This window comes from Streptomyces sp. NPDC048590 (genome assembly GCF_043199535.1).
GTDB lineage: Bacteria > Actinomycetota > Actinomycetes > Streptomycetales > Streptomycetaceae > Streptomyces.
Map to the genome: position 1 here is coordinate 342,008 of NZ_JBICWC010000001.1, position 230,686 is coordinate 572,693.

Below are 230,686 nucleotides of genomic sequence, written 5' to 3' on the forward strand. Positions count from 1 at the left end.
GCCTGGTTGAGGTGCTGCGTCAGGTGCGATCCGGGATGCGTCGTCACCTTCTTCAGAACCTCGGGCTGGCCCAGCGAGTGGTGCTCACCCTCCGCGAGTCGTTGCAGCTCCGCCAGCACCGCGTACAGCCGTCCCGCGAGGTGCGCCTCCGCCTGGGCGTCGACAGCCATGATGTGTCCCCCGTTCCCCTGCCGCCCCGCGCCCGCGAGGCCGGGGCGATCCCTACCCCTCCGGTCCTAGGACCATCCGCCGAGCCACCGGGCCCATCGGCCGAGAATTGTTGCGGACGGATGAAATCCGCTACCGCCCGCGTTGGGTACAGGCGGTAGGCACGGCGGGCGACGCAGGAGGCACGGTGGCAGGCGAGGAACAACAGGGGTGGGGCCGGAGGCTGACCGGCTACGCGTGGCGCTACCGGCGCAACGTCGTGCTGGCCCTCGGGTCGTCCCTCGCCGGGATGGGCGTCATGGCGATCGTCCCGCTGATCACCAAGGTGATCATCGACGACGTCGTCGGCGACCACACCCGCTCCCTCGGCCTGTGGACCGGCCTGCTGGTCGCCGCCGCGGTCATCGTCTACGTCGCGACGTTCATCCGCCGCTACTACGGCGGCCGGCTCGCCCTCGACGTCCAGCACGACCTGCGGACCGAGATGTACGACACGCTCACCCGGCTCGACGGGAAGCGTCAGGACGAGCTCTCCACCGGGCAGGTCGTCGGCCGCGCCACCAGCGACCTCCAGCTGATCCAGGGGCTTCTCTTCATGTTCCCGATGACCATCGGGAACATCCTCCTCTTCCTGATCTCCCTGGTGATCATGGCGTGGCTCTCGCTGCCCCTGACCCTGATCGCCCTCGCCGTCGCACCCGCCCTCTGGTTCATCGCCCGCCGCTCCAAGGCCCGCCTCTTCCCCGCCACCTGGTACGCCCAGAGCCAGGCCGCCGCCGTCGCCTCGGTGGTCGACGGTGCCGTCTCCGGGGTCCGGGTAGTCAAGGGGTTCGGCCAGGAGGAGCAGGAGACCGGCAAGCTCCGCGAGGTCAGCCGCAGGCTCTTCGCCGGCCGGCTCCGCACCATCCGGCTGAACTCCCGCTACACCCCCGCGCTCCAGGCCGTGCCCTCGCTCGGCCAGGTCGCGATGCTGGCCCTCGGCGGCTGGCTCGCCACCCGGGGCGAGATCACCCTCGGCACTTTCGTCGCCTTCTCCACCTACCTCGCCCAGCTCGTCGGCCCGGTCAGGATGCTCGCCATGGTCCTCACCGTCGGCCAGCAGGCCAGGGCCGGTGTGGAGCGCGTACTGGAGCTCATCGACACCGAGCCGTCCATGACCGACGGCACCAGGACGCTCCCCGCCGACGCCCCCGCCAGCGTCGAGTTCGACGACGTGCGCTTCGGCTACGGCAACGGGGACGACACCGAGGAAGGTGCCGGTGAACGCCTCGTCCTGGACGGCTTCTCCCTCACCATCGAGCCCGGTGAGACGGTCGCCCTCGTCGGTGCCTCCGGCAGCGGAAAGTCCACCGTCTCCCTCCTGCTGCCCCGCTTCTACGACGTGTCGCACGGCGCCGTCCTCGTCGGCGGCCACGACGTCCGGGAACTCACCCAGGACTCGCTGCGGGCCGCCATCGGGCTCGTACCGGAGGACAGCTTCCTCTTCTCCGACTCCGTCGGCGCCAACATCGCGTTCGGCCACCCGGGAGCCACCCGGGAACAGATCGAGAAGGCCGCGAAGGCCGCCCAGGCGCACGGCTTCATCTCCGACCTGCCCGACGGGTACGACACCAAGGTCGGTGAGCACGGGCTCACCCTCTCCGGCGGCCAGCGCCAGCGCGTCGCCCTCGCCCGCGCCATCCTCACCGACCCCCGGCTGCTCCTCCTGGACGACGCGACCTCAGCCGTCGACGCCCGCGTCGAACACGAGATCCACGAGGTCCTGGCCCAGGTCATGGAGGGCCGGACGACCCTGCTGATAGCGCACCGGCGATCCACGCTCGGCCTCGCCGACCGCATCGCCGTACTCGACCGGGGCAGGCTCGCCGACATCGGCACCCACGAGGAGCTTGAGCGCCGCTCCGCGCTCTACCGCAGGCTGCTCACCGACCCGGACGAGCTGGGCGGCACCTCTCCCGGTCACCGGCCGAAGACCCTCGTGGTGGAGCCGGAGGACGACCGGGCGCTCCTGGAGGAGCTCGACGCGGAGTTCGACGCCGAACGCGGGGTCACCCCCGGGCTGTGGATCCGCAAGGAGGAACCCCGCGACACGGCGGCGGCCAACGGGATGCCCGCCACCCCTGAGCTCCTGGCCCAGGTCGAGGCCCTGCCCCCGGCCACGGACGTCCCCGCCGTCGACGAGGCGAGCGCGGTGCGCCCGGAGAAGTCCTACGGCCTGCGCCGACTGCTGCACGGCTTCGGCCCCCCGCTGCTCGTCAGCCTGGGCCTTGTGGCCACCGACGCGGGCATGGGCCTGCTCCTGCCCGTGCTGATCCGGCACGGCATCGACGACGGCGTCACCAAGATGGCGCTCGGCGCGGTCTGGGCGGCGGCCGGTCTCGGCCTGCTCGCCGTCCTCGTCCAGTGGGCGGCCCAGATCGGCGAGACCCGGATGACGGGCCGCACCGGTGAGCGCGTGCTGTACTCGCTGCGCCTCAAGATCTTCGCGCAGCTCCAGCGGCTCGGGCTCGACTACTACGAGCGTGAGCTCACCGGCCGGATCATGACCCGTATGACCACGGACGTCGACGCCCTGTCCACGTTCCTGCAGACCGGCCTGGTCACCGCCTTCGTCTCGCTGGTCACCTTCTTCGGCATCACGGTCGTGCTGCTCGTCCTCGACGTCCAGCTGGCCCTGGTCGTCTTCGCGACGCTGCCCGTGCTGATCGTCGGCACGTTCTTCTTCCGCCGCAAGAGCGTCAAGGCGTACGAACTCGCGCGGACGCGCATCAGCGTCGTCAACGCCGACCTCCAGGAGTCCGTCGCCGGGCTCCGGATCGTCCAGGCCTTCCGCCGCGAGCGCGACGGCGCCGAGCGGTTCGCGGCCCGCAGCGACGAGTACCGCCAGGCCAGGGTGCGCGGGCAGTGGCTGATCTCGGTCTACTTCCCGTTCGTCCAGCTGCTCGCCTCGGTGGCGGCCGCCGCCGTGCTGATCGTCGGCGCCGGACGGGTCGACGACGGCACGCTCACCACGGGTGCGCTCGTCGCCTATCTGCTCTACATCGACCTGTTCTTCGCCCCCGTGCAGCAGCTCTCCCAGGTCTTCGACGGCTACCAGCAGGCCAGCGTCTCCCTGGGCCGGATCCAGGAACTCCTGCGCGAGCCGACCTCCACGGCCGACCACGAAGAGCCCCAGGACGTGATGTCGCTGCGCGGCGAGATCGCCTTCGAGGACGTCTCCTTCGCCTACGCCGAGGACGAGGAGGCCCTCACCGGTGTCGATCTGCGGATCGCGGCCGGCCAGACCGTCGCCTTCGTCGGTGAGACCGGGGCCGGCAAGTCCACCCTGGTCAAGCTCGTCGCCCGGTTCTACGACCCGACGAGCGGACGGGTCACCGCCGACGGCACCGACCTGCGCAGGCTGGACAGGACGGCGTACCGGCACCGGCTCGGGGTCGTACCCCAGGAGTCGTACCTCTTCGAGGGCACGGTCCGCGACGCCATCGCCTACGGGCTCCCCGACGCCTCCGACGCCCAGGTGGAGGCGGCGGCCAGGGCGGTGGGCGCGCACGACATGATCGCCACCCTGGAGGGCGGCTACCTCCACGAGGTCGCCGAGCGCGGCCGCAACCTCTCGGCCGGGCAGCGCCAGCTGATCGCGCTGGCCCGCGCCGAGCTGGTCGACCCGGACATCCTGCTCCTGGACGAGGCGACCGCCTCCCTCGACCTCGCCAGCGAGGCACAGGTCAACCAGGCCACCGACCGGCTCGCGGGGCGGCGCACCACGCTGGTGGTCGCCCACCGCCTGACGACCGCCGCCCGCGCGGACCGCGTCGTGGTCATGGACCGGGGCAGGGTCGCCGAGGACGGCACCCACGACGAACTCCTCGCCAGGGACGGCCTCTACGCCCGGCTCTGGCGCACCTTCATAGGAGAGGGCATAGGGGAGGACACTCCGGCCGGCGTCTGACGTCCTGCCCGTGGACGCCGGAGCGGAACCCGGAACCCCTTCCCCCGCGTCGTACACCCGTGCGCACCCATGTCGAGGGGCGCACGGGTGTTCGGTGAGACGGATGGGGTGGACGGAGTGGCGGGACCGCTGAGGTCATCGGGGCGGCGACCGGCCGGGCTCCGCGGTGCGGCGGCGCTGCTGGTCCTGCCGCTGCTGGGGGCGCTCGGCCTGGTGCTGGGGCCGGCCGGTGACGCCCAGGCCGCTTCGGCCTGTTCCGGACGGCTGGTCAAGACGGTGGCCTTCTCCACCGGTTCGCTCCGTGTCTACAAGTCCCGCGCCTACGCCTGCGTCGTCGCCGTCGCGAAGAAGCCCGGCCCCCGCCGCGCGATGTCGGTGTCGCTCCAGCCGCGCGGAGGCCGATGGGTCACCGACAGCGGGCGGTTCACCACGCTGGCCGGGCCGGTCACGGTGCACGCGCTGAACCGCTGTGTCCGTGCCTCCGGTTCCGTCGGGGGCGCCTCCGGTGCGACCGGGTGGATCCTGTGCTGACGGGCGAGTGGGTCTGGCGTGGCAGGTGTGACCACCGCTAGGTTCACGGCGACTGTCGTGAATCAAGGGGAGGGTGCATGCGCAAGGCGCTCAGAGGCATTCTGTCGCTCGCGGTGCTCATAGGCACGGTGAGTGCGACCGGGGCCTCGGCCGGAGCGGCCACCGCCGCGGAACCGGCCGCGAAGCAGGGCGGCGTCACCAGCGGTACCGAGAGCAGCAGCAAGGACATCAAGGACCGCATCCTGGCCATCCCGGGCATGAGTCTGATCGAGGAGAAGCCGTACCCCGGGTACCGCTTCTTCGTCCTGAACTACACCCAGCCGGTCGACCACAGGCACCCGTCCAAGGGCACCTTCCAGCAGCGGATCACCCTGCTGCACAAGGACACGAACCGGCCGACCGTCTTCTTCACCAGCGGCTACAACGTCTCCGTCAACCCGAGCCGCAGCGAACCGACGCAGATCATCGACGGCAACCAGGTCTCCCTGGAGTACCGGTTCTTCACCCCGTCACGCCCGGCCCCCGCCGACTGGTCGAAGCTCGACATCTGGCAGGCGGCCAGCGACCAGCACCGCGTCTTCACCGCGCTGAAGCGGATCTACTCCAAGAAGTGGCTGACCACCGGCGGCTCCAAGGGCGGCATGACCGCCACCTACTTCGAGCGCTTCTACCCGAAGGACATGGACGGCGTCGTCGCCTACGTCGCCCCCAACGACGTGGTCGACAAGGAGGACTCCGCCTACGACCGCTTCTTCGCCCGGGTAGGCACCAAGGAGTGCCGCGACCGGCTGGGCGGTGTCCAGCGCGAGGCCCTCGTCCGGCGTGAGCCGCTGGAGAAGAAGTACGAGGCGTACGCGGCCGAGAACGGGCTGACCTTCGACACGGTCGGCACGCTCGACAAGGCGTACGAGGCCGTCGTGATGGACTACGTCTGGGCGTTCTGGCAGTACAGCCTGCTCGCCGACTGTGAGTCGATCCCGGCCGACGCCCCGAACGCCACCGACCAGGAGATCTGGGACTCCATCGACGGCATCTCGGGCTTCTCCGCCTACGCCGACCAGGGCCTGTCCAACTACACCCCGTACTACTACCAGGCGGGCACCCAGCTGGGCTCGCCTGACATCGAGCAGCCCTGGCTCGGTGACCTCAGCCGCTACGGCTACCAGCCGCCGCGCAACTTCGTGCCCCGCTCCATCCCGATGAAGTTCGACGCCTCGGCGATGCGGGACGTGGACAGCTGGGTGAAGAACCACGCCGACCACATGATGTACGTGTACGGCGAGAACGACCCCTGGGGCGCCGAGCGCTTCCGGCTGGGCCGGGGCGCCCGGGACAGCTACGTCTACACCGTGGCCGGCGGAAACCACGGGTCCAAGGTGGCCGGTCTGGCCGCCGACGAGAAGGCGAAGGCGACCGCCGCGATCCTGCGCTGGGCCGGAGTCGCCCCGGCGGCCGTCGAGGCCGACCCGGCGAAGGCGAAGCCCCTCGCCGCGTACGACGCCCGCCTCGACGTGCGGGACGCCGAACTCCGGCGCGACCGGGGCACGCTGCGGCCCTAGTGGACGAGGCCGTGCCCCCTGCCCGGTGGTGTGACACCGGGCAGGGGGCACGGCCCTTTCCGCCTCAGAACCGCCGGTACGACAGCCCGTACCCGACCGGGTACAGCGACTGGGCGGGGGCGTCCGCCCGCTGCACCGGGACGGGGAGCCGCCCCTCCGGGCGGGCCCGGCCCGCGATGACCCGTACGGCGGCGCGCAGTTCGACGTCGGTCCAGGAGTACGCGGCGAGGCTCGCGGCGGTGCCCGCGGCGGCCAGCTGGGCGATGTCGTACGGATTGCGGATCGCCAGGGTGATCACCGGGACACCGGTCGCCACCAGCGCGTCGACCAGGGTGCGCTGGGAGCTGGTCGCCGAGACGTTGTACGTGCCGACGAGCACGGCGTCCTTGCCCTCGGCCGCCGCCACCGCCTCGGCGATCTTGGACGCGGAGGGTGAGGTGCCGGTCGACAGCGCGGTCGCGACGAAGCCCAGCTCCTCGAACGCCCCGGCGAGCGTCGTCGTCGGCGGTCCGGTCGTCCCCGACGGGGAGGCCGGATCGGCGCCCACCACCAGGATGTTCCGGTGCGACCTCCGGGAGAGCGGCAGCAGTGACCCTTCGTTGGCCAGCAGGGTCGTGGTGCGCTCGGCGATCCGGTCGGCGGCGGCCAGGTGCGACCGGACGCCCACGGTCCGGTCGACGCCCCGGTGGGTGACGAACGGGTCGTCGAACAGGCCCAGCTTCTTCTTCAGCCGCAGGATGCGAAGGATCGATTCCTCGATGCGGGCCTCGCTGATCTCGCCGCCCCGCACTGCCTCCAGCACGGCGTTCCAGGCGACGTCGAGGTCCGGCGGGTTGAGGAGCTGGTCCACGCCCGCGAGCAGGGCCAGGACCGGGACCCGTTCGTCGCCGTACTTGGTGCGGACACCTTCCATCCCGAGGGCGTCGGTGACCACCACCCCGTCGTAGCCGAGCTCCTCGCGCAGGATGCCGGTGAGGATCGGGTGCGAGAGGGTGGCCGGGTCCTCCGACGGGTCCAGGGCGGGCACCACGATGTGCGCCGTCATGATCGAGTCGATGCCGGCGGCTACGGCGGCCCGGAACGGCGGGGCGTCCAGCTCCTCCCACTGCTCCCGGGTGTGGGTGATGACCGGCAGACCGGTGTGGCTGTCGGTGCTGGTGTCGCCGTGCCCGGGGAAGTGCTTGGCCGTCGAGGCGACGCCCGCGCTCTGATAGCCCTTCACCTGCGCCGTGACCATCCCGGCGACCGAGTCCGGGTCGGAACCGAAGGAACGTACGCCGATGACCGGGTTGGCCGGGTTGACGTTGACGTCGGCGTCCGGGGCGTAGTTCTGGTTGATGCCCATCGCCGCCAGCTCGGCCCCGGCGATCCGGCCCGCCTCGCGGGCGTCGGAGCGTGAGCCGCCCGCACCCAGCGCCATCGCACCCGGCAGCAGCGTCGCGGGCTCCCCGACACGGCAGACGATGCCGTGCTCCTGGTCCGTGGAGACCAGCAGCGGCAGCGGGGTGGGACCGGCGAGCCCGGCCCGCTGGATGCCGTTGGACAGGTCGGCGATCTGGTGCGGGTCGCGGGTGTTGTGCGCCCAGGCGAAGTAGATGATGCCGCCCACGTGGTACTTGGCGATCATCTCGGCGGCGTCGCGGACCCCGATCTCGTCGAGGTTGGCGTCCACGTCCGCCTGGTCGGGCTCCGTGGCGGAGTGCCCGTACACCCGCATCACGAAGAGCTGGCCGACCTTCTCCTCCAGGCTCATCCCTGCGATGAGCCGTCTGAGACGGCTGTCCGTGGAGGTGTGGGACTCGGCTGCCGCCTGCGCGACGCCGGGAAGAGCGGCGGTGCCGGTCGCCGCGGCCGCGACGGTGGCGGCGGTCGCGGCGAGGAGGGTGCGTCTGGAGGTGCGGTGGTGCACGTGAGCCCCTTCCGATGCTGAAAGAAACTTCCAAGACGGTACGGATATATGGAAAGTAACTACCAGTCAAGAGGGTCGGCGGGATCGCCCGCCGGTGTGGCGTCAGGTCAGGCCCGCACCGGCGCCGTGATCGCGCAGTACCGACACCGCGGCGATGATCGCGGGCCGCCGCGCCGCCTCCGTCCGCCACAGGGCGTACAGCCGTCGCACCGGTACGGGATCCAGCTGTACGGCGACCACGCCCGGGGGCAGCGGGCCACGGCCCAGCCGGGGGATCATCGCCACCCCGAGCCCGGCGGCGACCAGCGCGAGCTGGGTGTGGTTCTCCTCCGCCTGGTGCCGGATGTCCGGCTCGCACCCCGCGGCCCGCAGGGTGCGTACGAGCCAGTCGTGGCAGACCGTGCCCGGCGGCTGGCACACCCACCGCTCCTGGCCCAGCTCCTCCCGGCGTACCGCGTCACGCCCGGCCAGCGGGTGCCCCTCGGGAACCAGCAGGTCGCAGCGGTCCTCACCCAGCAGCGCCTGCGCGACACCCTCCGGCGCGGGGAGCGGGCTGATGTCCCAGTCGTGAGCGACCGCGAGGTCGACCACACCCTTCGCGACCAGGTCGACCGAGAGATGCGGATCGACCTCGTGCAGCCGGGTGTCCAGCGCCGGGTGCTCGCGGCCCAGCTCGGCCAGCACCCCCGGCAGCAGCCCGCGCGCGGCGGTGGCGAACGCGGCGATGGACAGCCGCCCCGTCGGCTGCCCCCGGCGTTCCTCGAGGTGGGTCTCGGCCCGTTCCACGATCGCCAGCACCTGCTGCGCTGTGGAGGCGAGATGGATCGCCTCCTCGGTCAGCGCCACCCCGCGCCCGCGCCGCTCCAGCAGGGTCGTACGGGTCTCCCGCTCCAGCTTGGTGATCTGCTGCGAGACCGCGGAGGCGGTGTAGCCGAGCGCGGCGGCCGCTCCCGCGACGGAGCCGTGGACGGAGACGGCGTGCAGGGCGCGCAGCCGGGACAGATCGAGCACCGAAACCCCCTGGGAGCGGAAGCATGAGCGATGCTTAATCCAACCATGAAGAAATCGGCGCTGGTGCTACATGGTCCCGGCGCCGGATGCTCGTTCCATGCGTCCCCTCCACATCGCCCTGGCCGCGCTGGTCGCCGCCGTCTGGGGCGTGAACTTCGTCGTGATCGAGCTGGGCCTCGCCCACTTCCCGCCCCTGCTCTTCTCCGCCCTGCGGTTCCTCGTCGCCGCGCTGCCCGCGGTGTTCCTCGTCGGCAGGCCCACCGTGGCCTGGAAGTGGATCGTCGGGGTGGGTCTTGTCCTGGGGGTGGCCAAGTTCGGGCTGCTCTTCATCGGCATGGACCGGGGGATGCCCGCGGGGCTCTCCTCCCTCGTCCTCCAGGTGCAGGCCGTGTTCACCGCCCTCTTCGCGGCCGTGGCCCTGTCCGAGCGGCCGGGCAGGACACGTGTGCTCGGGATGGGGGTGGCGCTCGCGGGTATCGGCGTCGCCGCGGTCGACGAAGGGGCGGGCGGGCCCGTGCTCGCCTTCGTCCTGGTGATCCTGGCCGCCGCCTGCTGGGGTGTGTCCAACGTGATCACCCGCAAGGCGGCGCCGCCGGACTCCCTCAACTTCATGGTGTGGGTCTCGACGGTCCCGGTGCTGCCGCTGATCGGCCTCTCCCTCCTCGTCGAGGGATGGGACCGCGACACCGCCGCCCTCGCCGCGCTCGACTGGACCGGCGCCGGCACCATCGTCTACGTCGCGTGGATCTCCACCGTCTTCGGCTTCGGCGCGTGGGGCTTCCTGCTCCGCCACCACCCGGCCTCGTCCGTCGCCCCCTTCACCCTGCTCGTTCCCGTCTTCGGGATGTCCTCGGCCGCGCTGTTCCTCGGCGAGTCCATCGGCCCGCTGCGCTGGTGCGCGGCGGCCCTGCTGGTCGGCGGGGTCGCCCTGACCTCGCTGGGCGGCAACCGCCGGCCCGCCACCGCCCCTCCGGTGCCGGCACCGGAGAAGGCCGGCGTCTGACCGGGCCTACTGCTTCGGCGCCCCGAGCCGCAGGATGTGCTCCCGGCCCGCCGCCAGCAGCTCGGGCAGCTCCGCCGCCTCGGGGTACCAGCGCTTCTCGTACTCCCAGCAGACCCAGCTGTCCTGGTCCAGCGTGTCCAGGCACGCCTTCAGCGGAAGCGTGCCGGCCCCGAGTGCCAGCGGTGTCGTGTCCTCGGCGGACGCGATGTCCTTCACCTGTACGTATCCCAGGTGCGGTGCCAGCACCGCGTGGCTCGCCGCCGGCTCCTCGCCGGCCAGCCAGGTGTGCATCACGTCCCAGAGCGCGCCGATCCGCCCGTGGCCGACCGTGCCGACGACCCGGGCCACGTCCGCCCCCGCGCGGTGCGAGTCATGGGTCTCCAGCAGGATGCGCACCCCCAGGCCGGCGGCGTGCGGCGCGGCCGCGCCCAGCCTGCGGGCGGCCGCCGCGTCGGCCACGGCGGGGTCCTGGTCCCCGCCGCCCGGGAACACCCGGACATGGGCGGCCCCCAGGTCGCGCGCCAGCTCCACCAGCTCCGCGAGCCCCGCGATCACCGGCTCGTCGTCCCCCTCGGCCGCGACCCGCACATAACCGGCCACGGTGAGGATCTCCACCCCGCCCCGCTTGAACTCCTCGGCCACAGCAGCCCGTTCGAGGGCGGTGAGACCCGGGTGCACCGGCTCCTCGGGGTGGGCGCGCAGCTCCACCCCCTGGTACCCGTGCTCGACGGCGAGCCGGATCACCTCGGAGACGGGCAGACCCGGCACTCCGAGGGTCGAGAAAGCGAGCTTCACAGCATGTCCTTCCACTGGGGTCAACTGCGCGGGAACGGCCTCTCCCGGCTCCTGCCCGTGCCGGCAGCCGCCACTCCCGCGCGACGCACAGCGTACGGGGGGTCAGCCGGCGCCCCGCAGGAGGCGTTCGAGGCTGCCGAGCAACTGCAGCGCGTCCTCACGCCGTTCCCCGTCCAGAGCCCGCGCCCCGGTGCCCGGAGCGTACGCGCCGACCACGCGCAGAGCCGCCGCCGCCTGCCGGGCGAACATCGCCAGCAGATCCAGCTCACGGATGCCCGACCGGGCCTGTGGGGAGGGATCCAGCACCTCGAGCACCCCGAGGATCCGGGTGTCGCTGATCAGCGGGGCGGCCATCAGCGCGTCGGGGACGTACTCCGTGGACTCCGCCAGGGAGCGGTCGAAGGCCGAGTCCTGGCTCAGATCGTCCACCACCATCGGCTCGCCCGACGTCGCCACCCAGCCGGCGATCCCTCGCCCGGCCGGGAAACGGCGTCCGACCAGGAACTCCTCGCCCTCCCCGGAGACCGCCTGGAAGACCAGCTCGTCGGCCTCCTCGTCCAGCAGGAACACGGAACTGGCCGCGGCCCCGAAGATCGCGCGGGCCACGTCCACCACGGACTGGAGCAGCTCGTGCCGGGCCGCGTCGCCCGGACCGGGAAAGGGGGCCGAGGGGGTCATGGCGTCAGTTCTGGGAGTCGTCATGGCTGTCTCCTGCCGCTGTGGAAGGACGCGGGACCGCGTGCACGTTGGCCGCGGACAGATAGAGGGCGTTCTTGAGCTGAAAAGCCGTCATCCGGGGATGCCCGGAGAGGACACGGGCGCAGAGCCCCGCCACGTACGGGGTCGCGAAGCTGTTGCCCGTGGTGCGGATCGATCTGCCGCCCAGCCATGGCACGGACACGTTCTGCCCCGGGCCGAAGAACTCCACCGGGGGATCGGGGTTGTACAGGTGGAGCTCGTCGTCCTCCTGGTGGCTGCCCACGGAGATCACCGAGGCGAAACGCCAGGGAAAGCTCTCCACGGGTGTGTTGTGGGCCGACGCCACGATCACCGTACGGCCGAAGTACGCCCGGTCGGCGAGGCCGTGCAGCTCCGGCGCGAAGCGGGTCCGGGTGGTCGACAGGCTGAGGTTGACCACGTCGAAGCGCTGCTCGACCGCCCACCGCAGCCCGGCCATCAGCACGTCACCGGTTCCCGAGAAGCGCTCGCCGAGGACGCGCACGCTGTGGATCTCGCAGTCCGGCGCGGTGCGCCGGATGATCCCCGCGCACGCGGTCCCGTGCCCGCAGGTGTCACCGGTCCCGGTCGGTTCGACCGTGATCGCACCGGTCTCCGGGTCCTTGACCACCACCCAGGAGCTCTTCACCTCACCCACGAGCGGATGGTCGCGCTCCACCCCCGAGTCCACCACACACACCCGCACCCCCCGTCCCGTCGCCTGCCGCGCCGGCAGGCCGCCCGGTGGGCCCTCGTCCGCGGATACCGGGACGTCCTGGGGCCCACGCCCGCGCAGACTCCAGGTGAGCCCCGCTCCCGGCGCCGTGCCCGTTCCGGTGCTGCTCATCGGTCAGCTCCTCTCCGTCGTGGTGACCATGGCCCCGTCGGGCACGCACCGGGCGGCCCGGCGGACCCCCGCCAGATGCCCCTTGCTCGCGAAGTGCTCTCCCGCGGCGCGCGCCGAGGCGAGGGCTGGGGTCCGCCTCCCCAGCGCGAGCATCGTCCGCGCCCGGTCCAGCTCGGCCGTGGCCCGCAGAAGCGGGGAGTCGGTGAGCAGGGCCGCCCGGACGGCCCGGTCCGCCAGGGCCTCGGCCCGTGCCGGGAGCCCGTCGACGGCGGCCAGCCGGGCCCGGAGCCCGTCGAGGTCGACGGCGTCGGCACGGCTGAGTTCGGACGGCCCTCCGACCCCCGCGAGCCGGTCGGCCGCCCGACGGGTCCGGCCCGCGTCGAGTTCGATCCGTGCCGTGTCCAGCGCGACGGCCGTACGCATGCCGACCGCGTCGGCCCGCCGGGCCGCCTCGTCGGCCTCCGCCAGCAGGCCGAGCGCCTGCGTGCCGTGACCGAGCAGCGACTCCACCGAGGCACGGAAGACCGGCAGGAACACCTCCGCCTCCGCGAAGCGGAGCTTCCCCGCGAGTTCCTGGGCCTCGGCCAGGCAGGCGTACGCCTCGCGGGGCCGGTCCAGGAGCGCGTGGAGGACGGCCAGGGGGCAGTTGAGGGTGAGCCTGACCGTCGGACGGCCCTCCCCGTGCGCGGAGAGCAGCTCGTCACAGCGGGCCACTGCCTCCGCGGCCGGCACCGGCCCCCGCCAGAGCGAGACGCCGATGGCGCCGAGCGCGGCGGCCCGTTCCGGTTCGGCTCCCGCCAGGACCGCCTGCTCCAGGGCGCCCGCCTGGTCCCGCCCGGCCTCCTCGTGCCGGCCGGCCTGCTGGAGGTGCTGGGCGAGCCGCAGATGGGACCGGGCACGGCCGAGCGCGTCCCCGGCGGCCTCGAACACCGGCAGCACCGCCCGCGCGGTGGCGGTGAGCCCCGGACCCGCCCCGGTGGGATCCAGCACGGCCAGTGCGAGCCTGGCGTGGGCCGATTCCACCGGCACATGGTCCAGCGCCCTCACCCTGCGCAGCAGTTCGGCACCGCTCCCGGTCCGCCCGAGGGCCACCCGTACCTCGCCCAGGCGGCGTACCGAACCCGCGTCGTCCGCGTCCAGCCGGACCGCCCGTTCCAGCAGGTCGTCCGCCCAGGCGAGGTCGGACCGGGCGGCGGCCTGCGCGCCGGCGCGACCGAGGGCCACGGCCGCGCGGGCGCGCAACCGGTCGGTCCGTCCGTCGGCCAGCCCGAGCTCCGTCCGGTAGCGGAAGGCGCGTTCCAGATGCCCGCCGACGGCGCCGTCGCCGGAGCGCAGCACCCCCGGCAGCTCCGCCGCCCAGACGTGACGGTCCGCCTTGGCACGCTTCGACAGCGACGCGTAGGTCACCTCGTGCACCAGCCCGCTGCTGAACCGGTACGCCGCGGTCCCCGGCTCCGCAGGAGCCGGCTCCACCAGCCGCCGCCGGGTCAGCGCGGCCAGAACCTCCTGAAGACGCCCGAGGCGCACCTCCCGGTCCGGCCCCGGGAGGGAGACCACCGTGGAGGCCGGCCGCTCCGCGAGCCGGGCGTGGGTCTCCATCAGCAGCAGCTCGGCCACCGTGAACTCACGGCCGATCACGGCCGCGAGATCGACGACGGTCCGCTCGGCGCGTACGAGGCCGCCGATACGGGCGCCGAGCAGCGCCTGGAGGGTGGGCGGCAGCCCGTCGGCCCCTTCCTCCCGGCCGTCCACCAGCAACTGCTCCAGATAGAGCGGATTCCCCCCTGCGCGGGACAGCAGAGCCTCGTCGACCGGTCCGTCCCCGCCGTCGAGCCTGACCAGCAGTCCGGCCAGCCGGAGACTCTCCTCAGGGGGCAGTCCGGCGATCTGGAGGCAGCCGGTGGCATCGGCCGTACCGTCCGGGCGTCCCACACAGACCATCAGCACTCCGGCGGGGCCGGCGCCCTGAGCCAGGTGCTCCAGAGTACGGATCAGCAGGGGCGCCGCCTCGTGCGCGTCATCGAGGACCAGCACGAACGGCCGGTCGCGGGCCGCCCGGCCGAGGGCTGTCGCCAGCGCCGCGCACATGTCGTCGAAGGGGGCGTTCGGCGTGCCGTCACGCAGCAGACCCCCGGAGAGCACGGCCGTCGCGTCGTCGGGGACAGCGGACACCGGGCCGTCCGCCCCCGAGAGCTCCGCGGCGGAGAGCGCCGGCAGTCCGCGCAGCGCGTCGGCGAGGGGAGTGAGGGTGCCCCGGTCCCCGAAACCACGGCACCGGCCCGCGCCGTAGGTGAGGGCGCCGGACGCGGAGAGGCCCGCCAGCCATTCGCGTACCAGCCGGGTCTTGCCGATTCCGGGCTCGCCCGTGACGCGCAGCAGCACCGGACGGTCCCCGCGCACCGCACGCGCCAGCGCCGCGTCCAGCGTCCGCCGCTCACCGGCCCGTCCGACGAAGGGCACGTCGAAGCGGCGCAGCAGCGCCGGGTCGTCGGCGCCCAGCCCCAGCAGCCGGTAGGCCTCGACGCTGTCCCGCTTGCCCTTGAGGCGGAGCGGACCGGTCGGCTCGGCGGACACCGTGGGCCCCGCGGCGTGCAGGGTGTCCGGCCCGAGGAGGATCTCACCGGGACCGGCGTTCTGTTCCAGCCTCGCGGCGATGTTGACGGTCTCGCCGGAGACCAGCGCCTGACGGGCCGTCGCGTCACCGCCGGCCACCACCTGGCCGGTGTTGACACCCACCCGGGTGGTCAGCCTGATGCCCAGCGTGGCGTGCAGTTCCTCGTTGAGCCGGGCCAGCGCCTCCCGCATGCCGAGCGCGGCGGCCAGAGCGCGCCGGGCGTCGTCCTCCCGCACCACCGGGACGCCGAACACGGCCATCACGGCGTCGCCGATGAACTTCTCCGGGGTGCCGCCCCGCGCCACGATCTGCGCGCTCATCGCCTCGAAGTAGCGCAGCGTAACGGTGCGCAGGGTCTCCGGGTCGAGCACACCCGACAGGGCGGTGGAGCCGACGAGGTCGCAGAAGAGCACCGTCACCGGCTTGCGCTCGTCCTCCGCCGGCGCGGGGGTGACGGCGCAGGGTGTTCCGCAGGACGAGCAGAACCGGGCGTCGTCCGGCAGTTCCTGGCGGCACGTGGCGCAGTCCATGACGGTCCTTTCTCTTCAGGGGGCAGGGGACGAGGCGTGCCGCGGGGCCCGCGCGGTCCACCGGGCGGTGGACCGCGCGGACGGCACGGCTCAGAACAGGGCGCCGCCGGCGATCTCGCCGTGGGCCTGGACCTCCGGTTCCACCGCGTCCAGACGGCTCTTGATGTCCAGCAGCACGGCGAGTTCCTCCTCGGTGAGCTGGCTGAGCACGAGGCGCTGTTCGTCGGTGAGCAGGTCCACCGGCAGGCCCGCCTCGTACAAGGCCGGGGGCAGTACCGGCTGTCCGGCGTCCTCGGGTGGCTGCGGGGTGCCGTCGGTCTCGGGCGGACGGTTCATCGGGTTACTCCCGTCGGTGAAGGGGATCCGGCTCCCCGTGGCGGCGGTGCCGGCACGGAGCGCCCGAGCCGGACGAAGATCCGGGTGAGCGCGTCGAGGGAGTGCAGGGCGCCGACCGTCACGTCCGACTCCTGGCGCCGGGTCAGCGGCAGCCGGTCCAGCAGTGCGTACAGCTCGTCCAGGTGACCGGTGTCCAGCGCGGCGTGTTCCCGCACCGTCCGCAGGGCGGCGTCCGGGAGGCCGGTCGCGGCCGCGATACGGGAGGTGAGGCCCGGAGCCGGGGCGTACCCCTCCAGGACCGCGATGTAGCCGAGCAGGACCACCGGGTGGTGGTGCTCGATCCAGTAGTAGTGGGATCCGGCGAGCGCGGCGACGAGCGGCGAGGGCATCGTCACGAGCACCCGCCCGGGCAGTGCTCCGGCCGCCCGGATGTCCTCCAGCAGCCACGCGTCGTGCCCTTCCTCCTCGCGGATGTGCTCACGGAGGTACGCCGCCAGAGGCCCGGCCAGCGGGTCGCCGCAGGCATCCAGCGACCTGGCCCGCTCCAGGGCCCGCACCATCAGCGGGACCGAGGCCCGGATGACCGTGTGCATCGTGCGGAGGTAGTCCAGGTAGCGCGGCAGCAGGTCCTCCGGACGCCACATGTGCTCGAGCGCGGAACGCAGTTCGCCGTCCAGCAGTCGTAGGGTCACCCGCAGCCGTGCCGAGGAGCTCGGTCCGGCGGCGCTCACCGGGACCCCTCCCCGGCGGTGTCCCGCGCGAGGACCAGGGGAGCGTACGCGGCGCAGCCGTGGCGCCGGACGACGCCCACCGGCCCGTCCGCCGCGCCGCGGCGTGCGGCGGCCAGGTCCAGCAGGGCGCCCCGGACCCCCGACGCCACGGACTCCGCCTCGGCGGCCGCCCGTCCACCGGAACCGAGGGCCCGGCAGCCGTCGCAGTAGGAGAGACCCCGGGAGGGCGAACCGGCGCGCGCCGCCAGATGCGCGGGGCCGACCGTACGGAGCATGCGCAGGACCGGCGACTCCTGCGCCCTCCGGCGCACCGCCGCCCAGTCGTCGGTGCCGATGTGGCCGAGCCGCAGATGGGCCGGGGCGGGCCGCAGGTCCACGGTGTCCTGGTTGCAGCAGGCGAGCACCGTCCCGTCGAAGGCGACGACCGGCCAGGCGGCCATGGCGCACGGGGACGCCGAATCCGGATCCGGGGCGGTACGGGTGGCGGACGCCCAGGAGGCCGCCCTGCCGAACGGCCGTACCTCGTTGACCAGCGAGGGCACCTGGCCGTCGAACTCCTCGTCCACGGCTCGGGTGATGCCGGCGAGATAGGGGTCGTCCGCCCCTCTGCCGGTGAGATGGAAGCTCACCGCCGTCCCCGTCGCCCTGATCCGGTGCACGGCACGGAACACCTCGGCGCGGGCGACCTCGCGCTCGTGCGGGGCGTCGAGACTCGCGGAGAAGTGGTCCACCCCCTCGATCGCCCGCAGCACCGCGGCCGGGATCCGCCGCGAACGAGCGAAGAACATGCCGCTGAGCAGCGCCGTACGCGACCCGGCGGCCCGGGCGCGGGCACTCAGTTCCGTCACGAGCGCGGGCAGCAGCAACGGTTCGCCACCGGTGAGCATGACGACGTCGGGTCGGTTGTCCCGGGTGAACGAGCCCACGAACCGGATGAGCAGCTCCGCGTCGGGTTCCTCGCGTGTCGCCGGGGACGATCCGGTCGAGCAGTGGGCGCAGCTCAGAGGACAGCGCCGGGTGAGTCCGATCAGCAGTCCGGCGGCGGGGAACGGCCGCCGGCCGACGAGTTCGCCGAGTTCCATGCGGGGCCGCCTCCTTCAGAGGGCCGGGGCGCGTAGGGCGCGTACCCGTGGGCTGCCCCGCGACGCCCGGCCGGGCGCGCGCTGCGGGGAGCGCACTCAGGTTCCACCGCACCGGTTCGACGGCGGTCCACTACCGCTTCGGAAGCGGTATGTGCGCAGGTCGGCAGCGTGCCCTGCCCCTTCGACGCCCCCTGGAAGCCCCGCGAACAGGCCCCGTGCTGGTGCGATACCGGTCCCATACCGCTGCCGAAGCGTTCCCCAGGCCGGCCCTCCTAACTTTCTCGGCAACGGCAGGCAGCAGCCCGCCGGACCGGACCGCGGTACCGACCGCCGGCCCCGGAACCAGCGCAGTGACGAGTGGACGGAGACCACCATGTCCGAGAACACCAAGCCCGCCGCCGACGACAACAACGAGACCCCCGAGGTCGAGGCGCACTCCGTGCTGGACCTCCAGGAGACCTCCGTCGACAAGGAGACCATCGCGGGCAGCTGCGTCAGCGTGATCAGCGTGGTCCTCGAAGAGAAGTGATCGCGGCCGGGACCGCTCCACGGAGGCCGGGGCACGTCCTCCCGCCGTGGAGCCCGGCAGGCCGGTGATGTGGGGGGCGGTTCCGTCACGACGGAACCGCCCCACCGTCGCTTTCAGCGCGTTCCCCCCGGCCCAAGGGCCTGCCCATCGACGGGAGTTCACCATGACCAAGCCGCTGCGCGACAACCGGGACTTCCAGCTGCTCTGGCTGAGCGGTCTCTTCGCGGTCCTGGGAGGGCAGATGAGCGCCCTCGCCCTGCCCCTGCTGGTGCTCAAGGAGACCGGATCCGCGGTGCAGGCGGGAGCGGTGGGCACCGTCTGCGTGGGGGCCGTGCTGATCACGATGCTGCCGGGCGGGGTGATGGCGGACCGGGTGGAGCGCCGCCGGCTGATGCGCATCTGCGACGTCTGCAGCCTGACCGTCGTCACCGCCCTCGCCGTCTGCGTCTGGTACGGACACGCCCCCATGGCGCTGGTCCTTCTCGTCGCCGCCGCGGCGGCGGTGATCAGCACCGTCTACGGCCCGGCGGTCTTCGGCCTCATGCGAGCGGTCGTCCCGGCCGACCAGATGGGCGCCGCGACCGCACGACTCCAGGCGCGCACCCAGGCGGTCCGGCTGACCGGGCCTCTCCTCGGTGGTGCGCTCTTCGGCGTCCACCCCGCCCTGCCGTTCGCCGCCGAGGCCGTGGGCCTGCTGCTGTCGACCGTCTGCGTGGCGCTCGTACGGACCCGTTCGCGGGCGAGGACCAAGGCCGGCGCGGTGTTCAGCAGGCGCGAACTGATGGCGGGTCTGACCTTCCTGTGGAAGATCCCCTATCTGCGGACCGTGCTGCTGGTCTTCGGACTCGGCATGAACTTCGCCTTCGGCGCCCTCACCTTCACCGCACTGACCGCCTTCTCGGACGGCGGCCGTTCCGGCCTCGGGGGCGGGTTCGTCATGACCTCCGTCTCCGCCGGGGCCCTCCTCGGCGCGCTGCTCGCACAGCGGATGAACCCCGACCGGCACACCCGGGTCCTGATCGTCGCCACCTGCTGGACCTGTGTCGCCGCCGCAGGGGTGATGGCCTGGTGGGCACAGCCGCTGGTCGCCGGGATCGTGTGCGCCCTGTGCATGTGCCTGTCGACCGTCGCCAGCATCGGCTTCCTGTCCGAACTGCTGATCGTGACCCCGGAGGACCGGGTGGGCCGGGTGCAGAGCGCCGCCGGCTTCCTGTCCTCCGTGGTCCAGCCGCTGGGACCGCTCGCGGGCGGAGCCCTCCTGACGGCCGCCGGCGCACGCTGGGCCTTCGCCGTGACCGGCTGCGTGCTGGCCGTGTCCGCCCTCGTCGTCACCCTCGCACCCTCGGCGAGGGCCGAGCCCGCCCCGCACCAGGAGGCCGGGGCCGCGGACCCGGCCGCGCCCGCCGCCGATGGCCCGCCCGAGCCCGGATCGCCGGGCCACACCCCGGCCGGCACCAACAGGGCGACCTGAGGGCCGTCCCGCAACCGACAGCCGCCCGCCGCCACCGGCTGCTCCACGGCGGGTCCGGACAAGAGAGGCCGAGCGTGCAAGCCACCCAGGAACCCCAGCTCTACTGCCTGGCCGACCGCACCTACTACGAGACCCCGGCCCGTCTGGCGGACGAGGAGTCCAGGTACCGGCCGGCCACGGAACCCCCGCCGGCCGGATGGCGCCGTGAGCCCTCGGGCCTGTGGACGTCACTGGTACCCGAGGGCGTCCGTCCGGCCGCGCAGGGCTGGAAGATCCATGTGTCCACGGTCCCCGACGAGGCCGCGGCCACCCTCCGGGACACCGCCCGGGTCTGCTTCCGCCACGGAGTCCCGTTCAAGTTCCTGCGCAGCGAGAAGGCGCTGCTGCTGATGGCGAACAAGCACATGAACCGCAGCGGCGCGGGCAAGTTCATCGCGGTCTACCCGCCGGACGACACCGTGTTCCTGACGCTCGCCGAAGAACTGTCCCGGGTGCTCTCGGGACGCCGGGGGCCGTACGTCCTCAGTGACCTGCGGATCGGCGACGCCCCGGTGTACACGCGCTACGGCGCCTACGTCCCCCGGTGGTGCACCGACGCCGAGGGCCGCCGGGTCCTGGCACTGCGCGACCCCTCGGGGCGGCTGGTCCCGGACGAGCGGGGCGTGGTCTTCCGGACCCCCTCCTGGGTCGAGACCCCCGAAGCCCTCCGCCCGCACCTGGCCGCGCGGGCCGCCGCACGCGACGACACCTTTCCCTACACCGTCACCGAAGCCCTCCAGTTCTCCAACGCGGGCGGGATCTACCTGGCCGAACACCGGGAGACCGGCCACCGGGTGGTGCTGCGGGAAGCGCGGCCCCACTGCGGGCTGGACGCCGCGGGGGACGACGCGGTGACCCGGCTGCACCGCGAGCACCGGGCGCTGACCGCGCTGGCCGGGCTGGACTGCGTGCCCGCGGTGCTCGGGCTGCGCACCGTCTGGGAACACCACTTCCTGATCGAGGAGTACATCGAGGGGAACACCCTTCTGGAGGAGATCGTCGCCCGGTTCTCACTCGTCCGGGGAGCGGACTCACCGGAGGAACTCGCCCCGTACGTCGAGTGGACCGACAGGGTGGCCGGCGCGCTCGCGGACGCGCTGGAGAAGATCCACGCGCGGGGTCTGCGCTTCGGGGACCTGCACCCCTCCAACATCATCGTCCGGCCCGACGGGGGAGTCGCCCTCGTCGACTTCGAGTACGCCACGGCCCTCGACGACGAGAACACCCCGCTCGCCGGGGCCCAGGGACTCCAGGCCCCGCCCGGCACGCCCGGGGCCGAGGCCGACGCCTACGCCCTGTGGGCGACCTGGCTGACGATGCTGATGCCGGTCACGGAGATGGCGGGGCTGGAGAGAGCGAAGGCCCTCACCCTGGAGCGCTGGGCCCGACGGCGCTACGGCCTGCGGGCCGACGCGGGACCACCCCGCCCGCCCCTGCTCGACGGAGCCGACGAATCGCTGCGCCGCGAGGCCGGGGTGGCCGCCCTTCTCGAGGGCCCGGACATCGACTGGGCGGGCCTCCGCACCCGCCTGCTGGCCGGAGTGCACGCCGGGGCCAGCCCGGGGCGGACGGACCGTCTCTTCCCCGGCGGCCCCGACCTCTTCGCCAACGGCGGCACCGATCTCCGGAACGGTGCGGCCGGTGTCCTGTACGCACTGCACCGGGTCGGCGCGCCCGTACCGGAGGAATGGACCGACTGGCTCGCGGACACCGCGCTGCGAGGGAACCCGGCCGCGGCCGGCGGATTCTTCGACGGGCCGGCGGGCACCGCCCTCGTGCTCACCCTCCTCGGCCGGCACGAGGCCGGCCGGGAACTGTGGGAACGGACCGGTTGCGCCGCCGCGCCCTCCGTCTCGGCCGATCTGCTCACCGGGCGTGCGGGTGTCGCGCTCGCCGGACTCCGTCTGGCGCGCCTCGGGGGCGAGGGCGCGGACGGCCCGCTGGTCGACGCGGCCCTGGGCATCGCCCGGGAACTGGACGCACTGGTACGGGGAGAACCGGTGGACGGCCTGCGCCTTCCCGAGTCGGCGGGACTGCTGCGCGGACTCAGCGGCGCCGCGCTGCTCCATCTGGAGCTGCACGAGCTGACGGGCGAGTCATGGCTGAGGGACGCCGCGCGCGCGGCTCTACTGCGGGACGCCTCCCACCTCGTGACCATGCCCGACGGCACCGTCCAGGTGAAGGACGGCCAGCGCCATCTGCTCTACCTCGGCCAGGGGAGCTCAGGCGTCGCCCTGGTCGCCCAGGCCTACACGGCCCGTCACGAGGACACCGGGCTCGCCGCGGTCATCCCGGGGGTGGCCAAGGGCTGCGCCATGGAATTCGTCCGCGAACCAGGGCTGTTCACCGGGCGGGCGGGTCTCGCGGCGGCAGCCGCCCAGCTGGACCCCGCGTCGCGGACCACGCCGCCCGTCCTGGCCTCCGTACGCAACCTCACCTGGCATCTCGTCGCGGACGAGGACCGGCTGCTCGTACCGGGCTCGGGGCTGCGGCGCTTCTCGGCCGACCTCGGCACGGGCAGCGCCGGGCTCCTTCTGGCCCTGCACTTCCTCTCCGACGCCGAGGAGGGCGCACCCGGCCTGCTGGACCTGCTCACCCTCGGATGAGTGGGAGCGCCCTCTCCGGAAAGGAGCCCGGGACCGCCCGCGAGGCCGCCTCGCCGCCACCCCCGTCCGCCGGCGCGCGCTCCACGGCGTACAGACCGAGCAGGCGGGGCACCTCGTAGCGCACGGCGTGCGCCGTGACCTCACCCGGCGGCGAGGTCACGGCACCGGTGCCGATCAGCGACTCGACGCTCCGCAGGGCCGCCCGGCGCGGACAGCCCAGGACGTCCGTCGCCCGCTCCAGGGTGAAGCCCCCGTCCCCGGCGAGTACGGACAGCCGCGTCAGGGCGCGGCGGTCCTCCGGGGACAGGTCCCGCCAGCCCGCCGCGAGCCGTGCGCGTACCGACACGTCACCCGCCACCAGTTCGTCCAGGGCGCAGGGCGAGTCCTCGAGCCGCTCCGCGTACTCCGACAGCGGAAGATGCCGCAGCACCGTCAGCCGCATCCCGCTCACCACCACCGCCAGGGGCAGCGACCCGCAGGCCCGGACGATCCGGAGGGCGGACGCGGGGTCGGAGAGCGCCCGGCCGGGCCCGATCAGCTTCTCCAGCAGTTCCAGTGCCTCGTCCTCCTCCGGCGCGCCCAGCGCGACCCGGTGCACACCGGCCAGGCCCGCCAGCTGCCCCCGCGCGGTGAGCAGCACCGAGGACCGCCCGGACCGCGGCAGCAGCCCCCGTACCGGCCCTTCGTCGGCCACGTCGTCCAGGACGATCAGCACCCTGCGCTCCGACAGCCAGTCCTGCCAGGTGTTCTCGGCCTCCGTCGCATCCGGACGCCCGCGGCCGGGCACTCCGCACACCCGCCCCAGTTCGTCCAGCATGTCGGCCGCGGTGCGGGCCGTGCCGTCGTCGCGCCGTGCCCTGACGTGCACCCGTCCGTCCGGGAAACGGTCCGCCAGCAGGTGCGCCGCCCGCACCGCCACCGCCGACTTCCCGACCCCGGCCGGGCCGGACACGATCAGCGTGGCGCCCTCAGGGTCGGCCGACACCTCCAGCACCCTGGCCAGCTCGTCCTCCCGGCCGGTGAAGTAGCGACTGTCCGCGGGCAGCGAGGCCCCGGAGGCCGCGCCCCTGGGGGCGACGGACCCCGACGCGGGGCGCCGCCCGAGCACCGCCTTGTAGAGCGCCGCCATCGCCGGGCTGGGCTCAAGACCCAGCTCCCGGGCCAGCAGTTGCCGGTAGTCGTCGTACACCGCCAGTGCCTCCGCCTGCCGGCCCGTCTGGTGCAGGGAGTTCATCCAGGCCGCGCGCAGCCGCTCACGGAATGGGTGACGCTCCACCAGATCCCGCAGACCGTCGACCGCGACCCCCGCCCGGCCCGTCTCGATCTCGGCCTCGGCCCAGTCCTCGTAGACCGTCAGGCAACGGGACTCCAGCCGCTCGGCCTCCTCGGCCACCCCGGCGGAGTCCCGCAGATCGTGCAGGGGCGGGCGCTCCCCCCACAGGTCCAGCGCCTCCCGCAGCAGGCGCGCGGCGGTCCGCAGGTCCCCCCGCTCACCGGCGGCGCGGCCCGCACGGGTCAGGGTCCGGAAGCGCAGGGTGTCGAGCTCGCCCTCCTCCACCCGCAGCCGGTAGCCGCCGCAGCCGTGCACCAGGCGGTCGCCCCCGTCGCCCGGCGCGAACAGGGCGCGTGCGGCGCTCATGTAGACCTGGAGGTTCTTGCGCGCGGTACGGGGCGGCCCTTCGGGCCACACCACGTCGGTCAGCACTTCGACGGGTACGGGGGAGTTGGGGCGGGTCAGCAGGGTGGCCAGGACCAGCCGCTGCTTCCGCGGGCCGAGAGGCAGCTGCACGCCGCCGGACTCGGCCGTGAGCGGACCCAGCAGCGAGAAGTACACCGTGCCGGGAGCACCGGTGAAGGTGCCGGTCGAAAGCGGAGGGGGCAGGGACATCGGCGGGCCTCCTGGTCGGGGGAGGGGCGACAAGCTGTGCCGTACACCGACCGATCCTGTCGTGAAGCGGAACACCGCACATCGGTGCCGGGCCCGTATCTTCCTGCGCGGTCACCCGCACTCCGCCGCCCCCGGCCCCCATGTTGCCGGGGTCGTCCCCCACTTCCGCCCCTGCCGGTCCGTCAGGCACCGCTCACGGCTGGTCCGCGACGCACTCCGCCGCGAACTCGCAGAGCGCCGACCGGTTGGGCCGCCCCGTCTTGCTGAGCAGACTGGCCAGATGCTTCTCGACCGTGCGCGGCGAGATCGACAGCCGCTGCGCTATCTGCTGGTTGCCCGGCCGCTCCGGCAGCAGCACGAAGACCTCGTACTCGCGCGGGGTCACCCCGTTCGTCCGCAGTGAAGACGGGATCCGGTCCCGGCCGCCACGGCGCTGCGTCACACTCACCCCCGCCTGGCGCAGGGCCGTACGGCAGGCCGCCGCCGCGGGCTGCACCCCGGCCGCGTAGAAGTACTCCTCCGCCGTGCGCAGCCACACGGCCGGCTCACCCCAGCCGTCGGCGAACGCCGCCTCGGCGACCAGCCGCAGGCCCAGGTGGCGGGCCACCGGGAAGGCCGCCGACCGGGCGTCGAAGGCCGCCATCCGCTGCCCGGCGGCCGTGCGGTCTCCCTCCCGGCCGAGCAGCACCGCCTCCGCGAGATCCAGGAACTGCCTGTTCCAGGCGAGGGCGGCACCGGGGGACGAGGCCACCGACTCGTATTCCGCGCGCCCGGTCCCGCCGGACAGCACACCCAGCAGCGGGTGCAGCCCGTAACGGCCACTCAGGTAGTAGTAGCTCGGATGGTCGCGCTCCCAGGCCGCGGACGCCTCCAGCTCCGCCAGCGCGCGGGGCCGGTCCTCGTCGAGGAGCGCCCCGACGGCCCCGCAGAAACCCAGTTGAAGCGGTACGAGGGCCGACCGCTCGCCGCCCGCCCTGCGGAAGGCCGCCAGGGCGCGTTCGGTCTCCCGGCGGCGGCCCCGGTGCGCGGCGGCCGCCGCCGCGGACAGGAGCAGATAGCGGTGCGCGCCGTGGTTGCCGATACGGGCGCTCGCCTCCACCGAGCGCACGGTGATCTCCTCCGCCTCCTCCCACCGGGCACACATCACGGCGTTCATCGCCAGCAGCCCGTCCACGGTCTGCGCCAGCAGGAGCGAACCCAGCTCGGCGGCGGCCGCCCGCGCCGAGTGCAGCCGGGCGGCGTCGCCGGTACGCATGAACGCGTTCACCCCGAGACGTACCAGGGCCTCCACCCGCCACAGCGGCAGCGCGTGCTCGGTGGACAGGGTGAGCATCCGCTCCAGGCAGGCGTCCGCGGCGTCGAAGCCCCTCTCCCGGGACAGCAGCGCCAGCAACTGCCAGGCCTGGCACGCCACGACGGGAAGCCCCTCCGCCTCAGCGGTTTCCGCGGCCTCCCTGGCCGCCCGTCCGACCGCCTCCGGCTCCTGGCGCCGCTCACCGGGGAGCAGGGAGAGATGACCGTCCACCACGGACAGCGAGGCGCGGCGCGCCGGTGACGGTTCCGGCCCGAACAGGGCCCGCGCCGCCTCGATCTGATGTGCCGTGTCCGCGGCGCGCTCCGCCATCACCGCCACCCAGGCGATCTTCAGATGGGTGTCCCCGCGGGCGTCCGCCTCCCGTGATCCGGCGGGCACCGGCGGCAGGGACCCGGCCAGGGCCAGTGCACCGTCCAGATCGCCGCTCTCCGCCCTGGCCACCGCCAGGGACTCGGTGACGGAGCCCAGGTCGGCCTCGGCCGCCAGGGAGCGCGCACGCTCCAGCAGCACCACGGCCGAACCGTGCGAGCCCGAAGCCAGCATCCTGCGGCCCGCCTCCGCGAACTGCCGTGCCGCGCCCGCCCGGTTGCCGGCGGCGAGCTCCAGCGAGGCCACCAGCTGGCGCAGGTCCTCGTCGAGCGGCTCACCGGACCGCTGTACGGCGGCCGACGCACGGCGTGCCAGGGCCGCGCGCTCCGCCGGGGCCAGCGAGGAGACCAGGGCCTCGGCGGTGAGTGCGTGCCGGAAGGTGTAGCGGTCGGGGGCGGCGCCGTCGGGGGCGATCACCCCCGTCTCGACCGCGGACCTCAGATGGGTGAAGAGCGCCCGGTCGGCCAGCCCCGTGACGGTCTGCAGGACCGGGACGGAGAACTGCCCGCCCAGGGTGGCGGCGGTCAGCAGGAGGTCCCTGACCGGCTCGTCCATCCGGTCGAGCCGGGCTGCCCAGCTCCGGAGTATGCGCGACGGCAGCGCCCCGTCCGGCGGGCCCGCGGTCTCCCAGCCGTCCCCGGCACGCCGGAGCCTGCCCGTGTCGAGCAGGTCGTCCAGCAGCACCTCGACCAGATACGGGTTGCCCGCCGCACGTGCGACCAGCCGTTCGTGGACCGCCTCGGGTACCAGCTCGGGCGGGGTCTCCAGACAGGCGCCGGTCAGCGCGCGCACCTCGGCGTCGCCGAGCCCCCGTAACTCCGTCACCGTGGCGGTGTGCCGCTGCTCCGCGGAGCGTACGAGGTCCAGGGCAGCCCCGGGCTCGGGGCGCAGGGTGCCCAGCAGCATCACCGGCAGGCCGGCCAGGTTGTCGACGACGTACTCCACCACCGCGACGGTCTCCCGGTCGCAGTCGTGCAGGTCCTCCAGCAGCATCACGCAGCCGGCGTCCCGGCCGAGGACCGACAGCAGCCGCAGCAGCGCCTCGGCCAGCTCGACCACGGTCTCCGCGTAGCCGGAGACGGCCGAAGTCCGCCACTCCGGGACGAGCCGGGCCAACGCCGGGTGGTAGGGGACCAGTTCGGGGTCGGTCGGGGTGCCCGCCGCCCGGAAGTGCGACGACAGCGCCTCCACGAGCGGACGGAAGGGCACCACGAGCCCGGTCGAGCCGGCCCGGCCGCGCAGCACCGGCATGCCCAGCCCGTAGGCCCGGTAGGCGCACTCACCCACCAGCCTGGACTTGCCGATCCCCGCCTCACCGACGAGGAACAGCGAGCGCCCCGAACGCGTCCTCGCCGCGTCCAGGGCGCTGCCCAGCAGACCGATCTCCGCGTCCCGTCCCACGATGACCGGCGAGTTCGCACGCATGGCCGCAGGCTAACCCAGGCGGACAGAGTGCGGGAGTGGGCACATTCCGCCCCAGGGCGGGTGCGCCCCGCCGGAAACCGTCACATCGGCACGGTCACATCGGCAGGGTCACATCGGCACGGTGAAGGTGGTCCACGGCAGCTCGGGGCCGTTCGCCTCCCCGTCCACCGCGCTGAGCAGTCTGCTGCGCAGCCCGAGCCCTCCTACGGCCCCGAGCGAGATCCTGCCGGCGGGGTGGTCCAGGGCCCCCTCGCGCGCCGAGGTGACGTCCGCGTATCCGGCCGAATCGGTGATCTGCGTCATCTCTGCCTCATCTACTGGTGGTTGGTGGACATCACAGGAGGTGCCGGGGACCGGTCGGCCCCCGTGGAGTGGCGCATGAGCAGTACGGAACCGATGCGGTCCGGGAACCCGGCCCGCAGCAGCCCGTGTCCGATCCCCGACAGGCCGGTGAGCAGCCCCGGGTGAGGTGTGTGTCCGGGCGTACCGCACTGCGAGCGCGCCCGGTCGGCGGCGGCGAGCAGCGTGCCCGCCCTCCGCAGCCAGTGGGGGCGCAGCCCCGGCAGGGCGGTGTGACCCAGGAGTTCGAGCACGCCCAGCTCGCCGTGGCAGAGGCTGTCGTCACCGGGCGATACGTCTCGCGCCACGTCGCCCGCCCGGTCGGCGAGCCAGCCGGAGAGCTCCGGGTCGGCCAGCGCCTGGGGACTGTCGGCGACGGCGAGTGCCACGCCCGTCACCCCCTCGCACCAGGCCCGCCCGCCGCCCGCGCCGTGCACGGCGGCACGCAGTGCCTCCAGCCCGGTCTCGCGGTAGGACGCGTACCCGGCCTCCCCGGCGTAGCGCAGCAGCGCCCAGCCGATGCCCGCCGCTCCCTCGGCGAAGCCGGTGGCCTCGGGAAGCGGGGCCGACGCGATCCTGGCCGCGCACCGGCCGGCGCCGTCGAGGGCCTCCGCCCGGCCCGTGGCCCGGTGCACCGCGAGGAGCGCCGCCAGACCGCCGGCCGCCCCGCCGCGCACCCCGAGGTCCTCCTCGGCGGTGCTCGCCGCGACGCACAACCGGACGGCGGGGCCGGCGAGTTCCCGGATCCGCGGGTCGTCCAGCAACGTGCCGGTCTCCGCGAGGGCGTACGCGATCCCGCCGAGCCCGGCGAACGCTCCGGAGCCGAGCATCCCCAGCTCCTCCCCCCGCTGATGCAGGGCGTCCAGCAGGCCGGGTACGGGAGCCAGCGCGGCGCGCGCCGCGTCCGCGTACCGTGCCGCGCCGGTGAGCGAGGCCAGCTGGGAGAGGAACAGCGCGGGGCCCGTGTAGCCGCCGGCGAGGTCCGCGGCGAGCGGTGTCAGCCGCCAGTAGCGCTCGCCGAGCAGCTCCAGACCGATCCAGTTCGCCCGTCCACCGCCGTGGTACGCCAGCGAGACCAACTGGTCGCCGACCGATCGCGCGGCGGCGAGGAGACGCTCCGGTTCGGGCGCGGTCGCTTCGGTCCGCGGCCTCGTGCGCCCGGAGTTGTGGTGCGGGGCAGCCGCCGATGTGCTCACCATGGCGGTACGGATGATCCGCTCCTGGTCCTGGCGGTCGACGGTGTCCAGGGCCCGGAGCTTCGCCTCCACCCGGGCCAGGCCGGTGGGCGCGCCGGGACGGGGCGTCCTGAGCCCGCCGCCGCTCCACACGTCGGCGGTGCCGGGGCGGGAGGTGAACACCGGGACGTCTCCCCGCCACAGTTCGGCGATCTCCTCGTCCTCCAGTCCGGGAAGCGCGGATGTGCCGAGCACCCCGGTACGCAGCAGCGCGAACACCTGCTGCCGCACGGCGGCGTCCCGCATCAGGTCAGGGTGGGTCGACTCGTGGAGCAGCGTGGCGTACGTGTGGGTCGGGCGGGACACGAAGCGGGTCTCGTCCTCCTCGAACAGGCGCAACAGGCCATTCGGGCCCAGCAGTTCGGCTCGGGAAGTGTCGAGCGCGGTGTAGCCGGCGCGGAAGCCGTCGCACAACGCATCGGTGAAGCCGAACGGTTCGGCACGGACGCCGTCCAGGGTGGGGGTGTTCGCCGAGTCGCCGAACCGGCCCGTGGCGCGTACCAGACGCATGGTGTCGGTGCCGGCCCCGTCCCAGGAGGCCGTCTCCAGAGGGGAGGAGGCGGCCCGGCCGCCGCCCACCGCGGACATGTCGAGCGCGCTCGTGTCGCCGACCAGCAACTGAGGGAGGAGGCCCACCCGGTGCACCGACCCCTGGAGGGCCCGCGCGGCCGGATCGGACGGCGGGGAGGGCGTCAGCGGCGGGTGGAAGAGCGTCTCCACGTCGACCAGGACCGGATGGGCCCCGCAGGCGATGAGGTTCTCGTGGTGCAGATCCGTGCCGTCCAGGACGTGCAGCAGAGCCAGCAGGGCACCCAGGCGCCGGTAGAAGGCACCCGTCTCGGTCCGCGTACGGCACGGCGCCTCGTGGACGAACTCCGCCCAGCCGTACGAACCCCGGTCGAGCACCTCGGGAACCCGCAGATCAGGTGTGCCCGGGCGGGAGTTGAACCACTCGACCAGCGTGCCGAAGTGCCGGTGGGCGGCGAGCGGGCGCGGTTTGTAGACGAGCCGGGTGCCGTCGGCGAATCGGAGCAGCATCACCGACCTGCCCCCGCGATGGCCGTCCCCCGAACCGGCCGTGACCTCGGTCAGGGTCCACGGGCCCAGGGCGGCGCCCCCCGCCGTCCGTCCGCCCATCAACAGGTCCGAGGCGCCCAGGAGTTCCGCGTCGGCGGCGAGCCTGCCGAGCATCTCGGCGAACGCGTCGGCCGCGTCCGACGCCGCCTGCGCGAGGATCCGGGCGAGGACCGGGTAGCCGGTGACCAGCGAGGCGAGGCCCTCACGGCTTCCGGTCAGCCGCAGGAAGTCACGGAATCGCTCTCGCGGCCCCGAGCCGGTGAGCCGCCCGGCCGTCCGGGCCTCGTGCAGCTCCGAGACGAGGGTCCTGGCGGCCAGCAGCGAGAGTCCGCGGGCGACGTGGCCTTCGAAACCGTCCAGCACGGTGGCGGGGCAGGCGACCCGGTCGCACCCCGTGACCTCCCCGTACGCGGTCCCCACGGACAACGCGGTGGTCAGCCTGTCCGCCGCCCTGGCCGCGAAGGGCGCCACGACCACCTCGAAGCCGGTCAGCCCCGGATACTCCTGGTCCGCGACCCGCGCCTGCGCCGGAGCGGCCGCCACGGTCTCCCGGACGAACCGGACCCAGTCGGGCTCCGTGCCGGGGAGCGGTCCGGTGACGCCGGACGCCCACCACGGACCGCCGGGCGCCCCGTCCGCGAGAACACCGTCGGCGAGGCCGGCTCCCGGCAGGGTGCGTGAGGCGTCGGGCCGGGCGGTGTCGGTCTCTCCCACGGCCATCGCGTTCACCCCCTCCGGTAGGGGAGCCCCGGTGGCTCTCCCCGCGCTCCATCCTGCGGGGAGTGCACGTACGGGCACATGGGGGGATCGCCCCCATCTTTACGCCCGTTCCCGCCGGGGACGGCGGGCCGGCTCAGCGGGCGGGTGCGGCCGTGGACCCGCGCTCCATGAGCTCCGCCGTGATGACCGCCGTACCGCCCTGCGGGGGAGTCTCCTTGCCCATAGCCAGCCGCCCGGCCCGCGCCCCGGCCTCGAAGAGCGGGAGCCGTACGGTCGTCAGGGCGGGTACGGCGTCGACCGAGAAGGGCAGGTCGTCGAAGCCCGCGACCGAGACGTCCTCGGGGATGCGGAGCCCGCGCTCCCGGACCGCCGCGCAGGCACCCAGCGCGACCGTGTCGTTGGCGGCGACGATCGCGGTCACCTCCGGTTCGCGGCGCAGGAGTTCGAGGGTGGCGTCGTATCCGGAGCGCCGGTCGTAGTGGCCGTGCAGGGTGACGTTCTCCTCGTCCCCGTACAGCCCCGCCGCCTTCATCGCCTCACGGTGCCCCTCCAGCCTGTGCCGGGTCGTGGTGCGCTCCACGGGGCCCGCGACGTAGCCGATCCGCCGGTGTCCCAGCGCGATCAGGTGCTCGGTCAGGCGCCGGGCACCGCCCCGGTTGTCGAACGTGAGCGCCGCGACCACCGCGTCGCTGTCCGGCAGCGGGGGACGGCCGCAGAAGACGATCCGGGTGCCGGCGTCCGCGAGCCTGGCCAGCTTCACCGCCATCGCCGCCTGGTGGGCGGGGTCCTCCAGCGCGCCTCCGGTCAGGACGACGGCCGCCGCGCGCTGGCGCTGGAGGAGGGTGAGGTAGGTGAGCTCCCGTTCGGGGTCGCCGCCGGTGTTGCAGACGACGGCGAGCTTCTCGCCGCCCCCGCGGCCCGATCCGTCGCCCGGACCCCCGATCTCGCTCTGCGCGGCCCCGGCCATGATGCCGAAGAACGGGTCGGCGATGTCGTTGACGAGGATGCCCACCAGGTCGGAGGTGGCGGCGGCGAGTGAGCTGGCCGGCCCGTTCAGCACGTAGTCCAGGTCGTCCACCGCGCGCAGGACCCGCTCCCGGGTGGACGAGGCCACCGGGTAGTTGCCGTTCAGGACACGGGACACGGTGGCCGGGGACACCCGGGCGCGGGCCGCGACGTCCGCCAGGGTGACTGTCATGGCTGTCCTCCGAGGAGTTCTGGAGCGGCACCCCTTGTCCGGGCCGCTGTCGGCAGGCTAGCGTCATACCGTATAGAAAGCGCTTGCTACGGCTGTATGGAGGGAACTTCGTGACACGCAGGACAGTGCGCATCGCCATGAACGGCGTCACGGGACGCATGGGGTACCGGCAGCACCTTGTGCGCTCGATCCTCGCGATCCGCGAGCAGGGCGGCATCGATCTCGGTGGCGGGGAGGTGCTGTGGCCCGAGCCCGTGCTCGTCGGCCGCCGCGCCCACGCGCTGGAGGAGCTCGCCGCGCAGCACGGCCTCACCGAGTGGTCGACCGACCTCGACGCGGTCCTCGCCGACGACTCCATCGACATCTACTTCGACGCCCAGGTCACCTCGGCCCGCGTCGAGGCGATCAAGAAGGCGATCGCCGCCGGCAAGCACATCTACACCGAGAAGCCGACCGCCACCGACGTGGAAGGGGCGCTCGAACTGGCCCGCCTCGCCCGCGACGCCGGCATCAAGCACGGAGTCGTCCAGGACAAGATCTTCCTCCCCGGCCTGCTCAAGCTGAAGCGCCTCATCGACGGCGGCTTCTTCGGCGAGATCCTCTCCATCCGCGGCGAGTTCGGCTACTGGGTCTTCGAGGGTGACTGGCAGGAGGCCCAGCGGCCCTCCTGGAACTACCGCGCGGAGGACGGCGGCGGCATCGTCGTCGACATGTTCCCGCACTGGGAGTACGTCCTGCACGAGCTGTTCGGCCAGGTCACGAGCGTCTCCGCGCATGTGCAGACGCACATCCCGCAGCGCTGGGACGAGCAGGGCAAGCCCTACTCCGCCACCGCCGACGACGCCGCCTACGGCATCTTCCAGCTGGCGGGCGGAGCCGTCGCCCAGATCAACTCCTCCTGGGCGGTGCGCGTCAACCGCGACGAGCTGGTCGAGTTCCAGGTGGACGGCACGCACGGCTCCGCGGTCGCCGGGCTGCGCAACTGCCGCGTGCAGCACCGCTCGGCCACTCCCAAGCCCGTCTGGAACCCGGACCTCCCGGTCACCGAGTCGTTCCGCGACCAGTGGCAGGAAGTCCCCGACAACGCCGAGTTCGACAACGGATTCAAGGCCCAGTGGGAGCTCTTCCTGCGCCACATCGTCCTCGACGAGCCCTACACCTGGGACCTGATGGCCGGCGCGCGCGGTGTCCAGCTCGCCGAGCTCGGCCTCAAGTCCGCCGCCGAGGGCCGGCGCTTCGACGTACCGGAGCTGAGCCTGTGACCATCCACCTGCCACGGGGCCCGTACGAGCCCCGTGCCACCCCGCTCGACCTGAAGCCCTCCGGGGCGCCCCTGGCCTCCCGCACGGTTTTCTCCGCCGCGCATGTCGTCGCCGACCCGTACGCCGACATCAGCCCCGACGACCCTGTCGCCGTGGACTGGGACGCCACCCTCGCCTTCCGCCGCCACCTGTGGTCGCACGGCCTGGGCGTCGCCGAGGCCATGGACACCGCCCAGCGGGGCATGGGCCTGGACTGGGCGGGCGCCGCCGAGCTGATCCGCCGCTCGGCCGCGGAGGCGAAGGCCGTCGGCGGCCGGATCGCCTGCGGTGTGGGCACCGACCAGCTCACCGGCCCGGCCGGCCTGGCGGAGGTGCGCGCCGCCTACGAGGAGCAGCTCGCCCTGGTCGAGGAGAGCGGGGCCCAGGCCATCCTGATGGCCTCCCGAGCCCTCGCCGCCGCCGCGAAGGGGCCCGAGGACTACCTGGAGACCTACGCGCACCTCCTGCGCCAGGCCTCGGAACCGGTCGTCCTGCACTGGCTCGGCCCGATGTTCGACCCGGCGCTCGACGGCTACTGGGGCAGCGCCGATCTCGACGAGGCCACGGACACCTTCCTGAAGGTCATTTCCGAGCACCCGGACAAGGTCGACGGCATCAAGATCTCGCTCCTGGACGCCGAGCGCGAGATCGACGTACGGCGCCGCCTCCCCAGCGGGGTGCGCTGCTACACCGGCGACGATTTCAACTACCCGGAGCTGATCGCCGGCGACGACCGCGGCTTCAGCCACGCGCTGCTCGGCATCTTCGACCCGCTGGGCCCCCTCGCGGCCCACGCCGTACGGGTCCTGGACACGGGTGACACGGCCGGCTTCCGCGAACTGCTCGACCCCACGGTGGAGTTGTCACGCCACCTCTTCCAGGCGCCGACCCGCTTCTACAAGACCGGCGTCGTCTTCCTCGCCTGGCTGGCCGGCCACCAGGACCACTTCACCATGGTCGGCGGGCTGCAGTCCGCCCGCTCGCTGCCGCACCTCGCCAAGGCGTACGAACTGGCCGACCGCCTCGGGCTGTTCCCGGACCCCGAGCTGGCCGAGTCCCGGATGCGGACACTGCTGGCCGTCCACGGAGGAAGCCGATGAGCAACGACCTCTCCCGTCTGTCCATCAACCAGGAGACCGTTCGGCAGCTCTCCCTGCCGGAGCTCGTCGAAGGGTGCGCCAAGGCCGGCATCGGCCAGGTGGGCCTCTGGCGGGCACCCGTGCAGGCGTACGGGGTCGAGCGCGCCGGGCAGCTCATGAAGGACGCGGGTCTCACCGTCACCAGCCTCTGCCGCGGAGGCTTCCTCACCGCCTCGGACCCGGCGGAGCGGGCCCGCGCCCTCGACGACAACCGGGCGGCCGTCGACGAGGCGGCGGGCTTGCACACCGACACCCTGGTCCTCGTCTCCGGCGGGCTCCCCGAGGGGGACAAGGACCTCCACGGCGCCCGCGAGCGGATCGCCGACGCGCTGGGCGAGCTCGCCCCGTACGCGCGCGAGCGGGGCGTGCGCCTCGCGATCGAGCCGCTGCACCCGATGTACGCGTCGGACCGCTGTGTCGTCTCCACCCTGTCCCAGGCGCTGGACCTCGCCGAACGCTTCCCCGCCGAGGAGGTCGGCGTGGTCGTGGACAGCTACCACATCTGGTGGGACGACCGGGTGGCCGCCGACATCGCCCGGGCGGGCGCGGGCGGCCGGATCCACTCCTTCCAGCTGGCGGACTGGATCACCCCGCTCCCGGCGGGAGTTCTGGTGGGCCGGGGCCAACTCGGCGACGGCAGCGTCGACTTCCGCGCGATGCGCCGCGAGGTCGAGGCGACGGGCTTCGACGGACCGATCGAGGTGGAGATCTTCAACGAGGGTCTCTGGGCCAGGGACGGCGTCGAAGTGATCGCCGAGGTCGCCGCGCGCTACCTGGAACACGCCTGCTGAGAGCGCTCGGCCGGGGCTGGGTAAAGAGATCGCAAAGGCGTGCAACCTTTGCGTACCTTCCCCGGTCGTACTCGGCGTCGGGACTTCCGGGGAGGGGTCCGGGGGGATCGGGAAGCCCGACGGAGGGGGAAAGCGAGGGGGGTCCGGCCTGTGGGCCGGGCCCCATTCCGCGTTCCGGAGCCCGTCACCGCACGGCGCGGTGATCCGTACGGTCGTGAGCCGGCGGAGTCCGGCCATGCGTACGGTCTTGAGCCGACGGGTCGCCATCGCCGCCGCCCGGCACCGTCGTCGGGGTGCGCGGCGCGGGGTGCTTCGGTGCGGGGCGCGTCCCGCACCTGCAGCTGCGGCAGACCGGAGCCGGCGGCTACCGCTCCTCCTCGCTCCCGTCCTCTTCCTCCTCGGCGTTCTCGTCCGCGTCGGTCGCGTCGCCGTCGGCAGTGGCCTCGGCCTCGGGCTCTTCGCCGTCCACGTCGTCCCCGTCGTCCCCGTCCTCCTCCTCAATCGCTTCCTCGTGTGTGCGGACGACCTCACCGTCGCGGATCTCGCCACGCCAGCCTTCGACTTCCTCGTCCGTGAGCGTCACATGGCGCTGGAAGTTCTTGAAGTCCAGACGCAGGCGCCGCCCCTGGGCACGCCACAGGTTCCCGGTCTTCTCGAAGAAGCCGGAAGGGTAGTACTCCACGACGAGCACGATGCGGGTCAGATTCGGAGCCAGTTCGTGGAAGCTGACCGCGCCCTGTGTGGTGCCCTTGGAGCCGTCGGAGGTCCACACGATGCGGTCGTCCGGGATCTGCTCCTGGATGGTCGCCTCGAAGCTCCTCGCGGAGGGGCCGACCTTGGTCTTCCAGGTGCTCGTCGTGTCGTCCTCCGTGGACACGCTCTCCACACCCTTGGCGAAGCCGCTGAAGTCCTCGTACTGGGTCCACTTGTCGTACGCCACGCGCAGGGGGACGCCGACGTCGAGCACCTCGATGATGTTGGTGACCTTCGGCCCGCCCGGCTTGCCTCCGCCACCGCCGCCGAAGGCCTCCTTGACCTTCTCCGCCACTCCGCTAGTCGCCGACCTCGCCTTCTCCGAGACGAGAGCCTTCACCGGTGACTCGCCCTGCAGCAGACGGGATCCGATCCCGGGCAGCTCGCCGCCGTTCTCGGTGACATCCGTCAGTCGGCCGGTGAAGTCCGTGACCTTACGGCCCACCGTCTCGGCAGCCTTGTCGAGACGCGCACCCATGTAGTTGGCCATTTCCTCGCGGAGATGGTCGATCGCTGACTTCTCGTCCTGCTCTGTGGCTTCATCTGTCTTCGTCATGGCGGGCTACCTCCGGCCCGAGGAGCGGCTGGACGTGTTCCTCGAAGCCTTGCCGGCCGACGACGACTCGTCGGCCGTCTTCTTCGACGCCGTCCGTCTGGCGGCGGTCTTCCTGGCCGGAGCCTGGGAAGCCTTCTTCTTCGCCGATGCGGCCTTCTTCGCGGGAGGAGCCTTCCGGCCACCGGTGGACTTCGAGGACTCCTTGGCGGGCCCCCGGCGCCCACGCCTCGCCGTGGGAGCTTCCTTGCCCTCTTCGTCCTTCTCGTCCTCTTCGGCATCGGCGTCGTCCGCGGGCGCTTCCCCTTCGTCGGCGTCCTCGTCCTCGTCGCCGGACTCGTCGCCCTCGCTTCTCAGGTCGAGCGCGCGCTTCCCGATGGCGTCGGCCAGTGAGCCGACACCGTGGCTGGCCACGGCCGTGACCGCACCACGCGCCGCGTCCAGGCCTTCGCCGCGGATCTGCTTCTGCACTCCGGCGACCTGCGGCACCTCGCCCAGTCGCCGGACTGCCTGAACTGCCAACTGCCGTGGCTCCAGGCTGATGTTCCTGCCTGCCAGGAACATCGCGACGCTCAGCGCCAGTTTGCCCTTCTTGGTCCGTCCCAGTACGTAGCCGCCCGCCAGGCCTGAGGCCAGAGCGGCTTTCGTCTTCTCATCCATGGGTCCACCACCTCGACGGCTCGTCCGCGGATCCGCTCACGGCGAGGCCGTCGGCCCGACCGGTGGCCGGGGAAGAATCTCTCCCCGGACGGTGCGGCGCGGTGACGACCGGAATACAAGCCATCTCACTCGGTTCTTTCCCCGGGAACGGCTGTCGCGTGAGTGCCGGCGCCGGTTCCAGAAGCGGGATTCCCGGGGTCCCGCAGCGCCTGGCCATCCCTCGGTACCACTCTCCGCCCCCTGCCTCCGCTACGCCATTCGAGTAGGCCCGCAGCCTGTCCGCCCGGAGAGCCCGCACCGAGAACGGGACGAGCCATGGCGCCGGGCTGACGCCCTGTCCACTGTCCACCGATCGGCCGATGATTCCGGTCAGCTGTCCCGGCGCGATACCGGACGGCGGCGGCCTCTGACCGGCGCTCGCCCGCCGTGCGCGTTCCTGCCGCCCGACCGGACCTCGGGGGCGCGGACGGGCTTCCTGCCGCCTTTCTGCCGGTCGGACGCCTGGTCCTCCTCCGCGGCACTCCTCGGCCGGTCGAGGCCACCTTCGCCGGCCTTCTCCGCCCCCTTGCCGACGGCCGCCCCCGCCGTGCCCTCCGCGCCTTCGGCCACCTCACCGACGCTCCGGGTGGCCTTCCCCGTCGCGTCTCCCGCGCTCTCGCCCACCTTCTTCGCCGCCGCGCCGGCCTGTCCGGCCGCCTCGCCCGCGGCTTCGCCGACGTCTCCGGCGGCCTTGCCCGCGCCTTCGCCGACCTGCCCGGCCGCCTCACCTGCGCCTTCGCCGACCTGCTCGGTGGCTGCTCCGGCACCTTGACCCACGTCCTCGACCGCGGAGCCGGCGCCCTTACCGACCTGCTCGGTGGCTGCTCCGGCACCTTCTCCGACGTCCTTGACTGCTCCGCCGGCGCCTTCACCCACCTCCCTGACTGCTCCGCCGGCGCCTTCTGCCACGTCCTCGACCGCGGAGCCCGCCCCCCTGCCGACGTCCTCCACCGCCGCCCCCGCCCCCCTGCCGACGTCCTCCACTGCCGCACTCGCGCCCTCACCGAGTTCGCCGACGGCCTTGCCCGCGCCGCCGCCGATCTCTTCGGCCGCCGAGCCCAGCCCGCGCGTCAGCTGCTCCAGAATCTGTGGATTGCGATCGACGGTCTCCAGTACCCGGGCGAGTATCCTGGCCACGTTCTGCAGCCGCACCTTCAGCTGCGCCTGGACGTCGACCCCCTTGATGTCCAGTTGGACGCGACCGAGTTGTACGTCGGCGCCCACATTGAGCCTCAGCAGATCAAGCACCTCGGCCTGCAGGGACACCCGAGCCCGGAGATCCTCGACCTCCAGGTTGAGCTCGTCGAGATGCAGTCCGGGTACGTCGAGAAAGACGTCCGACGGACCCTCGGTGCCGGGCACTTCCTCCGGAACTGCCAACTCGTTGTGCTGGTCGGGGCCCGAGTTTTCGTCGTTCGTGCTGTTGCTGTTGGTGTCCGCCATTGCTCGTGCACATCCTCGATCGGCACGTCGCCCCCCACACAACCCCCTGACCAGTGTTGAACGGGGAAAGCGGCTCCGCAATCGCCGACGGAACGCACCGTTCCGGGGGCGCGCACCGCTCAGACGCCGAAACCGCGCCGCGCGGCTTCGACATGGCCGATGTGCCGCCGGGTCCAGTCGCACATCATGTCCACCGTCCGCCGCAGATCCTTGGCCGGCTCCGTCAGCCGGTACTCCACGCGCGGGGGCACTGTGGGATACACGGTCCGTTCGACCAGTCCGTTGCGCTCCAGCATGCGCAGGTTCTGGGTCAGCATCTTGTGGCTGATGCCTTCCACCCCGTCCCGGACCTCGCTGAAGCGCAGGGTGCGGTCGCCCACCGTCTCGATGATCAGCAGCGCCCACTTGTTGGCCACGTCCGAGAAGATCTCCCGCGCGAGTGAATCCGCGCGTCGCAGATCGTCGTTCTCCTCGCCGGGCGCGCCGCTGACCTGCTTGGTCACCATCGGGTTCCCCCGTCACCGAAAAGTGCGTTCTTCCACGTCGGGCCTCACTCTCCTACGGTGCCTCAGTAACCACAAGAGAGCGTCGGCCCCGGGTCGCGGCCCGCGTGGCGAGGAGGAGCAGCATGCCCATCACCTTGATCGACCCCGAGGGTCTGCCGGTGGTCGACGCCTACCGGCAGGTATCGGTCGCCACCGGTTCGCGGACGGTCCACGTCGCGGGGCAGGTCGCCTGGGACGCCGACGGTGTCACGGTCGGCGAAGGCGATCTGGCCGCTCAGGTCGAGCGGTGCTATCTGAACGTCGCCACCGCTCTCGCCGGAGTGGGAGCCTCCTTCGACGACGTGGCGAAACTGACCGTGTACGTCGTCGACTGGACCCCCGACAGGATGCCCCAGCTGCTGGACGGCATCGCCCGGGCCTCGGCACGCCTGGGTACCACCCCGGTGCCACCCGCCACGCTGCTGGGCGTCGCGGCGCTGGACGTCCCCGAGCACCTGGTCGAGGTCGAGGCGACCGCGGTCATCGACTGAGCGGCAGCGGTCCACCGGGCCTACGGAAGAGCGCCGCCCACAGGAACTCCTCACCGAAGTAGGGGGAACCGGCCGGTTCGTCCCGCATCCTGCGCAGCTCCCTCTCTTCCAGCCGCGAGAAGATCCAGCGCAGCGACTCGGGCGTGTACGCGAGCCCACCGTGAAGTCCCGTCCCCCGGTAGAGGTCGGTGTCGGGCGTCTCGGATCCCATCGCGCCGGCCGCGAAACAGCAGAGGGCGAGACTGCCGCCCGGGGCCAGGATCTCCTCTACCAGGCCGAGATAGCTGACCCGACGGTGAGGCGGAAGGTGATGGAAGCAGCCCGAGTCGACGATCAGGTCGTACGGCCCGTCCGGTGCGGCTCCTGCGAAGGCGTCGCCGCAGTGGAAACGGATGTCCGCTCCGGCCTCGCGGGCTCGCTCACGGGCCCAGGCGATCGCCTCGGGGGAGAGGTCGACCGCGTCCACCTCGAAGCCGAGTGAGGCGAGATGGAGCGCGTTGCGCCCCGGCCCGCATCCGAGGTCCAGGACGCGCCCCGGGGTGATCAGCCCACGCTCGACGTACGACGCGAGACTCTCGTCCGGCTTCGCCGCGAAGAACGGCACGGGCTTGGAGCGGTCCTCGTAGAAGCCGTCCCACCAGGTGCCCGCCCCGCTCGTCCACCGGTCCGCCTCCGGTGCGAACAGGCCGTCCAGGAGCCGTAGTACGTCCTCCAGCGAACGGATGTGCCGGTCCATCAGGCCACCTCCCGTGACCCCAACCTACCCAGCCGCCGTCCCACCGTGTCAGACCTGCATCGGTGTGCGGAGTCTCCGCACGGGCCCGTCGCAGTTGTGCGCGACCGCGTGGGTCAACCAGGGTCTCGGTACCTGCCGGCGGTCCTCCGCAGGGCCGTCAGTGCCCTTGACGGGGCCGATGGCGTCTTGGCGGAGCTCCCTTTCCGAAGATGATCCGTGCCGTCCCCTCCGTGTACGCGGAGAGAGTGCGGAAGGAGTGTGCCGCGGACAGGCCCCGGTCTCACGACGCCAACGGGGCGCCCCAACTCACCACTTGTCGCCGACGCGTACCTTGTCCCACTTGCTCTTGGAGATGCACAGTTCGTGTGCGTCGTCGTCGAGCTCGATCTGCCAGCACTCCGGCTTCCGGTGCGAGACGCGCTTGGTGCCGGTCTTCACCGACCGGCACGACTCCTTGGACTTGCCGTTCTTCCTGGTCGTGGTGCACTGCCGCTTCTTGACCGGCTCGGTGGTCCAGGTGGTCCGCGCGGGCTTGTGCTCCTTCTCCGTGATCGTGCCGTGCACCTCGCCGCTGCCGCAGGCGGTCAGCAGAAGAGCGGCGACGGGTATGGCGACGAGGGCGGAGACGCGGTGTGCGGACATGGACTTCCCCTTGGGGCACGGTGCGGTGCCGGGCCGGACGGGGGCTGGGCGACGGCGTGGACGACTCGCAGCATAGGTACCGGGCCCGGCGTGCGCCAGGGGTTCGGGGCGGTGGCGCCGAACAGCCCTCGCCGCAGGGCTCGGTGAAGGTCCCCGGAAGCGCTTCGACAGCGTCCCACCTGCTAGCCTCCGCGCTCAGCGGGACCGACGATGCGCAGGTGTCGAGGCGTCGGCAATGCCTCCGCGACCACCCGGCAGAGCCGAGCGACCGCATCCGCATGGTGACGACAGGGGAGAGACATGTTGGCGAGCGACCACGAGACCGGCGAGGCCACGGTGCACGGGGAGGTGCACCCCGGTTTCGAAGGCGTACGGGAGGCCTTCGAGCAGGTGGTGCGGCAGCAGCCGCAGCCGACCGGATTGCAGGTGGCCGTCCACCACGACGGGGCGCGTGTCGTGGACCTCTGGGCAGGACCGGGGGTCGAGGGCGACACCGTGACCGGCGTGTTCTCGATCAGCAAGGGCGCCGCCTACATAGTCGTGGCCCTGCTCGTCCAGGACGGGATACTCGACCTCGACCGTACGGTCGCCTCGTACTGGCCGGAGTTCGCCCAGGCGGGCAAGGAGGCCGTCACGCTACGGCAGTTGCTCGCCCACCAGGCGGGCGTGATCGGCGTCGACGAAGCCCTCACGATCGAGGAGCTGGCAGACGAGGCGGTCATCGCGGAGCGCCTCGCCCCGCAGGCCCCCTACTGGACCCCGGGGACGGGCTTCGGCTACCACGGGCTCACGATCTCGGCGCTCCTCTGCGAGGTCGTCCGCAGGGCCACCGGGCGGAGCCTCCAGGACTGGTGGGAGCAGCGGGTGCGCGGACCGCGCGACATCGGCTTCTACCTGGGACTGCCCGAGGAACTGGACCACCTCTACCTGGACGTCACCCCCGCGGTGCCCGGACCGGACGACGAAGTGCCGCCGGAGCCGGGGAAGCTGGAGGCGATAGCGTTCAGCAGGTCCCACATGCCGGACCTCTCGGTCTTCCCCAACTTCCCTCTCACCAGGGCCCTCGGCCAGGGGTCCGCCGGTGGCGTGGCCTCCGCCAGGGGTGCGGCGGCCGCCTACGCCGCGGTCATCGGGGTCCTCGACGGCAGCCCCGCACTGCTCGACCCGGACACGACCGAGGAGTTCACCCGGATCCACTCGGAGGGCATCGACCTGGTCGGCAACTGCGAGAGTCGGTTCGCCCTGGGGTTCCAGACCCTCGACAACCGGTACACGGCGCTCGGCCCGGACGCCTTCGGCCACGGGGGCGCCGCGGGCGCCATGGCGTTCGCCAGCCCGTCCGACCGCCTGGCCTATGCCTACATCCGCAGCCGGTTCGCACTGGGGGACAGTGCGGACAGGGAGAACACCCTGATGATCGAGGCGACGCTCGCCGCCGTACGCGGCCGGTAACCGGCGGCCGGAGCGGGAGGCGCGGGGACAGAGCCCCGCGCCGGCTGTTCCCGTACCCCGCCCCGGGGTGTCGGCGCCACCCGATAGCGTCGGCACCATGTCCCACACCGCCGTGCTCGAAGGCGTCCTGGAGCGGATCACCTACGCCAACGAGGAGAACGGTTACACCGTCGCCCGCGTCGACACCGGCAGAGGCGCGGGCGATCTGCTCACCGTCGTCGGCTCGCTGCTGGGTGCCCAGCCCGGCGAGTCCCTGCGGATGGAAGGGCGGTGGGGCTCGCATCCGCAGTTCGGCAAGCAGTTCATGGTGGACAACTACACGACGGTCCTGCCCGCCACCATCCAGGGCATCCGCCGGTATCTCGGCTCCGGCCTGATCAAGGGCATCGGCCCGGTGATGGCCGACCGCATCACCACCCACTTCGGCGTCGACACCCTCGACATCATCGAGCAGCACCCGAAGCGGCTCGTCGAGGTGCCGGGCCTCGGCCCCAAGCGGACGAAGATGATCGCCGCGGCCTGGGAGGAACAGAAGGCGATCAAGGAGGTCATGGTCTTCCTCCAGAGTGTCGGGGTCTCCACCTCGATCGCCGTACGCATCTACAAGAAGTACGAGGACGCCTCGATCTCCGTGGTGCGGAACCAGCCCTACCGGCTCGCCGCCGACGTCTGGGGCATCGGGTTCCTCACCGCCGACCGCATCGCCCAGGCCGTCGGCATCCCGCACGACAGCCCGGAGCGGGTCAAGGCCGGTCTCCAGTACGCCCTGTCGCAGTCCACCGACCAGGGCCACTGCTTCCTCCCCGAGGAGCGGCTGATCGCCGACGGGGTCAAGCTCCTCCAGGTCGACACCGGGCTCGTGATCGACTGCCTGGCCGAGCTCGCCGAGGACCCGGAGGGCGTCGTACGGGAGAAGGTGCCCGGCCCCGAGGACGGGCAGCTCGTCACCGCCGTGTACCTCGTCCCCTTCCACCGTGCGGAGATCTCGCTGGCCTCCCAGGTGCAGCGCCTGCTGCGTACGTCTGAGGACCGCCTGGAGGGATTCCAGGACGTCGACTGGGACAAGGCGCTGGCCTGGCTCGCGCGGCGTACGGGGGCGACGCTGGCGCCCGAGCAGGAGGCCGCCGTCAGGCTCGCGCTCACCAGGAAGGTCGCCGTTCTCACGGGAGGCCCGGGCTGCGGCAAGTCGTTCACCGTCCGGTCGGTGGTGGAGCTGGCCCGCGCGCGCAACGCGAAGGTGGTTCTGGCCGCTCCCACCGGGCGGGCGGCCAAGCGGCTCTCCGAGCTGACGGGTGCCGAGGCGTCCACCGTGCACCGCCTGCTGGAACTCAAGCCCGGGGGAGACGCGGCCTGGGACCGCGAACGCCCCCTCGATGCCGATCTGGTCGTCGTCGACGAGGCGTCGATGCTCGACCTGCTGCTCGCCAACAAGCTTGTCAAGGCGGTGGCACCCGGCGCGCACCTCCTGCTCGTGGGGGACGTGGACCAACTTCCCTCGGTCGGCGCCGGAGAGGTGCTGCGCGATCTGCTCGCCGAGGGAGGGCCCGTGCCGGCGGTGCGGCTGACGACGATCTTCCGGCAGGCCCAGCAGTCCGGCGTGGTCACCAACGCCCACCGGATCAACTCGGGGGTCCCGCCGGTGACCCAGGGGCTGGGCGACTTCTTCCACTTCGTGGAGGACGAGACGGAGGACGCCGGAGTGCTCGCCGTCGACGTCGCGGCCCGCCGCATCCCCGCCAAGTTCGGCCTGGATCCGCGCCGCGACGTGCAGGTGCTCGCCCCGATGCACCGGGGGCCGGCAGGTGCCGGGCATCTCAACGGGCTGCTCCAGCAGGCCATCACCCCCGGCCGCCCCGGTCTTCCCGAGAAGCGCTTCGGCGGCCGGGTCTTCAGGGTGGGCGACAAGGTGACACAGGTCCGTAACAACTACGAAAAAGGGGAGAACGGGGTCTTCAACGGTACGGTCGGCGTCGTCACCGCTCTCGACCCGGACGAGCAGCGGCTGACGGTTCTGACGGACGAGGACGAGGAGATCGGCTACGACTTCGACGAACTCGACGAGCTGGCGCACGCCTACGCGATGACCATCCACCGCTCCCAGGGCAGCGAGTACCCGGCCGTCGTCATCCCCGTCACCACCAGCGCCTGGATGATGCTGCAGCGGAACCTGCTGTACACGGCTGTGACCAGGGCCAAGAAGCTGGTCGTCCTGGTCGGTTCCCGCAAGGCCATCGGACAGGCGGTACGCACGGTTTCCGCAGGCAGGCGCTGTACGGGGCTGGATTTCCGGTTGCGCGGAGGAGGCCCGGGCGGCGGTCCGGAAAAATGATCGATCAAAACGGTGGGAAACATCACTGTGCCCTTCCGGAACCGTTGCGCAGGGGGCAGGATGAGAAAGTTGACGGCACTCAGTGCCGCCAGTCGGCCCAATGGGCGACCCCGAGTGCACTCTCCTGAGCCAAATGGGGGAGGGTGGAGTACAAGTCAGGGCACCTCGAAGAAGAGGCACTACGTCGGTGAGGGATGACGTGAGCGAGAGCGATAACTCTGTAGTACTGCGGTACGGCGATGGCGAGTACACCTACCCGGTGATCGACAGCACCGTCGGCGACAAGGGCTTCGACATCGGGAAGCTCCGGGCTCATACGGGCCTGGTGACGCTGGACAGCGGATACGGCAATACGGCCGCCTATAAATCCGCCATCACCTACCTCGACGGCGAGCAGGGCATCCTGCGCTACCGCGGCTACCCGATCGAGCAGCTCGCCGAGAGCTCCACGTTCCTCGAGGTCGCCTACACGCTGATCAACGGAGACCTTCCCAAGGTCGACGAGCTGTCGGCCTTCAAGAACGAGATCACCCAGCACACGCTGCTGCACGAGGACGTCAAGCGCTTCTTCGACGGCTTCCCGCGTGACGCGCACCCGATGGCCATGCTCTCCTCGGTCGTCAGCGCGCTGTCCACGTTCTACCAGGACAGCCACAACCCGTTCGACGAGGAGCAGCGTCACCTCTCGACGATCCGCCTCCTGGCCAAGCTGCCGACCATCGCGGCGTACGCCTATAAGAAGTCGATCGGCCACCCGTTCGTCTACCCGCGCAACGACCTCGGCTACGTCGAGAACTTCCTGCGCATGACGTTCTCCGTCCCGGCCCAGGAGTACGTGCCGGACCCGGTCGTCGTCTCCGCGCTCGAGAAGCTGCTCATCCTCCACGCGGACCACGAGCAGAACTGTTCGACCTCCACCGTGCGCCTGGTGGGCTCGTCGCAGGCGAACATGTTCGCCTCGATCTCCGCCGGTATCTCGGCCCTGTGGGGCCCGCTGCACGGTGGCGCCAACCAGTCGGTGCTGGAGATGCTCGAGGGCATCCAGGCCAACGGCGGCGACGTCGACTCCTTCATCCAGAAGGTGAAGAACAAGGAGGACGGCGTCCGCCTGATGGGCTTCGGCCACCGGGTGTACAAGTCCTTCGACCCGCGCGCCAAGATCATCAAGGCCGCGGCGCACGACGTGCTCTCCTCGCTCGGCAAGTCCGACGAGCTGCTCGACATCGCGCTCAAGCTGGAGGAGCACGCGCTCTCCGACGAGTACTTCGTCTCGCGCAACCTCTACCCCAACGTGGACTTCTACACGGGCCTGATCTACCGCGCCATGGGCTTCCCGACGGAGATGTTCACCGTGCTGTTCGCGCTCGGCCGCCTGCCCGGCTGGATCGCCCAGTGGCACGAGATGATCAAGGAGCCGGGATCCCGCATCGGCCGCCCGCGCCAGATCTACACCGGCGAGGTCCTGCGCGACTTCGTCCCGGTCGAGGGCCGCTGACGCCCACGTACCGCTGACACGCCCCGGCCGCTCCGGCCGGCATCCTTCGCCCCGCGTACCGCGCTCGCCCCAGTGGCGGCGCGGTGTCCGGGGCGATTCGGCGTTACGGGGCCCGGGGGCGGCTGAGAGCGCCCGGAGGCGGCGACGGGTGCTCGGTGAGCGGCTGCGGCCGCCCGCGGGACGCGACGTGGCCCCCGGGGATGTCCACCCGCCGTCCGGGCCCCCTTGGCCGACCATGCGAGAAACGCCCCGCCGTCGATCCCCCCACGGGTCGACGGACAGGGCGTTTCCCATATCCCGGAGCGGATTCCCCCCACGGGATCCGGCCGGGCGTCTGAAGGGAGCCTGAAACTCCCGTTGTTCTTGGATGGCGCTATTCAGTTCGGTCCTGCTTGTGCGGGCTTGCCGGGGTACGTACGTACGGGAGGGCCGCTCAAAGCTCCCCGGTGCACGCGCCCCGGCCAACACTTGCCATGGAGCGTCCCCCAAGACACTCCATCGGACGTCCCCCAAGACATCCTTGGCATCGCACTCTTAGACTCACCAACCCATCAGATGGTTACCCTCAAATCGGTGTGATCTAAGTCTCTTTGTAGAAATTATGTGAAGGAGCGCAACCTCAGGCTGTTCGTCACGACGAAGACCGACGAAAACGCCATCGCCGCACCCGCGATCATGGGGCTGAGCAGCCCGAACGCAGCCAAAGGCAGTGCGGCCACGTTGTAGCCGAAGGCCCAGAAGAGGTTGCTTCTGATGGTGGACAGAGTACGCCTTGCGAGGCGGATCGCGTCAGCTGTCACCTTGAGATCTCCACGAACCAGCGTGATGTCGGCCGCTTCGATCGCCGCGTCGGCCCCGGAACCCATCGACAGGCCCAGATCAGCCGCCGCGAGCGCCGCCGCGTCGTTGATGCCGTCACCGGCCATCGCGACGGACCGGCCCTCCGCCTGAAGGCGCCGGACGACCCCGGCCTTGCCCTCCGGGAGCACCTCCGCGTGGACCTCGTCGATCCCGACCGCGCGGGCGACGGCCTCGGCCGCCGCCCGGTTGTCGCCGGTCAGCAGGATCGGTTCGAGGCCGAGGGCGCGGAGCTCGGCGACAGCCTCCGCGCTGCTCTCCTTCACCGTGTCCGCCACCTCCAGCACCCCCTTCGCCGCACCGTCCCACCCCACGGTCACGGTCGTCGCTCCCCTGGCCGCCGCGTCCGTGAGGGCGGCGGCGAGCGACTGCGGCAGGGTGATCCCGGCGTCGGTGAGGAGCTGGTCCCGCCCGGCGAGTACGTCGTGCCCGTCCACGGTGCCCCGCACCCCCAGGCCGGGCAGGTCGGTGAAGCCGGTGGGGGTGGGCAGCGCCCCGTCCGCCCGGGCGGCGGCACCGGCGGCGACCGCCCGCGCCACGGGATGACCGGAAGCGTTCTCCAGCGCGCCCGCGAGGCGCAGCACCTCCGCCTCGGTGGAGCCGGGGGCCGTGTGGACCCGGACCAGAGTCATGAGGCCGGTGGTGACCGTGCCCGTCTTGTCGAGCACGACCGTGTCGATCCGACGGGCCGTCTCCAGTACCTCGGGCCCTCTGACGAGGATGCCCAGCTGCGCGCCGCGCCCCGTTCCCGCCAGGAGGGCGGTGGGCGTGGCGAGCCCCAGGGCGCAGGGGCAGGCGATGATCAGCACGGCGACGGCCGCGGTGAAGGAGGCCGTGATGTCGTCGGTCGCGAGCAGCTGGGCGACCAGCGTGGTCAGGGCGAGCAGCAGCACCACGGGGACGAAGACCGAAGAGACCCGGTCCGCGAGGCGCTGGGCAGCGGCCTTGCCGCTCTGGGCCTCCTCCACGAGCGCGGCGATGCGAGCCAGCTGGGTGTCGGAGCCGACCCGGGTCGCCTCGACGACCAGCCGTCCGGACGTGTTGAGGGTCGCCCCGGCGACGGAGTCCCCAGGGACGGCGTCCACCGGGACGGACTCCCCGGTGAGCATCGAGGCGTCGACGGCCGAGCGGCCCTCGACCACGACGCCGTCCGTGGCGATCTTCTCGCCGGGCCGCACCACGAAGCGATCGCCCACCAGGAGCCGCTCGACGGGGACGCGTACCTCTTCGGCCTCCCGCCCGGGCGCCGTGGCGGGGCGGAGCACCGCGACGTCCTTCGCGCCGAGGCCGAGCAGCGCCCGAAGGGCGGCGCCCGCCTTCCGCCGGGCCCGTGCCTCCAGGTAGCGGCCGAGCAGGATGAAGGTGACGACGCCGGCCGCCACCTCCAGGTAGACGGTGGAGGCGGGGTCGGAGCCCGCGGCCGTGACCTCGAAGCCGTGACGCATCCCCGGCATTCCCGCATCGCCGAGGAACAGGGCCCACAGAGACCAGCCGAAGGCCGCGAGGGTTCCGAGGGACACGAGGGTGTCCATCGTCGCCGCGCCGTGGCGCAGGTTGGTCCAGGCGGCCCGGTGGAAGGGCAGGCCGCCCCAGACGACGACCGGCGCGGCCAGGGTGAGCGACAACCACTGCCAGTCGTCGAACTGGAGCGCGGGGATCATGGCCATGAGGATCACGGGCAGAGCCAGTACGGCGGAGACGCCCAGGCGCCGGCGCAGCACGTCGAGGGCCTCCTCCGCCGCGCGGTCCGCCGCGGTGCGGTCGGTGTCGGGCCCGGGGCCCTCGTGGACGGGAGCGGTCGCCGGCGGGAGCGGCTCGCGGCCGGTATCGCCGTCGGGGCCAGGGGCCGGTCCGTGTGGTGCCGCGACGTCGTCGGGCGCGTGGGTGCCGGGCGTGGGGCGGGCGACCGGCCGGGCCGTGTAGCCGGTTCTCTCCACGGTGGCGACGAGATCGTCGAGCGTGGTGCCCTTGCCGTAGGAGACCCGGGCCTTCTCGGTCGCGTAGTTGACGGTGGCGGTGACGCCGTCCATCCGGTTGAGCTTCTTCTCCACGCGGGCCGCGCACGAGGCGCAGGTCATCCCGCCGATCGTCAACTCGGCATCGGAGGTCTCCGCCGCCGGAGCCTCGGCTGCCGTGGTGCTGGCCATGTGTGCGGACTCCTGGGTCGAGCGGTCGGGCGGTACCGCACCAGTATCCGTGCGTCCCGGCGGTGGCGGCCGGTCCTGGGGGAGGTGCTGCCCTGGGTTGGTGGTCGGGCCGACCGAGGTGCTGCTCCGGGGGTCGGCCGGATGCGGTGGTGGTGCTTCCCGGTTCTGTTTCCCGGTGCTCCCTCGCCCGGGACGGTGACCGTCGGGGCGGTGCTTCCCCGGCGGTGCCGGCCGGGCGCGGCCGTGGCGCTGCCGGGGCGTTCCGGGTGGAGTGCCGGACTGCCGGGCCGGGCCGCGTGGTCGGCGGGGTGGCCGCCGTGTCGTCGGCCGGTGGTGCCCCGAGTCCTCGGAGCGGCCCGGCCGGCCGGAGGCCGGACGGCGGGTTCGGACTGCGGGCCGGGCGCGCTTCGGGGGGTGAGGTCAGGCCTGGCGGCCCACGAGCTCGTAGCCCGCTTCGTCGACGGCGGCGCGTACGGCCTCGTCGGTCAGGGGGGCGGCGGAGGCGACGGTGACCCGGCCCGTCGCGGCCTCGGCCTTCACCGAAGTGACCCCCTCGATCTCCGAGATCTCCTCGGACACGGCCCCCTCGCAGTGGCCGCAGGTCATGCCCTTCACCTCGTACACGGTGGTCACGCCGGCCGCCCCGGCGTCCGCGGCTCCGCCCTGCGAGCCGGTGGACGAGCAGCAGGAACCTGCGGTGAGGGGCGTGTCGGTCTCGGCGGTCATGGCGTTCTCCTCTTCGGGGTGGGGGCGTGCGGGGTGCGTGGGCGCGCCAGGAAGCCCGGCGGCCCCGCTGACGCCGAAGTATACCCCTAGGGGGTATTGGCTGCCGCGGCCGCCGCCCGGCCGGGCGTGTTGCGGGCGAGTGGCTCCAGGTAGCGGTACATCGCGGTCTTCAACTCCCGGGTGTACGCCTCCCGGTCGGCGCCCTCGCGTTCCATGATCAGGTCCAGGCCGCCCTTGAAGATGACGAAGGCCATCTCGGCCGTGCGGGTCACGAGTTCCGCGGGGAGCTCCGGCAGGTAGGTGCCGAGGAGGCGCTCCGTCCGAGTGAGCATGGTGGCGTGGAGCGCGTCGTGTTCGTGGCTGATCACGCCCGGGATGTCGGAGCCGTGGGTGAGGACCGCGAATGCAGGGTTCTCGCAGTTGAAGGCGATCAGTGGGTCGAGGACCGTGTCCAGCATCTCGGTGAGCGGCAGTTCGAGATGGTCGGCGACGAACGCGGCGCCGTACGTCTCCTGCCAGCGGTGCATGAGCCGCTCGCCGAGCTCGATCGCGATGGCTTCCTTGTTCGGGAAGAACTGGTAGAGCGTGCCGGGTGAGACGCCGGCCTCGCGCGCGATGGCGTTGGTGCTCGCGCCGTTGTATCCGCTGGCGCAGAAGACGCCCGCTGCGGCCTCGAGGAGCTGCGCGATCCGGGCCTCGCCGCGCGCCTGGCGGCGGCGCGGTCTGCCGGTGGCCGCGGCCTTGGCGGCGGCTCCGGTCCCGGCTTCGGGTTCGGGTTCGGCCCCTGCCCCGGGTTCGGAGGCCGGACTTGTCCCGGTGTCGGCACCGGTCCCGGCTTCGGGCGCCGGGCTCGTCCCGGTGTCCTCGCGCGGTGCGGTGCTCCGTGAGGTCGCGGCCTCTTCCGCTCTGTCCTCCGGCACGGTCGATCCCCAGCTTTCCGGATGTGGTTGACAAACGCGAGAGGTCACTCGCATTCTGAAGAAACGCGAGCGGTAGCTCGTATTTGCCAGTTTACGTGGCAATGGCTGACCCATGCTGCCCTGTGGCGCCCGGGTCCCGGTGAAGGGGACACCGCACCATGTCCGATGTCAACAGTCCGGAGCGCGCCGGGGGGTGGACCCGCTTCGTCACGGCGAGGCCACGGCTCGCACTGTTCGCCGCCCTGGTGGTCACCGCGCTGGCCGTGTTCGCCGGCAGCGGGGTGGCCGACCGGATGGGCAGCGGAGGCTGGGAGGCCCCCGACGCCGAGTCCACGTACACGACCCGCGTGCTGGAGCGGGAGTTCCCCGCGTCGCAGCCCAATCTCCTGCTGCTCGTCGACAGCGGCCCGGCCTCGGTCGACGATCCGGCGGTGGCCGCCGAGGCGCAGCGCCTCGCCCGGCGTCTGTCGGCCGAGCCGGGTGTCGCGGGAGTCGGGTCGTACTGGTCGACGAAGTCCCCCGCGCTGCGCTCCACGGATGGACACGAGGCGGTCGTCGCCGCCCGGATCGAGGGCGACGAGAAAAGGGCGGGAGAGATCCTCGACCGGATAGCCCCTGTCTACAGGGGGACCCACGGCCCGGTGGACGTGTCCATCGGCGGCCGCGTCGCCGTGCAGTACGAGATGCAGAGCATCATCGAGGAGGACCTTCTCAGGGCCGAGCTCATCGCGCTACCGGTGACCCTGGTGTTGCTGATCATGGTCTTCGGCAGCGCGGTGGCCGCGCTCCTTCCGCTCGCCGTCGGTATCGTCGCGATCCTGGGCACCAACGCGGTCCTGCGTGGCATCACCGAGTTCACCGATGTCTCGGTCTTCGCCCTGAACCTCACCACAGCGCTCGGGCTCGGTCTCGCCATCGACTACGCCTTGTTCATCGTCCGCCGGTTCCGTGAGGAGCTGTCCACCGGGACGGACACCAGGACGGCGATCGGGGCGACCTTGCGCACCGCCGGGCGGACGGTGCTGTTCTCCGCCCTGACGGTGGCGGTGTCGCTGGCGGCGATGCTGGTCTTCCCCCAGTACTTCCTCCGCTCCTTCGCCTATGCGGGTATCGCGGTGGTGCTGCTCGCCGCCGCGGCCGCACTGGTCCTGCTGCCCGCTGCTCTGATGCTGCTCGGCCCGCGGGTCAACGCGCTGGATCTTCGACGGCTGTTCCGGCGTCGTAAGGGAGACGCGGTCGGGGCGGGCCCGGTGGACGGTTCCCCAGGGAAGGGATGGGCGCGCCTCTCCCTGCTCGTGATGCGCAGGGCGCCGGTCTTCGCCGTCATCACCACCGTCGGGCTCGTGCTCCTGGGACTCCCGTTCCTCGGTGTCAGGTTCGGTACGGCCGACGACCGCCAGCTGCCGCCCACGGCCGAGTCCCGCGTCGTCCAGGAACACCTGAGGGAGAGCTTCCCCGGAAGCCCGGGCGGCGGGATCGAGGTGCTCGCCGAGGGGCCGGCGGGGGCAGCCGACCACGCCCGCTTCCGGGAACGGATCGCCGCACTGCCCGGGGTCGAGCGGGTGGACGGCCCCGTCGAGGGCGAGGATGCGGCGTACTTCGACGTACTGCCCGAGGGCGAGCCCCTCGGGCAGGGGGCTCAGGACCTGGTGCACGATCTGCGGGCCGTGCCCGCCCCGTTCGACACCTCGGTCACCGGCACCGCGGCGGTCCTGGTCGACTCCAAGGAGGCCATAGCGGACAGGTTGCCCTGGGCGGTGGGGATCATCGTCGTGGTGACGCTGCTGCTGGTCTTCCTCCTGACCGGGAGCGTGCTGATACCCCTGCAGGCGGTCGTGCTCAACGCACTGAGTCTGACAGCCATGTTCGGAGCGGTGGTCTGGGTCTTCCAGGACGGGAACCTGTCGGGGCTCCTCTCCTTCACGAGCACGGGCGACATCGAGACCACGCTGCCCGTACTGATGTTCTGCGTCGCCTTCGGGCTCTCGATGGACTACGGGGTGTTCCTGCTCTCCCGCATCAAGGAGGAGTACGACCGGACGGGCGACCACGACCACGCCGTGACCTTCGGTCTGAGCAGGACCGGCGGGCTCATCACCGCGGCCGCCGTCATCCTGGCCGTGGTGATGGTGGCCATCGGCGCCTCACGCGTGACCAACACGAAGATGCTCGGCCTCGGCATCGCGCTGGCCGTCCTGATGGACGCCATGGTGGTACGCAGCCTGCTGGTTCCGGCCGCGATGAAGTTGATGGGCCGGGCCACCTGGTGGGCCCCGAGGCCCCTGCGGGCCCTCCACCAGCGGTTCGGGCTGAGCGAGAGCGGCGGGGCGCGGCCCGCAGCCGGCCGGGGCGCGGAGGGGGAGGCTCCCGGGGCGGACGGCAGGCGGCGGGACAAGATCACAGTCGGCGCGTAGATTCGCCAGACCGAAGGGCAGGACGAGGGAAGCCGGGTGACGGACCGGGTGATCCGCCTGCCGGGCGCCGCGAGGTGCGGTGTCCGGCGGGCGGGGGCCGGACGGTGTCACCCGGACAGGGAGGCGGAGCCGATGCGGGCAGTGGTGTTCGAGGAGTTCGGTCTGGAGGCCAGGGTTCGGGACCTCCCTGATCCGGCTCCGCCGGCCGGAGGTGTCGTGGTCCGGGTGGAGGCCACAGGCCTCTGCCGCAGTGACTGGCACGGCTGGATGGGGCACGACCCGGACATCGTCCTCCCCCACGTGCCTGGCCACGAGCTCGCCGGGGTGGTCGAGGGCGTGGGATCGGGCGTGCGTAACTGGCGCGTCGGTGACCGGGTCACCGTGCCCTTCGTCTGTGCCTGCGGCCGGTGCGCCGCGTGTGCCTCCGGAGCTCAGCAGGTGTGCGAGCGGCAGACCCAGCCCGGCTTCACCCACTGGGGCTCGTTCGCCGAGTACGTGGCGCTCGAGGAGGCCGACGTCAACCTGGTCCGCGTTCCCGAAGGTCTGTCCTCGGCTACGGCCGCCGCTCTCGGCTGCCGTTTCGCGACGGCGTTCCGAGCCGTGGTGGGGCAGGGGCGGGTCGCGGCGGGGCAGTGGGTCGCCGTCCATGGATGCGGTGGTGTCGGGCTGTCGGCCGTCATGATCGCGGTGGCGTGCGGAGCCCGGGTCGTCGCGGTCGACGTCTCAACGCAAGCCCTGGACCTCGCCCGTGCCTTCGGGGCGGCCGCCTGTGTGGACGCCTCGGAGCACCCGGGCGGTGCGGACGAGGCCGTACGCGAGGTGACCGGCGGCGGCGCGCATCTTTCGCTGGACGCACTGGGCTCGCCGGTCACCTGCGCGGCCTCGGTGCGCAGCCTGAGGCGGCAGGGCCGCCACGTCCAGGTGGGGCTGTTGCCGTCAGCCGCCGGTGACCCCGTGGTGCCCATGGCGAGGGTGATCGCGTGGGAGCTGGAAATCCTGGGCAGCCACGGAATGGCCGCCCACGACTACCCGACGATGATGGACATGGTCAGCGCCGGCGCACTTCGGCCGGATCGTCTGGTGACCTCTCTCATCGGCCTCGACGCCGCCCCGGCAGCCCTGGCGGCGATGGGCACCACACCGGGATCGGGTGTCACCGTGATCGAACCGGCGAAGGAGTCCTGAGCCGTCGGTCGGCCGACCACCGCGTTCCGACCTGCTGTGCCGCCATCCCGCGGTTCCGCCGGTGTCCGAACTCAACGGCCCCTGTTGCTGGGGCGGGAGGCGATCCACGCGAGGACGGTGTCCTTGTACCAGTAGGGCTTCCCGTTCCGCACGTCGTCAGGGGGAGGGAGCAGGCCGTGCTTGCGGTACGAGCGGATCGTGTCGGGCTGGACATGGATGTGCGCGGCAATGTCCTTGTAGGACCAGAGTGTTCCGTCCGTCATGGATGACACCTCTCCGTACCTCAGTGGGTCTGTGCTCCGGTGAACGACGAGGCCTCAGGCCGGGCAGGGTGCGTCGCGAGCCCGTGACACAGGACCAGCGGAACGCGGACAAACGTGACGGAGGAGTGACTCCGGAGGCTCCAGTGACTCCTGGGAGTGGAGTGACGGAAGTGCTCGAAGGGTTCGAAGGGGCCGAGTCGCCCGGGTGCTGAAGGGAGCTGAAGAGGCTCAGGAAGGCACGCCGGGCTGAGGCGTCAGGAGGCGGGCCGGGCGGGCCCGCAGATACGGAGGAACTCCCGGGTGCGACGGGCGATGGGAAGAGGCTTGTCGGGCGGGCACGGATACATGTCCTGCTCGACGATGGCGAACAGATCCCTGCCCAGAGCGCGCGCGGCGTCGAGCACGGGCTCCAAGGCGGGTACGCCGCCCGGCGGCTCGCACATCACCCCGCGAGCGACCGCCGGACCGAACGGCACCTCGTTCGCCACGACATCGGCGAGCACCTCCGGGTCGACCTGCTTGAGATGCAGATAGCCGATCCGTTCCCCGTAGGTCCTGATGAGCTTCACGCTGTCCCCACCGCAGTAGGCGTAGTGGCCGGTGTCCAGGCAGAGGGAGACGAGGTCCGGGTCGGTGGCGTCGAGGAAGCGGTTGACGTTCTCCTCGCTGTCGATGTGTGTGTCGGCATGCGGGTGTACGACGATCCGCAGCCCGTAGCGGTCGCCGACCTCCCGGGCCAGGCGCTCCGTCTGGGACGCCAGATCGCGCCACTGCGCCGCGGTGAGCGTGCGGTCCTCCAGGACCTTGCCGGTCTTGTCGTCCCGCCAGAAGGACGGGATCACCACCAGATGCCCGGCGCCCATCGCCCGGGTGAGTGCGGCGATGTCCGCGACATGCTGCCAGGTCCGGTCCCACACCGACGGGCCGTGGTGCAATCCCGTGAAGACGGTGCCTGCCGAGACCGCGAGGTTCCGGCGGGCGGTCTCTTCCGCGAGGCGGGCGGGGTCGGTCGGCAGATAGCCGTACGGCCCCAGTTCGATCCACTCGTAGCCCGCCTCGGAGACCTCGTCCAGGAAGCGTTCCCAGGGAACCTGCTGCGGATCGTCGGGAAACCAGACACCCCACGAATCAGGTGCCGAACCGATGCGGATGCGGGCCGGAGATGGTACGGAGGAGGTCATATCGCCCACCCTCCAGTCCTCCGGGAAGGGTGTCAAGGGTTCGTCCGAATGTCCGGACAAAGTGTTGACAGGGTCCCCTGCGAGGGCTACGAAGAGTCTTCGGAAGACCCGTCATCCGCTCGGAAGGGCGGGGCCGGAGCCGCCAGGACCGGAGGGTTTCCAGGACACGACGACCCGTACCCAGGCCGTGCGTCCGGCACCGGGGCGATGCGCCGGTCCGGAGCACCGGGTGGAAGGGATGCGTATGCGTGAGCCGTACGACGTGATCACCATGGGGCGGATCGGGGTGGACATCTACCCGCTGCAGACCGGGGTACCGCTTGCCCGCGTCGAGACCTTCGGGAAGTTCCTCGGGGGCTCACCGTCCAACGTGGCCGTCGCCGCCGCCCGGCTGGGCCGGCGTACGGCGGTGATCACCCGGACCGGCAGGGACGGGTTCGGCGACTATCTCCACGAGGCGTTGCGGGAGTTCGGGGTGGACGACCGTTGGGTGAGTGAGGTCGCGGAGTACCCGACCCCCGTCACCTTCTGCGAGATCTTCCCGCCCGACGACTTCCCGCTCTACTTCTACCGGCAGCCCAAGGCCCCCGATCTGGAGATCCACAGCGGGGAACTCGACCTGGACGCCATCAGGGACGCCCGAGTGTTCTGGATGACCGGCACCGGGCTCTGCGCCGAACCCAGCCGCTCGGCCACCCTCGCCGCCCTCGAAGTCCGCGGCGCGCGCACGGGCACCCCGGACCCCGACTCCGTACGGGCCACCGTCTTCGACCTGGACTGGCGGCCGATGTTCTGGGGCGACGGCGACGGCGACGGGGTCGGGGGACGCGGCGGTGGAGCGGCGGACGGTGACGGTCGGGACCAGAACGGCGTCCCCTCCACGCGCGCCCTGTACCGCGAGGCGCTCGCCCACGCGACGGTCGCCGTGGGCAACCTCGACGAGTGCGAGGTCGCCACCGGAGAGCGCGAACCGCACGCGGCGGCCCGCGCCCTGCTCGACGCCGGACCCGAACTCGCCGTCGTCAAACAGGGACCGGCGGGTGTTCTCGCCGTTCACCGCGACGGCACGACGGCCGAGATCCCGCCCCTGCCCGTCGAGGTCGTCAACGGTCTGGGCGCGGGCGACGCCTTCGGCGGTGCCCTATGCCACGGTCTCCTCGCCGGCTGGAAGACACGCGACATCATGCGCTACGCCAACGCGGCCGGCGCCATCGTCGCCTCGCGGCTGGCCTGCTCCTCCGCCATGCCGTACCCGCACGAGGTCGAACAGGCGGTCAGGGAAGGGGCTGTGGTCCCCACTCTCGCGGCAGGCGACCCCGTGACCACCCCTCCCGGGGGAGGCGCCCCATGACCGGGCCCGTTGCCGGGCACACCGTGACCACGACCGTCGACGGACGCACCCCGACCCGGCCGGAGGCCGAGCGCACAGTGACTGGGCGGGGTGCCGAGCGCACCGTGACCGGGCCCGCCGCCGAAGGAACCCCGTGACCAGGCCTGCCGCGGCCGGCCCCGCCGATCTCGTACGCCTGCGTGCCCAGCGGCCCGAGGCCGTCGCCGAGGCGGCCGGTGCCCGCCGACGCCGGCCCCTTATCGGCCCCACCGGACGACTGATGATCATCGCGGCCGACCATCCGGCCCGTGGCGCCCTCGCCGTCGGGGACGACGACCTCGCGATGGCCGACCGCTTCGACCTGCTGGAGCGGCTCCGTGTGGCTCTCGCCCGCCCCGGCGTCGACGGAGTGCTGGCGGGTGCCGACGTCCTCGAGGACCTGCTGCTCCTCGGCGCGCTGGACGACAAGGTCGTCCTCGGTTCGATGAACCGGGGCGGACTCGCCGGAGCGGCGTTCGAGCTCGACGACCGTTTCACCGGCCACCGCCCCGCCGACCTCGCCCGCCACGGCTACGACGCGGGCAAACTCCTGCTGAGGATCGATCACGACGACCCCGGCTCCCTGGACACCCTGCACACCGCCGCGCGCACCGTGGACGAGATGGCGGCCCTCGGCCTGCCGGTCTTCATCGAGCCCTTCCTATGCCACCGCACCCGCGACGGTCTGCGCACCGACCTGGGCGCCACCGCCGTCACCACGTCCATCGCGATCGCCTCGGGGCTCGGCGGGACGTCCGCGTACACCTGGCTGAAGGTCCCCGTCACCGAGAACCCCGACGACATGGAACGGGTGATGCGCGCCTCGACCCTGCCCGCCGTGCTCCTCGGCGGCGAGGTCATGGGGGATCCGGACGACGCCTACGAGCGATGGCGCTCCGCGCTGCGGCTGCCGACCGTGCAGGGCCTGGTCGTCGGGCGCTCGCTGCTCTACCCGGCCGACGGGGACGTGGCGGCCGCGGTCGACACCGCCGTCGGGCTGCTGTGAGCGGAACCGGCCGCTGGGTAGGGATGGAGCCATGACGACGTCCGACGAGCAGCGCGGCCGCCACCTGAAGGCGGGCCGTGCGTCACGCGCCCCGTACGCCCTCGACATCGATCCGGAGCGGGCCGGGTGGGAACGGTCGAGTCTGCGCGTCCTGGAGTTGGAGCCAGGTGGTGTTCACACCCTGGTAACCGGGGAGAGCGAATGGATCGTCCTGCCGTTGTCCGGCGCCTGTACGGTGCGGACGGCAGGTGAGATCTTTGAACTGCTGGGCAGGAAAGACGTGTTCGGTGCGGTGACCGATTTCGCCTATGTCCCACGCGACGCCCGCGCCCAGATCGCCTCCGGCGCAGGAGGCCGCTTCGCCCTGGCAGGAGCGAAGTGCGAGCGACGACTCCCCGCTCGCTACGGCCCCGCGCCGGAGGTACCGGTGGAGCTCCGTGGGGCCGGCACGTGCTCGCGCGAGGTGCACAACTTCGCCGCCGCCGACACGTTCGAGTGCGACCGGCTGATCGCCGTCGAGGTCCTCACTCCGGGCGCCAACTGGTCGTCGTACCCGCCGCACAAGCACGACGAGCACCGGCCAGGCGAGGAGTCCGTCCTCGAGGAGATCTACTACTTCGAGGTGGAGGACGGTGGGCTCGGCTACCACCGGGTGTCCCCGTCCCGCCCCGGCGGGACGGACGTGCTCGCCGAGGTCGCCACCGGGGACGCCGTCCTCATCCCCGACGGGTGGCACGGCCCGTCCATCGCCCCGCCCGGCCGCACTATGTACTACCTGAACGTGATGGCGGGCCCGGGGGAGCGGGAGTGGCTGATCCGCGACCACCCCGACCACCGCTGGATCCGGGACACCTGGCCCGATCAGCCCGTCGACCCCCGTCTCCCGCTCCACGACCGTCCGGCGCACCACGAGGGTCCGGCGCACGGCGACGATCCCACGCACGGCGACCACCGTCCCGCGCACGGCGACCACCGTCCCGCGCACGGCGACCGTCCCACGCCCGACGACCGGCTCCCGTACCACGACGACCCGGAGGACGCCCCGTGACCGGACCCCTCACCGCGTCCACCCGCAGGCTCACCACCGCCCAGGCCCTGATCGCCTTCCTCGCCCGCCAGTACACCGAACGCGACGGCCGCCGGCACCGTCTGATCAGCGCCACCTGGGGCATCTTCGGGCACGGCAACGTCGCCGGGATCGGCCAGGCCCTCGTCCAGGCCGGGTCCTCGATGCCCTTCCACCAGGGCCGCAGCGAACAGGCGATGGTGCATGCCGCGGTCGGCTACGCCCGCCAGTCGGGGCGGATGTCCACGCACGCGGTCACCACGTCCATCGGCCCGGGCGCCACCAACCTGGTCACCGGCGCCGCCCTCGCCACCGTCAACCACCTGCCCGTACTCCTCCTCCCCGGGGACACCTTCGCGACGCGTCCGGCGGACCCGGTGCTCCAGCAGCTCGAAGTGCCCCACGAGGGCGACGTGTCGGTGAACGACTGCCTGCGCCCCGTCTCGCGCTACTTCGACCGGATCACCCGCCCCGAGGCGCTGATCCCCGCCGCCCTCCAGGCCATGCGCACCCTCGCCGATCCGGCGGCCACGGGCGCCGTCACCCTCGCGCTGCCCCAGGACGTACAGGCCGAGGCGTACGACTGGCCCGAGGAGTTCTTCGCGACACGCGTCTGGAACGTACGCCGGCAGGCCCCTGACCCGGACGAACTCGACCGGGCCGTCCGGGCCGTGCGCACCGCGCGCCGCCCGCTGATCGTCGCCGGCGGAGGGGTCCGCCACAGCGCGGCCGAGGAGACCCTGGCAGCCTTCGCCGCGGCCACCCGTATCCCCGTCGCCTCCACCCAGGCCGGCAAGGGATCGCTCCGCCACGACCACCCCGCCGACGTCGGAGGGATCGGCCACACCGGCACCGCCACCGCCGACGCGCTCGCCCGCGAGGCCGATCTGGTCATCGGCGTCGGCACCCGCTACACGGACTTCACGACCGCGTCCGGCACCCTCTTCGCCGACCCGGCCGTCCGCTTCCTCAACCTCAACGTCGCCGGCTTCGACGCCCACAAGCTCGGCGCCCTGCCCCTCGTAGGCGACGCCCGCACCTCCCTGGCGGCCCTCGGCGAGGCGCTGCGCGCGCGGGGGTACCGCGTCGAGGCCGGCTACGAGAGCGAGTACACCGACGCCAAGTCCCGCTGGGAACTGCGCGTCGACGCCGCGTACGCCACCCCCGACCCGGACGCGCGCCCCACTCAGACCCAGGTCCTCGGGGTGCTCGACGAACTGGTCACCGAGGACGACGTCCTCGTCAACGCGGCCGGATCCCTCCCCGGCGACCTCCACAAGCTCTGGCGGGCACGCTCCCCGAGGCAGTACCACGTGGAGTACGGCTACTCCTGCATGGGATACGAGATCCCCGCGGCCCTCGGGGTCCAGCTCGCGGCGCCGGACCGGCCCGTCTGGGCGCTGGTCGGCGACGGCACGTACCTGATGAACCCCACCGAGATCGTCACCGCCGTGCAGGAGGGGCTGCCCGTCAAGCTCGTCATCCTGCAGAACCACGGCTACGCGTCGATCGGCGGCCTCTCCGAGTCCGTCGGCGCCGAACGGTTCGCCACCGCCTACCGGCACCGCACCGGCGAAGGCGCCTACACCGGAACCCCGCTCCCCGTCGACCTCGCCGCCAACGCCGCCTCCCTCGGCATGCGGGTGCTCCGCGCGGTGACCGTGGGGGAGCTGCGTTCCGCCCTGGCGGAGGCCAGGGGAGCGGACCGTCCCACTTGTGTCTACGTCGAGACCGAAACGCCAGACACAGTGTCGGGCCCCCCTCCCGCACAGGCGTGGTGGGATGTTCCCGTAGCCGAAACCGCGACCCGCACGTCCGCGGTCGAGGCCAGGAAAGAGTACGACCGGCAGATCGCAGCCCGACGCCGCCACCTGTGAAGGAGACCCCGTCATGAAGACCGTCAACCACTGGATCGGTGGCAAGACCGTCGAGGGCACCTCGGGCAACCACGGCAAGGTCACCGACCCCGCCACCGGCGCCGTCACCACCCAGGTCGCGCTCGCCTCCACCGAGGAGGTCGACGCCGCGGTGACCGCCGCGAAGGCCGCCTACGAGACCTGGGGCACCTCCTCGCTCGCGGCGCGCACCGCGGTCCTCTTCCGCTACCGCGCCCTGCTCGACGCCCACCGCGACGAGATCGCCGCGCTGATCACCGCCGAGCACGGCAAGGTGCACTCGGACGCGCTCGGCGAGGTCGCCCGCGGTCTGGAGATCGTCGAGCTGGCCTGCGGCATCACCACCCAGCTCAAGGGCGAGCTGTCGACCCAGGTCTCCAGCCGGGTCGACGTCTCCTCGATCCGCCAGCCGCTCGGTGTCGTCGCGGGCATCACCCCGTTCAACTTCCCGGCCATGGTGCCGATGTGGATGTTCCCGCTGGCCATCGCCTGCGGCAACACCTTCGTCCTGAAGCCCAGCGAGAAGGACCCCTCGGCCGCGAACCGGCTGGCCGAGCTGGCCGCCGAGGCGGGACTCCCCGACGGCGTGCTGAACGTGCTCCACGGTGACAAGGTCGCGGTGGACGGGCTCCTCGCCCACCCCGACGTGGCGGCCGTCTCCTTCGTCGGCTCCACCCCCATCGCGAAGTACATCCACGCCACGGCCTCCGCCAACGGCAAGCGGGTACAGGCGCTCGGCGGCGCGAAGAACCACATGCTGGTCCTCCCCGACGCCGACCTCGACGCGGCGGCCGACGCCGCCGTCTCCGCCGCGTACGGCTCCGCCGGCGAGCGCTGCATGGCCATCTCCGCCGTCGTCGCGGTCGGTGCCATCGGCGACGAACTGGTCGCGAAGATCCGCGAGCGCGCCGAGAAGATCAAGATCGGTCCCGGCAACGACCCCACCTCCGAGATGGGCCCGCTGATCACCGCCGCCCACCGCGACAAGGTCGCCTCCTACGTCACCGGCGCCGCCGCGCAGGGCGCAGACGTCGTCCTGGACGGCACCGGCCACACCGTGGAGGGCTTCGAGGACGGCCACTGGATCGGCCTGTCCCTCCTGGACAACGTATCCACCGACTCCGATGCCTACCGCGACGAGATCTTCGGCCCGGTGCTCTGCGTCCTGCGCGTCGACACCTACGAGGACGGCGTCGCCCTGATGAACGCCTCGCCGTTCGGCAACGGCACCGCGATCTTCACCCGTGACGGCGGCGCGGCCCGCCGCTTCCAGCTGGAGATCGAGGCCGGCATGGTCGGCGTCAACGTCCCGATCCCGGTGCCGGTGGGCTACCACTCCTTCGGCGGCTGGAAGGACTCCCTCTTCGGCGACCACCACATCTACGGCAACGACGGAGTGCACTTCTACACCCGCGGCAAGGTCGTCACCACCCGCTGGCCGGACCCGGCCGACGCCCCGACCGGCGTGGACCTGGGCTTCCCGCGCAACCACTGACCGCAGCAGCCCTCCCCCACGCGTCCGCCGCCCTCCCCCGGGGGCGGCGGACGCGCGTCCCGCTCCGACGGCGTCGGTCACACACCCCGGACATTGTCGAGGTCACGTCACTGAGTGATGCGGCTTCCGTACACCCCTGGGCCCAGGAAGCAAAGTTTGCCATCGTGATGTCCCGTCAGGGGTCGCAGGCGACTCCCGATGCACGGCAAGCGTTCTGAGCCTGGTCGGCCCACTCGGGTCGTCGTGCCACACCGATGTGCCACAACAAACGGGGGAACCATGTCTCTTCGCAGTCGACTCTCGCGCCGCGCACGGATCACACTCCTCGGCGTCACCGCCGGGAGCTTCGCGGCAGCAATCATCGTCGTACCGGCACTCGCCGACAGCGACTCCTCGGAGCAGGCGACGGCCGCCGCTCGGCAGGCGGACTACGGGCCCGAGCCCGAGGCCGACAGTCCGCTCGTCACGCAGACCGGCGGGCTGTCCACCATGGCCACCGCCACGCTCTCGCCCGACACGATGATCAACCGGGCGCGTGTCTGGCTCACGGCGAACAACGGCGGCCCGGTCCCGTACAGCATGGAGCGCAACTGGAAGGACGGATACCGCCAGGACTGCTCCGGCTTCGTCTCCATGGCGCTCGGAATGGGGAAGCCCGGTCTGAACACCGTCGGGCTGGCCGACTCGCGGAACGGCGTCACCAAGCGGCTCAGCGGCACGGGTCAACTGAAGAAGGGGGACCTGCTGATCGACTACAGCACTACGGACGGCGACTTCCGCCACGTGGTGATCTTCGAGAAGTGGGCGAACACGGCGCACAGTTCCTACTGGGCGTACGAGCAGCGCGGCACGTACGGCACGACCCACCGGAAGCTCACGTACGGGATCGGCAAGGACAACTACGACCCCTTCCGCCCGGTCAAGCTGGGTGGGGGCAGCGGCGGCGGAGGGCAGGTCCCGTCCCCGGGCGTCTCCTGGCCGGTCCTCCAGAACGGCTCCAAGGGCGCGGACGTGCGGTCCGCCCAGCAGTTGCTGACCGCGCACGGCTACACGGTCTCCGCCGACGGCGTCTTCGGCCCGAACACCCGCTCCGCCGTGGTCAGGTTCCAGAAGTCCCGGTCCCTGGCCGCCGACGGAGTCATCGGCCCGAACACCTGGTCCAAGCTGACCAAGGTGGTGAAGTCGGGTTCGTCCGGGCAGGCGGTGAAGGCCGCGCAGACTCAGCTGAACGTCTACGGCTACGGCCTCGTGGTCGACGGCGCGTTCGGCGCGAGGACGAAGTCTGCGGTGGTCGCCTTCCAGAAGAACCACAAGCTTCAGGTCGACGGCGTCGTCGGCCCGCAGACCTGGCGCTCCCTGCTCGGCACCCGCTGACGCGAGCGGTCCGGCACCCGGCCGGCTGGTCCCTCCCTCCGCGCAGGTGGGAAGGGCCCGCCGGCCTCCGCGCGCGTCAGCGCTGCCGCGCCGAAAACCAGGTGCCGCCATGCGCCCCGGTCCCGCACCCTGGGCGCATGAACGACCAGATCCGGCCGCCCCGTTACGAGATCCGCGCCCACCACACGGCCACCACGGTCACCGTCTACCAGGCCTACCGGCCTGCCATCGGCCTCCCGGCCGCCCGCGACGGGCGCTTCCCTCCCGCCTGGAAGCGCGACCGCATGACCTGGATCAAGCCGAGCTTCCTCTGGATGATGTACCGCTGCGGATGGGGCACCAAGGAGGGCCAGGAGACCGTCCTCGCCGTGGAGATCACCCGTGAGGGCTTCGGCTGGGCCCTGGAGAACGCCGAACTCTCCCACTACGTAAGGGGAGTGCACCCCGACCGGGCCACCTGGCAGCGCAACCTGCGCCGCAGCCCCACCCGCGTCCAGTGGGACCCGGAACGCGACCTCCACCTGAACCCGCTGCCCCACCGGTCGCTCCAGCTCGGGCTGGGCGGCGAGGCCGCCAGGCGGTACGCGGACGAGTGGCTCGTCTCCGTCGCCGACGTCACCCCGCTCGCGCACGAGGTCCACCGGCTCGTCAGGTCGGGGGAGAGGGACCGCGCCACGGCACTCCTACCCGTCGAGGAGCCCCTGACGGGCGTCGTACCGCCGGTGCCGGCCGACAGGTGAGCGGCTCGTCCGAGGGCTACTCCACCTCGATGCCGAAGTCCTGCACCAGCTCTTCGAGCCCGCCTGTGTAGCCCTTGCCGCCCAGGACGAAGTCCCAGTCCCCGTTCGGTCTCCGGCGGAAGGAGCCGAGCACCAAAGCCGTCTCCCGTGCCCGGCCGTCCGACACCTCGAGCAAGCCCAGCTCGGCCATACCCGGGTCGAGCAGGCGGATGCGGGCGTCCGTGAAGCCGGCGAGATCGGCCTCGGGGTTGATCTCCGGATCGACGGCCGCCACGAGAACGAGCCGGTCGGCCTCCTCCGGCAGTGCGTCGAACGACACGCAGATCGCGGACCTGTCGGGTGCGTCCGCGGGGATCGTCCGCACCGATCCGTCCGCCAAGCGCGGGTTGTTGAAGAAGACGAAGTGATCCTCGCTCAGTACCCGGTCGCCACGGCAGACGAGAGCGCACACGTCCAGCGCGGTGCTGCCCCTCCACGAGACTCCCAGGATGTTGTAGTCGTCAGGCGGCGCGGTGTCCGGAGCCGCATCGGGCTGTGGCCGGCGGTCCGGCGCCTGCGGGCTTCCGTCGCCGAGTCGCCCACGCAGACCGTGACGGTGCAACAGGTCGACGAGCTCCGGACCCGAGATGAGTTCCAGCGGCTTGCCGTTGGCGAAGGTGTGCGATCCGGGCCCGAATCCTGAGGTCGTGACGAGAACGCCCTTGTTCGCACCGGCGTCCTGCACCGTCCCGTACAGATCGCGGACGGCTGTGGGCGGCACCGTTCTGCGGTAGCGCTTCACCTGTACGACGATCTTTCCGCCACGGATCGGTGCCGGATCCAACGCGTCGACGTCCACGCCGCCGTCGCCCGAGCGTTGGGTGGTCACTGCCTGCATCCCCATCGCCCGGAAGAGCTCGGCCACGAGGTTCTCGAAGGCGATCGGGTCCATGGCGAAGAGGTCGGGGTCCTCGTCGTCGCCATGTGAGACAACGCTGTCTCCGACGTCCGCGGGGCGCCTGCCCGGCCGTACGGGGGTGAGCTGGTCCGGTCGGGGCGAGAGCTGCCCGCGCAGTGCATCGGTCAGGCAGCTCCCCGGGTCCACCTGCGACAGGTGCAGATCACGGAACGAGGAGCGTGTGGCCATCACCGTCGCGAGAACGATGTGACCAGGCCGTCCGGTGGAAGGGTCGTGCCCGTCGACGAATCCGTTCAGGGCGACCGACTCGAGTGCGCCCTGCTCGTCCGCCGCGAACAGCTCGTGCAGGACCAGAAGCACGCACTGAGCCAGAATCTCTCCGTAGACGGCTCGGCGCTGGGTCAGTGGGCGAGGGGTCTCCTTGTCCTGACCGACACCGGACATGTACCGGACGGACTTCACCTCCGGTACGACATCGAAGGCGGGCAGCTCCCAGTCCAGTACCAGCTGACCGGCCGCGGAGTCGTAGGCGGCCGCCAGTCTGCGCGGAAAGCCCTCCGGCCACACGGCCGAGGCGTAGAGCGCGGCGGAGAAGTACTCGATCACCGCCTCCGGGTTCCGCTGCCTCATACCCTCGGTCACCGCTGCGACGCCGGCATTGTGGCGCCGGACCTCGGCCAACCGGCCATCCGCCCACTGCTGATACTGCTGCTGGTAGGTCGCCAGCTCCTGCTGCCGCCGGGCCTCCGCCGCCTGTGCCGCCTGCCAGTCCCGCTCGAACCGCGCCCTGGCCTCCGCCTGAGCCTGGGCGCGACGGCCGGCGGTCCAACCCCCCTGGCTCTGGTAGTGGTTGAAGTCCGGCATGGGTACGGGCCGGCCCAACGCCCCGGGTGCAAAAGGCTGCACCTCCTCGGCCCGCATCAAGGAGGCGGCTCTGAAGGCCGGGGCCCGGCACCCTGATGCCAGCAGTCCCCGCAGCGACGCGACCTGCGCGTCCAGCTCCTCCGTGCGTCGCAGGGCCTCTGCCTGCCTGTACTCCCGGTGGCTCTGCGCGGCTCGGCGCTGATAGGCGCGCGCTTGCTGTTCCTGCTGCCTCTGCCGCCTGGCTTCGGCTTCCAACTGCCGCTGCTGCTGCCTCTGCGCCTCGGCCCAGACGCCGACCAGACCACCAGACCTACGACTCATGCGATGCACGCCCTCCCCGAGGCACCGGCTGTCCCCACAACCAGCTGTAACCAGACGACTCTAGTCAGCAATTGCCGCATGCACATCCACTCACCGAAGAAGGGACGACGTACCCGCAGGTCGACACTCCCGCGACCGGGCAGCGGTCGTCCTTCTCACCCCGCCCCGCCGAACTCCCACACCAGCATGGTGAAGTCCCCGTCGTCCGAAGCCCCCGCCGAGCGGTACGTGGCGAGCGCCGCCCCGTTGTCGCGGTCCACGCCCACCCAGAGGCCGTAGCAGCCGCGCTCCCGTGCCTCGGCCGCCAGGGCCAGGGTCAGCGCGCGGCCGATACCGCGGCGGCGGAAGCGTTCGTCGACCGAGAGTTCGTAGAGGCACATCTCCGTGCCCTTGTCCGGGTGGAGCATCTCGACGCCCGAGACGAAACCGGCCGGGGCGCCGTCCACGTGGGCGATCAGCATCAGATGGCCGCCCGCCGCGAGGAAGCGGGCCGCCCACTCCGGGCGCGGCGGGGCGTCGTAGAGGTGTGCGGCGGCGAGGAGTTCCGCCGTGGTGGTCGCGGGTCGGATGTCCACGAAGGGCCTTTCGCCGGGTGGGCGTACCGCGTCCGCAGTACGGGAGGGGGGTGGCGTACCTCTCGGGGAGGCGGCACACCTCACCCTGGCGGCAGCGGGACCCCGGACGCGAGCCCTTTAGGGTCGAGTCATGGAGAAACCGACTTCCCGGTGGCGGCACCGGCTGCCCCGCACCCCAGGCCGGTGGGCCGCGGTCGTCGCCGCCCTCGCCGTGCTCGCGGGTGCCGGTACCTGGACCGCCGTCGCCGACGACAGTGCCCCCACCGTGCACCGGCAGGACCGGATGATGAAGATGAACGGGGTGTCGGTCGACACCTCCTACTTCACGTCCGGGGGTTCGCAGCGCAGGCCCGCCGTCCTCATCGGGCACGGTTTCGGCGGCAGCAAGAACGACGTGCGCGCCCAGGCCGAGAAGCTCGCCGCCGACGGGTACGCCGTCATGACCTGGTCCGCCCGGGGATTCGGACGGACCACGGGGGAGATCACGCTCAACGCCCCCGACGCCGAGGTCAAGGACGTCTCCGGGCTCATCGACTGGCTGGCGGACCGGCCCGAGGTCGAGCTCGACGCGAAGGGCGACCCTCGGGTCGGTGTCACCGGCGCCTCGTACGGGGGCGCCATCTCGCTGCTCGCCGCAGGCTACGACAAGCGGGTCGACGCCATCGCGCCGGTGATCAGCTACTGGAACCTCGCGGACGCGCTCTTCCCCGACGGGGTCTTCAAGAAGCTCTGGGCGGGGATCTTCGTCAGCTCCGGCGGCGGCTGCGAGAGGTTCTCGAAGGAGCTGTGCGAGATGTACGAGCGGGTCGCCGTCAGCGGCAAGCCGGACGCCGCCGCCCGCGAACTGCTGACGGAACGTTCCCCCGAGGCCGTGGCCGACCGGATCGACGTACCCGCGCTGATCCTCCAGGGCCAGAGCGACTCGCTCTTCCCGCTCGGCCAGGCCGACGCCATGGCCAAGGCGATCAAGGCCAACGGCGCGCCCGTGTCGGTCGACTGGATCTCCGGCGGCCACGACGGCGGGGACGACGAGGGTGACCGGATCCAGGGCAGGGTCGGCGACTGGTTCGACCGGTACCTCAAGGAGGACAAGGGCGCCGACACCGGGCCGGGCTTCCGCGTGACCCGCACCGGCGGTGTCGACTCCACCGACGGCGCCGCACTCAAGCGCGGCGCGAGCAGCGACTCCTACCCGGGCCTGAACAGCGGCGGGCGGAAGATCGCGCTCAGTGGCGTCCGGCAGCAGACCGCACCGGGTGCCGGCGGACAGAGCGGACCGGGCGGACCGGGGGCGGCCGGCGGGCAGGAACCCCCCGCGACCTCCGGCGAAGGTGGAGCCGGACGCAAGGCGGCGGACGGCCTCACCCAGACCTTCCGCAACCCCGCGGGAGCCAACCCGCCCTCCGTCTCCGCCATCCCCGGCATCGGGGGCGGGCTCTCCCAGCTGTCCTCCCTCGGCGTGGGGCTCTCACTCGACTTCCCCGGGCAGTACGCGGGCTTCGAGTCCGCCCCGCTGGACCGGCCCGTGCACGTCACCGGATCGCCCACCGTCACCGTGAACGTGAAGGCCGACCAAGGCGACGCGGTCCTGTTCGGCAAGGTCTACGACGTCTCCCCGGACGGCAAGCAGCAGGTCCTGCCCTCCCAGCTCGTCGCCCCCTACCGGGTCACCCCCGCCGAGCAGGGCAAGCCCGTCGAGCTGACCCTGCCCGGCGTCGACCACGAGGTCGACGCCGGGCACCGGCTCCGTCTCGTCCTCTCCGCGACCGACCTCGCCTACGCCTCCCCCGCCGAGCCGGCGACGTACACCGTCACCCTCGACGGGCCGCTCACCGTGCCCACCGCGCCCGGTGTGAAGACCGCCGCGGCAGCCCTGCCCTGGTGGACCTGGGGGCTCCCGGCCGCCGGGGCCGTCATCGCGGCGGTCCTGCTGCTCACCGCCCGCCGTCGCACCGCGACACCCGCGCCCGACCCCGCACTCGCCGGCGTACCGCTGCAGATCACGGACCTGTCCAAGAAGTACGCCGGGGCCACCGACCGGTACGCCGTACGCGACCTCGGCTTCCGGGTCGAGAAGGGGCAGGTCCTCGGCCTCCTCGGGCCGAACGGGGCGGGCAAGACCACCACCCTGCGCATGCTGATGGGGCTGATCACCCCGGACGCGGGTGAGATCCGGGTCTTCGGGCACGCCATCCGCCCCGGAGCGCCCGTGCTGTCCCGCGTGGGTTCCTTCGTCGAGGGCGCGGGCTTCCTCCCGCACCTCTCGGGCCGCTCCAACCTGGAGCTGTACTGGCAGGCCACCGGACGCCCCGCCGAGGACGCGCACATCGACGAGGCGCTGGAGATCGCCGGGCTGGGCGACGCCCTGGCCCGGGCGGTGCGCACCTACTCCCAGGGCATGCGGCAGCGCCTCGCCATCGCCCAGGCCATGCTCGGCATGCCGGACCTGCTCATCCTCGACGAACCGACCAACGGCCTCGACCCGCCCCAGATCCGCGAGATGCGGGACGTGATGATCCGGTACGCGGCCGGCGGCCGCACGGTGATCGTCTCCAGCCACCTCCTCTCCGAGGTGGAACAGTCCTGCACCCACCTCGTCGTCATGGACCGGGGCCGGCTCGTCCAGGCCGGACCGGTCGCCGAGATCACCGGCTCCGGCGACATGCTGCTCGTCACGACCGCGAGCGAGGTGACCGAGCCGCTCGTGGAGAAGGTGGCCGCCCTGCCCGGTATCGGGTCCGCGGTGCGTACCGACGACGGCCACGGGCTGCTCGTCCGCCTCGACGGCGCGGGCGCGGAGCAACTCGTCGCGGACCTGGTGCGCCTCGACGTACCCGTGACGGGAGTCGGGCCGCACCGCCGCCTGGAGGACGCCTTCCTGACCCTCATCTCCCAAGGATCCGCATGAGCTCCGCAACAGAGATCCGGACCGTCGCAGAGGCGCCCGGCTACCAGGCCCGCCGCACCCTGCCGCTGCGCGTGGAGGCGATGAGGCAGCTGCGCCGGCGCCGCACCCTTCTCATGGGCGGGGTGCTCGCCGCGCTGCCGTTCATCCTGATCATCGCGTTCGCCATCGGCGGCACCCCCGGTGGTGGGGACGGCGGGGGAGGGGGAGGCGGTGGTTCGCGGATCAACCTCATGGACGTCGCCACGGAGTCCGCCGCGAACTTCGCCGCGACCTCCCTCTTCGTCTCCGCCGGCTTCCTGCTGGTCGTCCCGGTCGCCCTGTTCTGCGGGGACACCGTGGCATCCGAGGCGAGCTGGTCCTCGCTGCGCTATCTCCTCGCGGCGCCCGTGCCGCGCTCCCGGCTGCTGTGGAGCAAGCTCGTCGTGGCGCTGGGCTTCAGCCTGGCCGCGATGGTGCTGCTGCCGTTGGTGGCTCTGGGGGCCGGCGCCGCCGCGTACGGCTGGGGGCCGCTGAGGCTGCCCACCGGGGGTGCGCTCGCCACCTCCGACACGGTGCCCCGCCTCGCGCTCGTCGTCGCCTTCATCTTCGTGTCCCAACTCGTGACCGCGGGGCTGGCGTTCTGGCTGTCCACGAAGACGGACGCGCCGCTCGGCGCGGTGGGCGGGGCGGTCGGCCTGACCATCGTCGGCAACGTGCTGGACGCCGTCACGGCGCTCGGCGGCTGGCGTGACTTCCTGCCCGCGCACTGGCAGTTCGCGTGGGCCGACGCCCTTCAGCCCGATCTCGAATGGGGAGGGATGGCCAAGGGCGCGGCCGTATCGGTGACCTATGCCCTGATCCTCTTCGCCCTCGCCTTCCGGGGGTTCAGTCGTAAGGACATCGTGTCCTGACCTTGACGTTCCGCCGCCACGCCGCCCGCCGTTGCGCCATCGAGACTGTTCCGCAACGCTTCTGACGACTCCGCCCGGCCCCCTCACGCGTCACATTCACAGATGTCCACGACGTGGGGGGTACGGATGGAACGCGGGACGAACACCTACCGGGCGGCAGTCGCCCTGTTGCTGGGCGGACTTCTGATCACCGGCTGCGGGGCGTCGGGCGACGGCGCCCGGTCGTCGGCCGATCATGGTGTCGCCGGAAACGGAGGGCCCGCGGGGGGAAAGCAGCCACCCGCCCCGGGGCAGCCCTCCCCGGAGCAGCGTGAGGGCGCGGCCGTCGAGGAGCGGGACGAGGCGGGGCGGGAGAGCGCGGCGCCCGACTACCTGTCGACGTTCGCGCTGGACGTCGACACCGCCAGCTACGGATACGCCCGCCGGACCCTGGGCGACGGGCAGCTGCCGGACGCCGGGACCGTACGCCCGGAGGAGTTCGTCAACAGCTTCCGCCAGGGGTACGAGCAGCCCGAGGGCAACGGCTTCTCCGTGCATGTGGACGGCGCCCGCCCCGGTGCCGGAGCCTCCGACTGGTCGCTCATGCGGGTGGGACTGGCCACCAGGGCCGAGGCGAAGACCGGCGAACGGCCGCCCGCCGCACTCACCTTCGTCGTCGACATCTCCGGCTCGATGGCCGAGCCGGGCCGGCTCGACCTGGCGAAGACCTCGCTGGGCATCCTGGCCGACGAACTCCGCGACGACGACTCCGTCTCCCTGGTGACCTTCAGCGACGAGGCCGAGACCAGGCTGCCGATGACCCGGCTCCAGGGCAACCGGACCAGGATCCGCGACGCCATCGAGGAGATGGAACCCACCGACTCCACCAATGTGGAGGCCGGTGTCGAGCAGGGCTACGAGGAAGCTGTCGAGGGGCACCGCGAGGGCGCGACGAACAGGGTCGTCCTGCTCTCAGACGCCCTCGCCAACACCGGCGAGACCCAGGCGGACGCGATCCTGGAGCGCATCGGGGACGCCCGCAAGGAGTACGGCATCACGCTGTTCGGTGTCGGCGTCGGCAGCGACTACGGCGACCAGCTGATGGAACGCCTCACCAACAAGGGCGACGGCAACACCACCTACATCTCCGACGAGGAGCAGGCGAGGAAGGTCTTCGTCGACCAACTGCCCGCCCACGTCGAGCTTCGTGCCCGGGACGCCAAGGCGCAGGTGGAGTTCGACCGGAAGAACGTCAAGCAGTTCAAGCTGATCGGCTACGAGAACCGCAAGGTCGCCGACGACGACTTCCGCGACGACTCCGTGGACGGCGGCGAAGTCGGCCCCGGCCACACCGTGACCGCGCTCTACGCCGTGCGGCTCCGTGAGGGCGCGTCCGGCCATGTGGCGACCGCGACGGTGCGCTGGCTGGACCCGAAGACCAGGAAGGCCCACGAGGAGAGCGGCTCGGTGGAGACCGGAGCCATCGACGGCCGGCTCTGGGACGGGGCGGGCGCGCGCCTCCAGGTGACCGCGGTCGCCGCGTACTTCGCGGACACCCTGCGCGGAGGCGACCTCCCGGGGACGCCCTCCCTCGGCGAACTCGCCTCCCGGGCGCGGAAGCTGGCCTCCTCCACCGAGGACAGCTCGGTCGGGAAGCTCGCCACGGCCATCGAGCAGGCCGACCGGATCAGGAACGGCACGGGCGAGGAGCCGTCCGGTACGTCCGGTGAGGGCGAGCTCGGCTGACACCGCCGACGGCCTCGGTCCGGCAGGGACACACCCCCCAGCCGGACCGAGGCTCACGGCACCGACAGCCGGACAGCCCGGGCCCGACGATCACGCCAGGTGGAAGACCTCGGTCAGCGGGACCATCGCCTCGTCGGCGGCCTCGGACTGCTCGAAGAACTCACCCATCTCCCGCTGCCACCGGGCGTTGACCTCCGTGGCGGCCATGGCCTCGCGGGCGGCCTCGAAGTCCTCCGTCTCCAGGTAGCCGACCAGCAGGCCGTCCTCGCGGAGGAAGAGCGAGTAGTTGTGCCAGCCCGCCTCCGACAGTGCGGCGAGCATCTCCGGCCACACCGCGGCGTGACGTTCGCGGTACTCGTCCCTGCGGTCCTCGCGGACCTGGAGCAGGAAGCAGACACGCTGCATGGATTGGTTCTCCGATCAGAAGTCGAATGTGTCGATGTTCCCGGCGTCGAAGACCGTCGGCTCACCGAGGATCACCTCGCCGTCCTTGCCGATGGTGTACTCGCCGAGCTTCCCGGCCTTGAACTTCTCGCCCTGGGCGCCGGTGATCTGCCCCGACGCCAGTGCGGCGGCGGCGTACGAACCGAGGTAGCCGAGCTCCTCCGGGTTCCACAGGGAGAACTGCTCGACCGTGCCGTTCTTGATGTACGCACGCATCTGGTTCGGCGTGCCGAGACCGTTGAGGACGACCTTGCCCTTGTACGAGGAGTCGCTCAGGTAGCGGGCCGCGGCGGCGATGCCCACCGTGGTGGGCGAGATGATGCCCTTGAGGTCCGGGTAGGCCTGCATGAGGCCCTGTGTCTGCTGGAAGGACTTCTGGTCGGCGTCGTCTCCGTACGCGACCTTGACCAGCTTCATCTCCTTGTACCGGGGGAGCTTCAGCTCCTCCTTCATGAACTCGATCCAGGTGTTCTGGTTCGTCGCGTTCTGAGTGGCCGACAGGATCGCGATCTTGCCCTTGTGACCGATCTGCTCGCCGAGGTGCTGGACCAGGCTGCGCCCGATCTCCTCCGAACTGGCCTGGTTGATGAAGACCTGACGGCAGTCCTTCGCCGTGTCGGAGTCGTACGCGACGACCTTGATGTCCTTCTTCATCGCCTGCTTGAGGGGCCCGCACACCGCGTTCGGGTCGTTGGCCGCGATGAGGATGGCGTCCTGGCGCTGCTGGATCAGGGTGTTGATGTAGGAGACCTGCGAGGAGGCGCTGGCGTCGGACGGGCCGACCTCCTTACCGGTGCCGCCGTACTCCTTCGCCGCCGCGATCCCGGCCTCGTCGACGATCTTCTCGTACGGGTTGTTGATCTGCTTCGGAAGGAAGGCGAGCTTCAGGCCCTTCTTCAGCGGGGCGTCCGGATCAGCCTTCGCGGAACTGCCCGCCTCGGCAGTTCCCTTGTCCGCGCTGTCCTTCGTGGTGCCGGAGCAGGCGGTGAGGGCGAGCGTGAGCGATACGGCTGCTGCTGCGGCGGTGGCGACGGCGCGGCGCCCAGCGGCGTTGCGGAGCATCATGGCGGCGTATGCCTTTCGGGGGGAGGGGCTGGAGAGGGCTACGACTGGGGTGCGGGCGGCTTCGGGGCCCGCCTGTGCCGTCGCTCGACGACCGCGGCGACGACCCGTGGGGTCAGGACGGACGCCACGAGCAGCAGGCCGGTGACGATGACCTGCACCTCGTTGGCGATGTCGTTGAGGGTGAGCAGGTTCTTCAGCAGACCGATCAGCAGCACACCGGCGACGGCGCCGAAGAGCGTGCCCCTGCCACCGTCGAAGTCGACACCGCCCAGCAGGACGGACGCGATGACGAGCATCTCGAAGCCGAGACCGTTGTCCGCGCGGGCGCTTCCGTACCGCAGGGTGAAGACGACACCCGCGAAGGCGGAGACCAGTCCGGTCACCACGAAGAGCAGCAGCTTGATCCGCCGGACCCGGACACCCGCGAAGTACGCGGCCTCCTCCTGGGCGCCGATCGCGAAGAGTGAGCGGCCGAACCCGGTGGCGTGGAGCACCACCGCGGTGACGACGGCCAGCACGGCGAAGAGCAGCACCGGATAGGTGAGGAAGGTGCCGGGGACGGTCGTCGTGTCGACGGCCCAGTCGGCGTACACCTGCGGGAAGTCCGTCACCGCGTCGCTGCCGAGCGCCACCGAGGCGAGACCCCGGTAGAGCGCCAGGGTGCCGATGGTGACCGCCAGGGACGGCAGCCCCACCCTGGTGACCAGCCATCCGTTGAGCAGCCCGCCCGCGACCCCCGCCAGGAGCACCACCGGCACGATCAGTTCGAAGGCCCAGCCGGCCTCCCACAGCGCACCCGTCAGGGCGCTGCCAAGCCCCAGCATCGAGGCGACCGACAGATCGACCTGGCCGGCGACGACGAGCAGGGTCATCGGAAGGGCGATGAGGGCGACTTCGGCGATGTCGTTGAAGGCGAACGCGAGGTTCTCCGCCGAGCCGAAGCCGTCCGTGGTCCCGAGCCCGGTGACCAGGACCGCGACGACCAGGACACCGACCGCGGTGTCCCAGCGCAGCGCGATTCCACGCAGGGGGGAGGACTTCGTCGCGGCTCCGGCCGCGGGAGCCGTCCTCGGGTCAGGCGCCGGTGTCATGACGGGCGTTCCTCCTCCTCAGTGCGGCGGTCATCCGCAGGTTCACGATCCGGTCGACGCTGATGGCCAGCAGCAGGAGCGCCCCGGTGATGGCGCCCTGCCAGAAGGAGTCCACCTTGAGCACGACCAGGACGCTGCCGATGGTGGTGAGCAGCAGGGCGCCGAGCGCGGCGCCCCAGACGGTCCCCGTCCCGCCGGTGATCGCGACCCCGCCGACGACCACGGCGCTGACGACGGTCAGTTCCCAGCCGTGCGCGTTGTCCGCGACGACGGTGCCGAACCGGGCCAGCCACAGAGCCCCCGCGAAGCCGGCGACCGCGCCGGAGAAGGCGTACGCCGCGAGGATCCGCCGGCGGATCGGGATGCCCGCGAGCCGCGCCGCCTCCGGGCTCGACCCGATGGCGTACAGCTCGCGCCCCGAGCGGTAGGACCGCAGGAAGTACGCCGTCCCCGCGAGCAGCACGGCGGCGACCAGCGGGAGGTACGGGATGCCGAGCACGCTCCCGCTGCCCAGGCCCAGAACCCCGTCGGGTACGTCCGATGCGCTGATCTGCTCGCCCTGCGCCCACCAGTAGTCGACGCCCTGGATGATGTAGAGCATGCCCAGCGTGACGACCAGCGCGGGCACCCTGCCGAAGCTGACCAGCGCGCCCGAGACCAGACCGCAGACCACGCCGATGGCGATGCCCAGCAGGGCCACGGTCAGCACCCCGTGGTCGCTCCCGGCGGCGAACTTCCCACAGGCGAAGGCCGACAGGCCGACGATCGACCCGACCGAGAGGTCGATGTTGCGCGTGACGACGACGGCGGACTGCCCCACCGCGAGCAGGACCAGGATCGACGCGTTGAGCAGCAGGTCCTTGACGCCCTGATCGGACAGGAAGCGCGGATTGGCCAGATACGTGCCGAGGACGAGCAGGACGAGCGCGCCGGCGATGGAGATCTCGCGCGCCCGGAACACCGCGTCCACGAGGGAGGACGCGCTGCGCTCCGGCGCCTTCGCCGTCTCCGTGGGGCTCTCGGCCGTGGCGGTCATGCCGCCTCCCTCTCGGCGCGTCCGGTGGCCGCCGCCATGACCGACTCCTCGCTGGCTTCCGCGCGGGGGATCTCGGCGACGAGCCGGCCCTCGTGCATCACGAGCACCCGGTCGGCCATGCCGAGGACCTCGGGAAGGTCGGAGGAGATCATCAGTACGGCGAGGCCGTCCGCCGCGAGCGACGAGAGCAGCCTGTGCACCTCCGCCTTGGTGCCGACGTCGATCCCACGGGTCGGTTCGTCGACGATCAGCACGGCGGGCCCGGTCGCCAGCCACTTGGCCAGCACCACCTTCTGCTGGTTGCCCCCGGACAGGACCCCCACGGAGTCGGCCAGCCGGCTGTACCTGAGCTGGAGACGCAGCGCCCAGTCCGCGGCGCGGTCGTGCTCCAGGGCACGGCTGACCAGTCCACGCCTGCGCACCTCGCCGAGGCCGGTGAGGCCGATGTTGCGCTCGATCGACATATCCATGACCAGTCCGCGCTGACGCCGGTCTTCGGGTACGAGAGCGAGTCCGGCGTCCACCGCGGCGGTCGGCGACCCCGGGCGCAGGACTCCGCCGGCCACCCGCACCTCACCGGCGTCGGGGCGGTCGACCCCGAAGACCGCTTGGGCGACCTCCGTGCGGCCGGCGCCCACGAGCCCTGCGAGCGCGACGATCTCGCCCCGGCGCACGTCGAAGGACACGTCACGGAAGACGCCTTCGCGGGTCAGCCGGCGTACCGACAGGGCGACGTCACCCGTCTCGGCGTCCTGCTTGGGATAGAGCTCGTCGAGATCACGCCCGACCATCCTGCGGACCAGGTCGTCCTCGGTGAGTCCCTCAAGCGGCTCCGACCCGATGAGGCGGCCGTCCCGGAGCGTCGTGACCCGTCGGCAGAGCGCGAAGATCTCATCCAGCCGGTGCGAGATGAACAGCACCGCCGCGCCCTCGGCGCGCAGCGCGCGGACGACCGAGAAGAGCCGGGCGGTCTCACTTCCGGTGAGGGCGGCCGTCGGTTCGTCCATGATGAGGACGCGGGCGTCGAAGGAGAGCGCCTTGGCGATCTCGACGATCTGCTGGTCGGCGATCGACAGCCCACGGGCGGGCCGGTCGGGTGCCAGATCGACCCCGAGCCTGCGCATCAGGGCGGCGGTCGCGGTGTGTACGGCCTTCCGGTCGATCCGGCCCAGGGAGCGCCGTGGCTGACGGCCCATGAAGATGTTCTCGGCGACGGACAGGTCAGGGAAGAGCGTCGGCTCCTGGTAGATGACGGCGATCCCGGCGTCACGCGCGTCCGCCGGACCGTGGAAGACGACCGGCTCGCCGTCCAGCAGCACCTCGCCGCTGTCCGGGCGGTGCACCCCGGCGAGAGCCTTGATCAGGGTCGACTTGCCGGCGCCGTTCTCGCCCGCGAGTGCGTGGGCCTCTCCGGCGAACAGGCTCAGTGAGACGCTCTGAAGGGCCCGTACGGCGCCGAAGGACTTGCTCACGCCCCGCAGGGCAAGGACCGGGGCAGGGTCCGGGACGGACTGGTTCATGGGGAGCTCCTCAGCGGCAGGTCTGCCGCTCACTCGCCGTGAAAGGTTTCAATCAGGTTGCTGGGAAGCTAAACGGGGATCGTCGGCACAGTCAATGGGTTGAGGTCGGGAAGGTGAGGGCATTCAAACTGTGCCCATGCCTGCATCCATGCCAGGAGAGGGGGTTGAACGGGCCTTCTTGACAGTCTCCGGTGGGAGGGCTATCTTTTCGCCTCACTTGAATCGATTCACGTCCATCGATTCAGGTCCATCGATTCAGGTCCATCATGTGTGCGGGTGCCGTGTCCGGCCTCCCGTGCGCCGTGCGCCGGTCCTGGCCGGCTCACCCTGCCGACGTGTGTCCGGCGGCTCCCGGGTGGTCCGGCCCGAGGAGGACGACCAGTCCCGCCCGGCCGGGGACCGGCACCGGGACCCGGCGCCAGCCCCGTCCCGCGTAGAAGCGCATGGTGGCCTCGGCGCGCAGCGAGGTGAGCAGCCAGCACCGTCCGTCCGGGGCGTGCTCGGTGACCGCGGACAGCAGCTTCGCGCCCGTCCCCGTGCCGCGCGCCGTCGGTGCGACGGCCAGCTCGTCGACCTCGACCGCCCCGCACAGCAGGGCCTCGACGCGTTCCGGCCCCAGGGCCTCGGCGACCTGCCCGTAACTGCGCTCGGCGGGGAAGACGGCCGGTGTGGTCCAGGCGGTGGCGAAGCCGGCCACGGCGTCCCCGTCGAGCGCCAGTGCGGCGGTGAAGCCCGGGTGTGCGGCGTCGTCGGCGAGCCGGTCGGTGTACTCCGCCCCGGCCGACGGGTCCTCGTGCCAGGGAGGTTCCGAGAACGTGTCGGCGTAGACCCGCCGGATCCCCTCGGTGTACGCGGGGAGATCCGCGCGCTCGACCCGTACGACCCGCATGGGACCACTCCCCGCTCCTGGACGACCGGGACAGGATAGGGCGTGGCCCGGGGGCCTCGGTGCATCGCTGTCAGAACTCCCGCCGTCTCACGGTGGATTCAGCCCCGCCGTGGAGCAGATGCGCGCTGAACCATGCTCGGGCGAGGTCCGACACCCGGTCCAGGGCGCCCGGTTCCTCGAACAGGTGGGTGGCGCCGGGGACGATCTCCAGCTCGTTCTCGCAGTGGAGCGCGGCCTGCGCCTGGCGGTTGAGATCGATCACGGTGGTGTCGTCCCCGCCCACGATCAGCAGGGTCGGTGCCCGCACCCCGGACAGGTCCGCCCCGGCCAGGTCGGGACGTCCTCCTCTGGACACGACGGCGCGGATCTCCGAGTCCGTCGCGGCCGCGGCCCGCAGCGCCGCCGCGGCCCCCGTGCTCGCCCCGAAGGCACCCACGGGGAGGGCGGCGCGGGTGCGCAGCCAGCGGGTCGTGTCCGCCAGGCGTCCGGCGAGCAGCGCGATGTCGAAGACATTGGCGCGGTAGACCTCCTCGCCGGGTGTGAGCAGGTCGAACAGCAGGGTGCCCAGCCCGGCGCCGTTGAGGGCGGAGGCCACCGAGCGGTTGCGCGGGCTGTGGCGGCTGCTGCCCGAGCCGTGGGCGAACACCACCACCGCCTCCGCGCCCGGCGGCAGAGTGAGGTCCCCGGCGAGCGGGACCCCGCCCGCGTCGACCTCGACCGCCTCGGCCGTACCGCCTCCCGGGGCCCGGCCCAGCAGGGTGATGACCTCCTCGTCGGAGGTCTGGGAGAAGTCCCGGTACCACTCGCCCACGGCGGAGAAGAGGCTCGGGGTGGACAGGCAGACGACCTCGTCCACCGTCTCCCGCAGCCGGGCCACCGCGTCCGGCGGGGCGACGGGCACGGCGAGTGCGACGTACGAGGCGCCCTGCGCCCGCACCACCTGGCAGGCGGCCCCGGCGGTGGCGCCGGTGGCGATCCCGTCGTCCACCACGACCACCGCGCGCCCCGCCAGCGGGAGGCGGGCGCGGCCCTCCCGGTAGGCCCGGGCCCGCCGCAGGAGCTCCGCCTCCTCGGCGTGCTCCACGGCCGCCCGGTCCTCGTCCCGTACGCCGGCGTGGCGCACGATGTCCTCGCTGATCACCCGTACCCCGCCTTCGCCGATGGCGCCGAAGCCCAGCTCGGGGTGGTACGGGACCCCGAGTTTGCGGACCACGGTCACGTCGAGCGGGGCACCGAGGGCCCGTGCCACCTCGTACGCGACGGGTACCCCGCCCCGTGGCAGCCCGAGCACCACGGGGTCGCGCGGCACCAGGTGCCGCAGGGCCTCGCCGAGGCGTCGTCCGGCGTCCGTACGGTCGGTGAACAGCACTGTGGTTCGCCTCCAGGAACCTGCACAGGTCACGCCGGCGTACCGGGCGGCCCCGTACGCCCTACCCCTCCAAACAACCCACTGGCCGGGTGACCGGCAACCCGGGGCGGCGCCCGGGACGGAGGGAACCGGCGGACCCTTTCGGCGCCGGGCGCACCGGGCGCCGCCGTCCCGCCCGGAACGTAAGTGAAAACAAAATCGTTGACAATCTCGTCGACTAGATTTAGCTTCGACAGGCACTCACTCAGGGAGGGCAGATGCCGAAGGAAGCCCGTCCAGGCTCCGGAGAGCAGGCCAAGCAGTACGCGCTCGCACGGCTGCGGCAAGCGATTCTGAGCGGCGACATGGCACCGGCGCAGCGGCTGGTGGAGAACGAGCTCGCCGAGCAGTACGAGGTCACCCGGGCCAGCATCCGCGCCGCTCTGCTCGACCTCGCCTCGGAAGGGCTGGTCGAGCGGATCCGCAATCGCGGGTCGCGGGTGCGGGTGGTCACGGTCGAGGAGGCCGTGGAGATCACGGAGTGCCGGATGGCGCTCGAAGGGCTGTGCGCGGCCAAGGCGGCCGAGCTCGCCACCGACGACCAGCTCGACGGGCTGGCCGACCTGGGCAGAGCCATGTCCAAGGCGGTCGCCGACGGCGATCCGGTCACGTACTCCGAGCTCAACCACGACCTGCACGCCCGGGTCCGGGACATCTCAGGCCAACGGACGGCCGTGGGCCTTCTGGAGCGGCTCAACGCCCAACTGGTCAGACACCGATTCCAGTTGGCGCTGCGTCCGGGGCGTCCGCAGCAGTCCCTGAGTGAGCACCTGGCGATGATCGAGGCGATCCGCGCCAGGGACCCGCAAGCGGCCGGTACGGCCGTCCGTGCCCACCTCAGCAGCGTGATCGCCGCCCTGCGCGACGAATGACCGCGCTCCTGGGGCGGGTGCGCACCTGTCACCAAGGAGATGCAGCATGACCAACGGCAACAGCGTGAGCACCGAACCCCGTTCGACACTGGTGATCACCGCGCATGCCGGGGACTTCGTGTGGCGGGCGGGCGGCGCCGTCGCGCTGGCCGCCTCGCGCGGCGAGAAGGTCACCATCGCGTGCCTGACCTTCGGCGAGCGCGGCGAGTCCGCCAAGGCATGGCGGGAGGGGAAGGCGCTCGACGAGATCAAGGCGATACGCCGCGACGAGGCGGAGCGCGCCGCCGCCGAACTCGGCGCCGAGGTGCGCTTCTTCGACGCCGGCGACTACCCCCTCGTCGCCACGGCCGAGCTGACCGACCGGCTCGTCACCGTCTACCGCGAGACACAGCCCGACGTCGTGCTCACCCACCCCGTCGACGACCCCTACAACGGCGACCACCCGGCCGCCAACCGCATGGCTCTGGAGGCCCGGGTCCTCGCGCAGGCGATCGGCTATCCCGGCGAGGGCGAGATCATCGGAGCCCCGCCCGTCTTCTACTTCGAGCCCCACCAGCCCGAGATGAGCAACTTCCGGCCCGAGGTGCTGCTCGACATCACCGAGGTCTGGGACGTCAAGCGCAAGGCCATGGAGTGCCTGGCCGCTCAGCAGCACCTGTGGGACTACTACACGGATCTCGCCGTACGCCGCGGCGTCCAGCTCAAGCGGAACGCCGGCCCGAACCTCGGCCTCGCCCACCGCACCATGGCCGAGGCGTACATGCGCCCCTACCCGCAGATCGCGAAGGAGCTCGCCTGATGCCCGGCGTCATCGTCACCGGCCCGCCCAGGGCGGAGGCCGAAGACGTCGAGGAACTCTCCGGATACGGCGTCGCCACCATCCACGAGGCCATGGGCCGCACCGGGCTGCTCGGCCACGAACTGCGCCCGAACCAGCGGGACACCCGCATCGCCGGGACCGCCGTCACCGTGCTGTCCTGGCCCGGCGACAACCTGATGATCCATGCCGCCGTCGAGCAGTGCGGCGAGGGCGACGTCCTCGTCGTGGCCACCACGTCACCCTCCACGGACGGCATGTTCGGCGAGCTGTTCGCCACGGCCCTGCGGCAGCGCGGGGTGCGCGGCGTCGTCACGGCCGCCGGCATCCGCGACACGGCCGAACTGCGCGCCATGGGCTTCCCCGCATGGTCCGCGGCCGTCTCCGCGCAGGGCACCGTCAAGGCCACGGGCGGCAGCGTCAACGTGCCCGTCGTCATCGGCGGCCGGACCGTCAGACCCGGTGACGTGATCGTCGCGGACGACGACGGTGTGGTGGTCGTCCCCCGCGAGACCGCCCGTGACGCCGCCGACAGGTCACGCGCCCGCCAGGAGAAGGAGTCCGCGACCCGGGCCGCCTTCCTGGAGGGGCAGCTCGGCCTCGACCGCTACGGCCTGCGGGAGACGCTGCGGCGACTCGGCGTCGAGTACAGGACGTACGAGGAGGAGCACGCCGGGGCCGGCTCGTGAGCGCGCCGGAGGGGATCCGCTGCATGCTGATGCGTGGCGGCACGTCCAAGGGCGCGTACTTCCTGGCCGAGGACCTTCCCGCCGACGCCGGGGCCCGCGACGGCCTGCTGCTCCGCGTCATGGGCAGCCCCGATCCACGGCAGATCGACGGACTCGGCGGCGCGCACCCCCTGACCAGCAAGGTCGCCGTGGTCTCCCGGTCGGTGTCACCCGACGCCGACGTCGACTACCTCTTCCTCCAGGTCGGCGTGGACGAGGCGGAGGTGTCCGACCGTCAGAACTGCGGCAACCTCCTCGCCGGAGTAGGCCCCTTCGCCGTCGAGCGCGGCCTGGTGGCTCCGCAGGGAACGCGGACCTCGGTGCGCATCCACATGGTGAACTCGGGCGACCTCGCCACGGCGACCTTCCCGACTCCCGGAGGCCGGGTGGACCCCACCGGCGACACCCAGATCTCCGGGGTACCCGGATCGGCGGCGGCCGTGGTCATCGAGTTCCCACCGGGGGGCGGCGCGCTGCTGCCCACGGGGAGGGCGCGCGACACGGTCGCCGGCACCGACGTCACCTGTGTCGACAACGGCATGCCCACCGTCCTCGTCGCCGCCGAGGACCTGAAGGTCACCGGCTACGAGGACCCGCACGAACTGGAGGGGAACAGCGAGCTCCTGGAGCGCGTCCACGAGATCCGGATGCGGGCGGGGGCGCTGATGGGCCTCGGTGACGTGTCGGCCGCCACCGTCCCCAAGGTGACCCTGCTCGCCCCGCCCCGCGACGGCGGCGCCGTCACCACACGCACCTTCATCCCGGTCCGCTGCCACACCTCGATCGGGGTCCTGGGCGCGGCGAGCGTCGCGGCCGGGATCCGGGTCCACGGCGGTGTCGGCGAGCGGATCGCCCGGCCGCCCGCCGAAGGGGACCGGCTCCGGATCGAGCACCCCACCGGATTCACCGACATCGAGAGCCGCCTCGGCCGCACCGCCGACGGCCTGCCCCGCGCGCTGCGCACCGCCGTGGTCCGCACCGCTCGCAAGATCTTCGACGGCACGGTCTTCCCCCGGCCACCGCGCACGGCACCCCGCCCCGCTCCATCGACCACAGGAGGTCAACGATGACTCCGCCGCTCGGCGACATCGCCCACATCGGCCACGCCCAGCTGTTCACCCCCGACCTGGACGCCTCGGTCGCCTTCTTCACCGACTTCCTGGGCCTGACCGTCAACGGCCGGGACGGCGACACCGTCTATCTGCGCACGTTCGACGACTACGAACACCACAGCCTCGTGCTCACCGCCCGCGACCGGCCCGGGCTCGGCAGGCTCGCCCTGCGCACCTCCGGCGAGGAGGCCCTCCACCGGCGTGTGAAGGCCGTGGAGGAGGCCGGAGGCGCGGGGGAGTGGGTCGAGGACGAACCCGGTCTCGGCAAGCTCTACGTCACCACCGACCCGGACGGTCACGAGCACGCCCTCTACTGGGAGAGCGAGTACTACCGGGCCCCCGACCACCTCAGGCCGGCCCTCAAGAACCAGCCGCAGGCCAAGCCCGACCGGGGGGTCGGTGTCCGCCGGCTCGACCACGTCAACTTCCTCGCGGCCGACGTCCTCGCCAACGCAGAGTTCCAGCAACAGGTCCTGGGCGCGCGCCCCACGGAGCAGATCCGCCTCGACACCGGGAAGATCGCCGCACGCTGGCTGACCTTCACCGACAAGTCGTACGACGTGGTCTACACGTCCGACTGGACCGGCAGCACGGGCCGCCTGCACCACATCGCCTTCGCGACCGACACCCGCGAGGACATCCTGCGGGCCGCCGACCTTGCCATCGACACGGGCGTGTTCATCGAGACCGGCCCGCACAAGCACGCCATCCAGCAGACGTTCTTCCTCTACGTCTACGAGCCGGGCGGCAACCGCATCGAGCTGTGCAACCCGCTCACCCGGCTCGTGCTCGCCCCTGACTGGCCGCTCGTCACCTGGACCGAGGCGGAGCGCGCCAAGGGCCAGGCATGGGGGCTGCGGACCATCGAGTCCTTCCACACCCACGGCACACCCCCCGTGGCCTGACCTGCGCCTTCGGCCCCGGGGTGAGCCGTACGACCGTCGTGCGGCACCCGGGGCCGAAATGTTTCTTAGATTGTCAACAAAAGTGTTGACGTATGAGGGTCGGCTTCCTACCGTCTACGACACTCCCCACGCCGGCCGACCGAGCCGCATCCCGCACCGGCTCCGCCCCGCACCGGCCGCCGGGACCGGGACTCCTCGCCCGGCCTCGTCCCGCCCTTCCCCGTCCCCGTCCCCGTCCCGCTCGAGAGGAAACAACGATGTCCTCCTCCGCCACTTCCCCGCTCGCCCAGGCGAGCGGGGCGACGACCCGCAGAAGCCGCAACGCCGTGATCGCCCTGTGCTGGGCGCTCGTCCTTCTCGACGGCATCGACACCTTCATCTACGGCTCGGTACTGCCGCACATGCTCGGCGGCGGGAGCCTCGGGCTCACCAGCGCCTCCGCGGGCACGATCGGCAGCTACTCGACCTTCGGCATGCTCGTCGGCACCATCCTGTCGGGCATGGCCTCGAACTGGATCGGCCGCCGGGGCACCGTCCTCGTCAGCGTCGTGATCTTCACCATCGCCACGCTGGGCACCGGATGGTCCCAGACCTCCGGCCAGTTCGGCTTCTGCCGGCTCGTGTGCGGCTTCGGGCTCGGCGCCCTGCTGCCGATCGCCATCTCCTACGGCATGGAGTTCACCTCCCGGGGCCGCCGGGCGCTCGCCACCGGTGTCATCATGACCGCGCACCAGACCGGCGGCGCGCTCGCCCCGCTGATCGCGCTGTGGCTGGTCGAGGACCACGGCTGGCGGTCGGCCTTCATCGCCTCCGCCGTACCGGCCCTCATCCTGCTGCCGATCGCCGTGAAGCTGCTCCCCGAGTCGCCCACCAACCTGCTCACCCGCGGCCGTCGGGCCGAGGCCGTGAAGCTCGCCGCCGACTTCGGCACCGAGCTGCCCGAGGCCGAGGGGCGCGGCACCGACAAGCTCGGCGCGGTGAAGAACCTCTTCCGCGGCGGCCAGTGGTCCACCACACTCTGCTTCTGGCTGACGTCCTTCGCGGGCCTGCTGCTCGTCTACGGAGTCGGCCAGTGGCTTCCGAAGATCATGGTCGAACTCGGCTACGACACCGGCGACTCGCTCCTCTTCTCGACGTTCCTGAACGTCGGAGGCATCTGCGGCATGCTCATAGCCGGCCGCACCGCCGACCGGATCGGCCCCCGGAAGGTCGTCATCGCCTGGTTCGCGCTCACCGCGGTCTTCGTGTACCTCATGGGCGTCGAGATGGCGGTCGGGCTGCTGTACGTCGTGGTCTTCTTCTCCGGGCTGCTGCTCTTCTCCGGCCAGACCATGGTCTACGCGACGGTCGGCACCCATCACGACGACGAGGACCGCCCGACCGCCCTCGGCTGGGTCGCCGGCATGGGCCGCTTCGGCGCCGTCTTCGGCCCCTGGGCCGGCGGCCAGCTCCTCGCCGCGGGCAACGCCGACCTGGGCTTCACGATGTACGCCTGCGCGGCGGTGTTCGGCGCGGTGATGATGGTGCTGGCCGCGCTCACCATCAAGGCCCGCTCGACGGCAGCCGTGGCGGCCTGACCTCAGGACGCCCGGAGGGCCGCCCCCGCGCCTGTCGCGCGGGAGCGGCCCTCTTCGGCCTGCTGGCTGAGGACCGGCAGGCCTCAGTGCCTGCCGGACCTCTTCGCATGGCCCGTCACCCGGGCGATCCAGGCGATGAAGTCGGCCGGGTCCGTGTTGGCGCCGTGCCCCTGGTCCCAGTAGTAGAGGTGGTCCACGTCGTCGCCGAGGCCGGACGCGCTCGCCGCGAGGTTCGCGGAGATGACGTGCGAGGTGTCGGTGTCGTCGGTCCCGAGCCGGATCCACCAGTACCGGGACCTGCCCGGGTTCCCCTCCCCGAGGTGGTACATCGGGTTCATCAGGTCGAGCAGGGCGGGGATGTCGCCCGCCACACGCCTGTTCTCCAGTCCCGTCGAGTCGTTCCTCGCGCCGTACGCGGTGAAGTGCCGGGACCCGGTCGTACCGGCACCGAACTCGTTGTTCTCGCCCGACGACAGGTTGAAGGCGTCGAAGGCGGGAGCGTCCTTCTTCCGGGCGCCGACATGCGTGACGAAGCCCTCCCAGGTGAACGTCGCCCTGCCGTCGCGCCAGGTGATGAAGGGGTTGTCGGCCAGGTATGCCTCACGGTCGGCGGCGGACAGGCCCTTCAGATACGTCGTCGCCGACGGACGCATGTACTGCTTGAGCAGATAGTCGTCGTAATTGCGGGAGTTCAGCGGGCCGAAGCCGCCGAGGCCCCGCAGCTTCAACCGGGCCTGGTACTCGGCGAACTGCGAGCGCAGCTCCTCGGACACCTTGCGGTCGGCCTGCTCGCCGCCCTTCAGCGGGCTGGTTCCCCAGTTCCACTCGTACGCCCCGTCGGCGTGCTCCAGGTCGGTGATCGGGCACCAGGCCCCCACCGCGAAGACGGCGTCCGACGCGTCGGCGGCGCCCAGTTCCCTCAGGTACGAGTCGTAGAGCCGGCTGTCCCCGGAGGCGCCGAGCAGGGCGGAGAGCGCCCCGCCCGCGCTGGTGCCCGCCGAGACGATGCGATCGGTGTCACCCGGGATCCGGCCCTTGTTGGCGCGCACGTAGCGCACGGCCGCCTTCAGGTCGACGATCACGGCGGGTGCGGTGCCGTAGTACTCGCCCCGGGCGTTCGTCAGCGTACGGCCGCGGGCGCCGGGTTCGACGACCACATAGCCGGCGGCGACGGCGAGGAGCTGGTTGGAACTGAGCGCTCCGCCGGTCTCGTTGGTCTCGCCGCCGGCGCCCGGGGCGGGGTCGGCGGTTGCTCCTGGCCCTCCGCTGCCCCCGGGAGCCCCTCCGCCCATGGGCGGGCCGCCGGCCCCGACGCCGTCCGCGTCCGCCACCGACGACGGCATGTAGCCGCCGATCGAGTTGGCCAGCAGGATGGGGGCGTCCGACGCGTCCACCGCCGTGCCGTCGATCTCCACGGGCACACTGACGTTCAGGCTCTGGTATTTCACGTCGACCGGGTGGGCCACGTAGGTGACCGCCTTCCAGAAGCGGTACTTCACCTCCTTCTCGCCGGTCCGGGTGGTGACGGTCGTGGTCAGCTCGGTGTACGCGCCCGGGTCGAACGCGAGCGAGCCGAGATCCTTCGCGGACCGTGACGTGCCGCCCGGCGTCGCCTGCGCGCCGACTGCGGCACCGCCGACCACCGCGGCCCCCGCAGCCGTGCCCATTCCGATCACGATGTTCCTGCGCTTGATGGCCCTGTGCTTCAAATCAAATCTCCTGCGATTCCAGGGGGACGCCCGGGGCGGCCCCTCGGCACTCACCGCACCAAGTGCCCAAGAGATTGTCAACAATATTGATCACATTCTCAGGACACCCTCAGCTCCCGCCGCCGGCCCCGCCTCCGCGCGGGGCCGCCGGACCTCCGTGGCCCGACGCGGCCCGCCTCGGACAGAATCGCCCGACGGGCACCGCCCAAGGTCCCCCAGGTCCTTCCGTTCCCACCTCACCGGAATGAGCGCACACGCATGAAGATCGTCGACGCGAAGGTCGTCATCACGAGCCCCGGCCGCAACTTCGTCACCCTGAAGCTGACGACCGACGACGGCCTCACCGGCCTCGGCGACGCCACGCTCAACGGACGTGAACTCGCCGTCGCCGGCTACCTCACCGACCACATCGCGCCCCTCCTCACCGGCCTCGACCCGCACCGGATCGAGGACACCTGGCAGTACCTGTACCGAGGCGCCTACTGGCGCCGCGGCCCCGTGACCATGGCCGCGATCGCCGCCGTGGACGTGGCGCTCTGGGACATCAAGGCCAAGGCCGCCGGGCTCCCGCTCTACCAGCTCCTGGGTGGGGCGAGCCGGGAACGCGTACGCACCTACGGCCACGCCAACGGCCGCGACATACCCGAACTCCTCGACTCCGTACGGGCCAGGCTCGCCCAGGGCTACCCCGCCGTCCGCATCCAGACGGGCATCCCCGGCCTGAAGGCCGTCTACGGAGTCCACAGCACCGACGACGAGGGCGCGCCCGTCCTCCACCAGCAGGCCAGGCCCTTGGTCGAGGACTGGGACACCGACGCCTATCTGCGCCACATCCCGTCGGTGTTCGAGGCGGTCCGCGCCGAGTTCGGTGACGAACTGCCCCTGCTCCACGACGCCCACCACCGCCTCACCCCGATCCAGGCGGCCCGGCTCGGCAAGGACCTGGAGCCCTACCGGCCCTTCTGGCTGGAGGACTGCACCCCGGCGGAGAACCAGGAGGCCCTGCGCCTCGTCCGCCGCCACACCACCACCCCGCTGGCCATCGGCGAGGTCTTCAACAGCGTCCAGGACTACCAGACCCTGATCACCGAGCAGTTGATCGACTACGTGCGCTCCGCCGTCACCCACTTCGGAGGCGTCACCCCGCTGCGCAAACTCTTCGACCTCGCCGGTCTCTACCAGATCAAGAGCGCGGTGCACGGCCCCGAGGACATCTCCCCGGTCGGCATGGCCGCGGCGATCCATCTCGACCTCGCCGTCCACAACTTCGGGATCCAGGAGTACTCCGGCCACTCGGCTCTCACCGACGAGGTGTTCCGGCACGCGTACACCTTCACGGACGGGCACCTGCACCCGGGCGAGGCTGCGGGCATCGGCGTGGAGCTGGACGAGGAGCTCGCCGCGGCCCACCCGTACGAAGCGGCCTACCTCCCGGTCAACCGGCTCCAGGACGGCACCGTCCACGACTGGTGACCGTTCCCCGCGCCGCGGTCCGGGGCACTACCGCGCCCAGGCTTCCTCCAGCAGCTCGCGGAAACCGGCGGGCTCCCGCCCGATGAGCCCGGCCAGCGTGGGATCCACAGCGGTGAACTCGCCGTGCCGGGCCGCCGCGAAGATGCTCAGCACCAGGTCGGCGGCCGGGGCGGGGGCGCCGTGTGCCAGGAACTGCTCGCGGAAGGCGCCATCGGGGACGACGGTACGGGTGAAGGGGCGCCCTGTCGCCAGGGAAGCGATCCCGGCGACGGCGTCGAAGTCGAGGGCCGCCGTTCCGGTCAGCGGCGGGGTGGGCCCCTCGAACCGGCCCTCCTCCGTGAGGATCACCGCGGTGGCCTCGGCGAGATCGTCATGGCCGGTCCATGCGACGGGACCGTCGGCGGGGAGGGCGATGTCGCCCGTGTGGCGCGAGGGCTCCAGGAACTGCAGGGCACTGGCCGCGTAGAAGCCGTTGCGCAGGGCGGTCCACGGCAGCCCCGAGGAACGCAGCATCTCCTCCGTGACGGCGTGGTCGCGGCACGCCTGGAAGCGGGAGTCGTGGGCGGCGCCCATCTGACTGGTGTAGAGGACGCGGCCGACGCCCGCCTTCACCGCCGCGTCGACGGCGGTGCGGTGCCCGGCGACGCACTCCTCGCCCACACGGTCGAGAGAGACGAGAAGCAGCTGCTCGGCACCCTCGAAGGCGTGCACGAGCGAGGCGGGGTCGTCGAAGCTGCCCTGCCGGACGCGGACACCGCGGTCCGCGAGGTCCCGCGCCTTGCGCGGGTCCCGCACGCTGACGCCGACCCGGTCGGCGGGAACGCGCTCCAGAAGGCGCTCGACCGTACGGCGGCCGAGCTTTCCGGTGGCTCCGGTCACGATGATCATGAAGTACTCCCGGATGTTTCCAGTGAAGCTTCCATTGCTTCCAGCGGGTGTTTCCATTGGAATCACTTCAACGGTAACACTGGAACTAACGATGGAATCATCATTCCGATATCATCGATTCATGCCGCCACGTGAGACCCCCGACTCGCCCCGCCGCCGCATCGTCGAAGCGGCCGTCGAACTGCTGGAGCAAGGAGGGGCGGCGGCGGTGAGCACCCGCGCGGTCGCCGCGGCCGCCGGGGTGCAGCCGCCGGCGATCTACCGCCATTTCGGCGACAAGGACGGACTCCTGGAGGCGGTGGCCGAGTACGGCTACGCGCGGTTCCTGGAGAGCAAGCGCGCGCAGCTCGACCCTGCTCCGGAGGATCCGGTGGCGGAGCTACGTCGCGGCTGGGACATGGTGGTGGAGTTCGGGGTCTCGCGCCCCGAACTGTTCGAGGTGATGAACAGGGCGTCCGGTCGGGGGGCGGACACGGCGCACCGCGCGGGCCTGGACATCCTCCACGGCAGGGTTCGCCGACTGGCGGCAGGCGGGTGGTTGCGGGTCGACGAGGAACTGGCGGCCCAGATCATCCAGGCCACCGGCCGGGGCGCGGTCATCGCCTGGCGCTCCACCCCGGCGGAACGCCGCGATCCGGCGCTGCTGGGCATCCTGCGCGAGTCCATGGTCGCCGCCGTCACCCGTAGCGAACCGACCCTCTCCGCCACCGAGTCCGGCCCCGCCCCGGCGGCCCGCGCGCTGCGGGCCGCACTCTTCGACGTCTCCGGCGAGGCGGTGCCCCTGAGCGACGCCGAACAGCGCCTGCTGCGCGAATGGCTGGACCGCCTGGCCGCGGACGGAAGTGCGCCGACCGGCTGACCTCACGTCATGTCAAGGGCCGCCGGCCGACGCCATGTCTCGCGAGTCCGCTCGCGCCGGGGTGAGATTGCGGCCTCTACCGCTTCGACGTGCCGAGCCTGCGGATCGCGACGGCGATCAGTCCGATGGCTGTCACCGCCGCGAGGGCAATGACGATCTTCTCGCCCAGTCCCAGTGTTCCGATCATGTTGGCCCCCGTCTCGTTCACGTGCGCGTCCGTCCACGAGCGTGAAGTCCTGCCGCAACGTGGGATGACCATGCCACGACCGTCAGTTCGACGGCACTCGCGATGAGAAGCCTTGAGCAACTTCTGAGGCTTCGTGAGTCCCGGCGCCGACCTGTGCTGCCGATTCTTGAGGGCTGCGGTTGGAGCGAGTCGCCGTGGGTCGGGGGACGCCGCTGTTCGTCAAGCCACGGGTCCCGGGGGGATGTGTTCGTGCGATCGTCCGTCCAGGGAGCCCGGGTGGGCTCGTACGGGCTGCCTGCGCGGTTCCCCGGCCCGCGTGATCGCGGGGGCACGCCGTCACCGAAGACGTCGATACCGGACCGCCCTCGTGCTCGCACGGGGCCGGTCCGGCGCTTACGTCCCCGCTACGCGCCGCCCGCTAACGTGCCCCTGACCAGCGAAAAGGCCCTCCGGGACGGAGGGCCTCAGGGTGGTGCGCGATGTGCGCCCCCGGCAGGACTCGAACCTGCGGCCAAGCGCTTAGAAGGCGCCTGCTCTATCCGCTGAGCTACGGGGGCCGGGTGCCGGCCTGGTGTCCCGGATGGCGCTGGTTCAGGCCGTCCGCGACGTTGCCGGGACAAGGATAGGGCTCCGATCGCCTCGTCCCGGTTGCTTCACCTGCGTGGCACGATGTGGAGGTTCGGTGAAGCGAACCGATAATCGCAGGTAGGTGCGATTCATGCATCGCTTTTGGCGCCTCACGCCCCGGGTGTTGTGCACTCGTTATGCCTGCGCCCCACTCGTCCGCTCTGTCCCCGGGGTGGATTCGCCGCGCAGAGAGGGCCCATACGCTTCAAAAAGGCGCCAAAATTGGGCATTCTTCACATGTGGTAACCATGGATGTACGGCCCCAGCTCATCGACGCACTTTCCGCCCTGCGCGACCGTGTCGCTGCCGTGCGTCTTCCACTTCCGCTCCCCGGCGCACCGCGCGCCCGGCAGACGCGGACCGAACTGCTCGCCCAGCTCGACGACTACCTCGTGCCCCGGCTGAGGGACCCCGACGCGCCGCTGCTCGCGGTGATCGGGGGATCCACCGGCGCCGGCAAGTCGACCCTCGTCAACTCGCTGGTGGGGTGCCGGGTCAGCGAGGCCGGTGTGCTGCGGCCCACCACCAGGACCCCCGTTCTCGTGTGCCACCCGGACGACCACCACTGGTTCGCCGGAGCCAGGGTGCTGCCCCAGCTCACCCGCGTATGGCTGCCGCCGGGGCAGAGCCAGGACCCCGACGGCCTCGATCACCTCGGCGCCGAAGGGGAACGCGACGACACCGTGCTGAGGGTGGAGACCGCGGCGACCCTGCCCCGGGGTCTCGCCCTCCTGGACGCCCCGGACATCGACTCGCTCGTCGTGGGCAACCGGGTCCTGGCCGCCGAACTCATCTGCGCCGCCGACGTGTGGGTCATGGTGACCACCGCCTCGCGCTACGCCGACGCTGTGCCGTGGCATCTGCTGCGCACTGCCAAGGAGTACGACGTCTCGCTGGTCACCGTCCTCGACCGGGTGCCGCACCAGGTGATCGCCGAGGTCTCCCGGCAGTACGCCGCGCTGCTCACCCGGGCCGGGCTGGGCGAGGTGCCCCGGTTCACCATCCCGGAACTGCCGGAGTCCGCCGGGGGCGGCAGCGGGCTGCTGCCGACCACCGCCGTCACACCTCTGAAGGCATGGCTCACCCATCGCGCGCAGGATCCGGCCGCCCGTCAGCAGGCCGTGGGGCGTACGGCGTCCGGGGTCATCGACTCGCTCAACGTGCGGATGCCCGAACTCGCCGCCGCCGTGGCCGCGCAGTACGCCGCGGCGGTCCGGCTCACCGGAGTGGTCGAGGACGCCTACGGCACGGAGCTGTCCCGGGTACGGCGGCGGCTCCGCGACGGCGCCGTGCTCGCGGGCGGCGCCCGTACCCGCTGGCGCGGATACCCGCTCTACAGCACCGCCGGAGAGCTGCTCGACGCCCTCGTGGAGAGCCTGGCCGCCCTGCTGCAGTGCGCGGTCGCCGCGTCCGACGAAAGGATCCGCGCCACCTGGCAGCGCGAACCCGCCGCCGGGAACTTTCGGTTCGAGGGCGCCGGCCGTGAGGACGGGGGATGGGGGCCGGCCGAGGACATCCAGGGCCGGATCGGCATGGCCGTGCGGCGCTGGCGGCGGGTCCTCGAGGAACTGGCCGAGGAGGAGGCGCGGCTCCTCGAACGCAACGCGGCCCCCGACGCGGAGACGGTCGCCGCGCTCCTCGCGGCGGCCCTCCTCGGCGGACGCCGCGCCAGGGGCGCGGGGGAGCAGCTGGCCGAACGGATCGGCGCCCAGGGGGCGCTGAGGCTCCGGGACAAGGGCGGGGCACTGCTCACCGAATGCCTCGACCAGGTCATGCACGGCGAACGCGACCGGAGGCTCGCCCCGCTGGACGCGCTCGAAGTCGCCCCGGAGCCGCAGGCCGAGCTCATCGCGGCACTGTCCGTACTGCAGAAGGAGAGGTGGCAGCGATGACTGCCGTCACTGACCAGGGCCGGGACCACGGAATGGCGCCGGAGCCCGAGGGTGCCGAGGATCCCGGGCAGGGCGGCGGGCGCGGCTGGGACGACGGGCTGATCGCCCGCCGCGCCACCGACGCGGGCAAGAAGGCCGCCGAGCGCGAGCGCCCCGGGGACGCGGAGGCCGGGCCCGAGGTCGAGGCGTACGGCCTGCCCGGAAGCCCGCTGCGTCCCCGCCTGGACGCCCTGCGCGAACTGGTGGGTCTCTCCCGCGCCCGCCTGGACGCGGACACGCTCGCCGAGGCGGGCCGGGTCCTCGACGAGGCGTCCGCCCGCCAGCGGCTCTCCTCGCGCCACACGGTCGTCGCCATCGCCGGGGCCACCGGGAGCGGGAAGTCCACTCTCTTCAACGCGCTCGCGGGCGTCCAGATCTCCGACACCGGGCTGCGCAGGCCGACCACCTCGGCCCCCATCGCCTGCAGCTGGACAGACGGAGCCGCCGGGCTCCTGGACCGGCTGGCCATCCCGGGACGGCTGCGGCGCAGGCCCGTCCAGCAGGGCACCCCGACGGACGAGGCGCTGCAAGGGCTCGTCCTCGTGGACCTTCCCGACCACGACTCGGCGGCGACCGGCCATCGTGAACAGGTCGACCGGGTACTCGCCCTGGTCGACGCGGTGATCTGGGTCGTCGATCCGGAGAAGTACGCCGACGCGGCGCTGCACGAGCGCTATCTGCGACCGCTCGCCGGACACGCCGAGATCTCCTTCGTGGTTCTCAACCAGATCGACCGGCTCCCCGGCGAGGCCGCCGACCTGGTCCTGGACGACCTGCGCAGATTGCTCGACGAGGACGGCATGGCCGTGGGGGAGCACGGCGAGCCCGGTGCCACGGTCATGTCCCTGTCCGCACTCACCGGCGCGGGGGTGGGCGACCTGCGCGAGCTGCTGGGCGCCTTCGTCCAGGCGCGCACGGCGGCCGCACGCCGGCTCTCCGCCGACGTGGACGCGGCCGCCGCGCGCCTGCGCCCTGTCTACGTCACCGAAGGACGCCCGGGGCTGGGGGAGCGGTCCCGCGAGGAGTTCACCGGCCGGCTCGCCGAGGCCGTCGGCGCGACCGCGGCCGGCGAGGCGGCGGAACGCGAGTGGCGCAGGAACGCGGGGCGGGCCTGCGGGACGCCCTGGCTGCGGCTGTGGCGCTGGTACGAGTCCACCCGTCAACTGGGCGGCGGTCTCGACCTGATGGCCCAGGTGCTCATTCCGCCGGAGGAGGAACTCACGGCCCGGCAACGGGTGGAGCAGGCGGTCCGGAAGCTGGCGGACGACGCGGCGGAAGGGCTCCCGGCACCGTGGGCGCTGGCCGTCCGCGAGGCCGCGGTGAACGGAGCCGAAGGCCTGCCCGAGGCGCTGGACGAGCTGTCGAGGAACGCGCAGGCCCATGGCACAGGCCGGAGCCGTGGAGATGCCGGGTCCACCCCGCCGACGGGCGGCAAGGGCGCCGTGGCGGCCACGGGCACCCGCGGGCCGGCAGCCCCGGACAAGCGCGCCGCGAAGGCCAAGGGCGGCCGTGCCGCCAAGCCGCCGCGTCCGGCCTGGTGGCCGGCGGCCGTCCTCGCGCAGGCCTCGATGACGCTGCTCCAGATCTTCGGAGGACTGTGGCTGCTCGGCCAGATCGTCGGCGTGCTCGAACCCGGCCTGCTCACCCCCGCCCTGCTCATGCTCGCCGGGGTCGTCGGTGGTCCCCTCGTCGAGTGGGCGTGCGCGGCGGCGGCCCGGGGGCCCGCCCGCCGGTACGGGCAGGAGGCGGAACGCCGGCTCCGCGAGGCCGCGGCGGGCTGCGGAAGGGCCAGGGTCCTCGACCCCGTCGCGGCCGAACTCGCTCGCTACCGCGAGGTCCGGGAGCGGTACGTGGCGGTGACGGAGTTCTCCACAACCGGCCGGTAATCCACAGGGCCCCGCGTGATTCCCGATTTCCGCCCAGCATGGTGTGCGGGGGGATCGGACGGACGAACCGGACCGCCTGAGATCACGCCGTACCGGTGCTCGGCCGACGGCGGCCGGACGGCGAGGGAACATCGTGGGAATCGGGGGACGGGAAATGAACGAAACAGTGGTCACGCTGGTGGGAAACGCCGCGACGGCGGTGGACTTCCGGGAGACGGCGACAGGGGCGACGGCGAGGTTCCGTCTGGCGGTGACACCCCGGCGGTGGGACCGGGAGCAGCGGACCTGGACGGACGGCCGCACCGGTTTCTACACGGTGTGGGCGCGCAGGACGCTCGCGGCGAACCTCACCGGATCGGTCTCCGTCGGGGAACCGCTGGTCGTGCACGGCCGCCTCAAGGTGCGCGAGGAGGAGCGGGACGGAGTGTGGAGGACCTACGTCGACATCGAGGCCATGGCGGTGGGCCATGACCTGACGAGGGGGACGGCCGCCTTCCGGAGGGTCGCCCGAGCCGACCCCTCGCTCACAGCGCCTACGCAACGTCAGAAACCGGCCACGGAAATGGCATCGGTGTCCTGACAGGGAGGGGGCGCGCCGAACGACGCGATAACGATTACGAGTCGGAATGGTTGTCGGACGGTATGACAGGGGATTCCTGTACGCCCGCTCCATACGATTCCCCCGTACTCATGCGGCACTTGAGTTTGCTGGCGAGGCACCTCCCACACGCAACCCAAGCGTGAAGGCCTCGCCCGGAGGGGAATTCTGTGTTTTCTGTGTCTTCAGCATCCACTTCGTCGTCGACAGCGGCGACGGAGGGCTCCATAGGGAGCCGGAGCGGGAGCAGGCGGTATCAGGAGCAGAGTGGGACGCGACGGGGCCACGGTCTCGTCCGCGCGGCCGCGGCGATGCTCGCCGCGGGCCTCGTGGCAGCGGGAACCCTCGTCGGAGCCACGGCGGCGACGGCCGCCCCGGCGGACGAGGCAGGCCAGCACCAGGGCGGGGCGACCGCCGTGCTGGACGGCCTGAAGACGTGGGACAGCGCCGTTCTCCACGACGGTGGCAAGACCAAGGAGCTGCCGGCCGGTCTGTTCGAGCTCGACGTCGACGGCGGCGGTCAGCTGAAGACGTACTGCATCGACATCCACAACCCCACCCAGGAGCGGGCGAAGTACCTGGAGACGCCCTGGGACCAGACCTCGCTCGGGGCCAACGAGAACGCCGGCAAGATCCGCTGGATCCTGCAGCACTCCTACCCCCAGGTCGACGACCTCGCGGCCCTCGCCGGTGAGGCCGGCAGCGGACCGCTGACCGCGAAGACCGCGGCCGCGGGCACCCAGGTCGCCATCTGGCGCTTCTCCGACAAGGCCGAGGTCGAGGCCAAGGACGAGCACGCCGAGAAGCTGGCCGACTGGCTCGAGAAGTCCGCTCAGAGCCTCGCGGAGCCGAAGGCCTCCGTGGCCCTCGAACCCGCGGCGGTCTCCGGCAAGGCCGGTGAGCGGGTCGGCCCGGTCACCGTCCGCACCGACGCCGGCCAGGTCTCCGTGACGCCGCCCGCCGACGCCGCCGCCGGCGGGGTCAAGGTCACCGACAAGGACGGCAAGCCCGTCACCGAGGCCACCGACGGCACCGGCCTCTACTTCGACATCCCCGAGGGCGCGGCCGACGGCTCCGCCTCGCTGACGGTCCAGGCGAACACTTCCGTGCCGGTCGGCCGGGTCTTCGCCGGTCTCACCAAGAGCCAGACGATGATCCTCGCCGGCTCCAGCGAGTCCACGGTCACCGCGTCGGCGAGCGCCACCTGGGCCGACAAGGGCCCGGTCCCCGCGCTCACCGCTGAGAAGAACTGCTCCAAGGGCGGCGTCGACATCACGGCGAGCAACGAGGGTGACGAGGCCTTCACCTTCGAGCTGGCCGGTACCAAGCACACCATCGGCGCCGGCGAGACCCGTACGGTGACGATCCCGGTCGCCGAGGACCAGCCGTACGACTTCACGATCACCGGCCCGGACGGGTTCAGCAAGAACTTCAAGGGTGTCCTGGACTGCGCCACCGCCGGCACCCCGGCTCCGGGTGACGACACCACGACCCAGAGTGGTGCCCAGCCCACCCCCGCCCAGACCGGCACCACCGGCGGTGAGGGCGACCTCGCCGAGACCGGCGGTTCCAGCGCCACCCCCGTGATCGCGGGTGTCGCCATCGCCCTCGTCGTCCTCGGTGGCGGCGCGGTCTTCCTGCTCCGCCGGAAGAAGCCGCAGACCAGCGGTGAGTGAGTGACCACAGGTGCGGAAGGCGCGCACCGGTGAGACGCCCGGCACTGACATCCGTGCCGGGCGTCTCGCGTTCCGGGGGACTCGTGCGCACGGCCCCCGCCGTTCGGCCGCCGGCCGGGCGCCCGCCCCGGTCATGGGCAGTCCCGGCAACGCGCGCCCCGTGCGTGTGTACGTGTCCCCCCGCTCCGGGCTCGCTCGGACGGGCCGTGGCTGTGGGCTCCCGACGTGCGGGGACCGTACCGGGGGGCGGACTGGTTTCCTTCCGGGCACCGGCGTCAGGCAAGATGGGTGTATCTGCCCACACCTCTATTGCTGCCGGACGGTTTCTCTTGGCTGAGTTCATCTACACCATGCGCAAGGCGCGCAAGGCGCACGGCGACAAGGTGATTCTCGACGACGTCACCCTGAACTTCCTGCCCGGCGCGAAGATCGGTGTCGTGGGGCCCAACGGCGCCGGTAAGTCCACGGTGCTGAAGATCATGGCGGGCCTCGAGCAGCCGTCCAACGGCGACGCGTTCCTGTCGCCCGGCTTCAGCGTCGGCATCCTCATGCAGGAGCCGGAGCTCGACGAGAACAAGACCGTCCTCGAGAACGTCCAGGACGGCGCCGCCGAGATCATGGGCAAGCTCAAGCGCTTCAACGAGGTCGCCGAGCTCATGGCGACGGACTACTCCGACGCGCTGATGGAGGAGATGGGCAAGCTCCAGGAGGACCTGGACCACGCCAACGCGTGGGACCTGGACGCCCAGCTCGAGCAGGCCATGGACGCCCTGGGCTGCCCGCCCGGCGACTGGCCGGTCACCAACCTCTCCGGTGGCGAGAAGCGCCGCGTGGCGCTCTGCAAGCTCCTGATCGAGGCCCCGGACCTGCTCCTCCTCGACGAGCCGACCAACCACCTCGACGCCGAGTCGGTGAACTGGCTGGAGCAGCACCTCTCGAAGTACGCGGGTGCCGTCGTCGCCGTCACCCACGACCGGTACTTCCTGAACAACGTCGCCGAGTGGATCCTCGAGCTCGACCGCGGCCGCGCGATCCCCTACGAGGGCAACTACTCCACCTACCTCGACAAGAAGGCCGCCCGCCTCAAGGTCGAGGGCCGCAAGGACGAGAAGCGCCAGAAGCGGCTCAAGGAAGAGCTCGAGTGGGTGCGGTCGAACGCCAAGGGCCGCCAGACCAAGTCCAAGGCCCGTCTCGCCCGGTACGAGGAGATGGCGGCCGAGGCCGACAAGATGCGGAAGCTGGACTTCGAGGAGATCCAGATCCCGCCGGGCCCGCGGCTCGGTTCCATCGTCGTCGAGGTCGAGCACCTCTCGAAGGCCTTCGGCGACAAGGTCCTCATCGACGACCTGTCGTTCACGCTGCCCCGTAACGGCATCGTCGGCGTCATCGGTCCGAACGGCGCGGGCAAGACCACGCTGTTCAAGATGATCCAGGGCCTGGAGACGCCGGACAGCGGTTCGGTCAAGATCGGTGACACGGTCAAGATCTCCTACGTCGACCAGTCCCGCGCCAACATCGACCCCAAGAAGACCCTCTGGGCGGTCGTCTCGGACGAGCTGGACTACATCAACGTCGGCCAGGTCGAGATGCCCTCGCGGGCGTACGTCTCCGCGTTCGGCTTCAAGGGCCCGGACCAGCAGAAGCCGGCCGGTGTCCTCTCCGGTGGTGAGCGCAACCGCCTCAACCTGGCGCTGACGCTCAAGGAGGGCGGCAACCTGCTGCTCCTCGACGAGCCCACCAACGACCTCGACGTCGAGACCCTGTCCTCGCTCGAGAACGCACTCCTGGAGTTCCCGGGTGCGGCCGTGGTCATCTCCCACGACCGCTGGTTCCTGGACCGGGTCGCCACGCACATCCTGGCGTACGAGGGCGACTCCAAGTGGTACTGGTTCGAGGGCAACTTCGAGTCGTACGAGAAGAACAAGATCGAGCGCCTCGGTGCGGACGCGGCACGCCCGCACCGCGCCACGTACAAGAAGCTCACGCGAGGCTGATCGACTTGGCCCGTCACATCTACGACTGCCCGCTGCGCTGGTCGGACATGGATGCCTTCGGCCACGTGAACAACGTGGTCTTCCTCCGCTACCTGGAGGAGGCGCGCATCGACTTCATGTTCCGGCTGGCGCCGGGGGACGGCTCGCCGTCCTTCTCGGGCGGCTCAGTGGTGGCCCGCCACGAGATCGACTACGTGCGCCCGCTGGTCCACCGGCACAAGCCGGTGACCATCGAGTCCTGGGTCACGAAGATCACCGCGGCGTCGCTGACGATCGCCTACGAGGTCAAGGACCCCGAGCAGGTCTACGTACGGGCGTCGACGGTCGTCGTGCCCTACAACCTGGCGGAGGAGCGGCCCCGGCGGATCACCGCCGAGGAGAAGCTCTTCCTCCAGGAGTACCTCGACGACCAGGAGCCCGCTGCCGCATGACCGTGCCAGTGCGGTCGGCGGAGTTCGCCGACACGGGGGAGGCGGCGGATCTCGCCGCCTTCCTCGGACGGCTCCTGCACTACGACCGGGCCGCCGCCGTCCGTCTCCAGGCGGGCGGCGGGGCGCTGGCCGTCTTCGGACGGCCGCCGTCCTTCGAGGTCCTCGCGATCCGTACGGTCAGGCTGTCCGCGGTCCACGACTTCGACATCACGGTCTCGGCCGGTGAGCTCCTCGAAGCGCTGGAAACGGACGGGGCCGGGGCGGCACCCGGGGTGCGCGCGCTCCCCACGCCGGTCACCGGTCCGCCCTGGGCCGGGATGCTTCCCCCGCGCGGCGGGTGGCAAGAACGCCCCGGGCTTCCCGGGCCCCTGGACCTGAGGGACGAACTCACCGCGGCCGTGGCCGAGTTCCGTACCCGTGACGCCGCCCTCCCGGAGGACCGGCGAACCAGGGCGGAGCGCGACCGGATCGGCCGCGACATCTGGTCCCGGACGGTGGGGGACACCGAGCTTCCGCTGCGAGCGGTGCACGCCGCCCAGTCCCTCGGCTTCCTGCGCTCGGCGCCCGGCTTCCCCGTCGCGCTCCTGGCCGCCGGATCCTGGCTGCGGCTGCGTACGCCCTACGGATCGGTGGCGCTGCGGGGCACCGCGGGCGGGGGCCTCGGCACGCTGGCCGTGACGGTCGGGACAGCCTGAGCCCTGCGCGCGCCGGCCCTGACGGTCGCAGTCCCTTGTGCCCTGGGACGCCTCGTGCCTTCCGCCCGGCGGCCGCCGGGCGGAGGCGCCGGGCCGCTACTTCTCCGGGGTGTCCGGCCACACCCCGATGTGGTCCTGTTCGAGCTCCAGCACCACCCGGTGCTCCATGCCCAGCGCCTCCGTGTACTCGGCCGGCAGCTGCAGCCGACCCGCCCGGTCGAGCATCGCGTACTCACGCGCCACCTGGGACTCCTGGCCCGTGGCGGCGTCCACCTCGGTGCGGCGCAGCACCTCGGAGGACGTGCGGCCGTCGCGGATCGCGACCGTACGGCGGACCTCCTGGGCGACCGCCTGGTCGTGCGTGACGATGACGATCGTGGTGCCGAGCTCCTCGTTGGCACGGCGGAAGGCGGCGAACACCTGCTCGCCCGTCACGGAGTCCAGCTCACCGGTCGGTTCGTCGGCGAGCAGCACCGACGGATTGTTGGCCAGGGCGACCGCGATCGCCACTCGCTGCTGCTGACCGCCGGACATCTGGGCGGGGCGCCGGTCACGGCAGTCGGCGACGTCCAGCATCGTCAGCAACGACTCGGCCCGGGCCGCCCGTTCGCGGTTCCGCAGCCCGCCGCGCAACTGCATCGGCAGCGTGATGTTCTGCACGGCCGTCAGATAGGACAGCAGATTCCGGGAGGTCTGCTGCCAGACGAACCCGACGACGTCGCGACGGTAACGCAGCCGTTCCTTCTGGCCCATGGCCAGCAGGTCGCAGCCCGCCACCTTCGCCGAGCCGGCGGTCGGGACGTCCAGGCCGGCCAGGATGTTCATCAGGGTCGACTTCCCGCTGCCGGACGCGCCGACCAGAGCCATCAACTCGCCCTTGGTGACCAGTAGATCGAGGCCCTGGAGCGCCTGGACCTCCACGCCGTCCATGGAGAAGACGCGCACCAGGCGGTCGCACGCGATCAGGGCGTCGTGACCGTAGGACGGCCGGTCGCGGCGTGCCGCGGCCCGCTGCTCCAGCTCGGCCAGGGTGGTCTCTGTCGACGATGTCACCGGGTGTCTCCTGCCCTGAGTTCCTTGATGGATCCGCGGCGGCCCGCCCACCAGGCCTGGACGCCTGCCACCGCCGCGGTGAGGACGACCACGCCAGCCGCCGGGAGCGCCAGCGAGGGTGCGTCGGCCCGGAGCGACGCGGTCTGCGGGACGGCGAGGTCGGCGCCGGCCAGGGCCAGCGCGCCCAGGTCGATGCCGGGTGCCAGCAGGGCGATGGTCGCCCAGCCGACGAGGATCCCCCCGAGCGCGGCCAGCAGCGCCTGCGGCAGGGCCTCCATGACGAGCAGCCGCCGGCCCTGCCGGGTGGTGAGACCCATGGTGCGCAGCCGGGCCAGGAGTGTGCCGCGCTCCGGGGCGGTCCGCAGCAGCGACAGGCCCACGGCGAGCAGGGCGAAGCCTCCACCCGCCGCGACCGCCGCCCCGTAGATCCGCTCGGCCCCCGACTGCATCGGGGTGTCCACGAACCGCTCGCGTTCCTCGGACCGCAGCCGCACCTCGAATCCGGGCCCCGCCTCGTGCGCCGCCGCCCGCAACTGCCGGGCGTCGAGCGAGGAACCGGTGACCAGCAGCGTCGTGGGCCCGCCTTCGGCGAGCCTTGCGGCGTCGACGATCAGGAACTCCGCGTCGGTCACGGCGGCGGTGCGGGGGAGCACGGCGGCGACCCGGACCCTGATGTCCCCCGACCCGGAGGCCACGGTGTGCGGCCCGGTGCCCAGCCGCTCGGCGAGCGCGGGGGAGACCACCGCGGGAAGGACACCGCCGCGCCCCGGCGCGTCCTTCAACGCGGCCGACGGGAAGGGCGGCAGACCCGTGGAGCGGGCCAGCCGCGCGTAGGTGTCCGGCGCGACACCCATGAGCGTCGCGCGCTTCGTGTCCGGCCCGGCCTCCACCGCGGAGGCGAGCGGGACCGCGTACTCGATGTGTACCGGCGCGACGTCCTCGGCTCCCGCCACCGCGCGCACCCGCCGGACCGCGTCACCGGTGAATCCGGCCTGCCCGCCCTCCCCGCTGATCCGGGCATCCGCGCCCACCGCCCGCAACGCGGCCTCGTCACGGGCGTCGGCCACGCCCGCGAGGACCGAACCGCCGAACGCCGCCGTGGTCAGCGCGACCAGCAGGGCGAGCAGCGGCAGGGTGCCGCTCGACGAGGCCCGGCCGGCGCGGGCCAGCGACAGGAAGCCGACCGCCCCGCGCAGCCGGGCCACGGGGCGGGCCGCCAGCCGCAGCGGCAGCGGATAGAGGCGTACGAGCACCAGCGCCGCGATGAGCCCGGTCAGCACGGGAGCGGCGCTGACCAGAAGGTCGGCACCCGAGCCCGAGGACGTGCCCCTCCTGCGCAGCGCCACGACCGCGCCGACCGCCAGGACGAGCAGGGTCAGCTCCGCCACCGTGCGGCGACGGCTCGGCCTGGCGGCGACCACGTCCTCGCGGGCGCCGTGCAGCAGCGGCCGGCGGTGGTTCAGCGCCGTGTGCAGCGGCAGCACGACGCAGACGAGCACCGCGACCCCCGCCGCGCCCAGAACCGAGGGCAGGAGGCGGGCCTCTCCGACGAGCAGCACCGCGGCCGGCAGCGCGAGCGCCGCCGCGGGCACCACGGCCACGGCGGTCTCGGCGAGAAGCCGCCCGCCGATGCCCGGCAGCGAACCCCCGCGTGAGCGCAGGAGCGCGAGCTCCTGGTGACGGCGGGCACCGATCAGCCCACAGGTCATCAGCAGGACCACGGCGGCCACCGCGCCGACGCCGACCGCGGCGACCGTGACCACCGGGCCGATCGCGGCGCGCATCCCCGACCAGGAGTCGAGGATGGCGTCCAGATCCGTGGTGAGCGCCGCGTTCGGCCCGGCGACGTCACGCAGTTTCAGCAGTCCCGGGCCGTTCTCCGCCGCCGCGACCCCGGTCGCCAGAGCCGCGACGTCCGCCGCGGTCAGCCCCGAGGTGTCCGGAGCCAGACGCCAGAACAGCTCCGGCTCACCGGTGGTGGCGAGCAGAGCCGGGCCCGCGTCCGGAGCCAGGAGCAGGGTGGCCCGCCAGTAGGAGACGGGTGTCCGGGACGCCGGGTCCCGGACCAGGGACGGTGCCCGCAACAGCGGGTCGACCGCCCAGTAGCCGCTCTCCGGGCGCAGCGGGGCGACGATGCCGGTGACACGCACGGTGAGCGGATCGCCGGACTGGGTGGGGACCGCGATCGCCGAGCCCGGCTTCATCCGCAGGTCCCTGGCGGTGTCCTCGGTGACGGCCGCCTCCACCTCGCGGCTGTCCATGGTGACCGTGGACCGTGCCACCGGCCAGCGGCCCGACGTCAGGGTGCTGTGCGCGGGAAGCGCCGACGGGGCGGCGTAGGTCAGCCGGGCCGGGAGCGCGTCGGGGCGGGGCAGCCAGTCCTCCTCCGCGGCGAGCGGCTTCGTGGTGTGCGCCCCGTACGAGGAGCGCGCCGGGTCGGCGCGCACGGGATCCGGGAGCGCCCCGATCAGGGCCCCCTCGGCCGACGCCAGGGAGTCCTCACGCATCGCGCGCTCGCGGACCGACGGCGGCTGCCCGAGCGGGGGCGGCGGCGCCGCGATCTCCAGGACGCTCCGGCCCGGTGGGGCGGTCGCGATGTCGTGCCGCAGCGCCCTGGTCTCGTAGGCGTCCACGGAACGCGGGAACGCGGCGGCGAGGAAGGCGGTCAGGAACACCAGGACCGCCAGGGCGGCGAAGACACCGGGGGCGGTGCGCAGCCTCGTACGGACCCAGGGGGCGCTCGCAGCGGGGGACTTGGCGGATCTCATGTCAGTTGTCCCCCTGGTGGCGCAGTGACACCGCGGGGTCGGCGCGGCGCAGAGTGATCGCGGCGACGAACACCAATGGCAGCGCCACCACCGCTGCCAGCAGGACCGCCACCTGCCCGGCCGGAAGCAGCACCAGCACGTCGGGCACCGGCCTGGTGGCCTGCCCGGTCAGCACCACGAGCGGTACGACCGCCCTGGTGAGCACCGCCCCGAGGGCCAGACCGATCAGCAGGGCCAGGGTGATCAGCACACCCTGTTCGGCCGCCATCATCCGGGCGAGTCCGCGACGGGGGGCGCCGAGAGCACGCAGCACGGCGAATTCGGCGGCCCGTTCACGCCGCGAGCCCACCAGGCCCACGGCGAAGCCGACCGCCGCAAGCGCGGCGGCCACCGCGGCGACCGCCGGCAGCGCGGCCCGGGGGCCCGCCCCCAGCGGGTCGTCCGCGAGATCCCGGGCCACCTCGTCGCGGACCAGGACCTGCGCGGGGTCGGTGCCGGGCAGGGCGCGCAGCCGGGACGCGACCTCCGCGCTCTTCCCCGGCGCCGTGCTCAGCCACCACTCCGTGGGCGCGAGAGCGGCCCCGGAGCGGTGGGCGAGCACCTCCGACAGCGCCCGCAGATCGAGCAGCAGGCCGCCGCCCGGCCGCACCGACGGGTCCGAGGGAGCCCCGCCCGACGGGCCGGAGGCGGCGCCGGTGCCGGTCGTGGGCAGTTGCCGCACCGACTTCACGAGCTTCACCCGGACCGTGTTGCCACCGAGCGTGAGGTCGGTCTCCTGGCCGATCTCCGCCCCCGCGTACTTCAGATAGGCGTCGGTCGCCACGGCGTTCAGGGCGGGTGCCGCCGGACGGACCGAGGTGACCCGCAGCGTGCTGACCGGGTCGCCCTGGTAGCCGCCGCCGGAGGGGGTGTGCCCCGTCTCGTAGCGGTATGCCGGAGACGCACCGGACGACGTCACCGCCCGGGGTGTCCCCGCGGCCTGTTCGTCCCCCGCGGCCGCCATGGTCGCTCCCGCCTGCCAGCGCACTCCGTCCGAGGCGGCCGCGGGCCGCTCCTCTCCCCCCTCGGTGAGGGCCCTGAGCCCGCTCACGGAGACCAGACGGGTCTCGGCGCTGCCCTCGGGGACGTCGCTGTCGACCTCGAAGCCGGTCACCGCGGGCTCACCGGCCGCCGACACGGGGAAGGACAGGGTGTGCGCGCGTCCGTCGACGGGGACCGTTCCCGCCCCGACCCGGTAGCCGATGCCGTAACGGTCCTCCAGCAGCACACTGATCAACGCCGTAGCCCCGGACGGGGACCTTCCGCCCGGCGCCGCGGTGTCGCGGATCCGTAGATCAAGCAGGGCCCGCTCGCTGCCCCGGGGCAGCGGCACACCGGTCCTGGCGGTCCGGGGAGGCGCTGTCGCCTCGAACACCTTCCGCGGTGCGGTGCCCGCGAGGTCCTCGCGCATCAGCATCCGCTCGTCCGCGTGCGCCGTGTCCAGGGCCAGCACCTCGGCGGTACGGCCGCCCGACAGGTCGGTCGTGGTCCGGTAGGCGGGCGCCGCCCCCTCGACCCCGGGCAGACCGGAGTAGGCGGGGGCATCCGCCTGGCCGACGCCCACCACGCGTATCGACGCGCCCGATCTGAAGTCCGCCTGGTCCCGCTGCGAACGCTCCCAGGAGGCGCTCTGACCGATCGCCAGCATCCCCATGGCGACCGACAGGACCAGCAGCAGCACCGGGCCCGCCCCGCGCAGCGGGCGACGGCTGAACTGCCAGCCCGCCAGCGCCGCCGCCAGCCCCTTGCCGCCCGCCGCACGCCGCTCGGCGAGCCTGGCGGCGGGCGGGAGCAGACGGAGGGTCAGCACCGTGCCCGCGAGCAGGGCCAGGGCGGGGGCGGCCACCAGCAGGGGATCGACACCCAGCTCGCCCTGCCGGTCGCCGCTGAGCGCACCGGTGCCCGAGGAGCCGGTCTGCCGGTCCAGCTGCCAGTACGCGACCCCCGCGATCAGCAGCAGAGCGATGTCGGCGCCCGCCCGCACGGAGGAGGGCAGCGCCGAGGCACGGGAGCCCCGTCGGCCGCCCGCCCCCGTGGCCAGGGCAGGCGCGACCACGGCGGCCGCGCACGCCAGCGCGACGCCGCCCGCCACCAGCCACACCGACCCGTCCGCCCCGCCGTCGAGCCGCAGCCCGATCCGGCCGAGCTCGCTCCGGGCGGCGAGCAGCCGCGTCAGCGGACCCGCGAGCAAGGGGGCGACGAGGACGGCGGGCAACGCCAGCAGCAGGGCCTCGACGCCGGCCAGACCGGCGATCCTGCCCCGCGACGCCCCACGGGCCCGCAGCAGACCGGTCTCGCCCGCACGCTCGGTGCTCAGCAGCCCGGCGACGAGCAGCAGCGCGTATCCGGAGAGCACGACGAGCTGGACGGCGACGATCATGACGGTGGAGCGGGACACCAGCAGCGCCCGCTGGATCTGGTCGATGACGGTCGGCAGCGAGATCCGTACGGTGGCCCCGTCCCCGAAGTGGCCGGAGAGCGCCCTCGGCCCGTCCGTCGCCGCCCGGCGCAGCGCCTCAACCCTCCCGGTCGTCACCGTGCGGAAGTCGGCGCCGGCCTGCCAGGCCGCCTGGCCCGGGCTCAGCCTGCCGGAGTGCAGCACCGACGGGTCGGCCAGCAGCGGACCGTACGTGGTGAAGACGACCGTGCGGACGCCCCGCCCGCCGAGCGGGTCCAGCAGCCAGTACGGATCGGTCAGGTCGCGGGGTTCGTACACACCCGTGATCTCGACCGGCAGGGGCGCGTCCTTCAGACGGTCGGTGAGGGTGACGCGGGACCCCGGCCGCAGCTTCAGCGCGTCGGCGGCCGCACGGGGCAGTGCCACTTCCACGGGCCCCTTCGGACCGTCGGCACCCGCGGCCGGCATCCGGCCCTCGACGAGGCGCACCCGGCTCCGGTCGAGCGAGGCCAGGTGCGTCAGGTCGGGTTCCTCGCGCCGCCCGGCGGACCCCCGGTCACGCGGCAGCGCGTAGGAGCCAGAACTCTCCAGCTTCCGTACGGTGACCGGCAGCCCGTCGAAGGTGGCCCGCGCGGTCCGGTGCACCACGGCATCCGCGTCGGCGAGCTCCTCGCGCTCCACGTCGGCCGTCACCAGGAGGGAGGCGTCCGCGGCGGAGCGCCCGGTCAGTGTGTGCCGCAGGGCGGCGTCGCCCATCGAGCCGGAGAACGCCGTCAGCGCCGCCAGTACACAGGTGGTGAGCAGCACCGCCAGGAGGGCGGCCGCGAGCAGGAGCCGGTGCGCGCGCACCCGCAGAAGGACGAACCCCGTCACCCGATCCCCCGAACCCGGAAAGCCTCACGCCTCGTACGCCCCCCGGCGTCCTGGAGATGCTTTCAGAGCACACGGGCTCCTGGAAACCGCCTGCGGGCCGACCTTGACGCGATCGTGACCGTTCAGCGACCCCGGAGCACCGGATTGCGTACGGGTCTCAGCCCGCGGTGTTGACCATGGAAGCGGCCGCGTACGTGAGGTAGTCCCACAACTGGCGTTCCTGCTCAGGAGGGAGGCCGAGCTCGTCGAGCGCCACCCGCATATGACCGAGCCAGGCGTCGTGCGCCGCCCGGTCCACCTGGAACGGCGCGTGCCGCATCCTCAGCCGCGGATGCCCACGCTGATCGCTGTAGGTACGCGGACCACCCCAGTACTGCATGAGGAACAGCGCGAAGCGCTCCTCCGCCGGCCCGAGGTCCGCCTCCGGATACATGGGCCGCAGCAGAGGGTCGCCGGCGACGCCCTGGTAGAAGCGGTGCACCAGGCGCCGGAAGGTCTCCTCGCCGCCGACCTGCTCGTAGAAGGTCTGCTCCTGCAGCGTGTCGCGCGGAATCTCAGTCACCCGTCCATCGTCGCAGACGCGACGACCGAGGGCCGGGGTCCTAGGACCCCGGCCCTCGGTGAGCGCGCGGTGGATCAGTCGCGGCGGACCGTGATCGTCGTCCAGGCACCCACGTGAACCCGGTCGCCGTCCTGCAGCGGGACGGGCACGTAGGGCTGGATGGGGTCCTCGGCACCGTTGAGGGTGGTGCCGTTGGTGGAGTTCTGGTCGACCACGGCCCAGCTGCCGTCCGGCTGCTGCACCAGCACGGCGTGCTGGTGCGAGACGCCCGGGTCCTCCGGCGGAACGGCCAGGTCGATGTCCGGGGACTCACCCGTGCTGTGCCGCTTCCGGCCGATGGTGACCTGGCTGCCGGTGAGCGGCAGGCGCTGCTCCGGGGAGTACGCGGGCAGGTTGAGCCCGGTCGCCTCGGGACCGCTGCGCTGCATCATCGCCATGAAGTAGTCGCGGTCCGGTGCGATCACCGCCTGCCAGCTGCCCGGTCCCTGGTCCCGCGACTCCTGGACGGGGCCCTGGCCGGGGAACTGCTGCTGCAGGGGCTGCGGGGCCCCGGGCGCCTGCGGACCCTGCGGGAAGCCCTGCGAAGGCTGTTCCTGCCGGGAGGGCGGAGGCAGCATCCAGTCGTCGTCCCCACCGGGCCGCGGTGCGTGCGGCTGCGGGGGAGCGGGCGGCGCGGACTGCTGCTGGAACGCCGGCGGAGGCGGCGGGCCGCCCTGGTGCTGCGGCTCGAAGACCGACGGACGGCCGCCGGGCTGTCCCGGTCCGGGCTGCGGCTGCGCCGGTCCCGGCTGGCCCGGGACCTGCTGACCGGGGCCCGGCTGACCGGGCCGGCCCTGCGGGTCGAACATCGAGGGCGGGCCGCCCTGCCCCGGCCCCTGAGGGCCGGGTGTCTGTCCACCCGGCCGGCCCTGCGGCTCGAACGGGGACGGCGACTGCTGCTGGAACGCCGGCGGCGGAGGCGGCGGGCCCTGCTGGAAGGACGGCGGGGGCGGCGGACCGGGGCGGCCGTCCTGCTCCGGGGAGAGCGGCTCGGCCGGCCTGTTGACCTGCGAGGGCCGCGAGCCCTGGTACTCGAACGGATCGCGCTGCTGCTGCGGGGGCGGGCCCTGCTGGGCCTGGAAGCCGGGCGGCAGATTCAGCCCGGGACCGGGACCGCCCGGGCCGCCCCGAGGAGCGATCGGGGTGTAGGAGGTGGCGGTGTTCGTGAGGAAGTTCCAGCGGCACTCCTCGCAGAACGGCGCCATCGCCTCACGCGGGGTGCGGCACTGCGGGCAGAGCTCGGCCTGGGCGGTCGGCTGTCCGGAACCGGGCCCCTGCGGGTAGCCGTATCCGGAGGCGGGCGGCGGTGGAGGCGGCGGCGGGACCGCGCCCGCGGGCGCGGTCGTCCCGGCCATGCGGTGTCCGCAGACCTCGCACCAGTCCTCGGAACCCGACTGGTGTCCGTTCGGGCAGGTCGGCATGTCGGCGCTTCCCCCTCTCCTCGTCCGGCCCGGAGGCCGTCATGCTCGTCGGCGCGCCGTCCGGACGGCCGGGAGGCCTCCGTACGGCTGTGTCGTTGTCGTTCGTCCCGCTATTTCTTGACACGAACTGTCTTGGTCGAGCGCGTTTCGAGCGTCATCTCGTCCGCTTCCGCGACCCTGGCTTTCAGTCGCACAGTACCGGTCGCCGCGTCGACGACGTCGACCACCTTCGAAAGCAGTTTCGCAGTATCCGCGTTTCCGGAAGCCGACGCGAGCTGCACCGCACGGCCGAGTTTCGCCGTCGCTCCGTCGAGATCTCCCGATTTGCGGGCATCCAGGCCCTGCTGGATGACCTGTGCCAGCTCCGCCTGCCCCGTGTAGTGCGCCACCTGCGGATTCATGACGGTGGACGCCGCCATGTCGTCCGTCCAGACAGCCCGCACCAGGCCCTGCGAGAGCGTCTGCGGAGCTTCCCCTTCCGAAACGGGCGGAAGGATCAGCGAGACCCGCGCCGCCAGCATCTCCTGGCCGATCCCGGCCTCCGGAACCCTCACGCACACGTGGTAGTCCCTGGACTCGTCGCCCCACGATCCCGTCGGGTAGTCCCCGGCACGTGGACCGGCCTGCGTACGCCGTCCTGTCAGGTCCGCGACCGTGGGCGCCACCTGCTTCACGAAGCCGATCTCGACACCGACCGGGGTCCAGAGGCGCAGCGCCACGTCCGCGACCTCCTTGCCCATCGCGTTCTCCATCATCCGCGTGAAGTCCGCGGCCAGTCCCGCCGGATCGGCGACTATGTCGGCCGTGCCGAGCAGGGCCGAGGCGATCCCCGTGACCTCCTTCACCTCCCAGTCGGTGCCCACGCCACGCGCGTCACAGGTGAACCGTCCCGCGCAGTCGTCCAGGGCGGCCCGCAGATCCTCCGGTGACTCGTGCTCGTTGCGGCCGTCGGTCAGGAGGATGCCGTGCCGGATGTCCGCCTCGGACGCCGCGAGCAGCCGGCCGGCCAGCCGCAGCCATGTGCCGATCGCCGTACCGCCTCCGGCGGCGAGCCGGCGCAGGGCCTCCTTGGCCTCGGTCCTCGTACGGGCGTCGGCGACGGCCAGCCGCCCGCCGCCGGGATAGACGTCCTCGGCCACATGCGTCCCGGCGACCACGGCGAAACGGGTGCCGTCCCGCAAGGTCTCGATGGCGGCCGCCGTCGCCTCACGGGCGTTGCGCATCTTCGTCGGGGGGTGGTCCATCGAACCCGAGCAGTCGACCATGAGCACCACGGCCGCGTCCGCCGCCCGCCCCGGCACCGGAACGCCGTCGGCGAGTGGCACACCGCCGGTCGTGCCCCCGCCGGTGGACGTGACCGTCACGATCGCGTTGACGTCCCGGCCGCCCTCGGGCAGGTAGGCGTTCTGGTACACCTCGACGGAGAACTGAGGCACGGTCGACTTGGAGAAGTTGGCCATCTGATCGGCTCCTTGAGGCTCCACCTGGGTCCGGTTCTGCCCGGCGAGGACAGACGGATCCGGTGGGACGGGCGGACGGGTTCGGGGCGGGACGAGGAGCCCGTGGCGGCGGGCGAGGGGCGGAAGCGGGACGATTCCGTGGGCACGGGGCGGATGCGGGACGAGGGGTCCGGGTCGGCGTGAGGTGGAGGAGGCGAAGGACGAACGGGCGCCGGGCAGGCCGGACCGCCGGCCGGAGACCGGCCGGCGGAGCGCGGCTCAGGCCGATCCTGCCCCTCGCGCCGCCACGGCGAACGGCAGCAGCGCCACTGTTACGTTGTCGTGGCCCCCGCCGTCGAGCGCATGCCCCACGAGCACCTGGGCGCCGTGCAGAGGCCTTCGGTGCGCGTCGGGGGGTACGACCGCGGCCATCTCACCGGCCGCTTCCGCGTAGTTCCACAGGCCGTCGGTGCAGACCACCACCAGGCCGGGCCGGTCCGGTTTGAAGGACGCGGTGTGCGGCTCCAGTTCGTAGGCGTCGGCGCCGAGCCACCCCGTGATCGCGTGGGCGCGCTCGTCGGCGTAGGCCTCCGCCTCGCTCATCAGGCCGGCCGCGACCATCTGCGCCGCCCAGGAGTCGTCCTCCGTCAGCCGGGCCGGTGGCTGCGAACGGTCCTCGGGAACCCAGTAGGCACGACTGTCGCCGACCCAGCCGACGACGAGCAGGCCGCCCGCCGCGATCGCGCCGACCAGGGTGCAGGCCGGGGCGTTCTCCTGGCGGTGCTGATCGTGCTCCAGCGCCCTGCCCGGCTCCTGGGCCAGCGCGTTTACGGCCTCGGACGCCGCCAGGATGGCGTCGTGCATGGCCTGTTGCGGATGCGTCCCACGCGGCAGCGACTCCAGCAGTGCCTCGTTGGCGGCGCCCGCCGCGGCGGCCGACGCCTCGTCGGGGCGGCTCGCCGAGGAGACGCCGTCGCACACGATGGCGACGACCGCGGGCGAGCCGTCCGGCAGGGCGGTCGACGACACGGCGAAGGAGTCCTCATTGCGGTGGTGGCGCAGACCGCGGTCGCTCACCGCGGCCACCGAACCGAGCTCCTGCTCCATGTGGTCGCGCTCGCGCGGCTGGGCGTGGCCGCAGTTCTCGCAGTAGCCGTCGGAGTCCACCTGGCCCGAGCGGCAGGCCACACAGACCTTGGCACCGGTCACCGGGGCACCCGCCGACGCGTGCTCCGTCGTACGAGGGTCGGGTGCGGCCAGTTCGAAGTCCCCCGAGGTGCCGCCCGCACCGGCCGGCACCGGCGCACCGCCCGGCTCGTCGTGACGGACGGCCGGCTCCCCGGTGGGCAGCGGCCTGCCACCCGAGTCGACACCCGGCAGGTCGGCCGGCCTGTGCGTCGGCGCCGACCGGTCGGAACTGTCCGTCACGGACGCGGCCGGCCACTCCACCCCGGCGGCGGGCGCCTCGGGGGCACGCCGCGCGGGCACCGTGACGGCGACCGTGGGACGGTCACCCGGAGGAGCCGGTACGGCCGAGAGGTCGTATCCGCACGCCCCGCAGAACAGGTCGCCCGACTCCAGCGGCTCTTCGCAGCTCGGGCACCCCGGCAGGGAGGCCTTCTGGTGGATCTGTGACATCTTCACACCCAGGTCCGGGGGCGGAAACGGTTGGCCCGCTCCACCAGTTCGATCCTCTCGTCGCCCCGCTGCGCGAGCCGGGCGAGTATCCGGTACGAGCGTTCGAGACCGAACCTGAGGCCCCGCTCGTCCAGCTCGCTGCCCAGCACCGTCCTCGGGCCCGTGAGGGCGGGGGAGGGCGGAGCGGAAGGCCGGCCCGTGGGACTACCGGAGAGTACCCAGTCGAGCGCCGTACCCAGTACCTCGGCCGACAACCGCTCACGTCTCACCGCGTCCAGCCCGTAGTCCTGGAGCGCGGTCACCTGGTCCGCGGCGGCCGACAGATCGTCGAACAGCGGCTCGTGCGGGGCGCGTTCCCGGAGTCTGGCCCGTACCGCGGCGACCCGGGCAGCCGTGTAGTGGATCGACGACTCCGGCACGGACTCCAGGGTGCGCACCGCCGCCGCCCGGTCGCCGGCGGCCAACTGCACCCGTGCCAGGCCGAACGCCGCACTGACGAAGCCCGGATCGGTCTCCCACACCAGGCGGTAGTACTCCGCGGCGTTGTCCAGCTGACCCAGCACCTCCGCGCACACGCCCAGGGCGAGCTTCGGAGCCGGCTCGCCCGGGAACGCGTCGTAGACCGCGTCGAAGGAGAGCGCGGCGCTCTCGTCGTCGCCTGTCACCAGCGAGGCGACGCCCCGGTACCACACGACACGCCAGTCGTCCGGGTGCTGGGCCTCCACCGCACTCAGCGTCCGTGCTGCGGAGTCGAGTTCGTCCATCTCCAGCCGGGCGCGCAGCTCCCGCAGCCTCGTCTCCAGGGAGGCGGCCGGCACGGAGTGCAGCGCGGACACCAGCTCCGCGGGTGCCGAGGCCATGACGCCCGCCAGGAAACCGGCGTTGGGGTCGTTCGGGTCGACCCTGGGCACCGGGAGGGCCAGCGAGGCCGCCCGGGCGTCGAAGGGTGCGAGCCGCGGACCCGCCGGGGCGTACGCGCCCGGCGGCGGTACGGGCTCCGCGGCACGGGGAGCGGGGACGGCCGGCCGGGGCGGCGCGTACGCCGCGACGGCTGCGGGCGCCCCGCCACTGATGTGGGTGTCGGGGGCGTGGACCGGACCCGCGCCCGGCACCACGGCCCGTGCGGTGGCCGGTCCGGGCACCGGCGCCGGGAGCACGGGGGCGGACGGGGCGGGGGCTGCGACCGCCCTCCCGCGACGGCGCCGGGTTCCGGCGTTCCGCGCGCCGAGCCGCGAGACATCGCCCGTGAGCTCGGCGAACAGCACCGTGTCCGTCACGCGCAGCTCGGTGTTGAACAGGGTCGAGAGCGCGGGACGCGGACGGCCGGTCTGCAGGGCGACCACCTCCCGCAGCACACCCGTCAGCTGCTCGGCCATCTCGGCCGCCGAGGAGAACCGGCGGGCCGGGTCCGGGTCGGTCGCCCGCACCAGAAGCCGGTAGAAGGACTCGTACCTGCGGAACACCTCGATGTTCTCCGGATCGGGCAGCGAGTCCACGAAGACGTTGGTGTACCCCTGGAAGTCGAACGTCAGCACCGCGAGCGTCCGTGCCACGGTGTAGAGGTCGGACGCCACGGACGGGCCGGTCTCGGCCACCTCGGGCGCCTGGTACCCGACGGTGCCGTAGATGGCCGACTCGTCGTCGTCCATCCTGCGCACCGCGCCCATGTCGATGAGTTTGAGCTGGTCCTCGGTCTGGATGGCGTTGTCGACCTTGAAGTCGCAGTAGAGCAGGTTGCGGCTGTGCAGGTGTCCCAGCGCCTCCAGCGCCTCGATCCCGTACGCGCAGGCCTGTTCGACGGGGAGCGGGTCCCGCCTCCCCTCCGGCGTCCTGCGCTCGTTGGCGATCTCCTTGAGCGCCTTGCCGCCGACGTACTCCATGACGATGTAGCCGTCCAGCGAACCGGTGCGCTGGTCCAGGTGCTCGACGAAGTTGTAGATGCGGACGATGTTGGAGTGCTCGATCTCCGCCAGGAAGCGGCGCTCCGAGATGGCCGCCGCCATGGCGTCCTGGTCGCCGGTGTCCAGCAGGCCCTTGAGCACCACCCAGCGGTCGGAGACCGCCCTGTCCACCGCGAGGTAGACCCAGCCGAGCCCTCCGTGCGCCAGGCAGCCCGCCACCTCGTACTGGCCGTGCACGATGTCACCGGCGCGCAGCTTGGGGACGAAGGAGTAGGGGTGACCGCACTTGGTGCAGAACCCCTCGGTGCGGCCCGGCCGTTCACCCCGGGCCCGGCCCACCGGCGCGCCGCAGTCGGAACGCGAGCAGAACCGCTTCCGCTCGGGGACCTCCGGATCGCTCATCACCGCGGAGCGCGGGTCGGGGCGCGGGACGCCCGGGACGAGCACGAGCCCCACCCCCAGCCGGCCCCGCCCCGACGCGGTACCGGTGGAGGCGCCCGAGGAGCGCACCGAGACCGAACGGGAGGTGGCGCGCCCCGAAAGGGAGCGTGAGAGCCGGCCCGAGACCGAACGCCGGGACGTCGAGGAGCGGGACGAGGCACGGCCGGACGCCTGCGAGCCCGAGCGCTGGGAGGCGCTCGCGCCGCCCCGGGCGGCACCGCCGCCGGCGATACCCGTCGGCGGCGAACTCACCATGCCCGTCGGGGAGACGACCGGAGCGAGACCGCAGGTGTCGCAGTAGAGCTCCCCGCCCCCCACGTCCTCGTAGGTCCCCTCGCACGTGGGGCGCTGGCACTGCGTACTCACGATGTCTCCCCCTGTCCGTCGTGCCCGCCCGTCGGTGGAGCCAGCAGGTCCGTGGCGGCCCGCTGGTAGCGCAGCACCGCCTGCTCGGCGACCCGCAGATCGCACGGGGCGCTCCACAGCATCCGGCGGGCCGCGTCGTACCGCTCGACGAGCAGCGGGTCCTCCGCCAGACCGTGCCTGGTCACCTTCGCACGGTAGGCGTCCAGCCGGCCCCGCAGCTCCGCACGGACCGCGAGCGGGGCCGTGACGGACGTCAGTGAGTCGCGGGCGCGCAGGAGTTCGTCCTCCGCCTCCCGCTCCAGCGAGTCCAGCAGCGGGGAGAGACGGTTCCACTGCGCGTGCCGCCGGTACTCGGAGGCGGCCGCCAGCCGCTCCTGGAGCGCGGTCGGCGGGCCGCTGACCGCCGGGACCTCCGACGCCGCGATCTTCGCCAGCACCTCACCACGGGCCGAGCGCGCCTCCGAGAGGGTGCGGTCCGCGCGGGAGAGCACGTCCCGCAGCTGCACCAGGCGCTGCTCCGCGTCCTGGCGGACCGCCAGGACCGCCTCGATCTCCCGGCGTACGTCCTCCAGGGCCCGTGCGGCACGGTCGTAGCGCGCGGTGTCGGGGCGACCGCCGCCGGGCGCCGCGCTGCCGGGCCCGGGCAGCCAGAAGGCGAGCGGGTCGGAGATCACCTGCACCCGGAGCGTGGTCAGCTCCTCGGTGATGGACTCCAGGTCGTCCCCGGCCGGGTGCTCCCCGGGCCGCACCCCGACGGAGTGCGCCAGCGAACGGGTACGGCGGAGCTCCGCGGCGAGCAGGTCTATGCGGGCGGGCAGCGCCGACCAGACGGAGTCGGCGGCGACGACCATGTCCAGCGAACCCGCGTACAGGTCGTTCATACGGGCGACGAGCTCCTCCAGGGTGAAGCGCTCGGAGAGCCTGGCCGGGCCACCGGTGGCCGCCTGCGGGCTGACCGCTGCCCGGTTCCCCACGGTCACGCTGTCCCCGCGCAGCACCTCGGTCAGGGCCGCCAGGTCGTCCCTGCCCGGGTTGCGTCGTGCGGCACGGATCTCCCGCGCGCGAGCCAGCGCCCCCGTGTAGGCGTCGAAGTACTCCCACAGCAGGGTGATCGACTGCTCGGCGGCGGCCCAGCGCCGCTCGGTCACCCCGGTGAGGTCGGCGCCCTCCAGGAGCCGTCGGCCCGCGTGGTCCTGCAGGGCGAGGAGCGAGGTCTCGACGGCCTCGTGCTCCGCCGCGAGCCGGGCAAGCGCACGGTCCGCCTCGTCCCGGTCCATGACCGGGCCGGTGGGCCTCCCCGCGAAGCCGGGAAAGGATCCCGCCACGCCCATCGATCACCTCTCCGTTCGTCCTCCGGACCAGGGCCCGGACAGGTTCAGTTGCTGCGGTACTTCGGAGCCGGGGGCCCTTCCACGCCGGGCAGCCCCTCCTCCAGCCACGTGCGGTACGACTTCATCCAGGGGCTGTTCTCCCCGCCCTGGCGGTAGCCGACCAGCACGTGGTTGACCCGCGCCACCAGGTCGTCGGCGCCGAGCTTGGCCGCGACGCCGTAGTACTCGGTGGTGAAGGGGCCGTCGCCCTTGAGCTCCACCGCCGGGTCCTGGGCCGCCTGACCGGCCGCCAGGGCGTTGTCGGTGACCACGGCGTCGACCTCGCCGAGCTGGAGCCGCACCAGGCAGTCCAGCTGGTTGGGCACGGTCAGCTGGTCCCGGTCCTGGTCGGTGTCCTCGTGCTCGTCCTCGAAGACCGCGCCGAAGGACTTCGCCTTCAGGGCGTCGTACGCCGTCGATCCCTCCGCCGTGCAGACCCGCTTGCCCTTCAACGACTCGTCGTAGCCGTCGATTTCGGAGTCCTTCGGAGCCAGCACCTGCTGGCCGGCCTGGAAGTAGGCCGTGGAGAAGGCGACCTGGCCGGCGCGCTGGCAGTTGATGGTCATCGTCCGGACGACCACGTCGACCTTGTCGTTCTCCAGTGCCGAGATGCGCTGGTTGGTCGGTATGGCGCGGAAGATCACCGCGTCCGGGTCGCCGAGGATGTCCTGCGCGATGGCCCGGACCAGATCGATGTCGAACCCCTCCAGGGTCCGGGTCTCCGGATTCCGGTAGCCCCACTGGTAACTGTTCTGGTCGACACCGGCTATCAGCTTTCCGCGTTCCTTGATCCTGTCGATGCTCGGGCCGCCCCCGGACGACGCCGGCACGCTCGCCTCCGGGTCCTCGCACGCCGCGGTACTGGCGGGCTCCGCCGACGTCGCTCCCCGGCCCGAGGGCCCGCCGCCGTAACCGCCGTCCCCGTGGGCCAGCGGAAGCAGTGTGAGCGAGGCGGTGACCGCACACGCCACCGCCATGCCCGTGACCCCACCCCAGCCGCGGAGCCTGCTCCGCGCGGTCCGGTCCGTCCCCCTGGTCATCGCTCGTCCCCTCACCGGTACTCCGAGAGCCTGCGGTTGACCCCGGCGATCGCGGCGAGGGCCCCCAGCGCGGCGAGTACGGCCGCCCCTGCGGGCAGCCCGCCCAGCGCCCCGCGCCCGTCCCCGGCCGCCACGTCGAACTCACTCTGCTCATGGGCGAGGGCCTGCTCCAGCGCGTCGTCGACCTGCTCGAAGGACTCGCCCGTGGTGTCCTTCGGCCCGATGATCTGCTTCAGAGCGTTCTCGTACTCGCCCCGGTCGTCCGTCGTCCTGGCCTTCCGGTGGCGCTCCTGCCACTCGGACACACTGCCGAGGGCGTCCTCGACGGGCCTGCTCCCCGTGCTGTCGTCACCCGCCAGCCGCTTCGCGGTCTCGAGCTGGGCGCCCAGGGCCTTCATGCCCGTGCCGTAGTCGGTCTCGTACTTGTCCGTGCCGTCCTCGGTGAGGACCGCGCCCCTGGCCACCAGCGTGAGGTTCTCGTTCGCCCGTGCCTTCAGGGAGTCGATCCGCGCCTTGTTGAGGACGTCCAGCGACTGCTGTCCGTGCACCATCGCACCGCGAAGCTCGGTCCTGGCCACCGTGTGTCCCACCGTGAGCCAGAGCAGGACCACGACGGCCGCCGCCGTCGCCGCCAGCAGCCCCTGGTTGAGGACGCGGTTCGTCCTGCGGTAGTTGCGCCGCTGCATCCACAGCAGCACGGCCAGCGCCAGCAGTCCCGTGGTCAGCGAGAGGAAGGGCCAACGCCGCGCGTCGGCCGAGTCCGTGGCGAGCCTGCCGGTCTCCGCCGCGTACAACCGCTCCGCCGCGGGCAGGAGTTCGTCCGTCATCTTCTGGTTGGCGTACCGGAGGTAGGCGCCGCCGAGCGGCAGACCCTGCCGGTTGTTCGCCCTGGCACGCTCGATCAGCCCGGTGTACTCGGGGAGCAGCTCCCCCAGGGTGGTGATCTCCTCGTGGGACGAGGAGGAGGCGTCCGTGCTTCCCGCCGCCCTCACCAGGAGCCGTGAGGCCTCCTTGATGTCCGCCTCGTACTTCCGGTGCACGTCCTCGGGTTCCTGCGCCCCCGCGAGGAACCCGCTCGCCGCCATGGTGTCCGCGTCGGCCAGCGAGCGGTAGATGCTCGCCGCGTCGGCGCTCAGCGGCTGGCTGCGTTCCACCACCGCGTCGGCGGACGAGGCGCGCGCGGAGACCTCCAGGAACGTCACCGCGCCGAACACGACGACCAGCAGGGCCAGTACGGCGCCGGCGATGCGGAGTCTGCCGGGCTCCGTCGTCGCCGCGGAGCGCAGACGCGCCACCGCCGCGGAGCCGGGACCGCCGCGCTGCGGGGGCACGGTGGCGTGCGGGGACGTCTCGCCCGGTCCGGGCCCAGGCGGCGCGGCTCCGCTCGGCGCGTGTGTCACTCGACCTCCCCCTCGGTCACCGACGGCGGCACCGGCCCCCGGCCGGGGGACTGGTGCCCGGCCAGAAGTATGGCCGCAGGGACCGGCATTCACCAGGAATACCCGGATCACGCGTCGGATCGATCTCCCCATGATGAACACGATCGGGACAACTGATCGGTTCCCGTAGCGAGAAGGAGGGCGCCACCCGTCGTCCGGACGGGTGACGCCCTCATCGGTGCGACATGGTGCGGACCGGCGGGAGCGGAGGGTCAGGACCAGTGGGCGCGCAGCCTCCGGTGGGCCTCCGCCGGTGCTCCCGTGCGGTCCAGGCCGAGCAGCGCCGCGCCCAGGACGGGCGGCTCGGTGACCACCCGCACCACCGCCCTGGGCGCCCGTTCCGAAAGGCGCCGGGCGATGCCCTCGTCGAGCTGCGGGTGCCGCGCGGCCAGGACACTGCCGCCCAGCACCACCGGCACCTCCTCCGTCAGCAGCCCGAGCCGGCCGAGCGCCACCGACGCCATGGAGACGATCTCCTCGGCCAGCCGGTCCACCAGCGCGCGCGCCACCGGGTCCCCGGCCGCGCTCGTCGCGAACAGCACCGGGGTCATCTCGTGCCGGCGCCCCGCCGGGATCGTCTCCCGGTGCAGCGCCTCTATCAGCGCGTACACCGAGCCGAGCCCGAAATGGCCGGGCAGGGTGCGCACCAGCTCCGTCGGCTCCCCGCGGCCGTCCTCGGCCCGTGCGGCGAACCACATGGCCTCCTCGGCGAGCCCGGAACCGCCGCCCCAGTCACCGGAGATCCGCCCGATCGCCGGGAAGCGGGCCGTACGCCCGTCCGGGAGCATGCCGGCGCAGTTGATGCCCGCGCCGCAGACCACCGCCACCCCGCGGGGCTCGTCCACGGCGGCCCGCAGCACGGCGAAGGTGTCGTTGCGGACCTCGACCGTGCCGCCCCAGCCCCGCCGGGACAGGGCCTCGGCCAACTCCGCCTCCTCGACGGGGAGGTCGGCGTTGGCCAGGCACGCCGACACGTGTTCCACCGCGCCGGCTCCGTCCCCCGCCGCGGCCATGGCCTCCCGGACCGCCGACTCCAGGACGTCCACCGCCGCCTCCACGCCGACGCGCGGCGGCTGGAAGCCGCCTCCGCGCGCGGTGGACAGGACCGTGCCGTCCTCGCCGATCACCGCCACATCGGTCTTGCTGTTGCCCGCGTCGACGGCGAGGACCGAAGCGTTCACGCCCACGCCAGGTGCTCCCGGTTGTTCGCGATCAGCCGGTCGGTGAGGCCCTCGGCGTACTCGAACTGGCCCACGAGCGGGTGCGCGAGCAGCGCCTTGTAGACCCGCTCCCGCCCGCCGCGCAGCGCCGCGTCCAGGGCCAGGTCCTCGTAGGCCGTGACCCCGGCGATCAGCCCGGCGTACAGCGGGTCCAGCGCCGGGACCGCGAGCGGGGAGGCACCCGAACCGTCCACCCGGGCCTGCGTCTCGATGACCGCGTCGTCCGGCAGGAACGGCAGCGTGCCGTTGTTGTACGTGTTGACCACCTGCACCGCCGGGCCGCCGCCGCCGAGCAGGGACGCGGCCAGGTCCACCGCCGCCTCCGAGTAGTAGGCGCCGCCGCGCTTGGCGAGCAGCTCCGGCTTCTCGTCCAGGGCGGGGTCGCCGTACATCGCGAGCAGTTCCTTCTCCATCGCCGCGACCTCCGCCGCCCGGGACGGCTTGGTGCCGAGCTCCCGGACGACCTCGTCGTGCGCGTAGAAGTACCGCAGGTAGTACGAGGGGACCACGCCGAGCCGGTCGATGATCTGCCGCGGCATGCGCAGATCACCGGCGATCCGCTCGCCGTGCTCCGCGAGCAGCTTCGGCAGGACGTCCTCGCCCTCCGGGCCGCCGAGCCGCACCCCGAGCTCCCACGACAGGTGGTTCAGCCCGACGTGGTCCAGGTGTATCTCCGACGGGGCGACGTCGAGCAGCGCGGCGAACTTGCGCTGGAAGCCGATGGCGACGTTGCAGAGCCCGACCGCCTTGTGGCCGGCCTGGAGGAGCGCACGGGTCACGATGCCGACCGGGTTGGTGAAGTCGATGATCCAGGCGTCCGGGTTGGCGCGCCTGACCCGCTCCGCGATGTCGAGGACGACCGGCACCGTGCGCAGCGCCTTCGCGAGACCGCCGGCGCCGGTGGTCTCCTGGCCCACGCAGCCGCATTCCAGCGGCCATGTCTCGTCCTTGTTCCGGGCCGCCTGGCCGCCGACACGAAGCTGGAGCAGGACCGCGTCGGCGCCCTCCACCCCGGCGTCCACGTCGGAGGTCGTGGTGATCCGTCCCGGGTGGCCCTGCTTGGCGAAGATCCGCCGTGCCAGACCGCCCACCAGTTCCAGCCGGTCGGCGGCCGGGTCGACGAGTACCAGCTCCTCCACCGGCAGGGTGTCCCGCAGCCGTGCGAAGCCGTCGATCAGTTCGGGTGTGTAGGTGGACCCGCCACCCACTACTGCGAGCTTCATATCAGCCCTTTACTCCAGTCAGCGTGACGCCTTCGACGAAGGCCTTCTGTGCGAAGAAGAAGACGATGATGACCGGCGCCATGACGAGCAGGGTCGCGGCCATCGTCAGGTTCCAGTTGACCGCGTGCGCGCTCTTGAACGACTCCAGGCCGTAACTCAGCGTCCAGGCACCGGGGTTCTGCGCCGCGTAGATCTGCGGTCCGAAGTAGTCGTTCCAGCAGTAGAAGAACTGGAAGAGCGCGACGGCGGCGATGCCGGGCTTGGCCATCGGCACCACGATCCGCAGGAGGGTTCGGAACTCACCGCACCCGTCGACCTTCGCGGACTCGATGTACTCCTGCGGGATGGTGAGCAGGAACTGCCGCAGCAGGAAGATGGAGTACGCGTCGCCGAAGGCCATCGGGATGATCAGCGGCCAGAGCGACCCCGAGAGGTGGAACTGCTGGGCCCACACCAGGTACATCGGGATGATGATGACCTGGGGCGGCAGCATCATGGTCGAGATGACCATGATCATCGCGGTGCGGCGGCCCCGGAATCGGAACTTGGCCAGGGCGTAGGCGACCGGCACCGAGGAGCACACCGTGAACAGCGTGCCCAGGAGCGCGTACACCAGCGAGTTGCGCCACCAGTCCAGGAACCCCGGGGTGTGGAAGACGGTCGTGTAGTTCTCCCAGTGCCAGGAGCCCGGCCACAGGTCGCCGCTCATCGCCTGCCCGTCGCTCATCACCGAGGTGAGGAAGACGAACACGAACGGCAGGACGAAGAAGAGCGCGAGTGCCACCGCCACGGAGTGGACGGCGATCCAGTTCAGGACGCGCTTGCGCCGGTGGGCGGCGGCGTCCGGGACCTGCGGGTGGCTCCGGTCGACTGGCGCCGGCCTGGTCGCGAGGGTGGTGCTGGTCATCTCAGTCCTCCGCCGGTACGAGGCCGACGCTCTTGCGCATCAGCAGGAGGGTGACGCCCATGGCGATCGCGAAGAGCACGAGGGAGAGCACGCAGGCGGCACCGGTGTTGAAGTTCTGGAAGCCCATCGAGTAGACGAGCTGGGGGACCGTGAGGGTCGAGTGGTCCGGATAGCCGGGCTGGATCACCGTGCCGGGGCCGATGGAGACCCCGGAGGCGAGCTTCCCGGCGACGAGGGCCTGGGTGTAGTACTGCATCGTCTGCACCACACCGGTCACCACCGCGAACATCACGATCGGGGTGATGGCGGGCCAGGTGACGTAGCGGAACTTCGCCCAGGATCCGGCGCCGTCCAGGTCGGCGGCCTCGTACTGCTCCTTCGGCACGTCGAGCAGCGAGGCCATGAAGATGACCATCAGGTCGCCGATGCCCCACAGGGAGAGCAGCACCAGGGAGGGCTTCGACCAGTTCGGGTCGTTGAACCAGCCCGGGCCGTCCAGACCGATCCACGAGAGCATCTCGTTGACCGGGCCGGTGGACGGGTTGAGGAGGAACACGAACGCCACGGTCGCCGCGACGGGCGGGGCGAGGTACGGGATGTAGAAGGCGGTGCGGAACAGGCCCACACCGGTCTTGATCTTCGTGATCAGCAGACCGATCCCGAGGCCGAACACCACCCGCAGCGTCACCATCACGACGACCAGCCACAGGGTGTTCCAGAGGGCCGGGCCGAACAGGGGCATCTGCTCCAGCACGTACCGCCAGTTCCGCAGGCCCACGAAGGTAGGGGCCTTGATCTGGTTGTAGTGCATGAAGGAGAAGTAGACGGTCGCGATCAGCGGGTAGCCGAAGAAGACCGAGAAGCCGACCAGCCAGGGGGAGAGGAACCCCAGGGTCCGCAGCCGCTCGCGGTTCCGCTTGCGCCGCAGCGGCGCGTCGTCGGGAGCCGGTCGGGTGCCCCCCTCGGCGGACTTCGCCGGGGTCAGATGAGAAAGTGCCATGGCTCGGCTCCTCAGTTTTCCGACTGGAGGTTGTCGGCGTCGATCTGGTCGTCGAGTTCCTTCAGCGCCTTGTGGAGGTCCTTGGTCCTGCCGGCTTCCACGGACTGGGAGAAGTCGCCGAACGAATTGATGTACTGGCCGCCGTTGTTCGAGGGCGGTACGGCCTGGCTGTGCGGGTTCTGCGCGATCCGCATGAAGGCCCTGAACGAGGGATCGGCGTCCAGGTCGGGCGACTTCAGCGCGTCGAACGTCGAGGGCACGTTGTGGATGGCGTTGGCGAAGTGGACGACCGCGTCGGTGTCGATCGTCAGGTACTTCACCAGCTCCCAGGCCGCGTTCTGGTGCATGCTGCTGTGCGCGATCCCGGCGACGGTGCCGGTGAGATAACCGCGCCCGTAGGTGTCCGCCTGGCCGTCGGGCACCGGCAGCGGCGCCACTCCCCAGTCGAACTTCGCCTTGGCGTCGTCGAGCATCAGCCCGCGCCACTCACCGTCCAGATGCATGGCGAGCTTTCCCGTCAGGAAGGCGTTCTGCGAGGACATCTCGTCACCGAAGCCGGCCCGGAGCCTCTCCATGGCGTGGTAGCCGCCCTGGGCGTCGGAGAGCTCCCGCATCGTGCTGAAGAACTTCTCCGTGGCGGGTTCCTCGGCGAGCCGGGCCTTGCCGTCGGAGCCGAAGTACTTCGGACCCCACTGGGCGAACATCCGGTCGGGGGAGTTCTGGTAGAGCTGGAAGTTCGGCATGAAGCCTGCCCGCTCCAGCGAACCGTCCTTCCGTTTCTTCGTCAGCTTGACCGCGTCGGCCTTCATCTCGGACATGGTGCGCGGCGGCCGGCTGATCCCGGCCTCCTCGAAGGCGTCCTTGTTGTAGTACATGCCGAACGCGTCGGCGAGCAGCGGCGTCGCGCACTGCACACCCTCGTATTGCGTGTAGTCCAGCAGGGTCTTCGGGAAGACTTTCGCCTTGTCGATCCCGCTCTTCTCCATGAAGGGGTCGAGATCGGCCCACATGCCGGAGGAGCAGTACTGGCCGACGTTGTTGGTGGTGAACGACGTGACGACGTCGGGCGCGTCCCCGCCGCCGGCCCGCAGGGCCTGGTTGATCGTCTCGTCACTCACGTTGCCGGTGGCGACCACGTGGATGTTCGGGTGGAGCTTCTCGAAGCGGGCGATGTTCTCGTTGATCGCCTTGACCTCGCTCGGGGCCGACCAGCCGTGCCAGAACTTCAGCGTGACCGGCTTGGTCGGGTCGTCGGTGTCACTGCCGGTGCTCGGGTTCGCGCAGCCGGCCAGGAGCAGTGCTGCCGCGCCGAGTGCCACGGGCACACGGGTACGGATGTGCCGTCGCGCCATGTCGGACTTCCTTCACGGGGGAGTGGTGGAGACGGGGGAGGGGCAGAGGGCATGGCGGTGCCGTGGGAGCCACCGGGCATGGGTGTCCGCGAGGGGGCGGGAAGCGGTCAGATCGTGTTGAAGGTGCTGTCCCGCGCCTGGGTGAGGGCGGTGCGCAGCGCTCCGGTGAGGATGGGGTCACCATCGACGTCGCTGATGCGGAGCAGCGGCCTGGGCAGCGCCAGACCGGACATCTCGGCCTCGACCCGTGCGCGGAGCGGTTCGCCTCCGGCTTGGGCCACCCGGCCGGAGAGGACGACCAGCTCGGGGTCTATCACGGCCACCACGGAGGCGAGACCGGTCGCCAGCCGGGCGGCGACCTCGTCGCGTACGGCCTTGTCGGCCAGCGCCTCGGCCAGCGGCCGGCCGCCGGCCAGTTCGCGTACGGCGGGGACGGAGACCTGGCTCTGGAAGCCGCCTCCGGCGTCGGGGCCCGCCCAGTCGGCCTCGCCACCACGGGCGAGCGGTGCCCCCGGCAGCGGCATGTAGCCGATCTCGCCCGCGCCGCCGGTGGCACCGCGCAGCAGGACACCGCCGAGCACGATCGCGGCGCCGACGCCGTCGTCGAGCCAGGCGAGAACGAAGTGGTCGTGGTCCTGGGCGGCGCCCTCGTGCTGTTCGGCGAGGGCGGCGAGGTTCACGTCGTTCTCGATGACGACCGGCCTGCCGACCACCTCGGCGAGATCGGCGAGCAGGGTGCGGGAGTGCCAGCCCGGCAGATGGGGGGCGTAGCGCAGCTGCCCGGTCTGCGGATCGATCGCGCCGGGAGTCCCCACCACCACGGCGGCCAGGTCGTCGTGGCCGAGTCCGGTCCCTTCCAGTGCCCCGTCCACCGCCTCGGCGACGAGCTGCGCCGTGCGGTGCCGTACGTCCTCGGCGACGGCGTCGGCCTCGACCCGGCGGGAGCCGACCACCGTGCCGGTGAGGTCGGCGACGACGGCGTCGATGCCGGTGGGGCCGACGGACAGCGCGGCGACATGGGCGGCGGCGGGATCGATCTCGTAGAGCACCGCCTTGGGGCCGGGGCGGCCGCTCTGGCTGCCCGTCGAGCGCACCAGCCCCGCCTCCTCCAGCCGCGCCAGCACCTGGGAGGCGGTGGGCTTCGAGAGGCCGGTCAGTTCACTGATGCGGGTGCGCGTGAGCGGCCCCTCGGCGACGAGCAGGTCGAGTGCGGCCCGGTCGTTCATGGCGCGCAGAACACGCGGGGTGCCCGGTGTGGTTCCGGCCATGAGCGACGCACCTGCCCTCTGTTAGGAAACTTTCCTATTCGGTGAGAGGACGGTAGGACGCGCCTCCCCCGCACGTCAATGGCCCACGGCCGCGCAGTTGCCGGAACGTTGTACGGAGGGGCGGAGCACGCGGAAGGGGCGCCCCGCGGCTTCGCGGGGCGCCCCTTGTGTGCGCCGTTCCTACTTGTTCAGGTTCGTCGGCGGCGGTATCGGCGTCGTCGCCATCGACTGCGGCGACGTGGTCGAGGCGTACGCCGAGGGCGCCGCCATGGCCGCGGTCGGGTCGGCCACCGACTCGCCCTCCGCGTGGAGGGGAGCGACGCCGATCATCCGGATGCCCGCCGCGTCCAGCGCCCGCTTGATCCGCCAGCGCAGCTCGCGCTCGACGCCCAGCGACTTGCCGGGCATGGTCTTCGCGGTCACCCGCACGGTCATCGAGTCCAGCAGCACCGCGTCCAGGCCGAGGACCTCCACCGGACCCCACAGCCGCTCCGACCAGGGCTCTTCCTTGGTCATGGTCTCGCCGGCCCCGGCGATCGCCTTGCGCACCAGCTCCAGGTCCTCGGCGGGGCGGACCGTCACGTCCACGGCAGCCGTGGACCAGCCCTGGCTGAGGTTGCCGATCCGCTTCACCTCGCCGTTGCGGACGTACCAGATCTCGCCGTTGTCGCCACGCAGCTTGGTGACCCGCAGACCCACCTCGATGACCTCACCGGAGGCCACCCCGGCGTCGATGGTGTCGCCGACGCCGTACTGGTCCTCGAGGATCATGAAGACGCCCGAGAGGAAGTCGGTGACGAGGTTCCGCGCGCCGAAGCCCAGCGCCACACCGGCGACCCCCGCGGAGGCCAGCAGCGGGGCCAGGTTGATCTGGAAGGCGCCCAGGATCATCAGGGCCGCCGTCCCGAGGATCACGAACGAGCTGACCGAGCGGAGCACCGAACCGATGGCCTCGGAGCGCTGGCGGCGGCGTTCCGCGTTGACCAGCAGACCGCCGAGGGCCGTCCCCTCCACGGCCTGGGCGCTGCGGTTCATCCGGTCGATGAGATTGGTGAGCGCGCGCCGGATCAGATAGCGCAGGACGATCGCGATCGCGGCGATGAGGATGATGCGGAGGCCGGTGTTCAGCCAGGTGGACCAGTTCTCCTCGACCCAGCCTGCGGCGTTCCCCGCCCGCTCGGCGGCTTCGTCCAGCGAGCCGCCGGTCCCCGGTGAGGGGGCCGCGAACAGAAGGGCGGACAGGGGCACGACGGGGACCTCCAGGTAGGGCGACGGCAGACCAACAACAGTAACGAAGCCGGGAGAGTGGTTCGTTGCCGATCACGAGGGAGATACGCGTCTCACCCGGTGACCCGGGGTGTGTGACCGCCTCCACAGTGCGGCCGGACGCCCTGATGAGGCGGTCGGCGCGGGGCGGACGGGCGTGTGCGGCGACCGCGGGTGAGGAAAATCCCTTCGGCCCGTTACCCGCACGTGGTGGCGCCCGGACCAGGCATGAGGAGAGACTTGGAGCGGATCGTCCCGGCGCGAGCCACGCGTCGCCGGCGTACAAGGAGGCAGTCACGTGCCGCACGTCCTGGTTCTCAACGCTTCGTACGAGCCGCTCGGCGTCGTACCCCTGCGCCGCGCTCTCGTCCTCGTCCTCGAGAACAAGGCAGTCTGCCTCGAGGAATCCGGCGCCTTCATGCACAGCGCCACCCGCGCGGTGCCGGCTCCCAGCGTCGTCCGCCTCAAGCGGTTCGTGCGCATCCCCTACCGGGGGCCCGTGCCCCTGACCCGCCGGGCGCTCTTCGCCCGGGACGGCGGTCGCTGCGTGTACTGCGGCGCCGCCGCGACCAGCGTCGACCACGTCATCCCGCGCAGCCGCGGGGGCCTGCACGCCTGGGACAACGTGGTGGCGGCCTGCCGCCGCTGCAACCACGTCAAGGCCGACCGCCATCTGCCCGAGCTGGGCTGGCGGCTGCGCCACCAGCCCGCGCCGCCCAGCGGACTCGCCTGGCGGATCATCGGGACCGGTCACCGTGACCCGCGCTGGCTGCCCTATCTGCAGCCGTTCGGCGCGGACGACGTGATGGCCCGGATCGACGGCGTCTCCGCCTGAGGACCGGGCCGCCACCCCCGGCGGGGGGAGCCCTCAGCGGGGGTCCCGGCCCTCCTCGGCCACGGCGTACGCCTCGACCGACCACAGCGAGTAGCCGTACCGCGTCGCCCGGCCGTCGCCCTGGACCCTCACGAAGCGGGTGTCCTTCGCGTCCATCCGGACGCTCTCGCGACCACCCCGGCCCTCCCGTACGGTCGCCGCCGTACGCCAGTTCCTGCCGTCGGGGGAGACCTGTATCCGGTAGCGGTCGGCGTAGGCGTCCTGCCAGTGCAGCACGACCTGGCCGAGGCGTGCCGGTGCGGGGAGCTCCGCCTGCCACCACGCGCCGTCCTCGGCCGGTGAGGACCAGCGGGTCTCCGGATCTCCGTCCGCGGCCGCCGCGGCGGGGAAGTCGGGTGTCTCGTCCCCGGACGAGGACGCCTCGGCCGTACGCAGCAGGTCGGGCCCGGCCGTACGGGGGAAGGCACGGACGGTGAGGGTGCTCTCCTGCCCGCCGAAGCTCAACGGGACCTCGTACGTGCCCGCGGGGGTCCCGGCCGGCACGCTGATCTCCACCGGGACATCGGCGCGCGAGCCGCCGGTGACGGTCGTACGCTCCGGCACCTTCACCTTGATGCCCTTCGGCGCCTTCGCCTTCAGCGTCCCCTCGACCTCGCCGGGCCGGCCACCGGCCAGCCGCGCCGCCACCCGCTGGGTGCCGCCGCCGATCACCGCGTCCGTCCTGCTGCGCGCGAGATCGAGCCGGGCAGCCGGTTCGTCCCCGAACCAGGGGACCAGTGCACGGACCTCCGGGGCGCCCGGGGAGGAGGGAGAGGTGCCCGTGACGCCCGGTGCGGGCGGGCCGACGAGTACGGGCGCCGCGGAGCGGGCCGAGACCCGCAGCGCGTCGGCCCGCAGGCCCTTCGCCGCGGCCTGTGTCCACCCCTGCGCCGACAGCCGGCCCAGGCCGCGCCAGCCCTCCCCGGGCACGTGGGCCTCGAGGACCGCGTCGGCGGCCGGGTCGCCCGGCCGGGTCAGCGCGGTGACGGCCTCCAGCGGGCGCGCCCGGTCGAACCGGAGGGTGTAGCCGTGTGCGTCCCGGCTCACCTTCCCCGCGTCCCGGTCGGTGCCGTTCCAGGCCTCGGACTCCTTCAGGACCCGGTCCAGGAAGGGATCCAGGACCCCCTTGCCGACGGTGGCCCGGCTCGCCCCGATCTCCTCGCGGAGCGGTTCGAGCGCCAGCTGGGCCCGCCAGGCCGCCGCCCCGTCGCCGCGCTCCTGCGCCCGCAGGAGATCCACGGCCAGTTCACCCGCCCGGCCGTACCGGGCCAGCTGCCGGCTCCACGGACCCACCTCGGCCAGGAGGCGGCCGCCCGCAGTGGCCTCGAGACGCTCCGGCGCCTCACGCATCACTCCGAAGGCGGCCCGCAGCTCACGCGCCGCCTTGTCACGTCCCGCCGGGTCCGACGGGTCCCCCGTCGTGCGGGAGGCCCAGAACGCGGAGAGCAGCGGCCGCAGGTAGGCGGACTCGTCGCCCCCCAGCACCGAGCCGGCGCTGTTGCCCGCGAGCGCGCCCAGCGCGGCGCGGGCGGAGGCGTCCCCGCCCGCCAGGTCGTCCAGGGCCGCCTGCCAGGACTCCTGCGCCTGGTAGCCCTTGGGGTTCCAGGCGAAGTCCGCGGCCGTGAACAGCGGGATGCGCGAGGCCGACGGCTGCTGCATCGCGTTGGCCAGCAGGGCCGCGGAGCCGCTCGCCACCGCCGGATCCCGGCCGGTGTAGGGGCCGAGGAACACGCGGTCCTGCGCGTAGTCGTTGACCGGGTAGTTGTCCATGGTGACCAGCGGACGCCGGAAGGCCTCCCGGGCGCCCGCCAGCTCCTTGCCGGTGATGGTCCTCGGCACCACCCCGACACCGGTCCAGGCCACCTGTACCCGGCCGTCCAGCTCCGCGGCGAGCGCGGTGCGGTAGTCGGTGGCACCGTCCTGGTAGAACTCGGTCGGCATCATCGACAGGGGCTCCGCCCCAGGGTGGCGCTCACCGAGGTGCCGGGCGACCGCGCCCGCCACCCGGGCCTGCGCCCTGGCCGCGGCCTCCGGGCCGCTGCCGAACGCCTCCGCGTCCTGGTCGCAGTGCCATTCGCTGTAGCTGACGTTCTGGAACTGCAGCTGGAACGCCCGTACGCCGAGCGCCCACATCGCGTCGATCTTCCGGGTCAGCGCCCGTACGTCCGCCTCCGAGGACATGCACATGGCCTGGCCCGGGGAGACCGCCCAGCCGAGCGTCACGTGCTCGGCCCGGGCCTTGTGCGCCAGTGCCCGGAACTCCGCCCGCTGCGCCGCCGGGTACGGCTCGCGCCAGCGGGTCTGGCGGTACGGGTCGTCGCCGGCCGCGTAGAGGTAGCGGTTCTGCTTCGTGCGGCCCATGAAGCCGAGCTGGGCGAGCCGTTCCTCCTGGCTCCAGGGCTGTCCGTAGAAGCCCTCGGCCATCCCGCGTACGGCGGTTCCCGGCCAGTCCCGGACCACGGCCGGGGCGACCGTGCCGCCTCGCACCAGCTGGCGCAAGGTCTGCACCCCGTGGAACTCGCCGTCCTCGCCGACCCCGTCCAGTGCGACGGCGGGACGGCCCCCGGCCGTGCCCACGGCGATCCGGTAGCCACCGGACGGCAGATCCGCGCGGTCGGCCGCGCCCATCTCCCTCAGCGCCAGGCCCGCGTCCGCGCCGCCGACCCGGATCACCGGGCCCCGGCCGGGCAGGGCCTCGTGCACCGTGCGGACGCCGGACTCGCGCAGCAGCGCCCTGACCGCGTCCACCGCGTAGGGATCGGCCTGGGCGTCCGCGAGCAGGGTGACCTCCGAGCCCAGGTCCACGGGCCGGCCGGACGTCCTCATGGACTGCGGACGGGGCCATACCGAGGGGAGACGGCTGTCCTCGGCGCGGTCCGCCGTGGCCGCGGCGGGACCGGCCGGTGCGACCGGGGCCGCGACCGCGGCGGGTGCGAACGGGCCGAGCAGCCCTCCGATCACGGCGACGGCGACGGCCGTCGCATGCCTCCTGCGCCCGAGCTGCACGCCCGACCCCCTCGTCCCGACCTCGCCCCGGCAGTGACGTCCGAGCCCACCACCCGGGCGCGGGGGTGTCAATGCGCGTGGCCGGTTCGCCGTCAATGCCCGATCTGTCACCGGTGTGGCGTGCGGAAGGCAGGGGGAAACTGCTCACTGGCCGAAAACGGACCATTCCAGGCAGGCGAGGGAACGGAGTGTGACCCACGGCACGTTGGGATCGTTGTCATAACGCATGTGTCACGTCCACGGGTGCTCGCGCGCCCGCTGGGTAGGCCTGCTGTGTCCTGTTGTCCACGGCCAGGAGGCCAACGTGCCCGCATCCGCGCAGCTTCTGCTCTCCGCCCTCTCCAAACAGGTGCCGAGCCACACGGATTCCGATCCGCTGGCAGGCGACACGTCCTCGACCGTTCCCCCGATGATCAGTGAGCTCCCGCTCGCCTACGTCTCCGACCTCACGGGCGAAGGAGCCTTCGCCGACGCCCCGCTCACCAGCGAGCCCCCGCTCGCCGACGCCACACCTCTCACGAGCGAGCCACCGCTCGCCGCCGTCGCCCCTCTGACCAGCGAGCCGACAGCACCCGGCACCGCAGGGGGCATGGAGTCCCCAGGAGTCTGAATGGGCTTGTCCCGGCTCGCCGCACTGCACGGCGTCGCCACCTCCTTCTCCCCTTCCGCGGACGTCACGGTGTCCGTCCCCGACGGCACGGTCACCGCCGTGCTCGCCGCGCTGGGCGTCGACGCCGCCACCCCCGAGGAAGTGGCGAGGTCACTTGCCGCGGCCGAATCGACGGCGACCTCCCGGCTGCTGCCACCGACGGTGGTGGCCTGGTCGGGAGAGCCGCTGCCGGCCGCGCTGGCCGCACTCCAGTCGGGCACGGTCCTGACGGTCGACCCGGAGCCCGCGGACACCGGCACGACCCCTCCCCTCCGCATGCGGGTGCTCCCCGCCCCCGCGGCCGTGGGAGAGGCGCCGGTCACCCCCTCCTGGTGGACCGAACCGCCCCCGGGGGTCCACCGGCTGACCGTCCGCACCCCGGACCGGCACCACGCCACCGCCACGCTCGTCGTCGCTCCCGCCCGCGTGCCCCAGCCGCCCGGGCGCACCCACGGGTTCCTCGTACAGCTCTACTCGCTGCTCTCCGCCCGCTCCTGGGGGATGGGGGACCTCGCGGACCTCGCCGACCTCGCGGCCTGGGCGGGGCGGACCCAGGGGAGCGGGTTCGTCCAGGTCAACCCGCTGCACGCCGCCGTCCCCGGCAGGCCGACCGACCCCTCCCCGTACCGGCCCTCCTCGCGCCGCTTCCCGGACCCCGTCCATCTGCACATCGAGTCGATCCCCGAGTACGGGCACGTCGACGAGCCCGGACGGGCGGCCCTCGACGACCTGCGGCAGGAGGCCGCGGCGCTCCGTGAGGCCGTGCTGAACAAGGGCGCGCTGATCGACCGGGACGCCGTCTGGGAGCTCAAGAAGCAAGCCCTGGAGATCGTCCACGAGGTCCCTCTGACGCCCGGACGCCGCGCCGCCTACTGCGACTTCCTCGCCGAACAGGGACAGGCCCTGGAGGACCACGCCCTGTGGTGCGCCCTCGCCGAGGTGCACGGCCCGCAGTGGCGCTCCTGGCCGGAAGGGCTCCAGGACCCCCGCTCCGCGCGGAGCGGGCGAGCCCGTGCCGAACTGCTCGGCAGGGTCGACTTCCACTGCCGGCTCGCCTGGCTCACGGACACCCAGCTCGCCACGGCGCAGAGCGCCGCGAGGGAGTCCGGGATGGCCGTCGGAGTCGTCCACGACCTCGCCGTCGGCGTGCATCCGGACGGCGCGGACACCTGGGCCCAGCAGGACGCCTTCGCGCACGGGATGTCCGTCGGCGCGCCCCCGGACGCCTTCAACGCGCACGGCCAGGACTGGGGACTCCCGCCCTGGCGGCCCGACGCCCTCGCGGCGTCCGGCTACGCCCCCTACCGCTCTCTCCTGCGCGGCCTGCTCGCACACGCCGGGGCGCTGCGCATCGACCATGTGATGGGCCTGTTCCGGCTCTGGTGGGTTCCCGAGGGCCGTCCGCCCACCGAGGGCACGTACGTCTCCCACGACGCGGAGGCGATGCTCGCGGTGCTCGTCCTGGAGGCGTACCGGGCGGGTGCCGTCGTCATAGGGGAGGACCTCGGCACGGTCGAGCCCGGCGTCCGTGAGGCGCTCGCCCGGCGCGGGGTGCTCGGCACCTCCGTCCTCTGGTTCGAGCGCGACTGGGAGGGCACCGGCCGTCCGCTCGGACCGGAACGCTGGCGCGCGGACTGCGTGGCCACGGCGACCACCCACGACCTGCCGTCCACGGCCGCACGGCTGACGGGCGAGCACGTGACGCTCCGCCACCGCCTGGGACTGCTGGCCGGTGAGCTGGAGCAGGAGGCGGCCGCCGACGCCGCCGACACCGCCGAGTGGATGGCCTGCCTGGCGCGGCTCCGGCTGCTGCCCGAGGGCGAGGGGGACGAGGAGGCGGCCGTACGCGCCGTCCACCGCTTCCTGCTGAGCACCCCGGCCCGGATGACAGGGGTCTGGCTGCCGGACACCGTGGGCGACCGCCGTCCGCAGAACCTCCCCGGCACCTGGGACCAGTACCCCAACTGGCGTCTGCCCGTCGCCGATGCGGAGGGCCACCCCGTCACCCTGGAGGAGATCACCGCCTCGCCCCGGCTGCACCGGCTGATGGCGGTCATGACCGAGGGGAGCGAGTCCCGTACGGCACCCCCGGGCGCGCGGCCCTCGTAGGCGTTCGCTACGTTTGCACCGTGGACAAGAAGAACGCTATGCGCGCCGGCGCCGTCGCGGCCGGTACGACGCTGATGATGCTGCTGATGTCGTCCCCCGCGCTCGCACTCACCCGCGACGACGGTGACGACCCGGGCCCCGGCCTGAACGTGATGGAGACCCTCGGCCTCTACGTCGCGCTGCCGATCGTGCTGTTCGCCGTGATCATCGGCCTGGTCATGGTGCTCGACAAGTCCAAGAAGGCCTAGTCGGCTCTTTCCCGAGTGCGCCGCCGGTACGCCGTACCGCGCGGCGCATCGGCGTGTCCGGGGGCCGGGTAGGTTCTCGGTCATGACCGAGTGGGACGTCAAGAAGCTCCGCATCCTGCGCACCCTGCGCGACCGGGGTACGGTCACCGCCGCGGCCGAGGTCCTCCTGATGACCCCGTCCGCCGTCTCCCAGCAGCTCACCAACCTCTCCAGGCAGCTCGGCGTGCCTCTCCTGGAGGCGCAGGGCCGCCGGGTCAGGCTCACCGACGCCGCGCACCTCGTACTGCGTCACGCCGAGGCGGTCTTCGCCCAGCTGGAGCGGGCCGACGCCGAGCTGACCGGCTATCTGCGGGGCGAGGCGGGCCTGGTCAGGGTCGGCGCGTTCTCCACCGCCGTCCCCGCCCTCGTCGTCCCGGCCGTGCGCCTGCTGCGCACGGGCGACCGGCCGGGCCCCGAGGTGCGCGTACGGGAGGCGGAGGCGGCCCAGGCGTACGAGCTCCTGTCCACCGGTGACGTCGACCTGGCGCTCTCGCTGGCCGCCCACGCCCCCACGGCCCGGGACCCCCGCTTCACGCTGCTGCCGCTGCTGGCCGATCCCCTGGACGTCGCACTGCCCGCCGGCCACCGCCTCGCCGGCGCGCCGGGCCTCCGGCTGGCCGACCTCGCCTCCGAGCCCTGGATCTTCGGCGGCTCGGGCCCCTGGTCGGAGATCACCACCGCGGCCTGCGAAGCGGCCGGTTTCGTGCCGGAGCAGGCCCACAGCGCCTCGGGCTGGACCGCGATCCTGGCCATGGTGGAGGCCGGCATGGGCGTCGCCCTGGTGCCCCGGATGGCGTCCGCGGCCGACCGCTGCGGCGGCGGGGTGGCGATGCGGGTCCTGGAGTCCGACCGCCCGTACCGCCATGTGGTGGCGGCCGTCCGGCAGGGAGCGGAGCGCGGTCCCGCGGTGGCACGGGTGCTGACGGCACTCCAGCGGGTGGCCCGGACGACCGCCGGGGGACAGGCGGCCGACGATATCGTTCAGCAGAACTGAAAGAACTGTACGAAAACTTTCGATGGACCTGACAGGTCTCGATGGGTCACAGTCGGCACATGACCACCGACGCGAACGAGACCGCATTCCAGGACACCGACCCCCACGCGAACGACGCGGCCCCGTACGGCGGGGGCGACCCCTACGCCGACTACCGCCACGCCACCGGTCTGGCCTTCACCGAGCTCGTGGACCTCGCGGACCGTCGCCTCGGTGCCGGTGTGATCGCGGCCAACGACGAGTTCTTCGCCGAGCGCGAGAACCTGCTGATCCGCGAACCCGCCGTCTTCGACCCCGAGCGCTTCGGCCACAAGGGCAAGATCATGGACGGCTGGGAGACCCGCCGCCGGCGCGGTGCGGACGCCGACCACCCCTTCCCGGCCCCGGGAGAGCACGACTGGGCGATCGTCCGGCTCGGTGCCCCCGGAATCATCCGCGGCCTCGTCGTCGACACCGCCCACTTCCGCGGCAACTACCCGCAGCGCGTCTCCGTCCAGGCGACCGCCGTCGAGGGCGCCCCGAGCCCCGAGCAGCTGCTCGCCGACGACGTGAAGTGGGAGGAGATCGTCCCGCCGACGCCCGTCCGCGGCCACGCGGCGAATACCTTCGAGATCACCGGGGACCGCCGTTACACCCACGTCCGGCTCTGCCAGCACCCCGACGGCGGCATCGCCCGCCTCCGCGTCCACGGCGAGGTCGTGCCCGACCCGGCCTGGATCGCCGCGCTCGGCACGATCGACCTGATCTCGATCCTCAACGGCGGCATGTACGAGGACGCCTCGGACCGCTTCTACTCCTCGCCGGCCCAGATCATCCTGCCCGGCACCTCCCGCAAGATGGACGACGGCTGGGAGAACCGGCGCCGCCGCGTCCGCGACACCAACGACTGGGTACGCTTCCGCCTCCCCGCCCAGGGCGCGGTACGCGCGGTGGAGATCGACACCGCCTACCTCAAGGGCAACTCGGCCGGCTGGATCAGCCTCCAGGGCCGTGACGGCGAGGACGGCGAGTGGTCCGAGATCATCCCGCGCACCCGTCTCCAGCCCGACACCGTGCACCGCTTCGTCCTGGACGCGGAGGCCGTCGTCACCCACGTCCGGCTCGACGCCTTCCCGGACGGCGGTGTGGCCCGGATGCGGCTGCACGGCTCGCTCACCGAGGCCGGCGCCGCCGAACTGGCCCGCCGCTACGAGCAGTCGGTGGCGTGAGCCTCCGGACCTCATGACTTCCGCCCGGCGGGCGGCAGCGCTCCGGCGCCTGCCCGCCGGGCGGTATCCATGTGCTGCCGGCCCGCGGCCCTGACGAGCGAGCGGCAGCGACGAAGGACGAAGGGGGCACCCCGGCCGGGGTGCCCCCTTCACATGTTCTGACGGACCCTACGCGGTGGCCGCCGCCGCGTCCGCCGCCTGCGCGCGCAGCGCACGCTCCACGCCCGAGCGGGACTCCGACATCAGCCGGCGCAGCGCCGCGCTGGGCTTCGCCGACTCCAGCCAGGCGTCCGTGGCGTCCAGGGTCTCCTGGGAGACCTGGAGCGACGGGTACAGGCCGACCGCGATCTGCTGGGCCATCTCGTGGCTCCGGGTGTCCCAGACCTCCTTGACCGCGGTGAAGAACTTCTCCGTGTACGGAGCGAGCAGCTCACGCTGGTCGGTCTGGACGAAGCCCACGATGACCGACTCCTGGAGGGAGTTGGGCAGCTTGTCCGACTCGACGACCGACGCCCACGCCTCGGCCTTCGCCTCCTCGGAGGGCTGGGCGGCACGGGCGGACGCCGCGTGACGCTCGCCCGCCGCCGTCCTGTCGCGCTCGTACTCGGCCGCGATCTCCTCCTCGTCGATGAGGCCCGTCGCCGCGAGGCGCTGCACGAACGCCCAGCGCAGCTCGGTGTCGACGGCCAGACCCTCGATCTCCTGGGTGCCGTCCAGCAGCGACTGCAGCACGTCCAGGTGGAGCGGGCTGCGCGCCGTCGCGGCGAACGCGCGTGCCCAGGCCAGCTGGTGGTCGCTGCCGGGGGCGGCGGCGCGCAGGTGCGCGAGCGTCGCCTCGGTCCACTGGTTCAGCCCCGCCTCGCGCCACTCCGGGGCGGCGTAGAGGTCGAGGGCCAGCTTCACCTGGCGGTGCAGCGACTGCACCACGCCGATGTCGGACTCCTTGCCGATCCCCGAGAGGACCAGCGCCAGGTAGTCGCGCGTGGCCAGTTCGCCGTCCCGCGTCATGTCCCAGGCGGAGGCCCAGCTCAGCGCGCGCGGCAGGGACTCGGTGAAGTCGCCCAGGTGCGCGGTGACCACCCGCAGGGACTCCTCGTCGAGGCGGACCTTCGCGTACGACAGGTCGTCGTCGTTGAGCAGGACGACCGCGGGGCGGGCCTTCTCCGGGGGGAACGGCACCGCGGTGCGCTCACCGTCGACGTCCAGCTCGATCCGGTCCGTGCGGACGAGCTTGCCGCCCTCGTCCAGGTCGTAGCAGCCGATGGCGATCCGGTGCGGGCGCAGCGTCGGCTCGCCCTTGGCGCCGGCGGGCAGCGCCGGTGCCTCCTGGAGCACGGCGAAGGAGGTGACGTGGCCGTTCTCGTCGGTCTCGATCTCCGGGCGCAGGATGTTGATCCCGGCCGTCTCCAGCCATGCCTTCGACCAGGTCTTCAGGTCGCGTCCCGAGGTCTCCTCCAGCGCGCCCAGCAGGTCCGACAGGCGTGTGTTGCCGAAGGCGTGCGCCTTGAAGTAGGCCTGCACGCCCTTGAAGAACGCGTCCTTGCCGACGTAGGCCACGAGCTGCTTGAGGACCGAGGCGCCCTTGGCGTACGTGATCCCGTCGAAGTTCACCAGGACGTCGTCGAGGTCCTGGATGTCCGCCATGATCGGGTGCGTCGAGGGCAGCTGGTCCTGCCGGTACGCCCAGGTCTTCATGGAGTTGGCGAACGTCGTCCAGGAGTGCGGCCACTTCGAGCCCTCGGCGTCCGCCTGGCAGGCGATCGAGGTGTAGGTGGCGAACGACTCGTTCAGCCAGAGGTCGTTCCACCACTCCATGGTGACCAGGTCGCCGAACCACATGTGGGCCAGTTCGTGGAGGATGGTCTCGGCCCGCGTCTCGTACGCCGCGTCCGTCACCTTGGAGCGGAAGACGTACTGGTCGCGGATGGTGACCGCGCCCGCGTTCTCCATCGCCCCCGCGTTGAACTCCGGGACGAAGAGCTGGTCGTACTTGGCGAACGGGTACGCGTAGTCGAACTTCTCCTGGAACCAGTCGAAGCCCTGCCGCGTGACGGCGAAGATCTCGTCCGCGTCCAGGTACTCGGCGAGCGAGGGCCGGCAGTAGATGCCGAGCGGGACCGTCTGGCCGTCGCGCTCGTAGCTGCTGTGCACCGAGTGGTACGGCCCGGCGATCAGGGCCGTGATGTAGGTGGAGATGCGCGGTGTCGGCTCGAAGGACCAGACGTCGCCGCTCGGTTCGGGGGTCGGCGAGTTGGAGATCACGGTCCAGCCCGCGGGGGCCTTCACGGTGAAGCGGAAGGTCGCCTTGAGGTCGGGCTGCTCGAAGTTCGCGAACACCCGGCGGGCGTCAGGGACCTCGAACTGCGTGTAGAGGTAGGCCTGTTCGTCGACCGGGTCGACGAAGCGGTGCAGCCCCTCGCCCGTGTTGGTGTACGAGCAGTCGGCGACGACCTTGAGCTCGTTGGCGCCGGCCCGCAGGTGCTTCAGGGTGATCCGGGAGTCCCGGAACGCGGCGGCGATGTCCAGGTCCTTGCCGTTCAGCACGATGTCGTGGACCGCCGGGGCGACGAGATCGATGAACGTCTCGGCGCCCTCCTCGGCGGAGTCGAAGCGCACGGTGGTGACGGACCGGTAGGTGCCGCCCTCCTGTGCGCCGGAGAGGTCGAGATCGATCTCGTACGCGTCCACGGTCAGCAGGCGCGCCCGCTCCTGTGCCTCTTCGCGGGTCAGATTCGTGCCAGGCACGCGGTCATCTCCTTGCAGTGCGACGTTTTTCGCCATCTTTCCACGTGGGGTGGGCGCAATGCGATGTCCCTTTTCGGTCGGGGCGCATGGACCGTACGGGCCGGCCCCCGCACCGGGGGTCACCGGTCGGGGACCATCGGTAGGCAAAGCTTTCCTACTGGTGGTAGCATCAGGGTATGAAGATCAGTGTGAGCCTGCCGCAGGAGGATGTCGCCTTCGTCGACGAGTACGCCGCGAAGACCGACGCGGATTCGCGGTCCGCGGTCATACATGCCGCCATCGAGCTGCTGCGGGAGGCGGGACTCGAAGCGGAGTACGCCGAGGCGTTCGAGGAATGGGACGCGAGCGAGGACGCCGCACTGTGGGATCGCACGGTCGGGGACGGTATCGGCGATGCGTAGAGGCGATATCCATCTGGTCGATCTCGAACCCGCCCGGGGGAGTGAGGCCAACAAGATCAGGCCGGCTGTGATCGTGTCCAACAACGCGGCCAACCAGGCGGTCCTGTCGCACGGTCGCGGAGTGATCACCGTGGTGCCCCTCACCTCGAACACCGCACGCGTCCTGACCTTCCAGGCGCTGCTCCGGTCCGCCGAGAGCGGACTGCCGAAGGACTCGAAGGTGCAGTGCGAGCAGATCAGGGCGGTTTCCCCGGACCGTGTCCTGAGGCGCGTCGGTTCCGTCCCGCGGCAGCGCATGAACGACATCGACACGGCGTTGCGCAGGCATCTCGCCCTCTGACGGCTCAGGTACGCACGCGGGAGGGCGGACACCGGAATCCGGTGCCCGCCCTCCTCGTACGGTTGTGACGCGCCGCGTCAGCCCTTCAGCTCGGCCGCGACCAGCTCGGCGATCTGCACCGCGTTCAGCGCGGCGCCCTTGCGCAGGTTGTCGTTGGAGACGAACAGCGCGAGGCCGTGCTCGACGGTCTCGTCCACGCGGATGCGGCCCACGTACGAGGCGTCCTTGCCGGCCGCCTGGAGCGGGGTCGGGATCTCGGAGAGCTCCACGCCCTCGGCGTCCTTCAGCAGCTCGTAGGCGCGCTCGACGCTGATCGGGCGGGCGAAGCGGGCGTTGATCTGCAGGGAGTGGCCGGAGAAGACCGGGACCCGGACGCAGGTGCCGGAGACCTTGAGGTCCGGGATCTCCAGGATCTTGCGGGACTCGTTGCGGAGCTTCTGCTCCTCGTCCGTCTCGAAGGAGCCGTCGTCGACGATCGAGCCGGCGAGCGGGAGCACGTTGAAGGCGATCGGGCGCTTGTAGACGCCCGGCTCCGGGAAGTCGACCGCTTCGCCGTCGTGGGTCAGCTTGTCCGCGTCGGTGACGACCTTGGACGCCTGGCCGTGCAGCTCCGCGACACCGGCGAGACCGGAGCCCGACACCGCCTGGTACGTGGCGACGGTCAGCGCGTCGAGCTGCGCCTCCTCGTGCAGCGGGCGCAGCACGGGCATGGCGGCCATCGTGGTGCAGTTCGGGTTGGCGATGATGCCCTTGGGCCGGTCGGCGATCGCGTGCGCGTTGACCTCGGACACCACCAGCGGGACCTCGGGGTCCTTGCGCCAGGCGGAGGAGTTGTCGATCACCACGGCGCCCTGCGAGGCGACCTTCTCGGCCAGTGCCTTCGAGGTCGCGCCGCCCGCGGAGAAGAGCACGATGTCCAGCCCGGAGTAGTCCGCCGTCGAGGCGTCCTCCACGGTGACGTCCTTGCCCTCGTACGCGATGGTGGAGCCCGCGGAGCGCGCGGAGGCGAACAGCCGGAGCTCGGCGACGGGGAACTTCCGCTCGGCCAGGATCCTGAGCATGACTGTGCCGACCTGACCGGTGGCGCCGACGATTCCGACCTTCACGAGAACTCCCTCACAGACGCGAACGGGCACGGTTGCCGGTCCATGATGCGTATGTCCACGGCTTCCTTGTCCAATCCATTGTCCGGCAGGCGGACGGGCCCCGCACACGGCTGTGGGGCGGGTGCCCTTGCGAGCACCCGCCCCACAGTGTTCCGCTGTCGTGCGGATCACACCGCCACTACGGCTACGGCGCGACCTTCTCGATCACGACGCTGCCGGTGCCGGCCGCGGTGCCGCGGGCGTTCACCAGCTGCACCTCGCCGAAGAACTGACGTCCCTCGGGAGCCGCGCCGGCGACCACGACATCGGCGCCGACCTTGGAGGACGCGCCGTTGGCCAGGTTCACGGCCTTCGACTCGTCGACCTTGATCTCACCGAGCGTCGGGGAGTAGTACACGTCCCGGTAGTCGTACTCGGTGGTCCCGGCCGGGACGTCGTAACCGTCGATGACCACGGTGTACGTGCCCGCCGCCGGGTTCACCAGGCTCACCGACTCCTCCGAGCCCGCCGTCGTCGAGGAGCCGACCTGCGTGGCGCCCTTGTAGACGTACAGGTCGATGTCGGCGTTGGCGTCCGAGGTGTTGCCGATGGCGACGTCCAGCTTCTCGACGCCCGCACCGATGGTCACCGTCTTCGTGTACTCGCCGCCCGTGCTGATCGAGGGGCGCTCGACGGCGGCCGAACCCAGCGTGCCGCCCTTCAGGGAGCCCTTCAGGTCGCCCGCGTTGTTGGTCACCGTCCAGTCGACGGCGGCCGGGGTGCCGATCTTCGCCTCGGGCAGCGTCTGGACCGCCGGGTCGAAGGTGGCGCCGAGCAGCGAGACATCCAGCTTGTACGGGTTGTCCAGCAGCGGCGACGTACGGCGGGCCTCGACCTCGATCTCCCAGACGCCGGGCTGCGGGTCCTTGTAGGAGCGCGTGTCCGGGCGGCAGGTGTTGGTCGGGCTCTCGTAGTTCGGGTAGCAGAAGATCGTGGAGCTGTCCTCCACCGCGACCCCGTAGGGGTGGATGGAGATGAACCGCGTCTGGCTGCCCGAGCGCAGGGCGCTCATCGCGACCTCGAGGGTCTTGGCACCCTCGGGGACGTTCAGGAAGTACGAGGTGGTGCCGTTGCGCTGCACCGAGCCGGTCGTCGAGAAGTTGTAGCCCGGCTTCACCAGGTCCTTGGCGACCACGACGGTCGCGAGGATCTGCTGGTCGACGCCGGAGGTCTTCGCGTCGTCCACCTGCAGGATCGCGCTGTGGACACCGGCGGTGCGGGGCTTCGCCTGGACCTTGACGGTCACCGGCTCACCCAGCGGCAGCGAGACGGTGCTCGAACCGGTCAGCGAGAAGGTGCCGTCGTCGTTCTTCCAGGACAGCTTGTGCTTGACGGCCTTGTCCGGACCAGTGGTGCGGGTGACGGTGACGTCGTACGACTTCTTCTGGCCGACCTGCAGGCCGCCCTCACGGTCGTACAGGCCGGTGCCGAAGCCCGGGTCCTTCAGCGCGAAGTCGATCGCGGTGTCGACCGGGGCCTTCACCGAGTACTCGTGCGCCGGGGCGCCCTGCTTCTCGATCATCTTCCACGCGGAGACGATGTCGATCAGACCGGAACCCTGGGCGTGCGCGGGCACGTCCTTGATGTGGGTGGCGGTGCTGGTCAGCGCGGTCCGCAGGTCGGCCGGGGGCAGCTCGATGCCCTTCTGCTTCGCGGCGGAGAGCAGCAGCGCCGTCGCGCCGGCGGCCTGCGGCGAGGACATCGAGGTGCCCTGCAGCATGGAGTAGCCGGCCGGCAGGGTGTAGCCCGACTCCTTGACCGGGCTGCCGGGCAGCCAGGTCTGCGTGGTGTTGATCGCCGCGCCGGGGGCCGTCAGGGTCGGCGTGAAGCCGCCGTCCTCACGCGGACCGCGCGAGGAGAAGGGCAGCATGTCGTACTTCTTGGTGACGTTCGAGCCGTAGTTGGCCGCCCAGGTCTCCTTGGAGATGGACGCGCCCACCGAGATGACGTGGTCGGCGAGGCCGGGGTCACCGATGGTGTTGACGCCGGGGCCCTCGTTGCCGGCCGAGATGACCAGCTGGACGCCGTAGACGTCGATGAGCCGCTTGTAGAGCTCGGCGCGGGCGTTGTTGCCGTCGTTCAGCGGCGGGAGGCCGCCGATCGACATGTTGACGACGTCGACGCCGCGGTTGACCACGAGGTCGATCATGCCCTCGGTCAGCGCGATGTTGGTGCAGCCGCCCGACCAGGTGCAGGCGCGCGAGGAGACGATCTTGGCGCCGGGGGCGGCACCGTTCATCTTCCCGCCGAACAGGCCGTTGGCCGCGGTGATGCCCGCGACGTGGGTGCCGTGCTCGCTCTCGATGACGCCGATGTTCACGTAGTCGGCGGTGTCGCCGGCCGCGTTGTAGACGACGTTCTTGCGGGCCTCGACGACGAACGGGATGCGCTCGACGACCTGGGTCGCCGGGTTGTCCGTGCCGAAGTAGCCGACCTGGAACTTGTCCTTGTACGGCTTCATGGCGGTCTCGTCGCCGAAGTCGGCGTCGTTGTCCAGGTCCACGCGGACGGTGCCGGCGGTCGGGTCGTACAGCACGGCCCAGACGTCGGTGGTGTCGCCGTCCCGGTTCAGGTCCCCGGCCATGTCGCCGCCCTTGGTGGCGGCTTCCGAGAAGAGCTGGATCTTGTAGGACCCCTTGGGGGCGGAGTAGGTGCGGCCACCGATGGTGAAGGTGGGGCCGGCCACGTCGGCCGTCATCCGCAGCCAGGTGCCGTCGCCGTCGCTGACGGGGTCGGTCGCCGTCACCCAGTCGACGATCTTGCGCTCGCCGGTGGTGGTCTTCCGCAGAGCCGGGTGACCGAGGTCGACACCGGAGTCCAGGACCCCGATGGTGATCCCGCGGCCGTCCGCCTTCGGGTGCTGCTTCACGAAGTCGACGGCACCCGTCTCGAACGACGGGTTGTACGGGTTCTCGGCGGGGGTGTTCTTGCCCGGCGCGGGGTAACCGGCCGAGGTCTTCTGCTGCTTCGCACCCTCGGCCCGGTCGCCCGCGGGCGTCGGGTCGTCCAGCTTGATCTCCTGCTTGAGATCGATGCCCTGGACCGAGGAGAGCTTCTGCGCCGCCTTGATGGTGGCCTCGGCGGTCGCGGTGGGCACGGTGGCCCGCACGTAGCCCAGCTTGTCGTAGGTCTTGCCCACCACGGACCCCTTGACGGAGTCCAGTTGTTCGGCGACCTGCTCGGTCGCACCCGGCGTGGTGGCGACCATCATCGTGACGTTCTTCTCGCCCTTGGCCTCGGCCTTCGCCAGCACATCGGCGTCGGCGTGGCCCAGTTTGTCGCTCTTCGCGCCGGCCGCGGCGGGCTTCACGGGTGAAGCGGCCGGGTCGTCGGCGGCGAACACCGGAGCGGCACCGGAGGCGGCCAGCGCGGCCACCAGGCCGGCCGCGGCGGCTATGCGTGCCGCGCGTCTGGCTCCCGGTATGGAGCTGGGGGATTCCTTGGTCATCAGCATCCCTGTTGGTGAAAGAAAGAGAGAGTCCGGAATTCGGTACCGGATGACCGCTCAGCATTTCCTACGTGACAGGGGTTTGTGGAGAGCTGACGGGGGCGAGAAGGGGACATGGCGTAGATCCGCCACCTGCCCCATCGCGCCACGGGCCGTTCCGGCCGGATCCCGCCGGGCTCGCGGGTGGCCGGCGGGATCCGGAGGAACCGGAAGAATCACCTAACGCGGACCGACCACCACGTACGCCGGGGGCTCACGGTCCTGGGCCGCCATCATCGCCGTGCGCAGAACCACCGACAACCGGGACGGGGAGTCCCGCAGTTGCTGAGGCGTCACCCGTACCACCGTCACCCCGAGGCGCTCCAGATGCTCCCGCTCCGCGGCGAAGGCGACATGCTGCTGACCGGGCGAGCGGGCGCCCAGCTCGAGCGCGACCGCCTGCTCCGGCCAGTAGGCGTCCACCCCGCCGAGGAACCCGCCTCCCGGCAGGGAGAGCTCCACGTTCCACAGCGGCTGCGGCAGACGGTGGGCGCGCACCATCGCGTACAGCCGGCCCTCCGCGACCGCCCGGCCCTCGACGAGCAGGGCGTCCACGGCGTCCACCACGTGCGGGCGGCCCAGCAGCTTCGCCGCGCTCAGTTCCCTGACGACCGAGGCCGGTTCGCAGTGTCCGCCGCGTACAGCCTCGGTCACGATCCGGCGCACCGAGGGGGCGTCCGTCAGCGCCCCCACCGCGTCGGCCAGGGCGCGCTCGACCGGGGCGAGCGGCACTCCCTGGCGGCGCTGCGGCCTCGGCAGGGAGGACGACCTGATCACCTGGACGAACCGGGTGGAGCGCAGCCGCCTGGTCCGTGGCACCAGGACGTCGATCCGGTGGAGGGCGATCACCGGGGGAGCCGAGGCGAAGCCGTACAGGGCGAGCGCGGCCAGGCCCGTGACCATGGCCTCGCCGTAGCCGGGGCCCGCCTGGGCGGGCACGGTGCGCCGGGCGCCGGCCGGCGGCCGGCCCGCGTAGAGCAGGGCGCCGCGCACCCGGTCCTCGTGGGTGGGCGGCCCCGGGTGCAGGAGGTACACCCCCGGCAGCAACTGCTGCCAGGAACCGCCCGGCAGGCACTGCGCGGCGGTCTGCGCGACGGTCACGCCGCGGGCGCGCAGTTGCGCGGAGGACTGCACGCGGAGGGCCGGCTCGTGGACGGGGTGCGGGGACAGCGGGGCGTTCTTGGTCATGCCCGGGAGGTTGCCGCAGCGCCGGTGCCCGCTAACCCGTGTTACACGTCCGTCGACATTCCAGGACGAGGCCGTCCTAAAGCACGGAAGTTCGATTGCCGAAAAGGGTGGGCGCGACGGGGATTGTGAGGCGCGCGCCCCGCACGCGTGTGCGGGGCGCGCGACGGAGTCTCACGCCGCGGCGTCGCACTCCTGACCGCGCAGGGCCCGTGCCAGGTCGTCCCTGGACTCGAGGACCAGCCGCCGCAGCGCCGGCGCCGCCTCCGGGCGCGAGGTCAGCCAGGCGTCCGTGGCGGTGAGGGTCGCCGGGTCGTCCTGGAGCACGGGGAAGAGACCGCGGACCACGTCCATGCCGATCTGGATGGAACGCTCCGCCCACACCCGCTCGATCGCCTCGAAGTACGAAGCGGTGTACGGCGCCAGCAGCTCCCGCTGGGAGGGCTGCGCGAAGCCGGCGATGGTCGCACCGACGAGGGCGTTGGACAGCTTGTCCGACTCCACGACCGCCGCCCACGCCTGCGCCTTGACCGCGGCGGACGGGCGCGAGGCGAGGCACCGCACGTGGTGCCGCTTCCCGGACGCCGTGTCGTCACGGGCGAGTTCGGCGTCGACGGCAGCCTCGTCGGCGGCGCCTTCGGCGACCAGCGTCGACAGGAACGCCCAGCGGAGCTCCTGGTCGACGTCCAGTCCGTCGATCACGGCCGTGCCGTCGAGCAGTCCGCCCAGCAGCCGGAGGTCGGCCTCCGAGACCGCGACCGCCGCGAAGAAACGGGCCCAGGTCAACTGGTGCTCGCTGCCGGGCTCAGCGCGCCGCAGCTCGGTCAGCGCTCCCTCGGCCAGCGCCCGTCCGCCCTCCTCGCGCCAGGCGGGCGCGGCGTAGTGCGTCAGCGCCGAACGGGCCCACGCGTGCAGCATCTGCAGGACGCCGATGTCGGACTCGCGGCCGGCGAAGGCGAGCACCACGGCGACGAACTCCCGTGCCGGAAGCAGGGCGTCCCGCGTCAGGTTCCACAGCGCCGACCAGCACAGGGCGCGCGCCAGCGGGTCGGTGAGGGCGCCGAGGTGCTCGCGGAGGGTGGCCAGGGAGGCGTCGTCGAAACGGATCTTGCAGAAGGTGAGGTCGTCGTCGTTCACCAGGACCAGGTCGGGCCTGTCGGCCCCCGCCAGCTCGGCGACCACCGTGCGCTCCCCGGTCACGTCGGCCTCGGCGCGCGCGTAACGCACGAGTTCGCCCTCGGGGGAGAGGCGGTACAGGCCCACGGCGACCCGGTGGGGCCGCAGCTCGGGGTGGGAGGCGACGGCCTCCTGGGTGACGGCGAGCTCCGAGAGCCGGCCCTCGCCGTCGTACGCCACCACCGGCGTCAGGGTGTTGACCCCGGCCGTCTGGAGCCAGGCGCGGGACCAGTCGGTCATGTCGCGCCCCGACGTCTCGGCCAGCACCGAGAGCAGGTCGTCCAGGCGCGTGTTGCCGTAGGCGTGGCGCTTGAAGTAGCGGCGCGCGCCCTCCAGGAAGGCGTCCCGCCCGACGTACGCCACCAACTGCTTCAGCACCGAGGCGCCCTTGGCGTAGGTGATGCCGTCGAAGTTCAGCTTGGCGTCCTCCAGGTCACGGATGTCGGCCGTGATCGGGTGCGTGGACGGCAGCTGGTCGGCGCGGTAGGCCCACGACTTGCGGTTGTTGGCGAAGGTGATCCAGCCGTCGGTGAAACGGGTCGCCTCCACCATCGAGAACGTCCCCATGAAGTCGGCGAAGGACTCCTTCAGCCACAGGTCGTCCCACCAGGTCATGGTGACCAGGTCCCCGAACCACATGTGGGCCATCTCGTGCAGGATGACGTTGGCGCGACGCTCGTAGGACGCCGAGGTGACCTTGGAGCGGTAGACGTACTCCTCGCGGAAGGTCACCATGCCCGGGTTCTCCATGGCACCGAGGTTGTACTCGGGCACGAAGGCCTGGTCGTACTTCCCGAAGGGGTACGGGTAGTCGAAGTTGTCGTGGAAGAAGTCCAGGCCCTGCTTGGTGATCAGGAAGATGTCGTCCGCGTCGAAGTAGCGCGCCAGCCCCTTCCGGCACATCGCGCCGAGCGGGATCTCCAGCTTCGATCCCCCTTCGAGCTCGCGGGTGTAGTGGTCGGTGACGTAGTGGTACGGGCCCGCCACGACCGCCGTGATGTACGTCGAGATCGGCAGGGTCTCGGCGAAGCGGTGGACCCCGCCCTCCTGCGACTCCTCCGCGCCGTTGCTCCAGACCCGCCAGCCCTCCGGCGCCGTCACCTCGAAGCGGTAGGGCGCCTTGAGGTCGGGCTGCTCGAAGTTGGCGAAGACCCGGCGGGCGTCGGCCGGCTCGTACTGCGTGTAGAGGTAGACCTCGCCGTCCTCCGGGTCGACGAAGCGGTGCATGCCCTCGCCGGTCCGGCTGTAGGCGCACCGGGCGTCGACCACCAGGACGTTGTCGCCGCCCGCCAGGCCGTCGAGCGCGATACGGGTGCCGTCGAAGACGGTCGCGGGGTCCAGGGCCTCGCCGTTCAGCGTCACCGCGTCCACGGCCGGGGCCACCAGGTCGGCGAAGGTCGAGGCACCGGCGCGGGCGGCGCGGAAGCGGATCGTGGTGCGCGAGCGGAAGGTGCGCGGCCCGGCGTCGTCGCCCCCGCCGAGTTCACCGACGGCGGAACGCAGGTCGAGCGCGACCTCGTATCCGTCGACGGTCAGCAGCTCGGCCCTTTCGCGGGCCTCGTCGCGGGACAGGTTCTCACCGGGCACGGAGCACTCCTTTGTGTCTCGTTCGAAGACCTTTGATCCTCCCATGCGGCTTCCGGGGACCGCGCACGGGAATGGCCCGGGGCCGGGTGGTGTTGCGGGTCACAGGTGCAGACCGACCACACTTCGAGGAGAGACATGCCCGAGAACAGCACGGCCGGCGGCAAGGTTCCGGCCGACTTCTGGTTCGACCCGCTCTGCCCCTGGGCCTGGATGACCTCCCGGTGGATGCTCGAGGTGGAGAAGGTCCGTGACGTCGAGGTGCGCTGGCACGTCATGAGCCTGGCCGTCCTCAACGAGCCCAAGCTCGACGAACTGCCCGAGGAGTACCAGGACATGATGCGGACCAAGGCGTGGGCGCCGGTCCGTGTCGTGGTCGCGGCGCAGCAGAAGCACGGCGACGACATCGTCGGCCCGCTCTACACGGCCCTCGGCACCCGCATCCACAACAACGGTGAGGGCCCCACCCGTGAGGCGATCGCCGGTGCCCTCGCGGACGTCGGTCTGCCGGCCGACCTGCTGGAGTACGCCGACTCCGACGCGTACGACAAGGAGCTGCGCGCCTCCCACCAGGAGGGCATCGACAAGGTGGGCCAGGACGTCGGCACCCCGGTGATCGCGGTGCCCGGCGCAGACGGGGAGCAGATCGCCTTCTTCGGCCCGGTCGTCACCCCCGCCCCGAAGGGCGAGGCGGCCGCGAAGCTCTGGGACGGCACGCTCCTGGTGGCGTCGGTCCCCGGCTTCTACGAGATCAAGCGGACCCGTACGCAGGGCCCGGTCTTCGACTGACCGCATGCCTGCCGCGGGCCGGGCCGCCGTGCCCGGCCCGCGGTGCGGCGGTCATGTGGCACGGGCGGCACGGGTCTTGCCGAAAAGATGAACATCGTTCAAGATCTGCCCCATGCCAGCGGCCGGTTCGGACCTCCACGCGGCCCCGTCCCTGCCGCCCACCGTGCGGATCGGCTACGGGCTCGGTTCGCTGTGCACCGGCACCTTCGCCACCGTGCCCGGCCTGATCCTGCTCTACTACCTCACCGACGTCCTCGCCGTGCCCGCCGCGGTCGCCGGCGCCGCCGTCTTCCTGCCCAAGGCCTGGGACGTCCTGATCAACCCGCTGGTCGGCGCCGCCTCCGACCGCAGCCGCCTGCGGGGCGGGCCGCGCCGGCCGTTCCTGCTGGCCGGAGCCTGCACGCTCCCACCGCTCTTCGCGCTGATCTTCGCCGCGCCGCCGCTGAGGGGAGCCTGGGCGGCGGGATACGTCGCGGTCCTCTTCCTGCTCGCCGCCACCGCGTACGCCGTCTTCCAGGTGCCGTACGTGACGATGCCCGCCGAGATGACCGAGGACCCGCACGAACGGGGCCGGGTCCTCGGCTGGCGGGTCGGGTTCCTCGGCGTCGCCATCCTGCTCTCCGGCGCGCTGGCCCCGGCGATCGCCCACGCCGACGGCGACACCCCGGAGAGCTACCGGCTGATGGGCGCCGTCGTGGCCGTACTGCTGGCCGTCGGCATGTTCGGCGCCTGGGCCGCCACCCGGCGCGCACCCGTGGTCGCCCGCAGCGAGGCCGAGCCCTCCCTGCGGGCGCAGCTCGCCGCCGCCCGCTCCAGCAGGCCCTTCCTGTACCTCGCCGGGATGTGGACGCTGCAGGCCCTCGCGGTCGGGGTGATGCTCGCGGGGGTGCAGTACTTCGCGACGTACACCCTCGGTTCGGCGGGCGCCGTCACACCGCTGTTCGCCTGCCTGATCGGGCCGCTGGTCCTCTTCATGCCGCTGTGGAACCTGCTGGCCCGCCGCAAGGGCGCCGGCCACGCGCAGTGGTGCGCGTCGCTCCTCTACACGGCGGGCTCGGTGCTCCTCGCCTTCACCGGCGTCGGCGGCCCCGCCCTCGGGTACGCGGCCGTCGTCCTCGTCGGCATCGCCTACGCGGGTCTCCAACTGCTGCCGCTCACCATGCTCGCGGACACCCTGGCCGCCGACGCCGCGGCCACCGGCAGGCGACGGGCCGCCACCTTCACCGGTCTGTGGACGGCCGCCGAGACCCTCGCCTTCGCGCTGGGCGCCGCGGTGTTCGCCCTCGTCCTCACCGTCACCGGCTTCCGTTCCTCCGACGCCGCCCACCACGCCGAGCAGCCGGCGGCGGCGCTGACCGGGATCACCGCGGGAATGAGCGTGCTGCCCGCGGCGCTCGCGGCGGCGAGCCTGCTGCTGCTCCACCGCTACCGCCGGACCATGCCCGTACCACCCCGCACCCTCCAGGAAGAGACCGCACGTGCCGACTGACCCCGCCCCGACCGAGGGCCGTCCCGCCGCCGAGGTGCTCGCCGAGCTGCGCGCCCTGCGCGAGGCGGACGCCCCCACCCGTGGGGGACGCACCTTCGCCTACGTCTACGACGCCGGGCTGGAGGGCCTCGACGAGCTCGCCGCGGAGGCGTACACCGCGTTCGCCACGGTCAACGGACTCGACCCCACGGTCTTCCCCAGTGTCGCCCGCCTCGAGAACGACGTGGTCGGCGCCGCCGCCGCGCTGCTCGGTGCCCCCGGCGCCCAGGGGACGTTCACCAGCGGTGGCACGGAGAGCATCATGCTCGCCGTCAAGGCCGCCCGGGACCACGCGCGTACGGTACGCGGGATCATCGAACCCCAGCTGGTCCTGCCGTCCACGGCCCACGCCGCCTTCCACAAGGCGGCCGCCTACCTGGGCCTGGAAGCCGTCGTCGTCCCCGTGGACCTGGTGACCTACCGTGCCGACGCCGGGGCCATGGCCGCCGCTCTCACCGACCGCACCGCTTTGGTGGTGGCCTCCACCCCCTCGTACGCCCACGGGGTGATCGACCCCGTCGCCGAGATCGCCGCCGCGGCCGCCGCGCGCGGGGTGCTCTGCCATGTGGACGCCTGCATCGGCGGCTGGATCCTGCCCCATCTGCGGCGCGCGGGGCGGCCGGTGGAGCCCTTCGACCTGTCCGTGCCGGGCGTCACCTCGCTCTCCGTCGACCTGCACAAGTACGGGTACGCCGACAAGGGCGCCTCCGTGGTCCTCTACCGCGACGCGGAACTCCGCCGCCACCAGTACTTCGCACACGCCGGCTGGCCCGGATACCCGGTCGTCAACCCCACGGTGCAGGGCACCAAGTCCGGCGGCCTGCTGGCCCAGGCGTGGGCGGTCCTGCGGTACGTCGGCGAGGAGGGCTACACCGCGCTCGCCGCCCGGGTCGCCGAGGCGTCGGACCGGCTGCTCGCGGGGCTGCGGTCGACCGGCGGGGTGCGCGTCCTCGGTGAACCGGCCGCCGGACTGGTCGCGTTCACCGTGGAGGAAGAGGACGGGGTCCCCGACCTCAGCCTGCTGCTCCACCTCGCCGACGAGATGCGCGAGCTGGGCTGGTACCTCCAGCCGCAGCTCTCCTTCGACGGGCTGCCGCCCAACCTCCACCTCACGCTCACCCCGGCAACGGCCGGCCAGGTCGACGCGCTCCTCGGGGACCTCGTCGCGGCTCTCGCGAAGGCACGCGCGCTGGAGCCGGTCGCCGTGGACCCGGAACTCGCCGCCTTCGCCGCGGGACTCGACCCGGACACGCTCGGACCCGACGAGATCGCGGGCGTGCTCGCCTTCGCCGGGATGGGCGAGGGCGCGGGCCTGCCCGGACGGATGGCGCCCGTGCTCGTCCTGCTGGACGCGCTTCCGGGCCGCCTCAAGGAGCGGCTGCTCGCCGAGTTCATAGGTTCCGTCTTCCGGATCTGAGCGGCACCGGAGCATGGGAGAACCCCCGCGAGTCAGGTCCTCGCGGGGGTTCTCCGTTCATCCGCCTGCCGGGTGAAGGTTGAGAAGACGATCACGAGGCAGGACGCTCAGGGGTGTTCGAGAGCTCAGGGGGCGAGCAGCAGCACGTCGGCGCGCTCCTTGGCGGCGGCGTAACGCTTCGCCACGTCCTGCCAGTTGACGACGGCCCACATCGCCTCGATGAAGTCCACCTTCTGGTTCTTGTACTGCAGGTAGAAGGCGTGCTCCCAGGCGTCGAAGACCAGGACCGGGACGGAGCCCTGACCGACGTTGCCCTGGTGGTCGTAGACCTGCTCGACGATCAGCTTGCCGCTGACCGGCTCGTAGGCGAGGACGCCCCAGCCGGAGCCCTGCGTGGTCGCGGCGGCCTTGGTCAGCTGCGACTTGAAGCCGGCGAACGAACCGAAGGACTCGGTGATCGCGTCGGCCAGGTCGCCCACACCGTCCGCCGCGAGGGGCTCGCCGCCACCGTCGCCGGTCATGTTGTGCCAGTAGATCGAGTGCAGGATGTGGCCGGACAGGTGGAAGGCGAGGTTCTTCTGCAGCCCGTTGATCGAGCCCCATGCCTCCTTGTCGCGAGCCTCCTCCAGCTGCTCCAGGGTGTCGTTCGCGCCCTTGACGTACGCGGCGTGGTGCTTGTCGTGGTGGAGCTCGATGATCTGCGGGTTGATGACCGGCTCGAGCGCCGCGTAGTCGTACGGGAGTTCCGGGAGCGTGTACGTGGCCATGGGTTCGAACCCTCCAACTTGCAGGTGTCTAGTTATTGCAACCCTGTCGCAATTGCAGGCTAGCAGGAGGAAGGCGGAGAAGTGATCAGCCCTTCGCCCTACGACCCGGGACGGTTGCGTCGGGCGGGCGGGCCCGCCCGCCGGGTCCCGCCGACGACGTGTGAGGGTGTCTCGTGCCGAGTCATCCGGAGGGGGAGTCATGAGCCGAGTGCTCTACGGCGAGCGGTCCTGGAACCCGCTCGCCCGGACGGTGGAACTGACCGAGGACCGGTTGCGGAGAGGGGTGGGCGTCACCCCGCTGACCGATCTGAACCTCGGCGCGATGGCCGAGGCCTACCTGCGCGGACACTGGCTCGGTGGCGGCGGGACGGAACGTCCGCTGGACCGGCTGCCCCAGGGATCCGGGATCGTGCCCGTCACCCGGGTCACCGGCACGGCCGTCCCGGTGAAGGCCCGTCAGGCCGCCGAACTGGCCCGTGCGCTGGGCGAACTGGCGGTGGAACGCTGCGGTGGGCCGGAGCGGGTGGCCGGGCTGGCGTCTCGCGCGGGAGCGGAGGGCGTGCCGCTGTGGATCGCCCGGCGGTACGCGCAGGGGCCGGCCGGGCCGATAGCCGTCGCCGTGGACCGGCGCCTGGTACGGGTCGACGTCTGGGGTCCGCAGGCGCCCGTCGTGCGGATCAGGGCCCCGCACGGGTTCCGCGGTGGTGCCGTAGGGCCGGCCCAGGGGCTGAGCCTCACCGTCGGTGAGGTGACTGCTGAACTGCGGCTGAGCAGGAAGCTGCGCAAGTCGAAGAGCTCGGCGGAGGTCCGGGTGCCCGGGGCGCACTGGCAGCTGAAGCGGGAGGACTCGGCCGGCTCATGGCTGCTGCGCGACGGACAGCGTGTCGCACTGCTGGGGCGGCCTCCGCACCGGGCGGTCCACGCCCCGGACACCGTGCTGCTGCCGCTGTCCCCGGTGCGGTACGAGAGCCACGACCCGACGGACGCGGTCATGGCGCACGTCTTCTCCGTCGCCTTCGGCCTGGGCGACACGACGGGCACGGCACGCTTCCGCGCACGGCCCGTCAGGAGGGAAGGACCCGAACCGCTCGCCTCGGACGGCGACTGGGGCCTCTCGTGGTTCAGCAACCTCGGCACCGGCGGCGAGGACAACCAGCCCGGTGGCGGCGACGGCTGGGGTGCCGACGGCGGTGACGGGGGCGACGGCGGAGGAGGAGGCGACGGCGGCGACAGCGGTGGAGGCGACGGCGGGGGCGGCGGGGACTGAAGGGGCCCGTGGGCGGGCCGGGCGGCCTGCCTCCGGGGGTGCCGGTCTGCCGTGAACGCGTCTGAACTGCGCGTTCACGGGCAGGAGAGCCGCGCACGGACCGAAACCGAACGACGAAGGGTTACCGCCTATGTCTCCTGCAGCCGAGCAGTGGGAAGAAGTCCTCACCACCCGCTTCGCCCTCGGCGAGGGGAGATCGGCGGTGCGGGCGGCGGCGGTCTTCTCCGCCGACGCCGGATTCTTCGCCACCGCGGGACGGGAGGGCGAGGGAGGCCACCAGCACTTCCGGCCCGCCCCCGGGGCCGGAAACGGGCCGGCCCCGGACGCCTCCTACCTCGCCGAGTTGGAAGCGCTCTGGACGCGGGGCGGGGAGACCGCTTCCCCTCCCGCCCTCCGGCTCGCGGACGCAGACTGGTACCGCGAGAGCCTGGAGCGGATCACCGACGCCGTCACCGGCACCGAACTCGACCTGGTGCTGCTGCGCGACGGGGACCGCGCCATGTGGGCGGTCCGGACCCGGCGGGGGATCTGTGTCTTCGCGCTGGTCGACGGCGCCGCCCCTGACCACTCCGACGAAGCCCGCTCACTCACGCTGGACTTCGATTCCTTCCTGGTGGGCCAGGGGTACTGACCCCGCCGCGACCGCTCAGTCCACGGCCGGGGTGCGGCGCTCCGCGCGCTTCTGCCGGATCAGGCCGGTCACGATCAGCACCGCCGTCAGGGCTCCGGTGGCCAGGAGCTGGTCGCGGGTGTCGGGCTGGCGCAGCATCAGGACGAAGATGCCCGCCATGGCCGCCAGGGCCACGATCGTCAGGGTCGGGAAGAGCCACATCCGTACGACCAGCCGGTCCGGGGCCTCGCGCTCCATGCGCCTGCGCAGGATCAGCTGGGAGACCGCGATGAAGATCCAGACGACCAGGATCACCGCGCCGATCATGTTGAGCAGCCACGGGAAGACGTCGTCGGGCCGCCAGTAGCTGAGCAGCACGCACAGGAAGCCGAAGACCGACGAGACGAGCACGGCGTTGCGCGGGACGCCCGAGGAGATCTTGCCGAGCACCTTCGGCCCCTGGCCGCGGGCCACGAGCGAGCAGGCCATCCGGGACGAACCGTAGATGTTGGCGTTCATGGCGGAGAGCAGCGCGACCAGGATGACCACGTTCATGATCTCGGCGGCGCCGCCGATGCCGAGGTGGTCGAGCATCGCGTAGAAGGGGCCGACCTCGGTGACCTTCGGGTCGTCCCACGGGACGAGGGCCACGATGACCGCCATCGAGCCGATGTAGAAGACGGCGATGCGCCACATCGCCGTACGGACCGCCTTGGCGACGCCCTGCACCGGGTTCTCGGACTCGGCGGCCGCGATGGTGACGGTCTCCAGACCGCCGTACGCGAAGACCGAGGCGAGCAGGCCGATGATCAGGCCCTCCGAGCCGTTCGGCATGAAGCCGCCGTCGCCGGTGAGGTTGGAGGTGCCGGGGGAGTCCGTACCGGGGAGCACGCCGAGGATCGCGAGGACGCCCAGCACCAGGAAGAGGGTGATCGCGACGACCTTCAGCGCGGCGAACCAGAACTCGAACTCGCCGAAGTTCTTCACCGCGGCGAGGTTGGTGCCGAGGAAGATCACCATGAAGAGCGCGACCCAGGCCCACTCGGGGGTGCCCGGCAGCCAGCCCGTCACGATCTGCGCGGCGCCGATGCCCTCCAGCCCGACCGCGACGCAGAGCAGGACCCAGAACGCCCAGCCGGCGGTGAAGCCCGCCCACGGCCCGATCGCACGCTCCGCGTGGACCGAGAAGGAACCGGAGGCCGGATTGGCCGCCGACATCTCGCCGAGCATCCGCATCACGAACATGACCAGCAGCCCGGAGACCGCGTAGGCGATGACGATCGACGGCCCGGCAGCGGCGATGCCCGCACCCGAGCCGACGAACAGTCCGGCGCCGATCACACCGCCGAGGGCGATCATCGACAGGTGTCGCTGCTTGAGTCCGTGGGTGAGCGCGGAGTCTGCGGCGGGTGCGGCGGCTTCCGTGGGGGGAGGCGCGGAGGTCCGGGACATGGACGGGCTCTGTTCACTGGTCGGGACGGGGGACGGCCCACAGTGTGGGCACGAGCCCCGCCCACAGGGAACAACTGTCCGCTATACGGTCACCAGGCTCACACAAGGTGCTCACCTGCCTACGGCTTCGCGGGCCGCCCCGCCCGGAGCTCCCGCACGGCGGCCACCAGCAGCACCAGGCCGGTGGCGGCCGCCGACCACAGCACCTGGGGGCGGGCCGCGTCGTCGGTGAGCATCAGGAGCAGGACGGCGGCCAGCCCGGCCAGCGTCACCCACGTCAGGAAGGGGAAGCACCACATCCGCAGCTGGAGCGCACCCGGCGACTCCCGCTCCAGCAGGCGGCGCAGCCGCAGCTGGGACGCCGCGATCAGACCCCAGACGAAGAGCAGCACCGCGCCCACCGAGTTGAGCATGTAGAGGAACACGGTGTCCGGCCACTCCAGGTTGAGCAGCACGGAGACGAAGCCGAAGGCCACCGACGCCAGCACCGCCCGCCTGGGCACCCCGCCCGTGGGGCCGCCGGACACCCGGAGCAGGCCACGGGGTGCCTCGCCGCGCTCGGCGAGCGAGAAGATCATGCGGGAGGAGCCGTAGAGATTGGCGTTGAGCGCGGAGAGCAGCGCCACGAAGACCACGATGTTCATGATCTGCCCGGCCGACGGCACCCCGACCGAGTCCAGGACCTTCACATAGGGACTGAGCCCCGCCCGCTGCGCGGTCCACGGCAGCACGGTCACGATCACCAGCATGGAACCGACGTAGAAGAAGAGGATGCGCACCACCGCGCTGCGCACCGCGCGCCCCACGGCGCGTGCGGGGTCGGCGGTCTCCGCGGCGGCGATCGTCACGACCTCGAGGCCACCGAAGGCGAACACCACGGTGAGGACCCCGGACACCACACCGTCCCAGCCGTTCGGCAGGAAGCCGCCCTGGCCCGTGAGGTTGGTCAGTCCCACCGGGGCCGTGTCCGGGAGGATCCCGAGGACCGCGAGCACCCCGAGTACCAGGAAGGCCGCGATCGCGGCCACCTTCAGCGCGGCGAACCAGAACTCGAACTCACCGAAGTTCTTCACGGCCGTCAGGTTGGCGACCGTGAAGACCACCATGAAGGCCAGCACCCAGAGCCACTGGTCCACCGCGGGCACCCAGCCGTGTGCGATCTGGGCGGCGGCGGTCGCCTCCACGGCCAGCACCACCACCAGCATGAACCAGTAGAGCCAGCCCACGCTGAAGCCGGCCCAGCGCCCCAGGGCGCGTTCCGCGTGGACGGAGAAGGAACCGGAGGCCGGCATCGCCGCCGACATCTCGCCCAGCATCCGCATCACCAGCATCGCGAGCGCGCCCGCGATCAGATACGAGACCACCACGGCGGGTCCGGCGACCGCGATGCCCGCGCCTGATCCGACGAAGAGGCCGGCGCCGATCACCCCTCCCAGGCCGAGCATGGTCAGGTGGCGCTGCTTCAGGCCGTGGGCCAAGGGCTCGGGCGGTGCTGCGGGGTGCGTGGGGGGCGCGTCGTGCATGAGCTGGGTCACTCTCGGATCATTTATGGGAAATCCACAATCTCACGGGCCTGCACCCCGACCCTCGCGTACCCCTTGAGGATGCCTACCTCAGTGACCAGCATCACGCCGAGCGGTGATTACCCGACGGCCTTTGTGCAAACCCCACTAACCCGTCAACCGCCGCTTTGTGGGCCGCTGATGGTGATCAGCCGATGGTGTCTCGGCTAACGTCACCTCAGTCCCTCTCTGTCTGCCGACCACACCCGCGGAGTCCCGATGAGCACTGCTGCCGCCCCCGTCCGTACCGGAGCGGTCCTCGCCGACCTGCTGCCCGCAGTCCGGCACCGCTACGCCGTGGACACCGCGCTCGTCGCCGGCGGCGCGGTCCTCACCGGCATCGCTGCCCAGATCGCCGTGCCGGTGCCCGGCTCCCCGGTCCCCGTCACCGGCCAGACCTTCGCCGCGCTGCTCATCGGCACCGCCCTGGGCGCCCGCCGCGGCTTCCTCTCCCTCGCGCTGTACGCGCTCGTCGGCATGGCCGGCGTGCCGTGGTTCTCCGGTGGCACCTCGGGTCCGGGCGGCGCCTCCTTCGGCTACGTCCTCGGCATGCTGCTCGCCGCGACGGTCGTCGGCGGCCTGGCGCGCCGCGGCGGTGACCGCTCCGTGCTGCGCACCGCGGGCACGATGGCCGTCGGCTCGCTGATCATCTACGCCGTCGGCGTGCCGTACCTCGCCCTGTCCACCGGGATGTCGATGAGCGCGGCCGTCGCGGCCGGCCTGGTGCCCTTCCTGGTCGGTGACGCCCTGAAGGCGGCCCTGGCCATGGGCGCGCTGCCCGCCTCCTGGAAGCTGGCCGGACGCCGCGGCTGACGACCAGCCCGAGCAGTAACCGCAGGCTCGCCTCGGCGTCGTACGACGCCGAGGCGAGCCTTCCGCGTGTCCGGGCCCGGCCGCGGTCATGCGGAAGGCCCTCGGTCCACCCACGGGATCACGTGGGCGGGCCGAGGGCCTTCCGGGTCCGTCCGGCGTCAGGCGGGCTAGCCCGTCACTCCGCGGGCACCGCGGCCTTCGCCTTGCGGGCGCGGGCGTCACGCACCAGCGAGATAGCCACGACCAGCGCCGCGACGAGCAGCGAGAGCAGCACCTGGTCGCGACCGGCGTCGTCGGTCAGCATGTAGACGAGGACGAAGGAGATCATCGCGATCGTCGCCCAGGTCAGATAGGGGAAGAGCCACATCCGGACGATCAGCTTCTCGGGCGTCTCGCGCAGGATGATCCCGCGCATCCGCAGCTGGGTGAAGCAGATGACCAGCCAGACGAAGAGGGCGACGGCGCCCGAGGAGTTCAGCAGGAACGCGAACACCGTGTCGGGCCACTGGTAGTTGAAGAAGACCGCCACGAAGCCGAACACCACGGACGAAAGGATCGCCGCCTGGGGCACACCGCGCTTGTTCACCTTGGCGAACGCCTTGGGCGCGTCCCCGCGCTGCCCCAGCGAGAAGGCCATGCGCGAGGCGGTGTAGAGGCCGGAGTTCAGGCAGGACAGCACGGCGGTGAGCACGATGACGTCCATGACCTGGCCGGCGTGCGGGATGCCGATGGCGTTCAGCGCGGCGACGTACGAGCCGTCCTCGACGATCGAGGGGTCGTTCCACGGCAGCAGCGTCAGGACGACGAAGATCGAACCGAGGTAGAAGATGGCGATGCGCCAGATCACGCTGTTGGTCGCCTTCGACACGGCGCGCTGCGGGTCCTCGGACTCGCCGGCCGCCAGGGTCACGATCTCGCTGCCCATGAAGGAGAAGACGACCATCAGCACACCGGTGAGGATGGCCCCCGGGCCTTCGGGGAAGAACCCGCCGGTGTCCGTGAGGTGGGAGAGGCCCGAGGCCGCGTGGTCCGAGCCCGGCAGGATGCCGAAGACGGCGAGCAGGCCGACGATGACGAACGCGCCGATCGCCACGACCTTGATCCCGGCGAACCAGAACTCGAACTCGCCGTACGAGCCGACGGACACCAGGTTGGTCGCGGTGAGGACCACCATGACGATCAGGGCCCACGCCCACTGCGGCACGCCCGGTATCCAGCTCTCCAGGATCTTGGCACCCGCCGTGGCCTCGACGGCGAGCACCACGACCCAGAAGAACCAGTACAGCCAGCCGATGGAGAAACCGGCCCAGCGGCCCAGCGCCCGGTCCGCGTAGGCGGAGAAGGACCCGGAGCTCGGGCGGGCGACCGCCATCTCGCCCAGCATCCGCATGACGAAGACGACCATGGCGCCGACCAGCGCGTACGACAGGAGGATGGCCGGGCCCGCCGCGGCGATACCGGCGCCGGAGCCGACGAAGAGGCCGGCGCCGATCACGCCGCCGATGGCGATCATCGAGAGGTGGCGGTTCTTGAGACCGGCCTGGAGCCCGTCCTGGGAGTCAGGCCTGTCCGGCTCACCGGGCTGTTGGCCCGGTCCAGCCAGAGTCGTCTGCGACGTCATGGATCGAATCCTTACGTTTTCTGATCACGTGTGTCGGGGGTAGCCCCGGCGAGGGGTGGTGCCAGGGCAAGCACGCATTCAAGCCCGAACAGTCGTGGAAGCGGAACCCCCGCATCCGTTTCCTTGACCCGATCGTTGCCCGAGTGGTCTTGCCCACAGCGCCGGCCGAGAACCGGACTCCGGGAGTCCGGCGGGGCCCCGACCCCGCTGACGGTTACCCCGCCGCTTCCGTGTCACACTTCGCTCCATGCGCGTGTACCTCGGCTCCGACCATGCCGGCTTCGAACTGAAGAACCACCTCGTCGAGTGGCTCACCGCCAACGGCCACGAGGCCGTCGACTGCGGTCCCCACATCTATGACGCCCAGGACGACTACCCGCCGTTCTGCCTCCGCGCCGCCGAGCGGACGGCAGCGGACAAGGACAGCCTCGGCATCGTCATCGGCGGTTCCGGGAACGGCGAGCAGATCGCCGCCAACAAGGTCAAGGGCGTTCGCGCCGCGCTCGCCTGGAGCGAGCAGACCGCCGCACTGGGCCGCGAGCACAACGACGCCAACGTCGTCGCCATCGGTGGCCGGATGCACACGGTGGAGGAGTCCACCAGGTTCGTCGAGATCTTCCTGGACACCCCGTACTCCGGCGAGGAGCGTCACACCCGCCGCATCGAGATGCTCTCGGCGTACGAGAGCACCGGCGAGCTCCCCCCGATCCCCGCACACCACCCGCAGCAGGGCTGAGCCCTCCCCGTACCCGTCTTCGCGTGCCGCCGGGCCGAGAGCCCGGCGGCACGCGCGTTCCCAGGAGACCCGACGTGCCCGAGGGGCATACGATCCACCGCCTCGCGGCGGACCACCACGAGCGATTCGCCGGCCGTCCGGTGCGGGTGAGCAGTCCCCAGGGCAAGTTCTCCGGCAGTGCCGCGCTGCTCGACGGCAGGACCCTCACCGACGTCGACGCCCATGGCAAGCACCTCTTCCTCGGCTTCGAGGGCTCCGCCTGGGTCCACATCCACCTCGGTCTCTTCGGGAAGCTCGGCTTCGGCACCGTCCCCGCACCGCCGCCCACCGACACCGTCCGGCTCCGCCTGGTCAACGACGCCCACCACGCCGATCTGCGGGGTCCCACCACCTGCGCCCTGATCACCGGACCCGAGAAGCGCGCGATACACGACCGGCTCGGCCCCGACCCGCTGCGCGCGGACGAGGACGGCGAGCGCGCATGGCGGCGGATCTCCCGGAGCCGCGTCACGATCGCGGCGCTGCTGATGGACCAGAAGGTCGTCGCGGGCGTCGGCAACGTCTACCGCGCCGAGGTGCTCTTCCGGCACGGCATCGACCCCTACCGCCGGGGCACCGACCTCTCACGGAGCGAGTGGGACGCCGTCTGGGCGGACCTGCGCCTGCTGATGCGCGAGGGGGTGCGGAACAACCGCATCGACACCGTCCGCCCCGAGCACCTGCCCGAGGCCATGGGCAGGCCCCCCAGGGTCGACGACCACGGTGGTGAGGTTTACGTCTACCGCCGGGCCAGGCAGGCCTGTCACATCTGCGGGACCGAGATCCGCACGGCGGAACTGGCGGCCCGCAACCTCTTCTGGTGCCCCGGCTGCCAGCCTTCCTCCCAGGGCCGATAGCCGTCGGCCCCGGTCAGAACCCGTGCGGGCACCATGGCTGCGTGTCCGAGGAGAAGGCGAGGGAGGCCGCGGACAGCGCGCCCTCCCGCAGCTCGCGCACCAGCCCCGCCGACGCCAGCGTCGTCAGCGACACGCCGCCCAGATAGGCGGCGCCCAACTCGTTCACGGACAGCGCGAGTTCCGGTTCGTCCTGCGTCCGCTCGCAGGTCGCGGCACCCTTCACGTCGGCTGACAGCCGCCAGCGCCCCGCGTTCCAGGGGCAGAAGGAGTCCTCCACCTCCAGCACCACGTCGACCGGGGTCCGGTAGCTCCGGGCCTCCAGCGCGGCGCCCAGCTCGACCAGCCTCACGTACAGCCCGTCCCGCAGGCCCGGTTCGCACCGCCGGATGTCGGAGACCATCCGGAGCACCGGGTCGTCCACGGGCCGGTTGCCGCACTCGACGACCGAGGTCAGGTCGATGCCGAACAGGAAGCGCCACAGGGCGGCGTACGAGGCGGGGTCGACCGCCGCGAGGTCGCGGACCGCCACCGTGCCCTTGGGGCCGGCCTTCTCCCAGTCGGGCCGCAGATGGAAGGTGACGTACCCCGTCACCTCACCGTCCCGCTCCGCCAGGACGCACTGCAACGGAGATCCGCCGCCCCGGCCGCTCTCGGGGTCGTTCACGGGCATCCGCTCCCAGCCCGGCTGCCGCAGCAGCATCCCCGGCCGGTCCGCCGCCGTGCGCGCGTACACCGCCTCGCAGGCGTCGAGGGCCGCCTCGGGGGTGGCGCGGCGCATCCTCACCGCGTCCGTGCCCGGGGGCGGCGACGTGAGGCGCACCCGCGAGGTGTCGATCCGGAGGTTCGTCTCCGCCGTGGCCGCGCCGTAGCCGAACCGGCCGTAGATCGCGGGCTCCGAGGCCGTCAGCACCGCCAACGGCTCACCCCACGAGCGGATGTCGTCCAACTGGCGTCGCATCAGCGCCGTCAGCAGTCCCTGCCTGCGGTGCGTCGAGGCGACGCCGACCATCGTGATCCCCGCGGCCCGCACCGCGCTCCCGCCCGGAACGGTCATCCGGAAGCTGTAGGCACCGGCCGTGCCCACGCACTCGGCACCGTCCCAGTGCCCCAGGGCCCGCTCGGGTTCCGCCAGGGCGGCGTACAACTCACGGCTGGCCGGCGCGATGGGAACACCACCGAACGCCAATTCGACACAGTCGAGCCAGGTGTCCCATTCCGGAGCAGACAAAGCACGCAAGTCCGTGGTCATGACCCCTGCTTACCAGCGGCACCCGTGCCCGGCGACCCAATTTCGAACACATTGACACAGGGTCCCCCTGCACCGGAGGCCGCCGGGTGGATAAGGTCCCGACAATGGCCCGTCGCACAGGAGCAGAGACCTACACCGCCCGGTGGCGCAGATCCATGCACCGGGCGCGCATCGCGCTGCGCCGGTCCGGGGTCGACTACTTCCGCGGTGACGGGTCCGACTGGATAGCCCTGGCCGGGCTCCTGGTCCTCATTCCCGTGATCACCGTCGGCACGCTCCTCAACCCGATCTGGTGCTCGCCCGCGGCCCTGGCCCTGCCGATCGTGGCAGGCGGTCTCCTGCTGCGCCCCGCGAGCCTGCTCGGCCTCTACGCGACCGCCGCCGCCGCGCTGATCGTGGAGTCCATAGCCCTCGGCCCCTACGGGGAGGGGCCCGCCCGGGTCACGCCGGGCACCGTACTGACCGTCGCCGCCTGCGGATTCTTCGGCCTGGTGCTCGCCCAGTTCCGTGCCAGGGTCGGCGTCCCGTGGCGTCGCGGCGGCACCATGCTCTTCGACCTGCGGGAGCGGATCCGGGTGCAGAGCGCCCTGCCGCGGCTGCCCGCCGGCTGGCACCGGGAGATGGCGCTCCGCCCCGCGGGAGGCCAGTCCTTCTCCGGCGACTTCGTCGTCGCGGCCCGTACCAACGGCGGCCGCACCCTCGAAGTCGTCCTCACCGATGTCTCCGGGAAGGGCATGGACGCCGGCTCCCGCGCCCTCCTGCTCTCCGGCGCCTTCGGCGGACTCCTCGGCTCGCTGCCGCCGCACGGGTTCCTGCCCGCGGCCAACGGCTACCTGCTGCGCCAGGACTGGGACGAGGGGTTCGCCACCTCCATCCACCTCGTGCTCGACCTCGACTCGGGCGACTACGAACTCCTCTCGGCAGGCCATCCCCCCGCCCTGCAGCTGCACGCCGGCAGCGGCCGGTGGGAGGAGAAGGCCGCCGAGGGCCCGCTCCTCGGGGTCTACGACGGCGCGGAGTTCGACGCGGTGAAGGGATCGCTCGCCCCGGGGGACGTCCTGATGCTCTTCACGGACGGCCTGGTGGAGGCCTCGGACCGGGACATCGCCGACGGTATCGACCGCCTGACCGGCGAGGCCGACCGCTACGTCGCCACCAGCTTCGAGGGCGCAGCCTGGCACCTCATCGAGGCCTGCGCGAAGGACGTCAACGACGACCGCGCGCTGCTGCTCCTCTCCCGCCACGCCTGAGCGGGACGCCGGAAAACGGTGCAAACCGTGCGCGCGTCAATCCAACAGTGCGACTCTCACCCGATCGTGGAGTGCCGGCAGGGGAAGCCGAGCCGGTCCCGTGCTCCACGGACGGAAGGCACGGGACCTGCGGCGCTCAGACGGGCACCATCTCCTCTGTGGCGTCCCGCTCCGGGGTGCGTCCCCCTGGCAGGACCCGGGCCAGCCAGTGCGAACGGCCGGCCGCCAGAGGCGCCAGGACCGCCAGCAGGAGGACGTACCCGGCGATGAACGGGGAGAGCCGTTCGTCCAGCCCCGCGCCCGCCGCCATCGTGGCCAGGATCAGCGCGAACTCGCCCCGCGCCAGCAGCGTGGTGGAGATGTTCGCCGTCGCCTGCGGCCCGAACGCGTAGATCCTCGCCGTGGCCATGCCCGCGAAGACGTTCATGGCCAAGGTCACGGCGACCGCGGCCAGGACCGGCCACACGACGCTCGGCAGGTCCCCGGGGTTGATGGAGAGCCCGAAGGCGAAGAAGAAGATGGCGCCGAACGCGTCCCGCAGCGGATGGACCAGCTTCAGGATGCGCGCACCCGACGTGGTGCTGCCCAGCATCAGGCCGACCATGAACGCGCCGATCGCGTCGGCGACACCGAACCACTCCGAGACGCCCGCCACGAAGACCGCGGCGCCGAGGAAGGAGATCACCAGGAGCTCGTCGTCGCCGGTGTGGATCAGCTTTCCGATCAGCCGCGTGCCGAAGCGGGCCGCCACGGCGAGCAGCAGCAGGAAACCGAAGGCCTTGCCGCCGTCGAGCACGGCCGCGCCGAGGCTGTCCGCGCCCGAGAGGACCGGCTGGAGCGCCGCCAGATAGAGGGCGAGGAAGACATCCTCCACGACGATGATGCCGAGGATGGGCCGGGTCTCCGGGCTGCCGATCCGCCCCAGATCCACCAGCACCTTCGTGACGATGGCCGAGGACGAGATCCCGAGCACTCCCGCGAGTACCAGGGCCTCCGAGGTACCCCAGCCCAGCGCGAACCCGAAGCCGAGGCCCGCGCCGACGTTGAGCGCGAGATAGGTGCCACCGGCGAGCGCCATCCTGCGCCCGCCCTTCTTCAGGTCGTCGAGATGGAATTCGAGGCCGAGGTAGAAGAGCAGCAGCACCAGGCCCAGCGCGGACAGCATCTCGAGGTCGTGGGGGTCGTCGAGCAGGACCACCCCCGGGGTGTGCGGGCCGAGGAGGATCCCGGCCAGGATGAACAGGGGAATGGTCGGCAGTCCGATGCGCCCGCCGACGCGGGCCAGGACGGCGGCGGCAAGGAAGGCGCCGCCCATGGCGATGAGCGTGTCTGCGTGTCCGATGAGCCCGTCTCCTTCGTCAGGTCAAGAGAACGTCAAGGAATCGTCAGTAATTAGTTTACCGAACGATATGGACGTACTCCTGGGCCTCCGGGGAAGGGGAGGGTCCGGCGTACAGTCGGCGCATGCCGATCCCGTATCTGACGCTGTCCCAGGTGGAGGCGATCGCCCGCGAGGCCCATCGCACGCAGACCGACAAGGCGGGCCGCCCGTACACCGAGCACCTGGCCGCGGTGGCCGAAGGGGTACGCGTCCGGGGAGGCGGCGAGGAGCAGATGGCGGCGGCCTGGCTGCACGACGCGATCGAGGACGGGGCGCTCACACGGCAGTGGCTGGACGAGGCGGCGCTGCCGGAGCGGGTGAAGCAGATGGTCCTCGCCGTCACCAGAAGGGACGGCGAGGACCTCTTCGCGTACACCGGGCGGATTCTCGCCACACCAGGTGCGCTGCTCGTCAAGGAGGCGGACCTGGCGCACAACGCCGACCCGGAGCGACTGGCCGTGCTGGAGCCCGCGACCCGTACCCGGCTGACCGAGAAGTATGCGCAGGTACGCGGGCTGCTGGGGCTCGACGGGGGCGAGGGGCCTCCGGACCGACAGGATTCGGCCAACCCGGCCACGAGCTGACGTGGTGCCCGGACCGGCTCCGTTCGAGGGGGCCGATCCGGACACCCGCACTCAGCGCTTGGCGGGGGTCCTGGTGCGGAACGCCCAGTTCATGTCCGGCTCGGTGGCGAAGCGCAGGGCTCGCCGGACCGGCGGGGTGCACAGCAGCGTCACGGCGACGCCCGCGACCAGGGAGACGAGGACCAGGCCCGCGGGGTCCTGGAGCCACTCGTACCGGTCGACCAGACCGAAGTAGTCCGCGCCCCTGATGAGGAAGCCGTGCATCAGGTAGCCGCAGATCGTTCCGGCTCCCAGCGCGGTGAACCACATGTGCCGGCGGGGCACCCAGGACAGGAACGCCACGGTGAGCACCAGCGCGCAGCCGAACATCGCCAGGGTCATCACGGCCCCCGACCACCAGGGGGAGTCCATCTCCTGGGCGCTGTTGCTGCGGTAGAACCAGCCGAGCTGCATGCGCGGCGCGGCCCAGTAGGCGAAGACCAGGGCGCCGGCGAACAGCGGGACGGCGGCGAGCCGTACCTCGCGCCGCCGGATCATCTGGAAGTGCTCGGGCTTCATCAGCAGGCCGAGGACGAAGAACGGCAGCAGCTGGCAGACCCGCTGGAGGTCCAGGTCGTCACCGATGCCCGGCGTCACCGAGGCCAGCATCGCGATCACGAGGGCGACCGGGAGCGGGTGGCGCAGCGACTGCCAGATGGGCGTGGTGACGCGCCAGATGAAGAGCGCGATCAGGAACCAGGTCAGGAAGAACGGGTCGAGCAGGGTGATGGGCGTGTCGCCGTCGCCGCCGGCGTAGCGCTTGAAGAGCGAGTACGCGGTCTCGAAGAGCACGTAGGGCACGACGACCCCGGTGACCAGGCGCTTCACCTTGGACGGGCTCATGTCGAACGAGCGGGAGAAATAGCCCGATACGAGGATGAACGCCGGCATGTGGAACGTGTAGACGATCATGTACAGCGCCCGCGCGGTGCGGCTGCCGTCCATCACCGGCTCCCACGCGTGCGCGATCGCGACGAGCACGATGGCGATGTACTTCACATTGTCGAAGTACGCGTCACGGCGCTTGGCCGGTGCGGCCGCCCCGGCGGGGGCGGGAGCGGTCCCGGTGCGGGCGGCGGGGGCCACCGCGGTCGCCGGGTTCCGCTCTTGTCTCGGCTCCGACTCCCGGCTCTCCGGGGTGATCGGGGCCCTCTGAATTTCGCTCGGAGCTTGGGACATCTGATGCACCTTAGACCCGTCGATCGGCATGCGTAAAACGAGGAAGAGAATTCGCGTGTTCCCGCACGATCGAAAGTCAAACCAGGTGGATCTGACCGGTACGTAGTGATTCATCCCTCTTAAATAGGGCATTTCGGCGGCTTGTTGGTGAGAGTGAATTACGTCGCACCAACGTGCGGGAAATGACTGTGAATGAAGTGTGCGGATATGGAAACGATCACATCCGGCAATATTCGAACTCCTCTGCGCACAGCGGACGTACAGCTTTCCCGGTGCTCCCCCGCAGGCCCCGGGAGTGCGGCCCGGCGGTCGGCCCCGGCTGTGCGCCCGCGGTCGCGAGGATGGCGCGATCCGGCCATCTCGCCTCTTCACCCGGCAGCAACGGCAGGGGAGTTGGTGGCACGATGTAGCCCGACGGAGGTGTGCCGGGCCGCACGCCACCGGGCCGGCAAGGCGGACCGACCAAGGGTGTGATCAGTCATGGCCATTTCACTGTCTGTGGTGCTTCTGCTGGGGATCGTCATGGTGGTGCTGATCCGCGGTGGATCCCTCAAGGGCGGACCGGCGGTCGTCGCCATGCTCTTCGGCTTCTTCCTCGCGTCGACCGGCATGGCGCCGTCGATCAACAGGTTCATGAACTCGATAGCCGACACGATCAACCAGATCAGCTTCTGAGTCCCCCGCGGGGACCGCTCGCGGCCGCCCGGGCCGGCCTGACGCGCCGGGCCGGGCCGCGGCGTGTGCGCGCAGGGCGTCGGCCGCCTGTGGGATCCGGGCCGGGAGCCGAGCCCTTCGGGCCGGTGCGCGGTCACTGCCGGCAAACGCGTCAGGGCCGGACCGAGGAGGGATCCTCGGTCCGGCCCTGAGCCGTTGGAGCGGGCGACGGGAATCGAACCCGCGTAGCTAGTTTGGAAGACTAGGGCTCTACCATTGAGCTACGCCCGCAAGCGCCGTGATGCCGGGTCCGGAGGCCCGGTGGATCTCGGTACGGGAAGCATCGTAGCGGGTCCGGGGCGGTGAACGCACACCCGTATCGGCGAGCCCCTCGGGACCCCTGTGCGACGGGCCGCGCAAAGCGGCCGACGCACCGCCTTCGTGCATGTACCCTACGTGTCGCACCGACGGGGTGTGGCGCAGCTTGGTAGCGCGTCCGCTTTGGGAGCGGAAGGTCGTCGGTTCGAATCCGGCCACCCCGACCACCAGCAAGATCGCATTGTGGGAGTGCCTCCCCTTGCCGTTACTATGCAAAATGCGTGCCCGTGTGTCTGATGTACCGGGCTCGATCCGCGAAGCCGCCTCTCGGCGGCCCAGCAGAACCCCAAGAAGTCAGCCACCAAGGAGACCGAACCGTGAAGAGCGCCGTGGAGACCCTGAACCCGACTCGGGTTCGGCTCAGCATCGAGGTGCCCTTCGAGGAGCTCAAGGACAGCCTCGACGCGGCGTACAAGAAGATCAACCAGCAGGTCACGGTGAAGGGCTTCCGTAAGGGCAAGATCCCGAACCGCGTCATCGACCAGCGGTTCGGCCGTGGTGCTGTGCTGGAGGAGGCCGTCAACGACGCCCTCCCGAAGTTCTACACCGAGGCTGTCAACGAGGGTGAGCTCAACGTTCTGGGCCAGCCCGAGGTCGACATCACCGAGCTCAAGGACGGTGAGCTGCTGGCCTTCACCGCCGAGGTGGACGTCCGTCCCGAGATCGAGATCCCGGACTACTCCGGCATCGAGGTCACCGTGGACGCACTCGAAGTGACCGACGAAGAGGTCGAGAAGGCCGTGGAGCAGCTCCGCGAGCGCTTCGCCTCGACCAACCCGGTCGAGCGCGCCGCCGCCGAGGGCGACGTCGTGACGATCGACCTGGAGGCCAAGGTCGACGGAGAGGTCCTCGAGGACGGCGTGGCCGCGGGTGTCTCGTACACCATCGGTTCCGGCGAGCTCCTCGACGGCATCGACGACGCCGTGAAGGGCCTGGAGGCCGGTGGCGAGGCCACCTTCACCTCCGAGCTGAAGGGCGGCTCCGCCGAGGGCAAGGAGGCGGAGGTCACCGTCAAGGTCACCGCCGTCGCCTCGCGTGAACTGCCTGAGCTGGACGACGACTTCGCGCAGATGGCGAGCGAGTTCGACACCCTCGCCGAGCTCCGCGACGACAGCCGCAAGCGCCTCGAGAACCAGAAGCAGTACGACCAGGCCACCCAGGCCCAGGAGCGCGTCCTCGACGAGCTGCTGAAGCTGGCCGAGGTCCCGATCCCCGAGAAGCTGCTCGCGGACGAGGTCCAGACCCGCAAGCACAACCTCGAGCACCACCAGCTCGGCCAGATGGGCCTCGACCTCGAGAAGTACCTCGAGATCCAGGGCAAGACGCTGGAGGAGTTCGAGAACGAGACCTCCGAGCAGGCCGTCAAGGGCATCAAGACCCAGTTCATCCTTGACGAGCTCGTCAACAAGGAGAAGCTGAACGTCAACCAGGAGGAGCTCACCGAGCACCTCATGCGGCGTGCGGCGTCCTCCGGCATGAGCCCCGACCAGTTCGCCCAGGCCGTCGTCGAGGGCGGCCAGGTTCCGATGCTCGTCGGCGAGGTCGCCCGCGGCAAGGCGCTCGCCGTCGTCGTCGAGGCCGCCAAGGTCGTCGACACCAACGGTGAGATCGTCGAGCTCGAGGACGACGAGGAGACCGTGGAAGAGGCCACCGAGACGGTCGAGGCCGCCGAGGGCACCGAGAAGGCCGACGAGAAGAACGAGGCCTGAGCCTCGCTCCGACCGTTGAACTGATCCGCACGGCGGGCCCCGGACGTATCGCGTCCGGGGCCCGCCGTCGTATCGGCCCGCACACCCCTGGAACCCTTGTGCGGACTGCTTACCTTGCGCTCCCAGCGAACAGTTGGGGAACCGGGATGGCGTTGTCCCACCTGCGCGTTAGGGTCCATGAAGAGGAAGGGTCGGGTAGTCCCGGCCCACCCGGTACGAAGACGCTGAGACGGCCGGAGCCGTCAGAGACGAGCAGGTGGATACGTGACGAATCTGATGCCCAACGCCGCCGGAGAGCCGTCCCTCGGTGGAGGCCTCGGTGACCAGGTCTACAGCCGACTGCTCGGCGAGCGCATCATCTTCCTCGGTCAGCAGGTCGACGATGACATCGCCAACAAGATCACCGCACAGCTTCTGCTCCTTGCCGCCGACCCGGACAAGGACATCTACCTCTACATCAACAGCCCCGGCGGTTCGGTGACCGCGGGCATGGCCGTCTACGACACCATGCAGTACATCCCGAATGACGTGGTCACCATCGGTATGGGCATGGCGGCCTCGATGGGCCAGTTCCTGCTCACCGGCGGCACCGCGGGCAAGCGCTTCGCGCTCCCGAACACCGACATCCTCATGCACCAGGGTTCGGCCGGCATCGGCGGTACCGCCTCGGACATCAAGATCCAGGCCCAGTACCTGCTCCGTACGAAGACCCGGATGGCCGAGATCACCGCCCACCACTCCGGCCAGACCGTGGAGACGATCATCCGCGACGGCGACCGCGACCGCTGGTACACCGCCGAGGAGGCCAAGGACTACGGCCTCATCGACGAGATCATCACGGTGGCGTCGGGCATCCCGGGCGGCGGCGGCACCGGCGCCTGATCCGGGCGTGCACGACCCCGCACCCTCTCGTACGCCGAGACCCCCAGCCCACAGAAACGCCACCAGGATGGTGAAGACCCACATGAACAACTTCTCCGGCGCCTCCGCTAGCGGCCTCTACACCGGCCCGCAGGTGGACAACCGCTACGTCGTCCCGCGCTTCGTGGAGCGCACCTCGCAGGGCGTGCGCGAGTACGACCCGTACGCGAAGCTCTTCGAGGAGCGCGTGATCTTCCTCGGCGTCCAGATCGACGACGCCTCGGCCAACGACGTCATGGCGCAGCTGCTGTGCCTGGAGTCGATGGACCCGGACCGCGACATCTCGATCTACATCAACAGCCCCGGCGGCTCGTTCACCGCGCTCACCGCGATCTACGACACGATGCAGTTCGTGAAGCCGGACATCCAGACGGTCTGCATGGGCCAGGCCGCCTCCGCCGCCGCCGTCCTGCTGGCCGCCGGCACCCCGGGCAAGCGCATGGCCCTCCCGCACGCCCGCGTGCTCATCCACCAGCCGTCCTCGCAGACCGGCCGTGAGCAGCTCTCCGACCTGGAGATCGCGGCCAACGAGATCCTGCGGATGCGCACCCAGCTCGAGGAGATGCTGGCCAAGCACTCCACGACCCCGCTGGAGAAGATCCGCGAGGACATCGAGCGCGACAAGATCCTTACCGCTGACGACGCACTCGCGTACGGTCTGGTGGACCAGATCGTCTCCACCCGGAAGACCACCGCGGGCGCGTCCGTCTGACGTCGGTCTTTCCCCTTGGCACATTCCGTCTGCACGGCCACGGCCGTGTGAACCGTGCCAAGGGGGGCCCGAACGGGGGGTCAGGCAAGGTACCGTCGGATAGAGGCACCAGGAGCCGCTGAACCAGGCTGCTCCCAGGCGAAGGGGAAGCACCTCGTGGCACGCATCGGTGATGGCGGCGACCTGCTCAAGTGCTCGTTCTGCGGAAAGAGCCAGAAGCAGGTGAAGAAGCTCATCGCGGGACCCGGTGTGTACATCTGCGACGAGTGCATCGATCTCTGCAACGAGATCATCGAGGAGGAGCTCGCCGAGACCTCCGAGGTGCGGTGGGAGGAGCTCCCCAAGCCGCGCGAGATCTACGAGTTCCTCGAGGGGTACGTCGTCGGGCAGGAGCCCGCGAAGAAGGCCCTCTCGGTCGCCGTGTACAACCACTACAAGCGGGTCCAGGCCGGCGAGAACGGCGGGGGCGCGAACCGCGACGACGCCATCGAGCTCGCCAAGTCCAACATCCTGCTGCTGGGCCCCACGGGTTCCGGCAAGACGCTGCTGGCCCAGACGCTGGCGCGCATGCTCAACGTCCCGTTCGCCATCGCGGACGCGACGGCGCTGACGGAGGCGGGATACGTCGGCGAGGACGTCGAGAACATCCTGCTGAAGCTGATCCAGGCCGCCGACTACGACGTCAAGAAGGCCGAGACGGGGATCATCTACATCGACGAGATCGACAAGGTGGCCCGCAAGAGCGAGAACCCGTCGATCACCCGGGATGTGTCCGGTGAGGGCGTGCAGCAGGCCCTGCTGAAGATCCTGGAGGGCACCACCGCCTCCGTTCCGCCGCAGGGCGGACGCAAGCACCCGCACCAGGAGTTCATCCAGATCGACACGACGAACGTCCTGTTCATCGTGGGTGGCGCCTTCTCGGGCCTGGAGAAGATCATCGAGTCGCGGGCCGGCGCCAAGGGCATCGGCTTCGGCGCGACGATCCGCTCCAAGCTGGAGATCCAGGCGAGCGACCAGTTCCAGGAGGTCATGCCGGAGGACCTGGTGAAGTTCGGGATGATCCCGGAGTTCATCGGCCGCCTCCCCGTGCTGACCTCGGTCCACAACCTGGACCGCGAGGCGCTGCTCCAGATCCTGGTCGAGCCGCGCAACGCCCTGGTGAAGCAGTACCAGCGCCTGTTCGAACTCGACGGCGTGGAGCTGGACTTCGAGCGCGAGGCCCTCGAAGCCATCGCGGACCAGGCGATCCTGCGCCAGACGGGCGCGCGCGGTCTGCGCGCCATCATGGAGGAAGTCCTCCAGTCCGTGATGTACGAGGTCCCGTCCCGCAAGGACGTGGCCCGCGTGGTCATCACCCCGGACGTCGTCCGCGACAACGTCAACCCGACGCTGGTCCCGCGCGAGCCCCGCACGATCGGCAAGAACGACGGCGGCCGTCACGAGAAGTCCGCGTAGCGGCAAGCACATACGAAGGGGCGCCCGGCCACCGGCCGGGCGCCCCTTCCGTGTTGTGAGGTCAGATCTTGGTGCGCGAGGTGTTGTAGAGCTTCGCCGCGAGCGCTGCCGTCTCGTCCTGGGTCATGGGCTTGTTGGTCATGGCGCCGCCGATGTCGAAGCCGATCACCACACCCACGGTGCTGTAGTCGGCCCAGATACAGACCGGCATGGTCATCTCCTTGGGGCCCTTGGCCGCCGTGCCATCGGCCTCATCGTTGACGATCTTTACGTCCTGGCACTTCATCAGTGCGCCTTCGAAACCTGCGGGTGAAGCATCCTCGGGGCTTCCGACCAGTGACCCCTTGGCGTCCTCGTTCATCGCCGCTTCCCGCTCGGCGCTCTTGAACGATCCGTCGATCACCTTCTCGGGATCAGCGATCTCGCCCCACACGCCCTGAAGCATGAGCAACTTCGCTGTGAGCGGGTTCTTCGCCATGTCGCCGCTCACGTACTGGGCGCCGACCTCGTTCGGGTTCTTGACCCCCATGGCCTCTGCCTCGGCCTTGTCCTTGCCGGTCATGGCGGCACCAGGCTTGGTCTTCGAGGGGTCCTGCTTGTACGTGTCCACCGAAGCCGCGGGCGTGATCTTGTACCCCTTGGTGGAGTCCGCGACATCGCCGTTGCCGCCGCCCGAGGTCAGGAAGTACACCCCGCCCGCGACCACGGCCAGCGCCACCACGGCCGCGCCGATGATCAGGCCCGTCTTCTTCTTCGGGGCCGGCTGCGGCGGCATGCCCGGGTAGCCCTGCGGGCCGCCGTACGGCGGGGTGGGCGGCTGCTGGCCGTACGGGCCCGGCTGCTGGCCCTGCGGGTAGCCGTAGCCCGGCTGCGGGGGCTGCTGCTGCGGCGGGACGCCCTGGGGGGCCTGCTGCGGGTAGCCGTAGCCGGGCTGCCCCTGCGGCGGGCCCTGGGGCGGCTGGCCGTAGGGGCCGGGCTGCTGGCCGTACGGACCCGGCTGCTGGCCGTACGGTCCGGGCTGGCCCTGCGGCTGCTGGCCGCCGTACGGGCCCGGCTGGTTGTAACTCATGGCGCTGTCCCCTCCGGATGTTTATCTGTTCCGAACATCCTGACGGAAGCGGCGCCCGAGTAGGGCACCAGGGCACACACCGTTACCCAACAAACCGGTTTCAGTGCACGACTGTGACGCCCCTAAACTGTCTGCCGTGACCGAGAACGCAGCGCAGCAGCCAGCCAGCACCCCCGAACTGCCGACCCAGTACGCGCCGGCCGATGTAGAGGGGAAGCTGTACGAGCGCTGGGTAGAGCGCGGTTACTTCACGGCGGACCCGGAGAGCGAGAAGCCGCCGTACACGATCGTCATCCCGCCGCCCAACGTCACCGGCTCCCTGCACCTGGGCCACGCCTTCCAGCACACGCTGATGGACGCCCTCACCCGCCGCAAGCGGATGCAGGGCTTCGAGGCGCTCTGGCTCCCCGGCATGGACCACGCCGGCATCGCCACCCAGAACAAGGTCGAGCAGCAGCTCGCCGAGGAGGGCAAGTCCCGCCACGACCTGGGGCGCGAGGAGTTCATCGAGCGCGTCTGGCAGTGGAAGGAGGAGTACGGCGGCAAGATCCTCGGCCAGATGCGCCGCCTCGGCGACGGGGTCGACTGGTCCCGTGAGCGCTTCACCATGGACGAAGGGCTCTCCGCCGCCGTCCAGACGATCTTCAAGCGGCTCTACGACGACAAGCTGATCTACCGCGCCGAGCGCATCATCAACTGGTGCCCCCGCTGCCTCACCGCGATCTCCGACATCGAGGTCGACTACCAGGACGACGACGGCGAGCTCGTCTCCATCCGGTACGGCGAGGGCGAGGAGACGCTGGTCGTCGCCACCACCCGCGCCGAGACGATGCTCGGTGACACCGCCGTCGCCGTCCACCCGGACGACGCGCGCTACACGCACCTCATCGGCAAGCGCATCAAGCTGCCCCTCACCGACCGCACCATCCCGGTCGTCGCCGACCACCACGTCGACCCGGAGTTCGGCACCGGAGCCGTCAAGGTCACCCCCGCGCACGACCCCAACGACTTCGCCATCGGCCAGCGCCACGGCCTGGAATCGATGACGGTCATGGACGAGCGCGGTGTCATCACCGTCGCCGGTCCGTTCGAGGGCCTCGACCGCTTCGAGGCCCGGTCCACGATCGTCGGCGCGCTGCGCGAGCAGGGCCGGATCGTCGCGGAGAAGCGCCCGTACGTCCACTCCGTCGGTCACTGCTCCCGCTGCCACACCACCGTCGAGCCCCGGCTCTCGCTCCAGTGGTGGGTCAAGGTCGAGACCCTCGCGAAGGCCGCCGGCGACGCGGTCCGCGACGGCCGGGTCGCGATCCACCCCAAGGAGATGGAGAAGCGGTACTTCGACTGGGTCGACAACCTCAACGACTGGTGCATCTCGCGCCAGCTCTGGTGGGGCCACCGCATCCCCGTCTGGTACGGCCCCGAGGGCGAGGTCGTCTGCGTCGGCCCCGACGAGCAGCCCCCCACCGGCGAGGGCTGGACCCAGGACTCCGACGTCCTGGACACCTGGTTCTCGTCCGGGCTCTGGCCGTTCTCCACGCTCGGCTGGCCCGAGGAGACCCCGGACCTCAAGAAGTTCTATCCGACCGACGTCCTGCTCACCGGGCACGACATCATCTTCTTCTGGGTCGCCCGGATGATGATGTTCGGCCTGTACGTCATGGACGGCGAGGCCCCGTTCAAGACGATCGCCCTCACCGGGCTGGTCCGTGACGAGCGCGGCAAGAAGATGTCGAAGTCCTTCGGCAACGTCGTCGACCCGCTGGACTGGATGGAGAAGTACGGCTCCGACGCCGTCCGCTTCACCCTGGCCAAGGGCGCCAACCCCGGCACCGACGTCCCGATCGGCGAGGACTGGGTCCAGGCCTCCCGCAACTTCGCCAACAAGATCTGGAACGCCACCCGTTTCGCCATGATGAACGGCGCGACGGTGGAGGGCGAGCTCCCGCCCGTCGAGCAGCTCTCGGCCACCGACCGGTGGATCCTGTCCCGGCTCAACAAGACGGTCGCCGCCGCCGACGCGTTCTACGAGGACTTCCAGTTCGCCAAGCTCAGCGACTCGCTCTACCACTTCGCGTGGGACGAGGTCTTCGACTGGTACGTCGAGCTGTCGAAGACGACCTTCTTCGCGGGCGGCGAGCAGGCGCGGGTCTCCGCCCGGGTCCTCGGCGAGGTCCTGGACGTCACCCTGCGGCTGCTCCACCCGATCGTCCCGTTCGTCACCGAGCAGCTCTGGACGACCCTCACCGGTCAGGAGTCCGTCGTCGTCGCCGCCTGGCCGAGCGACAGCGGCTTCCGTGACGAGGCGGCCGAGCAGGAGATCGAGCTGGTCCAGCAGGTCGTCACCGAGGTCCGGCGCTTCCGCTCGGACCAGGGCCTGCAGCCCGGCCAGAAGGTCCCGGCCGAGCTGACCCTCACCGGCACGGCGCTCGCCCCGCACGAGGCGGCCATCCGCCAGCTGCTGCGCCTGCAGCCCGCCGGCGAGGGTTTCCACGCCACGGCCACCCTGCCGGTCGCTGGAGCCAGGGTCGCTCTCGACCTGTCGGGCACCATCGACGTCGAGGCCGAGCGCAAGCGGCTCACCAAGGACCTCGGTGCTGCCGAGAAGGAGAAGGCGCAGGCCACGGGGAAGCTCGGCAACGAGGCCTTCCTCGCCAAGGCCCCGGACAACGTGGTCGACAAGATCCGCGGCCGGCTCGCCAAGGCGGAGGCCGACATCGAGCGGATCGCCGCCCAGCTGGCGAACCTGCCACAGGGCTGATCCCCTGGCGACGGAGCCCCCGTACCCCCGACCGACCGGGAGCGCGGGGGCTCCGCCGCACCCGGCCGGGCGCGGCAGCGGGCGCTGCACGCGATGTCGGCGGCCATCCGTAGACTGGCCCTGTGAGTGAGCCCCGCCCTTCAGACCGGCACGACGCCTCGGACCCCGACGACACCTTCGCGGAGATCGTCGACGAGGAGACCCAGCGCGACCCCGACCTGGCGGTGATCGAGGCCGGGAGCCGGACGCTGCGCACCCAGTCGGGTCCGCCCCAGGGCGAAGCGGTCCCCGCCCGCCCCGCCGACCCGGAGACCGACCGCGCCCTGCGCGCCGTCGAGGACGAGCTCGCCGGCCGTTGGGGCGAGACCAAGCTCGAACCGTCGGTGACCCGTATCGCCGCCCTGATGGACGTGCTGGGGGAGCCGCAGCGCGCCTACCCCTCGATCCACATCACGGGTACGAACGGCAAGACCAGCACGGCCCGCATGATCGAGGCCCTCCTCGGCGCCTTCGAGCTGCGCACCGGGCGCTACACCTCGCCCCACGTCCAGTCCATCACCGAGCGGATCAGCCTGGACGGCACCCCGATCGAGGCCGAGCGCTTCGTCGAGACGTACGAGGACATCAAGCCGTACGTCGAGATGGTCGACGCCCAGCAGGAGTACCGCCTCTCCTTCTTCGAGGTCATGACCGGAATGGCCTACGCGGCCTTCGCCGACGCCCCGGTCGACGTCGCGGTGGTCGAGGTCGGCATGGGCGGCACCTGGGACGCGACGAACGTCATCGACGCCTCCGTCGCCGTCGTCACCCCCATCTCCCTGGACCACACCGACCGCCTCGGCTCCACCACCGCCGAGATCGCGGGGGAGAAGTCCGGCATCGTCAAGCAGGGCGCCACGGTGATCCTGTCCCAGCAGCCGGTCGACGCCGCGCAGGTCATGCTCAAGAAGGCGGTCGAGGTCGACGCCACCGTGGCCCGTGAGGGCATGGAGTTCGGCGTCGTCTCCCGCGAGATCGCGGTCGGCGGGCAGCTGCTGACCCTGCGCGGCCTCGGCGGCGAGTACGACAACATCTTCCTCCCGCTCTACGGTGCGCACCAGGCGCACAACGCGGCCGTGGCCCTCGCCGCGGTCGAGGCGTTCTTCGGCATCGGCGCCGAGCAGGCCCGCAGCCTGGACGTCGAGGTGGTCCGCAAGGCGTTCCTCTCGGTCCTCTCCCCGGGCCGTCTGGAGGTCGTGCGCTCCAGCCCGACCGTCGTCCTGGACGCGGCGCACAACCCGGCCGGCGCGGCCGCCACCGCCGAGGGGATCTCCGAGGCGTTCAGCTTCTCCCGGCTCATCGGGGTCGTCGGCACGAGTGGCGACAAGGACGTCCGAGGGCTCCTCGAAGCCTTCGAGCCGATCTTCGCCGAAGTCGTCGTCACCCAGAACTCCACCGCGCGTGCCATGGACGCGGACGCCCTCGCCCAGATCGCCGTCGAGGTCTTCGGCCAGGACCGGGTCCAGGTCGAGCCGCGCCTGGACGACGCCCTGGAGGCGGCCATCACCCTCGCCGAGGAAGAGGCCGAATACGCGGGCGCCGGAGTCCTGGTGACCGGATCCGTGATCACGGTCGGCGAGGCCCGGCTGCTGCTTGGAAGGCGTTGACCTGTGCGTACGCTCTGTGCATCGACGCTGATCGGTGAATTCTTCGTGATCGGCTTCGCGGGCCTCGTGGCGATGAAGTCCGACGACCTGTCCATGGGCACGGTCTGGACGGTCTGCGGCATCGGCATGCTGCTCTCCGTGCTGCTCTGCGGTGTGATCACCCGGCCCGGCGGGGTGCAGGCCGGCTGGGCGCTCCAGGTCGCGCTGGTGCTCAGCGGGTTCTTCGTTCCGATGATGTTCATCCTGGGTGTGGTCTTCGCCGCCCTGTGGTGGGCCTCGGTCCACTACGGTCGCAGGATCGACGAGGCCAAGGCGCGGTGGGCGGCCCTGGCCGAGGAGCAGGAGAGCGCAGGAGCTCCGGCCCAGGGGTGACACTGCGTGAGCCCGGTCGTGGGCTCCGCCGCACACCCCTGTAATCTCGCCCTCACCCGCACCCAAGAGCCCGCAAGGAGCCGCACATGACTCAGCGCACCCTCGTCCTTCTCAAGCCCGACGCCGTACGGCGTGGGCTGATCGGCGAGATCGTCGGCCGCATCGAACGCAAGGCCGGCTGGACGATCACCGCGCTGGAGCTGCGCACGCTCGACCAGGCGACCCTGGAGCAGCACTACGGCGAGCACAAGGGCCGCCCGTTCTACGAGCCGCTCGTCGAGTTCATGGCATCCGGCCCCGTCGTCGCTCTTGTGGCCGAAGGTGAGCGGGTGATCGAGGGCGTCCGCGCGCTGGCCGGTCCCACCGACCCGATCGCCGCCGCCCCGGGCTCCATCCGCGGTGACTTCGGCACGATCACCAGGGAGAACCTCATCCACGCCTCGGACTCCGAGGAGTCCGCGGAGCGAGAACTCAAGCTTTTCTTTCCCGGGCTTTCCTGACTCCGGCTCCGCCAATCAGCGCTCATGACCTGGGGCGACCGGACTAATTCGGTCGCCCTTCGGCATAGGGTCCCGTCTCGCGGGAACGCATCCTTCCGACGTAACGTCACCATGGGTGGAACGGGCAACCGTTCCGCTCGTCAGGCGCGGGACCCTCGCGCTGCGTACGTGAGTACGGCACTACGATGGAAGCTTCCACGCCCGCAGCGCCAGCCCTCGCCTACCTGAAACAAGCCATTCTTCGCTTCTCGGGAAGGCCCGACGCATCCTCATGGGGAACAAGGGGAACTCAATGTCGTTCATCGGCCGTGACATGGCTATCGACCTCGGGACTGCCAACACGCTGGTGTACGTCAGGGGGCGCGGCATCGTTCTGAACGAGCCGTCCGTCGTGGCCATCAACACCAACACCGGCGGAATCCTGGCGGTCGGAGCCGAGGCCAAGAAGATGATCGGCCGCACACCGGGCAACATCGTTGCCGTGCGGCCTCTGAAGGACGGCGTGATCGCCGACTTCGAGATCACGGAGCGCATGCTCCGCTACTTCATCCTCAAGATCCACAAGCGCCGCTACCTGGCCCGCCCGCGGGTCGTCGTCTGTGTGCCCTCCGGCATCACAGGGGTCGAGCGGCGTGCCGTCATCGAGGCGTCGACGCAGGCCGGTGCCCGCCAGGTGCACATCATCGAAGAGCCCATGGCCGCGGCCATCGGCTCCGGTCTGCCGGTCCACGAGGCCACCGGGAACATGGTCGTCGACATCGGTGGCGGCACCACCGAGGTCGCGGTGATCTCGCTCGGCGGAATCGTCACTGCCCAGTCGATCCGGGTCGCCGGTGACGAACTGGACAACGCGATCATCCAGCACATCAAGAAGGAGTACTCGCTCCTCCTCGGTGAGCGCACCGCCGAACAGATCAAGATCACGATCGGCTCGGCGTACGACATGGAGAAGGACGAGCACACCGAGATCCGCGGACGCGACCTGGTCTCGGGCCTGCCCAAGACCGTCGTCATCTCCGCGGGCGAGGTCCGCAAGGCCATCGAGGAGCCGGTCAACGCGATCGTCGACGCCGTGAAGACGACGCTCGACAAGTGCCCGCCGGAGCTCTCCGGCGACGTCATGGACCGCGGCATCGTCCTCACCGGCGGCGGCGCGCTCCTGCGCGGGCTCGACGAGCGTCTCCGCCACGAGACGGGCATGCCGATCCACATCGCCGAGGACCCGCTGGACTCCGTGGCGCTCGGATCCGGCAAGTGCGTCGAGGAGTTCGAGGCGCTCCAGCAGGTGCTGGACGCCCAGCCCCGACGATAGACACGATGTTCCGCCGTACGGGCACTGCCGTCCCGTACGGCGGAACGTTGGTATACAGGCACGAACATTCCGACGAGGAAGGCACGGCCGCCGCACGTGAGGGACACACGAGAGAGCCGGCTGCTCCTGGTGCTGCTGATCGCCATCGCATTCGCCCTGATCACGGTGGATATCCGCGGTGGCGAGGAATCACCGGTGGACGGGGCCCGGCAGGTCGCCGCCACGGCCTTCGGGCCGGTCGAGAACGGCGTCGCGGCCGCGGTCGATCCGGTGGGCAACGCCATCGGCGCCGTCCGCGACTCCGGTGACCGGCACGACCGGATCGCGGCCCTGGAGCACGAGAACGCCGAGCTGAAGACCGAGCTCGGCAGCGACGACCGCAACGCGAGCAAGATCCGCCAGCTCGACACGATGCTCAAGAGTGCCGGGGCGGGCCAGTACGGCATCAAGGCGGCCCAGGTCATCGCCATAGGAGCGGCCCAGGGATTCTCCTGGACCGTCACCATCGACGCCGGGGCGAACGACGGCCTCAAGCGCGACATGACCGTACTCAACGGCGACGGACTCGTCGGCCGGGTCACCACCGTCGGCCCGAACAGCGCGACCGTACTCCTGGCCAACGACCCCGACTTCACCGTCGGCACCCGCCTGGAGAAGACGGACGAACTCGGCTTCGCCACCGGCCAGGGGTCCCGGTCGCTCTCCGTCCAGTTCCTCAACGGCAAGGCCGACGTGAAGAAGGGCGACCGCCTGGTCACCTTCGGCTCCAGCAAGGACAAGCCGTTCGTTCCCGGTGTGCCCGTCGGCCAGGTCGTCCGCGTCGACCCGTCGGGCGGAGACCTGACCCGGACGGTCTACGTCCAGCCGTTCGTCGGCTTCACCAAGCTCGACATCGTCGGTGTCGTCGTCCAGGCTCCCCGCGAGGACCCCCGCGACATGGTCCTTCCGGTGCAGCCCAAGAAGCCCGAGAAGCCCAAGCCCACCCCGACGGTCACCGTCACCGTCCAGCCCAACGGCGACCTCGTCGACGCCGAGGGGAAGGTCGTGGGGAACATCAACGAGAAGCCCGACGCGTCCGGCTCCCCGGACGCCGCCGGCGACGCCGACCCCGCCGCGGGTGACGCGGCGAACGAGCAGGAATAGAGCTGATCCCCATGCGCATCAACAGGACTCTGCTCTCCGTCACTCTGGTCGTCGTCGCCCTCGTCATCCAGGTCTCCGTACTCGCCCGGCTGCAGCTCCCGGGTGCCACGCCGGACCTGATCCTCCTCGTCGTGGTCGGGCTCGCCTTCGTCTACGGGCCCGTCAGCGGCACCCTCATCGGTTTCGGCGCGGGGCTCCTCGCCGACCTGGCACCTCCCGCCGACCACGCCGCCGGCCGCTACGCCCTCGTGCTGTGCGTCGTCGGCTACCTCGCCGGCCTCGCGCGGCCCGAGAACGGCCAGCTCAAGTCCGCCTTCACCCCCATGGCCTTCGTCGTCGCCGCGGCCATCGGATCGACCCTGCTGTACGCGGGTGTCGGCGCGCTCGTCGGTGACACCGCGGCCCGCCACGTCGGGCTCGGCAGCCTGCTGTTCACCGCGGCGGTGTACGACCTGCTGCTGGCGCCGTTCACGGTGCCGCTGATCATGGCGCTGGCCAGACGCACGGAGAACGACCCGGTCGCCGACAGTTCCGGCAGCGGCGACGTCGCCGCAGGCTGGCTGGCCACCGGTACCGGGCTGCGGATCGGCAGCCAGCGAGGGGCGATGCGCCTGAGGGCGGCCCGAGGCCGCGCGGCACGCGCGGGAAGGATCAAGGGGGTCAAACGACTGTGAGGCTGCGTTCTTCCGGGGGCGAGCCCCGTACCCTCGGCCGACCGACCACCACCGGGGGCGCTCAGTGAGCAACATTCCGGAGACGGGCCGGACCCAGCGGGTCCAGATCCGTCTCGTCGTCATCCAGGTCCTCGTCTTCTCCCTCCTCCTCACCCTCGGCGGCCGGCTCTGGTACCTCCAGATCCGCAACGGCCAGGAGTACACAGACGAGGCCAAGAACAACCACGTCCAGCAGGTCGTGCAGCCCGCCGTCCGGGGATCCATCCTCGACGCGCGCGGGGTGCCCCTCGCCGACAACGAGACCCGTCTCGTGGTGTCCGCGAGCCGTACCGAACTGATGAAGATGAAGGACGACGGGGTGGCCGTCCTCACCCGCCTCGCCGACGTCCTCGACATGAAGCCCAAGGACGTCCAGGACAAGGTCCGGCTCTGCGACGCCAAGACCCCGCAGCCCTGCTGGAACGGCTCGCCCTACCAGCCGATCCCCGTCACCGACGAGGCCACCACCCAGCAGGCCCTCACCATCCGTGAGCGCGCCGAGGACTTCCCCGGGATCACCGCCGAGCCCACGGCCGTACGCCGTTACGCCTCGCCCGGCAAGGCCAACACCGCCCAGGTGCTCGGCTACCTCTCGCCGGTCACCGACGAAGAGGTCACCAAGGCACAGGACACCGACTCGCCGTACCTCCGCTCCGACCAGGTCGGCCGGTCCGGCCTGGAGCGCACGTACGACAAGGAACTCCGCGGCAAGGCCGGGGTCACCCGCTACGAGGTCGACAACCTCGGCCGTGTCATCGGCCAGGCGCAGAACGACGAGGCCGAGCCCGGGGCGAGTGTCGTCACCTCCATCGACGCCCGCGTCCAGGCCGTCGCCGAGTACGAGCTGAACAAGGCGATGGAGACCGCCCGCAAGGAGATGGACCGCAACACCAACGAGCTCTACAAGGCCGACTCCGGCGCCGTCGTCGTCATGGAGGCCAAGACCGGACGCGTCGTGTCCATGGCCTCCCTGCCGAACTACGACCCCAACGCATGGATCGGCGGCATCTCCGCCAAGGACTACGCCAAGCTCACCGGCAAGAAGTCCAACTTCCCGCTGCTGAACCGGGCCATCCAGGGCACCGCCGCACCGGGCTCGATCTTCAAGGTCGTCTCCTCGACCGCCGCGGTCAACGCCGGGTACCCGTTCGACGGCAACTACCCGTGCCCCAGCTCCTACTCGATCGGCGGACAGGTCTTCAAGAACTTCGAGTCCCAGGGCTACGGCAGCATCGACATCGGCCGTGCCCTCGAGGTCTCCTGCGACACCGTCTACTACGGGCTGGCGCACAAGGAGTGGGCGAAGGACGGCGGCAACAACCCGAAGAAGAAGCCCGCCGACTGGTTCTACAAGACCGCCCACCAGTTCGGCCTCGGCAAGGAGACCGGCATCGACCTCCCCAACGAGGTCAGCGGCCGTGTCCCCGACCGCAAGTGGAAGCAGGACTTCTACGACGCCAACAAGGCGTCCTGGTGCAAGCAGGGCAAGAAGGACGGCACCTACGTCGAGAAGATCGCGTACGAGGGCTGCATCGAGGGCAACAAGATGCGTGCCGGTGACTCGGTCAACTACTCGATCGGCCAGGGGGACACGCTCGTCACCCCGATCCAGATGGCGACCATCTACGCCGCGATCTCCAACGGCGGGACCCTGTACGACCCGACCGTCGGCAAGGCGATCGTCAGCGGCGACGGAAAGACCGTCCAGGAGATCGCCCCCAAGTCCCACGGCAAGCTGCCCTTCACGGGTAAGACGCGCGACCAGATAGACGATGCCCTCGCGGGAGTCGCGACCCGGGGCAGCGCCGCCTGGCGATTCGGCGGATGGCCCCAGGACAAGATCCCGATGCACGCCAAGACGGGCACGGCCGAGGTCTACGGCAAGCAGACGACCTCCTGGTTCGCCACGTACACCAAGGACTACTCGATCGTCATGACGATCTCCCAGGGTGGTACGGGTTCGGGCGCCTCCGGCCCCGCCGTGCGCAACATCTACAACGCGCTCTACGGGCTCGACGCCAGCGGCAAGCAGAACCTCAAGAAGGCGCTGCTGCCCACACCCCAGAAGACGCTGCCCAAGATCAAGCCTGACGGCCAGATCGTGTCCCCGAAGATCAAGCCCTACACCCCGGAGCCGCCTGCCGAGGACGGCACCCAGGCACTCGCCGGCGCCCTCCCCGTCACCGTGGGGAGGCGTGACTGATGGCCGGTTTCTCCATCCCGCGCTACGGCCCCGAGAAGCGCTCCCTCTGGATCAGGCTCACCGCCCGCGACTCCGTCGTGCGGCGGCTGGACTGGCCGCTGCTGGGTTCGGCCCTCGCGCTGTCCTTCGTCGGTTCGCTCCTGGTCTGGTCGGCGACCCGTGGGCGTGAGTCGCTCACCCACGGCGATCCGTACTACTTCCTCTTCCGGCACGTCCTGAACACCGGCATCGGCCTGGCGCTGATGATCGGCACCATCTGGCTCGGACACCGCACCCTCAGGGGGGCGGTGCCCGTGCTGTACGGCATCTCGGTCCTGCTGGTCCTCGCGGTCCTCACCCCGCTCGGCGCCACGGTCAACGGCGCGCACGCCTGGATCATCATCGGCGGCGGGTTCTCGCTCCAGCCCTCCGAGTTCACCAAGATCACGATCATCCTCGGGATGGCGATGCTGCTCGCCGCCCGCGTCGACGCGGGCGACCAGCTCCACCCCGATCACCGCACGGTCGCCAAGGCCCTCGGCCTGGCCGCCGTGCCGATGGCGGTCGTCATGCTGATGCCCGACCTCGGGTCCGTCATGGTGATGGCCGTCATCGTGCTGGGAGTTCTCCTCGCCTCGGGCGCGTCCAACCGCTGGATCTTCGGACTCCTCGGGACCGGGGCGGCGGGAGCCCTCGCCGTCTGGCAGCTGGGAGTCCTCGACGACTACCAGATCGCGCGCTTCGCGGCCTTCGCCAACCCGGCGCTCGACCCGGCGGGCGTCGGCTACAACACCAACCAGGCCCGCATCGCGATCGGCTCCGGCGGACTCACCGGAACCGGGCTCTTCAACGGGTCCCAGACCACGGGTCAGTTCGTCCCCGAGCAGCAGACCGACTTCGTGTTCACCGTGGCGGGCGAGGAACTCGGCTTCCTCGGAGCCGGACTGATCATCGTCCTCCTGGGGGTCGTCCTGTGGCGTGCCTGCCGCATCGCCCGTGAGACCACCGAGCTCTACGGCACGGTCGTGGCCGCCGGGATCATCGCCTGGTTCGCCTTCCAGTCCTTCGAGAACATCGGGATGACCCTCGGGATCATGCCGGTCGCGGGACTCCCGCTGCCGTTCGTGTCGTACGGCGGATCGTCGATGTTCGCGGTCTGGGTGGCCATCGGCCTGCTCCAGTCCATCCGGGTGCAACGCCCGATGTCGGCCTGATCCGGACGTCCCCACCCTGCATATCCGGGCCCGTCGCGGATAGGTTCGATGTATGGCGGACTCGAAGCACGAGGTCGAGCGGAAGTACGAAGCGACTCCCGAGACCCGGCTGCCCGACCTGACCCGGGCGGCCGGCGTCTCGTCCGTCGTCCACCGCGGCCTGATGGAACTCGACGCCGTCTACTACGACACCGAGGACCTCCGCCTCGCCGCGCACTCCCTCACCCTGCGCCGCAGGACGGGCGGCGAGGACGCCGGGTGGCACCTCAAGATCCCGGTCTCCGCCGACGTCCGCGAGGAGATCCGGGCCCCGCTGAGCGACGCCCTCCCCGCCGAGATCGGCAAGCTCCTCCGCTCGCGGGTACGCGCGGCCCCGGTGCTCCCCGTCGTGCGGATCCTCTCGGCCCGCGACGTCCACCACCTCCTGGACGACGACGGCGCCCTGCTCGCCGAGGTGAGCATCGACGAGGTCCTCGCCGAACGCCTCACCGAGCGGGGGCGCGGCACCACCTCCGCGTGGACCGAGATGGAGGTGGAGCTGGCCGACGACCAGGACCCCGCCCTCCTCGACGCCGTCGAGAGGCGGCTCCGCAAGGCGGGCGTCCGGCCCTCGGCCGCACCGTCGAAGCTCTCCCGCGCCCTGTCCGAGACCTCCCCGGAGAAAGGGCCCTCCCGGAAGAAGGAGGGGAAGCCCGCCCCACGCACCGCCGGTGAGCACGTGCTGGCCTACGCGGCCCGCCAGGTCGCGGCGATCGTCGAGCTCGACCCCGCCGTACGCCGGGAGCTCCCCGACAGCGTTCACCGCATGCGGGTCGCCACCCGCAGACTGCGCAGCGCTCTTCGGACCTACCGGAAGATCCTCGACCGGACGGTCACGGACCCGCTGCGCGACGAGCTGAAGTGGCTCGCCGCGGAACTCGGGATCGACCGTGACAGGGAGGTCCTCGAAGCCCGCCTCGACTCCCGTGTGGCCGGGCTCCCCGTACCACTCGTCCTCGGTCCGGTACGCGCCCGGCTGGAGCTCGCCTTCACGGCCCGTCACGCCGGTTCGAGGCGGCACGTCGACTCCGTACTCGACTCGGACCGCTACCTGGCCCTCCTCGACTCCCTCGACGCCCTCCTCGCCGATCCGCCCCTGCTCCCCGCCGCAGTGCGGGAACCGGGCGAAGCGTTGCCGCGCGCCGTGCTCAAGGACTACGACCGCCTTGCCGCGCGTGTGGGGTACGCACGGGAGCTCGGCCCCGGGCCGGAGCGCGACGTGGCCATGCACGAGGCGCGCAAGGCGGCCAAACGCGTTCGCTACGCCGCCGAGGCGGCCAGGCCGGCCCTGGGGAAGCCCGCGAAGAAGTTCTCCAAAAGGATGAAGTCGGTGCAGTCGGTACTCGGTGACCACCAGGACAGCGTCGTCGCCCGGGACGCACTGCGAACCCTCGCGGTCCAGGCCCATGAGGCGGGGGAGTCCGCCTTCACCTGGGGACTCCTCTACGGCCAGGAGGAGACGGCGGCCGCCGCACGGGAGCGCGAGCTGCCCGGGGTGTGGGACCGGGCCTCCCGCCCAGGACTGCGCGCGGCACTGAAGGGCTGAGCACCGGGTTACGCTTGATGGTCACCCCTGCCAGCTACGAAGGTCCACAGATGTCTGCCGAGTCGGTCTTCCCGCAGCTCGAAGCTCTGCTCCCGCATGTGCAGAAGCCCATCCAGTACGTCGGCGGTGAGCTGAACTCCACCGTCAAGCCGTGGGACGAATGCGACGTCCGCTGGGCACTCATGTACCCGGACGCCTACGAGGTCGGGCTGCCCAACCAGGGCGTCATGATCCTCTACGAGGTACTCAACGAGCGCGATGGCGTCCTCGCGGAGCGCACGTACAGCGTGTGGCCCGACCTCGAGGAGCTGATGCGCGAGCACAAGGTTCCGCAGTTCACCGTGGACAGTCACCGGCCCGTCGGCGCGTTCGACGTGTTCGGCCTCAGCTTCTCCACCGAGCTCGGCTACACCAACATGCTCACGGCCCTGGACCTCGCGGGTATCCCGCTGGAGTCCAAGGACCGCACCGTCGATCACCCGATCGTGCTGGCGGGCGGCCACGCCGCGTTCAACCCCGAGCCGATCGCGGACTTCATCGACTGCGCGGTCATCGGTGACGGCGAGCAGGCCGTCCTGGAGATCACCGAGATCATCCGCGCCTGGAAGGCCGAGGGCCGCCCGGGCGGCCGCGAGGAGGTGCTGTTCCGTCTCGCGAGGACCGGTGGTGTGTACGTCCCCGGCTTCTACGACGTCGAGTACCTGCCCGACGGCCGCATCGGCCGCGTCGTGCCCAACAAGTCCGGTGTCCCGTGGCGCGTGTCCAAGCACACCGTCATGGACCTCGACGAGTGGCCGTACCCCAAGCAGCCTCTCGTCCCCCTCGCCGAGACCGTCCACGAACGGATGTCCGTCGAGATCTTCCGCGGCTGCACCCGCGGCTGCCGTTTCTGCCAGGCCGGCATGATCACGCGCCCCGTGCGGGAGCGAAGCATCACCGGCATCGGCGAGATGGTGGACAAGGGCCTCAAGGCCACGGGCTTCGAGGAGGTCGGCCTGCTGTCGCTCTCCTCCGCCGACCACACCGAGATCGGTGACATCGCCAAGGGCCTCGCAGACCGGTACACGGACGACAAGATCGGCCTCTCGCTGCCCTCCACCCGCGTCGACGCGTTCAACGTGGACCTGGCCAACGAGCTGACCCGCAACGGCCGCAGGTCCGGCCTCACCTTCGCCCCCGAGGGCGGCTCCGAGCGCATGCGCAAGGTCATCAACAAGATGGTCTCGGAGGAGGACCTGATCCGCACGGTCGCCACCGCCTACGGCAACGGCTGGCGCCAGGTCAAGCTGTACTTCATGTGCGGCCTGCCCACCGAGACCGACGAGGACGTCCTCCAGATCGGCGACATGGCGGTCAACGTCATCGCCAAGGGCCGAGAGGTCTCCGGGCAGAACGACATCCGCTGCACCGTCTCCATCGGCGGCTTCGTGCCCAAGCCGCACACCCCCTTCCAGTGGGCCCCGCAGCTGAGCGCCGAGGACACCGACGCCCGGCTGAAGAAGCTCCGGGACAAGATCCGCGACGACAAGAAGTACGGCCGCTCGATCGGCTTCCGCTACCACGACGGCAAGCCCGGCATCGTCGAGGGCCTGCTCTCCCGCGGTGACCGCCGGGTCGGCACCGTCATCCGCGAGGTGTACGAGTCCGGCGGCCGCTTCGACGGCTGGCGCGAGCACTTCAGCTACGACCTCTGGATGAAGAGCGCCGCGAAGACCCTGCCGGACTTCGGCGTGGACGTCGACTGGTACACCACCCGCGAGCGGACGTACGAGGAGGTCCTGCCCTGGGACCACCTGGACTCCGGCCTCGACAAGGACTGGCTCTGGGAGGACTGGCAGGACGCGCTCGACGAGACCGAGGTCGAGGACTGCCGCTGGACGCCGTGCTTCGACTGCGGTGTCTGCCCCCAGCTCGACCTCGACATCCAGATCGGCCCCACCGGCAAGAAGCTGCTGCCGCTGACCGTCGTGAAGTAGTCCCGTCCGGGTGACAGCCCGGTGACGAACGCCCGGCCCGGGAAACCCCTGGCCGGGCGTTCGCGTCCTTGTCCGCATGGACCTCGACGAGCAGGCCGGCGCCGGTGCGCCGCACAGGGGCGGCGAAGGCTGCCTGACGGTCATGGTCAGAATCCCGGTACGGATCGTCGTCCTGCTCCTGGTCCTGCCCCTGCGCATGGTCTGGGACGTCCTCGTGGCGAGCGCCGGTGTGCTGGAGAAGGTTCTGCTGCGCCCTCTGTGGAGGGCGCTCACCTGGATCCACCGGTGGTTGCTCGTCCCGGCCGGGCGCGCGCTCGGTTGGCTGACCAAGGCCCTCCTGTACTGGCCCTGGGTGGCGCTGTGGCGTCATGTCGTCGTCCCCTTCGTCCGCCACTGCGTGGTCGCGCCGCTGTCGTGGCTCCACCGGGCCGTCCTCACCCCCCTCGGCCAGGGGCTGCGATGGGTCTGGAAGCGGCTGCTCGTACCGGCGGCCGCCGGGCTGGTGACCGTGCTCCTGGTGTGGCCGGCGATCACGCTGTGGCGGTACGTCCTGCGACCGCTAGGCCTCGCCGCCGGCTGGCTCGCCGTGCACCTGCTGGTGCTGCCCGCCCGATGGGTGTACGGGTACGTGCTCACCCCGGTGGGGCACTTCGTCGCGTGGACGGCCGACCTCGTCGCACGCGTCCTCACCGCCACCGCGCGGGGGCTGTGGGCCGCTGCCGTGTGGCTGTTCATGACGCTTCTCGTACAGCCCCTGGTGTGGGCGTGGCGAAAGGCCCTGGCTCCGCTGGGACGCGAGCTCGCGGAGGCCGTCGGCGTCGCCTGGCGGATCGCCGGCCACCTCTCCCGCGCCGTCGGCCGCGTCCTGGCCTGGCTGGCGTGGCACCTGATCGGGGCGCCGGTGACCTGGGCCTACCGCTCGCTGTGCACCCCGGTGGGGCACTTCGTACGCGACGCGGTGTGGGCGCCCGTGAAGCGGGTGGCGCTGGAGGCCGGCCGGGCGGCACGTGCGGCCCTGGCGTCCGCACGGGAGGGCCTGCGGGCGGCGCGCCGTGACGCCTGGCGCGCCCTGGTGGGATCGCCGCAGGTCACGGAGGCACGGGAACTCGAAGGGTCCGCTGCGCGTACCCTGGGTAGGACAACGACTGTCCCCAGTGCGGCGCCCGCACCCGAGATCTCTCCGCTCGACGACAAAACCGTCGGGCGGGGGTGAGCCGGAGCGGCACCCCGGGGCACCCTGTACTTCGTGGGCGGCACGCCACCGCGGCCGCCCCGCACCGAGGAGAAGAACCACTGGGCAAGCGACAGCCCGAAGGCCCGCCGCCCGCACCGGCGGTGCAGCGCATCCGACTGCGCTACACCAAGCGGGGCCGCCTCCGGTTCACCAGTCACAGAGACTTCCAGCGTGCCTTCGAGCGGGCGCTGCGCCGCTCCGAGGTGCCCATGGCCTACTCGGCCGGTTTCACCCCTCACCCCAAGGTGTCGTACGCCAACGCCGCCCCCACGGGTACGGGCAGTGAGGCCGAGTTCCTGGAGATCGCCCTCACCGAGGCGCGGGACCCGGCCCTCCTTCGCGAACTGCTCGACGCCTCCATGCCCGACGGCCTCGACGTCGTCGACGCGGTGGAGGCCCGCACGTCCGGGCTCGCCGACCGGCTGACCGCCTCCGTGTGGGAGATGCGGCTGGACGGCGTGGCCGTGCAGGACGCGGAGAAGGCCGTCGCCGCCTTCCTGGCCGCCGAGACCGTCGAGGTCCAGCGCCGCGCGAAGAACGGCGTCCGCACCTTCGACGCCCGCCCCGCGGTCGTCGACCTCGAGGCACATGATCCACAGCCTGATAGGTCCGGGGACAGGCCTTGTGCGATACTGCGCCTGGTAGTGCGGCACGTGACACCTGCTGTACGACCCGACGACGTCCTGTCCGGTCTCCGAGCTGTGGCCGACCTAACGCCGCCGGTCCCCGCAGCGGTGACCAGGCTGGCGCAGGGGCTCTTCGACGAGGAGTCCGGCACGGTGACCGACCCGCTCGCGCCCGACCGCGAGGCAGCCCCGGCCGTTTCCACGGCCGATCCGGCCGCCGCCGCGACGGCGCCGGAAGGTGCAGGTTCCGCGTAAGGCGGTCGTTGTAGCGCAGCCCTCGGACCCGGGAGCCACCTGGGTCGGGCCGCGCACCGCCCCATAAGACTTTCGCCAGGCCGTGCGTCACGCGTACGGAACCGGCGAGCCAGACACAAGCTCCCGTGCGGCGCCCGCGCCCCGGACGGCGGTATCGCGCACATCACGCGAATCGCGCCGGACCGGACCCAGACGCGGCGCCCGGGAGCGCGACGGGAGAACCGCCCGCATGCACGAGCCGAACGAATCCGGTACGACCGGAAACCCCGCAAGCGCGGACGACAGCAACGCCCCCGGGGACAAGCTGCCGCCCCGCCGCAGGCGCCGCGCCGCCTCCCGCCCCGCCGGTCCGCCGTCGGGCGGGCCGGGCACGGCAGCCGACCAGGACGTCGCGCCGGCCATACCGGCCGCGGACACCGAGACACCCGAGCCCGCCGTGGACGCCGCCGCCCCGGCGCGTCCGCGTCGTCGCGCGGTGCGCAAGGCGACCTCTCCGGCGGGTACGCCGCAGGTCGCCGAGGTCGTGGAACCGGTCGCCGAGACCGCACAGGCCGAGCCCCCCGAGCCTGCCGCCGAAACCCCCGAGGCCGCACCGTCGGCGCGTCCGCGTCGTCGCGCGGTCCGCAAGGCGACCGCCCCGGCGGGTTCCCCGCAGGCCACGGAGGTCGTGGAGCAGGCCGCCGAGGCCGCACCGCCGGCCGCCGAGGAATCCGTCGCGGACGAGGAGGCCGAGGAGGCACCCGTGGTGGAGGCCCCTCGCGGCCGTCGCCGCGCGGTCCGCAAGGCGACCTCTCCCGCGGGTGCCCCGCAGACGGCCGAGCCCGTCGCCCAGGACACCACCGTGGCCGAGCCGGTGAAGGCTCCCGAAGCCGTCACGGAATCCGTCCCCGCCGAGGAGCCCGCCGCCGCGCCCCGTGGCCGTACCAGGCGCCGCGCGTCCTCGCCGGCCGGTGCGCCGCAGGCCGTGGGAGACACCGAGGCCGCGTCGGCCGCCGTCGCGGAGCCCGTGGCCGAGCCGGCCCGGACCGAGGACGCCGAGGAGGCTCCCGTGGCCGAGGCCGCCCCGCCCGCCCGGACCCGCCGTCGCGCCTCCCGCAAGGCGAGCGCTCCGGCCGGCAGCCCCCAGCCCGTCGAGGACGTCGCCGAAGCCGCCACGGAGAAGGCCGAGAGCCTTCCCGCGGCCGTCGCCGAGGAACTGGCCACCGAGCCCGAGCAGGTCGAGGAGGCCGCGCCGCGAGGCCGGCAGCGCCGTCGCGCCACCGCCGCCGCGGGCAGCCCCGAATTCACCGGCAAGGCCGAGGAGCCCGCGCGTAAGGGCCGTCGTGCGGCCCGTCCCGCCGTGGCCGTCTTCCAGGCACCGGTATTCGCCGAGCCGATGTTCCAGACCCCGGAGACCGCCGCCGCCGCGGCCGCCGCCGCGGGATCCGCGCCGGCGTACGACGAGAGCGACGACAGCGAGGACACCACGCAGCGCGCCTCCGGTGCGGAGAAGGCCGCCGAGGCCGCTCCCGCCGAGGGGACGCAGGGCGGCTCGCGCCGCCGCCGTCGCCGCCGGGGTGAGGCGGTCGAGACCGAGCCCGCCGCGACCCCCGTCACCCTCCCGGCCGAGCAGGCCGACCGTGCCCCCGCCGCCGAGGAGGACTCCGAGCAGGAGACCGACGCCGAGCACGAGGGCGACGACTCGGACGAGTACGGTGACCGGCCCTCGCGCCGTCGCCGTCGTGGCGGCCGTCGCCGCCGCCGTGGCGAGGCGAACGACGCGGACGACACGGAGCAGCAGGACGAGGCCTCCGAGGACCGCGCCGAGGAGTCCGCGCAGGCGGACGAGGACGAGGAGGAGCACGAGGCCTCCTCCGGGTCCAGCAGCAGCCGACGTCGTCGCCGCCGTCGCCGCCGTAGCTCGGACGCCTCCGGCGAGGACACCGGCGCGGGCGCCGACGACCCGGAGCGTACGGTCGTCAAGGTCCGCGAGCCCCGCAAGAAGGAGGCCGAGCGCGAGCCCGGCACCGGCTTCGACGAGGTCCAGTCCATCAAGGGCTCGACCCGGATGGAGGCCAAGAAGCAGCGCCGCCGTGAGGGGCGTGAGCAGGGCCGCCGCCGCGTTCCGATCATCACCGAGGCCGAGTTCCTGGCCCGCCGCGAGGCGGTCGAGCGCGTCATGGTCGTCCGCCAGAGCGGTGAGCGCACCCAGATCGGCGTCCTCGAGGACAACGTGCTCGTCGAGCACTACGTCAACAAGGAGCAGGCCACCAGTTACGTCGGCAACGTCTACCTGGGCAAGGTGCAGAACGTCCTGCCCTCCATGGAGGCCGCCTTCGTCGACATCGGCAAGGGCCGCAACGCGGTGCTCTACGCCGGTGAGGTCAACTTCGAGGCGCTCGGCATGGCCCACGGGCCGCGCCGGATCGAGACCGCTCTGAAGTCCGGCCAGTCCGTCCTCGTCCAGGTGACCAAGGACCCGATCGGCCACAAGGGCGCCCGCCTGACCAGCCAGGTCTCGCTGCCCGGCCGCTACCTGGTCTACGTGCCCGAGGGCTCCATGACCGGCATCAGCCGCAAGCTGCCCGACACCGAGCGCGCCCGGCTGAAGAGCATCCTCAAGAAGATCGTTCCCGAGGACGCGGGCGTCATCGTGCGCACCGCCGCCGAGGGCGCGAGCGAGGACGAGCTGCGCCGTGACGTCGAGCGGCTGCAGCAGCAGTGGGAAGAGATCCAGAAGAAGTCGAAGAGCACCAGCAGCTCCAACGCGCCGACGCTGCTCTACGGCGAGCCGGACATGACCGTCCGGGTCGTGCGCGACATCTTCAACGAGGACTTCTCGAAGGTCATCGTCAGCGGTGACGACGCCTGGGAGACCATCCACGGCTATGTCTCGCACGTGGCCCCGGACCTGACCGACCGGCTGTCGCGCTGGACCTCCGAGGTCGACGTCTTCGCGACGTACCGCATCGACGAGCAGCTGATGAAGGCGCTGGACCGGAAGGTCTACCTGCCGAGCGGCGGCTCGCTGGTGATCGACAAGACCGAGGCGATGGTCGTCGTCGACGTCAACACCGGCAAGTTCACCGGTCAGGGCGGAAACCTCGAGGAGACCGTCACCAAGAACAACCTGGAGGCGGCCGAGGAGATCGTGCGTCAGCTGCGGCTGCGCGACCTCGGCGGCATCGTGGTCGTCGACTTCATCGACATGGTGCTCGAGTCCAACCGGGACCTCGTACTGAGGCGTCTGCTGGAGTGCCTCGGCCGGGACCGTACGAAGCACCAGGTCGCCGAGGTCACGTCCCTGGGTCTGGTCCAGATGACCCGCAAGCGGGTGGGCCAGGGGCTGCTGGAGTCCTTCTCTGAGACCTGCGTCCACTGCAACGGGCGTGGCGTGATCGTCCACATGGAGCAGCCCACCGCCGCCGGTGGCGGTGGCGGCAAGCGGTCCAAGAAGCGCGGCCGCGGTGGCGCGGGACACGACCACGAGCACGCTCACGACCACGACCAGGCCGAGCAGTCCGCCGAGGCGGAGACCGAGACCGAGGCCGAGGTGGCCGCCGAGGTCGCCGCCCCGGTCGCGCTTCCCGAGCCCGAGTTCGTCGCGGACGAGGAGCTCTACAGCAGCCCGGCCGAGGCCGAGGCCGCCGCGTCCCGTGGCCGTGGCCGCCGACGTGCGACCCGCAAGGTCACGGCCCCGGCAGGCGCGCCCGCGCCGGTGGTCGAGGAGACCGCACCCGCGGCTCCGGCCGAGCCCGAACCGCAGGTCGAGCAGCCTGCCGAGACCCCGGCACAGGAGCCTGCCGCCCCCGAGGCCGAGGCAGCGCCTCCGGCGCGTGCCCGGCGGCGGGCGACCCGGAAGGCGACCGCCCCGGCGGGTTCGCCCAAGCCGGCCGATGTGGCACCGCCGGTCCAGCCGGCCGAGCCGGTGGCGGAGCCCGTCGCGGCCGAGGACCCGGTCGTCGAGGCGCCCGCGGCCCCGGCCCCCGCTCAGGACGCCGAGGCCCCGGAGGCCGAGGAATCCGCTCCCGCGGCCCCGCCGCGCGCGCGGCGCCGGGTGACCCGCAAGGTCACCGCTCCGGCCGGTGCGCCCGCGGGTGCCGAGGAGGCGGCGGTCGTGGTCGTGGCGGACGCCGAGTCCGGCACGCCCGAGGCGGACGGCGCCGAGGCGGACGAAGCACCGGCCAAGAAGGCCGCGGCGCGGAAGACCGCGAAGAAGGCCACCGCCAAGAAGGCGGCGACCAAGAAGGCGGCTGCGAAGAAGACCGTCGCCAAGAAGACGGCCGCGAAGAAGACGACGGCCAAGAAGGCGGCGAAGAAGACTGTCGCCGCTGAGAAGCCGTCCTCCTCGGTGGCCGCCTCCGCGCGGACCGGCGAGAGCGAGTAACCGGCCCGCCCCTGACGGTGTGACGCCCGTCCCTCTCCGCCTGTGTCCCGTCCCGAGTTCCCGGGGGCGGGACACAGGCGTTCTCGCGATGCCTTGCGCCGCCCCGTTCCCAGCGCCATATATGTCCTTTGTGTCATGATTTGCTGGATCCCTGGTACGGCAGGGCGAGGAGCGCGCGACGGCGCACTCGTCAAGGAGGGCGTCGATGACGAGCATCAACGAGCAGCCGGTTCCCGTGGCCAGTCCCTTCATCGGAGAAGCCGAGATCGCGGCCGCCGTGCGGGTGATGCGCAGCGGCCACGTCGTGCAGGGCCCCGAGGTCGCATCCTTCGAGGACGAGTTCTCCGCCTTGGTGGGCGGGCGCCACTGCGTCGCGGTCAACTCGGGTACGTCCGCCCTCCACCTGCTGCTGCTCGCCCTCGGGGTCGGCAGGGGGGACGAGGTGATCGTCCCCTCGTTCTCCTTCGCCGCCTCCGCGAACGCGGTGCGTCTGACCGGCGCCCAGGTGGTGTTCGCCGACATCGAGCCGGGGAGCTTCGGCCTCGACCCCGACGCGGTCGAGGCCGCCGTCACACCGCGCACCGCCGCGATCATGCCCGTACACCTCTACGGACATCCGGTGGCGATGGGCCGGCTCATGCGCGTCGCGGACAGGCACCGGCTCGCCGTGGTCGAGGACGCCTGCCAGGCGCACGCGGCGGCGCTCGACGGGATCCCGGTCGGTTCCTTCGGGGCGGGCGGCGCCTTCAGCTTCTATCCGACCAAGAACATGCACTCCCTGGAGGGAGGCATGGTCACCACGGGGGACGCCGCACTGGCCCGCACCGTCGGGTTGCTGCGCAACCAGGGCATGGAGCGGCGCTACGCCAATGAGATCGTCGGCGCGAACATGCGGATGACGGACGTGTCCGCTGCGGTCGGACGCGTCCAGCTGGGCAGGCTCGGAGCCTGGACCGAGCGCCGCCGCGCCAACGCCGCCTATCTCGACGCGCACATCACCGTCCCCGGTGTCACCACACCGCCGGTCGCCGAGGGCGCCCGGCACGTCTACCACCAGTACACGGTGCGCGTCCCCGGGGTCCGGGAAGCGGCCATGGCGGAGCTCACCGAGGCCGGGATCGGTCACGCGGTGTACTACCCGACGCCCATCCACCGGCTCGATCCCTACTGGGAGCCGGACCAGAAGGCCGGCCGGGTCTGGGATCTCCCGGAGACCGAGCGGGCCACCGCCGAGGTCCTCTCCCTGCCCGTACACCCGTCCCTCGCGCAGGAGGAGCTGGAGCGCGTGGCCGCGTCCGTCAACGCCCTGGAGGCGATCCTGTGAACGCCGGACTGCGGGCGGGCCTCATCGGCCTCGGCTCGATGGGCCGCCACCACGCGCGGGTACTCGACGCCCTGGAAGGGGTCGAACTCGCCGGGGTCGTCGACCCGCTGGGCGACAAGAACGGGTGGGCGCAGGGCGCCCCCGTCCTGCGGAGCGTCGAGGAACTCCTGGCCCTGGGCATCGACTACGCCGTCGTCGCCTGCCCGACGGGCCTGCACGAGGAGATCGGCATGACGCTGGCCGAAGCGGGGGTGTGCGCGCTCGTCGAGAAACCGCTGGCGGACAGCGTCGAAGGCGCCCTGCGCCTCGTGGACGCGTTCGAGTCGCGGAACCTGGTCGCGGGCGTCGGGCACATCGAGCGGTGCAACCCCGCCCTGCGCTCCCTGCGAGGCCGTCTGGAGTCCGGCGAGCTCGGCGACCTGTACCAGGTGGTGACCCGCCGCCAGGGCCCGTATCCGCATCGCGTCGCGGATGTCGGGGTGGTCAAGGACCTGGCCACCCACGACATCGATCTGACGGCGTGGATGACCGGCCGGAGCTACGTCTCGATCGCCGCTCACACCGTGTCCAAGTCGGGCCGCCCTTACGAGGACATGGTCAGCGCGGTGGGCCGTCTCTCCGACGGCACGATGGTCAACCACCTGGTGAACTGGCTGAGCCCGCTCAAGGAACGCTTCACCTCCGTCACCGGCGAGCGGGGCTGCCTCATCGCCGACACCCTGACCGCCGACCTGACGTTCTACTCGAACGCCTCGGTGGCCACCGAGTGGGAGGCGCTGCGCGCGTTCCGCGGGGTCTCGGAGGGGGACATGATCCGCTACGCCATCGCCAAGCGAGAGCCGCTGCTCGTCGAACACGAACTCTTCCGGGACGCCGTGCGAGGAGTCTCCCGCGACATCTGCACCCTGCGGCAGGGGCTGCGCACCGTGGAGGTGGCCGCGTCGCTGCTCGACTCGGCCCGCAGCGGCCGCACGGTGGTCTTCGAGACACAGGAGGCGGTGCCCCATGGTGCTTGAGCCGACAGCCGCTCCGCCCCGGCGCGGGAAGATCGTCATGCTGGTCGAGAACGGGGTCAGAGGGGACTCCCGCGTACAGAAGGAAGCCCGTTCAGCCGCGGACGCGGGCTGGGACGTCGTGCTCCTGGGCAAGTCTCCGGACAGGAAGGCGAAGAGCTGGAGGCTGGGCGAGGCGCGCGTGCGGCTGCTGCCCGTTCCCACCCCGCTGCACCGGCGCCGCCACGAATACCGCAGGGCCGTTCTGCGGGCGCCGCTCGCCTACCCGCCAGGTCCGCTCGCCGAGTACCGCAAGCAGCGGATGAAGGCCTGGCGCGCCGAGCTCAACCTCAGGGTCATCGAGACCGGACGGTCCGGCTCCGCCATCGCCAGGTCACGCCTCCTGCCGACACGGCTGCTCTCCCGTGGCATGGGCAGGTGGGTCCGGCTGCGTGCCCGGCACACAGCCGCGCTCGAGCGCCGGCGCAAGGACATGGACACCCCCCTCGACCGGTTCACCACCGCCTTCTGGGTCCGGGCCATGGGGGAGCGGGCCTGGCGTCGGCTCGACCCCGGACTGTGGGACCTGGAGCTCGCCTACGGCAAGGTCATCGACTCGCTCGAACCCGACCTGATCCACGCCAACGACTTCCGGATGCTGGGTGTGGGTGCCCGTGCCAAACTGCGCGCCGAGGCCAAGGGGCGCACCGTGAAGCTCGTCTGGGACGCGCACGAGTTCCTGCCCGGCATCAAACCGTGGAACCCCCACCCACGCTGGCACGTCGCCCAGTGCGCACACGAACGGGAGCACGCGAAGTACGCCGACGCGGTCACGACCGTTTCGGACACGCTGGCCCGGATGCTGGCCGATCACCACGGTCTGGGGGAACTCCCCGAGGTCGTGCTCAACGCCCCCGAGGCCACCGTCCCCGAGGAGCGCGCCGCCGAGCCCGTCCCCGGCCTGCGGGCGTTGTGCGGGATCGGCCCGCTGGTCCCGCTGGCCGTCTACAGCGGTTCCGCCGCCCCGCAGCGCGGTCTCGACATCATGATCGAGGCCCTCCCGCAACTCCCCGGCACGCATGTGGCCTTCGTGGTCCCGCGCGGCAACTCGCCGTACATGCAGTCGCTCAGGAAGCGGGCGGTCGCCCTGGCCGTGCAGGACCGGGTGCACATCCTGCCGTACGTGCCCCACGACCAGGTCGTACGGCATCTGGCTGAGGCGGACGTCGGTGTCATCCCGATCCACCACTGGCCGAACCACGAGATCGCCCTGATCACCAAGTTCTTCGAGTACTCCCACGCCCGGCTCCCCCTCGTCGTCAGCGACGTCCGGACGATGGGCGCCATGGTCCGTGAGACCGGCCAGGGCGAGGTTTTCACCGCGGAGGACACCGCCGACTACGTACGGGCGGTGACCGCGGTCCTCGCCGCCCCACGGCGCTACCGGGACGCGTACGAACGGCCGGGCCTGCTGGCCGACTGGACCTGGGAGGCGCAGGCCGCGGTCCTCGACGGCGTCTACTCCCGGCTCACCGGGGGAGCCCGCCCCCGGGTGGGTGAACGGATGGCCCCGGTGACCCCGTGACCGCGCGCCCCGACGTCACCGTGATCGTCGCTGTGTACAACACGATGCCCTATCTCACGGAGTGCCTGAACTCCCTGATGAACCAGAGCATCGGGGCCGGACGCCTCGAAGTGATCGCGGTGGACGACGGCTCCACCGACGGCAGCGGCCGGGAACTCGACCGGTTCGCCGCGTGCCACCCGGAGACGGTGACCGTCCTGCACCAGCCCAATTCCGGTGGACCCGCCGCGCCGAGCAACCGCGCTCTGGACCTGGCCACCGGGCGCTTCGTCTACTTCGTGGGCTCCGACGACCACCTCGGCCAGGAGGCGCTCGAACGGCTGGTGGCCTACGCGGACGCCCACGAGTCGGACGTCGTCGTGGGCCGGATGGTGGGGGTGAACGGACGCTACGTGCACCAGAAGCTGTACACCGCGAACGCCCCCGACATCAGCCTCTACGACTCACCCCTGCCCTTCACCCTGTCCAACACCAAGCTCTTCAGACGCGAACTGATCGAGAAGTACCGGCTGCGCTTCCCCGAGGACCTGCCGGTCGGCAGTGATCAGCCCTTCACCGTCGAGGCCTGCGTACGCGCGCGCAGGATCTCGGTCCTGGCCGACTACATCTGCTACTACGCGGTCAAGCGCGGTGACGCGGGCAACATCACCTACCGGGCCGATCACCTCGACCGGCTGCGGTGCACCGCCCGGATCATGGAGCACGTGGCGGGTCTCGTACCGGCCGGCCCACGGCGGGACGCCCTGCTCGCGCGCCACTTCACCTGGGAGCTCTCGAAGCTCCTGCTGGCCGACTTCCCCTCGCTGGGCCTCGACACCCGGCGAAAGCTGTGCGACGGGCTGGCCGTGCTGCTGGACGCGTACTACACGGACGCGCTGCGCGACGCGACAGGGGTACGCCGCCGGGTCCGCTTCGGCCTGGCCCGGCGCGGTGCGGTGGATGCCCTGACCCGGGCCATCGAGGAGGAGACCGCGCACGGGGCCCCGCCCTTCCTGCTGGAGGGCGACCGGGCCTTCGCCCTATACCCGGGGTTCCGCGACCCCGCGGTGGGCCTGGACGACAGGACGTTCGAAGTCCTCGGAGAGACCGTGTCGGGACGGCTCGCGGCGGGCACGCGGTTCGAGTCGGCCGACTGGGAACAGGAGGGGGCGGACCTCCGCCTCACCGTGAGCCTGCGCCTGCGTGTCACCGGGGACACGTCCTCGGCGGTGGTCGCTCTGGTACAGGGGGCCATGCCGCCGAGCGCGGACCGCCCCGGCGCCAGGAGACTGCCCCGGGGGAGCGGGACGCCCCGGGCCCCCGGCGACTTCGGCGCGGTGGCGGCCGGGGACGGCCGCCACACCCTGCTCCGCGCCCTCGTACCCGTACCCGCGGAGCAGGCCAGGAAGGGTGTCCGTGTGTACGTCACCGTCGCGGGTGCCGTCTACGAGATCCCGGTGCGGACCGAGGGGCTGCCGATGCCGCTGGCCCGCCGCTGGGGCGAGGAGGACCCCCACCGGGTCGCGGCGAGGCCGAACAACAAGGGGCGGCTCGTGATCACCACTGCTCCCCTGGTGGAGCACCGGGCCGGACCGGGTACCCGGCTGTGGAGGCGGTTGAGGACGAAGAGGAAGCGAAGTCGATGAACATCTGTGTAGTGGCCCTGGGCAAGATCGGGCTCCCGCTCGCCGTGCAGTTCGCGACCAAGGGCCACACGGTCATCGGCGCGGACGTCGACGAGCGGGTCGTCGGACTGGTCAACTCGGCCACCGAGCCGTTCCCCGGCGAGCACGGCCTGGATGCCAAGCTCAAGGAGACCGTGGGCGCGGGCCTGCTCTCCGCGACGACGGACACCACCGCCGCGGTCGCGGCCTGTGACGCGGTCGTCATCGTCGTCCCGCTCTTCGTGGACGCCGAGGGTGCTCCGGACTTCGGCTGGATGGACGCGGCGACGAAGGCCGTCGCCGCGGGCCTGAGGCCCGGGACCCTCGTCAGCTACGAGACCACACTGCCCGTCGGTACCACCCGCGACCGCTGGGCGCCGATGCTCGCGGAGGGTTCGGGTCTCACCCCCGGGCGCGACTTCGCCCTCGTCTTCTCACCCGAGCGGGTGCTGACCGGCCGTGTCTTCGCCGACCTGCGCCGTTATCCCAAGCTCGTCGGCGGCATCGACGAGGCCTCCACGCTGCGCGGGACCGAGTTCTACGAGGCGGTACTCGACTTCGACGAGCGCGACGACCTGCCGCACCCCAACGGTGTCTGGAACCTCGGCACGGCGGAGGCCTCCGAGCTGGCGAAGCTCGCCGAGACCACGTACCGCGACGTCAACATCGCACTGGCGAACCAGTTCGCCCGTTTCGCGGACCTGCACGACATCGACGTCGAGCAGGTGATCGACGCCTGCAACAGCCAGCCCTACAGCCACATCCACCGGCCGGGCATCGCCGTCGGCGGCCACTGCATCCCGGTCTACCCGCGGATGTACCTGTGGAAGGACCCCGAGGCCACCGTCGTGCGTGCGGCGCGTGAGGCGAACGCCGCGATGCCCGCGTACGCGGTCGACCTGCTGGCCGCCGCCTACGGCGACCTGGACGGCGTCGGCGTCCTCGTCCTGGGCGCCGCCTACCGGGGCGGCGTCAAGGAGACCGCCTTCTCCGGCGTCTTCGGCGTGGTCACGGCGCTCAGGGAGCGCGGCGCGGTGCCCTTCGTGTCCGACCCGCTCTACGGCCCGGGCGAGCTGAGGACGCTCGGTCTCGTCCCCCACGAGTCGCAGGCGGTCACCGCGGCGATCCTCCAGTGCGATCACCCCGAGTACCGGGAGCTGGCGGCCGAGAGCCTGCCGGACGTCCGCGTCCTGGTCGACGGCCGCCGTACGACGGATCCGGCCCTGTGGAAGGGCGTGCGCCGGGTGGTCATCGGCGGCTGACCCCGCCCGCGGCCGCGGTGAACGGTGCTTCCCCGCCCGTGGGACGAGCCGGTGTTCAGAGAGCCCGGGCGGCGCGCTCCACGAGGACACCACCGGACTCGTCGTGCAGGGTTCCGGTCCGCGGGCACTCCCAGACACCCGGCTCGTCCGCCCGTTCGACGAGCCGGACGCCGCTGCGCCCCACCCAGCCGATCCGGCGGGCCGGCACCCCCGCGACCAGGCCGAAGTCGGGGATGTCCCGAGTCACCACGGCCCCGGCCGCCACCATGGCCCATCGGCCGATCCGCAGGGGCGCGACGCACACGGACCTGGCACCGAGCGAGGCGCCCTCCGCGACCTCCACACCCACGGCCTCCCAGTCACCACCGTGCTTCAGCTCGCCCCCGGGGGTGACGGAGCGCGGGTTGCGGTCGTTGGTGAGGACCACGGCGGGGCCGACGAACACACCGTCCCCGAGCACGGCCGGCTCGTACACGAGGGCGAAGTTCTGCAGCTTGACGTTGTCGCCGATCCGTACGCCCGCTCCCACGTAGGCGCCGCGGCCGATCACGCAGCCCTTCCCCAGCCGCGCTCCCTCACGGATCTGTGCGAGCTCCCAGACGCTGCTTCCTTCACCGACCTCGGCACTCCGGTCGACCTGAGCGGTGGGCAGGACCCTGATGTTCACGCGCGGCACCTTTCGGGGGACGGATCGGGACAGAGCGTATGGTCGTGGAGGGGCGATGTCCGGTAGGCGGCGGCGGGCCGGAGCCGGTTTGACCCCCTGAGATGTGCCCCGTACCCTTGACCCTCGGCGTGTTTCTGTGCGCCTACCCCCTGAGCACATCCCTCCCGGTGATCCGTCCCCGGGGGAGGCCGCTCATCCTTCCGGACTGTCGCGGGCCCCGGCCCGTGCGGGCGGCTGGCATCAGGGGATCCGTTCCGAGTGAGAGAGAGATCCGCGTGTACGCCATCGTGCGCAGCGGTGGTCGCCAGCACAAGGTTGCTGTCGGCGACATCGTTGAGGTTGACAAGATTTCCACCGCCAAGGTTGGCGACACGGTCGAGCTCTCGACCCTGCTCGTTGTCGACGGCGACGCCGTGACCAGCGACCCGTGGGTGCTGGACGGCATCAAGGTCCAGGCCGAGGTCGTGGACCACCACAAGGGCGCGAAGATCGACATCCTTCGCTACAAGAACAAGACCGGTTACCGCCGCCGCCAGGGTCACCGCCAGCAGTACACGGCGATCAAGGTCACCGGCATCCCCGCGGCTGCGAAGTAAGGGACTGAGGAGACATGGCACACAAGAAGGGCGCATCGTCCACTCGGAACGGGCGCGATTCCAATGCTCAGCGGCTCGGCGTGAAGCGCTTCGGCGGTCAGGCCGTCAACGCCGGTGAGATCCTGGTCCGCCAGCGTGGCACCCACTTCCACCCGGGCACGGGCGTCGGCCGTGGCGGCGACGACACGCTGTTCGCGCTGACCGCCGGTGCGGTGGAGTTCGGTACCCACCGTGGCCGCAAGGTCGTGAACATCGTTCCCGTCGCTGCCTGATCCAGGCAACGGCTGAACGACTCAGCACCTTCCGAGGGCGGATCTCGGCTTTCCCGGTCACCGGGGAAGCGGGTCCGCCCTCGGCGCGTTACGTCTAGAGACAATTCCGTATTTTCCCGCAGTACCTGGAGGCCCCACCATGACCACCTTCGTGGACCGCGTCGAGCTGCATGCCGCCGCGGGTAACGGAGGCCACGGCGTGGCCTCCGTGCACCGTGAGAAGTTCAAGCCGCTGGGCGGCCCCGACGGGGGCAACGGCGGGCGTGGCGGAGACGTCATCCTCGTCGTCGAGCAGTCGGTGACCACGCTGCTCGACTACCACCACCACCCCCACCGCAAGGCCACGAACGGCCAGCCCGGCGCCGGGGACAACCGCTCGGGCAAGGACGGCACCGACCTGGTCCTGCCCGTGCCGGACGGCACCGTCGTGCTCGACAAGGCCGGTAACGTCCTCGCCGACCTGGTCGGACAGGGCACCACGTTCGTGGCCGGCCAGGGCGGCCGTGGCGGACTCGGCAACGCGGCGCTGGCCTCCGCCCGCCGCAAGGCACCCGGCTTCGCGCTGCTCGGTGAGCCGGGGGAGAGCCGGGACATCGTCCTGGAGCTCAAGACCGTCGCCGACGTCGCACTCGTCGGCTACCCGAGCGCCGGCAAGTCCTCGCTGATCTCCGTGCTCTCGGCCGCCAAGCCGAAGATCGCGGACTACCCGTTCACGACCCTGGTGCCCAACCTGGGGGTCGTCACCGCGGGCTCGACCGTCTACACCATCGCGGACGTCCCCGGACTCATCCCGGGAGCCAGCCAGGGCAAGGGCCTCGGCCTGGAGTTCCTGCGGCACGTCGAGCGCTGCTCCGTGCTCGTGCACGTCCTGGACACCGCGACGCTCGAGTCCGACCGTGACCCGCTCTCCGACCTGGACATGATCGAGGAGGAGCTGCGGCAGTACGGCGGTCTCGAGGACCGTCCGCGCATCGTCGCGCTCAACAAGGTCGACATCCCGGACGGCCAGGACCTCGCCGACATGATCCGCCCCGACCTGGAGGAGCGCGGCTACCGCGTCTTCGAGGTCTCGGCAATCGCGCACAAGGGCCTCAACGACCTCAGCTACGCCCTGGCGGGCATCATCGCCGAGGCGCGGGCCACGAAGCCGAAGGAGGAGTCGACGCGCATCGTCATCCGTCCCAAGGCCGTCGACGACGCCGGATTCACGGTGACGGTGGAGGAGGACGGCATCTACCGCGTCCGGGGTGAGAAGCCCGAGCGCTGGATCCGCCAGACCGACTTCAACAACGACGAGGCCGTGGGCTACCTCGCCGACCGCCTCAACCGTCTCGGTGTCGAGGACGAGCTCCGCAAGGCGGGTGCCCAGGCCGGTGACGGCGTGGCCATCGGGCCCGAGGAGAACGCCGTCGTATTCGACTGGGAGCCGACGATGGCCGCCGGTGCAGAGATGCTCGGCCGCCGGGGCGAGGACCACCGCATGGAGGCTCCGCGTCCCGCCGCGCAGCGCCGCCGCGAACGCGAGGCCGAGCGCGACTCCGCGCAGCGCGAGTACGACGAGTTCGACCCCTTCTGACAGGGATGGGGGTGCCTGCCCCCCCCATGACCCGGACCCCGCTCCCCGGGGTCCTCCCCGACCGCGGGGACCCCGGGGAGGCACGGGAAAGTGCCAGGTGACAGATGCGCGGCCCTCGCTCATGTGAGAATTGGGTAACACGTATGTGGGGTCTGTCACTGCGTGCCGCGGCTCCGGAAGAGCCAATCTGCCTGGCCAGACGGTGAACTGCGGGTTTCCCGGGGGCGAGCGCCGGTAAACGTCCGCCTTGCGAGACGGTCGCGGAGAGTGCGACCATCACACTGTTTCCCCCTGTCATCGCAAGGTAGGTCGTCTGTGTCTGTGCCGCATGAAGCCAAGCCCCGGACCACAGCGGTCGTGCTCGCCGGTGGGACCGGCCAACGTGTGGGCCTGTCGATCCCCAAGCAGCTGCTGAAGATCGCCGGCAAGGCCGTCATCGAGCACACGCTGACCATCTTCCAGAACGCCGAGGGCATCGACGATGTCATCGTGCTGATGGCGCCGGGCTTCGTTCCCGACGTCGAGAAGATCGTCGCCAAGGCCGGGCTCACCAAGGTCATCAAGGTCATCGAGGGTGGCAGCACCCGCAACGAGACGACCGAGCGTGCCATCGCGGCCCTCGGCGAAGGGCTCGCGGAAGGCGAGGACCGCAACGTCCTCTTCCACGACGCCGTCCGCCCGCTGCTGTCGCAGCGGGTCATCAAGGACTGCGTCGACGCCCTCGACCGCTACCAGGCCGTCGATGTGGCGATCCCCTCCGCCGACACGATCATCGTGACCCGGACCCACGGCGAGGACGGCGAGTTCATCACCGACGTCCCCGACCGGTCCAGGCTGCGCCGGGGCCAGACCCCGCAGGCGTTCAAGCTCTCCACGATCCGCCGGGCGTACGAGGTCGCGGCGGGGGACCCGAACTTCCAGGCCACCGACGACTGTTCGGTCGTGCTCAGGTACCTCCCCGACGTGCCGATCTACGTGGTCGCGGGCGACGAGTACAACATGAAGGTCACGCAGCCGGTCGACGTCTTCATCACCGACAAGCTCTTCCAGCTGGCCTCCACCGCCGCTCCCCAGCAGGCCGACGAGGCCGCCTACCGTGAGCTGCTCTCGGGCAAGACCCTGGTCGTCTTCGGCGGTTCGTACGGCATCGGCGCGGACATCGCCGCCCTGGCCGAGCAGTACGGCGCGAGTGTGTACCCGCTGGGCCGTTCGACCACGGGTACGCACGTCGAGAACCCGGAGCACATCGACGAGGCGCTCTCCAAGGCCTACGCCGAGACCGGCCGCATCGACTACGTCATCAACACCGCCGGCGTGCTGCGGATCGGCAAGCTGGCCGAGACCGACAACGCGACGATCCAGGAAGCCCTGAACGTCAACTACCTGGCACCGGTGCAGATCGCCCGCGCCTCGTACAAGTACCTGGCGGAGACCCAGGGGCAGTTGCTCCTGTACACCTCCAGCAGCTACACGCGCGGGCGCGCCGAGTACAGCCTGTACTCCTCCACCAAGGCCGCGATGGTCAACCTCACCCAGGCGCTCGCCGACGAGTGGGCGGGCGAGGGCGTCCGGGTCAACTGCGTGAACCCGGAGCGCACCGCGACCCCCATGCGGACCAAGGCGTTCGGGCAGGAGCCCGAGGGCTCCCTGCTCTCCTCGGAGGCCGTGGCCCGCACCTCGCTGGACGTGCTCCTGTCCGCGATGACGGGTCATGTGATCGATGTACGGCAGCAGGACCCGACCCGCGACGCCGCCGAGGCCTCCGGATTCGAGCAGGCTCTGGCCTCGGTCCTGGACCGTCAAGAAGATGTGTAATAATTCTTGACAAATGTGCTTTTCGGGCCTCTGGAATCACCGCACGGTGTATTCCGGAGGCCCGAATGCGTGAAGCCGCATCTTCACATTTCCCTCAATACGTGAAACAACCGGCACCCCCTGGAGCAGGTTCTTCGTGATCTCGACAGCTATCCGCCTGGCCCGTGTGGGCAGTCGGTCAGAACTGGCGGCAGCGATACTGATGATGCTGGGTTATCCCTGCGTCATGATCGCCGCTCTTCTCCCCGATATCTGGTTCTTCGCGGCGGCCACGGCTGTCACGTACATTTCGGACTGGTACCTGCACCAGCGCGGCAGCTATCTGGTCAACAGGCTCGGAAAAGTGCGGGCGGGTCTCTCCATCCGCTTCCTGCTCCGCCAGCTGATGATCATCCTGCTTCTGGCCCGGCTGGACCTCGCGGAAGAGCCCCTCTTCTACGCCGCGGTCGCGTGCTTCCTGCTCTTCTACGGGCTGCAGGCTCCTCACGGGGCGCTCACGACGCTGATCCGGCTGCGCCGCAGCCTGCCGATCGTCACGCGCAACGTGGACCTGCACGCGGTCCGCATCCCCGACGGCCCGCCGCGCCACATGCTGCACAGGGCCAGCGAGAAGATGCTCCACCTGGATCTGCCGGCCGTGGTGGGTGTCCTGATCGCGGCCGGTACGGGTGAGGACCTCATCGGATACATCGGTGCTGCCGTCACGCTGCTGCTCGCGCTCGGCTACAACGCCCTGCTCGTGCCGTACCTGCGCCGTGGCCGCCGGGCACCTTCGGCTCCCGCCGTGCTGAAGGCTCTCGACACCTGGCTCGGCGAGTACCAGCCGACCGTGGTCCTCTACTTCTCCGGCTCCAGCGAGTCCGCCTACCAGGGCAACATGTGGCTGGACACCATGGCGGCGGTGGAGGGGCGCCCGCTGATCATCATGCGTGAGCGCAACCTGGTCTCGCAGCTCGCGGACACCTCCGTCCCCGTGATCTGCGTACCGGCCGGGACCCACCTGATGAATATGGACCTCTCCACCGTCCGTGTGTGCCTCTATCCGGCGAACGTCGGCAAGAACATCCACATGCTGCGGGTGCCCACGGCCAAGCATGTCTTCATCGGCCATGGGGACAGCGACAAGCTGGCCAGCGTCAACCCGTACTCCAAGGTGTACGACGAGGTGTGGACAGCCGGCCGTGCGGGCCGCGACCGCTACGCCCTGGCCGACGTCGGCGTCCGCGACGAGGACATCGTCGAGGTCGGCCGTCCGCAGCTGGCTCCGATCGAGAGCTGGGACGGCACCACGAGGAACCCCGTTCCGACGGTGCTCTACGCGCCCACCTGGGAGGGCTGGGACGACAATCCCGGCAACACCTCGCTGCTGCTCGCCGGTGAGAACATCGTCCGCAGGCTGCTGGCCGCTGAGAACCCGGTCCGGGTCATCTACAAGCCGCACCCCTTCACGGGAATCCGCAGCGCCAAGGCGAAGGCCGTCAACGCCAGGATCCAGAACCTGATCGCCATCTCCGCGCAGAAGCGCGCGGCCGAGCCTCGCTGGGTGAAGGAGGCAGCCGACGCGGCCGAGGGCCATGCGGCCGCGAAGGCGGAGGCGGCTCGTATCGAGGCGCGCCTCGCGGAGCTGTCCCAGGCGGCCCGCGCCGGCGGCGACGAGTCGGACGAGTCGAGGGTCTCGCTCGCCGACCCGGTCCGCCAGGCGGAGATCGCCACCCTGCGGGCCGAGCTGAACGACGCGTACTGGCGTTCGTTCGGCTGGTGGGAGCACATCACGGTCACCGGTGCGCAGCCGAAGCTGTACGACTGCTTCAACCAGTCCGACGCCATGGCCTCGGACATCTCCAGCGTGGTCTCCGACTTCATCGCGAGCGGCAAGCCGTACGCGGTGACGGACTCCGCCGAGCTCGGCGCGGAGGAGTTCAAGCGCCAGAACACCGCGGTCAGGGCGGCCGTGATCCTCTCCAACAGTGCGAGCGAGATCGACGCGCTCCTGCAGGCGGTCAGCGATCCGGCGAACGACCCGCTGGCCGAGGCGCGGCACGAGCTCAAGACCTATCTGCTGGGTCCGGACGAGCCCACCTCGATGGAGCAGTTCAATGCCGCGGTCGTGGCACTCGCGGCCAAGGCGGAGGCCCGCAACGTGGGTGTCGCCCAGCGTGTGGGCGGACAGCAGCCTTCCGCACCCCTGCCCGATGCCGAAGCCGCCTCCAGCGGCACCGGCGACGGTACGGCCGAGGTCATCGCCGAGGTGGACGCCGCGGTCGACCCGGACGAGCCGGACGCCCCTGAAGCCGACGCCGGTATCGGAGCGGGGCCCTCGGCGCTCCGCTGAACCCAGGCGAGACGAACGATCCGGCGCCCGGCCGGCCCCGAACGGAGGGGCCGGCCGGGCGCCGCCGTTCGTCCGGAGTTACCCAGCTGTTACCCCCTGTACCGGGGATTGTTCGATTCCTGGCGCAACCTACTCGACGGCCCGTCAGTCTCTTCCTGAGGGAGGGGAACGTACGGGCCGTTCGGCGTGTCCGTACCAGTAACGGGGGATGACCGTCGTTCTATCGTTTCTCCTGACTCATACCTTTTGTGCGAATCGGGGAAAGATGGGCGCCAACACCGTGCCGGATGCGACTACTGACGCGCCGGACGTCACCGTGATCATCGGGGCCTATGAGGCGATGCCGTACCTGAAGCGTTGCCTGGCGTCCGTCGAGGCGCAGACGCTTCCGGCCGGCCGTATCGAGATCGTGGCGGTCGATGACGGATCGGCCGATGGTACGGGTGAGTACCTGGAGGAGTTCGCAGAGCGGACCTCCGTCGCCACGCGGGTGGTGCGCCAGGAGAACTCCGGCGGACCCAGCGGCCCGCGGAACGTCGGACTCGGACTCGCTCGTGGACGGTACGTCTTCTTCCTCGACGCGGACGACTACCTCGGCGAGGAAGCCCTTGAGCGGATGGTGGCGATGGGCGACCGAGCCGGCACCGATGTGGTGCTCGGCAAGGCGGTAGGCGTCAACAGGGGCGCCCCCAAGTCGATGTGGGGCCGGACCGAGGAGCGGGTCGACGTCCACCGGTCCAAGGTCATCTACACGCTGAGCGCGCAGAAGCTCTTCCGCCGGGCAATGATCGAGCGCATCGGTCTGCGCTTCGACCGCAAGCTGACGACCGGTGAGGACGCCCTCTTCACGATGGAGGCGTACCTGCGCGGCGCGGGTGTGTCCGTCGTCGCCGACCACACCTGCTACTACCTGGTCGGCCGCGACGACGGCAAGCACGCGACCAGGCGAGGCGGTTACGTTCCGCGCTTCGACGCCATGGAAGCCATGATGGCTCTCATCCACAGGCTGGAGCCGGCCGGTCCCAAGCGCGACCTCCTCATGGTCAGGCCCTTCACCGTCGGCATGCTCCAGCAGTTCGGTCCCGCTCTGCTGAGGCAGCCGCCCGACGAGCAGCGGCACAGGATGGAACTGGCGGCTCCGCTGATGCGGCTCTACTGGTCCGACGGAGTGGCCCGCCGGATCAAGGTTGCCGAACGGCTGAGGCTGGCCTGCGTCGCAAGCGGCCGACTCGACCTGCTGGCCGGTGTGCTGTCGTTCCAGAAGGCGGGCACGGTCCCGGAACTGGTCAGTTCGGAGAAGGGGGACAAGCTCTTCCTCGCCTACCCGTACTTCCGCGTCGCGGAGGCCGGGCTCAAGGACACGAACTACCAGGTCACCGTGCCCGACTGGCACGGCGGCACCCGGGTCCGCAGGCCGCGCCGCGTGGCGGTGCCGCGCCCGTCGGCGGCGCGCCGGGCCCTCCGGCGGTTGCGCCGGGGCGTCAGGGCATGCCGAAAGCGGCTGACCGTCGGCTGAGGCCCTTGCGGGGGCCGGCAGTGGTCCACTCGCCGCACGCGAGGGGTGGACACTCCCTGTGTGGGTGCCTCGTGGCCCAACTGTGGGGAACGCAGAGATAAACTCGCATAATCTACATGGTCGCCCACATGGCCTCCATATGATCGAGACAGGTACAACGTGAAGGCTCTCGTACTCTCCGGTGGGGCGGGCACCCGTCTGCGTCCCATCACGCACACGTCGGCGAAGCAACTGGTCCCGGTGGCGAACAAGCCTGTCCTCTTCTACGGGCTGGAAGCCATCGCGGAGGCAGGGATCACCGACGTGGGGATCATCGTGGGCGACACGGCTCCCGAGATCCGCGAGGCGGTCGGCGACGGTTCCGCCCTCGGGATCGACGTCACGTACATCCCCCAGGACCAGCCGCGTGGCCTGGCCCACGCGGTGCTCATCGCACGCGACTTCCTCGGTGACGACGACTTCGTCATGTACCTCGGTGACAACTTCATCGTCGGTGGCATCACCGCTCTGGTCGACGAATTCCGTGTCGAACGTCCCGAGGCCCAGATCCTGTTGACCAAGGTGCCGAACCCGACGTCCTTCGGGGTCGCGGAGCTCGACGCCGAAGGCCGGGTGGCATCCCTGGAGGAGAAGCCCAAGGAGCCGAAGAGCGATCTCGCCCTCGTCGGCGTCTATCTCTTCACTCCGGCGGTCCACGAGGCCGTGCGGTCGATCGAGCCGTCCTGGCGCGGCGAGCTGGAGATCACCCACGCAATCCAGTGGCTGATCGACCATCAGCACGACGTCCGCTCGACGACCATCTCCGGGTACTGGAAGGACACCGGCAACGTCACCGACATGCTGGAGGTCAACCGTTCGGTCCTGGAAACACTGAAGCCGGTCACCGAGGGCACGGTCGACGGGAGCAGCGAGATCATCGGACGGGTGCGCATCGAGGCGGGCGCTCGCGTCACCAGCAGCCGCATCGTCGGCCCGGTGATCATCGGGGCCGACGCGGTCATCAGCGACTCCTACGTCGGCCCCTTCACCTCTGTCTCCGAGGGGTGCCGGATCGAGGACAGCGAGATCGAGTACTCCATCGTTCTGCGTGGCGCGTCCCTCTCCGGCGTACGCCGCGTCGAGGCCAGCCTCATCGGCCGGGACGTCGAAGTGACGCCCGCGCCCCGCAACCCGTCCGCCCACCGGCTCGTGCTCGGTGACCACAGCAAGGTTCAGATCTCTTCATGACGACCAACATCCTGGTGACCGGCGGGGCCGGATTCATCGGCTCCCACTACGTCCGCACCGTGCTGGGCCCTCAGGGACCGGGCGACGTCGCCGTGACGGTCCTCGACAAGCTCACCTACGCGGGCAATCCGGCCAACCTCGACGAGGTCCGCGAACACCCCGGCTTCAGCTTCGTGGAAGGGGACATCTGCGATGCCGAGCTCGTCGGCAAGCTGATGGCCGAGCACGACCAGGTGGTGCACTTCGCCGCCGAGTCCCACGTGGACCGTTCCATCGACGGCGGAGCCGAATTCGTCCGTACGAACGTCGTGGGCACGCACACCCTGATCCACGCCGCGCACCTGGCCGGCATCAAGACCTTCGTGCACATCTCGACCGACGAGGTCTACGGCTCGATCGACGAGGGCTCCTGGCCCGAGACGCACCCGCTGGAGCCCAACTCCCCCTACTCCTCGGCCAAGGCGTCCAGCGACCTGATCGCCCTCTCGTACCACCGCACGCACGGACTCGACGTGCGGGTGACGCGCTGCTCCAACAACTACGGGCACCACCACTTCCCCGAGAAGGTCATCCCGCTCTTCGTGACCAACCTCCTGGACGGCAAGACGGTGCCGCTGTACGGCGACGGCGCCAACGTGCGCGACTGGCTGCACATCGACGACCACGTCCAGGGCATCGAACTCGTGCGTACGAAGGGCCGCGCGGGCGAGGTCTACAACATCGGAGGCGGCACCGAGCTCTCCAACAAGGAGCTCACCGGACTGCTCCTGGAAGCCTGCGGTGCCGACTGGGACACCAGCGTCACCTACGTCGAGGACCGCAAGGGCCACGACCGCCGGTACTCCGTCGACTGCACGAAGATCCGTGAAGAGCTCGGCTACGAGCCCCGGAAGGACTTCGCCACCGGCCTCGCCGAGACCGTGCAGTGGTACCGCGACAACCGTGCCTGGTGGGAGCCGCTGAAGGACCGGGCGGCGCTGTAGGTTCCGGCGGCCGGGTCGTGGGCGCCGACGTCGACGGGCGCCGTGGCGGGGTGCCCTGGCCGGCGACCCACGGGCACGGCGACAGGCACGAGGAAAAGGCACGATGAAAGGGCGGAAAGCGGTAATGAGCAGGAGTTGGCTGGTCACCGGCGCGGGCGGGATGCTTGGACAGGACGTCCTGACCCGGCTCGACCGGGACGGGGAGTCCGCGGTGGGCCTGGACCGTCAGGCGCTGGACATCACGAGCCCCGACGCCGTACGCCGGGCCGTCGAGGAGCACAACCCCGCTGTGATCGTCAACTGCGCGGCCTGGACGGCGGTGGATGACGCCGAGACCCGGGAGGGCGAGGCGTTGCGCGTCAACGGCGACGGTCCGCGCCTGCTCGCCGAGGCCTGCGCCGAGCGCGGAACCGTACTGATCCAGGTCTCCACCGACTACGTGTTCGACGGAACGGCCGGAGAGCCGTACCCGGAGGACGCCCCCACCGGGCCCCGCAGTGCCTACGGGCGCACCAAGCTCGTGGGTGAGCAGGCGGTGTGCTCCCTGCTGCCCAGCACCGGATACGTCGTCCGGACAGCCTGGCTCTACGGGGCGGGCGGAGGCAACTTCGTCCGGACGATGATCAAGCTCGAAGGTGTCAAGGACACGCTGGACGTCGTCGACGACCAGCGGGGCCAGCCCACCTGGACGGCCGACCTCGCCGACCGGCTTGTGCGGCTGGGGCAGGGTGCTCTGGCCGGAACCGCACCGGCCGGCGTCTACCACGGGACCAGCGGCGGCGAGACGACCTGGTTCGGTTTCACCCAGGCCATCTTCGAGAGGCTGGGCGCCGATCCGGAGCGTGTGCGCCCGACCGACAGCGCCGCCTTCGCGCGCCCTGCACCCCGCCCCGCGTACAGCGTGCTGGGACACGACCGCTGGAAGAATGCCGGAATCGAGCCCATCAGGGACTGGCGTGACGCGCTGGCCGAAGCGTTTCCGTCCTTGCTCGGAGCATCCTGAACTTCTGATGATTGCCGTCTGTCGTCCGGACGCAGTAAGTTCACTGCCCATCAGCCCGGTCGACTCGGCGCGAAAGGCCTTTCGGTGGGCGGACTGCCGTTCTCGGCCCGATGGGGCCGGACGAATCGGATCCGCTTCCTGGGAAGGCTGAACCACGGCTCGGCCCGGCTTCGGGTGTCAGTCTCACCGGTGTGACGCCCGCGAAGTGTTCCACACGGAAGGGGATCCGTATCATGGCAACACAGGCGGCTACGGCTGCGAAGAGGATGGTCAGGAAAATCGTCGGCGAAGAGGGATGGAAGCGGCTGCGCCGCTACCGGAGGAAATTCGCAGGGGCACCCACTCCCGCTCCTCGTCCCGCCAAGCCTACGGGAATCGATGCGATCTCCGGAGACCTCTGCAAGCTGGCCAAGCATTTCAGGACGGACAAGTGGGGGACTCACAGGTATGCGCAGCACTACCAGAAGCACCTCCAGCACCTGAAGAACGAGCCCATCAATCTCCTGGAGATCGGTGTGGGTGGCTACAGCAGGGCAGGGCAGGGGGGTGCCTCGCTGCGGATGTGGAAGCACTTCTTCCCCAACGCCCACATCTTCGGCATGGACATCCAGGACAAGTCGTTCGTCGACGAGGACCGGATCACCACCTTCGTCGGTGACCAGTCGGACCCCGGCTCCCTCGTCGGAGTCGCGGCGAAGGTGGGCACCCTGGACGTCATCATCGACGACGGAAGCCACCTCAGCCCGCACATCCTCACGACGTTCGAGACGCTCTTCCCGCTGCTCCGCGACGGCGGTATCTACGCCGTCGAAGACACTCAGACCTCGTACTGGCCGGAATGGCAGGGCAGCGAGGACCGCGATGACCCCAAGACGAGCATGTCGATGCTGAAAAGGCTGGCCGACGGCATCAACTACGAGGAGTTCGTGGACGCCGACTACGCGCCGTCATACACCGACCTGAATATCGTGGGCATGCACTTCTACCACAACCTTGTCATCATCGAGAAGGGTAGGAACGCCGAAGGTACGAACAAGAAGCGAGTGCTCAAGAAGCGCTACAGCCAGGAGAACGCGGCGAGCTGAAACCATGCACCGGTTTTCGTTCGGTGCCCATTCTTGGGATCCGTCGGGCACTGCGCATCGCTGATCGGCTCTTCGGTGCCCGTCGGTCAGGTTTCCCATTTTCTGTTGTCCGGTCACTCGCTGTTCGTGCCTGATTACCGTGCCTTCGTTGTATAAGGCGCCTTCGCCCTCGATATATCCTGACCGGCGGGCGTCCCGGGTGGGATGCGGTGCCGATTTTCCCTGATCATCAAATGAGGTTCTGCATGTCCGTCAAGGTCAGCGTCGTCATTCCCGTATACAACCCGGGTGAGTACATCGAGGACTGCATCTCCTCGCTGTTGCGGCAGAGTCTGCCGAAGGACGAGTTCGAGGCGATCTTCGTCGACGACGGTTCGACGGACGCCACCCCCGCCCGCTTGGACGAGATCGCCGCCGCGCACGCGAACATCCACGTCATCCACCAGGAGTCCTCGGGTTGGTCGGGCAAGCCCCGTAACGTCGGAACCGCGGCGGCCCGGGGCGAGTTCGTCATGTACGTCGACAACGACGACTGGCTGGGCGACGAGGCGCTGGAGCGGATGTACCGCTACGGGGTCGAGAACGGCGCCGATGTCATCATCGGCAAGATGGCGGGCAAGGGGCGTCCGGTCCCCGTCGAGCTCTTCCGCGTCAACCGTCCGCGGGCCGACGTCTCCAGCGCCCCGCTGATGGACAGCCTGACGCCGCACAAGATGTTCCGCCGGGAGTTCCTGGAGAGCAACAACATCACGTTCCGGGAGGGGCGCAGACGACTCGAGGACCATGTCTTCGTCGTCGAGACCTACCTCCGGGCCGCGAACATCTCGGTCCTCAGCGACTACCTGTGCTACTACCACATCAAGCGCGAGGACGCCTCGAACGCGGGTTTCCAGCGCTTCGACCCCGTCGGCTACTACGGCAACCTCCGTGAAGCGCTGGACATCGTCGAGAAGTACACGGAACCCGGCCAGCTCCGGGACAGCATGTTCCGCCGCTGGCTGCGCAACGAGATGGTCGAGCGGTTGCGGGGCAACCGTCTGCTCAACCTTCCGGAGGACTACCGGCAGGAGATCTTCACCGAGATCCGCGGTGTGGTCACCGAGCGCTTCGGACCGGGTGTCGCCGCCGGTATGCAGCCGACCCAGCAGATAGTCGCGGCTCTCGTCGTGGACGACCGCCTCGCCGACATCGAAGAGCTGGCACGCTGGGAGGCCGGCATCAAGCCGGTCGGCCGGCTCGAGAGCCTCGGCTGGGACGGCGGGTCGCTCAAGGTCGCCTTCACCGCCGAGTACGAGGTGTCGGGCGTGCCGATGACCTTCCGCTCGGAGGACGGCAAGGACACGCTCGCGCCGCCGCTCGCGCAGGAGACACTGGCCACGATCGAGGCCCTCGGCGTCAGCACCCTGGCGCCCGTGGACAGGTCCAAGGTCGACCTGGTCGTCCGCGAACGGTCCACCGCCGCGGAGTTCTTCCAGCCGGTCGACTTCACACGGGAGCGGATCCCAGGAGGGGACGACGTCACGTTCCGGCAGGAACTGCGGGCCGTCGCGACCATCGACCCGGAGACAGCGGCCAACGGGGCGTCACTCGGCAAGGGCATCTGGGACATCCTCGTCCGGATCAGCTCCTGCGGCTGGACCAAGGAGTCCCGGCTGGGATCCGTGCGCTCCGACCAGGTGGAGGAGAGCCGGCGCGGCACTCTGAGCGGCTCGCCCCATCGGGTGGTCCTGCCCTACTGGACCGAACCCCACGGCAACCTCTCGCTCGACGTGGACCTCGCCACCAGCCGCATCGACCGTGACGTGCGGGCACTCGCCCCGCAGGACATCCGGGTCGGCGACGGACGCGTCGTGCTCCCGCTCCCCGTCGACGTGGACCCCGGAGCCGAGACCGGGACCGTGGCGCTGCGCTTCAAGGCGGCCGGTATCCCCGCTGTCCGTACGGAGGGCGCGCTCACCGCACAGGCGCGAGGCTCCGTACTCACGGCGGAACTGCCCGCCGGTCTGCTGCCCGGCCACACCTGGGACATGGGTCTGGGGCTGCCGTCCGCCCAGCGCGGCAAGCCGCGGTGGACCCCGCTCCCCACCGCTCTTCTGGTCGCAGCGGACGGCACCGTCACCACCGGCGCGGCAGGAACGCCGAGCCCCTCGCCGGCCGTCCCGGCGGAGCCCGCCCCTGTGGCCAGGAAGAAGGGATCCTTCCCCGGCCGCGTGGCAGGACGACTCAGGCGAAGCCTGTTCGGCTGAGGTCACGTCCGCCCCGGCAACCGCCGGCCACCCGCCAACCGGAGGGTGCGTCCCACCAAGCGTGTGCAAGCACGTTGAGAAAGAAGCAGAAAAGTATGCGACCTCTGTCCATCGAAGGCGCCTGGGTGCATGAGCCGAAGGTGTTCCCCGACGACCGCGGCAGCTTCCACGAGTGGTTCCGCGGCGCGGAGTTCCGTACGTCGACGGGCCAGGACCTCAGCCTCGTCCAGGCGAACTGCTCGGTGTCCCGGCGCGGCACCCTGCGTGGCATCCACTACGCGGATGTACCGCCGAGCCAGGCGAAGTACGTGAAGTGCGTCCGTGGCGCGGTTCTCGACGTCATCGTCGACATCCGTGTCGGGTCCCCCACGTACAAGCAGTGGGAGATCGTACGGCTCGACGACGTCAGCCATCACGCCGTCTATCTCTCCGAGGGACTGGGACACGCCTTCTTCGCGCTGAGTGACGACGCCACGGTGGTGTACCTCTGCTCCGAGGGCTACGCACCCGAGCGCGAGCACGGCATCAACCCGCTCGATCCCGACCTCGCCGTTGCCTGGCCCGAGGACATCGCACCGCTGCTCTCGCAGAAGGACGAACAGGCTCCGACCCTGGCCGAGGCGGAACAGCAGGGCCTGTTGCCCCGCTACGAGGACTGTGTCTCGTTCCGGGAGCAACTGCGCGCACGCTGACGGGGCGCTTCCGTGCGGCAGGGCTGTCTCCGGAGCGGCCCTGCCGGCACGCGGGGGAGGCACCCCCGGTACGCGGCCACCTCACGGGCGACGTGGCCGACGGACGTCCACGCCCGGGGGATGCGCGCGCGAACGTGCTGCCCGCCGGGCGCGGCCCCGACGGCCCCCGCCGTGCGGCGGAGGCCGACGCCCGCTACTCCGGGCGCAGCAACCTCCGGACGGGGCGGCCCACCACCTGCCGCGCACGCCGGTAGGCGGACGGCCACGCGGCCGCGCCGGCGCCGCGCTGCACCTTGATGTCGATCGGGCGGCCGTTCTTCCGTTCGAGCTGGCCGAGCAGAAGGGCGTTCTGTTCCGCCAGTTCGTCCATCCGGTGCTTCATGAAGCTGAGCCGGCTGCTCATCGCGTCGGGATCGGTCTCGGTCCACGGGCGGACGGCGGGCGGCAGGGCCAGCTTGGAGAGCTGGGCGTCGAACGCCTTGCCCCGGTCACCGTGGTGGAAGGTGTTCTCCAGGCCGTTCTTCTCCATGAAGCCGGTGAAGCGGAGGAAGCGCTCCTTGTGGCCGTTGACCAGCTCGCTGAAGTCGGCCGCCTCGTAGAGCTCCGCCGGGTCGATGTTCTTCGGCGTCTCGGAGATCTTGCGGTGCGGGATGCCGAAGTAGCGGCAGAGCTCCAGGGTGCGCGAATCGCTGCAGAGCACCGTGCTCGGAACACCGGCCAGCAGCGCCGCGATGTTGCCGTGGATGCGGGAGCCGAAGGAGAAGTCGAACGCGCGTAGCTCCTCGATCCAGGTGGCCGGGTCGACGTAGATCCGGACCTTGCCCTCGCGGTACATCGGGTGCGACGGATGGGTCGGCATGGAGGTCTGGGCGCCGATCGGGTTGGCCGTCTCGCGCCAGTGGAGCAGCTCCGCCTCCAGGAGGTTCTGCCCGACGAACCTCAGGTGCGGGTAGCGGGCGTGCGCCTGCCGGATGATCGCGTCCAGGCCGTGTGAACGGACCGCGCTGTGCGAGCCGTTCACCGAGATCCTGGATTCCGTGGTCAGGGACTCGGTCGTCTTCTGGAGGGTGAACGTCTCGCCGTGCATGAACATCGAGGGGCAGCCGATCACCTCGACGTCCCGGAAGCCCATGCCTTTCAGGTACTGCTCGGTGAACTCGCCCCGCACGCCGATCGAGGCGCTGTGGTCGAGCACCGCCGAGACGAACTCCTTGACCGTCGGCTCCATCGGCTTCAGCCGGTTCGCGTTGTACTTGAGATCCGCCTGGGCGCCGACCCCGAGGACGACGACCGGGATGCGCAGCTTCTTGATCAGCTGGGTCATCCGCTTCAGCGGGCGCTCGAACGTCGGCCGGAACGCGTTGGCCAGGGGCACGACGAAAACGTCGAACTCCTCGTTGATCCGGGCCGCCGCCGACGGGTCGGTGCGAATGCCGTTCGAGAAGACCTCGGCCCGCGGGGTCGTCAGCAGCTTGTGCGCCGCATCGCTGAAGATCAGATTGCCCGCGTTGGTTGCGAAGACATCTCTGTGGAGGGACTGCTCGAGCGAAGCCACATCGAAGGGGCTCTTGCCTGATCGGAGGAGGATGCGCTTCTGGCGGGCCGGTTCATCTGTCACATAAAGAGGGTAGCCCGATGAACGGCTGGTGGAGGTTACGTAAATGACTCCATTCAGGCGTATGTCGGTCGGCCTGAATCAACCGTTCCACGATGTAGAGGACGGCTGCGACAGCAGCTGAGACGGCGCGGTGCCCCCACCCTGCCTCGCGTAGATTTGGGGCGACCGAGCAGGACGACGTGATGTGGGGACGGGCGTACGTGTCAGGGGCAAGGGAATCTCGAGGCGCGGCAGCGGAGACCGAAGGCGTGACGGGCACACCCTCAGGTGACGGAAGGGTGGGGCGGCCGGGTGTCACCGGTGCCCGCAGGATCGTCGTCAAGGTCGGATCGTCCTCGCTCACCACGGCGGCGGGCGGGCTCGACGCCGACCGGGTCGACGCGCTGGTGGACGCGCTCGCCAAGGTCAGGAGCGGCGGGGAGCGCGAGATGGTCCTCGTCTCCAGTGGCGCCATCGCGGCGGGCCTGGCCCCGCTCGGCCTGGTCCGCAGGCCCAAGGACCTGGCGCGGCAGCAGGCCGCTGCGAGCGTCGGCCAGGGCCTGCTCGTCGCGCGGTACACCGCCTCCTTCGCCCGCTACGGCGTACGGGTGGGGCAGGTGCTCCTCACGTCCGACGACACCAGCAGGCGCGCCCACTACCGCAACGCCTACAGCACCCTGGACCAGCTGCTGGAGATGGGCGCGTTCCCCGTGGTCAACGAGAACGACACCGTCGCCACCGACGAGATCCGGTTCGGTGACAACGACCGGCTCGCCGCCCTGGTCGCCCACCTCGTCCACGCCGACCTCCTGGTGCTGCTGTCCGACGTGGACGGCCTGTACGACGGGGACCCGAGCATGCCGGGGACCTCCCGCATCGCCGAGGTCACGGGGCCGGCCGACCTGGAGGGCGTCACCATCGGCAGCGCCGGAAAGGCCGGGGTCGGCACCGGTGGCATGGTCACCAAGGTCGAGGCGGCCCGGATCGCCACCGCCGCGGGAATCCCGGTGGTACTCACCTCGGCGAGCCACGTCGCGGACGCCCTCGCGGGGCGCGAGACGGGAACCTACTTCCATCCGACGGGCCGCCGCTCCGCGGACCGGCTGCTCTGGCTCGCGCACGCCTCGACCCCGCAGGGAGCCCTCACCCTCGACGACGGAGCCGTGAGCGCGGTGGTCGAGCGCCGTACCTCCCTGCTCCCCGCCGGCATCTCCGCGGTCGAGGGCGAGTTCTCCGCCGGTGACCCGGTCGAGCTGCGGGACCCCTCCGGCACCGCGGTCGCCCGCGGGCTCGTGAACTTCGACGCCAAGGAGATCCCCCAGCTGCTCGGAAGGTCCACCCGCGACCTCGCCCGTGAACTGGGGCCCGCCTACGAGCGCGAAGTCGTACACAGGGACGATCTCGTCGTCCTGACGCCCCGTACGGCCCCCTGAAACGGCTGAAAGTCCCGCCCGTGGGCGGAGACCTTCACGAAAACCACCCCACACCGGGCTCCGGGCTGGTCAACTTTGTCCCTGGGACACAAAGGGGTCAGCACAGCCACACATTCACAGGAGGCCGCCGGTGAGACGAGCGCGCCCGGGGGCGCCGCCCCGCGGAACGGGCAGCCGCGCCCTGACCAGCGTCGGAGCGGGGGCCGACTTCGTCGGCACGCCGGCCGACCAGCCCTTCGAGCAGGAACCGGCGGTGAGGGACGAGGAACGGATCCGCTCCAAGCTGTGGCACATCACCCTCAGCGTGTCCGGGAGTGAGACGCCGCTGCAGGAGGTCAGGCGCGGGCTGGAACAGCTGGCGCACGACCACCCCTTCCTGCTGACCAGCCGCTACGCCAACGACCACGCGGAGATCCGCTACTGGGAGGAGGCCCGTGACCTCCACGACGCGGCGGCGGTGGCGCTCAGGCTCTGGGGGGAGCACCGCTCCAGCGCGAAGCTGCCCCCGTGGGAGATCGTGGGCCTGGAGGTCATCGACCGGGAGACGTACCACCTGAGGGTCGCCGAGGGCTACGGCCCGCCGCCCGCGGCTCCGGTCGGGGTCCACCCGTACTGACCGTGCCTCCACGCCGGGTGTTCGGGGGCCGGTACGTCCGTCTCGTATCACGGGATGTGTGCCGGGCGCCCGCAGTGTGCGCACTACTCTGCGGGCATGACCACGCTCTCGCCGTACGACAACATGTCCCCGGTCGCCCAGGCCGCCTACCGGGCACGCGCCGCAGCCGACGACATCGCGCCACTCCCGCGCGCGGCGAAGGACGACGCGCTGCTGGCGATCGCGGACGCGCTGGAGGTGCGTACCGGGGAGATCGTCGAGGCCAACGCCGAGGACGTGGCGAAGGCCCGGGCGGCGGGTACCAGCGAGTCGGTCGTCGACCGGCTCACCCTCACGCCCGAACGCATCCGCGCCATCGCGGCCGACGTGCGTGACGTGGCGGCCCTGCCCGACCCGGTCGGCGAAGTGGTCCGAGGCTCCACGCTCCCCAACGGGATCGACCTGCGACAGGTACGGGTACCGCTCGGAGTGGTCGGCATCATCTACGAGGCCAGGCCCAACGTGACGGTCGATGCCGCCGCTCTCTGCCTCAAGTCCGGCAACGCCGTCCTGCTCCGCGGCTCCTCCTCCGCCTACGCCTCGAACACGGCACTCGTGCGGGTGATCCGTGACGCGGTGGGAGGTTCCGGTCTGCCGGCGGACTCGGTGCAGCTGGTCCCCGGCGAGAACCGCGACTCGGTCCGCGAACTGATGCGGGCCCGCGGTCTGGTCGACGTCCTGATCCCCCGGGGCGGGGCCTCCCTGATCCGCACCGTCGTGGAGGAGTCGACGGTGCCCGTCATCGAGACCGGCACGGGCAACTGCCATGTGTACGTCGACGCCCGGACCGACCTCGCCATGGCCGTCGACATCCTGGTCAACTCCAAGGCCCAGCGTCCGAGTGTCTGCAACGCCGCCGAGACCCTCCTCGTGCACAAGGACATCGCCGACGAGTTCCTTCCCCTCGCCCTGGATGCGCTGGCCGAGGCGGGTGTGACGGTTCACGGCGACGAGCGGGTGCTCGGGTACGCCGAGGGTTCCAAGGCGACGGTCGTGGCGGCGACGGCCGAGGACTGGGAGACCGAGTACCTCTCGTACGACATCGCGGCCGCGGTCGTGGACTCGCTGGACGCGGCGGTGGCGCACATCCGGCTCTGGTCCTCCGGTCACACCGAGGCGATCGTCACCACCTCGCAGGCCGCGGCCCGCCGGTTCACCCAGTTGGTGGATTCCACGACGGTCACCGTGAACGCGTCCACGCGCTTCACGGACGGCGGCCAGTTCGGGTTCGGCGCGGAGATCGGCATCTCGACGCAGAAGCTGCACGCCCGTGGGCCCATGGGGCTGCCGGAGCTCACGTCCACGAAGTACATCGTGACCGGGGACGGCCACACCCGCTGAAGCGCTCCCGGCGGGAAGAGAGCCGACTTTGCGGGCTCTCTGCCCGGAACGGCCCCGCCGGGGCTACGCTGAAACCGTGCCGGACGACGTGGGGGGCAGGCCGTTCCCGGACGGCTGGGAGCCCGACGACGACCGCGGGGGCGCGGACGAGGACTTCGCCTCCGTGGTGTTCGACGAGGACTTCATCAGGTCCGCCGAGATCCACGAACCCACCGCTGTCGAGCGTCTGCTGGCCGCGGCGCAGGCCCGCGCAGAGGCCGAGGCGAGCAAGGCACGCTCGGGTGCCGGAGCGCTGGACGACGACCTCTACGACGACTACGTGCCGGACGGCCTGTACGCCCGCGAGCGGGCGTTCGACGACTCCCACGACCCCGACGGGCCCCCGGACGGCCCGTACGGCCCTCACGGCGGCTCCCTGCGCCCGTACCGGGGTGCGGCGCGCTGGCACCGGCCGGTCGCCTGGATCCTCGCTCTGCTGATGGGCATCGGGATGGTGGCGCTGGCGTTCAGCGCCGTCTACCGCGGAGCGGCGGGTGACCGTGAGGACAAGGTGCCTCCACCGGTGACCAGCGGGGTGGACGAGCCCGGTGCGATTCCGTCGGCCCCGGCCGGAGCCTCCCGTCCGGCGGTCTCGGCCGTCCCCCGCATCCCCTGAGCGGCGTCGCCCGCACTCATCGGCCGTGCCGCTGCCCGGCCGCTTCGTGAGGGTCACGCCGCTGCCCACCGGGCCACGGGCCCGCTCCGGGGCCGGCCTGTGCCCGGCCGCGCTCCGGCGCCCCGGCCGCCGGCGTGGTGACGGCCGACCCGGGTGCGCCCCGTTCGATGCGCGCGGCCGTGCTTCGCCCGGGCCCCGTTCGAAGCGCGGTGGAAGTCTCCGTACGGCCGACGGCCGGATGTCTCCGCCCGGCCCGGCGGCGCGTGGCGCGTACGCCGCGGCGGTGTGGCCCCGTCTTCTCCGTGCCGCCCCCTCCTCCTCCGTCTGCGCCTCTGTCGGGGTGTTCCCCCTGTTCCTCCGGGCCCGTCCTCGGGGCCCCTCTCCCCAGCCCCTCTCCTGGCGGCGCTCCACCTGCGCTCCCACCTGCGGGGCGTTTACCTTGAGGGCGATCGATCCAATCTGAAGGTATGACCGTGTGACCCCTCCTCCCGTCCCCGTCCCCGGGAAGAGGGCCAGCCACTCGCCCATGTGTCGAACCCGTGACGGACAGGTCCGCCCGGCGCCGAACGGCCGAGGCGGATCCCAGCGCCAGCTCCCGCCGGTGGCGCGGAGAACGGGAGAAGTCATGACAGGCCGCGGAGAACCGCCGGAAGGGCCCCCCGAGAACACGTCGGGAGGGGAGGACGAGTATCGCTCACTCGTCTTCGACGAATCGTTTGTGCGAGCCGCCAGGCTGCAGGAGTTCTCCGCCGTGGAGCGCATGGGCGACCACGCGCGCGCCGTACGCTCCCTCCCCGGTGGCCGCAGTGTCAGGAGGCACCGGTCCAGAGCCGGTATCGCTCTCGTCCTGCTGATCGCCCTGGCGTTCGCGGCCGCCGTCTACATGGGCTTCCGCAACCCTTATCCGGCCCCCGTAGGCAGGCGTGCCGAGCCGTTGCGGACCGACGTGGTCCCGCTCGCCCCTCGAGGACCCGTCCCGGGAGCGGCCGCCGAGGCTCTCCTCGCCGACGGTCCCGCCGCCGGCCACCGCACCGGGGCCGCGGGTATCAACTTCCCCGCGGTCCGGCGCACGAAGAACTTCTCCGACGGTCAGGTGACCATCGCCCTGGCCACGGTCAAGGACTACCTCGTGAACTCGTCCCTCGATCCCGACGTCCTGACCGGTGGTGTCGTCCGGCCCGTCGCCCGGCTGCTCGACCCGGACCAGACCGCGCAGTTCGACCGGAGCATGGACTCACCCGCCGATGACGGCGAGCACAGTGCCACCGGCTGGCTGGTGCGCTTCGATCCGGCCGCGGTGGAGCTCGCCGACCCGGACATCAGGGTCAGCGGCACGCTCTCCTACGCGGAGGCGGGGTCGGACACCCTGGAGGTGGTGTCCGACCACACCTTCACCTACGCACTCAGGCCGGCCGCTCAGGGACCCCACCGCACCGACGGGGCGTCGCTGTTCACCGTGCGCCGGGTGCTGCACTTCCTGCTCGACCGGGAGGACATCCGGCTGCACCGGCTGGAGGTCCGCACCGCCTACGTTCAGGCAGGCCCGCAGTCCTGCTCGGCCAGGACGGAGAGGGCGCTGAGCCCGCTGCTGGCGGGTGAACGGGCGGACACCCGAGGGCCGACGGGCACCGATCCCTACGCCACCGGAGTGCCCAGGGCCGGGCTCTGCGGAGCCCTCGCGGTCAGCTCCCCGACCCCGGCTCGCCAGGGTCCTTAGGCCACCGCTGCTGCTCGGAGCCGTCCGTGGTCCCCGAGGACCGCGCCCCGCCCCCGGACGGACCACCACTGCCGGAACCACCACCGCCCGTGAACCTGTCCCGAAGCTTGCCCCCGAGGTCTCCCGCACCGCCCGCGATGTCGCCCACGAGCTTCATCAGCGGGTCCTTGCTGGTGCGCACCGTGTCGGCGTAGTGCGTCGCGGACTCCCGGAAGGAGTCCGTCACCGAGGTGTCCTTGTCCTCGTCGCACTTGGGGTAGTGGCCGTCCATGAGGCGCTGGAAGTCCCGGGTCTCCGACCACTTCTTGAGCTCGGCCGCCCGGACCGTGGTGAACGGATGCGTGCGCGGCAGCACATTGAGGATCTTCAGCACGGAGTCGCGGAGGTCGCCGCTCTTCTCGTACTCGTCGGCCTGCGCGAGGAAGGCGTCCACGTTCATCTCGTGGAGGTGGTTACCACCGGCGATCTTCATCAGACCGCGCATCGACGCCCGCAGATCCTGCCCGACCAGCAGGCCCGCACGGTCGGCGGACAGCTCCGACTTGCGGAACCACTCGCGCAGCGCCGTCACGATCGCCATGATCGCGACGTTGCCCAGCGGGATCCACGCCACCTTGAGAGCGAGGTTGGTGAGGAAGAGAAGTATCGTGCGGTACACCGAGTGACCGGAGAGTGCGTGGCCCACCTCGTGGCCCACGACGGCACGCATCTCCTCCTCGTCGAGCAGCTCGACCAGCCCGGTCGTCACGACGATGATCGGCTCGTCCAGGCCGATGCACATCGCGTTGGGCCGCGGATCCTGGGTCACGTACATCGGGGGGACCTTCCGCAGGTCCAGGATGTAACAGGCGTCCCGCAGCATGTCGTTGAGATGGGTGAACTGTGCGTCGCTCACCCGGACGGAGTCGGACAGGAAGAGCAGCCGCAGACTGCGCTCGGGCAGGAGGCCGCTCAGCGCCTTGAAGACCGTGTCGAAGCCGCTCAGTCTCCGCAGCGCCACCAGGGCCGAGCGGTCCGCCGGGTGCTCGTAGGCACGCGAGGAGATACCGGGAAATCGCCTGCGCTGCCTGCTCGGCACGCTCTCGTCACTGGCATCGGTCATGGATGGCCCCCTGTTCGTACGAGACGTCGCTCGTCCCCCTGACGGAAACCAGCGTATGCGCTGGCGCTACGGTGTGCGGGGGGCTGTGGATAACTTTGAGGAGCGCCCGGAATGCCGCACACCGCTGTCCTGCTCGCCGCCGTGTCCGAGGACCAGGGGCCGGGCGACACCCTTCGCATCGTCCTGCTCGTCTCGCTCGTCGGAGCAGCCCTGCTTGCCTGGTTCCTGCTGCGCGGATACCGCAACGACGACGACAACGACTGAGTCGGCGTGAGCGTGCCCGGGGCGCCCGCATACGATGTGCGCGACGTCTCCCTCTTCGATTCCCGATGGATAGGTCCCGCAGAAGATGAGCCTCTCGAGCACCGCACACCAGCTGGTCACCCTCGCCTCCGAAGGCGAGCAGGGTGGTAACCACGAAAGCCTCAGCCCCTATGTCACCGGTGGTGGCGCGTTCATCGCGCTGCTGCTCCTCCTCTGGATCACCACCCGGTTCAACCGGGACCGCTGAGGCAGAGGCGAACGGCTGTACCAGTAGGGTCTGCACGCATGGGAGAGCAGGAAGTGCCTACCGGCCGCGCCAAGCGCCGTCTCGGCGTGATGGGCGGGACGTTCGACCCGATCCATCACGGACATCTGGTGGCGGCCAGCGAGGTGGCCGCCCACTTCCACCTCGACGAAGTCGTCTTCGTCCCGACCGGGCAGCCCTGGCAGAAGAGCCACAAGCAGGTCTCCCCCGCCGAGGACCGCTATCTGATGACCGTCATCGCGACGGCGTCCAACCCGCAGTTCTCGGTCAGCCGCAGTGACATCGACCGGGGCGGCCCGACGTACACGATCGACACGCTGCGGGACCTCCGGGCGGTCCACGGCGACGCGGACCTCTTCTTCATCACCGGCGCCGACGCCCTGTCACAGATCCTGACCTGGCGCGACGCCGAGGAGCTGTTCTCCCTCTCCCACTTCATCGGTGTGACCCGGCCCGGTCATCTGCTGACGGACGACGGGCTGCCCGAGGGCGGGGTCTCGCTGGTCGAGGTGCCCGCCCTGGCGATCTCGTCCACGGACTGCCGCGCCAGGGTCGCCGAGGGCGAGCCGGTCTGGTACCTCGTGCCCGACGGGGTCGTCCGCTACATCGACAAGCGCCAGCTGTACCGCGGCGAATGAGCCACGGAAAGGGGCACCTGTGAACGACCGACAGAACCCGTACGACCCGTACCAGCAGCCGCAGATCATCGGCTACGACGCGTACGGGCAGCCGGTCTACCAGCAGCAGGGCCAGCAGAGCTACGACCCGTACGCCCAGCAGAACCAGCAGTCGCAGCAGCCCTACCCGACGCACCAGGACGGCAGCACGCAGCAGGACGGGCAGGCGCAGCACGGATACGGCTACGACCCGTACGCCGGCACACAGCAGCAGTACGACCCGTACCAGGCGCAGCAGGACCAGCAGACCCAGCAGCAGGGGTACGGCTACGGCGCCGGTTACGGCACCTACGACCCCTACGGCCAGGACACGGGCACCATGTCCCCGGTGGGCGACTCCACCCAGCAGTGGAACGCCCCCCAGGCACCTGTAGCTCCGCCCGCAGCGCCCCCGGTGCCGGAGCCGCGGAGCGAACCCGTGCCCCCGGCCG

General features: G+C 71.4%; 178 protein-coding genes and 3 tRNA genes (2 of these 181 cut by a window edge). 106 read left to right on the plus strand and 75 right to left on the minus strand.

Annotated features, from left to right (window positions below):
* Nucleotides 1–170: the beginning of a hypothetical protein gene (locus ACGFNN_RS01470; protein WP_393551811.1), read on the minus strand. 187 nt of this gene lie to the left of the window's left edge; the window shows 170 of its 357 coding nt (coding positions 1–170); it begins with the start codon at nucleotides 168–170; the stop codon falls past the left edge of the window.
* A 185-nt stretch (nucleotides 171–355) separates the two neighbouring features.
* Here ACGFNN_RS01470 and ACGFNN_RS01475 point away from each other — a divergent pair, with 185 nt between their 5' ends.
* The 3 genes from ACGFNN_RS01475 (at nucleotide 356) to ACGFNN_RS01485 (ending at nucleotide 6,207) form a co-directional block, all read left to right on the plus strand.
* Entirely contained in the window at nucleotides 356–4,117 is a 3,762-nt protein-coding gene (locus ACGFNN_RS01475) for an ABC transporter ATP-binding protein (protein ID WP_393551813.1), read from the plus strand.
* A 69-nt stretch (nucleotides 4,118–4,186) separates the two neighbouring features.
* Entirely contained in the window at nucleotides 4,187–4,648 is a 462-nt protein-coding gene (locus tag ACGFNN_RS01480) for a hypothetical protein (protein WP_393551815.1), read from the plus strand.
* A gap of 77 nt (nucleotides 4,649–4,725) precedes the next feature.
* Nucleotides 4,726–6,207, plus strand: coding sequence for a S28 family serine protease (locus ACGFNN_RS01485; protein WP_393551817.1), 1,482 nt, complete (start codon nucleotides 4,726–4,728; stop codon nucleotides 6,205–6,207).
* 64 nt (nucleotides 6,208–6,271) lie between these two features.
* On the opposite strand, the gene ACGFNN_RS01490 is transcribed toward ACGFNN_RS01485, so the two are convergent.
* Entirely contained in the window at nucleotides 6,272–8,116 is a 1,845-nt protein-coding gene (locus ACGFNN_RS01490) for a glycoside hydrolase family 3 protein (protein ID WP_393551818.1), read from the minus strand.
* A gap of 102 nt (nucleotides 8,117–8,218) precedes the next feature.
* The gene (locus ACGFNN_RS01495; RefSeq protein ID WP_393551819.1) at nucleotides 8,219–9,127 is read right to left on the minus strand and encodes a LysR family transcriptional regulator; all 909 of its coding nucleotides are present in this window, start codon (nucleotides 9,125–9,127) and stop codon (nucleotides 8,219–8,221) included.
* A 97-nt stretch (nucleotides 9,128–9,224) separates the two neighbouring features.
* Here ACGFNN_RS01495 and ACGFNN_RS01500 point away from each other — a divergent pair, with 97 nt between their 5' ends.
* A complete protein-coding gene (locus ACGFNN_RS01500; RefSeq protein ID WP_393551820.1) occupies nucleotides 9,225–10,130 on the plus strand; it encodes an EamA family transporter in 906 nt (301 codons plus the stop codon).
* Nucleotides 10,131–10,136: 6 nt separating this feature from the next.
* Here ACGFNN_RS01500 and ACGFNN_RS01505 read toward each other — a convergent pair whose 3' ends face one another.
* From ACGFNN_RS01505 to ACGFNN_RS01535, 7 genes are all read right to left on the minus strand, one after another.
* Nucleotides 10,137–10,925, minus strand: coding sequence for a sugar phosphate isomerase/epimerase family protein (locus tag ACGFNN_RS01505; protein ID WP_393551821.1), 789 nt, complete (start codon nucleotides 10,923–10,925; stop codon nucleotides 10,137–10,139).
* 102 nt (nucleotides 10,926–11,027) lie between these two features.
* Entirely contained in the window at nucleotides 11,028–11,627 is a 600-nt protein-coding gene (locus ACGFNN_RS01510) for a GAF domain-containing protein (protein ID WP_365089292.1), read from the minus strand.
* Nucleotides 11,608–12,489, minus strand: a complete 882-nt coding sequence (locus ACGFNN_RS01515; RefSeq protein ID WP_362556174.1) for a S8 family serine peptidase — start codon at nucleotides 12,487–12,489, stop codon at nucleotides 11,608–11,610. Before ACGFNN_RS01515 ends, ACGFNN_RS01510 begins: the two co-directional genes overlap by 20 nt.
* A gap of 3 nt (nucleotides 12,490–12,492) precedes the next feature.
* Nucleotides 12,493–15,633, minus strand: coding sequence for an adenylate/guanylate cyclase domain-containing protein (locus ACGFNN_RS01520; protein ID WP_393551822.1), 3,141 nt, complete (start codon nucleotides 15,631–15,633; stop codon nucleotides 12,493–12,495).
* A 90-nt stretch (nucleotides 15,634–15,723) separates the two neighbouring features.
* Nucleotides 15,724–15,969: an aroma-sacti cluster domain-containing protein gene (locus ACGFNN_RS01525; protein WP_393551823.1), complete on the minus strand. Its 246-nt coding sequence runs from the start codon at nucleotides 15,967–15,969 to the stop codon at nucleotides 15,724–15,726.
* Complete coding sequence (locus ACGFNN_RS01530) at nucleotides 15,966–16,700, minus strand: iron-containing redox enzyme family protein (protein WP_393551824.1); 735 nt, start codon at nucleotides 16,698–16,700, stop codon at nucleotides 15,966–15,968. The genes ACGFNN_RS01525 and ACGFNN_RS01530 overlap by 4 nt, the downstream gene beginning before the upstream one ends.
* Nucleotides 16,697–17,782, minus strand: a complete 1,086-nt coding sequence (locus tag ACGFNN_RS01535; protein WP_393551825.1) for a radical SAM protein — start codon at nucleotides 17,780–17,782, stop codon at nucleotides 16,697–16,699. The genes ACGFNN_RS01530 and ACGFNN_RS01535 overlap by 4 nt, the downstream gene beginning before the upstream one ends.
* Nucleotides 17,783–18,155: 373 nt before the next feature.
* Here ACGFNN_RS01535 and ACGFNN_RS01540 point away from each other — a divergent pair, with 373 nt between their 5' ends.
* The 3 genes from ACGFNN_RS01540 (at nucleotide 18,156) to lanKC (ending at nucleotide 22,427) form a co-directional block, all read left to right on the plus strand.
* A complete protein-coding gene (locus tag ACGFNN_RS01540; RefSeq protein ID WP_362556184.1) occupies nucleotides 18,156–18,311 on the plus strand; it encodes a hypothetical protein in 156 nt (51 codons plus the stop codon).
* 163 nt (nucleotides 18,312–18,474) lie between these two features.
* On the plus strand, nucleotides 18,475–19,782 hold the full coding sequence (locus ACGFNN_RS01545) for an MFS transporter (protein ID WP_393551827.1): 1,308 nt from the start codon (nucleotides 18,475–18,477) through the stop codon (nucleotides 19,780–19,782).
* Nucleotides 19,783–19,856: 74 nt separating this feature from the next.
* Nucleotides 19,857–22,427: a class III lanthionine synthetase LanKC gene (lanKC, locus tag ACGFNN_RS01550; protein ID WP_393551829.1), complete on the plus strand. Its 2,571-nt coding sequence runs from the start codon at nucleotides 19,857–19,859 to the stop codon at nucleotides 22,425–22,427.
* Here the strand turns inward: lanKC and ACGFNN_RS01555 are convergent.
* The 5 genes from ACGFNN_RS01555 to ACGFNN_RS01575 all read right to left on the minus strand — a co-directional run bounded on the left by ACGFNN_RS01555 (nucleotide 22,414) and on the right by ACGFNN_RS01575 (nucleotide 31,993).
* Complete coding sequence (locus tag ACGFNN_RS01555; protein ID WP_393551831.1) at nucleotides 22,414–24,315, minus strand: BTAD domain-containing putative transcriptional regulator; 1,902 nt, start codon at nucleotides 24,313–24,315, stop codon at nucleotides 22,414–22,416. The two genes, lanKC and ACGFNN_RS01555, sit on opposite strands and share 14 nt — an antisense overlap.
* Before the next feature lie 193 nt (nucleotides 24,316–24,508).
* Nucleotides 24,509–27,424 carry an AAA family ATPase gene (locus ACGFNN_RS01560; RefSeq protein ID WP_393551833.1) on the minus strand — a complete coding sequence of 972 codons (2,916 nt, stop codon included), beginning with the start codon at nucleotides 27,422–27,424 and terminating at the stop codon, nucleotides 24,509–24,511.
* A gap of 108 nt (nucleotides 27,425–27,532) precedes the next feature.
* Nucleotides 27,533–27,727 (minus strand): hypothetical protein, encoded by a 195-nt coding sequence (locus ACGFNN_RS01565; RefSeq protein ID WP_393551835.1) that lies wholly within the window; start codon nucleotides 27,725–27,727, stop codon nucleotides 27,533–27,535.
* Between the two features lie 11 nt (nucleotides 27,728–27,738).
* The gene (locus ACGFNN_RS01570) at nucleotides 27,739–30,795 is read right to left on the minus strand and encodes a type 2 lanthipeptide synthetase LanM family protein (RefSeq protein ID WP_393551837.1); all 3,057 of its coding nucleotides are present in this window, start codon (nucleotides 30,793–30,795) and stop codon (nucleotides 27,739–27,741) included.
* A 133-nt stretch (nucleotides 30,796–30,928) separates the two neighbouring features.
* On the minus strand, nucleotides 30,929–31,993 hold the full coding sequence (locus tag ACGFNN_RS01575; RefSeq protein ID WP_393551839.1) for a LacI family DNA-binding transcriptional regulator: 1,065 nt from the start codon (nucleotides 31,991–31,993) through the stop codon (nucleotides 30,929–30,931).
* Nucleotides 31,994–32,103: 110 nt separating this feature from the next.
* Between ACGFNN_RS01575 and ACGFNN_RS01580 the strand changes: the two genes are divergently transcribed.
* Genes ACGFNN_RS01580 through ACGFNN_RS01590 form a run of 3 tightly spaced genes read left to right on the plus strand, consistent with a single transcriptional unit; the run spans nucleotide 32,104 to nucleotide 35,224 of the window.
* On the plus strand, nucleotides 32,104–33,255 hold the full coding sequence (locus ACGFNN_RS01580) for a Gfo/Idh/MocA family protein (protein ID WP_393551841.1): 1,152 nt from the start codon (nucleotides 32,104–32,106) through the stop codon (nucleotides 33,253–33,255).
* Nucleotides 33,252–34,394, plus strand: coding sequence for a dihydrodipicolinate synthase family protein (locus ACGFNN_RS01585; protein ID WP_393551843.1), 1,143 nt, complete (start codon nucleotides 33,252–33,254; stop codon nucleotides 34,392–34,394). The genes ACGFNN_RS01580 and ACGFNN_RS01585 overlap by 4 nt, the downstream gene beginning before the upstream one ends.
* The gene (locus tag ACGFNN_RS01590) at nucleotides 34,391–35,224 is read left to right on the plus strand and encodes a sugar phosphate isomerase/epimerase family protein (RefSeq protein WP_393551845.1); all 834 of its coding nucleotides are present in this window, start codon (nucleotides 34,391–34,393) and stop codon (nucleotides 35,222–35,224) included. The genes ACGFNN_RS01585 and ACGFNN_RS01590 overlap by 4 nt, the downstream gene beginning before the upstream one ends.
* Before the next feature lie 364 nt (nucleotides 35,225–35,588).
* Here ACGFNN_RS01590 and ACGFNN_RS01595 read toward each other — a convergent pair whose 3' ends face one another.
* From ACGFNN_RS01595 to ACGFNN_RS01610, 4 genes are all read right to left on the minus strand, one after another.
* Nucleotides 35,589–36,533: an SRPBCC family protein gene (locus ACGFNN_RS01595; protein ID WP_393551846.1), complete on the minus strand. Its 945-nt coding sequence runs from the start codon at nucleotides 36,531–36,533 to the stop codon at nucleotides 35,589–35,591.
* Between the two features lie 6 nt (nucleotides 36,534–36,539).
* Nucleotides 36,540–37,190: a histone protein gene (locus ACGFNN_RS01600; RefSeq protein WP_393551848.1), complete on the minus strand. Its 651-nt coding sequence runs from the start codon at nucleotides 37,188–37,190 to the stop codon at nucleotides 36,540–36,542.
* A gap of 369 nt (nucleotides 37,191–37,559) precedes the next feature.
* Nucleotides 37,560–38,672 carry a hypothetical protein gene (locus ACGFNN_RS01605; protein WP_393551850.1) on the minus strand — a complete coding sequence of 371 codons (1,113 nt, stop codon included), beginning with the start codon at nucleotides 38,670–38,672 and terminating at the stop codon, nucleotides 37,560–37,562.
* Between the two features lie 119 nt (nucleotides 38,673–38,791).
* Nucleotides 38,792–39,178: a winged helix-turn-helix transcriptional regulator gene (locus tag ACGFNN_RS01610; RefSeq protein WP_393551852.1), complete on the minus strand. Its 387-nt coding sequence runs from the start codon at nucleotides 39,176–39,178 to the stop codon at nucleotides 38,792–38,794.
* A gap of 122 nt (nucleotides 39,179–39,300) precedes the next feature.
* On the opposite strand from ACGFNN_RS01610, the gene ACGFNN_RS01615 reads away from it, so the two are divergent.
* On the plus strand, nucleotides 39,301–39,708 hold the full coding sequence (locus ACGFNN_RS01615) for a RidA family protein (protein ID WP_393551854.1): 408 nt from the start codon (nucleotides 39,301–39,303) through the stop codon (nucleotides 39,706–39,708).
* On the opposite strand, the gene ACGFNN_RS01620 is transcribed toward ACGFNN_RS01615, so the two are convergent.
* Complete coding sequence (locus ACGFNN_RS01620) at nucleotides 39,698–40,444, minus strand: class I SAM-dependent methyltransferase (protein ID WP_393551856.1); 747 nt, start codon at nucleotides 40,442–40,444, stop codon at nucleotides 39,698–39,700. The genes ACGFNN_RS01615 and ACGFNN_RS01620 overlap by 11 nt on opposite strands.
* Nucleotides 40,445–40,750: 306 nt before the next feature.
* Complete coding sequence (locus ACGFNN_RS01625) at nucleotides 40,751–41,086, minus strand: hypothetical protein (protein WP_393551858.1); 336 nt, start codon at nucleotides 41,084–41,086, stop codon at nucleotides 40,751–40,753.
* Between the two features lie 300 nt (nucleotides 41,087–41,386).
* On the opposite strand from ACGFNN_RS01625, the gene ACGFNN_RS01630 reads away from it, so the two are divergent.
* The 3 genes from ACGFNN_RS01630 to ACGFNN_RS01640 all read left to right on the plus strand — a co-directional run bounded on the left by ACGFNN_RS01630 (nucleotide 41,387) and on the right by ACGFNN_RS01640 (nucleotide 46,362).
* Nucleotides 41,387–42,538 carry a serine hydrolase domain-containing protein gene (locus ACGFNN_RS01630; RefSeq protein WP_393551860.1) on the plus strand — a complete coding sequence of 384 codons (1,152 nt, stop codon included), beginning with the start codon at nucleotides 41,387–41,389 and terminating at the stop codon, nucleotides 42,536–42,538.
* Between the two features lie 97 nt (nucleotides 42,539–42,635).
* Nucleotides 42,636–44,867, plus strand: a complete 2,232-nt coding sequence (locus ACGFNN_RS01635; RefSeq protein WP_393551862.1) for an ATP-dependent RecD-like DNA helicase — start codon at nucleotides 42,636–42,638, stop codon at nucleotides 44,865–44,867.
* A gap of 199 nt (nucleotides 44,868–45,066) precedes the next feature.
* Entirely contained in the window at nucleotides 45,067–46,362 is a 1,296-nt protein-coding gene (locus tag ACGFNN_RS01640) for a citrate synthase (protein ID WP_362549545.1), read from the plus strand.
* A gap of 599 nt (nucleotides 46,363–46,961) precedes the next feature.
* Here ACGFNN_RS01640 and ACGFNN_RS01645 read toward each other — a convergent pair.
* From ACGFNN_RS01645 to ACGFNN_RS01655, 3 genes are all read right to left on the minus strand, one after another.
* Complete coding sequence (locus tag ACGFNN_RS01645) at nucleotides 46,962–49,367, minus strand: heavy metal translocating P-type ATPase (RefSeq protein ID WP_393551864.1); 2,406 nt, start codon at nucleotides 49,365–49,367, stop codon at nucleotides 46,962–46,964.
* A gap of 420 nt (nucleotides 49,368–49,787) precedes the next feature.
* On the minus strand, nucleotides 49,788–50,093 hold the full coding sequence (locus tag ACGFNN_RS01650; RefSeq protein WP_393551866.1) for a heavy-metal-associated domain-containing protein: 306 nt from the start codon (nucleotides 50,091–50,093) through the stop codon (nucleotides 49,788–49,790).
* 86 nt (nucleotides 50,094–50,179) lie between these two features.
* Nucleotides 50,180–51,013, minus strand: coding sequence for a TetR/AcrR family transcriptional regulator (locus ACGFNN_RS01655; RefSeq protein ID WP_393551868.1), 834 nt, complete (start codon nucleotides 51,011–51,013; stop codon nucleotides 50,180–50,182).
* A gap of 158 nt (nucleotides 51,014–51,171) precedes the next feature.
* On the opposite strand from ACGFNN_RS01655, the gene ACGFNN_RS01660 reads away from it, so the two are divergent.
* Nucleotides 51,172–53,427, plus strand: a complete 2,256-nt coding sequence (locus ACGFNN_RS01660; protein ID WP_393551870.1) for an MMPL family transporter — start codon at nucleotides 51,172–51,174, stop codon at nucleotides 53,425–53,427.
* Nucleotides 53,428–53,559: 132 nt separating this feature from the next.
* Nucleotides 53,560–54,612 carry a zinc-dependent alcohol dehydrogenase family protein gene (locus ACGFNN_RS01665; RefSeq protein WP_393551872.1) on the plus strand — a complete coding sequence of 351 codons (1,053 nt, stop codon included), beginning with the start codon at nucleotides 53,560–53,562 and terminating at the stop codon, nucleotides 54,610–54,612.
* Nucleotides 54,613–54,683: 71 nt separating this feature from the next.
* Here the strand turns inward: ACGFNN_RS01665 and ACGFNN_RS01670 are convergent, their stop codons facing one another.
* Together ACGFNN_RS01670 and ACGFNN_RS01675 are read right to left on the minus strand one after the other, a co-directional pair.
* Entirely contained in the window at nucleotides 54,684–54,875 is a 192-nt protein-coding gene (locus tag ACGFNN_RS01670) for a MerR family transcriptional regulator (RefSeq protein WP_362664170.1), read from the minus strand.
* A gap of 254 nt (nucleotides 54,876–55,129) precedes the next feature.
* Nucleotides 55,130–56,056 carry a sugar phosphate isomerase/epimerase family protein gene (locus tag ACGFNN_RS01675; RefSeq protein WP_393551874.1) on the minus strand — a complete coding sequence of 309 codons (927 nt, stop codon included), beginning with the start codon at nucleotides 56,054–56,056 and terminating at the stop codon, nucleotides 55,130–55,132.
* A gap of 244 nt (nucleotides 56,057–56,300) precedes the next feature.
* Between ACGFNN_RS01675 and iolC the strand changes: the two genes are divergently transcribed.
* From iolC to ACGFNN_RS01715, 8 genes are all read left to right on the plus strand, one after another.
* On the plus strand, nucleotides 56,301–57,407 hold the full coding sequence (gene iolC / locus ACGFNN_RS01680; RefSeq protein WP_393551876.1) for a 5-dehydro-2-deoxygluconokinase: 1,107 nt from the start codon (nucleotides 56,301–56,303) through the stop codon (nucleotides 57,405–57,407).
* Nucleotides 57,404–57,544: a hypothetical protein gene (locus tag ACGFNN_RS01685; RefSeq protein ID WP_393551877.1), complete on the plus strand. Its 141-nt coding sequence runs from the start codon at nucleotides 57,404–57,406 to the stop codon at nucleotides 57,542–57,544. Before iolC ends, ACGFNN_RS01685 begins: the two co-directional genes overlap by 4 nt.
* Entirely contained in the window at nucleotides 57,541–58,431 is an 891-nt protein-coding gene (locus tag ACGFNN_RS01690; RefSeq protein ID WP_362664174.1) for a deoxyribose-phosphate aldolase, read from the plus strand. Before ACGFNN_RS01685 ends, ACGFNN_RS01690 begins: the two co-directional genes overlap by 4 nt.
* 31 nt (nucleotides 58,432–58,462) lie before the next feature.
* A complete protein-coding gene (gene iolB, locus ACGFNN_RS01695) occupies nucleotides 58,463–59,479 on the plus strand; it encodes a 5-deoxy-glucuronate isomerase (protein ID WP_393551879.1) in 1,017 nt (338 codons plus the stop codon).
* Nucleotides 59,476–61,374 (plus strand): 3D-(3,5/4)-trihydroxycyclohexane-1,2-dione acylhydrolase (decyclizing), encoded by a 1,899-nt coding sequence (gene iolD / locus ACGFNN_RS01700; RefSeq protein WP_393551881.1) that lies wholly within the window; start codon nucleotides 59,476–59,478, stop codon nucleotides 61,372–61,374. The genes iolB and iolD overlap by 4 nt, the downstream gene beginning before the upstream one ends.
* A gap of 13 nt (nucleotides 61,375–61,387) precedes the next feature.
* Nucleotides 61,388–62,887: a CoA-acylating methylmalonate-semialdehyde dehydrogenase gene (locus tag ACGFNN_RS01705; protein ID WP_393551882.1), complete on the plus strand. Its 1,500-nt coding sequence runs from the start codon at nucleotides 61,388–61,390 to the stop codon at nucleotides 62,885–62,887.
* A 279-nt stretch (nucleotides 62,888–63,166) separates the two neighbouring features.
* Nucleotides 63,167–64,261 (plus strand): peptidoglycan-binding protein, encoded by a 1,095-nt coding sequence (locus tag ACGFNN_RS01710; RefSeq protein ID WP_393551883.1) that lies wholly within the window; start codon nucleotides 63,167–63,169, stop codon nucleotides 64,259–64,261.
* 137 nt (nucleotides 64,262–64,398) lie between these two features.
* Nucleotides 64,399–65,001, plus strand: coding sequence for a DUF4291 domain-containing protein (locus ACGFNN_RS01715; RefSeq protein ID WP_393551885.1), 603 nt, complete (start codon nucleotides 64,399–64,401; stop codon nucleotides 64,999–65,001).
* Between the two features lie 16 nt (nucleotides 65,002–65,017).
* Here ACGFNN_RS01715 and ACGFNN_RS01720 read toward each other — a convergent pair whose 3' ends face one another.
* Nucleotides 65,018–67,084 (minus strand): restriction endonuclease, encoded by a 2,067-nt coding sequence (locus ACGFNN_RS01720; protein ID WP_393551887.1) that lies wholly within the window; start codon nucleotides 67,082–67,084, stop codon nucleotides 65,018–65,020.
* A gap of 155 nt (nucleotides 67,085–67,239) precedes the next feature.
* Entirely contained in the window at nucleotides 67,240–67,659 is a 420-nt protein-coding gene (locus ACGFNN_RS01725; protein ID WP_393551889.1) for a GNAT family N-acetyltransferase, read from the minus strand.
* A gap of 130 nt (nucleotides 67,660–67,789) precedes the next feature.
* Here ACGFNN_RS01725 and ACGFNN_RS01730 point away from each other — a divergent pair, with 130 nt between their 5' ends.
* From ACGFNN_RS01730 to ACGFNN_RS01740, 3 genes are all read left to right on the plus strand, one after another.
* Nucleotides 67,790–70,567, plus strand: coding sequence for an alpha/beta fold hydrolase (locus tag ACGFNN_RS01730; RefSeq protein WP_393551891.1), 2,778 nt, complete (start codon nucleotides 67,790–67,792; stop codon nucleotides 70,565–70,567).
* Nucleotides 70,564–71,457, plus strand: a complete 894-nt coding sequence (locus tag ACGFNN_RS01735) for an ABC transporter permease (RefSeq protein WP_393551892.1) — start codon at nucleotides 70,564–70,566, stop codon at nucleotides 71,455–71,457. The genes ACGFNN_RS01730 and ACGFNN_RS01735 overlap by 4 nt, the downstream gene beginning before the upstream one ends.
* A gap of 126 nt (nucleotides 71,458–71,583) precedes the next feature.
* The gene (locus tag ACGFNN_RS01740) at nucleotides 71,584–73,182 is read left to right on the plus strand and encodes a von Willebrand factor type A domain-containing protein (RefSeq protein ID WP_393552881.1); all 1,599 of its coding nucleotides are present in this window, start codon (nucleotides 71,584–71,586) and stop codon (nucleotides 73,180–73,182) included.
* Between the two features lie 90 nt (nucleotides 73,183–73,272).
* Here the strand turns inward: ACGFNN_RS01740 and ACGFNN_RS01745 are convergent, their stop codons facing one another.
* The 7 genes from ACGFNN_RS01745 to ACGFNN_RS01775 form a co-directional block, all read right to left on the minus strand.
* Nucleotides 73,273–73,587 carry an L-rhamnose mutarotase gene (locus tag ACGFNN_RS01745; RefSeq protein ID WP_362549600.1) on the minus strand — a complete coding sequence of 105 codons (315 nt, stop codon included), beginning with the start codon at nucleotides 73,585–73,587 and terminating at the stop codon, nucleotides 73,273–73,275.
* Nucleotides 73,588–73,602: 15 nt separating this feature from the next.
* Nucleotides 73,603–74,691, minus strand: a complete 1,089-nt coding sequence (gene rhaS / locus ACGFNN_RS01750; protein WP_393551894.1) for a rhamnose ABC transporter substrate-binding protein — start codon at nucleotides 74,689–74,691, stop codon at nucleotides 73,603–73,605.
* A 38-nt stretch (nucleotides 74,692–74,729) separates the two neighbouring features.
* Nucleotides 74,730–75,782 (minus strand): ABC transporter permease, encoded by a 1,053-nt coding sequence (locus ACGFNN_RS01755; protein WP_393551896.1) that lies wholly within the window; start codon nucleotides 75,780–75,782, stop codon nucleotides 74,730–74,732.
* A complete protein-coding gene (locus ACGFNN_RS01760) occupies nucleotides 75,766–76,818 on the minus strand; it encodes an ABC transporter permease (RefSeq protein ID WP_393551898.1) in 1,053 nt (350 codons plus the stop codon). Before ACGFNN_RS01760 ends, ACGFNN_RS01755 begins: the two co-directional genes overlap by 17 nt.
* The gene (locus ACGFNN_RS01765; RefSeq protein WP_393551900.1) at nucleotides 76,815–78,338 is read right to left on the minus strand and encodes a sugar ABC transporter ATP-binding protein; all 1,524 of its coding nucleotides are present in this window, start codon (nucleotides 78,336–78,338) and stop codon (nucleotides 76,815–76,817) included. The genes ACGFNN_RS01760 and ACGFNN_RS01765 overlap by 4 nt, the downstream gene beginning before the upstream one ends.
* Nucleotides 78,339–78,660: 322 nt before the next feature.
* Nucleotides 78,661–79,227 carry a GNAT family N-acetyltransferase gene (locus ACGFNN_RS01770; RefSeq protein ID WP_393551902.1) on the minus strand — a complete coding sequence of 189 codons (567 nt, stop codon included), beginning with the start codon at nucleotides 79,225–79,227 and terminating at the stop codon, nucleotides 78,661–78,663.
* Between the two features lie 70 nt (nucleotides 79,228–79,297).
* The gene (locus tag ACGFNN_RS01775) at nucleotides 79,298–80,596 is read right to left on the minus strand and encodes a phosphoribosyltransferase family protein (protein WP_393551904.1); all 1,299 of its coding nucleotides are present in this window, start codon (nucleotides 80,594–80,596) and stop codon (nucleotides 79,298–79,300) included.
* A gap of 257 nt (nucleotides 80,597–80,853) precedes the next feature.
* On the opposite strand from ACGFNN_RS01775, the gene ACGFNN_RS01780 reads away from it, so the two are divergent.
* The 6 genes from ACGFNN_RS01780 to ACGFNN_RS01805 all read left to right on the plus strand — a co-directional run bounded on the left by ACGFNN_RS01780 (nucleotide 80,854) and on the right by ACGFNN_RS01805 (nucleotide 86,646).
* Nucleotides 80,854–81,507 (plus strand): GntR family transcriptional regulator, encoded by a 654-nt coding sequence (locus ACGFNN_RS01780; protein ID WP_393551906.1) that lies wholly within the window; start codon nucleotides 80,854–80,856, stop codon nucleotides 81,505–81,507.
* Between the two features lie 46 nt (nucleotides 81,508–81,553).
* Complete coding sequence (locus ACGFNN_RS01785) at nucleotides 81,554–82,306, plus strand: PIG-L deacetylase family protein (RefSeq protein ID WP_393551907.1); 753 nt, start codon at nucleotides 81,554–81,556, stop codon at nucleotides 82,304–82,306.
* Nucleotides 82,306–83,013 (plus strand): 4-carboxy-4-hydroxy-2-oxoadipate aldolase/oxaloacetate decarboxylase, encoded by a 708-nt coding sequence (locus ACGFNN_RS01790; RefSeq protein ID WP_393551909.1) that lies wholly within the window; start codon nucleotides 82,306–82,308, stop codon nucleotides 83,011–83,013. The genes ACGFNN_RS01785 and ACGFNN_RS01790 overlap by 1 nt, the downstream gene beginning before the upstream one ends.
* Nucleotides 83,014–83,036: 23 nt before the next feature.
* The gene (locus ACGFNN_RS01795; protein ID WP_393551911.1) at nucleotides 83,037–84,122 is read left to right on the plus strand and encodes a 4-oxalomesaconate tautomerase; all 1,086 of its coding nucleotides are present in this window, start codon (nucleotides 83,037–83,039) and stop codon (nucleotides 84,120–84,122) included.
* On the plus strand, nucleotides 84,119–85,069 hold the full coding sequence (locus ACGFNN_RS01800) for a catechol 2,3-dioxygenase (RefSeq protein WP_393551913.1): 951 nt from the start codon (nucleotides 84,119–84,121) through the stop codon (nucleotides 85,067–85,069). The genes ACGFNN_RS01795 and ACGFNN_RS01800 overlap by 4 nt, the downstream gene beginning before the upstream one ends.
* A gap of 257 nt (nucleotides 85,070–85,326) precedes the next feature.
* The gene (locus ACGFNN_RS01805; RefSeq protein ID WP_393551915.1) at nucleotides 85,327–86,646 is read left to right on the plus strand and encodes an MFS transporter; all 1,320 of its coding nucleotides are present in this window, start codon (nucleotides 85,327–85,329) and stop codon (nucleotides 86,644–86,646) included.
* A gap of 83 nt (nucleotides 86,647–86,729) precedes the next feature.
* Here ACGFNN_RS01805 and ACGFNN_RS01810 read toward each other — a convergent pair whose 3' ends face one another.
* On the minus strand, nucleotides 86,730–88,313 hold the full coding sequence (locus tag ACGFNN_RS01810; protein ID WP_393552884.1) for a subtype B tannase: 1,584 nt from the start codon (nucleotides 88,311–88,313) through the stop codon (nucleotides 86,730–86,732).
* Nucleotides 88,314–88,613: 300 nt separating this feature from the next.
* Between ACGFNN_RS01810 and manD the strand changes: the two genes are divergently transcribed.
* Nucleotides 88,614–89,828, plus strand: a complete 1,215-nt coding sequence (gene manD / locus ACGFNN_RS01815; RefSeq protein ID WP_393551916.1) for a D-mannonate dehydratase ManD — start codon at nucleotides 88,614–88,616, stop codon at nucleotides 89,826–89,828.
* Nucleotides 89,829–89,855: 27 nt separating this feature from the next.
* On the opposite strand, the gene ACGFNN_RS01820 is transcribed toward manD, so the two are convergent.
* Nucleotides 89,856–90,716, minus strand: coding sequence for an SDR family oxidoreductase (locus ACGFNN_RS01820; protein WP_393551918.1), 861 nt, complete (start codon nucleotides 90,714–90,716; stop codon nucleotides 89,856–89,858).
* A gap of 121 nt (nucleotides 90,717–90,837) precedes the next feature.
* Between ACGFNN_RS01820 and ACGFNN_RS01825 the strand changes: the two genes are divergently transcribed.
* The gene (locus tag ACGFNN_RS01825) at nucleotides 90,838–91,575 is read left to right on the plus strand and encodes a TetR/AcrR family transcriptional regulator (RefSeq protein WP_393551920.1); all 738 of its coding nucleotides are present in this window, start codon (nucleotides 90,838–90,840) and stop codon (nucleotides 91,573–91,575) included.
* 76 nt (nucleotides 91,576–91,651) lie between these two features.
* Here the strand turns inward: ACGFNN_RS01825 and ACGFNN_RS01830 are convergent, their stop codons facing one another.
* Together ACGFNN_RS01830 and ACGFNN_RS01835 are read right to left on the minus strand one after the other, a co-directional pair.
* Nucleotides 91,652–91,783 (minus strand): hypothetical protein, encoded by a 132-nt coding sequence (locus tag ACGFNN_RS01830; RefSeq protein WP_393551922.1) that lies wholly within the window; start codon nucleotides 91,781–91,783, stop codon nucleotides 91,652–91,654.
* A 463-nt stretch (nucleotides 91,784–92,246) separates the two neighbouring features.
* A tRNA-Arg gene (locus ACGFNN_RS01835) sits at nucleotides 92,247–92,319 on the minus strand.
* A 318-nt stretch (nucleotides 92,320–92,637) separates the two neighbouring features.
* On the opposite strand from ACGFNN_RS01835, the gene ACGFNN_RS01840 reads away from it, so the two are divergent.
* The 7 genes from ACGFNN_RS01840 (at nucleotide 92,638) to ACGFNN_RS01870 (ending at nucleotide 101,600) form a co-directional block, all read left to right on the plus strand.
* Nucleotides 92,638–94,281, plus strand: a complete 1,644-nt coding sequence (locus tag ACGFNN_RS01840) for a dynamin family protein (protein WP_393551924.1) — start codon at nucleotides 92,638–92,640, stop codon at nucleotides 94,279–94,281.
* The gene (locus ACGFNN_RS01845; RefSeq protein WP_393551926.1) at nucleotides 94,278–96,206 is read left to right on the plus strand and encodes a GTPase; all 1,929 of its coding nucleotides are present in this window, start codon (nucleotides 94,278–94,280) and stop codon (nucleotides 96,204–96,206) included. Before ACGFNN_RS01840 ends, ACGFNN_RS01845 begins: the two co-directional genes overlap by 4 nt.
* Before the next feature lie 154 nt (nucleotides 96,207–96,360).
* Nucleotides 96,361–96,786: a single-stranded DNA-binding protein gene (locus ACGFNN_RS01850; RefSeq protein ID WP_393551928.1), complete on the plus strand. Its 426-nt coding sequence runs from the start codon at nucleotides 96,361–96,363 to the stop codon at nucleotides 96,784–96,786.
* A 329-nt stretch (nucleotides 96,787–97,115) separates the two neighbouring features.
* On the plus strand, nucleotides 97,116–98,480 hold the full coding sequence (locus ACGFNN_RS01855; RefSeq protein ID WP_393552887.1) for an LAETG motif-containing sortase-dependent surface protein: 1,365 nt from the start codon (nucleotides 97,116–97,118) through the stop codon (nucleotides 98,478–98,480).
* A gap of 329 nt (nucleotides 98,481–98,809) precedes the next feature.
* On the plus strand, nucleotides 98,810–100,474 hold the full coding sequence (ettA, locus tag ACGFNN_RS01860; protein WP_362549639.1) for an energy-dependent translational throttle protein EttA: 1,665 nt from the start codon (nucleotides 98,810–98,812) through the stop codon (nucleotides 100,472–100,474).
* Between the two features lie 5 nt (nucleotides 100,475–100,479).
* Entirely contained in the window at nucleotides 100,480–100,905 is a 426-nt protein-coding gene (locus ACGFNN_RS01865) for a thioesterase family protein (RefSeq protein WP_362549642.1), read from the plus strand.
* Entirely contained in the window at nucleotides 100,902–101,600 is a 699-nt protein-coding gene (locus ACGFNN_RS01870) for a hypothetical protein (RefSeq protein ID WP_393551930.1), read from the plus strand. The genes ACGFNN_RS01865 and ACGFNN_RS01870 overlap by 4 nt, the downstream gene beginning before the upstream one ends.
* 96 nt (nucleotides 101,601–101,696) lie before the next feature.
* On the opposite strand, the gene ACGFNN_RS01875 is transcribed toward ACGFNN_RS01870, so the two are convergent.
* From ACGFNN_RS01875 to ACGFNN_RS01960, 18 genes are all read right to left on the minus strand, one after another.
* The gene (locus tag ACGFNN_RS01875; RefSeq protein WP_393551932.1) at nucleotides 101,697–102,653 is read right to left on the minus strand and encodes an ABC transporter ATP-binding protein; all 957 of its coding nucleotides are present in this window, start codon (nucleotides 102,651–102,653) and stop codon (nucleotides 101,697–101,699) included.
* A complete protein-coding gene (locus ACGFNN_RS01880; RefSeq protein ID WP_393551934.1) occupies nucleotides 102,650–105,421 on the minus strand; it encodes an ABC transporter permease in 2,772 nt (923 codons plus the stop codon). Before ACGFNN_RS01880 ends, ACGFNN_RS01875 begins: the two co-directional genes overlap by 4 nt.
* 1 nt (nucleotide 105,422) lies before the next feature.
* Nucleotides 105,423–108,731: an FtsX-like permease family protein gene (locus ACGFNN_RS01885; RefSeq protein ID WP_393551936.1), complete on the minus strand. Its 3,309-nt coding sequence runs from the start codon at nucleotides 108,729–108,731 to the stop codon at nucleotides 105,423–105,425.
* Between the two features lie 157 nt (nucleotides 108,732–108,888).
* Entirely contained in the window at nucleotides 108,889–109,293 is a 405-nt protein-coding gene (locus tag ACGFNN_RS01890) for a globin (protein WP_362669352.1), read from the minus strand.
* A gap of 74 nt (nucleotides 109,294–109,367) precedes the next feature.
* Complete coding sequence (locus ACGFNN_RS01895; protein WP_393551938.1) at nucleotides 109,368–110,753, minus strand: FHA domain-containing protein; 1,386 nt, start codon at nucleotides 110,751–110,753, stop codon at nucleotides 109,368–109,370.
* A 110-nt stretch (nucleotides 110,754–110,863) separates the two neighbouring features.
* Nucleotides 110,864–112,213: a VWA domain-containing protein gene (locus tag ACGFNN_RS01900; RefSeq protein WP_393551940.1), complete on the minus strand. Its 1,350-nt coding sequence runs from the start codon at nucleotides 112,211–112,213 to the stop codon at nucleotides 110,864–110,866.
* A gap of 258 nt (nucleotides 112,214–112,471) precedes the next feature.
* Nucleotides 112,472–113,830, minus strand: coding sequence for a PP2C family serine/threonine-protein phosphatase (locus ACGFNN_RS01905; RefSeq protein WP_393551942.1), 1,359 nt, complete (start codon nucleotides 113,828–113,830; stop codon nucleotides 112,472–112,474).
* 2 nt (nucleotides 113,831–113,832) lie between these two features.
* Nucleotides 113,833–116,538 (minus strand): tetratricopeptide repeat protein, encoded by a 2,706-nt coding sequence (locus ACGFNN_RS01910; RefSeq protein WP_393551944.1) that lies wholly within the window; start codon nucleotides 116,536–116,538, stop codon nucleotides 113,833–113,835.
* Nucleotides 116,535–117,869, minus strand: a complete 1,335-nt coding sequence (locus ACGFNN_RS01915; protein ID WP_393551945.1) for a hypothetical protein — start codon at nucleotides 117,867–117,869, stop codon at nucleotides 116,535–116,537. The genes ACGFNN_RS01910 and ACGFNN_RS01915 overlap by 4 nt, the downstream gene beginning before the upstream one ends.
* Nucleotides 117,870–117,913: 44 nt before the next feature.
* Nucleotides 117,914–118,948, minus strand: coding sequence for a glutamate ABC transporter substrate-binding protein (locus ACGFNN_RS01920; protein ID WP_393551947.1), 1,035 nt, complete (start codon nucleotides 118,946–118,948; stop codon nucleotides 117,914–117,916).
* 11 nt (nucleotides 118,949–118,959) lie between these two features.
* Nucleotides 118,960–120,348, minus strand: coding sequence for a hypothetical protein (locus tag ACGFNN_RS01925; protein WP_393551948.1), 1,389 nt, complete (start codon nucleotides 120,346–120,348; stop codon nucleotides 118,960–118,962).
* 251 nt (nucleotides 120,349–120,599) lie between these two features.
* Entirely contained in the window at nucleotides 120,600–121,574 is a 975-nt protein-coding gene (locus tag ACGFNN_RS01930) for an N-acetylglucosamine kinase (protein WP_393551950.1), read from the minus strand.
* Nucleotides 121,565–122,830, minus strand: a complete 1,266-nt coding sequence (locus ACGFNN_RS01935; protein ID WP_393551952.1) for a 6-phospho-beta-glucosidase — start codon at nucleotides 122,828–122,830, stop codon at nucleotides 121,565–121,567. Before ACGFNN_RS01935 ends, ACGFNN_RS01930 begins: the two co-directional genes overlap by 10 nt.
* 1 nt (nucleotide 122,831) lies before the next feature.
* The gene (locus tag ACGFNN_RS01940) at nucleotides 122,832–123,737 is read right to left on the minus strand and encodes a carbohydrate ABC transporter permease (protein WP_393551954.1); all 906 of its coding nucleotides are present in this window, start codon (nucleotides 123,735–123,737) and stop codon (nucleotides 122,832–122,834) included.
* 1 nt (nucleotide 123,738) lies between these two features.
* A complete protein-coding gene (locus ACGFNN_RS01945; protein WP_393551956.1) occupies nucleotides 123,739–124,737 on the minus strand; it encodes a carbohydrate ABC transporter permease in 999 nt (332 codons plus the stop codon).
* Between the two features lie 11 nt (nucleotides 124,738–124,748).
* On the minus strand, nucleotides 124,749–126,089 hold the full coding sequence (locus ACGFNN_RS01950) for an ABC transporter substrate-binding protein (protein ID WP_393551957.1): 1,341 nt from the start codon (nucleotides 126,087–126,089) through the stop codon (nucleotides 124,749–124,751).
* Nucleotides 126,090–126,196: 107 nt separating this feature from the next.
* Nucleotides 126,197–127,357: an ROK family transcriptional regulator gene (locus ACGFNN_RS01955; RefSeq protein WP_393551959.1), complete on the minus strand. Its 1,161-nt coding sequence runs from the start codon at nucleotides 127,355–127,357 to the stop codon at nucleotides 126,197–126,199.
* A gap of 180 nt (nucleotides 127,358–127,537) precedes the next feature.
* On the minus strand, nucleotides 127,538–128,605 hold the full coding sequence (locus tag ACGFNN_RS01960) for a mechanosensitive ion channel family protein (protein ID WP_393551961.1): 1,068 nt from the start codon (nucleotides 128,603–128,605) through the stop codon (nucleotides 127,538–127,540).
* Between the two features lie 316 nt (nucleotides 128,606–128,921).
* On the opposite strand from ACGFNN_RS01960, the gene ACGFNN_RS01965 reads away from it, so the two are divergent.
* Nucleotides 128,922–129,458, plus strand: coding sequence for an HNH endonuclease (locus tag ACGFNN_RS01965; protein WP_362549699.1), 537 nt, complete (start codon nucleotides 128,922–128,924; stop codon nucleotides 129,456–129,458).
* Nucleotides 129,459–129,491: 33 nt separating this feature from the next.
* On the opposite strand, the gene ACGFNN_RS01970 is transcribed toward ACGFNN_RS01965, so the two are convergent.
* On the minus strand, nucleotides 129,492–132,503 hold the full coding sequence (locus ACGFNN_RS01970; protein WP_393551963.1) for a beta-N-acetylglucosaminidase domain-containing protein: 3,012 nt from the start codon (nucleotides 132,501–132,503) through the stop codon (nucleotides 129,492–129,494).
* 304 nt (nucleotides 132,504–132,807) lie between these two features.
* On the opposite strand from ACGFNN_RS01970, the gene ACGFNN_RS01975 reads away from it, so the two are divergent.
* From ACGFNN_RS01975 to alc, 5 genes are all read left to right on the plus strand, one after another.
* Entirely contained in the window at nucleotides 132,808–133,113 is a 306-nt protein-coding gene (locus ACGFNN_RS01975; RefSeq protein ID WP_393551965.1) for a hypothetical protein, read from the plus strand.
* Complete coding sequence (gene malQ / locus ACGFNN_RS01980) at nucleotides 133,114–135,261, plus strand: 4-alpha-glucanotransferase (RefSeq protein WP_393551967.1); 2,148 nt, start codon at nucleotides 133,114–133,116, stop codon at nucleotides 135,259–135,261.
* A gap of 38 nt (nucleotides 135,262–135,299) precedes the next feature.
* Nucleotides 135,300–135,509, plus strand: a complete 210-nt coding sequence (locus ACGFNN_RS01985) for a hypothetical protein (protein ID WP_362549741.1) — start codon at nucleotides 135,300–135,302, stop codon at nucleotides 135,507–135,509.
* A gap of 82 nt (nucleotides 135,510–135,591) precedes the next feature.
* Nucleotides 135,592–136,542, plus strand: a complete 951-nt coding sequence (locus ACGFNN_RS01990; protein ID WP_393551969.1) for a LysR substrate-binding domain-containing protein — start codon at nucleotides 135,592–135,594, stop codon at nucleotides 136,540–136,542.
* A 59-nt stretch (nucleotides 136,543–136,601) separates the two neighbouring features.
* On the plus strand, nucleotides 136,602–137,750 hold the full coding sequence (alc, locus tag ACGFNN_RS01995) for an allantoicase (RefSeq protein WP_393551971.1): 1,149 nt from the start codon (nucleotides 136,602–136,604) through the stop codon (nucleotides 137,748–137,750).
* 168 nt (nucleotides 137,751–137,918) lie between these two features.
* On the opposite strand, the gene pepN (ACGFNN_RS02000) is transcribed toward alc, so the two are convergent.
* Nucleotides 137,919–140,495: an aminopeptidase N gene (gene pepN, locus ACGFNN_RS02000; protein ID WP_393551973.1), complete on the minus strand. Its 2,577-nt coding sequence runs from the start codon at nucleotides 140,493–140,495 to the stop codon at nucleotides 137,919–137,921.
* A 176-nt stretch (nucleotides 140,496–140,671) separates the two neighbouring features.
* Between pepN (ACGFNN_RS02000) and ACGFNN_RS02005 the strand changes: the two genes are divergently transcribed.
* Both ACGFNN_RS02005 and ACGFNN_RS02010 read left to right on the plus strand, forming a co-directional pair.
* Complete coding sequence (locus ACGFNN_RS02005; protein ID WP_362669398.1) at nucleotides 140,672–140,896, plus strand: ribbon-helix-helix domain-containing protein; 225 nt, start codon at nucleotides 140,672–140,674, stop codon at nucleotides 140,894–140,896.
* Complete coding sequence (locus ACGFNN_RS02010; protein ID WP_362669400.1) at nucleotides 140,889–141,236, plus strand: type II toxin-antitoxin system PemK/MazF family toxin; 348 nt, start codon at nucleotides 140,889–140,891, stop codon at nucleotides 141,234–141,236. Before ACGFNN_RS02005 ends, ACGFNN_RS02010 begins: the two co-directional genes overlap by 8 nt.
* 77 nt (nucleotides 141,237–141,313) lie before the next feature.
* Here the strand turns inward: ACGFNN_RS02010 and ACGFNN_RS02015 are convergent, their stop codons facing one another.
* From ACGFNN_RS02015 to pepN (ACGFNN_RS02030), 4 genes are all read right to left on the minus strand, one after another.
* Nucleotides 141,314–142,342: an aspartate-semialdehyde dehydrogenase gene (locus tag ACGFNN_RS02015; protein ID WP_393551975.1), complete on the minus strand. Its 1,029-nt coding sequence runs from the start codon at nucleotides 142,340–142,342 to the stop codon at nucleotides 141,314–141,316.
* Nucleotides 142,343–142,526: 184 nt separating this feature from the next.
* Nucleotides 142,527–145,835 (minus strand): S8 family serine peptidase, encoded by a 3,309-nt coding sequence (locus ACGFNN_RS02020; RefSeq protein ID WP_393551977.1) that lies wholly within the window; start codon nucleotides 145,833–145,835, stop codon nucleotides 142,527–142,529.
* A 213-nt stretch (nucleotides 145,836–146,048) separates the two neighbouring features.
* Nucleotides 146,049–147,056, minus strand: a complete 1,008-nt coding sequence (locus ACGFNN_RS02025; protein WP_393551979.1) for a hypothetical protein — start codon at nucleotides 147,054–147,056, stop codon at nucleotides 146,049–146,051.
* 171 nt (nucleotides 147,057–147,227) lie between these two features.
* Nucleotides 147,228–149,816, minus strand: coding sequence for an aminopeptidase N (pepN, locus tag ACGFNN_RS02030; protein ID WP_393551981.1), 2,589 nt, complete (start codon nucleotides 149,814–149,816; stop codon nucleotides 147,228–147,230).
* 135 nt (nucleotides 149,817–149,951) lie between these two features.
* Here pepN (ACGFNN_RS02030) and ACGFNN_RS02035 point away from each other — a divergent pair, with 135 nt between their 5' ends.
* From ACGFNN_RS02035 to ACGFNN_RS02045, 3 genes are all read left to right on the plus strand, one after another.
* On the plus strand, nucleotides 149,952–150,602 hold the full coding sequence (locus ACGFNN_RS02035; protein ID WP_362555590.1) for a DsbA family protein: 651 nt from the start codon (nucleotides 149,952–149,954) through the stop codon (nucleotides 150,600–150,602).
* A gap of 112 nt (nucleotides 150,603–150,714) precedes the next feature.
* Complete coding sequence (locus ACGFNN_RS02040; protein ID WP_393551983.1) at nucleotides 150,715–152,091, plus strand: MFS transporter; 1,377 nt, start codon at nucleotides 150,715–150,717, stop codon at nucleotides 152,089–152,091.
* Nucleotides 152,081–153,547: a pyridoxal phosphate-dependent decarboxylase family protein gene (locus ACGFNN_RS02045; protein ID WP_393551985.1), complete on the plus strand. Its 1,467-nt coding sequence runs from the start codon at nucleotides 152,081–152,083 to the stop codon at nucleotides 153,545–153,547. The genes ACGFNN_RS02040 and ACGFNN_RS02045 overlap by 11 nt, the downstream gene beginning before the upstream one ends.
* A gap of 125 nt (nucleotides 153,548–153,672) precedes the next feature.
* Here ACGFNN_RS02045 and ACGFNN_RS02050 read toward each other — a convergent pair whose 3' ends face one another.
* Nucleotides 153,673–154,314 (minus strand): superoxide dismutase, encoded by a 642-nt coding sequence (locus ACGFNN_RS02050; RefSeq protein WP_362555584.1) that lies wholly within the window; start codon nucleotides 154,312–154,314, stop codon nucleotides 153,673–153,675.
* Between the two features lie 199 nt (nucleotides 154,315–154,513).
* Between ACGFNN_RS02050 and ACGFNN_RS02055 the strand changes: the two genes are divergently transcribed.
* Nucleotides 154,514–155,581 carry a hypothetical protein gene (locus ACGFNN_RS02055; RefSeq protein WP_393551987.1) on the plus strand — a complete coding sequence of 356 codons (1,068 nt, stop codon included), beginning with the start codon at nucleotides 154,514–154,516 and terminating at the stop codon, nucleotides 155,579–155,581.
* A gap of 130 nt (nucleotides 155,582–155,711) precedes the next feature.
* Complete coding sequence (locus ACGFNN_RS02060; RefSeq protein ID WP_393551989.1) at nucleotides 155,712–156,212, plus strand: hypothetical protein; 501 nt, start codon at nucleotides 155,712–155,714, stop codon at nucleotides 156,210–156,212.
* A 15-nt stretch (nucleotides 156,213–156,227) separates the two neighbouring features.
* Here the strand turns inward: ACGFNN_RS02060 and ACGFNN_RS02065 are convergent, their stop codons facing one another.
* Nucleotides 156,228–157,643, minus strand: a complete 1,416-nt coding sequence (locus ACGFNN_RS02065) for an amino acid permease (RefSeq protein WP_393551991.1) — start codon at nucleotides 157,641–157,643, stop codon at nucleotides 156,228–156,230.
* Nucleotides 157,644–157,762: 119 nt separating this feature from the next.
* The gene (locus ACGFNN_RS02070; protein ID WP_393552890.1) at nucleotides 157,763–159,166 is read right to left on the minus strand and encodes an amino acid permease; all 1,404 of its coding nucleotides are present in this window, start codon (nucleotides 159,164–159,166) and stop codon (nucleotides 157,763–157,765) included.
* Nucleotides 159,167–159,424: 258 nt separating this feature from the next.
* On the opposite strand from ACGFNN_RS02070, the gene ACGFNN_RS02075 reads away from it, so the two are divergent.
* Complete coding sequence (locus ACGFNN_RS02075; protein ID WP_362555576.1) at nucleotides 159,425–160,018, plus strand: biotin transporter BioY; 594 nt, start codon at nucleotides 159,425–159,427, stop codon at nucleotides 160,016–160,018.
* A 175-nt stretch (nucleotides 160,019–160,193) separates the two neighbouring features.
* On the opposite strand, the gene ACGFNN_RS02080 is transcribed toward ACGFNN_RS02075, so the two are convergent.
* A complete protein-coding gene (locus ACGFNN_RS02080) occupies nucleotides 160,194–161,639 on the minus strand; it encodes an amino acid permease (RefSeq protein WP_393551993.1) in 1,446 nt (481 codons plus the stop codon).
* A gap of 247 nt (nucleotides 161,640–161,886) precedes the next feature.
* On the opposite strand from ACGFNN_RS02080, the gene ACGFNN_RS02085 reads away from it, so the two are divergent.
* Both ACGFNN_RS02085 and ACGFNN_RS02090 read left to right on the plus strand, forming a co-directional pair.
* Nucleotides 161,887–162,375: a ribose-5-phosphate isomerase gene (locus ACGFNN_RS02085; RefSeq protein ID WP_362555572.1), complete on the plus strand. Its 489-nt coding sequence runs from the start codon at nucleotides 161,887–161,889 to the stop codon at nucleotides 162,373–162,375.
* A gap of 74 nt (nucleotides 162,376–162,449) precedes the next feature.
* A complete protein-coding gene (locus ACGFNN_RS02090) occupies nucleotides 162,450–163,271 on the plus strand; it encodes an Fpg/Nei family DNA glycosylase (protein ID WP_393551995.1) in 822 nt (273 codons plus the stop codon).
* A gap of 13 nt (nucleotides 163,272–163,284) precedes the next feature.
* Here the strand turns inward: ACGFNN_RS02090 and ACGFNN_RS02095 are convergent, their stop codons facing one another.
* Nucleotides 163,285–164,520, minus strand: a complete 1,236-nt coding sequence (locus ACGFNN_RS02095; protein WP_393551997.1) for a GNAT family N-acetyltransferase — start codon at nucleotides 164,518–164,520, stop codon at nucleotides 163,285–163,287.
* A gap of 104 nt (nucleotides 164,521–164,624) precedes the next feature.
* On the opposite strand from ACGFNN_RS02095, the gene ACGFNN_RS02100 reads away from it, so the two are divergent.
* Nucleotides 164,625–165,770: a PP2C family protein-serine/threonine phosphatase gene (locus ACGFNN_RS02100; RefSeq protein ID WP_393551999.1), complete on the plus strand. Its 1,146-nt coding sequence runs from the start codon at nucleotides 164,625–164,627 to the stop codon at nucleotides 165,768–165,770.
* A 136-nt stretch (nucleotides 165,771–165,906) separates the two neighbouring features.
* Here the strand turns inward: ACGFNN_RS02100 and ACGFNN_RS02105 are convergent, their stop codons facing one another.
* On the minus strand, nucleotides 165,907–167,085 hold the full coding sequence (locus ACGFNN_RS02105) for a cation:proton antiporter (protein ID WP_393552001.1): 1,179 nt from the start codon (nucleotides 167,083–167,085) through the stop codon (nucleotides 165,907–165,909).
* A gap of 149 nt (nucleotides 167,086–167,234) precedes the next feature.
* On the opposite strand from ACGFNN_RS02105, the gene ACGFNN_RS02110 reads away from it, so the two are divergent.
* On the plus strand, nucleotides 167,235–167,735 hold the full coding sequence (locus tag ACGFNN_RS02110; protein WP_393552003.1) for an HD domain-containing protein: 501 nt from the start codon (nucleotides 167,235–167,237) through the stop codon (nucleotides 167,733–167,735).
* 51 nt (nucleotides 167,736–167,786) lie between these two features.
* On the opposite strand, the gene ACGFNN_RS02115 is transcribed toward ACGFNN_RS02110, so the two are convergent.
* A complete protein-coding gene (locus ACGFNN_RS02115; protein WP_393552005.1) occupies nucleotides 167,787–168,953 on the minus strand; it encodes an acyltransferase family protein in 1,167 nt (388 codons plus the stop codon).
* 480 nt (nucleotides 168,954–169,433) lie between these two features.
* On the opposite strand from ACGFNN_RS02115, the gene ACGFNN_RS02120 reads away from it, so the two are divergent.
* A complete protein-coding gene (locus tag ACGFNN_RS02120) occupies nucleotides 169,434–169,628 on the plus strand; it encodes a hypothetical protein (protein ID WP_362555558.1) in 195 nt (64 codons plus the stop codon).
* A gap of 196 nt (nucleotides 169,629–169,824) precedes the next feature.
* Here ACGFNN_RS02120 and ACGFNN_RS02125 read toward each other — a convergent pair.
* Nucleotides 169,825–169,898: transfer RNA gene (locus ACGFNN_RS02125), tRNA-Gly, on the minus strand.
* Nucleotides 169,899–170,075: 177 nt separating this feature from the next.
* Between ACGFNN_RS02125 and ACGFNN_RS02130 the strand changes: the two genes are divergently transcribed.
* The 5 genes from ACGFNN_RS02130 to clpX all read left to right on the plus strand — a co-directional run bounded on the left by ACGFNN_RS02130 (nucleotide 170,076) and on the right by clpX (nucleotide 174,782).
* Nucleotides 170,076–170,152: transfer RNA gene (locus ACGFNN_RS02130), tRNA-Pro, on the plus strand.
* Nucleotides 170,153–170,302: 150 nt separating this feature from the next.
* The gene (tig, locus tag ACGFNN_RS02135) at nucleotides 170,303–171,694 is read left to right on the plus strand and encodes a trigger factor (protein WP_393552007.1); all 1,392 of its coding nucleotides are present in this window, start codon (nucleotides 170,303–170,305) and stop codon (nucleotides 171,692–171,694) included.
* 276 nt (nucleotides 171,695–171,970) lie between these two features.
* Entirely contained in the window at nucleotides 171,971–172,576 is a 606-nt protein-coding gene (locus ACGFNN_RS02140; RefSeq protein ID WP_362556446.1) for an ATP-dependent Clp protease proteolytic subunit, read from the plus strand.
* Nucleotides 172,577–172,643: 67 nt separating this feature from the next.
* Nucleotides 172,644–173,327 (plus strand): ATP-dependent Clp protease proteolytic subunit, encoded by a 684-nt coding sequence (locus ACGFNN_RS02145; protein WP_362556442.1) that lies wholly within the window; start codon nucleotides 172,644–172,646, stop codon nucleotides 173,325–173,327.
* Nucleotides 173,328–173,483: 156 nt separating this feature from the next.
* Entirely contained in the window at nucleotides 173,484–174,782 is a 1,299-nt protein-coding gene (gene clpX, locus ACGFNN_RS02150; RefSeq protein ID WP_362556444.1) for an ATP-dependent Clp protease ATP-binding subunit ClpX, read from the plus strand.
* 61 nt (nucleotides 174,783–174,843) lie between these two features.
* Here the strand turns inward: clpX and ACGFNN_RS02155 are convergent, their stop codons facing one another.
* Nucleotides 174,844–175,851 carry a hypothetical protein gene (locus tag ACGFNN_RS02155; protein ID WP_393552009.1) on the minus strand — a complete coding sequence of 336 codons (1,008 nt, stop codon included), beginning with the start codon at nucleotides 175,849–175,851 and terminating at the stop codon, nucleotides 174,844–174,846.
* Nucleotides 175,852–175,987: 136 nt separating this feature from the next.
* On the opposite strand from ACGFNN_RS02155, the gene ACGFNN_RS02160 reads away from it, so the two are divergent.
* The 19 genes from ACGFNN_RS02160 to ACGFNN_RS02250 all read left to right on the plus strand — a co-directional run bounded on the left by ACGFNN_RS02160 (nucleotide 175,988) and on the right by ACGFNN_RS02250 (nucleotide 204,539).
* Nucleotides 175,988–178,609: a valine--tRNA ligase gene (locus ACGFNN_RS02160; RefSeq protein ID WP_393552011.1), complete on the plus strand. Its 2,622-nt coding sequence runs from the start codon at nucleotides 175,988–175,990 to the stop codon at nucleotides 178,607–178,609.
* 122 nt (nucleotides 178,610–178,731) lie between these two features.
* Entirely contained in the window at nucleotides 178,732–180,255 is a 1,524-nt protein-coding gene (locus tag ACGFNN_RS02165; protein WP_393552013.1) for a bifunctional folylpolyglutamate synthase/dihydrofolate synthase, read from the plus strand.
* Nucleotides 180,256–180,258: 3 nt separating this feature from the next.
* Nucleotides 180,259–180,627, plus strand: coding sequence for a DUF4233 domain-containing protein (locus ACGFNN_RS02170; protein ID WP_362549217.1), 369 nt, complete (start codon nucleotides 180,259–180,261; stop codon nucleotides 180,625–180,627).
* An 86-nt stretch (nucleotides 180,628–180,713) separates the two neighbouring features.
* The gene (gene ndk, locus ACGFNN_RS02175) at nucleotides 180,714–181,127 is read left to right on the plus strand and encodes a nucleoside-diphosphate kinase (RefSeq protein WP_329205617.1); all 414 of its coding nucleotides are present in this window, start codon (nucleotides 180,714–180,716) and stop codon (nucleotides 181,125–181,127) included.
* 292 nt (nucleotides 181,128–181,419) lie between these two features.
* Entirely contained in the window at nucleotides 181,420–182,439 is a 1,020-nt protein-coding gene (locus ACGFNN_RS02180) for a rod shape-determining protein (RefSeq protein ID WP_362549220.1), read from the plus strand.
* 96 nt (nucleotides 182,440–182,535) lie between these two features.
* Entirely contained in the window at nucleotides 182,536–183,582 is a 1,047-nt protein-coding gene (mreC, locus tag ACGFNN_RS02185; RefSeq protein ID WP_393552016.1) for a rod shape-determining protein MreC, read from the plus strand.
* A gap of 11 nt (nucleotides 183,583–183,593) precedes the next feature.
* Entirely contained in the window at nucleotides 183,594–184,256 is a 663-nt protein-coding gene (gene mreD, locus ACGFNN_RS02190; protein WP_362549226.1) for a rod shape-determining protein MreD, read from the plus strand.
* 64 nt (nucleotides 184,257–184,320) lie between these two features.
* On the plus strand, nucleotides 184,321–186,498 hold the full coding sequence (gene mrdA / locus ACGFNN_RS02195) for a penicillin-binding protein 2 (protein WP_393552018.1): 2,178 nt from the start codon (nucleotides 184,321–184,323) through the stop codon (nucleotides 186,496–186,498).
* Nucleotides 186,498–187,691, plus strand: coding sequence for a rod shape-determining protein RodA (rodA, locus tag ACGFNN_RS02200; protein ID WP_362549232.1), 1,194 nt, complete (start codon nucleotides 186,498–186,500; stop codon nucleotides 187,689–187,691). The genes mrdA and rodA overlap by 1 nt, the downstream gene beginning before the upstream one ends.
* Nucleotides 187,692–187,743: 52 nt before the next feature.
* On the plus strand, nucleotides 187,744–189,276 hold the full coding sequence (locus tag ACGFNN_RS02205; RefSeq protein WP_393552020.1) for a CHAD domain-containing protein: 1,533 nt from the start codon (nucleotides 187,744–187,746) through the stop codon (nucleotides 189,274–189,276).
* 50 nt (nucleotides 189,277–189,326) lie between these two features.
* A complete protein-coding gene (locus ACGFNN_RS02210; protein WP_393552022.1) occupies nucleotides 189,327–191,252 on the plus strand; it encodes a TIGR03960 family B12-binding radical SAM protein in 1,926 nt (641 codons plus the stop codon).
* A 76-nt stretch (nucleotides 191,253–191,328) separates the two neighbouring features.
* Entirely contained in the window at nucleotides 191,329–192,465 is a 1,137-nt protein-coding gene (locus ACGFNN_RS02215; protein ID WP_393552024.1) for a hypothetical protein, read from the plus strand.
* A 122-nt stretch (nucleotides 192,466–192,587) separates the two neighbouring features.
* A complete protein-coding gene (locus ACGFNN_RS02220) occupies nucleotides 192,588–193,367 on the plus strand; it encodes a TIGR03936 family radical SAM-associated protein (RefSeq protein WP_393552026.1) in 780 nt (259 codons plus the stop codon).
* A gap of 229 nt (nucleotides 193,368–193,596) precedes the next feature.
* Nucleotides 193,597–197,733: an Rne/Rng family ribonuclease gene (locus ACGFNN_RS02225; RefSeq protein WP_393552028.1), complete on the plus strand. Its 4,137-nt coding sequence runs from the start codon at nucleotides 193,597–193,599 to the stop codon at nucleotides 197,731–197,733.
* A 205-nt stretch (nucleotides 197,734–197,938) separates the two neighbouring features.
* Entirely contained in the window at nucleotides 197,939–199,057 is a 1,119-nt protein-coding gene (locus ACGFNN_RS02230; RefSeq protein WP_393552029.1) for a DegT/DnrJ/EryC1/StrS family aminotransferase, read from the plus strand.
* Nucleotides 199,054–200,073, plus strand: coding sequence for a Gfo/Idh/MocA family protein (locus ACGFNN_RS02235; RefSeq protein WP_393552031.1), 1,020 nt, complete (start codon nucleotides 199,054–199,056; stop codon nucleotides 200,071–200,073). The genes ACGFNN_RS02230 and ACGFNN_RS02235 overlap by 4 nt, the downstream gene beginning before the upstream one ends.
* The gene (locus ACGFNN_RS02240; protein WP_393552032.1) at nucleotides 200,063–201,634 is read left to right on the plus strand and encodes a glycosyltransferase; all 1,572 of its coding nucleotides are present in this window, start codon (nucleotides 200,063–200,065) and stop codon (nucleotides 201,632–201,634) included. Before ACGFNN_RS02235 ends, ACGFNN_RS02240 begins: the two co-directional genes overlap by 11 nt.
* Nucleotides 201,631–203,259 (plus strand): glycosyltransferase family 2 protein, encoded by a 1,629-nt coding sequence (locus ACGFNN_RS02245; protein ID WP_393552034.1) that lies wholly within the window; start codon nucleotides 201,631–201,633, stop codon nucleotides 203,257–203,259. The genes ACGFNN_RS02240 and ACGFNN_RS02245 overlap by 4 nt, the downstream gene beginning before the upstream one ends.
* Complete coding sequence (locus ACGFNN_RS02250; protein WP_393552036.1) at nucleotides 203,256–204,539, plus strand: nucleotide sugar dehydrogenase; 1,284 nt, start codon at nucleotides 203,256–203,258, stop codon at nucleotides 204,537–204,539. Before ACGFNN_RS02245 ends, ACGFNN_RS02250 begins: the two co-directional genes overlap by 4 nt.
* Nucleotides 204,540–204,594: 55 nt before the next feature.
* On the opposite strand, the gene ACGFNN_RS02255 is transcribed toward ACGFNN_RS02250, so the two are convergent.
* Nucleotides 204,595–205,206, minus strand: coding sequence for an acyltransferase (locus ACGFNN_RS02255; RefSeq protein ID WP_393552038.1), 612 nt, complete (start codon nucleotides 205,204–205,206; stop codon nucleotides 204,595–204,597).
* Nucleotides 205,207–205,481: 275 nt separating this feature from the next.
* Between ACGFNN_RS02255 and rplU the strand changes: the two genes are divergently transcribed.
* The 12 genes from rplU to rfbC all read left to right on the plus strand — a co-directional run bounded on the left by rplU (nucleotide 205,482) and on the right by rfbC (nucleotide 220,549).
* Nucleotides 205,482–205,802 (plus strand): 50S ribosomal protein L21, encoded by a 321-nt coding sequence (gene rplU, locus ACGFNN_RS02260; RefSeq protein WP_014045903.1) that lies wholly within the window; start codon nucleotides 205,482–205,484, stop codon nucleotides 205,800–205,802.
* A 14-nt stretch (nucleotides 205,803–205,816) separates the two neighbouring features.
* Entirely contained in the window at nucleotides 205,817–206,074 is a 258-nt protein-coding gene (gene rpmA / locus ACGFNN_RS02265; RefSeq protein WP_014045902.1) for a 50S ribosomal protein L27, read from the plus strand.
* Nucleotides 206,075–206,213: 139 nt separating this feature from the next.
* Nucleotides 206,214–207,650, plus strand: a complete 1,437-nt coding sequence (obgE, locus tag ACGFNN_RS02270; RefSeq protein WP_393552040.1) for a GTPase ObgE — start codon at nucleotides 206,214–206,216, stop codon at nucleotides 207,648–207,650.
* A 315-nt stretch (nucleotides 207,651–207,965) separates the two neighbouring features.
* On the plus strand, nucleotides 207,966–209,465 hold the full coding sequence (locus ACGFNN_RS02275) for an SDR family NAD(P)-dependent oxidoreductase (RefSeq protein WP_393552042.1): 1,500 nt from the start codon (nucleotides 207,966–207,968) through the stop codon (nucleotides 209,463–209,465).
* A 226-nt stretch (nucleotides 209,466–209,691) separates the two neighbouring features.
* A complete protein-coding gene (locus tag ACGFNN_RS02280) occupies nucleotides 209,692–211,797 on the plus strand; it encodes a hypothetical protein (protein ID WP_393552044.1) in 2,106 nt (701 codons plus the stop codon).
* A gap of 265 nt (nucleotides 211,798–212,062) precedes the next feature.
* Complete coding sequence (locus tag ACGFNN_RS02285; RefSeq protein WP_393552045.1) at nucleotides 212,063–213,313, plus strand: glycosyltransferase family 2 protein; 1,251 nt, start codon at nucleotides 212,063–212,065, stop codon at nucleotides 213,311–213,313.
* Between the two features lie 159 nt (nucleotides 213,314–213,472).
* Nucleotides 213,473–214,540, plus strand: a complete 1,068-nt coding sequence (locus tag ACGFNN_RS02290; RefSeq protein WP_393552047.1) for a glucose-1-phosphate thymidylyltransferase — start codon at nucleotides 213,473–213,475, stop codon at nucleotides 214,538–214,540.
* Nucleotides 214,537–215,523 (plus strand): dTDP-glucose 4,6-dehydratase, encoded by a 987-nt coding sequence (rfbB, locus tag ACGFNN_RS02295; RefSeq protein ID WP_365522109.1) that lies wholly within the window; start codon nucleotides 214,537–214,539, stop codon nucleotides 215,521–215,523. Before ACGFNN_RS02290 ends, rfbB begins: the two co-directional genes overlap by 4 nt.
* Nucleotides 215,524–215,647: 124 nt before the next feature.
* A complete protein-coding gene (rfbD, locus tag ACGFNN_RS02300; RefSeq protein ID WP_393552049.1) occupies nucleotides 215,648–216,526 on the plus strand; it encodes a dTDP-4-dehydrorhamnose reductase in 879 nt (292 codons plus the stop codon).
* A 233-nt stretch (nucleotides 216,527–216,759) separates the two neighbouring features.
* Entirely contained in the window at nucleotides 216,760–217,611 is an 852-nt protein-coding gene (locus ACGFNN_RS02305) for a hypothetical protein (RefSeq protein ID WP_393552050.1), read from the plus strand.
* 245 nt (nucleotides 217,612–217,856) lie between these two features.
* Entirely contained in the window at nucleotides 217,857–219,857 is a 2,001-nt protein-coding gene (locus ACGFNN_RS02310; RefSeq protein ID WP_393552051.1) for a glycosyltransferase family 2 protein, read from the plus strand.
* Nucleotides 219,858–219,952: 95 nt separating this feature from the next.
* Complete coding sequence (rfbC, locus tag ACGFNN_RS02315) at nucleotides 219,953–220,549, plus strand: dTDP-4-dehydrorhamnose 3,5-epimerase (RefSeq protein ID WP_393552052.1); 597 nt, start codon at nucleotides 219,953–219,955, stop codon at nucleotides 220,547–220,549.
* A gap of 193 nt (nucleotides 220,550–220,742) precedes the next feature.
* Here the strand turns inward: rfbC and ACGFNN_RS02320 are convergent, their stop codons facing one another.
* Entirely contained in the window at nucleotides 220,743–222,167 is a 1,425-nt protein-coding gene (locus ACGFNN_RS02320) for a polysaccharide pyruvyl transferase family protein (protein WP_393552054.1), read from the minus strand.
* A 248-nt stretch (nucleotides 222,168–222,415) separates the two neighbouring features.
* Here ACGFNN_RS02320 and proB point away from each other — a divergent pair, with 248 nt between their 5' ends.
* The 5 genes from proB to ACGFNN_RS02345 all read left to right on the plus strand — a co-directional run bounded on the left by proB (nucleotide 222,416) and on the right by ACGFNN_RS02345 (nucleotide 227,947).
* Nucleotides 222,416–223,579 (plus strand): glutamate 5-kinase, encoded by a 1,164-nt coding sequence (proB, locus tag ACGFNN_RS02325; protein ID WP_393552056.1) that lies wholly within the window; start codon nucleotides 222,416–222,418, stop codon nucleotides 223,577–223,579.
* A 130-nt stretch (nucleotides 223,580–223,709) separates the two neighbouring features.
* Nucleotides 223,710–224,195, plus strand: a complete 486-nt coding sequence (locus ACGFNN_RS02330; RefSeq protein WP_365522130.1) for a hypothetical protein — start codon at nucleotides 223,710–223,712, stop codon at nucleotides 224,193–224,195.
* A gap of 96 nt (nucleotides 224,196–224,291) precedes the next feature.
* On the plus strand, nucleotides 224,292–225,575 hold the full coding sequence (locus ACGFNN_RS02335; protein WP_393552058.1) for a glutamate-5-semialdehyde dehydrogenase: 1,284 nt from the start codon (nucleotides 224,292–224,294) through the stop codon (nucleotides 225,573–225,575).
* Between the two features lie 76 nt (nucleotides 225,576–225,651).
* Nucleotides 225,652–226,230 carry a hypothetical protein gene (locus ACGFNN_RS02340; protein WP_362668158.1) on the plus strand — a complete coding sequence of 193 codons (579 nt, stop codon included), beginning with the start codon at nucleotides 225,652–225,654 and terminating at the stop codon, nucleotides 226,228–226,230.
* 625 nt (nucleotides 226,231–226,855) lie between these two features.
* Complete coding sequence (locus tag ACGFNN_RS02345) at nucleotides 226,856–227,947, plus strand: hypothetical protein (protein ID WP_393552060.1); 1,092 nt, start codon at nucleotides 226,856–226,858, stop codon at nucleotides 227,945–227,947.
* Here ACGFNN_RS02345 and ACGFNN_RS02350 read toward each other — a convergent pair.
* Nucleotides 227,913–229,049 carry a M48 family metallopeptidase gene (locus tag ACGFNN_RS02350; protein WP_393552061.1) on the minus strand — a complete coding sequence of 379 codons (1,137 nt, stop codon included), beginning with the start codon at nucleotides 229,047–229,049 and terminating at the stop codon, nucleotides 227,913–227,915. The two genes, ACGFNN_RS02345 and ACGFNN_RS02350, sit on opposite strands and share 35 nt — an antisense overlap.
* Nucleotides 229,050–229,160: 111 nt before the next feature.
* Here ACGFNN_RS02350 and ACGFNN_RS02355 point away from each other — a divergent pair, with 111 nt between their 5' ends.
* From ACGFNN_RS02355 to ACGFNN_RS02370, 4 genes are all read left to right on the plus strand, one after another.
* Nucleotides 229,161–229,313, plus strand: a complete 153-nt coding sequence (locus ACGFNN_RS02355) for a hypothetical protein (RefSeq protein WP_362549302.1) — start codon at nucleotides 229,161–229,163, stop codon at nucleotides 229,311–229,313.
* A gap of 85 nt (nucleotides 229,314–229,398) precedes the next feature.
* The gene (locus ACGFNN_RS02360; protein WP_362549304.1) at nucleotides 229,399–229,560 is read left to right on the plus strand and encodes a hypothetical protein; all 162 of its coding nucleotides are present in this window, start codon (nucleotides 229,399–229,401) and stop codon (nucleotides 229,558–229,560) included.
* A gap of 38 nt (nucleotides 229,561–229,598) precedes the next feature.
* The gene (gene nadD, locus ACGFNN_RS02365) at nucleotides 229,599–230,216 is read left to right on the plus strand and encodes a nicotinate-nucleotide adenylyltransferase (protein WP_362549307.1); all 618 of its coding nucleotides are present in this window, start codon (nucleotides 229,599–229,601) and stop codon (nucleotides 230,214–230,216) included.
* Between the two features lie 19 nt (nucleotides 230,217–230,235).
* Nucleotides 230,236–230,686, plus strand: partial view of an LCP family protein gene (locus tag ACGFNN_RS02370; protein WP_393552063.1) — the start only. Its footprint extends 1,301 nt past the window's final position; the window shows 451 of its 1,752 coding nt (coding positions 1–451); it begins with the start codon at nucleotides 230,236–230,238; its stop codon lies off the right edge, out of view.

What these genes read in the sequence shown, in the direction of transcription:
- ACGFNN_RS01605 (WP_393551850.1), bottom strand. Translation starts at nt 38,672, where the DNA reads ATGGCGGACACCAACAGCAACAGCACGAACGACGAAAACTCGGGCCCC.
- ndk (WP_329205617.1), top strand. Translation starts at nt 180,714, where the DNA reads ATGACTCAGCGCACCCTCGTCCTTCTCAAGCCCGACGCCGTACGGCGT.
- ACGFNN_RS02360 (WP_362549304.1), top strand. Translation starts at nt 229,399, where the DNA reads ATGAGCCTCTCGAGCACCGCACACCAGCTGGTCACCCTCGCCTCCGAA.
- iolC (WP_393551876.1), top strand. Translation starts at nt 56,301, where the DNA reads ATGCGTGAGCCGTACGACGTGATCACCATGGGGCGGATCGGGGTGGAC.
- ACGFNN_RS02120 (WP_362555558.1), top strand. Translation starts at nt 169,434, where the DNA reads ATGGCCATTTCACTGTCTGTGGTGCTTCTGCTGGGGATCGTCATGGTG.
- ACGFNN_RS01800 (WP_393551913.1), top strand. Translation starts at nt 84,119, where the DNA reads ATGACTCCGCCGCTCGGCGACATCGCCCACATCGGCCACGCCCAGCTG.
- rhaS (WP_393551894.1), bottom strand. Translation starts at nt 74,691, where the DNA reads ATGATGCTCCGCAACGCCGCTGGGCGCCGCGCCGTCGCCACCGCCGCA.
- ACGFNN_RS01765 (WP_393551900.1), bottom strand. Translation starts at nt 78,338, where the DNA reads ATGAACCAGTCCGTCCCGGACCCTGCCCCGGTCCTTGCCCTGCGGGGC.
- ACGFNN_RS02105 (WP_393552001.1), bottom strand. Translation starts at nt 167,085, where the DNA reads ATGGGCGGCGCCTTCCTTGCCGCCGCCGTCCTGGCCCGCGTCGGCGGG.
- ACGFNN_RS02140 (WP_362556446.1), top strand. Translation starts at nt 171,971, where the DNA reads ATGCCCAACGCCGCCGGAGAGCCGTCCCTCGGTGGAGGCCTCGGTGAC.
- ACGFNN_RS02280 (WP_393552044.1), top strand. Translation starts at nt 209,692, where the DNA reads ATGATCGCCGCTCTTCTCCCCGATATCTGGTTCTTCGCGGCGGCCACG.
- ACGFNN_RS01660 (WP_393551870.1), top strand. Translation starts at nt 51,172, where the DNA reads ATGTCCGATGTCAACAGTCCGGAGCGCGCCGGGGGGTGGACCCGCTTC.
- ACGFNN_RS01900 (WP_393551940.1), bottom strand. Translation starts at nt 112,213, where the DNA reads ATGGCCAACTTCTCCAAGTCGACCGTGCCTCAGTTCTCCGTCGAGGTG.
- ACGFNN_RS02055 (WP_393551987.1), top strand. Translation starts at nt 154,514, where the DNA reads ATGAGCCGAGTGCTCTACGGCGAGCGGTCCTGGAACCCGCTCGCCCGG.
- ACGFNN_RS02020 (WP_393551977.1), bottom strand. Translation starts at nt 145,835, where the DNA reads ATGCTGATGACCAAGGAATCCCCCAGCTCCATACCGGGAGCCAGACGC.
- ACGFNN_RS01845 (WP_393551926.1), top strand. Translation starts at nt 94,278, where the DNA reads ATGACTGCCGTCACTGACCAGGGCCGGGACCACGGAATGGCGCCGGAG.
- ACGFNN_RS01805 (WP_393551915.1), top strand. Translation starts at nt 85,327, where the DNA reads ATGTCCTCCTCCGCCACTTCCCCGCTCGCCCAGGCGAGCGGGGCGACG.
- ACGFNN_RS02035 (WP_362555590.1), top strand. Translation starts at nt 149,952, where the DNA reads ATGCCCGAGAACAGCACGGCCGGCGGCAAGGTTCCGGCCGACTTCTGG.
- ACGFNN_RS01855 (WP_393552887.1), top strand. Translation starts at nt 97,116, where the DNA reads ATGCTCGCCGCGGGCCTCGTGGCAGCGGGAACCCTCGTCGGAGCCACG.
- ACGFNN_RS01555 (WP_393551831.1), bottom strand. Translation starts at nt 24,315, where the DNA reads ATGTCCCTGCCCCCTCCGCTTTCGACCGGCACCTTCACCGGTGCTCCC.
- ACGFNN_RS01650 (WP_393551866.1), bottom strand. Translation starts at nt 50,093, where the DNA reads ATGACCGCCGAGACCGACACGCCCCTCACCGCAGGTTCCTGCTGCTCG.
- ACGFNN_RS01850 (WP_393551928.1), top strand. Translation starts at nt 96,361, where the DNA reads ATGAACGAAACAGTGGTCACGCTGGTGGGAAACGCCGCGACGGCGGTG.
- ACGFNN_RS01945 (WP_393551956.1), bottom strand. Translation starts at nt 124,737, where the DNA reads ATGGCACTTTCTCATCTGACCCCGGCGAAGTCCGCCGAGGGGGGCACC.
- ACGFNN_RS01480 (WP_393551815.1), top strand. Translation starts at nt 4,187, where the DNA reads ATGTCGAGGGGCGCACGGGTGTTCGGTGAGACGGATGGGGTGGACGGA.
- ACGFNN_RS01675 (WP_393551874.1), bottom strand. Translation starts at nt 56,056, where the DNA reads ATGACCTCCTCCGTACCATCTCCGGCCCGCATCCGCATCGGTTCGGCA.
- ACGFNN_RS01540 (WP_362556184.1), top strand. Translation starts at nt 18,156, where the DNA reads ATGTCCGAGAACACCAAGCCCGCCGCCGACGACAACAACGAGACCCCC.
- ACGFNN_RS01790 (WP_393551909.1), top strand. Translation starts at nt 82,306, where the DNA reads ATGCCCGGCGTCATCGTCACCGGCCCGCCCAGGGCGGAGGCCGAAGAC.
- ACGFNN_RS01565 (WP_393551835.1), bottom strand. Translation starts at nt 27,727, where the DNA reads ATGACGCAGATCACCGATTCGGCCGGATACGCGGACGTCACCTCGGCG.
- rfbD (WP_393552049.1), top strand. Translation starts at nt 215,648, where the DNA reads ATGAGCAGGAGTTGGCTGGTCACCGGCGCGGGCGGGATGCTTGGACAG.
- ACGFNN_RS01990 (WP_393551969.1), top strand. Translation starts at nt 135,592, where the DNA reads ATGACCGAGTGGGACGTCAAGAAGCTCCGCATCCTGCGCACCCTGCGC.
- ACGFNN_RS01880 (WP_393551934.1), bottom strand. Translation starts at nt 105,421, where the DNA reads ATGAGATCCGCCAAGTCCCCCGCTGCGAGCGCCCCCTGGGTCCGTACG.
- ACGFNN_RS02225 (WP_393552028.1), top strand. Translation starts at nt 193,597, where the DNA reads ATGCACGAGCCGAACGAATCCGGTACGACCGGAAACCCCGCAAGCGCG.
- ACGFNN_RS01525 (WP_393551823.1), bottom strand. Translation starts at nt 15,969, where the DNA reads ATGAACCGTCCGCCCGAGACCGACGGCACCCCGCAGCCACCCGAGGAC.
- ACGFNN_RS01520 (WP_393551822.1), bottom strand. Translation starts at nt 15,633, where the DNA reads ATGGACTGCGCCACGTGCCGCCAGGAACTGCCGGACGACGCCCGGTTC.
- ACGFNN_RS01610 (WP_393551852.1), bottom strand. Translation starts at nt 39,178, where the DNA reads ATGGTGACCAAGCAGGTCAGCGGCGCGCCCGGCGAGGAGAACGACGAT.
- ACGFNN_RS01915 (WP_393551945.1), bottom strand. Translation starts at nt 117,869, where the DNA reads ATGGGCGTGGCGGGATCCTTTCCCGGCTTCGCGGGGAGGCCCACCGGC.
- ACGFNN_RS02155 (WP_393552009.1), bottom strand. Translation starts at nt 175,851, where the DNA reads ATGAGTTACAACCAGCCGGGCCCGTACGGCGGCCAGCAGCCGCAGGGC.
- ACGFNN_RS01730 (WP_393551891.1), top strand. Translation starts at nt 67,790, where the DNA reads ATGGAGAAACCGACTTCCCGGTGGCGGCACCGGCTGCCCCGCACCCCA.
- ACGFNN_RS02040 (WP_393551983.1), top strand. Translation starts at nt 150,715, where the DNA reads ATGCCAGCGGCCGGTTCGGACCTCCACGCGGCCCCGTCCCTGCCGCCC.
- ACGFNN_RS01935 (WP_393551952.1), bottom strand. Translation starts at nt 122,830, where the DNA reads ATGAAGCTCGCAGTAGTGGGTGGCGGGTCCACCTACACACCCGAACTG.
- ACGFNN_RS01600 (WP_393551848.1), bottom strand. Translation starts at nt 37,190, where the DNA reads ATGGATGAGAAGACGAAAGCCGCTCTGGCCTCAGGCCTGGCGGGCGGC.
- ACGFNN_RS02180 (WP_362549220.1), top strand. Translation starts at nt 181,420, where the DNA reads ATGTCGTTCATCGGCCGTGACATGGCTATCGACCTCGGGACTGCCAAC.
- ACGFNN_RS01685 (WP_393551877.1), top strand. Translation starts at nt 57,404, where the DNA reads ATGACCGGGCCCGTTGCCGGGCACACCGTGACCACGACCGTCGACGGA.
- ACGFNN_RS01620 (WP_393551856.1), bottom strand. Translation starts at nt 40,444, where the DNA reads ATGGACCGGCACATCCGTTCGCTGGAGGACGTACTACGGCTCCTGGAC.
- ACGFNN_RS01905 (WP_393551942.1), bottom strand. Translation starts at nt 113,830, where the DNA reads ATGTCACAGATCCACCAGAAGGCCTCCCTGCCGGGGTGCCCGAGCTGC.
- ACGFNN_RS01950 (WP_393551957.1), bottom strand. Translation starts at nt 126,089, where the DNA reads ATGGCGCGACGGCACATCCGTACCCGTGTGCCCGTGGCACTCGGCGCG.
- ACGFNN_RS01810 (WP_393552884.1), bottom strand. Translation starts at nt 88,313, where the DNA reads ATGGGCACGGCTGCGGGGGCCGCGGTGGTCGGCGGTGCCGCAGTCGGC.
- ACGFNN_RS02110 (WP_393552003.1), top strand. Translation starts at nt 167,235, where the DNA reads ATGCCGATCCCGTATCTGACGCTGTCCCAGGTGGAGGCGATCGCCCGC.
- ACGFNN_RS01720 (WP_393551887.1), bottom strand. Translation starts at nt 67,084, where the DNA reads ATGAGTCGTAGGTCTGGTGGTCTGGTCGGCGTCTGGGCCGAGGCGCAG.
- ACGFNN_RS02100 (WP_393551999.1), top strand. Translation starts at nt 164,625, where the DNA reads ATGGCCCGTCGCACAGGAGCAGAGACCTACACCGCCCGGTGGCGCAGA.
- ACGFNN_RS02080 (WP_393551993.1), bottom strand. Translation starts at nt 161,639, where the DNA reads ATGACGTCGCAGACGACTCTGGCTGGACCGGGCCAACAGCCCGGTGAG.
- alc (WP_393551971.1), top strand. Translation starts at nt 136,602, where the DNA reads ATGACCACCGACGCGAACGAGACCGCATTCCAGGACACCGACCCCCAC.
- ACGFNN_RS01785 (WP_393551907.1), top strand. Translation starts at nt 81,554, where the DNA reads ATGACCAACGGCAACAGCGTGAGCACCGAACCCCGTTCGACACTGGTG.
- ACGFNN_RS01795 (WP_393551911.1), top strand. Translation starts at nt 83,037, where the DNA reads ATGCTGATGCGTGGCGGCACGTCCAAGGGCGCGTACTTCCTGGCCGAG.
- ACGFNN_RS01590 (WP_393551845.1), top strand. Translation starts at nt 34,391, where the DNA reads ATGAGCAACGACCTCTCCCGTCTGTCCATCAACCAGGAGACCGTTCGG.
- nadD (WP_362549307.1), top strand. Translation starts at nt 229,599, where the DNA reads ATGGGAGAGCAGGAAGTGCCTACCGGCCGCGCCAAGCGCCGTCTCGGC.
- ACGFNN_RS01500 (WP_393551820.1), top strand. Translation starts at nt 9,225, where the DNA reads ATGCGTCCCCTCCACATCGCCCTGGCCGCGCTGGTCGCCGCCGTCTGG.
- ACGFNN_RS01740 (WP_393552881.1), top strand. Translation starts at nt 71,584, where the DNA reads ATGGAACGCGGGACGAACACCTACCGGGCGGCAGTCGCCCTGTTGCTG.
- ACGFNN_RS02115 (WP_393552005.1), bottom strand. Translation starts at nt 168,953, where the DNA reads ATGTCCCAAGCTCCGAGCGAAATTCAGAGGGCCCCGATCACCCCGGAG.
- ACGFNN_RS01755 (WP_393551896.1), bottom strand. Translation starts at nt 75,782, where the DNA reads ATGACACCGGCGCCTGACCCGAGGACGGCTCCCGCGGCCGGAGCCGCG.
- ACGFNN_RS01635 (WP_393551862.1), top strand. Translation starts at nt 42,636, where the DNA reads ATGTCCCACACCGCCGTGCTCGAAGGCGTCCTGGAGCGGATCACCTAC.
- ACGFNN_RS01575 (WP_393551839.1), bottom strand. Translation starts at nt 31,993, where the DNA reads ATGACAGTCACCCTGGCGGACGTCGCGGCCCGCGCCCGGGTGTCCCCG.
- ACGFNN_RS02085 (WP_362555572.1), top strand. Translation starts at nt 161,887, where the DNA reads ATGCGCGTGTACCTCGGCTCCGACCATGCCGGCTTCGAACTGAAGAAC.
- ACGFNN_RS02230 (WP_393552029.1), top strand. Translation starts at nt 197,939, where the DNA reads ATGACGAGCATCAACGAGCAGCCGGTTCCCGTGGCCAGTCCCTTCATC.
- ACGFNN_RS02250 (WP_393552036.1), top strand. Translation starts at nt 203,256, where the DNA reads ATGAACATCTGTGTAGTGGCCCTGGGCAAGATCGGGCTCCCGCTCGCC.
- ACGFNN_RS01615 (WP_393551854.1), top strand. Translation starts at nt 39,301, where the DNA reads ATGCCCATCACCTTGATCGACCCCGAGGGTCTGCCGGTGGTCGACGCC.
- ACGFNN_RS01515 (WP_362556174.1), bottom strand. Translation starts at nt 12,489, where the DNA reads ATGAGCAGCACCGGAACGGGCACGGCGCCGGGAGCGGGGCTCACCTGG.
- ACGFNN_RS02305 (WP_393552050.1), top strand. Translation starts at nt 216,760, where the DNA reads ATGGCAACACAGGCGGCTACGGCTGCGAAGAGGATGGTCAGGAAAATC.
- ACGFNN_RS02205 (WP_393552020.1), top strand. Translation starts at nt 187,744, where the DNA reads ATGGCGGACTCGAAGCACGAGGTCGAGCGGAAGTACGAAGCGACTCCC.
- ACGFNN_RS01780 (WP_393551906.1), top strand. Translation starts at nt 80,854, where the DNA reads ATGCCGAAGGAAGCCCGTCCAGGCTCCGGAGAGCAGGCCAAGCAGTAC.
- ACGFNN_RS01670 (WP_362664170.1), bottom strand. Translation starts at nt 54,875, where the DNA reads ATGACGGACGGAACACTCTGGTCCTACAAGGACATTGCCGCGCACATC.
- iolB (WP_393551879.1), top strand. Translation starts at nt 58,463, where the DNA reads ATGACGACGTCCGACGAGCAGCGCGGCCGCCACCTGAAGGCGGGCCGT.
- ACGFNN_RS01485 (WP_393551817.1), top strand. Translation starts at nt 4,726, where the DNA reads ATGCGCAAGGCGCTCAGAGGCATTCTGTCGCTCGCGGTGCTCATAGGC.
- ACGFNN_RS01955 (WP_393551959.1), bottom strand. Translation starts at nt 127,357, where the DNA reads ATGGCCGGAACCACACCGGGCACCCCGCGTGTTCTGCGCGCCATGAAC.
- ACGFNN_RS01630 (WP_393551860.1), top strand. Translation starts at nt 41,387, where the DNA reads ATGTTGGCGAGCGACCACGAGACCGGCGAGGCCACGGTGCACGGGGAG.
- ACGFNN_RS02075 (WP_362555576.1), top strand. Translation starts at nt 159,425, where the DNA reads ATGAGCACTGCTGCCGCCCCCGTCCGTACCGGAGCGGTCCTCGCCGAC.
- ACGFNN_RS01715 (WP_393551885.1), top strand. Translation starts at nt 64,399, where the DNA reads ATGAACGACCAGATCCGGCCGCCCCGTTACGAGATCCGCGCCCACCAC.
- ACGFNN_RS02285 (WP_393552045.1), top strand. Translation starts at nt 212,063, where the DNA reads ATGGGCGCCAACACCGTGCCGGATGCGACTACTGACGCGCCGGACGTC.
- mreD (WP_362549226.1), top strand. Translation starts at nt 183,594, where the DNA reads ATGCGCATCAACAGGACTCTGCTCTCCGTCACTCTGGTCGTCGTCGCC.
- ACGFNN_RS01745 (WP_362549600.1), bottom strand. Translation starts at nt 73,587, where the DNA reads ATGCAGCGTGTCTGCTTCCTGCTCCAGGTCCGCGAGGACCGCAGGGAC.
- ACGFNN_RS01820 (WP_393551918.1), bottom strand. Translation starts at nt 90,716, where the DNA reads ATGATCATCGTGACCGGAGCCACCGGAAAGCTCGGCCGCCGTACGGTC.
- ACGFNN_RS01940 (WP_393551954.1), bottom strand. Translation starts at nt 123,737, where the DNA reads ATGACCAGCACCACCCTCGCGACCAGGCCGGCGCCAGTCGACCGGAGC.
- ACGFNN_RS01760 (WP_393551898.1), bottom strand. Translation starts at nt 76,818, where the DNA reads ATGACCGCCACGGCCGAGAGCCCCACGGAGACGGCGAAGGCGCCGGAG.
- ACGFNN_RS01665 (WP_393551872.1), top strand. Translation starts at nt 53,560, where the DNA reads ATGCGGGCAGTGGTGTTCGAGGAGTTCGGTCTGGAGGCCAGGGTTCGG.
- ACGFNN_RS02335 (WP_393552058.1), top strand. Translation starts at nt 224,292, where the DNA reads ATGACCACGCTCTCGCCGTACGACAACATGTCCCCGGTCGCCCAGGCC.
- ACGFNN_RS01840 (WP_393551924.1), top strand. Translation starts at nt 92,638, where the DNA reads ATGGATGTACGGCCCCAGCTCATCGACGCACTTTCCGCCCTGCGCGAC.
- rfbC (WP_393552052.1), top strand. Translation starts at nt 219,953, where the DNA reads ATGCGACCTCTGTCCATCGAAGGCGCCTGGGTGCATGAGCCGAAGGTG.
- ACGFNN_RS02050 (WP_362555584.1), bottom strand. Translation starts at nt 154,314, where the DNA reads ATGGCCACGTACACGCTCCCGGAACTCCCGTACGACTACGCGGCGCTC.
- ACGFNN_RS01535 (WP_393551825.1), bottom strand. Translation starts at nt 17,782, where the DNA reads ATGGAACTCGGCGAACTCGTCGGCCGGCGGCCGTTCCCCGCCGCCGGA.
- ACGFNN_RS02065 (WP_393551991.1), bottom strand. Translation starts at nt 157,643, where the DNA reads ATGTCCCGGACCTCCGCGCCTCCCCCCACGGAAGCCGCCGCACCCGCC.
- ACGFNN_RS02010 (WP_362669400.1), top strand. Translation starts at nt 140,889, where the DNA reads ATGCGTAGAGGCGATATCCATCTGGTCGATCTCGAACCCGCCCGGGGG.
- ACGFNN_RS01710 (WP_393551883.1), top strand. Translation starts at nt 63,167, where the DNA reads ATGTCTCTTCGCAGTCGACTCTCGCGCCGCGCACGGATCACACTCCTC.
- ACGFNN_RS02070 (WP_393552890.1), bottom strand. Translation starts at nt 159,166, where the DNA reads ATGCACGACGCGCCCCCCACGCACCCCGCAGCACCGCCCGAGCCCTTG.
- ACGFNN_RS01705 (WP_393551882.1), top strand. Translation starts at nt 61,388, where the DNA reads ATGAAGACCGTCAACCACTGGATCGGTGGCAAGACCGTCGAGGGCACC.
- ACGFNN_RS02005 (WP_362669398.1), top strand. Translation starts at nt 140,672, where the DNA reads ATGAAGATCAGTGTGAGCCTGCCGCAGGAGGATGTCGCCTTCGTCGAC.
- ACGFNN_RS02355 (WP_362549302.1), top strand. Translation starts at nt 229,161, where the DNA reads ATGCCGCACACCGCTGTCCTGCTCGCCGCCGTGTCCGAGGACCAGGGG.
- malQ (WP_393551967.1), top strand. Translation starts at nt 133,114, where the DNA reads ATGGGCTTGTCCCGGCTCGCCGCACTGCACGGCGTCGCCACCTCCTTC.
- ACGFNN_RS02060 (WP_393551989.1), top strand. Translation starts at nt 155,712, where the DNA reads ATGTCTCCTGCAGCCGAGCAGTGGGAAGAAGTCCTCACCACCCGCTTC.
- ACGFNN_RS01985 (WP_362549741.1), top strand. Translation starts at nt 135,300, where the DNA reads ATGCGCGCCGGCGCCGTCGCGGCCGGTACGACGCTGATGATGCTGCTG.
- ACGFNN_RS02215 (WP_393552024.1), top strand. Translation starts at nt 191,329, where the DNA reads ATGGACCTCGACGAGCAGGCCGGCGCCGGTGCGCCGCACAGGGGCGGC.
- ACGFNN_RS02345 (WP_393552060.1), top strand. Translation starts at nt 226,856, where the DNA reads ATGACAGGCCGCGGAGAACCGCCGGAAGGGCCCCCCGAGAACACGTCG.
- ACGFNN_RS01920 (WP_393551947.1), bottom strand. Translation starts at nt 118,948, where the DNA reads ATGACCAGGGGGACGGACCGGACCGCGCGGAGCAGGCTCCGCGGCTGG.
- ACGFNN_RS01645 (WP_393551864.1), bottom strand. Translation starts at nt 49,367, where the DNA reads ATGGCCAGCACCACGGCAGCCGAGGCTCCGGCGGCGGAGACCTCCGAT.
- ACGFNN_RS02145 (WP_362556442.1), top strand. Translation starts at nt 172,644, where the DNA reads ATGGTGAAGACCCACATGAACAACTTCTCCGGCGCCTCCGCTAGCGGC.
- ACGFNN_RS02095 (WP_393551997.1), bottom strand. Translation starts at nt 164,520, where the DNA reads ATGACCACGGACTTGCGTGCTTTGTCTGCTCCGGAATGGGACACCTGG.
- ACGFNN_RS02240 (WP_393552032.1), top strand. Translation starts at nt 200,063, where the DNA reads ATGGTGCTTGAGCCGACAGCCGCTCCGCCCCGGCGCGGGAAGATCGTC.
- manD (WP_393551916.1), top strand. Translation starts at nt 88,614, where the DNA reads ATGAAGATCGTCGACGCGAAGGTCGTCATCACGAGCCCCGGCCGCAAC.
- ACGFNN_RS01870 (WP_393551930.1), top strand. Translation starts at nt 100,902, where the DNA reads ATGACCGTGCCAGTGCGGTCGGCGGAGTTCGCCGACACGGGGGAGGCG.
- ACGFNN_RS01570 (WP_393551837.1), bottom strand. Translation starts at nt 30,795, where the DNA reads ATGGCCGTGGGAGAGACCGACACCGCCCGGCCCGACGCCTCACGCACC.
- rpmA (WP_014045902.1), top strand. Translation starts at nt 205,817, where the DNA reads ATGGCACACAAGAAGGGCGCATCGTCCACTCGGAACGGGCGCGATTCC.
- rodA (WP_362549232.1), top strand. Translation starts at nt 186,498, where the DNA reads ATGGCCGGTTTCTCCATCCCGCGCTACGGCCCCGAGAAGCGCTCCCTC.
- ACGFNN_RS01735 (WP_393551892.1), top strand. Translation starts at nt 70,564, where the DNA reads ATGAGCTCCGCAACAGAGATCCGGACCGTCGCAGAGGCGCCCGGCTAC.
- ACGFNN_RS01895 (WP_393551938.1), bottom strand. Translation starts at nt 110,753, where the DNA reads ATGCCGACCTGCCCGAACGGACACCAGTCGGGTTCCGAGGACTGGTGC.
- ACGFNN_RS02350 (WP_393552061.1), bottom strand. Translation starts at nt 229,049, where the DNA reads ATGACCGATGCCAGTGACGAGAGCGTGCCGAGCAGGCAGCGCAGGCGA.
- ACGFNN_RS01595 (WP_393551846.1), bottom strand. Translation starts at nt 36,533, where the DNA reads ATGACGAAGACAGATGAAGCCACAGAGCAGGACGAGAAGTCAGCGATC.
- ACGFNN_RS02210 (WP_393552022.1), top strand. Translation starts at nt 189,327, where the DNA reads ATGTCTGCCGAGTCGGTCTTCCCGCAGCTCGAAGCTCTGCTCCCGCAT.
- ACGFNN_RS01625 (WP_393551858.1), bottom strand. Translation starts at nt 41,086, where the DNA reads ATGTCCGCACACCGCGTCTCCGCCCTCGTCGCCATACCCGTCGCCGCT.
- rfbB (WP_365522109.1), top strand. Translation starts at nt 214,537, where the DNA reads ATGACGACCAACATCCTGGTGACCGGCGGGGCCGGATTCATCGGCTCC.
- ACGFNN_RS01560 (WP_393551833.1), bottom strand. Translation starts at nt 27,424, where the DNA reads ATGCGTGCGAACTCGCCGGTCATCGTGGGACGGGACGCGGAGATCGGT.
- ACGFNN_RS01770 (WP_393551902.1), bottom strand. Translation starts at nt 79,227, where the DNA reads ATGCGGGTCGTACGGGTCGAGCGCGCGGATCTCCCCGCGTACACCGAG.
- ACGFNN_RS02310 (WP_393552051.1), top strand. Translation starts at nt 217,857, where the DNA reads ATGTCCGTCAAGGTCAGCGTCGTCATTCCCGTATACAACCCGGGTGAG.
- obgE (WP_393552040.1), top strand. Translation starts at nt 206,214, where the DNA reads ATGACCACCTTCGTGGACCGCGTCGAGCTGCATGCCGCCGCGGGTAAC.
- ACGFNN_RS02025 (WP_393551979.1), bottom strand. Translation starts at nt 147,056, where the DNA reads ATGACCAAGAACGCCCCGCTGTCCCCGCACCCCGTCCACGAGCCGGCC.
- ACGFNN_RS01510 (WP_365089292.1), bottom strand. Translation starts at nt 11,627, where the DNA reads ATGACGACTCCCAGAACTGACGCCATGACCCCCTCGGCCCCCTTTCCC.
- ACGFNN_RS01545 (WP_393551827.1), top strand. Translation starts at nt 18,475, where the DNA reads ATGACCAAGCCGCTGCGCGACAACCGGGACTTCCAGCTGCTCTGGCTG.
- ACGFNN_RS01825 (WP_393551920.1), top strand. Translation starts at nt 90,838, where the DNA reads ATGCCGCCACGTGAGACCCCCGACTCGCCCCGCCGCCGCATCGTCGAA.